Annotated in this window: 166 protein-coding genes and 9 pseudogenes; 78 read left to right on the top strand and 97 right to left on the bottom strand. The window is 61.9% G+C overall.

Annotated elements, in window-relative coordinates:
• The coding region (bamA, locus tag ACIP1G_RS10670; RefSeq protein ID WP_400736386.1) for an outer membrane protein assembly factor BamA at positions 1-1,061 on the top strand (1,061 nt) is incomplete at its 5' end.
• A 63-nt stretch (positions 1,062-1,124) separates the two neighbouring features.
• Here the strand turns inward: bamA and ACIP1G_RS10665 are convergent.
• From ACIP1G_RS10665 to ACIP1G_RS10610, 12 genes are all read right to left on the bottom strand, one after another.
• Positions 1,125-2,375, bottom strand: coding sequence for an OprD family porin (locus tag ACIP1G_RS10665; RefSeq protein ID WP_400736384.1), 1,251 nt, complete (start codon positions 2,373-2,375; stop codon positions 1,125-1,127).
• A 55-nt stretch (positions 2,376-2,430) separates the two neighbouring features.
• Entirely contained in the window at positions 2,431-3,630 is a 1,200-nt protein-coding gene (locus ACIP1G_RS10660; RefSeq protein ID WP_400736382.1) for a benzoate/H(+) symporter BenE family transporter, read from the bottom strand.
• A gap of 72 nt (positions 3,631-3,702) precedes the next feature.
• A complete protein-coding gene (gene catA, locus ACIP1G_RS10655) occupies positions 3,703-4,617 on the bottom strand; it encodes a catechol 1,2-dioxygenase (protein WP_400736380.1) in 915 nt (304 codons plus the stop codon).
• Positions 4,618-4,647: 30 nt separating this feature from the next.
• Positions 4,648-5,997: an MFS transporter gene (locus ACIP1G_RS10650; protein WP_400736377.1), complete on the bottom strand. Its 1,350-nt coding sequence runs from the start codon at positions 5,995-5,997 to the stop codon at positions 4,648-4,650.
• A 57-nt stretch (positions 5,998-6,054) separates the two neighbouring features.
• Positions 6,055-6,816 (bottom strand): 1,6-dihydroxycyclohexa-2,4-diene-1-carboxylate dehydrogenase, encoded by a 762-nt coding sequence (locus ACIP1G_RS10645; protein WP_019096256.1) that lies wholly within the window; start codon positions 6,814-6,816, stop codon positions 6,055-6,057.
• A gap of 146 nt (positions 6,817-6,962) precedes the next feature.
• A complete protein-coding gene (benC, locus tag ACIP1G_RS10640; protein ID WP_400736373.1) occupies positions 6,963-7,973 on the bottom strand; it encodes a benzoate 1,2-dioxygenase electron transfer component BenC in 1,011 nt (336 codons plus the stop codon).
• A 72-nt stretch (positions 7,974-8,045) separates the two neighbouring features.
• A complete protein-coding gene (gene benB / locus ACIP1G_RS10635; protein WP_400736370.1) occupies positions 8,046-8,531 on the bottom strand; it encodes a benzoate 1,2-dioxygenase small subunit in 486 nt (161 codons plus the stop codon).
• Positions 8,528-9,886 (bottom strand): benzoate 1,2-dioxygenase large subunit, encoded by a 1,359-nt coding sequence (gene benA, locus ACIP1G_RS10630; RefSeq protein WP_400736367.1) that lies wholly within the window; start codon positions 9,884-9,886, stop codon positions 8,528-8,530. Before benA ends, benB begins: the two co-directional genes overlap by 4 nt.
• A 637-nt stretch (positions 9,887-10,523) precedes the next feature.
• Positions 10,524-10,739: an RHS repeat-associated core domain-containing protein gene (locus ACIP1G_RS10625; protein ID WP_400736364.1), complete on the bottom strand. Its 216-nt coding sequence runs from the start codon at positions 10,737-10,739 to the stop codon at positions 10,524-10,526.
• A 62-nt stretch (positions 10,740-10,801) separates the two neighbouring features.
• The gene (benR, locus tag ACIP1G_RS10620; protein ID WP_400736362.1) at positions 10,802-11,758 is read right to left on the bottom strand and encodes a benABC operon transcriptional activator BenR; all 957 of its coding nucleotides are present in this window, start codon (positions 11,756-11,758) and stop codon (positions 10,802-10,804) included.
• A 572-nt stretch (positions 11,759-12,330) separates the two neighbouring features.
• A complete protein-coding gene (cysS, locus tag ACIP1G_RS10615; RefSeq protein ID WP_400736359.1) occupies positions 12,331-13,713 on the bottom strand; it encodes a cysteine--tRNA ligase in 1,383 nt (460 codons plus the stop codon).
• Positions 13,714-13,722: 9 nt separating this feature from the next.
• Positions 13,723-15,426 (bottom strand): glutamine--tRNA ligase/YqeY domain fusion protein, encoded by a 1,704-nt coding sequence (locus ACIP1G_RS10610; RefSeq protein WP_400736356.1) that lies wholly within the window; start codon positions 15,424-15,426, stop codon positions 13,723-13,725.
• A 248-nt stretch (positions 15,427-15,674) separates the two neighbouring features.
• On the opposite strand from ACIP1G_RS10610, the gene ACIP1G_RS10605 reads away from it, so the two are divergent.
• The gene (locus ACIP1G_RS10605; RefSeq protein WP_400736353.1) at positions 15,675-16,175 is read left to right on the top strand and encodes a peptidylprolyl isomerase; all 501 of its coding nucleotides are present in this window, start codon (positions 15,675-15,677) and stop codon (positions 16,173-16,175) included.
• Positions 16,172-16,894: a UDP-2,3-diacylglucosamine diphosphatase gene (locus ACIP1G_RS10600; protein WP_400736350.1), complete on the top strand. Its 723-nt coding sequence runs from the start codon at positions 16,172-16,174 to the stop codon at positions 16,892-16,894. Before ACIP1G_RS10605 ends, ACIP1G_RS10600 begins: the two co-directional genes overlap by 4 nt.
• Positions 16,895-17,006: 112 nt before the next feature.
• On the opposite strand, the gene ACIP1G_RS10595 is transcribed toward ACIP1G_RS10600, so the two are convergent.
• Positions 17,007-19,313 carry an acylase gene (locus ACIP1G_RS10595; protein WP_400736347.1) on the bottom strand — a complete coding sequence of 769 codons (2,307 nt, stop codon included), beginning with the start codon at positions 19,311-19,313 and terminating at the stop codon, positions 17,007-17,009.
• A 385-nt stretch (positions 19,314-19,698) separates the two neighbouring features.
• On the opposite strand from ACIP1G_RS10595, the gene ACIP1G_RS10590 reads away from it, so the two are divergent.
• Positions 19,699-20,073, top strand: a complete 375-nt coding sequence (locus tag ACIP1G_RS10590; RefSeq protein WP_400736344.1) for a fe2+ zn2+ uptake regulation protein — start codon at positions 19,699-19,701, stop codon at positions 20,071-20,073.
• Between the two features lie 36 nt (positions 20,074-20,109).
• Here ACIP1G_RS10590 and ACIP1G_RS10585 read toward each other — a convergent pair whose 3' ends face one another.
• Complete coding sequence (locus ACIP1G_RS10585; RefSeq protein ID WP_003248064.1) at positions 20,110-20,298, bottom strand: hypothetical protein; 189 nt, start codon at positions 20,296-20,298, stop codon at positions 20,110-20,112.
• Positions 20,299-20,449: 151 nt separating this feature from the next.
• On the opposite strand from ACIP1G_RS10585, the gene ACIP1G_RS10580 reads away from it, so the two are divergent.
• The 4 genes from ACIP1G_RS10580 (at position 20,450) to ACIP1G_RS10565 (ending at position 22,889) form a co-directional block, all read left to right on the top strand.
• Entirely contained in the window at positions 20,450-20,908 is a 459-nt protein-coding gene (locus ACIP1G_RS10580) for a hypothetical protein (RefSeq protein WP_400736341.1), read from the top strand.
• Positions 20,909-21,158: 250 nt separating this feature from the next.
• Positions 21,159-21,539, top strand: coding sequence for a Mor transcription activator family protein (locus ACIP1G_RS10575; protein WP_400736338.1), 381 nt, complete (start codon positions 21,159-21,161; stop codon positions 21,537-21,539).
• Positions 21,540-21,601: 62 nt separating this feature from the next.
• Positions 21,602-22,261 (top strand): DUF2589 domain-containing protein, encoded by a 660-nt coding sequence (locus tag ACIP1G_RS10570; RefSeq protein WP_400736335.1) that lies wholly within the window; start codon positions 21,602-21,604, stop codon positions 22,259-22,261.
• 73 nt (positions 22,262-22,334) lie between these two features.
• Positions 22,335-22,889 carry a DUF2589 domain-containing protein gene (locus ACIP1G_RS10565; protein WP_400736332.1) on the top strand — a complete coding sequence of 185 codons (555 nt, stop codon included), beginning with the start codon at positions 22,335-22,337 and terminating at the stop codon, positions 22,887-22,889.
• A gap of 18 nt (positions 22,890-22,907) precedes the next feature.
• On the opposite strand, the gene ACIP1G_RS10560 is transcribed toward ACIP1G_RS10565, so the two are convergent.
• From ACIP1G_RS10560 to ACIP1G_RS10550, 3 genes are read right to left on the bottom strand one after another with little or no spacing between them, the layout of a single operon-like run.
• Positions 22,908-26,582 carry a translocation/assembly module TamB domain-containing protein gene (locus tag ACIP1G_RS10560; RefSeq protein ID WP_400736329.1) on the bottom strand — a complete coding sequence of 1,225 codons (3,675 nt, stop codon included), beginning with the start codon at positions 26,580-26,582 and terminating at the stop codon, positions 22,908-22,910.
• The gene (locus tag ACIP1G_RS10555) at positions 26,579-28,321 is read right to left on the bottom strand and encodes an autotransporter assembly complex family protein (protein ID WP_400736326.1); all 1,743 of its coding nucleotides are present in this window, start codon (positions 28,319-28,321) and stop codon (positions 26,579-26,581) included. The genes ACIP1G_RS10560 and ACIP1G_RS10555 overlap by 4 nt, the downstream gene beginning before the upstream one ends.
• Positions 28,322-28,373: 52 nt before the next feature.
• Complete coding sequence (locus ACIP1G_RS10550) at positions 28,374-29,024, bottom strand: GNAT family N-acetyltransferase (protein ID WP_400736323.1); 651 nt, start codon at positions 29,022-29,024, stop codon at positions 28,374-28,376.
• A 163-nt stretch (positions 29,025-29,187) separates the two neighbouring features.
• Here ACIP1G_RS10550 and xthA point away from each other — a divergent pair, with 163 nt between their 5' ends.
• Positions 29,188-30,000 carry an exodeoxyribonuclease III gene (gene xthA, locus ACIP1G_RS10545; protein WP_400736320.1) on the top strand — a complete coding sequence of 271 codons (813 nt, stop codon included), beginning with the start codon at positions 29,188-29,190 and terminating at the stop codon, positions 29,998-30,000.
• A gap of 44 nt (positions 30,001-30,044) precedes the next feature.
• Here the strand turns inward: xthA and ACIP1G_RS10540 are convergent, their stop codons facing one another.
• Both ACIP1G_RS10540 and ACIP1G_RS10535 read right to left on the bottom strand, forming a co-directional pair.
• Positions 30,045-30,797, bottom strand: coding sequence for an anti-sigma factor family protein (locus ACIP1G_RS10540; RefSeq protein WP_400736317.1), 753 nt, complete (start codon positions 30,795-30,797; stop codon positions 30,045-30,047).
• Positions 30,794-31,315 carry a sigma-70 family RNA polymerase sigma factor gene (locus ACIP1G_RS10535; RefSeq protein WP_400736314.1) on the bottom strand — a complete coding sequence of 174 codons (522 nt, stop codon included), beginning with the start codon at positions 31,313-31,315 and terminating at the stop codon, positions 30,794-30,796. Before ACIP1G_RS10535 ends, ACIP1G_RS10540 begins: the two co-directional genes overlap by 4 nt.
• Before the next feature lie 124 nt (positions 31,316-31,439).
• On the opposite strand from ACIP1G_RS10535, the gene ACIP1G_RS10530 reads away from it, so the two are divergent.
• From ACIP1G_RS10530 to ACIP1G_RS10510, 5 genes are all read left to right on the top strand, one after another.
• On the top strand, positions 31,440-32,492 hold the full coding sequence (locus ACIP1G_RS10530; protein WP_400736311.1) for a catalase family peroxidase: 1,053 nt from the start codon (positions 31,440-31,442) through the stop codon (positions 32,490-32,492).
• Positions 32,489-33,022 (top strand): cytochrome b, encoded by a 534-nt coding sequence (locus ACIP1G_RS10525; RefSeq protein WP_400736308.1) that lies wholly within the window; start codon positions 32,489-32,491, stop codon positions 33,020-33,022. The genes ACIP1G_RS10530 and ACIP1G_RS10525 overlap by 4 nt, the downstream gene beginning before the upstream one ends.
• An 83-nt stretch (positions 33,023-33,105) precedes the next feature.
• Positions 33,106-34,311, top strand: a complete 1,206-nt coding sequence (locus ACIP1G_RS10520; RefSeq protein ID WP_400736305.1) for an MFS transporter — start codon at positions 33,106-33,108, stop codon at positions 34,309-34,311.
• 81 nt (positions 34,312-34,392) lie between these two features.
• Positions 34,393-34,938, top strand: a complete 546-nt coding sequence (locus ACIP1G_RS10515) for a cupin domain-containing protein (protein ID WP_400736302.1) — start codon at positions 34,393-34,395, stop codon at positions 34,936-34,938.
• 11 nt (positions 34,939-34,949) lie between these two features.
• Entirely contained in the window at positions 34,950-35,240 is a 291-nt protein-coding gene (locus ACIP1G_RS10510) for a hypothetical protein (protein ID WP_400736299.1), read from the top strand.
• Here ACIP1G_RS10510 and ACIP1G_RS10505 read toward each other — a convergent pair.
• Complete coding sequence (locus ACIP1G_RS10505; RefSeq protein ID WP_400736296.1) at positions 35,213-35,827, bottom strand: 2-hydroxychromene-2-carboxylate isomerase; 615 nt, start codon at positions 35,825-35,827, stop codon at positions 35,213-35,215. The genes ACIP1G_RS10510 and ACIP1G_RS10505 overlap by 28 nt on opposite strands.
• A 28-nt stretch (positions 35,828-35,855) precedes the next feature.
• Positions 35,856-36,587, bottom strand: coding sequence for an SDR family oxidoreductase (locus tag ACIP1G_RS10500; protein ID WP_400736294.1), 732 nt, complete (start codon positions 36,585-36,587; stop codon positions 35,856-35,858).
• Between the two features lie 89 nt (positions 36,588-36,676).
• On the opposite strand from ACIP1G_RS10500, the gene ACIP1G_RS10495 reads away from it, so the two are divergent.
• Positions 36,677-37,240 carry a TetR/AcrR family transcriptional regulator gene (locus ACIP1G_RS10495; protein WP_400736291.1) on the top strand — a complete coding sequence of 188 codons (564 nt, stop codon included), beginning with the start codon at positions 36,677-36,679 and terminating at the stop codon, positions 37,238-37,240.
• The gene (locus ACIP1G_RS10490; protein WP_400736288.1) at positions 37,227-37,820 is read left to right on the top strand and encodes a DUF4157 domain-containing protein; all 594 of its coding nucleotides are present in this window, start codon (positions 37,227-37,229) and stop codon (positions 37,818-37,820) included. Before ACIP1G_RS10495 ends, ACIP1G_RS10490 begins: the two co-directional genes overlap by 14 nt.
• A 170-nt stretch (positions 37,821-37,990) precedes the next feature.
• Here the strand turns inward: ACIP1G_RS10490 and ACIP1G_RS10485 are convergent, their stop codons facing one another.
• Positions 37,991-38,983, bottom strand: coding sequence for a bile acid:sodium symporter family protein (locus ACIP1G_RS10485; protein WP_400736286.1), 993 nt, complete (start codon positions 38,981-38,983; stop codon positions 37,991-37,993).
• 118 nt (positions 38,984-39,101) lie between these two features.
• Between ACIP1G_RS10485 and ampC the strand changes: the two genes are divergently transcribed.
• Both ampC and ACIP1G_RS10475 read left to right on the top strand, forming a co-directional pair.
• Complete coding sequence (ampC, locus tag ACIP1G_RS10480; RefSeq protein ID WP_400736283.1) at positions 39,102-40,244, top strand: class C beta-lactamase; 1,143 nt, start codon at positions 39,102-39,104, stop codon at positions 40,242-40,244.
• Between the two features lie 301 nt (positions 40,245-40,545).
• Positions 40,546-40,878, top strand: coding sequence for a hypothetical protein (locus tag ACIP1G_RS10475; protein ID WP_400736280.1), 333 nt, complete (start codon positions 40,546-40,548; stop codon positions 40,876-40,878).
• A 46-nt stretch (positions 40,879-40,924) separates the two neighbouring features.
• Here ACIP1G_RS10475 and ACIP1G_RS10470 read toward each other — a convergent pair whose 3' ends face one another.
• The 4 genes from ACIP1G_RS10470 to ACIP1G_RS10455 form a co-directional block, all read right to left on the bottom strand.
• The gene (locus ACIP1G_RS10470) at positions 40,925-41,236 is read right to left on the bottom strand and encodes a hypothetical protein (RefSeq protein WP_400736277.1); all 312 of its coding nucleotides are present in this window, start codon (positions 41,234-41,236) and stop codon (positions 40,925-40,927) included.
• 527 nt (positions 41,237-41,763) lie between these two features.
• Positions 41,764-41,952: a hypothetical protein gene (locus ACIP1G_RS10465; protein ID WP_400736274.1), complete on the bottom strand. Its 189-nt coding sequence runs from the start codon at positions 41,950-41,952 to the stop codon at positions 41,764-41,766.
• A gap of 137 nt (positions 41,953-42,089) precedes the next feature.
• Positions 42,090-42,410: a YbjQ family protein gene (locus ACIP1G_RS10460; RefSeq protein ID WP_003258990.1), complete on the bottom strand. Its 321-nt coding sequence runs from the start codon at positions 42,408-42,410 to the stop codon at positions 42,090-42,092.
• Positions 42,411-42,467: 57 nt separating this feature from the next.
• Positions 42,468-43,352, bottom strand: coding sequence for an EamA family transporter (locus ACIP1G_RS10455; RefSeq protein WP_400736271.1), 885 nt, complete (start codon positions 43,350-43,352; stop codon positions 42,468-42,470).
• Between the two features lie 185 nt (positions 43,353-43,537).
• Between ACIP1G_RS10455 and ACIP1G_RS10450 the strand changes: the two genes are divergently transcribed.
• On the top strand, positions 43,538-44,740 hold the full coding sequence (locus tag ACIP1G_RS10450) for an NAD(P)/FAD-dependent oxidoreductase (RefSeq protein ID WP_400736268.1): 1,203 nt from the start codon (positions 43,538-43,540) through the stop codon (positions 44,738-44,740).
• A 141-nt stretch (positions 44,741-44,881) separates the two neighbouring features.
• On the opposite strand, the gene ACIP1G_RS10445 is transcribed toward ACIP1G_RS10450, so the two are convergent.
• Positions 44,882-45,493: an FMN-dependent NADH-azoreductase gene (locus ACIP1G_RS10445; RefSeq protein ID WP_400736265.1), complete on the bottom strand. Its 612-nt coding sequence runs from the start codon at positions 45,491-45,493 to the stop codon at positions 44,882-44,884.
• A 133-nt stretch (positions 45,494-45,626) separates the two neighbouring features.
• Here ACIP1G_RS10445 and ACIP1G_RS10440 point away from each other — a divergent pair, with 133 nt between their 5' ends.
• Complete coding sequence (locus ACIP1G_RS10440) at positions 45,627-46,529, top strand: LysR substrate-binding domain-containing protein (protein WP_400736262.1); 903 nt, start codon at positions 45,627-45,629, stop codon at positions 46,527-46,529.
• On the top strand, positions 46,522-46,881 hold the full coding sequence (locus ACIP1G_RS10435; RefSeq protein ID WP_400736259.1) for an MmcQ/YjbR family DNA-binding protein: 360 nt from the start codon (positions 46,522-46,524) through the stop codon (positions 46,879-46,881). Before ACIP1G_RS10440 ends, ACIP1G_RS10435 begins: the two co-directional genes overlap by 8 nt.
• A gap of 121 nt (positions 46,882-47,002) precedes the next feature.
• Here the strand turns inward: ACIP1G_RS10435 and ACIP1G_RS10430 are convergent, their stop codons facing one another.
• On the bottom strand, positions 47,003-47,416 hold the full coding sequence (locus ACIP1G_RS10430) for a DUF1294 domain-containing protein (protein ID WP_400736256.1): 414 nt from the start codon (positions 47,414-47,416) through the stop codon (positions 47,003-47,005).
• A complete protein-coding gene (locus tag ACIP1G_RS10425) occupies positions 47,409-48,239 on the bottom strand; it encodes an undecaprenyl-diphosphate phosphatase (protein ID WP_400736254.1) in 831 nt (276 codons plus the stop codon). Before ACIP1G_RS10425 ends, ACIP1G_RS10430 begins: the two co-directional genes overlap by 8 nt.
• A gap of 298 nt (positions 48,240-48,537) precedes the next feature.
• Here ACIP1G_RS10425 and mcpP point away from each other — a divergent pair, with 298 nt between their 5' ends.
• From mcpP to ACIP1G_RS10370, 11 genes are all read left to right on the top strand, one after another.
• Positions 48,538-50,172, top strand: a complete 1,635-nt coding sequence (gene mcpP, locus ACIP1G_RS10420) for a methyl-accepting chemotaxis protein McpP (RefSeq protein ID WP_400736247.1) — start codon at positions 48,538-48,540, stop codon at positions 50,170-50,172.
• 247 nt (positions 50,173-50,419) lie between these two features.
• Positions 50,420-50,986, top strand: a complete 567-nt coding sequence (pnuC, locus tag ACIP1G_RS10415) for a nicotinamide riboside transporter PnuC (protein ID WP_400736244.1) — start codon at positions 50,420-50,422, stop codon at positions 50,984-50,986.
• Positions 50,983-51,552, top strand: a complete 570-nt coding sequence (locus tag ACIP1G_RS10410) for an AAA family ATPase (protein WP_400736241.1) — start codon at positions 50,983-50,985, stop codon at positions 51,550-51,552. The genes pnuC and ACIP1G_RS10410 overlap by 4 nt, the downstream gene beginning before the upstream one ends.
• A 304-nt stretch (positions 51,553-51,856) precedes the next feature.
• The gene (locus tag ACIP1G_RS10405; RefSeq protein WP_400736238.1) at positions 51,857-52,294 is read left to right on the top strand and encodes a hypothetical protein; all 438 of its coding nucleotides are present in this window, start codon (positions 51,857-51,859) and stop codon (positions 52,292-52,294) included.
• Position 52,295: 1 nt separating this feature from the next.
• Positions 52,296-52,874 (top strand): adhesin, encoded by a 579-nt coding sequence (locus tag ACIP1G_RS10400; RefSeq protein ID WP_400736236.1) that lies wholly within the window; start codon positions 52,296-52,298, stop codon positions 52,872-52,874.
• A 51-nt stretch (positions 52,875-52,925) separates the two neighbouring features.
• Positions 52,926-54,476, top strand: coding sequence for a heme utilization protein (locus tag ACIP1G_RS10395; protein WP_400736233.1), 1,551 nt, complete (start codon positions 52,926-52,928; stop codon positions 54,474-54,476).
• Between the two features lie 63 nt (positions 54,477-54,539).
• Positions 54,540-55,220 carry a C39 family peptidase gene (locus ACIP1G_RS10390; protein ID WP_400736230.1) on the top strand — a complete coding sequence of 227 codons (681 nt, stop codon included), beginning with the start codon at positions 54,540-54,542 and terminating at the stop codon, positions 55,218-55,220.
• A gap of 44 nt (positions 55,221-55,264) precedes the next feature.
• The gene (locus ACIP1G_RS10385; RefSeq protein ID WP_400736227.1) at positions 55,265-56,017 is read left to right on the top strand and encodes a hypothetical protein; all 753 of its coding nucleotides are present in this window, start codon (positions 55,265-55,267) and stop codon (positions 56,015-56,017) included.
• 46 nt (positions 56,018-56,063) lie between these two features.
• Positions 56,064-57,344, top strand: a complete 1,281-nt coding sequence (locus tag ACIP1G_RS10380; RefSeq protein ID WP_400736224.1) for a hypothetical protein — start codon at positions 56,064-56,066, stop codon at positions 57,342-57,344.
• A gap of 135 nt (positions 57,345-57,479) precedes the next feature.
• Positions 57,480-59,681, top strand: a complete 2,202-nt coding sequence (locus ACIP1G_RS10375; RefSeq protein ID WP_400736221.1) for an LTA synthase family protein — start codon at positions 57,480-57,482, stop codon at positions 59,679-59,681.
• Positions 59,682-59,776: 95 nt separating this feature from the next.
• Complete coding sequence (locus ACIP1G_RS10370; protein WP_400736218.1) at positions 59,777-60,505, top strand: DUF899 domain-containing protein; 729 nt, start codon at positions 59,777-59,779, stop codon at positions 60,503-60,505.
• 165 nt (positions 60,506-60,670) lie between these two features.
• On the opposite strand, the gene ureG is transcribed toward ACIP1G_RS10370, so the two are convergent.
• The 9 genes from ureG to xerC form a co-directional block, all read right to left on the bottom strand.
• Complete coding sequence (gene ureG / locus ACIP1G_RS10365) at positions 60,671-61,294, bottom strand: urease accessory protein UreG (protein WP_003253923.1); 624 nt, start codon at positions 61,292-61,294, stop codon at positions 60,671-60,673.
• 11 nt (positions 61,295-61,305) lie between these two features.
• Positions 61,306-61,980: an urease accessory protein UreF gene (locus ACIP1G_RS10360; protein ID WP_400736215.1), complete on the bottom strand. Its 675-nt coding sequence runs from the start codon at positions 61,978-61,980 to the stop codon at positions 61,306-61,308.
• Positions 61,980-62,525: a HupE/UreJ family protein gene (locus ACIP1G_RS10355; RefSeq protein WP_400736212.1), complete on the bottom strand. Its 546-nt coding sequence runs from the start codon at positions 62,523-62,525 to the stop codon at positions 61,980-61,982. The genes ACIP1G_RS10360 and ACIP1G_RS10355 overlap by 1 nt, the downstream gene beginning before the upstream one ends.
• Before the next feature lie 18 nt (positions 62,526-62,543).
• Positions 62,544-63,041 carry an urease accessory protein UreE gene (ureE, locus tag ACIP1G_RS10350; RefSeq protein ID WP_400736209.1) on the bottom strand — a complete coding sequence of 166 codons (498 nt, stop codon included), beginning with the start codon at positions 63,039-63,041 and terminating at the stop codon, positions 62,544-62,546.
• A gap of 10 nt (positions 63,042-63,051) precedes the next feature.
• Positions 63,052-64,755 (bottom strand): urease subunit alpha, encoded by a 1,704-nt coding sequence (gene ureC, locus ACIP1G_RS10345; protein WP_400736207.1) that lies wholly within the window; start codon positions 64,753-64,755, stop codon positions 63,052-63,054.
• Positions 64,752-65,069 carry an urease subunit beta gene (locus ACIP1G_RS10340; protein ID WP_400736397.1) on the bottom strand — a complete coding sequence of 106 codons (318 nt, stop codon included), beginning with the start codon at positions 65,067-65,069 and terminating at the stop codon, positions 64,752-64,754. The genes ureC and ACIP1G_RS10340 overlap by 4 nt, the downstream gene beginning before the upstream one ends.
• Before the next feature lie 19 nt (positions 65,070-65,088).
• Positions 65,089-65,391 carry an urease subunit gamma gene (locus ACIP1G_RS10335; protein ID WP_003253929.1) on the bottom strand — a complete coding sequence of 101 codons (303 nt, stop codon included), beginning with the start codon at positions 65,389-65,391 and terminating at the stop codon, positions 65,089-65,091.
• A gap of 9 nt (positions 65,392-65,400) precedes the next feature.
• Positions 65,401-66,234, bottom strand: coding sequence for an urease accessory protein UreD (locus ACIP1G_RS10330; protein ID WP_400736204.1), 834 nt, complete (start codon positions 66,232-66,234; stop codon positions 65,401-65,403).
• 385 nt (positions 66,235-66,619) lie between these two features.
• Complete coding sequence (gene xerC / locus ACIP1G_RS10325; RefSeq protein WP_400736201.1) at positions 66,620-67,534, bottom strand: tyrosine recombinase XerC; 915 nt, start codon at positions 67,532-67,534, stop codon at positions 66,620-66,622.
• 215 nt (positions 67,535-67,749) lie between these two features.
• Here xerC and ACIP1G_RS10320 point away from each other — a divergent pair, with 215 nt between their 5' ends.
• Positions 67,750-68,931, top strand: coding sequence for an NnrS family protein (locus ACIP1G_RS10320; protein WP_400736198.1), 1,182 nt, complete (start codon positions 67,750-67,752; stop codon positions 68,929-68,931).
• A 74-nt stretch (positions 68,932-69,005) separates the two neighbouring features.
• Here the strand turns inward: ACIP1G_RS10320 and ACIP1G_RS10315 are convergent, their stop codons facing one another.
• The 7 genes from ACIP1G_RS10315 to ACIP1G_RS10285 form a co-directional block, all read right to left on the bottom strand.
• Positions 69,006-71,267 carry an ATP-dependent DNA helicase gene (locus ACIP1G_RS10315; RefSeq protein WP_400736196.1) on the bottom strand — a complete coding sequence of 754 codons (2,262 nt, stop codon included), beginning with the start codon at positions 71,265-71,267 and terminating at the stop codon, positions 69,006-69,008.
• Positions 71,264-72,913, bottom strand: a complete 1,650-nt coding sequence (locus ACIP1G_RS10310) for a VRR-NUC domain-containing protein (RefSeq protein ID WP_400736193.1) — start codon at positions 72,911-72,913, stop codon at positions 71,264-71,266. The genes ACIP1G_RS10315 and ACIP1G_RS10310 overlap by 4 nt, the downstream gene beginning before the upstream one ends.
• Before the next feature lie 230 nt (positions 72,914-73,143).
• A complete protein-coding gene (locus ACIP1G_RS10305) occupies positions 73,144-74,445 on the bottom strand; it encodes an MFS transporter (RefSeq protein WP_400736395.1) in 1,302 nt (433 codons plus the stop codon).
• Between the two features lie 98 nt (positions 74,446-74,543).
• Positions 74,544-75,761 carry a fumarylacetoacetate hydrolase family protein gene (locus ACIP1G_RS10300; protein ID WP_400736190.1) on the bottom strand — a complete coding sequence of 406 codons (1,218 nt, stop codon included), beginning with the start codon at positions 75,759-75,761 and terminating at the stop codon, positions 74,544-74,546.
• Between the two features lie 20 nt (positions 75,762-75,781).
• Positions 75,782-76,840 (bottom strand): Ldh family oxidoreductase, encoded by a 1,059-nt coding sequence (locus tag ACIP1G_RS10295; RefSeq protein WP_400736188.1) that lies wholly within the window; start codon positions 76,838-76,840, stop codon positions 75,782-75,784.
• A 35-nt stretch (positions 76,841-76,875) separates the two neighbouring features.
• Entirely contained in the window at positions 76,876-78,417 is a 1,542-nt protein-coding gene (locus ACIP1G_RS10290; RefSeq protein ID WP_400736185.1) for a UxaA family hydrolase, read from the bottom strand.
• 299 nt (positions 78,418-78,716) lie between these two features.
• Entirely contained in the window at positions 78,717-79,664 is a 948-nt protein-coding gene (locus tag ACIP1G_RS10285) for a LysR family transcriptional regulator (protein WP_400736182.1), read from the bottom strand.
• 101 nt (positions 79,665-79,765) lie between these two features.
• Here ACIP1G_RS10285 and ACIP1G_RS10280 point away from each other — a divergent pair, with 101 nt between their 5' ends.
• Both ACIP1G_RS10280 and ACIP1G_RS10275 read left to right on the top strand, forming a co-directional pair.
• On the top strand, positions 79,766-81,079 hold the full coding sequence (locus tag ACIP1G_RS10280; RefSeq protein WP_400736179.1) for an L-fuconate dehydratase: 1,314 nt from the start codon (positions 79,766-79,768) through the stop codon (positions 81,077-81,079).
• A 64-nt stretch (positions 81,080-81,143) separates the two neighbouring features.
• Positions 81,144-82,451, top strand: a complete 1,308-nt coding sequence (locus ACIP1G_RS10275) for an MFS transporter (protein WP_400736177.1) — start codon at positions 81,144-81,146, stop codon at positions 82,449-82,451.
• A gap of 246 nt (positions 82,452-82,697) precedes the next feature.
• Here the strand turns inward: ACIP1G_RS10275 and ACIP1G_RS10270 are convergent, their stop codons facing one another.
• The 3 genes from ACIP1G_RS10270 to ACIP1G_RS10260 form a co-directional block, all read right to left on the bottom strand.
• Complete coding sequence (locus ACIP1G_RS10270; protein WP_400736174.1) at positions 82,698-84,053, bottom strand: GntR family transcriptional regulator; 1,356 nt, start codon at positions 84,051-84,053, stop codon at positions 82,698-82,700.
• On the bottom strand, positions 84,053-85,432 hold the full coding sequence (locus ACIP1G_RS10265; protein ID WP_400736172.1) for a hypothetical protein: 1,380 nt from the start codon (positions 85,430-85,432) through the stop codon (positions 84,053-84,055). The genes ACIP1G_RS10270 and ACIP1G_RS10265 overlap by 1 nt, the downstream gene beginning before the upstream one ends.
• A 588-nt stretch (positions 85,433-86,020) precedes the next feature.
• Positions 86,021-87,043: a zinc-dependent alcohol dehydrogenase family protein gene (locus ACIP1G_RS10260; protein ID WP_400736170.1), complete on the bottom strand. Its 1,023-nt coding sequence runs from the start codon at positions 87,041-87,043 to the stop codon at positions 86,021-86,023.
• Positions 87,044-87,249: 206 nt separating this feature from the next.
• Between ACIP1G_RS10260 and ACIP1G_RS10255 the strand changes: the two genes are divergently transcribed.
• Positions 87,250-88,164: a LysR family transcriptional regulator gene (locus ACIP1G_RS10255; RefSeq protein WP_400736167.1), complete on the top strand. Its 915-nt coding sequence runs from the start codon at positions 87,250-87,252 to the stop codon at positions 88,162-88,164.
• Between the two features lie 125 nt (positions 88,165-88,289).
• Here ACIP1G_RS10255 and ACIP1G_RS10250 read toward each other — a convergent pair whose 3' ends face one another.
• Positions 88,290-89,543, bottom strand: coding sequence for a PucR family transcriptional regulator (locus ACIP1G_RS10250; protein ID WP_400736164.1), 1,254 nt, complete (start codon positions 89,541-89,543; stop codon positions 88,290-88,292).
• 238 nt (positions 89,544-89,781) lie between these two features.
• Here ACIP1G_RS10250 and ACIP1G_RS10245 point away from each other — a divergent pair, with 238 nt between their 5' ends.
• Positions 89,782-90,651 (top strand): phytanoyl-CoA dioxygenase family protein, encoded by an 870-nt coding sequence (locus ACIP1G_RS10245; RefSeq protein WP_392509707.1) that lies wholly within the window; start codon positions 89,782-89,784, stop codon positions 90,649-90,651.
• A 116-nt stretch (positions 90,652-90,767) separates the two neighbouring features.
• Here the strand turns inward: ACIP1G_RS10245 and ACIP1G_RS10240 are convergent, their stop codons facing one another.
• The 7 genes from ACIP1G_RS10240 to ACIP1G_RS10210 all read right to left on the bottom strand — a co-directional run bounded on the left by ACIP1G_RS10240 (position 90,768) and on the right by ACIP1G_RS10210 (position 100,734).
• Positions 90,768-91,730, bottom strand: a complete 963-nt coding sequence (locus ACIP1G_RS10240; RefSeq protein WP_400736161.1) for a WD40/YVTN/BNR-like repeat-containing protein — start codon at positions 91,728-91,730, stop codon at positions 90,768-90,770.
• A gap of 10 nt (positions 91,731-91,740) precedes the next feature.
• Positions 91,741-94,155, bottom strand: a complete 2,415-nt coding sequence (locus ACIP1G_RS10235; protein WP_400736158.1) for an RND family transporter — start codon at positions 94,153-94,155, stop codon at positions 91,741-91,743.
• 8 nt (positions 94,156-94,163) lie between these two features.
• On the bottom strand, positions 94,164-95,810 hold the full coding sequence (locus ACIP1G_RS10230) for a DUF1302 domain-containing protein (RefSeq protein WP_400736156.1): 1,647 nt from the start codon (positions 95,808-95,810) through the stop codon (positions 94,164-94,166).
• A gap of 24 nt (positions 95,811-95,834) precedes the next feature.
• A complete protein-coding gene (locus ACIP1G_RS10225) occupies positions 95,835-97,256 on the bottom strand; it encodes a DUF1329 domain-containing protein (RefSeq protein WP_400736153.1) in 1,422 nt (473 codons plus the stop codon).
• A gap of 465 nt (positions 97,257-97,721) precedes the next feature.
• Positions 97,722-98,384 (bottom strand): hypothetical protein, encoded by a 663-nt coding sequence (locus ACIP1G_RS10220; RefSeq protein ID WP_400736151.1) that lies wholly within the window; start codon positions 98,382-98,384, stop codon positions 97,722-97,724.
• 74 nt (positions 98,385-98,458) lie between these two features.
• Entirely contained in the window at positions 98,459-99,826 is a 1,368-nt protein-coding gene (locus ACIP1G_RS10215; protein ID WP_400736148.1) for an NAD(P)/FAD-dependent oxidoreductase, read from the bottom strand.
• A gap of 20 nt (positions 99,827-99,846) precedes the next feature.
• Positions 99,847-100,734, bottom strand: a complete 888-nt coding sequence (locus ACIP1G_RS10210) for a phytanoyl-CoA dioxygenase family protein (protein WP_400736145.1) — start codon at positions 100,732-100,734, stop codon at positions 99,847-99,849.
• A 250-nt stretch (positions 100,735-100,984) separates the two neighbouring features.
• Between ACIP1G_RS10210 and ACIP1G_RS10205 the strand changes: the two genes are divergently transcribed.
• The 9 genes from ACIP1G_RS10205 (at position 100,985) to ACIP1G_RS10165 (ending at position 112,454) form a co-directional block, all read left to right on the top strand.
• Positions 100,985-101,566, top strand: coding sequence for a TetR/AcrR family transcriptional regulator (locus ACIP1G_RS10205; protein ID WP_010953715.1), 582 nt, complete (start codon positions 100,985-100,987; stop codon positions 101,564-101,566).
• A gap of 531 nt (positions 101,567-102,097) precedes the next feature.
• Positions 102,098-103,624 (top strand): flavin-containing monooxygenase, encoded by a 1,527-nt coding sequence (locus tag ACIP1G_RS10200; RefSeq protein ID WP_400736142.1) that lies wholly within the window; start codon positions 102,098-102,100, stop codon positions 103,622-103,624.
• A complete protein-coding gene (locus ACIP1G_RS10195) occupies positions 103,621-104,496 on the top strand; it encodes an alpha/beta fold hydrolase (protein ID WP_400736139.1) in 876 nt (291 codons plus the stop codon). The genes ACIP1G_RS10200 and ACIP1G_RS10195 overlap by 4 nt, the downstream gene beginning before the upstream one ends.
• Before the next feature lie 218 nt (positions 104,497-104,714).
• Positions 104,715-105,872, top strand: a complete 1,158-nt coding sequence (locus tag ACIP1G_RS10190) for an iron-containing alcohol dehydrogenase (protein WP_400736137.1) — start codon at positions 104,715-104,717, stop codon at positions 105,870-105,872.
• 12 nt (positions 105,873-105,884) lie between these two features.
• On the top strand, positions 105,885-107,216 hold the full coding sequence (locus ACIP1G_RS10185) for an APC family permease (RefSeq protein ID WP_400736134.1): 1,332 nt from the start codon (positions 105,885-105,887) through the stop codon (positions 107,214-107,216).
• 80 nt (positions 107,217-107,296) lie between these two features.
• Positions 107,297-108,721: a gamma-aminobutyraldehyde dehydrogenase gene (locus tag ACIP1G_RS10180; protein ID WP_400736132.1), complete on the top strand. Its 1,425-nt coding sequence runs from the start codon at positions 107,297-107,299 to the stop codon at positions 108,719-108,721.
• A gap of 37 nt (positions 108,722-108,758) precedes the next feature.
• Positions 108,759-110,012: a diaminobutyrate--2-oxoglutarate transaminase gene (locus tag ACIP1G_RS10175; protein WP_400736129.1), complete on the top strand. Its 1,254-nt coding sequence runs from the start codon at positions 108,759-108,761 to the stop codon at positions 110,010-110,012.
• A gap of 97 nt (positions 110,013-110,109) precedes the next feature.
• On the top strand, positions 110,110-111,477 hold the full coding sequence (locus ACIP1G_RS10170) for an aspartate aminotransferase family protein (RefSeq protein ID WP_400736126.1): 1,368 nt from the start codon (positions 110,110-110,112) through the stop codon (positions 111,475-111,477).
• Positions 111,478-111,545: 68 nt separating this feature from the next.
• Positions 111,546-112,454, top strand: a complete 909-nt coding sequence (locus ACIP1G_RS10165) for an NAD(P)-dependent oxidoreductase (RefSeq protein WP_400736124.1) — start codon at positions 111,546-111,548, stop codon at positions 112,452-112,454.
• Between the two features lie 261 nt (positions 112,455-112,715).
• Here ACIP1G_RS10165 and ACIP1G_RS10160 read toward each other — a convergent pair whose 3' ends face one another.
• The 7 genes from ACIP1G_RS10160 to ACIP1G_RS10130 all read right to left on the bottom strand — a co-directional run bounded on the left by ACIP1G_RS10160 (position 112,716) and on the right by ACIP1G_RS10130 (position 119,892).
• Positions 112,716-114,374, bottom strand: a complete 1,659-nt coding sequence (locus tag ACIP1G_RS10160; protein ID WP_400736121.1) for a cation acetate symporter — start codon at positions 114,372-114,374, stop codon at positions 112,716-112,718.
• Positions 114,371-114,694 (bottom strand): DUF485 domain-containing protein, encoded by a 324-nt coding sequence (locus ACIP1G_RS10155; protein ID WP_400736118.1) that lies wholly within the window; start codon positions 114,692-114,694, stop codon positions 114,371-114,373. The genes ACIP1G_RS10160 and ACIP1G_RS10155 overlap by 4 nt, the downstream gene beginning before the upstream one ends.
• Before the next feature lie 54 nt (positions 114,695-114,748).
• Positions 114,749-116,395, bottom strand: a complete 1,647-nt coding sequence (locus tag ACIP1G_RS10150) for an acyl-CoA synthetase (RefSeq protein ID WP_400736116.1) — start codon at positions 116,393-116,395, stop codon at positions 114,749-114,751.
• Between the two features lie 96 nt (positions 116,396-116,491).
• Complete coding sequence (locus ACIP1G_RS10145; protein ID WP_400736114.1) at positions 116,492-117,259, bottom strand: SDR family NAD(P)-dependent oxidoreductase; 768 nt, start codon at positions 117,257-117,259, stop codon at positions 116,492-116,494.
• A complete protein-coding gene (locus ACIP1G_RS10140; RefSeq protein WP_400736112.1) occupies positions 117,259-118,431 on the bottom strand; it encodes an acyl-CoA dehydrogenase family protein in 1,173 nt (390 codons plus the stop codon). The genes ACIP1G_RS10145 and ACIP1G_RS10140 overlap by 1 nt, the downstream gene beginning before the upstream one ends.
• Positions 118,432-118,480: 49 nt before the next feature.
• Positions 118,481-118,837, bottom strand: coding sequence for a DUF6285 domain-containing protein (locus ACIP1G_RS10135; protein ID WP_400736109.1), 357 nt, complete (start codon positions 118,835-118,837; stop codon positions 118,481-118,483).
• Positions 118,834-119,892: a phosphotransferase family protein gene (locus tag ACIP1G_RS10130; protein ID WP_400736107.1), complete on the bottom strand. Its 1,059-nt coding sequence runs from the start codon at positions 119,890-119,892 to the stop codon at positions 118,834-118,836. The genes ACIP1G_RS10135 and ACIP1G_RS10130 overlap by 4 nt, the downstream gene beginning before the upstream one ends.
• 199 nt (positions 119,893-120,091) lie before the next feature.
• On the opposite strand from ACIP1G_RS10130, the gene prpR reads away from it, so the two are divergent.
• Positions 120,092-122,038, top strand: a complete 1,947-nt coding sequence (prpR, locus tag ACIP1G_RS10125; protein WP_400736104.1) for a propionate catabolism operon regulatory protein PrpR — start codon at positions 120,092-120,094, stop codon at positions 122,036-122,038.
• A 158-nt stretch (positions 122,039-122,196) separates the two neighbouring features.
• On the opposite strand, the gene ACIP1G_RS10120 is transcribed toward prpR, so the two are convergent.
• Positions 122,197-123,147: a LysR family transcriptional regulator gene (locus ACIP1G_RS10120; RefSeq protein ID WP_400736101.1), complete on the bottom strand. Its 951-nt coding sequence runs from the start codon at positions 123,145-123,147 to the stop codon at positions 122,197-122,199.
• A 146-nt stretch (positions 123,148-123,293) separates the two neighbouring features.
• On the opposite strand from ACIP1G_RS10120, the gene ACIP1G_RS10115 reads away from it, so the two are divergent.
• The 5 genes from ACIP1G_RS10115 (at position 123,294) to ACIP1G_RS10095 (ending at position 128,268) form a co-directional block, all read left to right on the top strand.
• Positions 123,294-124,469 (top strand): M20 aminoacylase family protein, encoded by a 1,176-nt coding sequence (locus ACIP1G_RS10115; RefSeq protein ID WP_400736098.1) that lies wholly within the window; start codon positions 123,294-123,296, stop codon positions 124,467-124,469.
• A 25-nt stretch (positions 124,470-124,494) separates the two neighbouring features.
• Positions 124,495-125,811: an MFS transporter gene (locus ACIP1G_RS10110; RefSeq protein ID WP_400736095.1), complete on the top strand. Its 1,317-nt coding sequence runs from the start codon at positions 124,495-124,497 to the stop codon at positions 125,809-125,811.
• A 100-nt stretch (positions 125,812-125,911) separates the two neighbouring features.
• Positions 125,912-127,258, top strand: coding sequence for an OprD family porin (locus ACIP1G_RS10105; protein WP_400736092.1), 1,347 nt, complete (start codon positions 125,912-125,914; stop codon positions 127,256-127,258).
• 231 nt (positions 127,259-127,489) lie between these two features.
• Positions 127,490-127,807, top strand: coding sequence for a type II toxin-antitoxin system PrlF family antitoxin (locus tag ACIP1G_RS10100; RefSeq protein ID WP_400736090.1), 318 nt, complete (start codon positions 127,490-127,492; stop codon positions 127,805-127,807).
• Positions 127,807-128,268, top strand: coding sequence for a type II toxin-antitoxin system YhaV family toxin (locus tag ACIP1G_RS10095; protein WP_400736087.1), 462 nt, complete (start codon positions 127,807-127,809; stop codon positions 128,266-128,268). The genes ACIP1G_RS10100 and ACIP1G_RS10095 overlap by 1 nt, the downstream gene beginning before the upstream one ends.
• 11 nt (positions 128,269-128,279) lie before the next feature.
• Here ACIP1G_RS10095 and ACIP1G_RS10090 read toward each other — a convergent pair.
• Positions 128,280-128,432: pseudogene (locus ACIP1G_RS10090) on the bottom strand (glutathione S-transferase); the annotation flags it as partial.
• A gap of 355 nt (positions 128,433-128,787) precedes the next feature.
• On the opposite strand from ACIP1G_RS10090, the gene ACIP1G_RS10085 reads away from it, so the two are divergent.
• The 3 genes from ACIP1G_RS10085 (at position 128,788) to ACIP1G_RS10075 (ending at position 132,755) form a co-directional block, all read left to right on the top strand.
• Positions 128,788-129,303: a sigma-70 family RNA polymerase sigma factor gene (locus ACIP1G_RS10085; protein ID WP_400736084.1), complete on the top strand. Its 516-nt coding sequence runs from the start codon at positions 128,788-128,790 to the stop codon at positions 129,301-129,303.
• Entirely contained in the window at positions 129,300-130,220 is a 921-nt protein-coding gene (locus tag ACIP1G_RS10080) for a FecR domain-containing protein (protein WP_400736081.1), read from the top strand. Before ACIP1G_RS10085 ends, ACIP1G_RS10080 begins: the two co-directional genes overlap by 4 nt.
• Positions 130,221-130,331: 111 nt before the next feature.
• A complete protein-coding gene (locus ACIP1G_RS10075) occupies positions 130,332-132,755 on the top strand; it encodes a TonB-dependent siderophore receptor (RefSeq protein ID WP_400736079.1) in 2,424 nt (807 codons plus the stop codon).
• 188 nt (positions 132,756-132,943) lie between these two features.
• On the opposite strand, the gene ACIP1G_RS10070 is transcribed toward ACIP1G_RS10075, so the two are convergent.
• Positions 132,944-133,168 (bottom strand): hypothetical protein, encoded by a 225-nt coding sequence (locus tag ACIP1G_RS10070; RefSeq protein WP_400736076.1) that lies wholly within the window; start codon positions 133,166-133,168, stop codon positions 132,944-132,946.
• A 71-nt stretch (positions 133,169-133,239) separates the two neighbouring features.
• Positions 133,240-133,953, bottom strand: coding sequence for a DUF72 domain-containing protein (locus ACIP1G_RS10065; RefSeq protein ID WP_400736393.1), 714 nt, complete (start codon positions 133,951-133,953; stop codon positions 133,240-133,242).
• A 133-nt stretch (positions 133,954-134,086) separates the two neighbouring features.
• Here ACIP1G_RS10065 and ACIP1G_RS10060 point away from each other — a divergent pair, with 133 nt between their 5' ends.
• The 3 genes and pseudogenes from ACIP1G_RS10060 to ACIP1G_RS10050 all read left to right on the top strand — a co-directional run bounded on the left by ACIP1G_RS10060 (position 134,087) and on the right by ACIP1G_RS10050 (position 135,576).
• Complete coding sequence (locus ACIP1G_RS10060) at positions 134,087-134,230, top strand: hypothetical protein (protein ID WP_400736073.1); 144 nt, start codon at positions 134,087-134,089, stop codon at positions 134,228-134,230.
• A gap of 29 nt (positions 134,231-134,259) precedes the next feature.
• Positions 134,260-134,367, top strand: a pseudogene (locus tag ACIP1G_RS10055) (cytochrome o ubiquinol oxidase subunit IV); the annotation flags it as partial.
• 84 nt (positions 134,368-134,451) lie between these two features.
• A complete protein-coding gene (locus ACIP1G_RS10050; RefSeq protein WP_400736070.1) occupies positions 134,452-135,576 on the top strand; it encodes a mechanosensitive ion channel family protein in 1,125 nt (374 codons plus the stop codon).
• Positions 135,577-136,243: 667 nt separating this feature from the next.
• On the opposite strand, the gene ACIP1G_RS10045 is transcribed toward ACIP1G_RS10050, so the two are convergent.
• Together ACIP1G_RS10045 and ACIP1G_RS10040 are read right to left on the bottom strand one after the other, a co-directional pair.
• Positions 136,244-136,486, bottom strand: coding sequence for a hypothetical protein (locus ACIP1G_RS10045; protein WP_400736067.1), 243 nt, complete (start codon positions 136,484-136,486; stop codon positions 136,244-136,246).
• Positions 136,487-136,809: 323 nt separating this feature from the next.
• The gene (locus ACIP1G_RS10040) at positions 136,810-138,885 is read right to left on the bottom strand and encodes a PAS domain-containing protein (RefSeq protein ID WP_400736064.1); all 2,076 of its coding nucleotides are present in this window, start codon (positions 138,883-138,885) and stop codon (positions 136,810-136,812) included.
• Positions 138,886-139,214: 329 nt separating this feature from the next.
• Here ACIP1G_RS10040 and ACIP1G_RS10035 point away from each other — a divergent pair, with 329 nt between their 5' ends.
• On the top strand, positions 139,215-140,417 hold the full coding sequence (locus tag ACIP1G_RS10035; protein WP_400736061.1) for a zinc-dependent alcohol dehydrogenase: 1,203 nt from the start codon (positions 139,215-139,217) through the stop codon (positions 140,415-140,417).
• A gap of 101 nt (positions 140,418-140,518) precedes the next feature.
• Here ACIP1G_RS10035 and ACIP1G_RS10030 read toward each other — a convergent pair whose 3' ends face one another.
• Complete coding sequence (locus ACIP1G_RS10030; protein ID WP_400736059.1) at positions 140,519-141,043, bottom strand: cupin domain-containing protein; 525 nt, start codon at positions 141,041-141,043, stop codon at positions 140,519-140,521.
• A gap of 40 nt (positions 141,044-141,083) precedes the next feature.
• Here ACIP1G_RS10030 and ACIP1G_RS10025 point away from each other — a divergent pair, with 40 nt between their 5' ends.
• From ACIP1G_RS10025 to ACIP1G_RS10015, 3 genes are all read left to right on the top strand, one after another.
• On the top strand, positions 141,084-141,476 hold the full coding sequence (locus tag ACIP1G_RS10025; protein ID WP_400736392.1) for a thiamine pyrophosphate-dependent enzyme: 393 nt from the start codon (positions 141,084-141,086) through the stop codon (positions 141,474-141,476).
• A gap of 125 nt (positions 141,477-141,601) precedes the next feature.
• Complete coding sequence (locus ACIP1G_RS10020; RefSeq protein WP_400736057.1) at positions 141,602-141,958, top strand: hypothetical protein; 357 nt, start codon at positions 141,602-141,604, stop codon at positions 141,956-141,958.
• A 160-nt stretch (positions 141,959-142,118) separates the two neighbouring features.
• Positions 142,119-142,499, top strand: coding sequence for an NUDIX domain-containing protein (locus ACIP1G_RS10015; RefSeq protein ID WP_400736055.1), 381 nt, complete (start codon positions 142,119-142,121; stop codon positions 142,497-142,499).
• An 82-nt stretch (positions 142,500-142,581) separates the two neighbouring features.
• Here ACIP1G_RS10015 and ACIP1G_RS10010 read toward each other — a convergent pair.
• Positions 142,582-146,722 (bottom strand): annotated as a pseudogene (locus ACIP1G_RS10010) (CheR family methyltransferase).
• A gap of 466 nt (positions 146,723-147,188) precedes the next feature.
• Between ACIP1G_RS10010 and ACIP1G_RS10005 the strand changes: the two are divergent.
• Positions 147,189-147,374 (top strand): annotated as a pseudogene (locus ACIP1G_RS10005) (general stress protein); the annotation flags it as partial.
• A gap of 244 nt (positions 147,375-147,618) precedes the next feature.
• Here the strand turns inward: ACIP1G_RS10005 and ACIP1G_RS10000 are convergent.
• Positions 147,619-148,962, bottom strand: a complete 1,344-nt coding sequence (locus tag ACIP1G_RS10000; protein ID WP_400736052.1) for a cation:proton antiporter — start codon at positions 148,960-148,962, stop codon at positions 147,619-147,621.
• 167 nt (positions 148,963-149,129) lie between these two features.
• On the opposite strand from ACIP1G_RS10000, the gene ACIP1G_RS09995 reads away from it, so the two are divergent.
• Positions 149,130-149,546: a low affinity iron permease family protein gene (locus tag ACIP1G_RS09995; protein WP_400736050.1), complete on the top strand. Its 417-nt coding sequence runs from the start codon at positions 149,130-149,132 to the stop codon at positions 149,544-149,546.
• Positions 149,547-149,624: 78 nt separating this feature from the next.
• Here ACIP1G_RS09995 and ACIP1G_RS09990 read toward each other — a convergent pair whose 3' ends face one another.
• Genes ACIP1G_RS09990 through ACIP1G_RS09975 form a run of 4 tightly spaced genes read right to left on the bottom strand, consistent with a single transcriptional unit; the run spans position 149,625 to position 150,792 of the window.
• Positions 149,625-150,065 carry a DNA methylase gene (locus tag ACIP1G_RS09990; RefSeq protein WP_400736048.1) on the bottom strand — a complete coding sequence of 147 codons (441 nt, stop codon included), beginning with the start codon at positions 150,063-150,065 and terminating at the stop codon, positions 149,625-149,627.
• Positions 150,062-150,286 carry a DUF2188 domain-containing protein gene (locus ACIP1G_RS09985; protein WP_400736046.1) on the bottom strand — a complete coding sequence of 75 codons (225 nt, stop codon included), beginning with the start codon at positions 150,284-150,286 and terminating at the stop codon, positions 150,062-150,064. Before ACIP1G_RS09985 ends, ACIP1G_RS09990 begins: the two co-directional genes overlap by 4 nt.
• A 16-nt stretch (positions 150,287-150,302) precedes the next feature.
• Entirely contained in the window at positions 150,303-150,461 is a 159-nt protein-coding gene (locus ACIP1G_RS09980; protein WP_177328449.1) for a hypothetical protein, read from the bottom strand.
• 37 nt (positions 150,462-150,498) lie between these two features.
• Positions 150,499-150,792, bottom strand: a complete 294-nt coding sequence (locus ACIP1G_RS09975; protein ID WP_400736043.1) for a DUF6555 family protein — start codon at positions 150,790-150,792, stop codon at positions 150,499-150,501.
• 201 nt (positions 150,793-150,993) lie between these two features.
• Between ACIP1G_RS09975 and ACIP1G_RS09970 the strand changes: the two are divergent.
• A pseudogene (locus tag ACIP1G_RS09970) lies at positions 150,994-151,275 on the top strand (short-chain dehydrogenase); the annotation flags it as partial.
• Positions 151,276-151,527: 252 nt separating this feature from the next.
• Positions 151,528-152,067, top strand: a complete 540-nt coding sequence (locus ACIP1G_RS09965; protein WP_400736041.1) for a type 1 glutamine amidotransferase domain-containing protein — start codon at positions 151,528-151,530, stop codon at positions 152,065-152,067.
• Positions 152,068-152,129: 62 nt separating this feature from the next.
• Here the strand turns inward: ACIP1G_RS09965 and ACIP1G_RS09960 are convergent, their stop codons facing one another.
• Positions 152,130-152,654, bottom strand: coding sequence for a hypothetical protein (locus ACIP1G_RS09960; RefSeq protein ID WP_400736390.1), 525 nt, complete (start codon positions 152,652-152,654; stop codon positions 152,130-152,132).
• A 196-nt stretch (positions 152,655-152,850) separates the two neighbouring features.
• On the opposite strand from ACIP1G_RS09960, the gene ACIP1G_RS09955 reads away from it, so the two are divergent.
• Entirely contained in the window at positions 152,851-153,273 is a 423-nt protein-coding gene (locus ACIP1G_RS09955; protein ID WP_400736039.1) for an SDR family oxidoreductase, read from the top strand.
• A 53-nt stretch (positions 153,274-153,326) separates the two neighbouring features.
• Here ACIP1G_RS09955 and ACIP1G_RS09950 read toward each other — a convergent pair whose 3' ends face one another.
• The gene (locus tag ACIP1G_RS09950; protein ID WP_400736036.1) at positions 153,327-153,488 is read right to left on the bottom strand and encodes a hypothetical protein; all 162 of its coding nucleotides are present in this window, start codon (positions 153,486-153,488) and stop codon (positions 153,327-153,329) included.
• 9 nt (positions 153,489-153,497) lie between these two features.
• Complete coding sequence (locus ACIP1G_RS09945) at positions 153,498-153,731, bottom strand: PLD nuclease N-terminal domain-containing protein (RefSeq protein WP_400736033.1); 234 nt, start codon at positions 153,729-153,731, stop codon at positions 153,498-153,500.
• A 195-nt stretch (positions 153,732-153,926) separates the two neighbouring features.
• On the opposite strand from ACIP1G_RS09945, the gene ACIP1G_RS09940 reads away from it, so the two are divergent.
• From ACIP1G_RS09940 to ACIP1G_RS09930, 3 genes are read left to right on the top strand one after another with little or no spacing between them, the layout of a single operon-like run.
• A complete protein-coding gene (locus tag ACIP1G_RS09940) occupies positions 153,927-154,430 on the top strand; it encodes a CinA family protein (protein ID WP_400736030.1) in 504 nt (167 codons plus the stop codon).
• A gap of 12 nt (positions 154,431-154,442) precedes the next feature.
• On the top strand, positions 154,443-154,949 hold the full coding sequence (locus tag ACIP1G_RS09935; protein WP_400736027.1) for a hypothetical protein: 507 nt from the start codon (positions 154,443-154,445) through the stop codon (positions 154,947-154,949).
• Positions 154,950-154,958: 9 nt separating this feature from the next.
• Positions 154,959-155,402: a DUF421 domain-containing protein gene (locus ACIP1G_RS09930; RefSeq protein WP_400736025.1), complete on the top strand. Its 444-nt coding sequence runs from the start codon at positions 154,959-154,961 to the stop codon at positions 155,400-155,402.
• On the opposite strand, the gene ACIP1G_RS09925 is transcribed toward ACIP1G_RS09930, so the two are convergent.
• Positions 155,399-155,539, bottom strand: coding sequence for a hypothetical protein (locus ACIP1G_RS09925; protein WP_400736022.1), 141 nt, complete (start codon positions 155,537-155,539; stop codon positions 155,399-155,401). The two genes, ACIP1G_RS09930 and ACIP1G_RS09925, sit on opposite strands and share 4 nt — an antisense overlap.
• Before the next feature lie 284 nt (positions 155,540-155,823).
• On the opposite strand from ACIP1G_RS09925, the gene ACIP1G_RS09920 reads away from it, so the two are divergent.
• Positions 155,824-157,641, top strand: coding sequence for a glycoside hydrolase family 15 protein (locus tag ACIP1G_RS09920; protein WP_400736019.1), 1,818 nt, complete (start codon positions 155,824-155,826; stop codon positions 157,639-157,641).
• Between the two features lie 57 nt (positions 157,642-157,698).
• Here ACIP1G_RS09920 and ACIP1G_RS09915 read toward each other — a convergent pair whose 3' ends face one another.
• The gene (locus ACIP1G_RS09915) at positions 157,699-158,838 is read right to left on the bottom strand and encodes a glutathione-independent formaldehyde dehydrogenase (protein WP_400736016.1); all 1,140 of its coding nucleotides are present in this window, start codon (positions 158,836-158,838) and stop codon (positions 157,699-157,701) included.
• A 157-nt stretch (positions 158,839-158,995) separates the two neighbouring features.
• Positions 158,996-159,247, bottom strand: a complete 252-nt coding sequence (locus tag ACIP1G_RS09910; RefSeq protein WP_400736013.1) for a hypothetical protein — start codon at positions 159,245-159,247, stop codon at positions 158,996-158,998.
• A gap of 224 nt (positions 159,248-159,471) precedes the next feature.
• Between ACIP1G_RS09910 and ACIP1G_RS09905 the strand changes: the two genes are divergently transcribed.
• Both ACIP1G_RS09905 and ACIP1G_RS09900 read left to right on the top strand, forming a co-directional pair.
• Positions 159,472-159,936, top strand: a complete 465-nt coding sequence (locus tag ACIP1G_RS09905; RefSeq protein ID WP_103447366.1) for a hemerythrin domain-containing protein — start codon at positions 159,472-159,474, stop codon at positions 159,934-159,936.
• A gap of 211 nt (positions 159,937-160,147) precedes the next feature.
• Positions 160,148-160,393, top strand: coding sequence for a hypothetical protein (locus ACIP1G_RS09900; RefSeq protein ID WP_400736388.1), 246 nt, complete (start codon positions 160,148-160,150; stop codon positions 160,391-160,393).
• 120 nt (positions 160,394-160,513) lie between these two features.
• Here the strand turns inward: ACIP1G_RS09900 and ACIP1G_RS09895 are convergent, their stop codons facing one another.
• Together ACIP1G_RS09895 and ACIP1G_RS09890 are read right to left on the bottom strand one after the other, a co-directional pair.
• Entirely contained in the window at positions 160,514-161,047 is a 534-nt protein-coding gene (locus ACIP1G_RS09895; RefSeq protein ID WP_400736010.1) for a hypothetical protein, read from the bottom strand.
• Positions 161,048-161,119: 72 nt separating this feature from the next.
• Positions 161,120-161,248 carry a PSPA7_2676 family Cys-rich small protein gene (locus tag ACIP1G_RS09890; protein WP_400736007.1) on the bottom strand — a complete coding sequence of 43 codons (129 nt, stop codon included), beginning with the start codon at positions 161,246-161,248 and terminating at the stop codon, positions 161,120-161,122.
• A gap of 262 nt (positions 161,249-161,510) precedes the next feature.
• Here ACIP1G_RS09890 and ACIP1G_RS09885 point away from each other — a divergent pair, with 262 nt between their 5' ends.
• A complete protein-coding gene (locus tag ACIP1G_RS09885; protein ID WP_400736005.1) occupies positions 161,511-161,756 on the top strand; it encodes a hypothetical protein in 246 nt (81 codons plus the stop codon).
• A gap of 67 nt (positions 161,757-161,823) precedes the next feature.
• On the opposite strand, the gene xth is transcribed toward ACIP1G_RS09885, so the two are convergent.
• On the bottom strand, positions 161,824-162,621 hold the full coding sequence (gene xth, locus ACIP1G_RS09880) for an exodeoxyribonuclease III (protein WP_400736002.1): 798 nt from the start codon (positions 162,619-162,621) through the stop codon (positions 161,824-161,826).
• A complete protein-coding gene (locus ACIP1G_RS09875) occupies positions 162,618-162,860 on the bottom strand; it encodes a hypothetical protein (RefSeq protein WP_400735999.1) in 243 nt (80 codons plus the stop codon). Before ACIP1G_RS09875 ends, xth begins: the two co-directional genes overlap by 4 nt.
• 82 nt (positions 162,861-162,942) lie before the next feature.
• On the opposite strand from ACIP1G_RS09875, the pseudogene ACIP1G_RS09870 reads away from it, so the two are divergent.
• Positions 162,943-163,767, top strand: a pseudogene (locus tag ACIP1G_RS09870) (mechanosensitive ion channel family protein); the annotation flags it as partial.
• Positions 163,768-163,953: 186 nt separating this feature from the next.
• On the opposite strand, the gene ACIP1G_RS09865 reads toward ACIP1G_RS09870, so the two are convergent.
• The 5 genes from ACIP1G_RS09865 to ACIP1G_RS09845 form a co-directional block, all read right to left on the bottom strand.
• A complete protein-coding gene (locus ACIP1G_RS09865) occupies positions 163,954-164,760 on the bottom strand; it encodes a DUF3618 domain-containing protein (protein ID WP_400735996.1) in 807 nt (268 codons plus the stop codon).
• Complete coding sequence (locus tag ACIP1G_RS09860) at positions 164,757-165,185, bottom strand: phage holin family protein (RefSeq protein ID WP_400735994.1); 429 nt, start codon at positions 165,183-165,185, stop codon at positions 164,757-164,759. Before ACIP1G_RS09860 ends, ACIP1G_RS09865 begins: the two co-directional genes overlap by 4 nt.
• Positions 165,185-165,781 carry a hypothetical protein gene (locus tag ACIP1G_RS09855; protein WP_400735991.1) on the bottom strand — a complete coding sequence of 199 codons (597 nt, stop codon included), beginning with the start codon at positions 165,779-165,781 and terminating at the stop codon, positions 165,185-165,187. Before ACIP1G_RS09855 ends, ACIP1G_RS09860 begins: the two co-directional genes overlap by 1 nt.
• A 226-nt stretch (positions 165,782-166,007) precedes the next feature.
• A complete protein-coding gene (locus tag ACIP1G_RS09850) occupies positions 166,008-166,442 on the bottom strand; it encodes an NUDIX domain-containing protein (protein ID WP_400735989.1) in 435 nt (144 codons plus the stop codon).
• Positions 166,443-166,992: 550 nt separating this feature from the next.
• Positions 166,993-167,217, bottom strand: a complete 225-nt coding sequence (locus ACIP1G_RS09845) for a DUF2188 domain-containing protein (RefSeq protein ID WP_400735986.1) — start codon at positions 167,215-167,217, stop codon at positions 166,993-166,995.
• Positions 167,218-167,667: 450 nt separating this feature from the next.
• Here ACIP1G_RS09845 and ACIP1G_RS09840 point away from each other — a divergent pair.
• The 3 genes and pseudogenes from ACIP1G_RS09840 to ACIP1G_RS09830 all read left to right on the top strand — a co-directional run.
• Positions 167,668-168,105, top strand: a pseudogene (locus ACIP1G_RS09840) (glutathione-dependent formaldehyde dehydrogenase); the annotation flags it as partial.
• Between the two features lie 20 nt (positions 168,106-168,125).
• A pseudogene (locus ACIP1G_RS09835) lies at positions 168,126-168,402 on the top strand (short-chain dehydrogenase); the annotation flags it as partial.
• 688 nt (positions 168,403-169,090) lie between these two features.
• Complete coding sequence (locus ACIP1G_RS09830; protein ID WP_400735983.1) at positions 169,091-169,948, top strand: SDR family oxidoreductase; 858 nt, start codon at positions 169,091-169,093, stop codon at positions 169,946-169,948.
• A 572-nt stretch (positions 169,949-170,520) separates the two neighbouring features.
• On the opposite strand, the gene arsH is transcribed toward ACIP1G_RS09830, so the two are convergent.
• The 6 genes and pseudogenes from arsH to ACIP1G_RS09800 form a co-directional block, all read right to left on the bottom strand.
• Positions 170,521-171,222 (bottom strand): arsenical resistance protein ArsH, encoded by a 702-nt coding sequence (arsH, locus tag ACIP1G_RS09825; RefSeq protein ID WP_400735981.1) that lies wholly within the window; start codon positions 171,220-171,222, stop codon positions 170,521-170,523.
• Positions 171,223-171,235: 13 nt separating this feature from the next.
• Entirely contained in the window at positions 171,236-171,706 is a 471-nt protein-coding gene (locus ACIP1G_RS09820; protein WP_400735978.1) for an arsenate reductase ArsC, read from the bottom strand.
• Positions 171,707-171,733: 27 nt separating this feature from the next.
• Positions 171,734-173,017, bottom strand: a complete 1,284-nt coding sequence (locus ACIP1G_RS09815; RefSeq protein WP_400735976.1) for an arsenic transporter — start codon at positions 173,015-173,017, stop codon at positions 171,734-171,736.
• A gap of 21 nt (positions 173,018-173,038) precedes the next feature.
• Positions 173,039-173,386 carry a metalloregulator ArsR/SmtB family transcription factor gene (locus tag ACIP1G_RS09810; protein ID WP_400735973.1) on the bottom strand — a complete coding sequence of 116 codons (348 nt, stop codon included), beginning with the start codon at positions 173,384-173,386 and terminating at the stop codon, positions 173,039-173,041.
• A 112-nt stretch (positions 173,387-173,498) separates the two neighbouring features.
• Positions 173,499-173,984: pseudogene (locus tag ACIP1G_RS09805) on the bottom strand (MFS transporter); the annotation flags it as partial.
• 59 nt (positions 173,985-174,043) lie between these two features.
• Positions 174,044-174,562: a hypothetical protein gene (locus ACIP1G_RS09800; RefSeq protein ID WP_400735970.1), complete on the bottom strand. Its 519-nt coding sequence runs from the start codon at positions 174,560-174,562 to the stop codon at positions 174,044-174,046.
• Positions 174,563-174,929 lie beyond the last annotated feature (367 nt).

The raw sequence follows: 174,929 nt of genomic DNA, 5'->3' as shown, positions 1-174,929 counted from the left end.
CCGGCCTGATCCTGGGTGGTTCGATCAGCCAGACCAACTTCCTCGGTACCGGTAACAAGGTATCCATCGGCCTGACCCGTTCGGAATACCAGACCAAGTACAACTTCGGCTTCACCGACCCCTACTACACCGCCGACGGTGTCAGCCTTGGCTACAACCTGTTCTACAACAGCACCGACTACAGCGATTACTACGACGATGGCGTTTCGTACTATGCGATCAACAGCTACGGCGCCGGGGTCAGCTTTGGCTACCCGATCAGCGAGACCTCGCGCCTGACCTACGGCCTGACTCTGCAGCACGACGACATCTCGCCAGGCACCTACAGCGCCGACGAGATCTACGATTTTATCGCCCGCGAGGGCAAGAGCTTCAACAACCTCAAGGCGTCGATCGGCTGGTCCGAGTCCACGCTGAACAAGGGCGTGCTGGCCACCCGTGGTCACTCGCAGAGCCTGACGCTGATGGCCACCACCCCTGGCAGCGACCTGTCGTTCTACAAACTGGACTACAACGGCCAGACCTACCTGCCGGTCACCAACAACACCTCGCTGCGCCTGCACACCAGCCTGGGCTACGGCAACGGCTACGGTTCAACCGACGGCCTGCCGTTCCATGAAAGCTATACCGCAGGTGGGCTGGGTTCGGTACGCGGCTTCAAGGACGGCAGCCTCGGCCCGCGCAACACACCGGCTACCGGCACCTACGCCAGCGCCGGCCAAGCCTACTTTTCCGACCGCGATACCGACGTGCTGGGGGGTAACATCCTGATTACCGGCGGCGCCGAGTACATCTTCCCGCTACCGTTCGTGAAGGACCAGAGCCAACTGCGCAGCTCGGTGTTCGTCGATGCCGGCAACGTGTATGCCGACACCTGCAACCTGTCGACCACCCAGGGCTGCGGCAGTGTCGACCTGGCGCAGATGGCCGTGTCGTTGGGGGTTGGCGTAACCTGGTACAGCCCCATGGGGCCGCTGAGCTTCAGCCTGGCGGCGCCGCTGAAAAAGCCAGATGAAGCGCAAACCCAGATCTTCCAGTTCTCGTTGGGGCAGACTTTCTGATTCAACGCCTGCGTCTGTCGGCAAGCCGGCCCCACAGCGTTTCCTGCAGGGGCCGGTTCAGGTTCAGAACAGCTGCCAGGTGTATACCAGCGTCAGGCGGTTCTCGTCGATGTCGCTGCGGTAGTTGGACCGCGCCATGGCGTTCCTCACCCGAATCCCCAGCCCCTTCAGCACACCGCTCTGCACCGCATAGCCGATGTCCAGGTCACGCTCGCGATCGCGCCCTTCATAACCCAGCCCGGTATCGACGTTGTTGCCGGTGATGTAGCGTATCGTCGCCGTCAGGCCCAGTACGCCCATGGCGGCGAAGTTGTAGTCGTAACGCACCTGGTAAGAGCGCTCGCCGGTATAGGCGAACTCATAGGTCGGCACCTCGTTGCCCAGCGGCGAGATGTTGGCAAATACCCGTGGGAACGGGCTGTCGCCATAGATGGCCTGGTAACCGGCATGGAAGCTGTGCCCGCCATGCCGGGCGGTGAACATTGAGAAGAACGCCTGGTTGTCGATGTTGCCGAGTAGCGCGCCGCCGTCTTCACGTGCCGTGAAATAACCCAGGTTGGCGCTGAGCACCCATTCCCCCACCGGCTTGCTGTGCTTGAAGCCGACGAAGCCTTGGTGGTAGATGTCCTCCAGCTGACCGTACCACAGGCTGACACTGCTCTGGTTGGTATTGAAGGCATAGTCCCCGCCTACGTAGTTGAAGGCTTCGCTTTCGGCCTGGCGCATTGGTACATGGCCGAGCATGGCGTTCATCTTGCCGTCGCCACCTTCGTTGCGCAGGTGCGTGCTTTTCAGGTGGCCGGCCTGCACGGTCAGCCCGTCGATCTCGGCTGAACTCACACTGGCACCTTGATAGGTCGGCGGCAGCAGGCGGATGTCGCTGAAGGTCAGCACCGGCAGGTTCGGTTGCAGTTCGCCGATCCGCAACTCGGTTTTTGACAGGCGTGCCTTGAAGGTGGGGGCCAGGCGGCTGTACTCGTCGGCGGCACGGCCGTCGCTGTGCACCGGCAGCAGGCCGGTGTTGGTGCGGTCGGGGCTGCTGTCGAGCTTGATGCCCAACAGGCCCAGGGCGTCTACGCCAAAGCCGACCGTGCCGGGGGTGTAGCCCGACTTGAAGTCGAGGATGAAACCCTGGGCCCATTCCTCGGCTCTGGATTGCTTGTTGGCGCCGACGATGTCGGAAAAGTCGCGGCTGAAGTAGTAGTTACGGGCACTCAGGGTGGCCTTCGAATCCTCGAAGAAACCGCCTTCGGCGGCCAGCAATGGTTGGCTGAGCAAAGTCAGGCCCAGGGCGACGCAAGGGGTGTGGTTCATTCCGAAGCTCTCTTGATCTTGTTTTTATTGGATAAAGCGTTGGGAACACGGCAGTTCATGGGGTACGGCGCAGCACCTCCCGTGCACCTGGTTGGCGCAGCCTGAGCAGCGCGTGGGCCAGCAGGCCGAACAACAAGCCCCAGAACGCCGCCGACAGGCCAAGGAAGGCCACCCCAGAAGCTGTGACCAGGAACGTGAACAGCCCGGCATCGCGCTCGGCCGGTTCCGCCAGGCTGCGCGCCAGCGCTTCGCTGATGGCGCCGTACAGCGCCAGGCCGGCCAGGGCGGCGATCAGGGCGGCGGGAAAGGCCGCAAACAGCGACATCAGCGTGGCGCCGGCGATGCCCAGCAGCAGGTACAACGCGCTGCCAGCGACCGCTGCCACATAGCGCCGACGGGGGTTTTCGTGGGCTTCGTGGCCGGTGCACAGGCTGGCGGTTACCGCAGCCAGGTTCAGCCCGTGGCAACCGAACGGCGCCAATACCGCGCCGGCCAGGGCGCTGGCCGTGATCAGCGGGCTGGCCGGCGTGGCATAGCCGGCATTGCGCAGCACCGCCATGCCAGGCATGAACTGCCCGGTCAGGGCCACCAGCACCATTGGCAGTGCCAGGCTGAACACCGCCGCCAGGCTGAACTGCGGGGCGATCCACTGTAGCGAAGCCAGCTCCAGCACCAGCGCTTCGCTGCGAAACGCACCGCTGGCCACCGTCACCAGGGTGCCCACGCACAGCACCGCGGCCACCGCATACCGCGGCTGTACCCGGCGCATCAGCACGTAGGTGACGAACATCGCCAGTACCAGCAGCGGCTGCACCGGCAAGGCGCGGAACACTTCGATGCCGAAGCTGAACAGGATGCCGGCCTGCATGCCGGCAGCGATGGAACCCGGCAGGCGCGCGATGATACGGTCAAAGGCCCCACTGATGCCGATCAGCAGCAGGACCAGGTTCGCCACCAGGTAGGCCCCCACGGCCTGTTCCAGGCCCAGTTGCGGCAAGGCAGTGACCAGCAGTGCCGAACCCGGGATAGACCAGGCGATCACCACCGGTACCCGGTAACGCAGGCTGAGCAGCGCACCGAGCACGGCGCTGCCCATGGACACTGCCCAGACCCAGGAAGACAGTTGCTGGTGAGACAGGCCGGCGGCTTCGGCGGCGTGGAAGATGATCACCAACGGGCCAGCGTAGGAGATCATCGTGGCGATGCAGCCGGCGACGATGGCGGACAGTGAACTGTCCTTGATCAGGGTTTTCATGGCACTTCTCGCAAGGCATCGGCCGGCCTTGGTGGCTGGCTCTTGTTCTGTGTTGGCTTCTTCGCGGGTGAATCAGGCCTCCTGCAGAGCCCGCGGCCGCCCACTACGCTGCTCATCCGCATCGCCCTGGGCCAGCTGCAACTGGAAGTCGAATTTCAACTCGGCATGCCGCCCCGCCTGGCCTTCGACAAACACCACCTCCCCCACCAACCCATCCCGCGTGGCATAGGCAAAGTCATCCCACAGGTACTTGTCCCCCGACAGGTTGATCTGCGTGGTCAGGTGCCGATGCCCCGGCGCCGAGATGAAGAAGTGCACGTGCGCCGGGCGCTGGCCATGGCGGCCCAGCAGGTCCAGGCATTCCTGGGTTGGCCCCTGCGGGTCGCAGCCGTAGCCGGACGGCACGATGGAGCGTGCGCGGTAGCGCCCTTCGGCATCGGTGACGATGCGCCGACGCAGGTTGTACTCGGACTGGCTCTGGTCGAAGAACGAATAGGTGCCGCGGGTGTTGGCATGCCACAAGTCGACCGTGGCACCCGGCAAGGGTTGCCCTTGCGGGTCGAGCACCTGGCCTTCCAGGTACATCACGGTGGCCACGCCCTCCTCGCTGCCATCGTCCATGCGCACCTCACCTTCGGCGATGGGCGCACCGGCCACGTACAGCGGGCCTTCGATGGTGCGCGGGGTGCCGCCGACAAGGCCTGCCTGCTGGTCCTTGGCATCTTGCAGCAGGTCGAGGAAGTGTTCGATGCCCAGGCCTGCCACCAGCAGCCCGGCTTCACCGCGGCCGCCCAGGCGGTTGAGGTAGTCGACGGCATGCCAGAACTCGTCTTCGCTGATTTCCAGGTCTTCGATCAGCCATGCGGTGTCTTGCAGCACGCGCTGCACAATGCGCTTCAGGCGCGGGCTGCCGTCATCGTTGCCGAAGCCTGCGGCCTCCTGGAAAAACTGCTGCACCTCGGCAGTGTGGGAAATTTTCGCGGTCATGGTGGGTTACCTCATCTTGTTCTTTTCGGGTTACGCCTGCGCCGCAACGGCCTGGGCGTGGCGCCGGCCACTGGCCAGGTGCACGGCCATGGCCAGCGCGGCAATGGCGCCAGGGATGGCGAAGGCGATGAAATTGAGTTGCAGCGGCAGGTTGATGCCCATCAGGGCGCCGCCCAGCAGCGGGCCGACAATGGCGCCGTTGCGGCCAATGCCAGACGCCCAGCCCAAACCGGTGGAGCGCACCGACAAGCCGTACATTTGCGCAGCGCCGGCATACAGCAGAATCTGCGTACCAATGGTGGTGGCGCCGGCAATGAAGATCAGCAGGTACAGCACTGGCATCGGGCTGTTGACGCCCAGCAGGCTGATCGACAGTGCTGCGGCGATGAAGAACGCCACCTTGACCTTGACCAGGTTGTAGCGGTCGCCCAGCCAGCCGCCGAGAATCGCCCCGGCCATGCCGCCAAAGTTCAGCGCCAGCAGGAACGACAGGCTAGAACCCAGGCTGTAGCCAGCGTTGGCCATCAGCTTCGGCAGCCACGAACTGAGCGCGTAGACCATCAACAGGCAGCAGAAGAACGCCAGCCACAGCGCCAAGGTGCGAATGGCCAGGCCGTTGCGGAACAGTTCGAGTACGGCGGTGAACTTGCCGGCCCTTTCGCGGGACAAGCCCGTTCCCACAGGGGCGACCAGCACATCATCAGGTTGCACGTCGCAGTCCGGGTCCAGGCGCTTGAGCAGCTTGCGTGCCTCGTCGCCACGGCCCTGGCGCACCAGGAAACCTATGGACTCAGGCAGGTAGTAGAGGATCACCGGCAACAGCAGCAGCGGCACGGCGGCGGCGAAGAACATCGACTCCCAGCCGAAACGCGGCAGCATGAAAATGCCAACACCCGCCGACAGCATGCCGCCCAGCGAGTAGCCGCTGAACATGATCGCCACCAGCGTGCTACGCAGGCGTTTGGGCGCGTATTCATTCATCAGCGCCACGGCGTTGGGCATCAGGCCGCCACAGCCCAGGCCGGCGATGAAGCGGTAGATGCCAAACTCGCTCGGGCTGCTGGCGAAACCATTGAGGATGGTCGCCCCCGAGAACAAGGCGAAACAGATGGCGATGCCCTTCTTGCGCCCGATGCGGTCGGCCAGGCTGCCGAACGCCAAGGCCCCGAACATCATGCCGAACAGCGCATAGCTGCCCAGCGCACCGGCTTGCAACGGGGTCAGGCCCCACTCTTTCATGATGACCGGCAGTACCACGCCGTAGATGAACAGGTCATAGCCGTCGAAGATCAGCAGCAGGCCGCACCAGGCCATGACCATCCAGTGGAACGGGGTAAAGCGCGCATTATCGATGATCGAATGTACGTCAAGGGTTCGCATGGCATCTGTCGCTCTTGTTTTTGTTGTGGAGAAAAGCTTTTGCCTTGAAGTTGCTGCTCAGCCGAGGTCGCCGCCCCCTACCGGCAGGGTCACGCCGGTGATGTACGAGGCTTCGTCGGAAGCGAGGAACAGAATCGCCCCGACCTGCTCGTCGATGCTGCCGTAGCGGTGCATCAGGCTGCTGTCGAGGGTCTGGTCGACGATCTGCTGGTACCAGTGTTTTTCCTGCTCGCTCTGCTCGGCGCTGTTGCGCGGCACACGGCGGGGTGGCGCTTCGGTGCCACCGGGCGCGGTGGCGTTGACGCGGATGCCCCGGCCGGCGGTTTCAAAGGCCAGGCACGCGGTGAGCGCGTTGACGCCACCTTTGGCTGCGCCGTAGGGAACGCGGTTGACGCCGCGGGTGGCGATGGACGAGACGTTGACGATGGCGCCGCTGCCGCGTTCGAGCATGTACGGCAGTGCGGCGTGGCAGCACCACAGGGTGGGGAACAACGAGCGGCGCACTTCGGCTTCGATCTGCTCGACTTCGTAGTGTTCGAAGGGCTTGGCCCAGATAGTGCCGCCGACGTTGTTGACCAGGATGTCGAGGCGGCCGAAGGTTTCTACGGCGCTGGCCATGACCCGGGCACAATCGGCGTGTTGTTCCAGGTCGGCGGTAAGGGTCAGCATGCCCTCGCCGGCCAGCTCGTGAACCAGTTCGGAGCGGTCTACTGCAACTACTTGCGCGCCTTCGGCCTTGAGCCGCCAGCACACGCCCCGGCCGATGCCCTGGGCGGCACCGGTAACCAGGGCGACCTTGCCTTGGAATCTGTTGTTCATATGCAAATCTCCGCCTGCCCGCCGTTTTTGTAGGAGCGGGTTTACCCGCGAATGCGTCCGACCAGGCAATGTCGCTGTACCGGCTGGTCTCTTCGCGGGTGAACCCGCTCCTACAAGGGGGCGGTGTTATGTTCGGGATGAAGGAATCAGGCCGCCGCCGCGAACTTCTCGTAGTAGAAGTTGGCCGGGGTAATGCCCTGCTCACGCACGTACTGGCTTACCGCCTCGACCATCGGCGGTGGCCCGCACAGGTACACATCCACATCGCCATCGTTGAGGTGGCGCGGCTCGATGTGCTGGGTCACGTAGCCCTTCTGCGGGTACTGGCTGTCCGGGTTGGCCACGCAGGCGCTGTAGGTGAAGTTGGGGATGCGCGCCGCAAGGGCCTGCAGGCGGTCGAGTTCGACCAGATCGAAGTCGTTGGTCACGCCATAGATCAGGTGCAGCGGGTGCTCGCTGCCCTGCTCGGCGATTTTCTCCAGCATCGCGGTGAACGGCGCCAGGCCGGTGCCACCGGCCAGCAGCAACAGCGGGCGCTGGATCGGCCGCAGGTAGAAACTGCCCAGCGGCCCGGCCAGGCTCATGCTGTCGCCAGCCTTGGCCAGGCTGGTCAGGAAGCTGCTCATCAGCCCGCCCGGCACGTTGCGGATCAGGAAGCTGACTTCACCGTCCTTCTGCAGCGAGCTGAACGAGTAGGCGCGGCTCTGCTCACTGCCCGGCACCTTGAGGTTGACGTACTGCCCTGGCAGGAAGGCCAGGCGGCTGAGGGCGTCGCCCTTGATCGACAGGGCAATGGTGCTGGCCGACAGCTGGCGTACATCGCTGATAGCCGCCTCGAAGCTGGCCTGTTCGGTCTTGCACAGCTGCGACGAGGCCGGGATGCGGATGACGCAGTCGCTTTCGGCGCGCATCTGGCAAGTGAGCACGTAACCTTCGGCGATTTCATCTTCGCTCAGGGCGTCTTCGATGAAGTTGTCGCCCAGCTCGTAGCGGCCAGACTCGGCCTTGCACTTGCAGGTACCGCAAGCGCCGTCGCGGCAGTCCAGCGGGATGTTGATGCCTTGGCGGTAGGCGGCGTCGGCCACGGTTTCTTGGCCGGTGGCCTCGATGAAGCGGGTGACCCCGTCTTCGAAATTCAGTGCGATCTGGAAGCTCATGTTGCACCTCGCGGGCGAGCCGGGCCACGGTGCGTCGCAGGACGCCCCAGGCAGTGCTCGCAAAACCCTGTATCAGATGTGGTAGATGTCGATGACCTGGCGCACGTAGTCGTTCTTCAGCACCACCTTCTTGGCCTGGATCAGCGGCTGTTCGCCGCGCAGGTCGAGGGTGTAGAAGCTGCTGCCGAAGTAACTGTCGGTGGTCTTGTAGCGGAAGCTCAGGGTGTGCCAGTTGAAGCGCACCAGGCAGCTGCCCTCACCCTGCTCGACGATCTCGATGTTGCTGATGTTGTGCGAGGTGCGGGTGTCGGGCACGGTCGCACTGGAGCGCTCGGTCTTGATGCGGAACACACGGTCTTCCAGGCCGCCACGATTGCCGTACCAGATCAGCGAGATTTCGCTTTGTGGATCCTCGGTGAGGGTGTCGTCATCGTCCCAGCTCGGCATCCAGAAGGTGGCGTCGCTGGCGTACAGCTCCAGCCACTGGTCCCATTGGGCGTCGTCCAGGTAGCGCGCCTCGCGGTAGAGGAAGTCGCGCACGGTTTCATACAGGCTCATTGCACGGCCTCCACGGGGATCAGTTGCTGTTCATCCTTCAGCGCCTGGATCATGGTGTCCTGCCAGTACTTGTGCTGCAGCACGAACAGGCCTTCATCCTCGGTACGCACGCCGGACAGCAGCGGCTGGAGTTCGATTTCCTTGGCCGCCTCGTCAGCACCTTCCACCCAGTGCGCGGCGCCGCGGGACATGTCGTTCCAGCCGGTGCCGCCGCCGTAACCGGTCTGGCACGAGCGGAACTCTTCCAGGTCATCCGGGGTGGCCATGCCGCTGACGTTGAAGAAGTCTTCGTACTGGCGGATACGCTTGGCGCGGGCATCGGCGCTCTCGCCTTTCGGCGCGATGCAGTAGATGGTGATTTCGGTCTTGTTCACAGAAATCGGCCGGGCGATGCGGATTTGTGAGCTGAACTGGTCCATCAGGTACACGTTCGGGTACAGGCACAGGTTGCGCGAGTTCTCGATCATCCAGTCAGCGCGGGCCTGGCCGAAGTCGGCGGCCAGCTGGTCGCGGCGCTCGTAGGCCGGGCGGTCTTCGGGGTTGGCCCAGCGGGTCCACAGCAGCAGGTGGCCGTGGTCGAACGAGTAGAAGCCACCGCCTTGTTTGGCCCAGGCGCCGGCGCTCATGGTCTTGATTTCGTCACCGGCTTCGCGCTGCTTGCGCTGGTTCTGGGTGGCGGCGTAGTTCCAGTGCACAGAGCTGACGTGGTAGCCATCGGCGCCGTTTTCGGCGGTGAGCTTCCAGTTGCCTTCGTAGATGTACGAGCTGGCGCCGCGCAGCACTTCCAGGCCTTCTGGCGACTGGTCAACGATCATGTCGATGATCTTGGCCGACTCGCCCAGGTGCTCGACCAGCGGCTTGACGTCGGCATTCAGGCTGCCGAACAGGAAGCCACGGTACGACTCGAAACGCGCCACCTTGGTCAGGTCGTGGGAGCCGTCGCAGTTGAAGCTGTCGGGGTAGCCGGCATTGCTCGGGTCTTTGACCTTGAGCAGCTTGCCGCTGTTGTTGAAGGTCCAGCCGTGGAACGGGCAGGTGTAGCTGGAACGGTTGCCGCGCTTGTGCCGGCACAGCATGGCGCCGCGGTGGCTGCAGGCGTTGAGGAAGGCATTGAGCTCACCGTCCTTGTTGCGCGCGATGAAAATCGGCTGGCGCCCCATGGTCAGGGTGAGGAAGTCGTTTTTCTCGGGGATCTGGCTTTCGTGGGCCAGGTAGATCCAGTTGCCCTCGAAGATGTGTTTCATTTCCAGGTCGAACAGGCGGGGGTCAGTGAACATCTCGCGCTTGCAGCGGTAGATGCCCTTTTCACGGTCGTCTTCAAGCATGGCATTGAGGTAGTCGAATCCCAGGGACATGGCCAGGGTCTCCCTTGTTATTGTTTAGACCTGGTCAGGTTAGGGAGACCGCTGGCGGGGGACTATCCGGATTGTGCAGAGTGCTATCCAGCCTTGCCGGGATCTCGCACTTTTGGAGCCAGCCGTCTGGGGTCATGAAGCCAGCTTGCAACAACATCGTTCACAAAGGTGTTCGTGCTTCCTGCCGCTTGCATTTTTTCGTTGAGTGGTGCCACTACCGCGAGCGCCTCCATTAATTGACTATTTGACGATATGGGAGTCGCAGCCGCATTGACAGGATAGCCAGCGGCTCTCTTTAAATTTTATCCGATGTTGCTTGATAGCTTCACTGCGGTGCCGTGCACTAATAATTTTTGAGCATCTGACCAATTCGATGAATTCATGATGGGTTGTATTTGATCCCCGTAACCACGACCAAGATTGTTGATAGTGCCTACAACTTGCTTGCTCACAGTATGGTCAGCAGCTCCGGCATGTTTTCGAACACTTGACAGCATCGTAGATTTTTGAGGTCTCGGCGCTTCAGGCGCTTCCCAAATTGTCCGAAGCGCAGGGGCTTTTGCAACCTTAGGAAACTTAATGTGCCCACTGGGATCCGTATAATTAACCGGATCCCCACCACAGTAGGCATAACAGTTTATTTCTCCACCCCCATTGGGCTCAAACTGTCAGGGCTGTGGAATCTCATCAAAATCGGATTGAACGCACGGTATCCATTCCCCAGCAAGTAGTGCCCAGTGAAAGACTCTTTTCTCTGTCCATTGAAGCGCAGCACTGATAAACATTGCTCGCCTCCATCACGCCCATAAACGGTGTACTGCAGTGAAGAAGAGGAAGTCCGCGACGTCGACATGGTGGCTTGCACATGAAATGCAAACAACTGGTAGAAATATTAGGTGACCCAGCTGGCGTGCATCACCCCCGCCGCTTGAACGTCTGCGAAGGCAGCTCGCCAAACTGCTGCCGATACACTTCCGAGAACCGCCCCAAATGAAGGAAACCGTAGTCCAGAGCCAGCTCGGTCACACTGCGCACGCCACAGGTCGGGTCGTTCAGGCAGGCATGCACCCGCTCCAGCTTGCGCTGGCGCACGTAATGCTTGGGTGTGGTGCCCAAGTGCTGATCAAACAAGGCATACAACGAGCGCAAGCTCATGCAGGCCTGCTCTGCCAGCACTTCAGCCGACAGCTCCAGTTTCAGGTTACGTTCGATGTAATCAAGAATACGCTCAAGTCCCGCTTGGGGCGCACTCAGGCATTCACGGCGGATATTGGTGCTCATCAGGGTCAGCAGCTTGCTGGCCACAATCTGGCTGTAATGGCCCTGCACCCGCGGCAGCGAATCGCTCACCTCCGCCTCATGGCAGACCATGGCCAGCAGGTTGACGAAGCCGTCCAGCTCGTCCAGCCGGTAATGGTTACGCAAGAAGCGCACCCCGCCGTCGGGCCGGTACCAGCGTTGTTCGTCGCAGATCGAGTCCAATAGACGCGTCGGTACCTTGAGAATGAATTTCTCGCAGTCTTCCGAATAAGTCAGGTCTACCGGGTCGTCGGGGTTGATCAGTAGCAGCTCGCCCGGCACCAGATGCTGCTCGCGCTTGTGCCCACGCCACAGGCAGTTGCCATTGAGCAACACTTGCAGATGGTAGATGCTTTCAAGTGCTGGTGAGGTAACCCGCACGCTGCCGCCGTAGCTGATGCGGCACAGGTCGAGTTCGGCGAACTTGCGATGGCTGAGGCTGGCCTGGGGGTGAGTGGTGCGCGACAGACCGATGCAATGCTGGCCTACATGCTGGTTGACATAATCGGACACAGCATAAGGGTCGGCGTGATGAAACACGCTACTGCGTTCGCTCAGCAGGCGGCTTTCCATAGGCAAGGCACTCGGCATCGTTATTGTTCTGGTCGCCGCTTCCTACGGCCTTGTGGGCTGTGGTTGCGGTCGTCACGGTCATTCTATCGGGCCGGTTGCTGGTCGCGAAAGCAGGCGACAACCGGTGGATGGGCACACTTAAGCAAAAAGGCGGGGGTTGAGCAATGCGGCGTTGGCATTGGATGGGCGGATAGCGGACAGATGAGCAGAGACTAGTGTTCGTTTATCGCACGGTTTTTGTGGTGTCGGGGTTGACCCGCGAATGGCAGCGCGATAAGTGGCACCGGCTTTGCCGGTGTTCGCGGGCACGCCCGCTCTCATAGAACAACACATAACTCATTGATTTAGCAGGGACCTGTGGGAGCGGGTTTACCCGCGAATGCGATGCTGATTCTACCTCCGCATTCGCGGGTGAACCCGCTCCCACAAGGTCTGCGACACGCTTTCGGGCTCTGTTCTCTGCGCGACAGCGCAGCCTGAAGGGCTGGGTGATCTCCCACAGAAACCGCGTCTCGCTTACGAATTGGGTGCTCTGCTCGGAAAGGGCTGCAAAGCAGCCCTATTTACGCCGATCAGTCAGCCAGACGCCAGGTAGTGCCACCCTTGCTGTCTTCCAGCACCACGCCCATGGCGGTCAGCTGGTCGCGAATGCGGTCGGATTCAGCCCAGTTCTTGTCCGCACGCGCCTGCAGGCGCGCCTGGATCAAGCCCTCGACCTCGGCCGCATCCACCTTGCCTTCGGCACCGGCACGCAAGAAGTCATCGGCTTCCAGTTGCAGCACACCCAGCACATCACCCAGCTCACGCAGGCGACCGGCCAGGCCAGCAGCAGCCTGTGGGTCGCTGTCGCGCAGACGGTTGATCTCGCGCACCAGGTCGAACAGCACGGCACAGGCTTCGGGGGTGCCGAAATCGTCGTTCATCGCCACGCTGAAGCGCTCGACAAACTCTTCACCACCCTTGGCCGCCACGCGGGGCAAGCCGCGCAGGGCGTGGTAGAAGCGCTCCAGCGCGCCTTTGGCATCACGCAAGCTGTCTTCGGAGTAGTTGATCGCGCTGCGGTAGTGGCTGGCCACCAGCAGGTAGCGCACCACTTCCGGGTGATACTTCTCGAGCACGTCGCGGATGGTGAAGAAGTTGTTCAACGACTTGGACATCTTCTCGCCATTGATACGGATCATGCCGCAGTGCATCCAGGCGTTGGCGTACTGCTTGCCAGTGGCCGCCTCGCTCTGGGCAATCTCGTTCTCGTGGTGCGGGAACTCCAGGTCGCTGCCGCCGCCGTGAATGTCGAAGCTTTCACCCAGGCAGCAGGTGGACATCACCGAGCACTCGATGTGCCAGCCCGGACGGCCTGGGCCCCATGGCGATTCCCAGCTCGGCTCGCCGGGCTTGACGCCTTTCCACAGCACGAAGTCCAGCGGGTCCTGCTTCGCCTCGTCGACCTCGATGCGTGCACCGATGCGCAGGTCTTCGATCTTCTTGCGCGACAGCTTGCCGTAACCGACGAACTTGCCGACGCGGTAGTACACGTCGCCATTGCCCGGGGCGTAGGCGTAACCCTTGTCGATCAGGGTCTGGATCATGGCGTGCATACCGGCGATATGGTCGGTGGCACGCGGCTCCTGGTCCGGCGGCAGGATGTTCAGGCGGCGCTCGTCTTCGTGCATCGCGTCGATCATGCGGGCGGTAAGCGCGTCGAAGGTTTCGCCGTTCTCGTTGGCCCGGTTGATGATCTTGTCATCGATATCGGTGATGTTGCGCACGTAGGTCAGCTCGTAACCGCTCTTGCGCAGCCAGCGGGTGACCAGGTCGAAGGCGACCATGCTGCGGCCATGGCCCAGGTGGCAGTAGTCGTACACGGTCATGCCGCACACGTACATGCGCACCTTGTTGCCATCCAGCGGCTTGAAGGTTTCCTTGGTCTTGCTCAGGGTGTTGTAGATGCTAAGCACGGCGGTTCCTCAGCTGCCCCAGGAGTCACGCAGGGTGACAGTGCGGTTGAACACCGGGCGGCCCGGCTGGCTGTCCTTCAGGTCGGCGCAGAAGTAGCCTTCGCGCTCGAACTGGAAGCGGTCTTCGGGCTGCGCCTGGGCCAGCGACGGCTCGGCACGGCAACCGCTGAGCACTTGCAGCGAATCCGGGTTGATGTTGTCGAGGAAGCTGCCGCCATCTTCGGTCTTTTCCGGGTTGGCGGAGCGGAACAAGCGGTCGTACAGGCGTACTTCGCACTCGACGCTGCCTTCGGCTGGCACCCAGTGGATCACGCCCTTGACCTTGCGGCCTTCAGGGTTCTTGCCCAGGGTGTCCGGGTCGTAGGAGCAGCGCAGCTCGACGATATTGCCGTCGACGTCCTTGATGGCTTCGTCGGCGCGGATCACGTAGCTGCCGCGCAGGCGCACTTCACCGGCCGGTTCCAGGCGCTTGTAGCCCTTTGGCGGCTCTTCCATGAAGTCATCGCGGTCGATGTACAGCTCACGGGCGAACGGCAACACGCGCACACCCATGTCTTCCTTCGGGTGGCGCGGCAGTTCAAGCTGCTCGACCTGGCCTTCCGGGTAGTTGGTGATGACCACTTTCAGCGGGCGCAGCACGCACATGGCGCGTGGGGCGGTGCGGTCCAGGTCGTCACGGATGCTGAATTCGAGCATCGACATGTCGACCACGCCGTCGGAGCGGTTGGTGCCGATCATTTCGCAGAAATTGCGGATCGAGGCCGGGGTATAGCCACGGCGACGGAAGCCGGACAGGGTCGACATGCGAGGGTCGTCCCAGGCTTCGACGTGCTTTTCGTCGACCAGCTGCTTGAGCTTGCGCTTGGACGTGATGGTGTAGTTCAGGTTCAGGCGGCTGAACTCGTACTGGCGCGGGTGTGCCGGCACCGGCAGGTTGTCGAGGAACCAGTCGTACAGCGGACGATGCCCTTCGAATTCCAGGGTGCAGATCGAGTGGGTAATGCCCTCGATGGCGTCCGACTGGCCGTGGGTAAAGTCGTAGTTCGGGTAGATGCACCACTTGTCACCGGTCTGGTGGTGGTGGGCATGGCGAATGCGGTACAGGATCGGGTCGCGCAGGTTCATGTTCGGCGATGCCATGTCGATCTTGGCCCGCAACACGCGCTCGCCATCCTGGAACTCGCCGGCTTTCATGCGTGCGAACAGGTCGAGGTTTTCTTCCACGCTACGCTCGCGGAACGGGCTGTTCTTGCCCGGCTCCTTGAGGTTGCCGCGGTATTCCTTGGCTTGATCAGGGGTCAGGTCGCAAACATAGGCTTTGCCACGCTTGATCAGCTCTACGGCCCAGTCGTGCAACTGGTCGAAATAGTCGGAGGCGTAACGCACGTCGCCGGCCCAGTCGAAGCCCAGCCATTTGACGTCGCTCTGGATGGCGTCGATGTACTCCTGGTCTTCCTTGGCCGGGTTGGTGTCGTCGAAACGCAGGTGGCAGACGCCCCCGAACTCCTTGGCCAGGCCGAAGTTGACGCAGATCGACTTGGCATGGCCGATGTGCAGGTAACCATTGGGCTCCGGCGGGAAACGGGTGACGATGCTGCTGTGCTTGCCCGAGTCCAGGTCGGCCTGGATGATCGGCCGCAGGAAGTTCGCAGGGACAGCGGGGGCGCCTTTGGCAGCGGCGTTGGGCGCGTTGTCGGCAGTGGGCTTGCTCATAGGATCCTTGAATGCACGTGTCCGGCCTGGGTAGGCCGATTGAATCAAAGGGCCTATCATAGCCGAAGCAGTCAAGCTGCTGACAGTCGGGCCCGGACAAACTGGCGTGATTTATCACGGCTTTTTGCCGCACCCTGGCAAAATGGCCGGTGCGCGCCATGTGTCGTGATCGCCTGATCCTGCGTCAGGTGATAACCCGCGCCCTGCGCACCCTAATTTCTGATTGCCTTGAAAGAGCGAATTTCAGCATGTCCAAAGTCAAACTGAGCACCAACCACGGCGACATCATCCTGCAACTGAACGCCGAAAAAGCTCCGCAAACTGTTGAGAACTTCGTTCAATACGTCAAAGACGGCCACTTCGCCAACACCGTGTTCCACCGTGTGATCAAAGGCTTCATGATCCAGGGCGGCGGTTTCGAGCCTGGCATGAGCCAGAAGAAAACCCGCGCCAGCATCCAGAACGAAGCTGACAATGGCCTGAAGAACACCAAGTACAGCATCGCCATGGCCCGCACCATGGAGCCGCACTCTGCCTCGGCACAGTTCTTCATCAACGCCTCCGACAACGACTTCCTCAACCACAGCGGCAAGAACGTGCAGGGCTGGGGCTACGCCGTGTTCGGTGAAGTGATCGAAGGCCGTGAAGTGGTCGACGCCATCGAGAAAGTTGCCACCGGTTCCAAGGCTGGCCACCAGGACGTGCCGAAAGACGACGTGATCATCGAGAAAGCCGAGATCATTGAGTGATCCTGCTGATCTCTGATCTGCACTTGCAAGAAGAACGCCCGGATATTTCCCGGGCGTTTCTTGATCTGCTCGACGGCCGTGCCCGCCACGCCAAGGCGCTGTACATCCTTGGCGACTTCTTCGAAGCGTGGATTGGCGACGATGCCATGACGCCCTTCCAGCAGTCGATCTGCCAGGCCATGCGCCGGCTGAGCGACAGCGGCACGGCCATCTACCTGATGCACGGCAACCGTGACTTCCTGATTGGCCAGGCCTTTTGCGACGCTGCGGGCTGCACCCTGTTAAGCGACCCCAGCGTGATCGAGCTGGGCGGTGAACAGGTGCTGCTGATGCATGGCGACACCTTGTGCACCCGCGACCTGGGCTACATGAAAATGCGCCGTTTGCTGCGCAACCCGCTGAGCCTGTGGATCTTGCGGCACCTGCCGCTGTCGGCCCGCTACAAGCTGGCGCGCAAGCTGCGCAGCGAAAGCCGCACGCAAACGCGGATGAAGTCCACCGAGATCGTCGACGTCACACCCGAGGAAGTACCGAAGGTGATGGCAGCGCATGGCGTGCGCACGTTGGTGCATGGCCATACCCACCGGCCGGCGATTCACAAGCTGGTGGTTGATGGGCAACCGGCACGGCGCATTGTGCTGGGTGACTGGGACCGCGGCGGTTGGGCCTTGCAGGTTGACGAGCAAGGGTTTCAGTTGGCGCCGTTCGAGTTTTCCTGACCGACCGGGTCGCCTTCTTCGCGGGTAAACCCGCTCCCACAGGTACTCCACAGATACTGGCATTGTGGTGTTCCTGTGGGAGCGGGTTTACCCGCGAAGGGGGCGGGATGCCTTACTGCTGTGCCACTACTCCCTTGTCCCGTTCACTGATCACGATTTCCCGGTACTCCGGGTCAGCCTTGATCTGTGCCTCGGTAAACGGAATCACTGCCAGCTGCTTGGCCGCAAAGGCCTTGGTCTGGTCACTGGCGTGCGCCGAAGCCGCTTCGCTTGACTGGGAAAACGCCAACAATCCCCGAGCCTCAGGCCCTTTATCAGTAAAGCTGACCAGTTGCAGGTAGCTGGTACCACTGACCACCAGCCGCTTACCCTGCCCGTGCGGCACGCTGTACATCGCGTTGTACACGCCCAACGCCTGCGGGCCGCCCGGTACCGGCGTGCCATCCAGCGATTGCTGGACTTGCCCCCACTTCGCCTCCCCCCCTACACCGCTGTCGGCAACCTGCTTGAGCGAGGCCAGTGCCGCCTCGTGTACCAGTTTGCTCACGGCAGCTTGCTCTACCGCCAAGCCGCGCGGGGTGTGCTGCGGATCAGCCGGGTCAAAGGCTACGCGCCAGCTTTCCGGGTGCTCGGCCAGGGCATTGAACAGGTTCTGGAAATGCACAAGGCCAATACCGCTGTCGAGGTCGGCCTTGCCATTCCAGGCCGCCAGGCTGCTGCACACGGCCTGCACGTCCGCGCCGGCACCTTTGCACCATTGCAGCAGGTCTGGCAGCACCAGGCTGGCCAGGTAGACTTCATCATCGGTCACCATGCGCTGCAGGTCATCGACACCCAAGCGGGCTTTACCCTGCAAGCGTTGCAGGGCAAAGCGGCCTCGCATGCCCAACGGCTGGTCACTGCGGCTGACCAAGGGTGAATAGCCCGTCAGCGGCTGCGCCGGGTTGGCCAGCCAGGCCGGGTCGTTGGAGTTTTGCACGAAGTCTTGGCGCTCAAGGCTTGGCAGCAAGCGTGCCGGGAAGATACCTGGCTGAGCCGCCTGCGCATCGACCTTCCACTGGCACGCGCTGCGCGAGCCATCCAGCACCACCAGACGCCCTTGGGCCTGTGGGTTGCTGCAGCTGTCGAGCAGCTGCTGGTCGACATAGGGCACTACCGACTGGTTCAGGTACAAGGCCCGGCCACCCTGATCAACGGCCAAGGTGTTGACCCAAGGGATACCTTGCAGCTGTTCGACCGAACCCTTCAACGCCGCCAGGCTGTCGGCCCGGTTGATCTGGTACCACTGCTGCAGCACCCGGGTATTCTCAAGGTTGGCGTCGCGCAAGCTGTAAGCCGCATGCGCATCCCAGTCCAGGCGGCCTGGCCATTGCACAACAGGGCCGAACTGCGAACTGTAGACCTGCCGCTCTACCTGTCTCAGGCTGCCATCCTCCGCCTTGACCGCAACGCTGACGGTTTGCCGGGCCAACGGCAGTGACTTGCCATCGAGCAGGTAACGGGTCGGGTCCTTGGGGTCGAGTTGCAGGCGGTAGAGGGTGAAATGCGTGGAGGTGTCTACGGTATGCGTCCAGGCCAGGTGCTGGTTGAAGCCGATGTTGATCATCGGCAGGCCGGGCAACGCCGCACCCATCACATCAAGCTGCCCTGGGATGGTCAGTTGCATCTGGTAGAAGCGCATGCCGCCCATCCACGGGAAGTGCGGGTTGGCCAGCAACAGGCCTCGACCATTGGCCGAGCGCTGCGCGCCCACAGCCACGGCATTGCTACCGCGCTCCGAGGCGAAACGCTCCTGCCGGGCCAGCGCGGTGGCAAAACCAGCTGACGATTGCTGGCTGGTCAGGGTTGGTGGTTGCGCCCCCGCCAGTGCCTCGACGAACTGCCCCACGCCGCCTTCGGCCAACAACCGGCGGGTCAGCTTGACCAGGTCTTGGCTGGTAATGGGCCGCACCCACTCGCCGGTGCCACACTCGGCGGGCAACCCTTCGCTGCGGCGCTCGGCCAACGCCCGGTTGTAGCCGCTGGCATAACCTGCCAACAGCGCCTGCACTGGCGCTGGCTGCGCCTGCAGGAACGCCTCGACCGCCGCCGGGCTGTTGAGCCAGGTGAAGAACAGGTCGCTGGCCAAGTTGTCGCGCTGCTCCAGGGTCTTGCCCTTGGCGCCGAAGTAGCGTGAGCGCTCACCACTGACGGTCAGCACTTCATTGGCCAGCAGGCACAGGTTGTCCTGGGCGTAGGCGTAGCCGACACCATAACCCAGGCCACGCTCATCCTTGGCGACGATATGCGGCACCCCGTAACTGGTTCGGCGAATCTGCGCACTGGCATCGGCGGCGGTTTGCGCCTGTACGCCGACGCTGAAGGCCACCAGGGCGGCGGCCAGGCCAGCGCAAGTCATGGGACGGGAAAGTGGAAACACGGGCACTCCTCGGGTTCGGGGGTTATCCCGATCAGACGAATGGGTAGAGGAAAATTTTACGTATTACAAGGCGATGGAACGTCTTGTTGGGGAATAGGTTTTTTGCCTGATTGGATAATGCATTTCGGCTGGGAGGTGCTTGCCACAGCATTTTCAGCGCCTGTGAGAACGAGCGCCGCGCGGGCGGCGCTCGATCTGTGCACCACCTCAAACCCAAGCCATGCACCTGGAGGCCCTAACCGCCCGACAAACAGATCGCAGCCACGCTCCCCCAGCTTTCCGCGAAGAACTTTTTTCACGAGTGGGTTGCAGTTTTTGCGTTCTCATTCGTCCTAATAAGTGAGCCACCCATATTTCGGGTTCGTCCACGAAAAGGAGCATTCACATGTACAACCCGCAACCCTCGATCCAGGCCGGGCGAGCCCCTGGCAGAGCGCCCAAGGAACAGGACGTTTTTGCTGAGGAGCGCACCGGCAACGGGCAGATCCGCGAACTGCTGCGCAGCTTCGGCCTGCGCACCAGCCTGATCCGCCTCAAAGTGATCGATGCCTTGCACGCCGCCGACCGTAATGGCCGCAGCATTGGCGTGCGCGGCGTGCACGCACAACTGGAGCAGCTGGATATTCCGCTGTCGTTCCTCAGCGTGCGCGAAGTGCTCAAGCGGCTGTGCGCCGAAGGCGTCATCCAGCTGGGCAGCGACAAATGCTACAGCCTCAACCCCCAGGCGCGCGCCATGCTGGAGCACACGCCTTCACGCTGAGCGCTTGGCCGGCCATGCCTGGCCGGCCCGCGCAGGTCAGGGCTTGACCTTGCGCCGCAGAATGCCGTTGATCACCACGACCACCACGGCGATGGCGATGGCCAGCATCTGGAAGGTCTGCTCACTGATCGTGCCCTGCTTCTGCAGGTGGGACAGGCCCAGCATCAGGCCCAGTACCACCAGGATGATCAGAAGAGAATATTTGAGGCGCTGCACGTGTGTCATCGAAGGTTCCTTGCAACATCAGGGGCAAATGGCTCGCAACGAGCCGCGGCAATGATACAACGGCCACCGCCCCCAGCGCTGAATTTCCTGCTGGGTGAGGCGGCGGCAGCCTGAAAGCATGGTGCTCTCAAGCACCCATGCCGGAGGCACCATGTACAAACCCCTGCTGTTCGCATCCCTGTTTCTGACGCCCCTTTCCCTTCATGCACTGGACACCCGCCAGACCCCTGCCGAGCACCTGCTCGACCTTGGCCGCGAGCTGGCGGCGCACGCCGGCGCCAGCCATTGGCAACAACTGTGGCAACGAGTGCGCCAGGCAGGCTACCTGCAGGCCGAGGGTGCCCCGGTGCATTTCAGCGTGCCTTCCGCCCGGTTGCCTGATTTGGCCCGGCAAACCTTGGCCGAGGCCGACCAGGTGCAAGCGCTGCGCCAGACCCAGGCCCTGTACCGTCGCAGTTTTGCCGGCCAGGTCATCGGCCAGCGCAACGGCCAGCCGCTGCACGCGCTGTGCCTGCTGGTTGATTGGCGCACCTTGCCCCAAGGCATGCGCGCCACCCCCCAAGCCTACCTGCGCAGCGCCAGCTTGCTGAGCAGTTATCCCTGCGACTGAGGTTATCGGACCCAATCCGCATTAACGGTGGTGACCAGATGAGACATTACCTGTCACAGCCAAATGTCGACGACATTTCCTACAACGCCGGATATCGCTGCCTGCAAACCCTGTGCACCGAAGCTACAACCTCCAACCCATATGCCGCCTAGCGACGGGCCTTGGCTGTCGCACAGAATTTGCTCACACCTTCGACATAACGCCGCTGGTGATCGGGTCGCACAGCCCACCCATCCCGAAGGAGCGCCATATGCAATTGCCAGATTTGAGCCAGATCGATATCAGCCAACTGCCGCACTCGTTGCAGGCCCTGATCGACTGCATCGGCATCGACAACGCCTACCAGCTGACTTGCGCCTACGGCGGCAGGCCCAAGTACATCCCCAAACACCGCGAGCGCACCAAGCTCGTCGAGGTGCTACCGGCCGAAGCGCTCGACGCACTGATCAAGCGCTTTGCCGGGGTCGCCCTGGAAATCCCCAAGGCTGACCACTTCATGCGCCAGTTGCGCAACCAGCAGATCCAGAAAGAAAGCGCCGACGGTTTGTCCCGCAGCCTGCTGGCCAACAAGTACGGCCTGAGCCTGCGCCAGATTGGCAACATCCGTCGCCAAGAGCCTTGCGTGCGCTGAAGCCCAAGCACCGTGGCCGCCACTGGCGGCTACCTAACCTTCACTAGAAAGAGCATCCCAACATGTCGATAGACAACAGCCTCATCGGCTCGGTCATCAATGCCCTGCCGATGGACCGCATGATCGCCGGCCCCCTGCAGGCCATGGTCCAGGCACAGGTCACCGCCAGTAAATCGTACGCAGACTTCCTGATGCAGGTGTGCGTCCAGGACGGCAAGGCAGTCGCTATCCAGTTCGACTACGACGAAACCATTGTCGACGAACAGGGCGAGTACAAGGGCGTGGTCAGCAAGACCATGAAAGTGCCGCTGCTGGCGGCCATCACGCACCCGAACATCACCATCGAAGAAGGTAATGTCGAGTTCGAGCTGATCATCAACCAGATGTCGGAAGACAGCTCCAGCACGGACATGAACGCAACCGTGGGAGGCTCGCTGGGCTGGGGACCGTTCAAGCTGAACGTGAAAGGAAGCGTCAGCCACAAGTCCTCGCAAACGCGTAAGACAGACACCCGCGCCCGCTACGCATTCAATACCACGCTGAAGCGCCAGGAGCCGCCTGAAGCCGTGATGAGGGTGATCGAATTCCTTACCGATGCCGCGACCAAGCCGACCGTTGTCAAAACTGCCGTACTGGAAAGCCCAGACGAAATATCACAGAAAGATACCTTGAAAGACCCTGCTGCCAATAACAACCCACCGCCAAGTGCCAGCAACCCTTGATTCGCTCCACCCCCTCCGCAACAGCCCCCTGGCCAGCAACAGGGGGCTCCTACTGGCCTGAGGAGTCGAATCAATGGACAAGTCCCCCGCCCCCATGACCTCCATCGACCTGCGTGAAATCACCCGTGGCCTGCAGGAAGCCGCCAGCGCCACCAACAGCCTGATCGCCCAGCAGTACATCAACCTGTTCGACCAGTTTTTCGAGTGTGACACCGAGGCATTGGGCGCACCTATGAAGGCCAAGATGGTCGAGGTTGCCATGGACGGCCAGCACATCATGCGTGTGCCGCTGTTTGCCCTGGTATCACCCAAGGGCCTGGCCCTGGAGCGCATGCAAGTCGACTTGTCGGTGCGGGTCAAAGGTACCGAAGCACAACAGGCCTTGCTGACCGCGGGCGAAAACAAGGCCGCCAGCTTCAAGGTGACCATCGGCGGCCAGGGCCGTCAGGGTGAAAGCCGTGACCCTGACGAAGTGCAGATCCGCATGCAGTTTCAGGCCAGCGAACCACCAGAAGCACTGAACCGGCTGATCGAGGAATACACCAGCCTGATCATCCCGGTACGCGCCCCCAGCCTGCCACCCTCGCCCGACACCAATGAGTTCATCGAGGCGGCCACCGTCCGTTGACGGCGGCCCGGCGCCTGCTTAGAAGTCGCGCTTGTAGAAAATATCCAGAGAGCTGGCCAGCCCGCTGGCGGCCTCCAGGTACACCTTCTTGCTCAGTTTGTAGCGCAACGCGATGGTGTTGGCGGGCTCGAACACCCCCACGCCGTAGCGCAGGCTCAGCTTCTCGGTGAGGTTGCCGCTGGCGACCACGCTGGTGGTGTTGCCCGAACCTTCGGTATCCAGTTGGAAATCGTCGATTCCCAGGCTTGAAGCCAGGCTGCCGGTAATGCCGGCACTACCCGCCAGGCCCAGACCCAAGGCTGCCTCAGCGAGCATGTTGTTGTCTTCGCCGGTGGTGCCCAAAGGGCGCCCCAAAACCAGGTACGACAGCGCCTGTTCCTGGCTCATGGCGGGCTCCGAGAACACTTTTGTGGTGGGCTGCTCGGCGCTGCCGCTCAGGCGGATACCGGCAATCACGTCGTCGACCTTGCGGATCGCTTCGATGTCCAGGTACGGCTGGTCGATCGGGCCGGCGAACAGCAACCGCGCCCGGCGGATGGTCAGGCGCTGGCCGTAGGCACGGTAGCGGCCGTCGGCCAGGCTCAGCTCGCCGCGGGTATCGAGGTTGTCACCGATGTGCACATGGCCGAGCAGGTTGGCGGTGAGGCCAAAGCCACTGAACGACAGCTTGTCGCGGCCGACGTCGACATCGATATCCATGGCCATCGCCATGGGTGCCTTGCCCTCTTCGGTCTGGTGGCCGACGATCACCGTGTCATCCGACACCTTGACGGTGGACGGCGGCAGCTCGCGCACGGTGATCTTGCCCTTGGGCACCTGCACCTTGCCGGTCACCGCCAGCTTGTCGTCGATCAGGCGCAAGGTCAGGTCCGGGGCAACTTCCAGCGTGGCATAGGGCTCGACCGTGACGGGCAGTTGCTGGCCTTGCAGGCGCACATCCATGCCCAGTGCCTGGCCCCAGGTGAGGTTGCCACTCAATTGGCCACGCCCCGCCTCGCCACTGCGCCAATTGCCATTGAGCTGCACTTGCTCGCCGGCAATCAACGCCTGCAATGACAAGTCCTCAAGGCTGGCCGGCAGTTCCGCGCCACTGATTTCACCGCCGCTGAGCATCAGGTTGCCGTTGACCTGTGGCGCCAGCAAAGAGCCTGACAGCCGGCCACTGCCATTAAGCTGCCCGGCCAGGCGCTCGACCATCGGCACGAACGGGCGCGCCACCGACAAGTCCAGGCCGGTCAGGCGAAAATCACCCGACAATGGCTTGTTCTTGCCCAGTGGGTCGAGGATAGCGCTGACATTCAGCTCACCCAGGCGCTCGCCGCGAAATGCCAGGCGTGTATCGATACGCCGTGGTGCCAGCGTGCTGTCCAGGCGCAGGGTTTGGTACGGGAAGTCGACCCAGCGGCCCTTGTCGCGCACGCGCAGGGTGCCGCCACTGGCGTCGACGACGATGTTGCCCTTGGGGCCGCTGGCCGGGATGTCCAGGTTGATGTCGGCATTGAGCAGGCCCTGCCAGGCGAAGTCCTTCGGCAACCACTGGGCCAGGCTGGCCAGCGGGAACTGCTTGAGGTGGTAGCGCAGACGTGGCTCGGGGGCCAGGCGCTGGTCGTCGCCACACAGGCTGGCCTGGCCGGAGCGCCAGCAGTGGGCACCGAAATCCAGCTGGCCGCTGGCCAAACGCTGCAGGCGTGCCGGGGCTTGCAACTGCCAGTCCTGGCCACCGGCCTGGATGCGCCCACTGGCCAGGCGCCCGCGCCAGTCACCCTTGTTCAGCTGGCCATCCAGGCCAAGGTCGAGCTTGAGTTGCGGGCCGTCCAGCGCCAGGGTCACGGCTTGCTGGCGAATGTCGCCTTTGCCGTTGGCCTGCAGCGTGCCCAATGCTGTGTCGCCCACGTGGATGCCGCTGGCCTTGAGGTCGATCACGCCGCGTTGGGCGTTGTCCAGGCGAGCATCCAGGTCCAGTTGTTGCAGCCGGTTTTCGGCCTGGGCCAAACGCTGGCCCTGCAGAGTCAGCGTACCTTGCGGCGCCTGCAAGGTGCCGGCGACATCCAGCCGGCCCTTGACCTGGCCTTGCAGCCTTGGCCACAGCTGGCCCAGGCGCGGCAAGTCGAGATCGACCCGCCCGGCCAGGCGCTGCTGCAGGCTACCACTGCCGTTGATGCGGTTGTCACCCAGCTGGATTGCCAAGGCGCCCAAGGTCCAGCTCTGCCCTGCCCCTTGGGCCTCGACCTTGAGCACTGCCGGCTGGCCGCGCAGGCGGCCCTTCAGGTCAAGCTGGGCATCGAGGGCCAGCACATCACCCTTCATCTCGCCTTTGCTACGCAGCGGGCCTGCCAGGGTGCCCGGCAGTTCGGCCAGCCAATAAGCCGGGTCGAGTGCCGACAGTTGCAAGTCGACATCCCATGCCAAGGTATCGGCAAAGCGCACGGCGACATTGCCAGCGGCCTTGCCTTGCCCAGCGCTCAGCGCCAATTGCGCAAACTTCACCTGGCCCAGGTCACCTTCGAACGGGCTGGCCAGGCTGAACGCCCCCGCCGGGCCATCCAGGTCGCCATTGAAGGTGCCCTTATAGTTACCATCGCGGTAGTGCACCTGGGCATTGAAGCGCTTGAGCGTGACGTCGGGCGGTGTCTCCAATGGGTACAGGCGCAGCCACGGGAAGTCCTGCCAGTCCAGTTGAGCGTCGGCGGCCAGGCCATTTTGCCAGTCGGCCTTGGCTTGCAGCTTGACGCGCTGGGTATCGCTGGCGTTCAGGTCCAGCGCATCGAGCTTGGCCCCTTTGCTGTCGACCACCCCGGACAAGATCAGGGCGATAGGCGCCTGCTCGGCCGGCAAACTGGCCGAGCCTGACAATTGATAACCCTTTAGCAGGTCGCCCTTGGCATCGAGCTTGAGCTGGTTCAGCTGCAAGGTATCGGGCAACGAGCCAGCCGGTTTGAAGGCCTCGGAACGGATCTGCAAGGTCGCCGGCAAATGCTCGGCCAACGCCTGCAACTGCCCGCTCAGCGTGGCATCGAGGTAGCCGCTGCTGGTGCCAGCGAGCTTCAAGGTCTTTTGCAATTCGCCAGTGGCGGTCAACGCCAGTTGCCAAGGTTTGCCCTCTACCGCAGGCAGCTGCAGCTGGCCCTGGAGTTGCACCGGCCAGTCACCTTCGGGCTGCAGGTCGCCCTGCAGGTTCAATTGCAGGTCGTCGCGCTGCAGGTGCAGGCTGTCGATGCGCAACCCGGTGTTGGTCCAGTGCGCCGCCAGTTGCAGGTCACCGAGCAGGTCACTGCCATCCAGGCGAAGCTGGCCAATTTTGACTTCACCCAGTTCGATGGCCAGCGGCAAGCGCAAGGCCGGTAATTGCAGCGGGCCGCTGTCGGCCGGTTCGGTACTCGGCGCAAAAGCCATGTCGATACGTTGTGCCTGCAATTGGTCGATGCACAAGGTGGCGCGCAGCAGACAAGCAGGCGACCACGCCAATAGCGGCGCCTGCACCTCTACCTTGCTACCAGCGTCGACCCAGCTTAGCCGGCCAGCTTGCCAGCTACCCGCCAGGCGGCCCTGGAAATCAGCCACCTCAAGCCCAGGCACCTTGCCCAACACCCAACGGCTGCCAGCCTCGGTACCCAGTAACAGGCCCAGTGCCAGGACCAGGCTCGCGACTACCCCGAGCAGGCCCAGCAGGATGTATTTGATTACGCGTTTCAAAGCTCAGGCCCCATGGAAAAGTGCAGGCGAATGCCCCCGTCGTCATCCAGCGCCTTGGCCAGGTCGAGGCGCAGCGGCCCGACCGGCGAGACCCAGCGCACACCAAAACCGACACCGGTCTTGAGGCTGGGCAGCTCCAGGTCATTGAACGAGTTGCCCTGGTCGACGAAGGTTGCCAGCCGCCACTTTTCGGTCAGTGAATACTGGTACTCGACACTGCCGGCCACCAGGTAGCGCCCGCCAATGCGGTCGCCGTCGCTGTTTTTCGGCGACAAGGTCTGGTAGTCGTAGCCGCGCACGCTCTGGTCGCCACCGGCGAAGAAGCGCAACGACGGCGGGATGTTGTTCTTGAAGCCATTGGTCGCGCTGCCGCCGAACTGCACGCGGCCGAGCAGGCGGTGGTTGTGGCCAAGCGTGGTCAGGCCCTTGAGCAGCACGTTGCCGTGCAACAGGTTGGTGTCGGAAACCAGCCCTTCCTTGGCCCCCTGTACATCGAACTGCAGGCGATAACCGTTGTGCGGGTCGATGCGGTTGTCACTGCGCAGGAAGGAATAACTGACGCCGGGCATCAGCAGGTTGCTCAACCCGGAGTCATCGCCCAGGCGATACTCCTCGCGCTGGTACTTGAGCGAAATCACCCGCTGCCAGCCACTGGGCAGCTTGCTGTGCCACTCGGGGCCAACTGTCAGCAGCTTACTGAGGGTATCGGTACCGGCAATTTCCTCGTTCTGGTAACCGCCGGCAAAGCGCAACTTGTCGGTCAGCGGCGGGTCGAGGGGAATGTCGTACCACAGGCCAACGTTCTGCCGGGGCGCCGACAGTTCGGTTTCCCAACCATAGCTGTGGCCCTGCGGGTTGACCCAGTGGCGGGTCCAGTTGGCCTTGACGCGCGGCCCGACGTCGGTCGAGTAGCCCAGGCCCAGGCCCATGGTGCGTGGCTTGCGGGTTTCCAGGTGGACATCCACCGGCACTTCTTCGCCCACGGCTGCGGTGGGTGCCGCATCCACGCGTACGCCTTCGAAATAGCCGCTCGATTGCAGGTCGTTGTTCAGTTCGGCGATCAGTTCAGAGTCATAAGGTGTACCCGGCTTGAACGACACCATGCGCTGCAGCAGGTCGTCGTCCAGCGGTGTGTCACCACCGAAGGTGACAGCGCCCAGGTGATAGCGCGGGCCACTCTGGTAGACCAGTTCAATATCGGCCACGCCCGCCTGGGGGTCGACCGCCAGGCGCTGGCGGCTGAAACGCCCACTGAAGAAGCCGTAGCGCGACGCCTGGTTCTGGATCAGCCGCTTGGCGTCTTCGTATTGGCCGTGGTTGAGTTGTTCACCTGCACGCAGTGCCTTGCTGTCTGGCACGCGGAAGGCCTTCATCTCGCTGGCCGGGCCCTCGATGCGCACGGTTACGTTGCGCAGGCGAATCGGCTCGCCGGGATTGATGGTGATGATCAGTTGCGGGGAATGGTCAGCCGCACTGGCGGGCTTGACCTCGGTATCGATCTGCGCCTGGTAGTAGCCAAGTGCCTGCGCGGCTTTGCGCGCCTGCTCCTGCGCGCCACGACTGAAGCGCAGTAGCGCTTCTTCATCGCGGTCGCCAAGGGTACCGATATAGCCTTCGACATTGGCCTTGAGCGCCTTGTTGGCCGGTTTTACCTTCACCAGCAACTCACTCTGGCCCCATGCTGCGAAACTGGCGGCCCAGAAAACCAGGCCCCAGGTCAATCTTCCTGAATACGTCATGCGGCGCATGCTACCAGAGCCGGGCGCTCAAGGGAGCCGCCTTGCGGCCTGCTCAGGCAAAAGCGGAATTGGAAGAAACCGGATTGGGATGAAAAAACACCCTCTCCCGGATTGGTCCTACAGCGACCTCGCCAATTTCCTCGTAGCCCTGACGCTGGTAAAAGGCCAGGTAGTGCTCATTGCCGGTGTCCAGCACCACACCCTGGGTGCCTGGGTCGTCCGCGCACCAGTCGTGCACAGCTTGCAACAATTGCTCGCCGTACTGCTTACCCTGAAATTGCGGGTGCACCCCTAGCAGTGGCAACACGTGCACCTTGTCGGTAGGCAGGCAGGCGGCCAGGGCCGCCTGGTAGTCCATATAGCGGCGCGTGCAGCGCTGGCCGGTGCCCAGCAACATGCGCAAGCGCCAGGCCCAGCTATCGGCCACGCCCAGCCGGCGCAGCGGCGGCACGATCAGGGCCAGGGCAATCAGGCGGTCCTCCACCAGCAGGCCGATGGCAGGCAGTTGCAGGTAGAAATGCTGGCGTACCCACTCGCGCACCATCACCCGCAGGCGCTGCTCATACCCTGGGCGCTGGGCCTCGAAGATATAGGCGAAGGTAGGTTCATGGCGGTAGGCGTTGTACAACAGCGAGCGTGCCTCGCGGCTATAACCATCATCAAGCAGGCAGACACGCGCCGGAGCGGCTGTGGTTTCGGGCATTGCGGACAGACCTCCTGGAATGGGCGTACAGTGCCTTGGAGGTGTTTTCACCGCGCATCGTTCACCCCCTACAGCACGTTAGCAGTAGCGCCCCGAAGCCGCCACGCTGGTGATGGCGGACGATGTCGGCTAGCATCGCGCCTTTTACCGGGATTATCTTTCCATGAAGATCGTCTGTTTCAACATCAACGGCCTGCGGGCCCGCCCGCATCAGCTGGCGGCGCTGATCGAAAAGTACCAGCCGGACGTGATCGGCCTGCAGGAAACCAAGGTCAGCGACGATCAGTTCCCACTGGCCGATGTGCAGGCACTGGGTTACCACGTGCATTACCACGGTCAGAAAGGCCACTACGGCGTGGCCCTGCTGTCGCGCCAGGCACCGTTGAGCCTGCACAAGGGCTTTGCCACCGATGAAGAAGACGCCCAGCGCCGTTTCATCTGGGGCACCTTCGCCGATGCCGATGGCAACCCGATCACCATCATGAACGGCTACTTCCCCCAGGGCGAGAGCCGCGACCACCCCACCAAGTTCCCGGCCAAGCAGCGTTTCTACAGCGACCTGCAGGCGCTGCTGGAGGGCCAGTTCCGCAATGACCAGCCGCTGCTGGTGATGGGCGACATGAACATTTCGCCGCAGGACTGCGACATCGGCATTGGCCCGGACAATGCCAAGCGCTGGCTCAAGACAGGCAAGTGCAGCTTCCTGCCGGAAGAGCGGGAGTGGATGGAGCGTTTGAAAGGCTGGGGCCTGGTGGACAGCTTCCGCCACCTGTACCCGGAGGTGACAGACCGCTTCAGCTGGTTCGACTATCGCAGCCGTGGTTTCGAGGACGACCCCAAGCGCGGCCTGCGCATCGACCTGATCATGGCCTCGCAGCACCTGGTGCCACGGATCAAGGCGGCGGGCGTGGACTATGAATTGCGCGGGATGGAAAAGCCGTCGGACCATGCGCCGATCTGGTTGGAGTTGAGCTGAGGTTAGTGGTGGGGCCTGAGGTGCTTGCCTTGAGCCCCGCCTACTCACAACCCCAACCGCAACGCCTCCTCCACCCCCGCACCGCGCACATCCTCCGCTGCGCTGACCAAGGCAAAGTTGTAAGCCCCATGCGACCAATACCGCGCCTCCAGCTGACCATCGACCCGCTGCCCGTCCGGCATGCGCCGGTACTGCTCACCCGGTGAACGCAGGAACAGGCTGATGCGTTGGCCCTTGCCATCCTCGAACACCAGCAACGCCGCCGGCCCCTGTTCGTTGCTGAGCAGGCGCGCACCCACCGGCTTGAAGCCATAGCCCGCCAGGTCCGGCAACTGCCCCACGCGACTGAAATGCCGCCCCAACCAATCACGCAACTGCCCTGGGTCGCTGGCCTGGATATCCAGCGCCTCGCTACCCGCGAACAAGCGGTGCGCCTGGACGGCATCGGCCATGGGCAAGTCGACGCGGGCCAGGGTCGCATCACGCACCTGCCAACCACCCAGGCCACCCACGCCCAACGCGAGCAAGAGCACCGCCGCCGCAGCCCAACGCCGCTGGCGGCGCTGGCGCAATTGCCGGCGCACCTGGCTCAGCTCCAACTGCGCCACCCCGGGCAGTTCGGCAAACCCGGCCAGCGCTGCTCTCAGCCGGCGGGCATCGGTACGCCAGCCCTCCACCCGTGCCGCGGCCTGCGGGTTGGCCGCCAGCCAGGCCTGCACCTCGGCCCGGCGCACAGGCTCCAGGCGCTCATCGACGTAAGCGTGCAATTCGTCTTCGCTGGGGATCAGGCGCGTCATTTCAATCTCCGCAAGGCCGGGGGCTGGGGGTTGCCCTCGGTCAGTTCGCGCAAGGCATTGCGAGCGCGCGACAGGCGCGACATCACAGTGCCGATGGGGATGCCCAAGGCCTGGGCGGCCTCCTTGTAGCTCAAGCCTTCGATGCTGACCAGCAGCAGCAAGGCACGTTGCTCGGCCGTGAGCCGGGCAAACGCCTGCAAGTCGGCCTGGGCCAATACGATAGCTTCGAGGTTGTCGCCGGCCGGCTCGTCGACGTGCTCGGTACGGCCAAACCAGGACAGCCAGCGCGCATGCAGGCGGTCGCGGCGTTTGCCGTCGAGGAACAGCCGATAAAGAATGGTAAACAGCCACGCACGCAGCGCCTCGGCGTCCCGTTGCTGGTCGCGCCGGCTCAAGGCCCGCTCTACCGCCGCCTGCACCAGGTCGTCGGCGCTACCCGGCTCGCGGGTCAGCCACACGGCAAAGCGGCGCAGGCGGGCAAGCAGTTCGCGCCACTGGTGGTCGTCCAGGTCGTGCATGGCTAGGTCCCGGCCTCTGGGGTTGTCAGTGTAAAGGGCAGACGCCTGTGAAGAAATTCTATTCCCGCTGAGGGAATAAGTTTTTCCCTGCCCCGTCGTACCGGCACCTTCACTGAACCGGACGATGACCATGAACTCACCTTTGCACGGCCCGGCCAAGGCCTTGCGCCTGGCCGCCATCGGCGCCGTGATGCTGGCTGCAGGGGCCGGCTTTGCCTATGCCGCCGGCTGGCTTGGCGACACCCGGCTGACGCCGCAGCGCATCATCGACACCTTCGAAGCACAGGCCGGGCATTATCCGGGCTACCGCAAGAACCACGCCAAAGGCCTGTGCGTCAGTGGCTACTTCCAGGCCAGCGGGCAGGCCGCCAACCTGTCCACGGCACGGGTGTTCAGCCAGGCGCGGGTGCCGGTGATAGGCCGTTTCGCCATTGGTGGCGCCAACCCGTTCGCGCCGGACACCGGCATTCCGGTGCGTAGCTTGGCCATACAATTGAGCACTGATGACGGGCAGGTCTGGCGCACTGGCATGAACAACCCGCCAGTGCTGGCCGTCAGTACACCTCAAGGGTTCTATGAGCAAGTGCTGGCAGGCGCGCCGGACCCGGCCACCGGCAAGCCAAACCCGGCCAAGATGCAGGCGTTCTTCGCCGCCCACCCGGAAAGCGCGGCGTTTCGCCAATGGGCAGCGGGCTACAAGCCCAGCAACAGTTTCGCCAATACCCAGTACCACAGCATCAATGCCTTCCGCCTGATCGACGCCGGTGGCGCGGCCCACCCGGTGCGTTGGCAGTTGGAGCCACAAGCCGAGTTTGCCGCGCTGCCCGCCCAGGTCGATGACAAACTGTTCCTGCAGCATGACCTGAAACAGCGCCTGGACCAAGGCCCGCTGCGCTGGACGCTACGCCTGGTACTGGCCGAACCTGGCGATGCGGTGGACGACCCCGCCAGCCCCTGGCCTGCCGAACGGCGCAGCGTGAGCGCCGGCACACTGGTGCTGGAGCAGGTTGATGCACCCGAACAAGGGGCCTGCCGCGACCTCAATTTCGATCCGCTGATCCTGCCCCAGGGTATAGAGGCGTCCGCCGACCCGATCCTCGCCGCTCGCTCAGCTGCCTATTCGGAATCCTTCAACCGCCGCAGCCGTGAATCGCTCAGCACTGGAGCCCGCCCATGAAACCGCAAGCCTTCCACCCCCTCGCCCGCCTGCTGCACTGGCTGATGGCCGTATTGATCCTCGCCATGCTGTTCATCGGCGTGAGCATGGTCGCCGATTTGTCGCCGCGGCACCCTGTGCTGATCGGGCTACACAAGGCCACCGGCCTGGCCTTGCTGGTGCTTGTGGTGTTGCGCATCGCCGTGCGCCTGGCCTTGCCCCACCCACCCTTGCCGCGTGACCTGCCAACGCTGCAGCGCTGGGCAGCCGGGGCCTCGCACCTGCTGCTCTATTGCCTGATGCTGGCCATGCCACTGTTGGGCTGGGCGATGCTGTCGGCTGGCGACTACCCTCGCCCGCTGGGCTTGCCCGCCATCGCCCCGCATAACCTGCAGCTGTATGCCGTGCTGCGCCAGGCGCATGGCTGGGCCGGCTACCTGCTGTTCGCCACGGTGCTGGTGCATGTGGGCGCGGCCTTGATGCACGCGTGGGTGCGCCGCGACGGCGTGTTGCGTAGCATGTGGCCTGGCCCCCTGCGCCGCAGCGAATGATCCATGGCGGCCCAGGGTTTGACAATCGATAATAATTCTTAACAAGATCGGCGTTTAACTGCCGTACTGCCCTGGACTGTCTAATGAACGTTGCAAAGGATCCTGCCACCCTTTTACCGGCCAGCACCCTGGACTTGCGCCCATTGCTGCTGGCCAACATGGCCTGCACCATGTCGATGATGGCCTTCGTCGCACTGATCGGCCCGATTGCCCGCCAGCTTGGCATGGCCACCTGGCAAGCCGGTGCCGCCGTGACCGTGGCAGGCGTGGTCTGGGTGTTGTTGGCACGGCCCTGGGGGCGTGCGGCAGACCGCCTGGGCCGGCGGCGCGTGCTGTTGCTGGGCAGCGCTGGTTTCACCCTGGCTTACTGGCTGCTGTGCCTGTTTGTCGAAGGCGCACTGCGCTGGTTGCCGGGAGCTACCCTGGCCTTCATCGGCCTGATGGTCGCACGTGCCTGCATCGGCGCCTTCTATGCCGCCATCCCGGTAGGCTGCAATGCGCTGATCGCCGACCATGTCGAACCGCAACGTCGGACCCGGGCCATGGCCTCGCTGGGGGCGGCCAACGCCGTTGGCCTGGTGGTGGGCCCAGCGCTGGCGGCGCTGCTGGCGCGGCATAGCCTGAGCCTGCCGTTCCATATCATGTCGCTGCTGCCAGCCAGTGCTTTCCTCGTCCTGCTGTTCACCCTCAAGCCCCAGGCGCTAGCAAGCAGCCATGCCCCCAGCCCGGTACGGTTGAACGACCCGCGCCTGCGCCGGCCCTTGCTGGTGGCGTTCAGCGCCATGCTCAGCGTCACCGTGTCACAGATCATCGTTGGTTTCTTTGCCCTCGACCGCTTGCACCTGGGCCCTGCCGAAGCCGCCCAGGCCGCCGGTATCGCCCTGACCACGGTGGGCGTGGCACTGATGCTGGCGCAGGTGTTGCTGCGCCAGCTGGAATGGCCACCGCTAAAGATGATCCGGGTCGGCGCCACGGTGTCGGCCCTGGGCTTTGCCTGCGGTTCGCTGGCAACAACGGCGCCCTGGCTGTGGGCTTGTTATTTTGTCGCGGCAGCGGGCATGGGCTTCGTATTCCCGGCGTTTTCCGCGTTGGCAGCTAATGCCATGCACGCCTCCGAGCAAGGCGCCACGGCTGGCTCCATTGGCGCTGCCCAAGGCATGGGCGCGGTGATCGGGCCGCTGGCTGGCACCCTGGTGTATGCCATCGATCCACGCTTGCCATTCCTGGCTGTGGCGGCACTGTTGTTGCTGGTCGGGCTGTGGCCAATGCCGCGTGACCAAAGGGTTTGAGAAGCACAGCGCGCAAGCGCGCAGAGTGTGTTTTAATGCGCATCGCTCATTATTTTAAACACCTCAGATTACAAGGCGGCTATGGACACGGGGACGCGACTCAAACTGGTGCGTGAACGCAACAACCTCTCCCAACGGGAACTGGCCCGCCGCAGCGGGCTGACCAATTCGACGATCTCGCAGATCGAACAGAATCGCGTCAGCCCTTCGGTCAGCTCCCTGAAAAAACTGCTCGAAGGCATTCCCATGAGCCTGGCGGAGTTTTTCAGCTTCGACGAGCCGGTGCGTGAAGAGCGCTACGTGTTCCGTGGTGGCGAACAGCCAGACCTGGGCCGTAACGGCCTGCGCATGCTGCTGGTCGGTGCCAGTGTCGAAGGCCGGCAAATGCGCATGCTGCGTGAACTGTATGCACCGGGTGCCGACTCGGGTGAGCCGATCGTGCATGCCGAGGGCGAAGAATGTGGCCTGGTCACCCGGGGCACGGTCGAGCTGTGGGTCGATGGCCATGTCAGCGTGCTGAACTCGGGCGATGGCTATTACATCCCCACTACCCTGCCGCACAGCTTCAAGAACATCGGCCCGGACGAAGCTGAGATCATCAGCGCCAATACCCCGGCGAATTTCTGATCTTGACACCGATGGGGCCGCTGAACACCCGGGCCATCTACCAGTGCCTGCGCAATGCGGCCCTTGGCGTGCATCACCTGGAGGTGCGTGCACGCCGCGATGGCGGATTGGTCGAAGTCGACATCCAGGGCTGGCAACTGACGCTGGCCCTGGACGCCGAAGGCCTGGCGCATTGCGTTCATTGCCTTGCCCCTGGCGGCCAACAGGCCGGGCTTGAGGATTGGCCGCGCTACGGCAGCAACCCCACCGACCTGCTCAGCCTGTGGGAGCGCACTCAGCTGGAAAGGCTGCTGGCACCCTGACGCAACGCCGCTTCGACAAAGTCCAGGCGGTCCTGGCCAAAGAACATCTCGTCGCCGACAAAACAGGTTGGCGCGCCAAACACCCCACGCGCCACAGCCACCTCGGTCGCCTGCCTTAGCGCGGCCTTTACCTCGTCATCCGCCGCCAATGTGTGAAATGCCTGCGGGTCGAATCCGCCCTGGGCAAGAGTTTCATCAAGCACCGCGCTATCGCTCAGGTTGCGGCGCTGCACAAACAGGCCATTGAACAGCACGGCCAGCAAGGCCTCGAAACGCTCTGGCGAACGCAGCTGAGTGCCCACCACCCCACGCATCAGGGTCAAGGTATTGACCGGGAACCCCGGTGGCAACCCGTACGGCACCCCGTAACGAGCCGCAAAGCGCGCCAGGTCGGCAAACATGTAGCGTCCCTTGGCCGGGATCGAGACCGGTGAGGCGTTGCCGGTGGCCTGGAATACCCCGCCCAGCAACATCGGCCGGTAGCGCAACGTGGCCCCTTGACGGGCACACAGTGCTGGCAGTTGGGTCCAGGCCAGGTAGCTGGCTGGGCTGCCCAGGTCAAAATGGAAATCGACGATCTTGTGCATGACTATGATCCTTGTTCGGGGAAAGGCCTTACCAGCGTTCCATCCAGGGGCGCAGGTCCAGCTCGAAAGTCCAGGTGTCGCGAGGCTGGGCGTGCAAGAACCAGTAGCTGTTGGCAATGTGCGCCGGGTCGAGGATGCCATCCTGGTCCTTGAGGGCATAACGCTCGGGGAAACTGTCGCGAATGAAGGCGGTGTCGATGGCGCCGTCCACCACCACGTGGGCGACGTGAATGTTTCGCGGCCCCAGTTCGCGCGCCATGCTCTGGGCCAGAGCGCGCAAGCCGTGCTTGGCACCGGCGAACGCTGCGAAACCCGCCGCGCCCCGGGTACCGGCAGTGGCGCCGGTGAACAGGATCGTGCCGCGCTCGCGCTGGACCATGCGCCGGGCCACCGCCTGGGCAGTAAGGAACCCGGCAAAGCAGGCCATCTCCCAAATCTTGAAGTATTTGCGTGGGGTTTCATCGAGGATGCTGCACGGCACATTGGCGCCGATGTTGAAGATAAAGGCTTCGATCGGGCCGATATCGCGCTCGATGGTTTCAACCAGCTCCGCCACCTCCTCCTCCTTGCGGGCATCAGAGCCAAAACCGTGGGCTTGGCCGCCAGCGGCGCGTATTTCCTCCAGAAGCGGCTGCAGCTTGTCAGCCTGGCGCCGGGTCACACAGGCAATATAGCCCTCGCGGGCAAAACGCTTGGCGATCTCGCCACCGGTGGCATCGCCCGCACCGATCACCAGCACTACTTTTTGTTGTTCTGCCATGCTTGCCTCCATTGGTGAATGATCGTTTAGTAAACGAACGCTATGTTATGATCACCGCCATCGTCAAGCCCTCCTGCAGAGGCAAGTGAATGCGTTACTCCAACGAACACAAGCAGCAAACCCGCGAACGGCTGCTGGCCAGCAGTGGTGCACTGGCCAAGCGCGGGGGGTTCTCCAGCACCGGCGTGGCCGGGCTGATGAAGGCCATTGGCCTGACCGGCGGTGCCTTTTACAACCACTTCCCGTCCAAGGACGACCTGTTTACCGAGGTGGTGCGGCAAGAACTGTGCAACAGCCCGCTGGCGCGCCTGGCCAACCAGGGCGCCAGCCGCGAACGGCTGGGCCGTTGCCTGCAGCAGTACCTGAGCCTGGCCCACCTGCACAATGCCGAGGGTGGCTGCCCATTGCCGCCGCTGGGGGTGGAGATTGCCCGGGCCGAAGCGCAGGTGCGCGAAGTGGCCGAGCATTGGCTGGTGGAACTGCACCAGGCCTGGAGCGCAACACTGGAGGATGAGCAACTGGCCTGGGTGCTGATCAGTCAGTGCGTAGGTGCGCTGATGGTCGGGCGCATGCTGGCCACCGAAAGCGTGCAGTCGCAGGTACTCGACGCCAGTCGCCACTTTGTAGAAAAGGCCCTGCATGAAGCGGATTAGTGCACTGCTGGGGCTGTTGCTGGCCCTGCCGGCGCTTGCCGACCAGGCCTGCCCGCCAGGGCAATACCAGGTATGCCTGATGGGCTGCTTTTGCGCCCCGATCGACCCTGGGCAAGCCGGGCAAATTCTCAAGGATGTGGAGGTGATGGCGTCGTCCAGCCTGACCTATGCCTTGCACCAGGCTCGCGACGAAGCCACCGCCAGCGGCGTTGAGCCGATCCCGTTGCATATCCGGGTGCAGCTCGAACCCTGGTATGACTTTGCCGTGCTCGACGCGGCGCGCTTCCGGGTGGGTGACCAGGAGCAGATGAGCGCGGCCAATGCGCTGCTGCAGAACCCCGACGTAAACGCCGTGACATTGATCGACACGATCATCTTCCGCCGGGCCGGTGACGCTGAGGACAACGTGGCCTTGTGGGCGCACGAGCTCAAGCATGTGCAGCAGTACCAGCAGCTGGGCGTCGAGGAATTCGCCCGGCGCTATACACGCAACTACGACGACCTGGAGGGGCCCGCCTACAAGATCGAGGCCGAGGTGGGCAAGGCGCTGCGCGAGCGCGGTTCAGGGCAGGCCCGCTAACCTCAAGCCATTGCGCGATCCCGTGTAGGAGCGGCCTTGTGTCGCGAAAGGGCCGCAAAGCGGCCCCAGCATTATTTGCATTCACGCTGAAATTGTGGGGCTGCTGTGCAGCCCTATCGCGACACAAGGCCGCTCCTACACAGGGAACGCGCCAGTGGCCGCTTATGTTGTCAGGATGCCGCCGAAGCCTCTTCCGTCACCTGCTCACGGCTGGCATAACGCTGCGCCAGCACCGCACAGACCATCAACTGGATCTGGTGGAACAGCATCAGCGGCAAGATCATCGCGCCAATGCCACTGCCCACGAACAACACCTGGGCCATTGGCACGCCGGTGGCCAGGCTCTTCTTCGAGCCGGCGAACAGAATCGTGATGCGGTCCTCCAGGTCAAAGCCCAGCGCCTTGCCAAGCAGGCGCGTACCAAACAGCACCACCGCCAGCAGAATCCCGCACACGGCAAACAACCCGGCCAGGTGCTGCGGCGATACCGTGTGCCACAGCCCGGTAACCACCGCCTCGCTGAAGGCGGTGTACACCACCAGCAGGATCGAGCCCTGGTCCACCACCTTGAGCCAGCGCGCATTGCGCTTGACCCACGCGCCAATCCAGCGCCGCGCAATCTGCCCGGCCACGAACGGCACCAGCAGTTGCAGGGTGATCTTCAGCACCGCATCCAGGCCAGAGCCGGTGTCACCACTGGCACCCAGCAGCATCATTACCAGCAATGGCGTGAGGAAGATCCCCAACAGGCTGGACGCCGCCGCGCTGCAGATGGCCGCCGGTACGTTACCGCGGGCCAGCGAGGTGAAGGCGATGGCCGACTGCACGGTGGCTGGTAAGGCGCACAGGTACAGCACGCCCAGGTACAGCTCGTTGCCCACCAGCGGCAGGAATAGCGGCTTGAGCGCCAGGCCCAGCAGCGGGAACAGCACGAAGGTGCAGGAGAACACCAGCAGGTGCAGGCGCCAGTGCCCGGCACCGGCGATGATCGCCTCACGCGACAGCTTGGCGCCATGCAGGAAGAACAACAGGCCGATGGCCAGGTTGGTCAGCCAGCCGAAATACACCGCCCCGTCGCCCGAGCAAGGCAGCACGGTGGCGATCAGCACCACCCCGAGCAATGCCAGGGTGAAATTGTCGAATAACATGCGCAAATACTTCATCAATGTGTCCGTCTTGTCATTGTGCAAGGGCAGACGATAAGGTCTGCGGCTATTTGCCGCTAACGCCGGAACCCCCACCGGTATCGCTCAACGGACACGCTCCATAAAAGGACCACCCATGCCTCGCCCTCGCCTTTGCGCACTTGCAGCCGCCCTCACGCTTACTTTCGTGCACGCCACCGCCAACGCCGACGACCAACTGCAAGCCAAGGTCGACCAGATCATCCGCCCGCTGATGCAGGATCAAGGCATCAGCGGCATGGCGGTGGCAATCTACGCCCGCGACCACGCGCATTACTTCAGCTACGGAGTGGCCAGCAAGGCCGACAACGTGCCGGTCAGCCGCGACACGCTGTTCGAAATCGGTTCACTGAGCAAAACCTATACCGCCACCCTGGCTGCGCTGGCCAGTGCCGAGGGCAAGCTGGACCTCGAAGCCCCGGCCAAGCGCTACCACCCGGCCCTGGCCGGGGCGCCCATCGGTGACGCCAGCGTGCTGGAACTGGGCGCCTACAGTGCCGATTGCCTGCCGTTGCAGTTCCCGGATGCGGTACAGACCCCGCAGCAGGTGGTCGATTTCTTCCGCCACTGGCAACCCCCTGCCAAACCCGGCACCCAGCGCTGCTACTCGAACCCTAGCCTGGGCTTGTTCGGTGACCTGGCCGCCCGCGCGCAGCACCAACCGTTTTCTACACTGATGACCGAGGGCCTGCTGGCAAAAATGGGCCTGGAAAACACCTACCTGCACGTCCCCGCCAGCGCCCAGGGGCTTTACGCCCAAGGCTACGATGCCGACGACAAACCAGTACGCGTCGGCCCCGGCCCCTACGCCGACGAGGCCTACGGCATCAAGACCAGCGCCAGCGACCTGCTGCGCTATGTACGCCTGCACATGCAGCCGGAGGGCCTGCCCCCGGCACTGGTCAAAGCCATTGCCATTACCCAGCAAGGCTACTTTCAGGTTGGCGCCATGACCCAGGGCCTGGGCTGGGAACGCTACCCCTACCCGGTCACCTTGGGCACGCTGGTCGATGGCAACAGCCCGCGGCTTATCCGTGAACCGCAGGCAACCACGCGCTTGCAACCGGCCCTGCCCGCGCTGCCAGCCGCCTGGTACAACAAGACCGGCGCTACCAACGGTTTCGGTGCCTACGCTGCGTTTGTGCCGTCCGAACAACTGGCTGTGGTGTTGCTGGCCAATCGAAATTACCCGAACGAAGCCCGGGTGCGCGCAGCCTTCGACATTCTGTCAGGGCTGTAGTGCCAGCAGTGATTGTCGAACAAAATGACAAAAATGTAGTGCCAAAAAATATTCACTACAAAACGGTTGACGCCGTTCATCGCCCTTGTGCATGATGAAGCCGTCTCCCTGATCGGGAGCGGTGGCAAGGGTGTTCCAGGCGGCCTGCGCGGTAACGCAGGCCGTCCGTGGAGAGGGAACTGTCCAAAAGGCAGCGTGAGAAAGCCCCTGTTGCGATGCTGCTGTAGCAGCCTTGGTAGTGCGCTACACCGTGGTAGTGCCAACTTTGAAAAATCACCTACGAATGGGTAATGGGGGCTTTATGATGAACTTGAACAACAATCCGACTATCGACCAATTGGCCCAGCTGTTCGCCGTACGCAAGGACAGCCTTGACGACCACTTGCTGTGGGTTAGCCAAACCGGTGAAGTGCGCCTCGACCGCCTGCCACCGAACACTGTCGAAGATGAATTTGAAGAGCACCTGCCCAGCATGCGTGCCCGCTTCAAGGTCTACCGCCGTGGCCTGGGCTACGTCGGCAAGAAGGCCGCCGCCGACACCGAGTTCGTTGGCCGCGTACTACAGACCCTGCAACAAGAATGGCCCGCTGCCCGTGAGCAGCAGGCAGTCAAGGTGATCGAACCGCTCAACTGAGGGTTCGCACCCTTACCAGTGCCCGGCCCGCATAGGCCGGGCTTTTTCATGCCTGGCGCTGTTGCAAACGGGTTTCCGGCAAGGGCAAGGCGCCGGTCGCCATTGCCCGGGCGCGGTCGACGCCCCACACCAGGGCGCGGGTCATGGACTCGCCTGGTCGCGCAGGGTAATACTCTTCAAGCAACGCACGCCCATCCCTGCCATACAAACCCAGGAACAACTGCGTGGCTCCAAGGCGCGACAAGCGCACTTGTACGTCAAGCGTGGTGCCGTCACTGAGTGCTTCGTCGTGGCTGCGGCTGTGCAGTTGGGCATCGGCCCACTGCCAATAAGTCTTTTCCCTGACTCGCATGAGCATTCAATCCTCCGTTGCTGGAATGCCGCGTCAGAAAACCACAGCCTTGGTCATCCGGCGAGCGCTACCCGGCAATACCATGAGGAGGATCAACTAATAGCAAAAAAAGATTCTTCACGGAAAAGCTGGGGTGGGGCTTTTAGGTGCATGCCTTGGGATTTGAAGTGATGCACAGATCGAGCGCCGCCCGCGCGGCGCTTCGCAGCACAAGGCTGCTCCTACATCTGTTTCGGGCCAGTCACGCCGGAGAGGTCACCGCTGTCCGCCTTGTTCGTACCATTCGATATCGAAGGGAACGCCGTTGCTCTTCATCAACCTTCAGCCATGCACCAAGGCTGCCACCCAACCTGCCACAGGAATAATTGGCCCGAAACAGATGTAGGAGCAGCCTTGTGCTGCGAAGCGCCGCGCGGGCGGCGCTCGATCTCAAAGGCGCTGAAAGTGTTGTGACAAGCACCTACCAGCCGAAACGCTTCATCAGAACAGGTAAAAAAAACCCCGCCATTGGGCGGGGTTGTCCTGGGGCAGGATCACTTTTTCAGTGGAACCCGCGGCATGAAGCGGCCTTTTTGGCTGCGCTGCAGGTGTGCAGGCTGGAGCTGTTCCGAATCATCCAGCGTCATGTGTGCAAAGCCCAGGCGGTATGCCGCCTGGCCACAGCGCACCTGGCTGTTGATCGGGAATGCGTCGTTCAGGTCTTCGAAAAAGGATTCGCTCATGCCCTGTATCCCTCCAGTGGCGGTCACGCTGGCAACCACAATAGCTGCCCAGTTAAACGCGGCCTGGAAGTGAGACTAGCTGGTCATTTGCGGACCGCCCGGACAAATGTCCTGTACCCGACCAGTGGCAAAACGCTCTATTTCAAGCGTACTGCCGTGCCGGTGGCGAACACCACGACCATACCGCCCTGTACCGACGGCATGCTGATCTCGAAATCCACGCCTACCACCGCATCGGCTTGCAACTGCCGTGCCCGCGCCTTCAGTTCTTCGGTGGCCTGCTCACGGGCCTCGCGCAGCGCGCTTTCCAGGGTTTGCGACCGGCCGCCGAAAAAGTCGCGAAAACGTGCAAAGAAATCGCGCACGAAATTGATGCCCTGCACCGATTCGGAACTGACCACACCCAGGTATTCGGCAATCGGGCGACCTTCAAGCTGGCTGGTGGTGGAAATGATCATGAGGGCGCTCCGTAGGGCTGGCAAAAGAGGCCGATTTTAACAGAGTGCGGCAGTAGGTTACGCACTGACCGCGCGCAAGCGCTGGCCGATCCGAGCGCCGAACACGTTCACCAGCAGCCCGGCCATCACCAGCAAAGCACCCCAGCCCTGAGTTGCAGTCAGGCGTTCGCCCAGCAACAACGCCGAAGAGCTCAGGCCGATCACGGGCACCAGCAACGAGAACGGCGCCACCTTGCCAGCCGGGTGGCGCGACAACAGCTTGCTCCACAGGCTGTAGCCAAGCATGGTGGCGACAAAGGCCAGGTATACCAGCGCCAGCAACGAACTCCAGCTGATATTGGCCAGGGCATGGCCAATGCGCTCGGGCCCTTCCAGCCACCACGACAGCGCCAGGAAGGGCAATGGCGGGATCAGCCCGCCCCAGATCACCAGCGCCACCAGGTCAACCGAGCCGAAGCGTCGGGTAATGATGTTGCCCATGCCCCACATGGCACCGCCACACAGGGTCAACAGCAGCGCCAGCATTGGCACATGGCCACCGTCTTCGCTGCCGATCAACGCCAGGCCACTGGCCGCCACCAGCAGCCCCAACACACTGGCCAGGCGCAACCGCTCACCGAGGAACAGTGCAGCAAAGCCGAGGGTGAAAAAAGCCTGTGACTGCAGGATCAGCGAAGCCAGCCCTGGCGGCATGCCGCTATACATGGCCTGGAACAGGAAAGCGAACTGGCCCAGCGAAATAGTCGCGCCATAGGCGATCAACCAGCGCCAGGGCAACTTGGGCCGCTTGACCAGCAAGATCGCCGGAAACGCCACCAACAAGAAGCGCAAGGCCCCCAACAACATCGGCGGCAAGCCATCGAGACCAACCTTGATCACGACGAAGTTGACTCCCCAGGCGACAATCACCACCAGGGCGATGAGCAGGTCCTTGAGCGGCATTGCAGCTTCCTTCTTCAGGCTTTCTAGACATATTTCGTTACAGCATAAGGCTATTCCTTTGACAGGGACCAGCACAGTTGCGGCCAAGGGTTGCGCAACAGTGACTGTTACAGTTTGCGGAACCTGCCCTCCGCGTCCCGCCAATAGGGTCTACCTTGATAACCGAACTTCTAAGGAGCACAACCATGAAGCAGATCCTGATCATTGGCGCGGGCTTCGCCGGTCTGTGGAGCGCGCTCAGCGCCGTCCGCCAGCTAGACCTGCATGGCAGCAAGGGCGTCGAGGTCACCTTGCTCGCGCCCCAGGCCGAGCTGCATGTGCGCCCGCGCTTCTACGAACCCGACGTACACACCATGGCCGCGCCGTTGCAGGAGCTGCTCGATGCCGTCAACGTTCGCTTCGTGCAAGGCACGGCCTTCCGCATCGACGAAGCGACCCGCAGCGTCAGCTATCGCACACGCAGTGGCACCCAGTGCGCCCTGCCCTACGACCGCCTGATCATGGCCTGTGGCAGTGTGCTCAACCGCCCTGAAATGGTTGGCATCGAACATGTCTTCGATGTAGACAAGATCGACAGCGCCGCACGCCTGGAAAACCATCTCAAAACATTGGCCGGCATGCCCGACACACCAGCACGCAATACTGTGGTGGTAGCCGGGGGTGGCTTTACCGGCATCGAGACCGCCACCGAGCTACCGGCCCGCCTGCGCGAAATCTTGGGTGACGACGCTGCGTTGCGCGTTTTGGTGGTGGACCGCGGCGCAAGGATTGGCGCAGCCCTAGGCGATGGCATCCGCCCGGCTATCGAGCAGGCAATCGAGGCACTAGGCGTGGAATGGGTTTGTGGCGCCACGGTAGCCTCGGTGGACCCTGCCGGCGTATTGCTGGACAACGGCCAGCGCATCGACGCCAATACAACGATCTGGACCGTGGGCTTCAAGGCCAACCCACTCACCGAGCAGATCAGTGGCGAGCGCGACCGCCAGGGTCGCCTGCATGTCGATGGCAACTTGAAGGTCAAGGGCAATGATGCGGTGTACGCAGCCGGTGATGTGGCTTACGCCGCCTGTGACGAGCTTGGCAACTACGCCGTGATGTCGTGCCAGCATGCGATCCCGCTGGGGCGCCATGCCGGGAACAATGCTGCTGCGGAGCTGATTGGCGTGGCACCGAAAACCTACAGACAACCCAAGTATGTAACCTGCCTTGACCTGGGGGCTTGGGGTGCTGTGTATACCGAAGGGTGGGAGCGCGCGGTGTCGCCACCGGAGGACAAGGCCGAGGCCAAGGCGCTGAAGGCACAGATCAATACGGTTTGGATCTATCCGCCTGCGGCCGACCGCGCGGTCGCATTGGCAGCGGCTGACCCGGCTATCCCGGTAGCCTGAAACACCTGTAGGAGCGGCCTTGTGTCGCGATCGGGCCGCAAAGCGGCCCCAGGATTTCAGCGTCGACGCCGAGATTTCTGGGGCCGCTTCGCGGCCCGATCGCGACACAAGGCCGCTCCTACAAAAAGCGCAATCCGTGCGTTAGGCCGCAGCGAACAACTCATTGGCAATCTGCGCCTGGGCAGCATCAATCGCCTGGCTGCGCTGCTCTGGGCCGTAGGCCAGACCATGGGCGCGGACAACTTCCAGGTCGGTCACACCAATAAAGCCGAGGAACACTTTGAGGAAGTCTTCGTGCCCGGCGCCCGTCGGCTGGCCAGCGTGCAGGCCACCTGCGGTGGACACCAGCACCACCTTCTTGTCACCGCACAGGCCTTCCGGGCCAGCTTCGGTGTAGCGGAAGGTCTTGCCGGCAACGGCGACGCGGTCGATCCAGGCCTTGAGCTGGGTCGGTACGGTGAAGTTGTACATCGGCGCACCGATCACCACGGCATCAGCGGCCAGGAATTCTTCCAGGGTTTCCGCGCTCAGCTTGGCTTCGAAGGCCTGGGCTGCGTCGCGCATGTCTTCCGGGGTGCCAGCAGCTACCAGGGTAGCCGCAGAAAAGTGGGCAATGGCGTCGGCAGCCAGGTCGCGGTACACCACTTCCACGCTCGGGTCGGTGGCTTTCCAGGCTTCAACCACTTCGCGGCTCAGCTGGCGGGAGGCGGAATTGTCGCCCAGGATGCTCGAATCGATATGCAACAGTTTCATGGGACTCTCCTGTGATTGAAGACCGCGGCTGTGGGCGATCACGATGGAGAGAATCCTACCGGGATGATTAATGGCTGAAAAGGCGGCAAAAATGCGTTAGTTTGTCTCACAGATAGGACAGTGAGACATTCCGATGCAAGACCTCAACGACCTTTTCTACTTTGCCCGCGTGGTCGAGGCCGGCGGATTCGCCGCTGCCGGGCGCCAGTTGGGCATTCCCAAGTCACGCTTGTCGCGGCGTATTGCCGAGCTTGAAGAACGCCTGGGCACGCGCCTGCTACAACGCACGACACGGCAGCTGAAGCTGACCGCTGTGGGCGAGCGCTACCTGCATCACTGCCAGGCCATGTTGATGGAGGCCGAAGCCGCCGATGAGGCGGTGGCCAGCATGAGCAGCGAGCCGCGCGGGCGATTGCGGGTGTCATGCCCTGTGGCGCTGGCGCATGCCTTTCTACCGGATGTAATCAGCCGCTTTCTTCAACAGTACCCGCTGGTGCAACTGGACATGGTGCTGCTCAACCGCCGGGTCGACCTGATATCCGAAGGCATCGACGTGGCCCTGCGGGTGCGCGACCTGGGCGATGAAGACCCGGCCCTGGTCACCCGCCGCCTGCGCCAGGCACAGATGCAACTGGTTGCCGCGCCCGGCTTTGCCGACCACATCCGCGAACCGAGCGAGCTGGCGTCATTGCCGGTACTGGGCGCCGCCGAGGCAGACCGCCTGGTGCACTTCCGCCTGTTCGGCCCCCATGGCAAGCAGCAGGAAATTGCCCTGGAACCACGGCTGGCCATTGATGATTTCGTGGTACGTAATGCAGCTGTACGGGCGGGCCTTGGGTTTACCGCGCTACCCAGCATGTTCTGCGAAGAAGAGCTGGAACGCGGCGAGCTGGTACGCCTGCTGCCAGACTGGTCACTGCCTGGCGGTTACTTGCAAGCGGTGTACCCGCACCGGCGCGGCTTACTGCCCGCAGTGCGCGTATGGATCGATCACCTGGCGGCGTCGTTCGAGGCCTGTGGAGAACGGTATGTCTGAGCGAAACATGAATGAAGCCCAGGTCGCGGCGTTTTGCCTGAGCCTGCCGGGTGCGCGGGAAGACTACAAATGGGGCGGCATCCGGGTGTTCTCGGTGGCGGGCAACAAGATGTTCGCGGTTCTCGACCTGGCGGGGGCAGGGTTGTCGTTCAAGGTGGCCGATGATTTGTTTCTTGGCTATTGCGACCGCCCAGGTGTGCGGCCTGCACCGTATCTGGCAAGGGCGCGGTGGATCAGCATGGCGCTGCCCTACCCCATGGGGCGGGATGAATTGTGTGATTTGTTGCAGCGCTCGCACCAGCTGGTGGTGCGGCGGTTGCCCAAGCGGGCGCAGGTGGGGTTGTTGATCTAGTCAGCTTGTACCGGCCTCTTCGCGGGTATACCCGCTCCTACAAGTACCCCACAGGTCTCAATGGCGGTGAAAATCCCCGTAGGAGCGGGTTTACCCGCGAAGAGGCCGGTTCAGGCACAAATCAACTAAAAGGCAGAAAGCGCCCGTCGAGAAACAACCAGTCCGCCCAGAACACCTGGTGCACCAGCACAATCCCCCAGAACACCAACTGGTACGAAACCTTGCGCGTCTTGTGCCGAAACAGCTGCTGCGCCAGCAGCGCGCCCGGCCAGCCACCCAACAGCTCACTGGCATGCAACACCTTCTCAGGTGTACGCCAGGCCTGCGTACGCGCCTGCTGTTTATCCTGCCAATACAACAGCAGGCTGATCAGGCTCATTGCCGGGTACAGCGCCAGTGGCCACCAGGCCTGGTCGTTCCAGGCCATGCGCGCCGCACCCAGGCCCGGTAACAGGCACAACAGCGCCAACAGCAGCAGCTTCAGGCGCACAAATCGCACGCCCTGCGCCCGCTGCCCGCGCAGCACCTCAGCCATTTGCCGTGGCCCAGTCAACCCAACCGAACTGCCAGGTCGCCAGAATCAGCAGGCCAAAAACAATGCGGTACCAGGCAAACGCCGCGTAGCTGTGGTTGGCAATGAACTTGAGCAACGCACGCACGGCGATCATGGCAAAGATGAACGAGGTCACAAAGCCAATGGCAAACACCGGCAGATCGCTGGGCTGGAACAGGTCGCGGTACTTGTAGCCCGAATACACCGCCGCACCGACCATGGTCGGCATCGCCAGGAAGAACGAGAACTCGGTCGCCGCCTTGCGCGACAGGCCGAACAACAGGCCGCCGATAATGGTCGAACCGGAGCGCGAAGTACCGGGGATCATCGCCAGGCACTGGATAAAGCCAATTTTCAAGGCATGGCTCCAGCGCATGTCGTCCACATGGTCCACCTCCACGCGGTGCTCGCGGCGTTCGGCCCAGAGCATGATCACACCGCCCACCACCAATGCCGCCGCCACGGTGATGGGGTTGAACAGGTAGTGGTGAATCAGGTCGGCGAACAGTACGCCCAATACCACCGCCGGCATGAACGCCAACAGCAGGTTACCGGTGAAGCGCCGCGCCGTGGGCTGGCTGGTCAGGCCGAAGACCACGTCGAAGATCTTGCCACGAAACTCCCACACCACTGCCAGGATCGCCGCCAGCTGGATGATGATGTTGAAAGCCATGGCTCGTTCGCCGCCAAAACCGATCAGGTCGGCGACGATGATCTGGTGGCCGGTACTGGAGATCGGCAGAAACTCCGTCAGCCCTTCGACCACACCTAAGATGATTGCCTGGAAGGCAGTCCATAAATCCATCATTCCCCCAATGGAGCGCTGCTCGCTGCAGGCCCCTTGTTCTTGATTTGCTTGAAGTTGCCGCAGACGGCCCGGCTGTTTTACAGCGACTGTTGGGCGCAACGCCAGTAGAAAAGTTCAGCGGCCCTCAAGGTTTCATCTTGCGTGGCCGAAATCCTGGCATAGCGCCTTTGCAATCGCGTCATGCCACCCGCTGCAGACTATTACAAAGATATCACTTAGCCATTAGTCGAGTGGGGCTCTGGTGCAAAGCGTGCTTGGATGCACTGAATAAAAAGAACAATGCAGGAGTTCCTGGATGAAGAGCCTGAGATCAATGTCGATCAGCCGTCGTTTGTGGCTGATCCTGCTGGTGGCTGTAGGCATGCTGGTGGTACTGGGCCTGCTGATGCTGCGCCAGCTCCATGGCGACCTGTACCAGGCCAAGGCCGAAAAAACCCGCCATGTGGTACAGACCGCAGCCGGTGTACTGGCCTATTACCAAGGCCTGGAAACGGCCGGCACGCTCAGCCGCGAAGCCGCCCAGCAACAGGCACTGCAAGTGGTGCGCGCCCTTCGCTACGACCACGACGACTACTTCTGGATCAACGACCTCGGGCCGCGGATGATCATGCACCCGGCCAACCCCAAGCTCGACGGCCAGGACCTGTCTGCCGTCCGCGACCCCGACGGCTTTGCCGTGTTCAACGAGATGGTCGCCCTGGCCCGCCAGCAAGACGCTGGGCCGGTCAACTACCGCTGGCCCAAGCCCGGTGCCAGCGAGCCTGTCGCCAAGACCTCTTATATACAGCTGTTCAAGCCTTGGGGCTGGATCATCGGCTCGGGCGTGTACGTCGATGACGTGCAGGCCGAGTTTGCCCGCCAGGTGCGCGACGCCTCGCTGGTTGGCCTGGGCATCGCACTGCTGATGGCGCTGCTGGTCAGGCTGATTGCCCGCAGCATCGCCCGCCCCTTGCAAGAGGCCGTGCAAGCGATGGGCAACATTGCCAGTGGCGAAAGCGACCTGACCCGGCGCCTGGATACCCATGGCCGCGATGAGATCACCCACCTGGGCGAGCACTTCAACCGCTTCAACAGCAAGCTGCAAGGCGTGGTTGGCCAGCTGCAAGGGGCAGCCCACGCCCTGGCCCAGTCTGCCGGGCATGTCGGTGACAATGCCGGCGCCGCGCAACAGCACAGCGCCCAGCAATCGCTGCAGATGGACCAAGTGGCCACCGCCGTCAACGAAGTGACCTATGCCGTGCAAGACGTGGCCAAGACCGCCGAACAGGCCGCCAGCGAAATGCGCGCCGCGCAGCAGCAGGTTGCCCATGGCCAGCAAGCTATCCACGGCAGCCTGGGGCAAATCGATCGCCTGTCGCTAACGATCGACCAGGCCGAGCAGGTGATCCGTGACCTGGCCGGGCACAGCACGCGCATCGGCGGCGTGCTCGACGTGATCCGCGCCATCGCCGAACAGACCAACCTGCTGGCTTTGAACGCAGCCATCGAGGCAGCGCGGGCCGGTGAGCAAGGCCGTGGTTTTGCCGTGGTTGCCGACGAGGTGCGCCTGTTGGCTCAGCGCACGGCACAGTCGACCGCCGAGATCCATACCATGATCGAATACCTGCAAAGTCAGTCGGATGCTGCGGTCAGGGCTATCGACACCAGCAGCGAGGCCTCACGCCAGACCGTCGAGCAAGCCCGCGAGGCCGGTGCCAGCCTGGATGCCATCAACCATGCCCTGAACAACCTCACCGCGTTGAATGCCTCCATTGCCAGCGCCACCTTGCAGCAGTCGCATGTGGTTGAGGAGATCAACCGCAATGTGCTGGACACCGCCGGGTTGTCCCAGCAGACCGCCGATGCGGCGCGGCAGTCCAGCGATGCCGGGGTGGCGCTGGAGCAGTTGAGCGAAGAGCTGGAGCAGTTGCTGCGCCAGTTCCGGGTATAACTTAAAAAAGGCGACGCGGTCGTGGTGGGAGCGGGTTCACCCGCGAAGAAGGCGACGCGGTAAATGGCACCGGCTACGCCGGTGTTCGCGGCTGAAGCCGCTCCCACAGGGTTCTTGGCCAGCTTGTAGAGTTGGCACAAGACAATTGCTCCCTCAAGTTCGAGCGCATCCCAGCCCCGACGCTATACACCTTCACTCTTCGACCCGCTACAATCGCGCCCCTCCCCGCAGTCTCCAAGGATCGCCGATGTCCGGCCTTGAACTCATCGCCGCCGTCCTCGGCGTCACCGCTGTCTGGCTCACGGTCAAGCAGAACGCCTGGTGCTGGCCGCTCGGCCTGGTCATGGTGCTGATCTATGGCTGGCTGTTCTACGAAGTAAAACTGTATTCGGGCATGCTGCTGCAATTGGCCTACGCCATCCTGCAACTCTACGGCTGGTGGCAATGGAAGCGCCCAGGCCACGCCGAAGACGCCCGCCAGGTCTCCCGCCTGCAGCACCCGGCACTGTTCACCGGCCTGGCCGGCGGGGTGCTGCTAAGCGTCGCCTTGGGCGCTGCCATGGCCAACTGGACCGACGCCGCCCTGCCCTGGCTGGACGCCACCCTGACCGGCTTCAGCCTGGTGGCGCAACTGTGGATGGCTCAGAAGCGCCTGCAGTGCTGGCCACTGTGGGTGGTCGTCGACATCGTTTACGTCGGCCAGTACCTGCACCAACAGCTGTACTTCACCGCCGGTTTCTTCGCCGTCCTAACCCTGATTGCCGTGCGCGGTTGGCTGGAATGGCGCCGTGACCCGGCGTTGGTCCAGCCATGAGTACGCAACAGGCCATGAAAGTGCTGGTGTTGTGCGGTCCCGAGTCCAGCGGCAAAAGTTGGCTTAGCGGCGTGATCCAGGCGCATTTCGGCGGCGTGGTAGTGGCCGAGTACGTGCGCCATTTCATCGACCAGGAATGCCGCGATACCTGCTACGCCGATGTCCCTGCCATCGCCCGCGGCCAACTGGGCTGGGAAGACCACGCCCGCGAGCAAGCGCCGCCGCTGCTGATCCTCGACACCCACCTGCTCAGCAACATGCTCTGGAGCCACGCCCTGTTCGCTGACTGCCCGGCTTGGCTGGAACAGGCATTGCTGGCGCGGCACTACGACCTGCACCTGGTGCTGAGCCCGCAAGGTGTGGATTGGGTTGCCGATGGCCAGCGCAGCCAACCCGAGCTGAGTGACCGCCAACGCTTTTTCGACGACAGCCTGCAATGGCTGCAACGGCATAACCAAGTGCACCAGATAATTGAAGGCAATTGGCCACAGCGCCAGTTGCAGGCCCTGCGGGCAGTGGCTAAGCTCACTGATAGCGTTGCGCCACCCCACCCCGCCGACTGTTAAGCCACTGACACACTCCGGGGGGGCAAAACCCCCGAAAACGCGGGGTTTTCCCCCGCTTCGGGGGCAGTGTCAAGCCAGTGATACACACCTGCAAAAACCCTTCCAGTCAATGCAACTGGTGGCTTAGCCAGTAATCTTCGCGGGTACCTGTTTCAGCGCTGAGACAGAATGCGCCGCAAATTGTCATCCATCACACTTAAGCATTTGATCTCCAAGCAATTCTCAAAAGCGGCACACCTTCTGCTCTCTTGTTCGCATCGCTGAACGCTGAACAAGGCCAGCGCACAAAGAAGGAATTGCCGTCGTGAGGAAAACTGACAAAGGCCTTTATCATTTAGTGCTGGTGGGCTGTGTGCTGGGTTCGCTGAGCCTGACGGCCCAGGCGGACAAGGGGATCATCATCATCACCCGCGATGTACAGACGCGCAACGCGACAGTACCGCCGCTGATACCTGACCCGAACCCCACCACGGTCAACGCCAACCCTTCTGCCCACGTGCTCAAACAAACCAACGAGCTGAGTGACGGTGACTTCGCCAACATCAGCAGTGGCGCTGGCATCAGCAACATGATCACCCAGCAGACCAACAACCTGGGCGGCAACCTCGGCAACCAGTCGCAATTGCCCAACTTGTCGGGCGGCCGCGGAACGGGCTCGGGTAATGGCATCTCGAACATGGTCAACTCGAGCCTGCAGCGCGGCCTCGCGCCGTTGCAGATCCTGACTGGCGGGGGCAAGTGAGATGAAGCACATGCTGCTGATTCTGGCCGCCGCCTGCAGTGCCCCGGCCTTCGCGCAATCCCTGGTTCCGGTCATCAACAACGCCGATATCGACAGCTCCGGCAGCGGCTACCAGGGCAACTTTACCGTCAACCAGGCCGCGGGCGACCTGCAGCAACAAGCCAATGCGCGTGCCATCGCCGTCGGGCCTGAAGCGAACGCCAGCACCCAGATACGGCAACGCCTGAACACGCCCGCCGACCCCAGGATGGACGCCCACTCGGCTATCCAGGGCAACGCTTTCAGCAACGGCAGCGGCGCCCTGGGGGTCAACCAGAGCGCCGGCGCCAACACCCAGCAAGCCAACGCACTGAGTATCAGCATTGGTGCACAACCGCAAAGCATCGACGACAGCGTCCTCATGCAACAGAACGTGGCGCTGCTCAACAACTCCGGCCCAACTGACACCACAACTGGCCATCGCCAGGTCACCACCAGTGACCAGGCCTTCACCGGTAGCCGTGGGGTGGTCCAGTTGAACCAGAGTGCCGGGGTGGGAAACCGCATGGCCAACACCTTGAGCATACGGGTCGCGGATTGACCCTCTTAGTTAAGAACGACACTTAACCTAAATAGAGTACGGAGAATCACCATGAAACCCTCGATGGCAATCAAGCCTCTGGTTTTCGCAATTGCTGCGGTCATGGCTGTTGCTGTACAAGCTGCTGATCAGAACGACCGGCGTGGCGGGCACCACAATGGTCACCATAATAACGGCCACCACACGCCTCCTCCAACCAGGATCCCGGTGTATGCCACTGCCAACGCCATGGATAGCCAGCGCAGCACCGGTAACAAAATCTATAACGAAGGGACCGTCAACGAGGCCGAGATGAGCAGCTCGGCAACCGGTGCCAGCGGCAACGTGGGTGTCAACGTGGCGGCCGGTAACGGCAACCAACAGGACAACGCAGCGGCCATTGCCAACGCGTCCTCCGAGTCGAGCCTGGATAACAGCTTTGTGTTCGGCTCTGCCGAAGCCACTGCTGATGTCCGCCAGTTCAGCAACAACAACCGGGTCGACAACTGGTCCACCCAGTCGTCGGCTGTCATGAGCGGCTCGGCCGATGGGGCAGAAGGCAACGTCGGCGTCAACATCGCTGGCGGCGACCTGAACCAGCAGAAAAACACCATGGCCATTGCCAACACTGGCGCGCCACTGGGTAACGCAACCGCCACCGCCTCTGCCGAGCAGAACGGCCCTGGCCTGACCGTGAACAACAACGCCGACCGCACCTACCGTGTGGATACGCTGACCTTCACTACCACCAAAAGCGGTTCGAGCTCGCGGGAAGGCACCTTCAACTCCAGCGACGACCGCAGCTCGTCTTCGAGCTTCAGCGTGGCCGGCTCGCAAAGCGCCAGCAACAGCGGTTCCAGTGGCTGGAATTCCAGTGGCTCGAGCAGCATGAACGCCAGCGGCTCCAACAGCTCCAGCGCCAGCGGCACCAACAGCTCCAATGCCAGTGGCTCGAATAGCGCCAGTGCCAGCGGCTCTAACAGCTGGGATGCCAGTGGTTCTGCCAGCCACACTGCCAGCTCGTCCAGCAGTGCCAGCCTGAACGCCACCCTGGCAGCCGCTGCGGATGCTACCCGTACCCACACCACCGATGACGGCCGTCGCGAACGCACTCGTACCGACAGCTTCGATGCATCGCTCAACGCATCGCTCAATGCGTCGATCGACAAATCGCACGACAGCGCGTCTGACTCGTCGTTCGAAAAAGCGTACGACTCGTCGTTCGACCGGTCGCATGAGTCTGCTTACGACCGCTCTCGCGACTCGTCGTACACCAAGACTCGCGATTCTTCCTACGACAAGTCTCGCGACTCTTCGTATGAGAAGGCTCACGAATCGTCCTATGCCAACGCATCGGAATCGGCGTTCGAGAAATCGGGTGAGAAAGCCAAGCAATCCTCGAACGATGTGGCGAAGAGCTACAGTGAAAGCAGCGCCTACGACCTGAGCAACACCGTGTCCTTCCAAGTGCTGACCCCAACCGGCTGGGCCAACCCTGTGACCAACACTGCAACCCTGAGTGGTTCGGTGAACGGTGGCAGCGGCAACCTGGGCGTGAACGTGGCAGCCGGTGTCGGCAACCAGCAAAGCAACTCGCTGGCCATTTCCAACACCTCGTTCTAAACGCTGCGCTTAAGGCCCCCTTCGGGGGGCCTTTCTTCAACAGAACCCAGAAGGCATCCGATCATGCGCATTATCGCCTTGGCGTTTTTGCTGTGCCTGGCCAGCGTGAGCGAAGCTGCACAAATGCCGCTGTCCGTCCTGCCGGGCGGCGCCGTGGTGTTCAAACCGATCCAGAGCATACGCGAGCGCAAGTTCGCCGACCTGGTGCAACAGAAAACCGACTTCAGTTGCGGCGCCGCCGCACTGGCCACCATCCTGCGCCAGGCCTACTGGCTGGACGTGGACGAACAACAGATCATCGAAGGCATGCTGGCACACGCAGACCAAGACCTGGTGCGTACCCAAGGCTTCTCGATGCTCGACATGAAACGCTACGTGGAAAGCCTGGGCATGCGTGCCCGCGGTTACCGGGTAGCGCCTGACACCCTGCATAACGTGCGTATCCCGGTCGTGGTGCTGATGGACGTGCGTGGCTACAAGCACTTCGTGGTCATGCAAAAAGTAGACAAGGGCTGGGTATACGTCGGCGACCCGGTGCTGGGCCACAAGCGTTACAAGGTCGACGATTTCCTGAAGGGCTGGAACGGCATCATTTTCGCCATCATCGGCCAGGGCTATGACAAAAGTAATGTTTTGCTCGACCCACCTCTGCCATTGACCGCCAAGGGCCGCGTGAACAACTTCACGCCCGTCCAGGATGCAGAGTTGCTGGACTTCGGCTTTATCAAAAGCGACTTCTTCTAACGACTCTTCTAACGATAAGGAGCACGACGCTCCGGGAGCATCCCATGAAGACTCCACTCTGGCTCGCAGTGGCTTGCCTGGCAACCAGCCTGCCAATCCACGCAGAAACATTCAAACCCATTGAACTGAAGGATCAGGAATTGGCGAGCTTGCGTGGCCGCTACGTCATGCCGGGGCGAATCGTGAGTTTCGGCATTGTCATGTCCAGCACCTGGCAAAATGCCAAAGGCGACGTAATCGGTGCGTCAAGCACCCTGCAAGTGCAGCAGTCGACCATCAAGCCTCAATTCTATGTCTCGATGATTGACGAAAAAGGCACAGGCAGCGCCTCACGCACCCCAGTTGCAGCAGGCAGCGGCACCGTGACCGGTGGCAGCGGGCTCAACACCACCGAAGGCGTCACCCAAGTGGTACGCGCCGCCGGCGACAACAATACCGCCTACAACAACGTCGACATCAATGTAACCAAGGGCAACCAGGCGCCCACTGCTCAGCCGCAAGGCCAGGTACTGGCCGCCGGGCAGACGCTGGTCGGCGAAAACGGTGCAGGTGCGCTGAGCGTATCCGCCACTGGCGTGGGCGTGCAATTCAACATCAATGCCAGCAATAACCAAGGCAGCAGCGTACAGCGCCTGGCCCAAGGCGGCCTGATGCAAAACTCCACGCTGCTAGGCAACGGCAACCGCGTCAACAACGTAACTTCGCTAAATGTGGTCATGCGCGAAAGCGTGCCAACAGCCGCTTCGCTGAACGGCAGCCTGGACCAGCTCAAAGGTCTTCGCACATTCGGATACTGATCTACGCTCAGTCTCATCAAAAGTAGTTGGAAGGGACGGCAACTCCATGCACCGATCTTTAACGCTCAAAGCTTTTGTGTGCTTAGCTACCTTGGCCCCGGCCTCAATGATCTACGCAGCTGCCGACCCTCAGGTCGAAGCGCTCAAGCAGGAACTGATCGAACTGAAACGTCGCTATGAAGCCCAACAGCAAGCGCTGATGGTGCTGGAGCAGCGCGTGCGTCAAGTAGAAGAAACCCCTGCTGCGGCACCGCCCAAACGGTTGGTCAAGTCCCCTGCCGAAGGGGTCAAGGGCGCGCAGACTGTCGCTTCTGGCGCGCCTGGTACCACGGGCAGCTCCTACGGCCAGGCGCTGACAGCCGACTCGGAGCCCGCGCAAAGTGTTTCCAACCTGTATGACGAAGCCAGCGGTTTCTTCGGCGGAGGCAAGTTCAGCTTCGAAACCGGCGTCACCTATACCCACTACGATACCCGCGCACTGGTGCTCAACGGCTTTCTGGCGCTGGACTCGATCTTCCTCGGCAGTATCAACCTGGACCGGGTCAAGGCGGATAACTGGACGCTGGACATGACTGCCCGCTACAACCTGGCGCAACGCTGGCAGTTCGACGTCAACGTCCCTGTGGTGTATCGCGAGTCCACCTACTCCTCCGGCGGTGCAGGTGGCGCCGGGGCGAGTACCTCCGATGCCAGCGTGACCCGCGACCCGGAGATCGGCGATGTCAACGTTGGCGTTGCGTACAAGTTCCTGGATGAATCGGAAACCTGGCCAGATGCTGTCGCCACCTTGCGCATCAAGGCTCCGACAGGCAAAGACCCTTATGGCATCAAGCTGCGCCAGGTCGCAGGCAACGACAACCTGTCCGTGCCGGAAAGCCTGCCGACCGGTAACGGCGTCTGGGCGATTACGCCCGGCATCTCGCTGGTCAAGACCTTCGACCCTGCCGTGCTGTTCGGCAGCCTGTCCTACACCTACAACATGGAGGACTCGTTCAGCGACATCAGCCCGCAGGTCAACAGCAAAGTGCCGGGTGACGTGAAACTCGGCGACTCCTGGCAAATTGGCGGCGGTATCGCCTTTGCCCTGAACGAGAAGATGAGTATGTCGTTCTCGGTCTCCGACCAGTTCGCCAGCAAAAGCAAGATCAAACCCGATGGCGGCGAGTGGCAGTCGATCTCAAACAGTGACTACAACGCGGCCAACTTCAACATTGGCCTGACCTTCGCCGCCACCAACAACCTGACCATCGTACCCAACCTGTCCATTGGTCTGACCGACGACGCCCCCGACTTCTCCTTCAGCCTGAAATTCCCCTACTACTTCTGATACTTGCCATCGGCCGGCCTGCGCAAGCGGGCCCGCCTTTTGGTTACCAGCCTTGTACCCGACCGCTTTCCCTGCCCCGGCCTGATATCATCAAGCACAGATGCATGACGATTTAATGGCAAAAGGGAAGTTTTTGTGAAGAACCTGTCAGACCACCCACGTACCCGGCTTGTCGCCTTGGCGGCCCTGGTGCTGGTGATCCCACTGGGTACGCGCGCCATGCTGGGCTGGTCCAACCCGCTCGGCTATCTGTCCGACCTCGCTCTCGGCAGCCTGCTGGTCTTGCTGCTGCACCGCCGGCCGTGGTGGCTGGCCCTGCCCGTGCTGCTGGCCTGGGCGGCCCTGTGGGTAGCGTCGGCCGAACTGGTAAGCGCGGTAGGCCGCTTGCCGACCAGCGCCGACCTGGGCTACCTGGTCGACCCGCAATTCATGGAGAATTCCACCGGCGGCAGCCTGGCCCATGCCTGGCTGCCATTGGCCTTGGGCGCCGGCCTGCTGGCCTGGCTGGCCAGTGCCTGGCGCAGCCGCGCCCACCGCGGCCAAGCGCTGCCACGCAAGGCCTGGGCGATTCCATTGTTGCTGTTTGGCGCCCACTGGGGCAGCCAGCAGCTGGCACCTTCCGACGCCGACCAGTGGCGCCAATACAGCCTCACCCACCAGCTGATGTCTGCCGGGGTCAGTCACGTACAGCGCAAGGTCGAAGGCTGGATGGGCCACACACAACCGTTCACCCCACTGCCCAGCAGCGGCCTGACTCAATCCGACCTGCACGGGCAACGCCTGCTCGCTGGCCCAGGCAGCGCCCGCAACCTGCTGGTCATTACCATAGAAGGCATCCCCGGTGCCTACCTGCGGCCCAACCGCCAGGCCCTGCACAGCCGCTTCGACGAAGACCTGATGCCCAAGCTCAGCCAGTGGGCCGAGCGCGGCATGAACACCCCCGACTACGTGCTGCACACCCACCAGACCATCCGTGGCCTGTACGCAATGCTGTGCGGTGACTACGACAAACTGGCCAACGGCACGCCCAAGGGTGTGGAACTGCTGACCCAGCACGAACGCAACCAGGCCTGCTTGCCGGCACAATTGCGCCAGGCCGGCTTCACCACCCACTACCTGCAGGGCGCCGGCCTGCGCTTCATGGCCAAGGACCGCATCATGCCGCACATCGGTTTCGACGAGGTGCACGGCCTGGAATGGTTCCGCAACAAGAACTACCTGGACTTCCCGTGGGGCAAGGATGACCGGGCCTTCTTCGAAGGCGCCCTGAACTACGTCGGCAAGCTGCAGAAACAGGACAAACCCTGGATGTTGACCTTGCTGACCGTGGGTACCCACCAGCCGTACTCGGCGCCGGCCGAATACCTGGAGCGCTACGACACACCGAAACAGGCAGCGGTTGCCTACCTGGACGACGCACTCGGGGCGTTCCTCGACAACCTTGAAAGCCAGGGCGTGCTCAAGGACACCCTGGTAGTGGTCACCTCCGACGAGTCGCACGGCATCGACGGCGTGCGCCTGGCGTCGTCCTGGGGCTTCAACCTCACCCTGGCGCCGGAGCAGGCACAACTGCCTAATATCAAGCGTGGTACCTACGGCCATATCGACCTGGCCACTTCCCTGCTCGACTATTTTGCCCTGCCTATCCCGGTGGCGCTGGGGGGGCGTTCGCTGTACCGCGACTACGACACCGGCCGCGAGATGATCTCCTACACCAACGGCATGTTGCGTTACCACAACGGCCAGGGCGTGTTCACCGAATGCGACTTCCAGCAGCGCTGCCGGCGTTACGCCAGCAAGGGTTTCATCGCCGACCAGGTCCGCTACCTTGGCCCGGGCGACAGCCTGCTCGGCCAGCAGATCGTTGCCCTGGCCGGGGTACTCGACCAGTCCTTGCTGCAAACCCCGCTTAACCTGCGCTACCAGTTCGGCGGGCCTTCGCCGATCAAGTTGCGCAAGCGCATTCATGATGACTGGGCCGACAACCTGATCGGCGCCCAGTACCTGGAAATGCCCGAGGGTTCGCATACTCGCGTGCGGGTCAAGGTTCGCTCGCTGGACCCCAAGCGTGTGGCCTATATCCAGCTCAAGGCCAAGCAGCTGGAGCAGGATGTGCCGCTGGGCCTGCCAGCAGAGGTGAAAGTCACCGCCGAAGAGCCTTTGGAGATCGAGTTCAGCTTTGACAACCCAACCGAGCGCAAGGCGTTTTCCTTCCATTTGCTGGGCTATGGCGGCGGCAAGGTGGAGGTCAGCGACTTCAGCGTGATCACCGCGCTGCCCGGGGAAGATGACGCCACGGAGGAGTTCACCGAGGGGCATATCGCCCATTCGGGCTGAGTGCAGTACCACTCATCGCCCGGCCACCGCTGCCTGTCGATTCGACCCGCGCGTGCTCGACTAGTGTGTGAATCCCCCAGTGTGGAGACAGCACCATGAGCACAAGCGAAAGCAGGCACCCGGTGGTTTCCCGTAGCCAGTGGCTGGCGGCCCGCCGGCAACTGTGGCTGCACGAAAAAGCCTTTACCCACCACCGCGACGCGCTGGCTGCAGCCCGTCGCGCGCTGCCTTGGGTCAAGGTCGAACACGACTATCGTTTCCACGGGCCAGACGGCGAGCTGAGCCTGGGCGAGCTGTTTGCGGGCCGCAGCCAGCTGTTGCTTTACCACTTCATGTTTGTCGAGGGCTGGAGCGAAGGTTGCCCCGGCTGCTCGTTCCTGGCCGACCACTTTGACGGCGCCAACCTGCACCTGGCACACCACGACGTGTCGCTGGTGGCGGTGTCGCGGGCGCCGTACGCCGAATTCCAGGCGTTCCGCCGGCGCATGGGCTGGCAGTTCCCCTGGTATTCGTCTCACGGTAGCGGGTTCAACGAAAACTTTGGCGTCAGTGTCGGCAGCGAGGGCCAGCGGCAGTACAACTATGAGCCGTATGACGGCAGTGAAAGCGAGCTGCCCGGGTTGAGTGCGTTCTACCGTGAGCAGGACGGCAGCGTGTACCACACCTACTCAACCTATGCCCGCGGGCTGGATATCCTGGTCAACACCTACAACTTCCTCGACATTGCGCCACTGGGGCGTAACGAAGGCGGGACCATGGACTGGGTGCGCCACCATGACCGCTATGAAGGGCAGCCGGGCAAGCCGCATTGCTGCCACAAATGACATACCGGCCGTGCGCGGTCGATGTAGGAGCGGCCTTGTGTCGCGAAAGGACCGCAAAGCGGCCCCGGGATTTCAGCGTCGATGCAGATATTGCTGGGGCTGCTTTGCAGCCCTTTCGCGACACAAGGCCGCTCCTACAAGGGACCGCGCTGTCCTGAAACCCCTTTAAGCGCGCACGCCCAACATCCCGCGCTCGACGATGAAGTCGATCACCGCCTGCAGCCCCTCACCCTTCTTCAGGTTACTGAAGGTCCACGGCCGCTGCGGGCGCATGCGCTGGGTATCGCGTTCCATCACCTCTAGTGAAGCCCCTACATATGGCGCCAGGTCGGTCTTGTTGATCACCAGGAAGTCCGACTTGGTAATGCCCGGCCCACCTTTGCGCGGGATCTTCTCGCCTTCAGCCACGTCGATCACGTAGATGGTCAGGTCGGCCAGCTCCGGGCTGAACGTGGCACTGAGGTTGTCACCGCCGCTTTCGACGAAGATCACCTCAAGGTTGCCAAACTTGCGCGCCAGTGCTTCGACCGCCGCCAGGTTCATCGAGGCGTCTTCACGAATTGCCGTGTGCGGGCAGCCACCGGTTTCCACGCCGACGATACGCTCCGGCTCCAGGGCGCCGGCCTCGGTGAGGATGCGCTGGTCTTCCTTGGTGTAGATGTCGTTGGTGACCACGGCGATCTGGTAGTGATCGCGCATGGCCTTGCACAGCGCTTCCAGCAGGGCAGTCTTGCCAGAGCCGACCGGGCCGCCGACACCGACGCGCAGGGGTTGTTGATAGCTTTGCATGCAGGCAATCCTCAGGAACGGAACAAACGGGTGTATTGGGTTTCGTGACGCGATGAGGCAATGGCCAGCAGCGGCAAGCCGCCGCCGAGCTGGTCATCACCCAGGGCCAGTGCCTGGTCGAGGGCTGCGGGCAAATCCGCCCCCAGGTCTCGCAGCAAGGTCTGGGCAGCCTGCTGGCCGAACGGCACCAGCTTGACCCCGGCCATGACCGCGCCCTCCAGCCAGGCAAAGCCGTGGCCCAGGGCCAGCTGGCGCAGCGGGATTGCCCAGTGCGCAGCCAACCAGGCCATGCCGCCCAACTGGGTCAGTTCAAGGCTGGCACGCCAGGCTGGCGCCTGGCCCAGCTGCCAGCCGTCGAGCAGCCGCGCCAACGCCGCGCCGCGCTGCTGCTCTTCCAGGCGCAGCTCGGCAGTTTCACGGTTGGCCAGCAAAAAACGGCTCCAGTGGTTGAAGGCTTCGGCATCCTCGGCCTGGCAGGCGTGGTACAGGCGCGCCAGCACCGGCCAGTCAAGGCAGGCCAGGGTGTCCTGGACCTGCTCCCGCTGCCAGGCAGCGAAACCGCCCACGCCCGTGACCCAGCCGGCCTCCACCGCCCACTCCAGGCCTTGCGAGTAGGTGAAGCCACCCACCGGCAAGCCGGGGCTGGCCAGCTGTAGCAGGCGCAGCAACGCCAGGTCGCTGTTCATCAACCGGCCAGCACCAGCGCAGCACCGGCCAGCAGGCTGCCGCCAAAGGCTTTCTGCAAGCCGCTGTGGCGGCGCAACAGGCAACCGACCGCGAAGCCGGCCGCCAGCAACAGGCCGCTCACGCTTACGAAGCCGACGCTGAACTGCCAGAAGGCACTTGGCGTGGCTTCAACGCCATGGGCCCAGCCGTGAAACAGGGCGAACACCGGCATGGCCATGGCCAACAGCAATTGCCGGCCAGGCAGCAGCACCGCCCCAGCGGCCACCAACAGCGACGCGGCAATCAAGGTTTCCATACCCAGCACGTCACCGAACAGGTGGCCGCACACCGCGCCGCCGAACATCGCCGCCAGGGTTGCCAACGGCAGCGTCAGGCTGCGCCGGGTCAACGCGGCGAGCACGCCGGTGCCCAGCAGCATCAGCAGGTGGTCAAGGCCAGTCAGCGGGTGCAGCAGGCCATCCTGCAGTGGGCTGCCGTCGTGGCCAGGGTGGGCGAAGGCCGGCAGGGCCAGCATCAGCAAAAACACAGCGAAAGTCTTTTTCATGGGTTGCTCCAGGGCAGTTCAGGAATGGGCAGGCAGGCGCACGAACGGGTGATCGTGGCTGTGGTTGTGGTTGTGGCCATGCGCTGCGCTTTGGTAGGCGCCTGCTTCGGGTTCGAACGGGGCCTGTTCGGCGTCTACCGTCAGCCCCAGGCCACGCAGCATCTCGTCCAGCACATGGTCGTGCTGGAAGCGCAGCAGGCCAGGCTCGATCTGCAGCGGCACATGGCGGTTACCCAGGTGGTAGGCAGCACGGGCCAGCAGGTGCGGGTCGGCACAGCGCACCGTGGACACCGCTTCGGGCGCTGCCAGCACTTGGATCAGCTGGGTGCCATCGGCATCGGCCAACAGTTCGCCACCGCGCAGCAGGTGGCCACGCTCCAGCATCAACCCGGCTTCGCGGCCGTCGTCCAAGGTTACCCGCAGGCGGCTCTTGATACGGCTGTCGACGTCGAGCGTGACGGTGCCGCTGACAGCATGCGTGCCGGGTTCGGTGATACGGCGGGTCAAGACAATCATCGGTGCTCCTTCAGAACAGGAAATAGCGCTGGGCCAGCGGCAGTTCGCTGGCCGGCTCGCAAACCAGCAGCTCGCCATCGGCGCGCACCTGGTAGGTTTGCGCATCGACCTCAATCAGCGGCTGCAGGGTGTTGTGGACCATGTCCGGCTTGCGTACCCGTCTGCAGCCGTTGACCACACCGATCAGGCTGCGCAGGTTCAGCTCCTCGGCCAGGCCGCGATCCATGGCCGCTTGGGGCAGGAAGGTCATGCGCGTGGCATGCCGCGCCGCCCCCAAGGCGCCGAACATTGGCCGGTAGTGCACGGGTTGCGGCGTGGGGATGGAGCCGTTGATGTCGCCCATGGGCGCGGTGACAATCATCCCGCCCTTGATCACCAGGGCCGGCTTGACCGCAAAGAACGCCGGCGCCCATAGCACCAGGTCGGCCAGCTTGCCGACCTCGACCGAACCCACTTCGTGGCCGATGCCATGGGTCAGCGCCGGGTTGATGGTGTACTTGGCGATATAGCGCTTGACCCGGAAGTTGTCGCTATAGGTTGTGTCGGGTGCCAATGGCCCGCGGCGCAGCTTCATCTGGTGAGCCACCTGCCAGGTCCGCAGCACCACCTCGCCGACCCGGCCCATGGCCTGGGAGTCGGACGAGGTCATGGCAAAGGCGCCCATGTCGTGGAGGATGTCCTCGGCGGCGATGGTTTCGCGGCGGATACGCGATTCGGCGAAGGCCACGTCCTCGGCAATGCTTGGGTCCAGGTGGTGGCAGACCATGAGCATGTCCAGGTGCTCGTCCACGGTGTTGACCGTGTACGGCAGGGTCGGGTTGGTGGAGGACGGCAGCACATTGGCCTGCCCCGCCGCGCGGATGATGTCCGGCGCATGGCCGCCACCGGCACCCTCGGTGTGGAAGGTGTGGATGGTGCGGTCGCCAATGGCCGCCAGGGTGTCTTCGATGCAGCCGGACTCGTTGAGGGTGTCGGTGTGGATCGCCACCTGGATGTCCATTTCCTCAGCCACACCCAGGCAGCAGTCAATGGCCGCCGGTGTCGAACCCCAGTCTTCATGCAGCTTCAGGCCAACAGCACCGGCCGCAATCTGCTCGCGCAACGCTTCTGGCCGCGAGGCATTGCCCTTGCCCAGCAAACCGATGTTGATCGGCAGGCTGTCGGCGGCCTGGAGCATGCGCGCCAGGTACCAGGGGCCGGGGGTGCAGGTGGTGGCGTTGGTGCCGGTGGCCGGCCCGGTACCGCCGCCAATGAAGGTGGTAACACCGCTGTTCAGCGCCTCGTCCACCTGCTGCGGGCAGATGAAATGGATATGCGAGTCGACGCCGCCGGCAGTAACGATCTTGCCCTCGGCGGCGATCACTTCGGTGCCGGGCCCCACCGGCACGTTGACGCCCGGCTGCACATCGGGGTTGCCGGCCTTGCCGATCACGGCGATGCGCCCGTGCTTGATGCCGATGTCTGCCTTGACGATACCCCAGTGGTCGATGATCAGGGCGTTGGTCAGCACCAGGTCCATGGCCTCGGCGGCCAGCATCTGGCCCTGCCCCATGCCATCGCGGATGACCTTGCCGCCGCCGAACTTGACCTCTTCACCATAAATCGTGAAGTCCTTCTCTACCTCTACCCACAGCGCGGTGTCGGCCAGGCGCACACGGTCGCCCACGGTGGGGCCGAACATGTCGGCGTAGGCCTGGCGGGAAATTCGGCTCATAGCCTGCCCTCCAGCGCGCCCATCACCTTGCCCTGGAAGCCATAGACCTCACGTTTGCCGGCATAGGCCACCAGTTGCACGGTGCGTGCCTGGCCCGGTTCAAAGCGCACGGCGGTGCCGGCCGGGATGTCCAGGCGAAAGCCCAGGGTGGGCTCACGCTCGAACACCAGTGCGTCGTTGACTTCGTAGAAGTGGTAGTGCGAACCGACCTGCACCGGCCGGTCGCCGTGGTTGGCCACGCTGACGCTGACCGTTGCCCGGCCAGTGTTCAGCTCGATGTCGCCAACGGCGACCTGGATTTCACCTGGGATCATGCGGCGCTCCTTGGCGGTTTCAGACGATGGGGTCATGCACGGTCACCAGCTTGGTGCCATCCGGGAAGGTCGCTTCTACCTGCACGTCGTGGAGCATTTCGGCGATGCCGGGCATCACCTGCTCACGGGTCAGCACTTCGCGACCCAGGCTCATCAGCTCGGCGACCGTGCGGCCATCACGAGCGCCTTCCAGTACGGCAGCGCTGATCAGCGCCACGGCTTCCGGGTAGTTGAGCTTCAGGCCACGGGCCAGGCGCCGCTCCGCCAGCAACGCGGCGGTAAACAGCAGCAATTTGTCTTTCTCTCTCGGGGTCAGCTCCATGGCGCTCTCTCAGGTGGCCCAGATACGCGGCGGGCAGGCTGGCAGGCCGAGGACGGCCGGGCGCAGCACATGCCACAGGCGTTGCAGGGTGTGTTGCAGGTGTTGGTTGTCATGGTCGAGCAGGCGGATCACCAGCAACGACCCAAGCAAGGTCGCGCCGGCCGGGTTGCCCAGCTCATCGAGCAGCGGGCGAACCTGTTCCAGCACGGCCTGGTCGGCAGGTGCGGCGCAAAAGGTGGCGAGCAGCGGGTGCCCGCCGAGCTTGTCCAGGTGCCCGCCTTCGATGCGCAAACGTTCATGCAGGCCGAATTCGTCGGGCAGCTCGATGTGCAAACGGCTGTCGAGGGCGCCGTGGTCGAAACGCTCGTTCATCACCGGGCGCCCCAGGCACAGGGTTTCCCAGGCCAGCAGGCGGGCGCCCGGTTCGAGGGTGAAACGGCTGTCGAGGCTGGCGCGGGCGCCGGAAAAGAAAATGCTGTCTTGCGGCAGCCATTCCAGGGTGCTGCCGGCGGCCAGGTGAAAGCGCTGGGCCAGCCGAGCGGTCGGGCCGATGCTGCGGTAGAACTTGCTGGCGCCGGGCATGGTAAGCAGCGCATGGCTGCCCGGCTCCAGGTGGATGTCCAGCTCCAGCCGGTCACCCGCGACGATGCCACCCGGTGGGTGCAGCACGTAGACGTGGCAAGCTGCACCTTCCGGGTAGAAAGGCCGCTGCACCAAAAGAGGTCCGAAATGCCGCCGCGCACCAAGGCGGGTCACACCTTCGCGCCTGACAAAGCGCAACTGCAGGTGGGCGCTCCAGCCTGCATCGTCGTGTTGTTGTTCGATCTGCTCCGCGAGCGACATCCTGCGGCCCCTGAAATCCGTGGCCTGCTGGCCGTTTAGAGGGTCCGGCGCGGGCGGCTTTCAGCGCGCGCGGCCTGACCACTCGATCAAATTCGCAGGCTGGATATAGCAGGTTGCGGGCCAACTCCGCCGGTGAAGGCAGATGAAACTTTTGTCGCGGCCGCTCTGGCATCGGGCATACAGGGGTGGGGCGCACAAAGCGGGGGCGTGCTTTGGCCCTGTTTCGGTGCCGGCCCATTGGCTTGCGCGGTCACTGTGGGGTTTATCGAGGCGTCGAACCGCCGCGAACAATCCAACGCGGTGCATGGCACGGGCTTCGCCCGTGTTCGCGGGTAAACCCGCTCCCACAGTGGATCGCGCAAGTCGTTGCTACAGCGGCAAGGCTTCAGTAGTCGAAGCGGTCCACCGCGCGGCGGCGTTCGTTGTCGTCGCGCCGGTCGTAGATGGCTGTGGTCTGGATATTGGCATGGTGCGCCAGCTTCTGCGCAATCGACAGGTCGTGCTCTTCGATCACCCGGGTAATGAACGCACGACGGAAGTCGTGCGGCATGATCTTCACCCCCACCTGCGCGCCGCGCTGGCGGGCGATGTAGTAAATCGCATGCTTGGTGATACGCGCCCGGGTGATGTGGCTGCCGCGGCGGATGCGGTTGAACAGGAACGGGTCATCTTCGGCCCCGGCCGGTAGGTCCTGTCGGCGCAGGTCGAGCCACGCCTGCAGCTTTTCGAACGCCCATTGCGGTGCATACTTGACCAACTGGTGGTTGCCCTTGCCCACCACCTGCAGGCTGCGCGCCTCAAAGTCGACCTGGGCCAGGTCGATGTCGACCGACTCCGACTTGCGCATGCCGGTGCCGTACAGCAAGGCGATGATCGCCGCGTCGCGTACGCCCTGCGGGCGCGGATCGGCCGCACACACGTCCATCAACTCGCGAATCAGGCTGCGGCGCAGGTTGCGCCCAGGCGGCAAGCGGCTACCCGTATCCGGCTTGACCTCGCGAATACGCAACAATTGCTCATGGTCGATCAGGCCTTGGCGCCAGGCCTCGTTCATCACCCCGCGAATGGCGTTGACATACAGCGACGAACTGTTGGGCGCGTAACCATCTGCACGCAGCGTCGCCACCAGGGCAATCACGTGGCCGGGCTCGAGCCGATGCCAGGGCACGTCGACAATATTGCAGTCGACAAAACCCAGCCGGTCGGCGGCGTCCTGAAGGATGTAGCGCATGGTTTGCTGGCTGGAGGGGGCCAGGCGGGCCATGTACTGCAGCAGTGGATTTTTCGAGAGGTCGGACAAAACGTGAACCCTGTAGCGTTGCGCCAGCCGGCAGCAAACCGGCTGAACCTTGAAGCAAGTCAATACGACATACCAGCAAGTCTCAATGACAGCACCGTACACATGTCATTCAGACCCGGAGAAGTGCCATCACCTTGATATTCAAGGGCTTTGAAGCTGGCACGGATCGTGATCTTACCCCAATTGAAGCCTACTGAACGAACCAAGGATCGCCCATGCTCGTGCAACCGATCGCTTCACGCCCACGCCAGGCCGTCTGGGGCCTGGGTTTTCGCCCGTTCTTCCTGGGCGGCAGTTTGTTTGCGCTGATCGCCTTGCTGTTATGGGCAGGCGTACTCGCCGGGGTGCTGAACCCCACGCCCCCCGGCGGCATGCTCGCCTGGCACCGCCACGAGATGCTCTACGGCTTTGCCTGCGCCATTATCGCCGGTTTTCTGTTGACCGCCGTGCAGAACTGGAGCGGCATCCCGGGCGTGAGCGGGCATGCGCTGCAGGGCTTGTTCCTGCTTTGGCTGCTGGGCCGGGCGAGTTGGTTTCTGCCATTACCCGCTGGTTTGCTGGTGCTGGTCGAGGGCAGTTTTCTGCCGCTGGTAGCGCTGAGCCTGGCGCAGCCAATCGTACAACGGCGCCTGCGCAACAACTACCCGATCGTTGGCCTGGTGCTGCTGATCGCCGCCTGCCAGTGGCTGACCCTGGCCGGCTGGCTACGCCAGGACGAACTGCTTCAGCGCCGCGGGGTATTTGCCGGGTTGTGGCTGGTGGCGGCGATGATGGCCGTGCTCGGTGGCCGGGTCATACCGATGTTTACCCGGCGGGGCCTGGGCAACATGACTGCGGCCCCTGCCCGCCCGTGGCTGGACCGTGCCTGCCTGTTGCTGAGCGTGGCGCCGCCGCTGGCCTTTGCCACCGGCCTGGCCGATACGCCGCATACCAGTCTGGCGGTACTGTTCTTTGCCCTGTTCGCGCTGCACTCAACCCGCTTGGTGCTGTGGCACGACCGTGGCCTGTGGCGCGTGCCGTTGCTGTGGTCGCTGCACCTGGCCTATGCCTGGATCGCCCTCGCCTGCCTGGGCATGGCGTTGTGGCATGCCGGCGTCGCTCTGAACCCGAGCCTGGTGACGCATGCCCTGACCGTCGGTGCCATGAGCGGGCTGATCCTGGCGATGATGGCGCGGGTCAGCCTGGGGCACACCGGTCGGCCATTGCAGGTGCCGACCAGCATTGCCTGGGCCTTTGCGCTGATGCAACTGGCGACACTGGCGCGGGTGGTTTTGCCACTGTTCACGCCGCTGGGCATCAGCCTTTCGGCACTGTGCTGGTGCCTGGCGTTGCTGCTGTTCATTCGCCATTACCTGCCTATCCTGGTGCGGCCACGGGCAGATGGCATGCCGGGCTAGCCTTGATGCCTGCCAGTCAAACCTTTTTGGGGCCGCCTTGCGGCCCCAGTAATGATGGCTGGCAAGCATAAGCGTTAGCCTATGGGCGCCGGCCACCAACCCGGGAACATCTGCTGCACACGGGGTTCAGCGAAGCGTTCATCAATCAGCACCAGCACGCCCCGGTCCTGGTCGCCACGGATGACCCGGCCCGCCGCCTGGATCACCTTGCGCACGCCCGGGTAGAGGTAAGCGTAATCAAAACCCGCACCAAACTGCCGCCCCAGGCGCTGCTTGAATTGCTCGTTGACCGGGTTGACCTGGGGCAGCCCGAGGGTGGCGACGAACGCGCCGATCAGCCGCGTACCGGGTAAATCCACGCCTTCCCCGAAGGCACCGCCCAACACCGCAAAGCCAACCCCACGGCCATCCGCGACAAAGCGGTCGAGAAACGCCTGGCGCGCCGCTTCGTCCATGCCCGGCTCCTGCGCCCACTGGGGGACCTGCTTGTACCGCTCGGCCAGCAGCCCAGCCACCTGTTGCAGGTATTCGAAACTGCTGAAGAACGCCAGGTAATTGCCCGGCATTTGTTCATATTGCCGGGCAATCAGCTCGACGATCGGCGCCAACGAGGCCTGGCGCTGCTGGTAACGGGTGGACACCTGACTGGCGATTCGCACCTCCAGCTGGTCGGCGCTAAACGGCGCCGCCACTTCCAGCCAGGCAGTATCGGCCGGCATGCCCAACAGGTCGCTGTAGAAATGCCGCGGGCTCAGCGTGGCAGAAAACAGCGTCACGCTACGCGCCGCCCGCATGCGCGGGGCCAGCAGGCGCGCCGGGGTGACATTGCGCAAGCACAGGGTGGCCAGCCGCCGTTTGCGTGGGCCCTGACGCTGGCTGATGTCGAACATGAAGTGCTCGTCGAAGAGTTCGGCAACCCGGCTAAACTGCAACGCCTGGTAGAAGAATTGCAACACCTGCGGGTCCATGTGCGCAGGCGCCTGGTTCATCTGGTCCTGAATTAGCCCGATGCATTGCTGCAGGGCGCGCAGCAAGCCGTCCGGCAGTGCCTCGCTGGCCTGATACGGCGCGCGCTGTTCTTTATACAGCGCATTCCACTGCCGGTTCAGCCGGTCCAGCGCGCTGACCAGCCCATGCGGTTTGCTCTGGCGCAGGGCCAGCAGCTGGCCCTGGTCGAGGCTGGCGCTGTACATGCCACGCCCGCGCTCGACCAGGTTGTGCGCCTCGTCCACCAGCACCGCGACCCGCCACTGGTTGAGCTGGGTCAGGCCGAAAAGCAGGGCATGGGCATCGAAGTAGTAGTTGTAGTCGGCGACCAGCACATCCACCCAGCGCGCCATCTCCTGGCCCAGGTAGTAAGGGCAAACCTGGTGCGCCAGCGCTACCTCGCGCAGGTTGGCGCGGTCGAGCAAGGGCATGGCTGCCGCTGCCTCGCGTGCTGCCGGCAAGCGGTCGTAGAAGCCTGCGGCCAACGGGCATGACTCGCCATGGCAGGCCTTGTCGGGGTGCTCGCAGGCTTTGTCACGGGCAATCAGCTCCAGCGTGCGCAAGGCCGGTTGCGCCGAAGCATCGGTGATCTGGCGCATGGCATCGAGGGCCAGCGCCCGGCCCGGTGTCTTGGCCGTGAGAAAGAACAGCTTGTCCAGTTGCTGCGGCACCATCGTCTTTAGCAGCGGGAACAAGGTGCCGAGGGTCTTGCCGATGCCGGTGCTGGCCTGGGCCATCAGGCAGCGGCCAGTACTCACCGCCTTGTACAGGGTTTCCGCCAGCTGGCGCTGGCCCTGGCGGAACTGCGCATAGGGGAAGCCTAGCGCCTGCAGGCCCTGGTCACGCTCGGCAAGGCGCCGTTCCTGCGCTTGGGACCAGGCCAGAAAGCACTGGCACTGGGTTTCGAAAAACGCCTGCAGCTCAGCCGCCGTGTACTGTTCGCTGAACAGCGTCTGGCCATCGCTGTCCACGTCCAGGTATACCAGCGCCACCTCGATCGCCGGCAATTGCCGGGCCTGGCACATCAGCCAGCCATAGACCTTGGCCTGCGCCCAGTGCAACTGACGGTGGTTGGCCGGCTGGCGCGCCAGGTCGCCACGGTGGGTCTTGATCTCTTCCAGGCGGTTGCTGGCCGGGTCATAACCGTCGGCGCGGCCGCGTACCCTGAGGGTTTGGAACTGGCCTTCGAGGGTGATTTCCGACTCGTAGCCCGCCGCCCGCCGCGCCACAACCCGCTGGTGCCCTTCGATGCCTTCCTGGGCAGTGGGCGATGGTGTGAAGCGCAAGTCCAGGTCGCCGACCTTGGCGCTGAACTCGCACAAGGCGCGCACGGCCACGCTGTAGCTCACGCCGTTTCGCTCCAGCGCACATGGCACACCGCGACGGGCAAACCGTGCGCCCTACAGAACTCCAGCCAGCGCAACTGGTTGTCTTGCAGGCGGTCCCCGGGGCCCTTGACCTCGACCATGCGGTAGCGGCCCTGCTCGGGCCAGAACTGGATCAGGTCGGGCATGCCGGCGCGGTTGTTGCGGATGTCCTGCAACAGGCGCAGGAAGCACTGCTTCAGTTGGGCAGCCGGCAGGCAGGCCAAGGCCTGTGCCAGCAGCTCTTCACTGAGCATGGGCCAGAACACGAACGGTGACTGCAAGCCCTGTTTGGCCACGTAGCAGTCGAGAATTGCCTGGCGGTAGCTGCCATCGTCAAGCCGCCCAAGGCATTGTTCGAACAGTACACTGCGCCGTTGCTGGAAGTCGCTGTCGTGCAAGTCTTGTGGCGCGGCCTGGAAGGGGTTGAAGAACGCGCCGGGCACCGGCGCGAAAATCGCCTCCCAGCACAGCAGGCCAAACAGGCTGTTGAACAGCGTATTCTCCACGTAATGCGCCTGGCCACCCTCGTGTGCCAGGTGCTGACGCACGGCTTCCTCCACGCCTAGTGCGGCCTGCTCGCGGGGCAGCTCCAGCTCGATCAGCTCCAGCGGCGCGACACGCTTGCGCCGCTGTGGCGGGCCGCCGAGCTTACGCGCCAAGCGCGGCAGCATACGCTCCAGTGCCTGCACCTCCAGCGCGTTGGCCGGTGCCGCTGCCAGTTGCAACGCCAGTGCGTGGGCCTGGGGCCACTGCTGGCTGCGCTCCAGTACCCGCACCTGGCGGATACGCGCCTGGGCATGGTTGCACTGCGCATACACGGCCATGGCCTGGTCCCAGTCACCCAGGCGCTCGCATTGCTGGCCCAGCGCGAATTGCAGCCGTGCACGGCGCCGGGCCAGCCATGGGTTGTCGCTGTGCAGGCCTTGCATCACGGTAAGGATCGACTCGGGATCGTCGCCCTGCTCCAGCTGCTCGGTAAACTGGTGCAGGGCCATGGCCAGGTCGAGATCGGCGCGTTGCTGCAAGGCGCGCGAATCGGGGCTGAACGACACCTGCTCGTAGCGCAGCAAGCCAAGGTCGGCGAGAACGAAGTCTGACCAGTCCTGGTACAGGTTACCGAAGAACAGCAGGCGCACGCGGTCGCACAAGGGTTGCAGGCGCCACTGGAGGATGCGCACCTCACTGTCGGGGAACCACTCGGCCAATGACCGGGCTTGCAGCCCCAAGGGTTGCAGTTGCGCCAGCAAATCATGCTTGGCCGCCTTGGGCCGACACAATTGATTGGCGAAACACCGGGCCAGTTCGTCCTTGCGCAGCAAGGCGAACAGTTGCTCCAGCTCAAGTAGCTCAGGTTCACGCACCCAGCCAAGGGCCTGCAGTGGAGCCAGGGCCAGCGCGGTATCGCCGATTTCGGCGTAGCCGAGCCGGTCACTGCGAAACAGCTCGCCCTTGCGCATGACCATGCGCACCATCAGGGCCTGGGCTGGCGCTTGCAGTTGGCTGAAATCATGGATGAAGGCCCGCTCCTGAGCGTCAAGCAAGTCTTCGTAGCGTTGTTCGACCCACAGCAGTACCTGGCGGAAGTTGTGCAGGTAGTAGAACGGGTCGTCGACGGAATGGGCGATCACGGGTGATGGGGTCAGGCGGCTGGAATTGATACTGGTTATACATACAGACCAGTATGCGTGGCAAGTGCCGTGGGTCAGTCCGGTGGCGCGTCTTGTGGAGCGGCCTTGTGTCGCGATGGGCCGCGCAGCGGCCCCGGCGATTTCGGCTTTGACTTCAAAATCCTGGGGCTGCTGCGCAGCCCATCGCGACACAAGGCCGCTCCTACAGGTATTACGGGTGGCCTTGGAGGTTACTCGGTCGCTGCAGCCATCTCCCCTACTTCGACCTTGGCACTGCCAATCGGCGCCTGCAGCAGCAGGAAATACGCTACCGCCGAACACAACGCCACCACCGCACTGATCATGAACGCCGTGGTGAACGAACCCGAATACTGGATGCTGAAACCGGTGGCGATTGGCGCTACGGAGCCGGCAATGTAGCCGCCGAAGTTCTGGATCGAACCAAACGAGGCCACGCGCGGGCTGTCGACGATGGTGTTGACGATCATCCAGGCGGTAGCACTGGCCATGTTGATGCTGAACAGCGCCAGGCACAGCAGGATGACGCAGCCGGTCAGGCCGGTGACAAACGACAGCGGCAAGGTGAACATCGCAGCCAATACCAGGCCAGTGATGACGCCGAACTTGCGGCTACCGAGAACACTCATGCCGCGCTTCACCAACCTGTCGCAGAAACGCCCGGCAACGATTGTGCCCGCCGCGCCAAAGCCATAGGCCAGCGACACCACCCAAGCGGTCTTGTACAGGTCCAGGCCGTGCTCACGCTCGAAATAGCCCGGCAGCCAGGTCAGGTGCAGCCAGAGCATGTAGATCACACCCATGAAGCCCAGCACCGCACCCCAGGTGCTGCGGTGCTTGAACAGGTCGAGCCAGCCGGCGAAGTACGAGGCCTTTGGCGCCTGTGCCGCAGCTGCCGGAGCCTGCTGCTCACTGGGCAACGGCTTGCCTTCAGCCGCCAGTTCCGCCAGGTAGCGTGCCTTGCTCTTGTAGAACGTCAGCCAGCACAGCGCCAGCACCATACCGATCACGCCGGTGATGATGAACATGCCGCGCCAGCCGAAATTGACCATGAACAGCGTCAGCAAAGGCGGCGCCAGGCACGGGCCGAGGCAGGTCGAGGACCAGACCACGCCGGTCGGGGTGCCACGTTCGTTGGCATCGAACCACTCCGACAGGGCCTTGGCCGCCGACGGAAACATCGGCGCCTCGCCAATCCCCAGCAACACCCGCAGGCCCATGAAGCCGGCAAAGCTGCTGACCATGCCGAAGGCCGCCTGGGCTACCGACCAGCCCAGCAGCGACGCGCCGAGGGCAATCTTGCTGCCGAGGCGGTCGATGATCATGCCCATCGGCAACTGAGCGAAGGCATAGGCAATGGAAAACGCCGACAACAAGATGCCCATCTGTGACGGGCTGATCATCATGTCTTTCTGGATCGAGGTGTTGGCGATCGACAGCGCACTACGGTCCAGGTAGTTGACGATGCCGATCAGCAGCAGGAACACAACGGTGATGCGTTGGTACTTCTTCATAGGGTTCATGTGGTGACCTTTATTATTATTGTTGCCGCGCTGTCAGCGCCTTGGCGATCCCTCATTCATGCTGCGCCCTCCTGGGCGCAGCGCGCCACTCAAAGCTGGCGCGCGGTGGTTGCAACTTGCAGCAGGCCTCGGCGGCCGAGGCTGTCGATCAGCGAGCGCAGGCCGAATTCCCACTGCGGCGCCTGGTCGCTGGTGGTCACGCGGTTGCACAGGGTACCCAATTGCGGGTTGCTGATGCTCACCACGTCACCTGGCTTGTGAGTGAAGCCATTGCCCGGTTGGTCGCGGTCCTGCTTGGGGGCGAACAGGGTGCCGAGGAACAGCACCAGGCCATCAGGGTACTGGTGGTTTTCGTTGAGGGTTTGCTGCACCAGGTCCTGCGGGTCACGGCTGATCTGGCGCATGGAGCTGCGCCCGGCGAGGATGAAACCGTCTTCGCCTTCCACCCGCAAGTCCACTTCGGCGTTGCGCACATCGTCCAGGCCGAAGCTTTCGTCGAACAGGCGCAACAGTGGGCCCAGCGCAGTAGAGGCGTTGTTGTCCTTGGCCTTGGACAGCAGCAAGGCGCTGCGCCCTTCGAAGTCGCGCAGGTTGACGTCGTTGCCGAGCATGGCACCTTTGATGCTGCCGTCGCTGGATACAGCCAGCACTACCTCAGGCTCCGGGTTGTTCCAGCTCGACTTGGGGTGGATACCGATGTCGGCGCCGTGACCGACCGCCGACAGTGGTTGGGCCTTGGTGAACACTTCGGCATCCGGACCAATGCCCACTTCCAGGTACTGCGACCACAGGCCTTGTTCCACCAGCACCTTGCGCAGTGCTTCGGCCTGGGCGGAGCCCGGCACGATCTGCGACAGGTCAGCGCCGATGCGGCTGGCGAGGGTATCACGGATGGCATCGGCCTTGGCCGGGTCACCCTTGGCCTGCTCTTCCACCACGCGTTCCAGCAGGCTGGTGGCGAAGGTCACGCCGGCAGCCTTCACCGCCTGCAGGTCGATGGGCGCCAGCAGCCAAGGTTGGCGCGGGTCGCGTAGGGCCGGGTCACTGTTGCCCAGCAGCGCTGGCAGGCCGATCAGCGGCTCGGCCAGCGGCAAAGCGCGCAGGTAGGCCACCGGGTCGGCCACTTCCAGCAGGGCCGAGACAGTCGCCACGTGGGTGCTGATGTCGTATACGGCACCGGCCTTCACCAGCACCACCGCCGGCCCCTGGTCTGGCAGCCAGACCCGCCCTACCCAGCTGCCGCTGTCGAATACGCTGGCATCAGAACTCAGTGCCAGCGGTTGATTGGCGTTCGAACGATCAGTCATCTGTGTACCCTTACTGTGAATCATTGGGAAAGTGCCGGCAGTTGCAGTTGCACGGCCAAGCGGTCAAGGTCGGCCACCAGCTGCGGCTTGAGGCTCAGGCCCTGTTCCAGGGCTTGCCGGCGCAGCGCCAGGCCAGCCTGCCCAGGCAGGCGCACCGGGCGTTCGGGGTCCAGTGGGCGGCTGGCGAGGACCAGCCGGCCAAGGAAGCTGGTTTCGTCGGTAAACGCCTCCAGGCCACCGAAGAATCGCGGGTCGATAACCACGGCAGTGGCCGAGGCGCCCCACTGCTCCGGCGTGTCCTTGCGGCCATGGCCGGCCAGCCCCGAGGTCAGGGCCTCGACCAGCAACGCCAGGGCGAAGCCTTTGTGGCCAAAGGCCTGGCCCCCGAGTGGCAGAATGCTGCCTTGCGGGCTGCTGAAGAAGTCGTGCGGGTCGTCTGTCAGTTGCCCGTCATTGCTGACCAGCACCGGGTGCGGCAAGCGGCTGCCGGCATCGCGGCACTGGCCAACCAGGCCGAGGGTGACGGTGGACATGCTCACGTCCAGCAGAATCGGCTCGCCTTGGGTCGGAATACCCGCGGCAATCGGGTTGGGCGTGTAGACCGGGTCGATGCCACCGTGGGCGCAAACCAGCCCAACCGACGGGTCCGACGAGTACACCAGCGCCACCAGCCCCTGGTCGGTGTATGGCTTGAGGTAGGCTGCCAGGCAGCCGATATGCGAAGCGCGGCGCACCACAGCGATGCCGATACCGTGCGCAGTCGCGCCTTTTGCCGCGCAGTCCAGGGCGCGGCTGACGCAGTACGGGCCCAGCACATAGTGGCCATCGAACAGGCTGGAAATGCCACTGTCCGACACCTGTTCCAATGCCTGTGCACGGGCCTTGACCTGCCCATCGAGCATTCCACCGATGTAGCGGCTGACCAGGTTCAGGCCATGGGTACGGTGGCCAAGCAGTTCGCCCTCAAGCAGCACCTGGGTCACCACTTGGGCAACTTCGGCATCGGCGCCAGCTTTTACAAACAATTGCTCGACGAAGGTTGTGAGCGCGGGCACGTTGAAACGTTTGGTTTGAGTCATTGCGGTTACCTCTAATAGGGGGCGGGCATGAACGATCAGGTCACGGCACCGATTTGCCAGGGCACGAACTCGTTCTGCCCATAGCCGTGCTGTTCACTTTTGCTGCGCTCACCAGAGGCAATGCGCAGCATCTGTTCGAAGATGAATGCACCACGCTCCTCGATGCTGGTGGAGCCGTCAGCGATGCCACCGCAATTCACGTCCATGTCTTCTTCCTGAAGCTCGAACACCCGGTTGTTGGTCGCCAGCTTGATCGATGGCGCCGGGGCGCAGCCGTAGGCCGAGCCACGGCCGGTGGTGAAGGCGATCAGGTTGGCCCCGCCCGCCACCTGCCCGGTGGCAGAGACCGGGTCGTAGCCGGGGGTGTCCATGAACACCAGGCCCTGGGCACGCACCACCTCGGCATACTGGTAAACGTCGACCAGGTTGCTGGAACCGGCCTTGGCCACTGCGCCCAGGGACTTCTCAAGGATGGTGGTCAGGCCGCCGGCCTTGTTGCCGGCCGAGGGGTTGTTGTTCAGTTCGGCGTTCATGCGCTGGCAGTAGTCTTCCCACCAGCGGATGCGGGCCACCAGCTTTTCGCCGACTTCACGGCTGACTGCGCGACGGGTCAGCAGGTGCTCGGCACCATAGATTTCCGGGGTTTCGGACAGAATCGCAGTACCACCGGCCGCCACCAGGCGGTCGACAGCATTGCCCAGTGCCGGGTTGGCGGTGATACCGGAATAGCCATCAGAACCGCCACATTGCAGGCCGACCACCAGGTGCCGCGCACTGACTGGCTGGCGCTGCACCTGATTGGCCTCGGCCAGCAGCGCCTTGACCTGCCCGATGCCGGCAGTGATGGTTTTGGAGGTGCCGCCGAGCCCCTGGATGGTGAAGGTGCGCAGCTGGGCACTGGCCTGCAGGCCCTGGGTTTCCAGCAGGCTTTCGATCTGGTTGGTTTCGCAACCCAGGCCGATGATCAGCACCGCGGCGAAATTGGGGTGCACGGCGTACCCGGCCAGGGTTCGACGCAACAGGCCCAGGGCTTCACCACTGGGGTCTACCGCACAGCCGGCACCGTGGGTCAGTGACACCACACCGTCAATGTTCGGGTAATCGGCCAGCACCTCGGGGTGGATGTCGCGGCGAAAATGGTCGGCCACGGCGCGGGCCACGGTCGCCGAGCAGTTCACCGAGGTGAGGATACCAATGTAGTTGCGGGTAGCCACCCGGCCATCGGCGCGCACAATGCCCTGGAACTGCGCTTCGCTGCCCGGCTGGCTGCGGGTATCGACACCAAAGGCGTAGTCACGGGCGAAATCGCCCATCTGCACGTTGTGCACATGCACGTGGTCACCGGCATCAATGGCCTGCGACGCAAAACCGATGATCTGCCCGTAGCGACGCAGCGGCTGCCCCTGCTCCACACGTTCGGTGGCGACCTTGTGGCCTGAGGGTATTGGCTGGCGCACGGTAATTGCCTCGGCATCCAGGCGCAGGCCTTGCGGCAGGGCCTGGCGGGCGATGAGTACGTTGTCCAGCGGGTTCAAGCGGATGACGGCTAGGTCACCGGATTTGGCTATCAGTTGCATGGGACCTCTCAGGGCGGTGCGGCTGACTTCTTGTTATGGCGCTGCCCGTACATTGCCGGGCGAATCTGCGACCACTGTAAGAAGCCTTGCGCAACATTCCCAATGAGATGATCCGATCGAACGATAACCGCGCGTTATCGCAAGGGGTTATCGGGCTGTGCTTATCAATCGCCCTTGAGAGGCCGCCGTGCTGCCCTCCTCGTAGGAGCGGGTTTACCCGCGAAAGGGCCGGGCCTGCCATGTGCGGTGCCTGTGCCGGCCTCTTCGCGGGTAAACCCGCTCCCACACCCAGGGCAGGATCATTGCGCCCGCAGGTAGCGCAGCAAGGTGTCCAGGGCTACCGAGTTGGGCCGTGAGCGCAGGGTCAGCACGCCCAGGTTGGCCATGGTCAGCGGCAGCTCCACCGGCAGGACGGCGACCATGCCATAGCGCGCGTAGTGCTCGGCCACGTCATTGGGTACCACCGCAATCATCTCGGAGGCTTCAAGCATGGCGGTGGTGGCCAGGATCGAGGCGGTTTCGACAATATCCAGCGACTGCACCATGCCGCCGGCTTGCAGCGCACTTTCAACACGACGACGCATGGGGCTGCCAATGGGGTGCAGGATCCAGGTCAGGGCCACCAGATCGGCCAGCTGCAGCCCGCTGGCATCTGCCATAGGGTGCCCGGCGCGGGCAATCACCCGCATCTGCTCGCCGCCTTCGAACAGCTCGATGTTCAGGTCCTGGCTGTCGCTCTGGTCTGGCAGGCGCCCCACTACCATGTCGAAGTCGCCGCGCAGCAAGGCCGGTAGCAAGGTATCGCTGGTGCCGACTTCCAGCGAGATGCGCACCTTGGGGTGGTCGCGCTTGTAGGCCAGTACCGCCTTGGTCAGCACACCGGGCACCGGGCCCATGACGCTGCCCACCCGCACCAGCCCCAGCGCCCCGCGCGCCAGCTCGGCGATCTGCGCCTGCGCGTGGTCAAACTCATGCAGCGCGTTTTGCGCATAACGAATCATCACTTCGCCATACAACGTCGCTTGCATGCCCCGTGGCAGGCGCTCGAACAGGCGCACGCCCAGGCGCTCCTCAAGCTGCTGCAGCAACAGGCTGGCCGCCGGTTGCGTGGTGTGCATCGCCGCAGCGGCGCGGCGCAGGTTGCCGAACTCGCCCAACGCATTGAGCAGCGTGATCTGGCGGCTGGAGATTTTCAGCGCGCCAAGGTTGGCAGGCGCCTGGGCGCCGTCGAGTGGCAAGCGAGACATATCGATTCCGGTATCGCTGATTACGAATTGGCGATTATGCCTGTATCACTCGACAACCTACAGTCAGGTCTCCCAGTGCTTGAACAGAACAAGAGCCCACCATGAGCATACGTATTACCCACCTGAGCGTGCGCGACATCCGCTTCCCCACATCGCTGTCGCTGGATGGCTCCGACGCCATGAACAGCGCTCCCGACTATTCGGCAGCCTACGTGGTGCTGCACACCGACGCCGAGGCCCTTGAAGGCCACGGCCTGACCTTCACCATCGGCCGCGGCAACGAGATCTGCGCGGCGGCGGTGCAGTCGCTGGCGCCGCTGATCGTCGGCCTTACCCTTGAGGACATCACCGCCGACATGGGCGGCTTCTGGCACCGCTTCACCGTCGGCGATAGCCAGCTGCGCTGGCTAGGCCCGGAAAAGGGCGTGATCCACCTGGCCACTGCCGCCATCGTCAACGCCGTGTGGGACCTGTGGGCCAAGCAGCAAGGCAAGCCGGTATGGAAGCTGCTGGCCGACATGTCGCCCGAGCAACTGGTGCGCTGCCTGGACTTCAGCTACGTCACCGATGTGCTTACCCCTGAAGAGGCCATTGCCCTGTTACGCCGCCAGGCACCAGGCAAGGCCCAGCGCGAGGCGCAAATGATGCGCGAAGGTTACCCTGGCTACACCACCGCGCCGGGCTGGCTGGGCTACAGCGAAGAAAAGATGCGTAGGTTGGCCCGCGAGGCAGTGGAGGATGGCTGGACCCACATCAAGCAGAAGATCGGTGCAGACCTGGAAGAAGACATTCGCCGCGCCAGCATCCTGCGCGACGAAATCGGTTGGGAGCGCACCCTGATGATGGATGCCAACCAGGTGTGGGGGGTCGAGGAGTCGGTCGCCAACATGCGCCGCCTGGCTGCCTTCGCGCCACTGTGGATCGAAGAACCGACCAGCCCGGACGACATCCTCGGTCACGCCACCATTCGCCAGCGTATCGCACCGATTGGCGTCGCCACCGGTGAGCATTGCCATAACCGGGTAATGTTCAAGCAGATGTTCCAGGCCGGTGCCCTGGACTTCTGCCAGCTGGACGCGGCACGCCTGGGTGGCTTGAACGAGGTGCTGATCGTGCTGCTGATGGCGGCCAAGTATGACGTGCCGGTGTGCCCGCACGGCGGTGGCGTCGGGCTGTGCGAATATGTGCAGAACATCGCCCTGTTCGACTACATCGCGGTGTCTGCCTCGCTGCATAACCGCGTGCTGGAATACGTCGACCACCTGCACGAGCACTTCATCGACCCGGTGGTGATCCGCCGCGGGCGCTACATGCCGCCACAGCGGCCGGGCTACAGCATTGAAATGCATGCCGAGACTCTGGAGCGCTACCAGTACCCCAACGGCGCAGTGTGGCTCGACATCAACCGTTCCTGACCCACCGACCTGGGTGTGCCGCCATGGCGCGGCACGCCACCAGTACTTTCACGGGGAAAAAACAATGACAATCCTCACCGGTACTGCAGCGGCCAGCGCCCCTGCCACCACCGAGCAGCGCCTGAACGGCCTGCTGCTGCGCAAATTGATGCCACTGCTCATCGTCGTGTATGTGATGAGTTTCCTGGACCGCACCAACATCGCCCTGGCCAAGGCCAGCATGGGCATCGACCTGGGCCTGTCGGCGGCGGCCTATGGCCTGGGCGCGGGCCTGTTCTTCCTCACGTATGCCCTGGCCGAAGTGCCCAGCAACCTGATCATGCACCGGGTAGGCGCGCGCTTCTGGATCACCCGCATCATGATCACCTGGGGCCTGCTCTCGGCCGGCATGGCCTTCGTCCAGGGCGAAACCTCGTTCTACATCATGCGCCTTTTGCTTGGTGTGGCCGAGGCCGGGCTGTTCCCCGGCGTGATGCTGTACCTGACTTACTGGTTCGACCGCGAACAACGCGCCCGCGCCACGGGTTATTTCCTGCTGGGTGTGTGCCTGGCCAATATCCTCAGCGGCCCGCTGGGAGGCGCCCTGCTGGAAATGGACGGTGTGCTGGGCTGGCATGGCTGGCAATGGCTGTTCGTACTCGAAGGCTTGCCGGCCGTGGCCCTGGCCTATGTAGTGTGGAAGAAGCTGCCTGATGGCCCAGGTTCGGCACCTTGGTTGTCGGCCGTCGACGCCCAGGACATCGAACGCCGGCTGAACGCCGAGCGCGCTGGCGCACCGCAGCAAAGCAAGCTGGGGCAGATGTTCCGCGACCGGCAGATCTGGCTGGCGATCGTGGTGTACTTCGTGCACCAGATCACTATCTACACGGTGATTTTCTTCCTGCCAGGTATCATCGGCACTTATGGCGCGCTGTCACCCTTCCAGGTCGGCCTGTTGACCGCCGTGCCGTGGATTGCCGCCGCCATCGGCGCCGCCACCTTCCCACGCCTGGCCACCTCGCCACGCCGTTGCCGCACCCTGCTGTTCTTCGGCCTGCTGACCATGGCAGCCGGCTTGCTGCTGGCGTCGCTGGCCAACTCGTTCATCGGCCTGATCGGGTTCTCGTTGACCGCCCTGATGCTGTTTGTGGTGCAGTCGATCATTTTCGTCTTCCCCTCCAGCCGGCTGAGCGGCAGTGCCCTGGCGGCCGGGCTGGCCTTCGTCACCACCTGCGGCCTGTTGGGCGGCTTCGTCGGGCCGTCGGTGATGGGCCTGATCGAGCAGACCACCGGCAGCACCCGCAATGGCCTGTGGATCATCGCCGCGTTGCTGGTGTTGGCAGCACTGGTCAGTACCCGTTTGCGCCAAGGACAGGAACAACCGCTGCAGTGACTGTTGTGGGAGATTACCCAGGCCTTTGGGCTGCGCTGTCGCGCATCGAACTGATGTAGGCAGGCGTTCCACATACCCTGTGGGAGCGGGTTTACCCGCGAAGAATTTAACGCGGCGCATGGCACCGGCTGCGCCGGTGTTCGCGGGTAAACCCGCTCCCACAGGGGCCCCGCGAAATCAGTAAGTTATGTGAATTTCACGGGAGATGGCTTGCCGGCGATGGGCAGCAATGCAGCCCTCTGCTACTCAACGACTAATCCTGGCGGGCCGCCCGCAGCGCAGTTCCAGAGCCCGGGCCAGGCGCTCTACCGCCTGCTGCAAATCGGCAGGCTGCCCCCCTACCCACGCCAATGCCAGGTACTGCTGATAGCGCCCCTGCAAGCTGAACTGCACGCCCGGCAGTGCATGCAATGCTGAACCTGCCACTGCTGCGGCAATGGCATCCCACACCAGTGCCTGGCGAAAGCGTACCCACAGCACTCGCCCACCTTGCGGCACTGACAACGTAACCAGGTTACCAAACTGCAACCGCAACGCACTCGCCAGGCACTGCATGCGCCATTGCAAGTCGCTTCGCAGCCGCTCCAGCTGCGTCTCGACCTCACCCTTGCCGAGCATGTGCGCAAGCGCTTGCAAACGCAGCGGTGCAAGCCGAAACGCACGTTCGGCGAACCCCTCAGCCAGCACGTCGTCATGCCCCAGCACGTAGGCGTACGGCGCCTCGGCCCCCACTGCCGCTTCGAACGACCCCATCACCAGGAGCCAGCGAGGGTCGACCCAATCGCGCAGGCGGGTATTCGGCGGCCCGGTGTAGCAATGCTCACTGTCCAGGTCGTTTTCCAGCAGCCATACCGCGTGGTGGTCAAGCAAGCGGCCGAGCTGCTGCTGGTAATGCGGCGAAACCAGGCGCCCGTGCGGCATGCCAAGGCACGATGGCATGACCAGCATGCACACCGGTTCACTCGCCAGCAGCCGGGCCAAGGCGCACAAGTCTGGGTTGCCGCAGGTATCCGCTGGCACCTCCAGCACACGCATGCCGGCACGCGCCAGGGCGCGCAGCACCTGCCAGCAACAGGGCGAGTGCACCAGCACGACCTCCCCTTGCAAGGCCAGCGCCGCAAATACTGTTTCGAGCAAAGACTGCACATCAGGGGCCAGCTGAACATCTTCAGCACACCAGTACCGGCTTGAGGAGCGGGTATAGCGCTCAGCCACGGCCTGGCGCAGGCGGGTGCTGCCATGCTCTTCCCAAGGGGCAATGCTGTGCACGCGCTGGCGGGCCAGGCGCCGCTCATGGGTAAACAGTGCCCGTTCCAACAATGGCGGTACTGGCAGAGGTACCTGTCGGGCCGTGGGCGCAACCTCGCCTTTTCCATCGCACTGTACGTAGTACCCCGACCTCGGCAGGCAGTGTACGCGCCCCTCCTCCTCCAGCAGGCTGTAGGCGCTCTGCACGGTGGCCAAGGACACCCGCAGCTGCCGGGACAACGTGCGCAGCGACGGTAAACGGCATGAACCACCGTTTGAGGCTTGGTCGATCAGGGCTTCCAGATAGCGATACACCTTTCGATAGGCAAATTCGCCGGAAACGGGTCGCCCCATCAAGGCCGCCCCATAAAGGCACGCCGTCGCCCCGGCGGCCGACGTGGCAGCAACCTAAGGTGCACATCGCGACGGGCCAGGTTGCTGAGCAGGCGCCAGGCGGCCAGCGGCAAGCGCCCGTCATAGATCGCCCGCAGCTGCCCCAGCGTCAGGCCACTGGTATTCACCAACCAGTCTTTCACCGCATCCGGGCAGGGTTTACCTTGCAAGGCCCTATGCAGATAAGGCAACGCTACCAACATGTCGGCATGCCGGCTCTGCAGAAAACGTTCAAGGTTCTTGCCCTGCCTGGCGAACGGGCCGAACAGCAGGCATACCAGCTGGGTCTGGTTCATGCCATAGGTTTTGCCGAGCTGTACCTGGTGCACGTCGCGCTGATTGTTGCCACCCGCCTGGTCAGCCAGCCGTAACGCAGGGCGACCGGCCTGCGGCACAAGACTACGTACGCGCAGTTCATGCAATTGTGCCAGGGCCAACGGGTCGACATATGCCGCCAATGGCCAGGCATCCGGGGCACATTCGAAACAACTGCCCAGCATGAGGTCAAGCTGCTGCGCTTCGAGCAGTTGCGGCAGCAGGTCATCCATGGCCATCACCCGCAATGGCGTACCCTCTTCCGCCACGCTGGCCAGTTGCTCCGCAAAGGCACTCAGCGGCCCCCCAGCGGCACCGTGCAATCGGCTCAGCCCGTGAGCCAGTGCCGCCAGGCATTGATGCAGCACATGCGGGCCACGCAGTCCAGCCAGGCGAAAGCTACGCCGGGCCCAGGCCAGATAACGGCGCCGCTGGCGTATGGGCATGCCCGTGATCAACAGGTCTGCAGGTGCCTGTAGCGCAGCGCCCAGCGCATCTGCCAACTCCAGGTGCAAGCGACTACCCAACAGGGCTTCGGGCCTGGCATCGACCAGGTGGCCGAACATCAGCATGGCCTCCCTCGCCAGCAGCCAGCGCTCGGGTGCTACCGACGGCCGGCAGCTGAAGGGTACCACTTCACGCCCCTCGATCATCTGCAACTGCACCCGCGGATCATCCTGCATGAACAGGGCATTGAAGCTGCGTTCGTGGCCCTCCAGCGTGGCGCCACCCGCTGCGGGCAGGCTGACTACCAACACCCGCAACTGGAAGGTTACCGGCGCGCGCAGGGCGATGCTTAGTTGTGCCGCGCGCAGCATGGCCAGCAGCCGGGTACTGCGGCGATCGCTGCCTTGCAGGACCAGCACGCGGAATGTACCGATGTACTCGGGCCCACCTGCGGCAACCAGTAACCGTTGGATCAGCAACTGCAATGAAGCACGCTGTGCCTGGGACATATGGCCAAGCAAGCGCTCAAGCACTTGCTGGTAGATATAGTGCATTGCCTGGTCGTGAATAGCAGTCACGAAATCACCTCATCAACTTCTTGCAGCCAACGCACGTCGAGCAATGGCTTGGACGTGAAAATGCATCGGCTCTTTTTGAAGAAATTTCCTACAACTAAGCGGAAGTAATGAAGTAACCCTTCACTGTCGCCAAGCCATCGAGAAAAACGCGCCACTGCGACGGCCCATAGCTCTGCTCATCCCACGCTCCTTGCGCAAACTATCATTGGGCCATTATCGAGGGATGCAACGTGAAAAGAAGACACAGATCAGGGTAAAAAAACCATTCAGCAGGGGGGCGAGAGCACATTGAATGGAATGGAGATGGAGTTCAATCCTGAATGAGTGGCGGGATATTTCGACAAACTTGAGGAGGCGTTATTTTAATGTAGGGCTTGTCTGAATTTATTGTAGGAAAGTTCTTAAATTCAATGTTTCAATTTCTGCATTTGGCACTAGGAGATTTGTTCGCCGGGCGGCCAAGGGAGAGGCTACCAAGTGCATGTCTTGGGTTTTGAGGTGGTGCGCAGATCGAGCGCCGCGCGGGCGGCGCTCGGTCTCAAAGGCAACGAGAATGTCGCGACAAGCACCCCACACCAGAGACGCCTTTCAGCCTTGCGCCATGTCCAACACCACACGCCCGCCGCACGGGCATTGGTCCATGTAGCGATGCGCCTCCACCACCTGCTGGAATGGGTACACCTTGATGATCTGCGGCGTCAGCAACTGGTCGGCAGTGAACTGGTTGATATCGCGCAGGGCGCGCTGCAGCGCCACCTGGTCCTGGCTGATGCCCAGCTCCGGCTTGCCGGTGAAATTGCCGATGCAATGCACGTAGAACTGGATGTTCTTCTGGAACGCCGCGCAAGCCGGGAACGGCGTCTGGTTGCCGCCTTGCAAGCCATACAGCACCAGGCTGCCACGCGGCGCCAGCACATCGCCCAACAGCGACATCTGCGGCCCGCCCATGCCATCGAGGACCATGTCCACGCCGCGGCCATTGGTGTATTTGCCAACCTGCAGCAGCAGGTCCTGCTCTTCGGTGACGATCACCTTGTCGGCGCCCAGGCTCAACAAGTACTCACGCTGTTCCGCATCCTTGGTAACGGCGAACACCTTCAGCCCCAGGGCCTTGCCCAGCTGCACGAAGGCAGGGCCGGCGCAATGGCTGGCATCGGTAACCAGCGCGGTTTGCCCGGCCTTGGCCCGAGCCAGGTCGACGTAGGCGAAATAGGCGATCAGCAGCGGCGTGTAGTGCACGCTGGCCTCGATCGGGGTGAGCACAGCCGGGTAACGGGTAATGGCCGTGCGTGGCAGCACGATCACATCGCCATAGACCGGGTGATCATTGGCACTGGCGGCCGGGAAACTGGCAACCCGGTCACCCACCGCAATGTCTTCGACCCCTTCGCCGACCGCCATGACCACACCGGCCATCTCGTGGCCGATCCCAGCAGGCAGGTGTGCCTGGGACGGTGCCAGGTTCTGGCGCCAGAGCACGTCATACCAGCTGACGCCAACCGCCTCGACGCGGATCTGTACCTCGTCGGCAGCGGGTGACGGTTCGGCCTGCTCCTCGCAACGGAGCACATCGGCAGCGCCGAACTTATGGAAACGGATCATGCGGGACATCGCATACCTCGCCTTTGTGAACCTCTAATTACCACTGACTTTATCCGGGCTTTGCCAGTTAGACCATCAGTGGTCATTAATAGTCGACATGCTTGTCATCGATTGGGCACCTGACTTTCCCTGCGATTGGTCCCCCTAAACCCGTGCAGGGTAACAGCCTTTGGCCTTAAGATTCACCCCTGCCCCACTTTAGGCGAAGCGCACCGATGAATCGAAACGACCTGCGTCGCGTAGACCTCAACCTGCTGATCGTATTCGAAACGCTGATGCACGAGCGCAGCGTGACCCGTGCCGCGGAAAAACTGTTCCTCGGCCAGCCGGCCATCAGCGCGGCGCTGTCGCGCCTGCGCAACCTGTTTGACGACCCGCTGTTCGTGCGTACCGGCCGCAGCATGGAGCCCTCGGCGCGGGCTCATGAAATCTTCGCCCTGCTGTCCCCGGCACTGGACTCGATTTCCACCGCGGTCAGCCGCGCTGCCGAATTCGACCCGGCCACCAGCAATGCCGTGTTCCGCATCGGCCTGTCGGACGACGCCGAGTTCGCCTTGCTGCCGCAATTGCTAAAGCGCATCCGCGCCGAGGCCCCCGGTATCGTGCTGGTGGTGCGACGGGTCAATTACCTGCTGATGCCAACGCTGCTGGCCTCGGGCGAGATCTCGGTGGGCGTCAGCTACACCAGCGACCTGCCGGCCAACGCCAAACGCAAGATCCTGCGCCGCAGCATGCCGAAACTGCTGCGCGCCGACAGCGTGCCCGGCAGCATTACCCTGGACGACTTCTGCGCACGGCCGCATGCGCTGGTGTCGTTTGCCGGTGACCTGTCTGGGTTCATCGACGAAGCCCTGGAAGAAATTGGCCGCAAACGCCATGTGGTGCTGGCGGTGCCGCAGTTCAACGGGCTGGGGAGTTTGCTGGCGGGCACGGACATCGTGGCCACGGTGCCCGACTACACGGCGGATGCACTGACTGCAGCCGGTGGGCTCAGGGCCGAGGACCTGCCCATACCCGTGCGCAGTTTCGAGTTGCACATGGCCTGGCGTGGGGCGCAGGACAACGACCCGGCGGAGCGGTGGTTGCGGTCGAGGATACAGATGTTCTTTGGCAGCGACGAAAACATGTAAGAACTACAACGTGGGCGCATTCGAGCGGAGCCAGTTGACGCAAGCTCATGGCAAATCACTAGGTATGCAACTGCTCGAATTCTGGTTCCTGGCCCGCAGCCCTGACTCTGGACGTGCATTGACAACTATTTCTCGTCGTCTGCAAATGGGGTATTCCAGATCACCAGCTCGAGTGCGGCAGCGATCTGGATGCGATGGTCGCCAAACGTGATAGGCAGCAAGTCCTGGGCGCGCTCCAGCCGGCGCAGCAAGGTATTGCGATGGGTACCCAGCACCTCGGCGGTCTGGGTGATGTTGCAGCCATTGGCCAGGAAGGCGTGCAACGAATGCTGAAGCACCGTGGGCTCGGTCGCCAAGCGCCCCAGCGTGCTCAAGACGAACTGCCTGGCCGCGCGGGCATCCTGGGTCATCAGCGACACCATCCTCACCTGATCGATCGTGGCAACGGCGGGTGAGCCCGCCAAACGGCCCATCAACCGCTGGGTGGTCAAGGCTTCCAGGTGCGAGCGCCGGAAGCCATTCATCCCCGCGCCCGCCGAACCGATTGCCGCGCGTATCTTCGGAAATTGCCGGGCGACGCCCTGCAGCAGGTTCAGGTCCAGCGGCTTTGCCGCATTGCTCCAGGCCCACAGGGTCGCAGGGCCCGCGAATACAATCAGAGGCGCTACCGTGCCCGTGAGCTGCGCCAGGGCACGCGCCATATCCTCCAAGGGGCGAATCTCGGCGTCCGGGGTTTCGCTCCAGACGAGGCAGGCATGGTGCCGCTGAGCCAGGCTGTAGCCCAGTCGCCTGCCGAACTGCTCCGTGTCCACATCCCTGCCATCGAGCAGCCGGCTGACCAGGCTGCGTTTATCGATAGGGTCGTCATGGGCTTGGGCGCTTTTTTCTTCGAGGATGATCTGCGTCACCACGCGCATGTTGCTGTCGATGAATTCCGAGATCGACCGCGACGAGACCTCCAGGAATTCCTCGAGCACCGCGGGATCCTGCGTCAGGCTGAAGGCCATCTTCATCCACAGGTCCCAGGCTGCGTTCTGTGTCGACCTTGCAACATTCATCAGCAGTTCGGACAACCCCCTGCGAGCGAGCTCCCTGGCCGTGTCCACCATGTCAGCGGACACATAGGGCTCCACCGGCTCCCCAGGGCGCTGCAGGTTGGCATTCGCCCAGTGCAGCAACTCTGCCCGGTTGGCGCGCCGGCACGCCGCGAGGATGACCGGGTCCTCCAGCAACCTGGCATCCTCGGGCGAAGAGAACAGTGACTGGTTCAGGCGCTCGACCCACTCGGCTGGCAGCGCCTGAGCGAGTTCGGCGCCTTTGCGCATGAGCTCGCGAACGGTTTCCGAGGGGCGTGGCCAGGGTGATGGCGTGCTGGTCATGGGCGGTGCAAATCACTCAAAAATCGGCTGGAAAATGGTGCAGTTCGTACCTTGGCGCAGGGCCAGTGGAAACCTAGCATGAACTCACTGCCTGAACAAAAAATACAAGGAGGCACCGTGACGCTTCATGTCCCTTTTTTGGGTTTAGCGCAGTGGCAAGCAGGCCTGTTTCCTGATGCCCGTTGATCAAACGTCAACCCGCCTGCGCAATCGTTCCTTTCAATCTGGAGTGTTCTCAATGTCAGCCTCTCGTGACGCCACGCCAAGCCTGCCCGTGGTAACCCGCTCGACTTCCGCGCAAGAGATTGCGCTGCTGAGCGACCAAGCAGGTGCGGTAATCATCCGCAACTTCATGACCCCAGAACAAGTCGTACGGATCAACAACGAGCTCGACGCCCCCCTGGCCGCGCTCGATGCCGGCTCCAGGCACGAGCACGAGCTGATCGCCGAGTTCCATGGCCATCAGACCAAACGGCTCACCAACCTCGTCACCCACAGCAAGACCTTTCGTGAGGAAGTCCTCGATGACGACCTCTTCCACGAACTGGGGAACGTGCTTTACGCCCCGGAATGCGGTGACTGGTGGCTGACCACGGCCCAGTTGATCGAAATCGGCCCAGGCAACAAAGCGCAAATGCTGCACCGTGACATGATGCAGTACCAACCGTTCGTGGCCATGAACAAACATGCGCCACGCGCCATCACCAACCTGATGCTGGCGCTGACCGATTTCACCGAGGAAAACGGCGCCACACGATTGATCCCCGGGAGCCAGGACTGGGATGACTTCGACGATGTCGGCACCCCCGAGATGACGATCCCCGCCCTGTTGAAAGCCGGAGATGCCGTGCTGTTCGGCGGCAAGGTCGTTCACGGTGGCGGGGCCAACGTGACCACCGACTATTACCGTCGCGGGCTGACCATCCCGATGCAGGCTTCGATAATCACGCCTGAAGAAGCCTACCCGTTGATCGTGCCGCTCGAGCTGGTGCGCACGCTTTCTCCGCGGGTACAGAAGATCCTCGGTTTCCGCTCCCAATACCCCAATGGCAGCCCTGGCCTTTGGCAACATAACTACGCAGACCTGGCGGATTACCTTCAGCTCTAGCGTCCAGCGTTGACTTGCCTGGGCCTGAAGGTGCCACGACCACCCAATCGCCCGGGCAACGAAACAGGCCAGGCAACGGTTTGCGATGCCTGGCCTCTGAGCGAGTGGCCAACCCTTCACTCCTGGTAGGGCATTACCCCTCGGCGTGAAAACAATACAGGTACACCTTCGGCGTTGAACAACGCCGCCGTCAGTGAAAGGCCATCAGCGGTCTGCGTTTCCTGGAAACTGTGCCCGCCATCGCTGCTCTGCACGCTCAGCCCATCCAGCCCGACCGCCAGCACACGAGAGCCGGCTACCGCTACGCAAGTGACAGAGCCCTTGCTTTGCGTTGGCACTCGGTGAAAGCCCTTGCCGTCCGCTGAACCCTGCAACAAGGTACCGCGCTGGCCACCCAGCAGCAGACGTCCATCGGCCAGTACCGCGCCTGACCACAGGGTGCCTTCGTAGCCAGTATCCAGGTAACGCCAGTTTTTCCCCTGGTCCTCGGAATGCAGAACCTGCCCATGCTCAGCCGTGGCGTACAGCGTACCGCGGCTGTCGGCAAACAGTCCCATCAGGTTGAGGTCGGCCCGCTTGGCCCCCGGCGGGGCCTGCAGCGGCTGCTCGGACCACGTCTGGCCCCCATCCTCGGTAGTCAGCACCAACGACCAGAGGCCTACCGCAACACCCTGCCGGGCATTGAAGAAATGCACCGCGAACAGTGGCCGATCCTCTTCGGTGGCCAGGCGCTGGACCTGCCAGGACTCCCCGCCATCGGTGGTGGCCAGGATCGCGCCCCAGTGGCCAACCGCCCACCCGCGCTTGGCATCCACGAAAGACACGCCCGTCAACGGTGTGGACAGCGGTACCGACCTCGCCTGGCGCCACTGCAGGCCCTGATCGTCGGACAACAGCACGACACCGTGGTCGCCCACGGCCACCATGCGCGCCCCCGCCCAGCCGGCGGCCAGCATGGTGGCCTGCGTGGCATTGCTCGCCTGTACGGCCGGCACGGCCTGCAACGGCGCGGCCTGAAGAGACATCAGCGGCAATGCTGCTGCGAGCAAGGCCGCGGTGAATGAAACCCTGAACTTCATGCTTCTCTCCTCAGTGCACCAGCGCGCCGATCATGCGCACAGGGCGCTTACGTGGGAATACCCGCTCCAGCCAGACGGCGAAGGCCGGCAGCACGGTCATGGCCATGACCATGTTGACGATGAACATGAAGGCCAGCAGCTTGCCCATGTCGGCCTGGAACTTGAGGTCCGAGAACGCCCAGGTAGCCACGCCCACCGCTAGGGTAATGGCGGTGAAGATCGTCGCAACGCCCACCTCGAGCAATGCGTGCTCAACCGCCTTGGTGATCGACTGGCCGTGGGCCAGGTGCAGTTGCAGCCGGTTGTAGATGTAGAAGGCGTAGTCGACCCCAATGCCCACGGCCAACACCATCACCGGCAAGGTGGCAATGGTCAGGCCGATCTGCAGTTCCTTCATGAACCAGTAGCCGATGAAGGTGCCGATGGTCAAAGGCAGGCAACAAACCAGCACCGCCCGCAGGTCGCGGTAGACGGCGAACACCAGCAGCGCGATCGCGGCATAGACGTAAAGCAGCATGGGAGTTTCGCTCTTCTCCACTTCTTCGTTGATAGCGGCCAGAACGCCGGCGTTGCCCGAGGCGAGGCGGATCGACAGGCCAGGCAGCGGATAGTCGCTGCGGAACGCCTTGGCGGTCTCAACCACCCTGTTGATGGTCGCGGCCTTGTGGTCGGCCAGATACAGGTGCACGGCGGACATGCTGCAGTCGGTACGCACCAGCCCGGGCGTGCGCGCCACCTCGGTGGCCAGTGCGGCATAGTTCATCGGGTCGATGGGCACCGCGGCCATTTTGGGATTGCCTTCGTTGTACCCCTCATTGAACTGACGCATGTTGCTGGAGAAGGAGGCCACCGACAGCACACCGGGCACACCCTGCATAGCCCAGACGAAGCGATCCTGGTACTGACCCGCCGCGACATCCTCGCAGGCCGCCGCCTCGCCTTCACCAGAGGCCCCCTGGTTGGCTTCGAAAACCACGCTGAGCCAGTCCAGGCCAATGTCGTAGCTGGTGGCGATGGAGACGGCATCGCGATTGAAGCGCGAGTCCTCACGCAACTCCGGGGCCCCCGCCTGCAACGAGCCGACGACCCGATCGTGGCTTTGCCAGATCGCCACCAGGAAGACCACCAGGGCCACGCCAAGCACCCACTGTGCGTTACGCCACTCGGCAAGCCGGGACAGGCCTCGCAGCCAGCGGGTACGGCGCTGCCGGGAAACTTCCTGGGCAGCCGCATAGCGATCGTCGACCCGCAGCATGGAGGCCAGCAATGGCAGCATCAGCAGGTTGGTGATGATCTTGTAGGCCACACCGAGGGAGGCCGTGATGGCGACTTCTCGTACCATCGGGATAGGAATCAGCAGCAGCGTCACGAACGACACCAGTGCGGTCACCAAAGCCAGTGTTCCCGGTATCAGCAAGCCGGTGAAGCTCGAGCGCGCCGCCTCTTCGGCACTCTTGCCGATAGCGATCTCGCGGACGATGAAGTTGATTTGCTGCACACCATGGGAAACCCCGATGGCGAACACCAGGAAGGGCACCAGCACCGCCAACGGGTCGAGCCCGTACCCCAACAGGCGCAGGCTGCCGAACTGCCACACCAGCGAGGCCAGCGAACAGACCAGCGCCAGCAGCGTGAAGCGCAGGGAGTGGCAATACCAGTACACCGCCCCCGCGGTCAGGAGCAACGCCAGCAAACAGAACTCCAGTACGGCTGAAGCACCGTCAGCGATGTCGCCGATCTGCTTGGCGAAACCGATGATCTGGACTTCGAATTCGCCATCCTCGAATGGCTGGCGGATCTCTTTCTCCAGCCTGTGGTTGAACGCCACATAGTCCAGGTGGGCGCCATTGGTGTCGTACTCGTTGAGTTCCACCGTGATCATCGCGCTGCTCTGATCACGGGAAACCAGCGTGCCGATGAAACCACCCTGGGCAGTGGAGTTGGCGATCGTCGCGATGATCTGGTCATCCAGGTGATCGGGAGAAACCGTACCCGGTACCAGTGGATCAGCGCGAAAGCCTTCTTCGGTGATTTCGTTGACGAAGGCATTGGGCGTCCACAGGGACCGCACACTGCTGCGCGACACTCCAGGAAGGAAGGTCACTGCCTGGGTAACGTCATACAGCCGCTTCAGGCCCGGGGCGCTCCATATATCGCCCTGTCGGGCCTTGACCACGATGGTCAGCCGGTTCGCTCCCAGCAGGTCGTTGCGGTAGGCCTCGAATGTCTTGATGTATTCGTGGCCTACCGGCAATTGCTTTTCGAAGCCGGCATCCATACGCAGTTGCACAGCGAACCAGCCCATGATCAGCGTGAACACCGTCAGGCTCGCCAGCACCAGACGACGATGCCCAAACAACACACCCTCGACGCGTGACAATAGGCCACGTGCCGGGGCTTCAGATAGCTTTACAGAACCGTTCACGGCAGGCCTCACAAGGTGCGGGAGATCGCGATGCCGACATAATCGCGGTCACGATAAAGCTGGTCGTAGGGGGTTTCGCCGCCCATGAACTTCGCGTAGTTGAGGGAAATCTGCCAACTGGCCGGGTTTCGCACGAAGTTCAGGTAGAGGTTCATGCTGCTCGCGTCTTCGGTGAAGGTGGCGCTCAGGTTCGGCGTTCGCCCTCCAAGCGAGCGCGAGTAGAAGACGCCGGGCGTGACCTGCCAACCCGGCAGCAACGTGCCGTCATAAGTCAGGCTGAAATCCAGGTTGATGCCCGACGAGGTCTTGTCGCCACGGGACTTGGGCGCTGTCGCAGGATCCAGTTGCCAGGCATTGAGCCCTGGGGCGAGTGGTTCGCCATTGACCTCGTCATGCAGCCCGGGGTACTTGATGACCACCAGTTCCGACAGCAGGGTGCCCGTGCTGGCCCCGGTGAAATCGAGCAGCGTCGGGGAGTTGGACGGCGTGAAGCTGTAAAGGCCGGTGAGGTGCCACTGGAATTTCTTTTCGTCTTTCCAGCATTTGCCCCCATTGCTGGAACACAGGTCGACGACAGGGTTGAGCATGACCGAATCCTTCGGCCGGTAAGAAAGCTCCGTACCGACTGCCCAGTCACCGATCGGCATGTTCGCACTGACGCCATACATCATCCGGTTTTCCTGGTATTCCCAGGTGGGTGCCGCCGCGAACGTGTTCGGGTCAAGAATGGCGACGCGCAACGACGGCAACTTGTCGTGATAACGCATCACGTAGAAGCCATAGTTGATGTCGCTGTCTTCCGGCTGCCAACGCAGCGAAAGGCCCCACTGGCCGCTGTCGCGGGCGTCCTTTTCGGAGAACCCGTAGTCTCCCCTGCCCTCGCCCAATGCGTTGGTGTTTGACCAATAGCTGCCCACCGGCGGCAACTCGCTCTTGTTCCAGCGGAACTGATAGTAGGCCTCGACGTTGACACCCGAGCCAAGGCCCGACGCGACACTCAGCATCGGCGCAGGCAGCACGGCCTCCTTGAGTTGCACGCCGGGGCGCGCCAAGGCCTGGTAGTCGTAGGCGTTGGTGTTGTTGATGCCACCGGCCACGAACAGGCTCTCGCCCCAGTTGATCACCTGGTTGCCCAGGCGCGCGCGGACCCGCTGCTCGCCTACGTCGAAGCCTTTGCTCACCCACAGGTCCAGCAGGCGGGCCTTGAAGGCGAGGTCGTCGCGGGCGTCGTCACTCAGCCCGTTGCTGCCTACGCTCTCTGGGGTGTTGAACGACAGCGTGCCGGTGGTATCGGTGGCCGCGAAGTCGCGGATCCAGGTGCCACGCGCCATGAAGGTGACGTCCTCGGGCATCTTGAGCAACAGCTCATGGGTGCCCTTGAGGTAGTTGGTGAACATGTCGCCGCGGTCGTAGTTCAGATCACCCTGGTCCGCCACGCCGGAGCTCTGCGCCAGGCAGCCGGAGGGCACGTTGTGCCCGGTCGGCCCCTGGTTGATCAGGTTGCAGCCCCGCGACTCCGTCCGCAGGCCCATGCCTGCGGTGATCGTGGAATCGAAGGAGCCCGTCAGGGTTTCGGTTTCAAAGGTGAACCCCATTGCCAGCGGGGTTGCGCACACGATGGCAAGGCCTGACGCTTTCGTCATTATTTTTTTCATGTTGGCTCTCGATCTGGCGTCGGTTTAGCGCTCGCTGATGGCTCGCAGGTTGTCGGAGGTGAAGAAGTCGCGTTTCAGGCGAGGGTTGCCACTGTCTTCGGTGATCCAGCGAATATCGTTCTTGCCCGCCCCGATCGAGGTCATGTCGAAGAGGTAACGACCATCGGCCAGGTTGTACTGGACCTGGGCCTGCACATCGCAAGCACCGGTTTCGTACACGGGAATCGAGAACCCTTCACGCACCTTCCAGATCTGCCCTTGCTTGTCGAAGTCGACGGCCAGCAGCGGGTTCCAGCTGTCCTCGTCGATGTAGAACATGCGCTTGGGCGCCTGGTGCCGCATGCCTTGACGGACATTGGCCTCGACGACCCAGACGCGATGCAGCTCATAGCGACGCGACTGCGGCGCGATCGAGTCATTGCCGGCGAACGCTTCTACCTTGGCGGCGGTGTCGTAGGCACCGAAATCGTTGTAAGGCACCAGCAGCTCCTGCTTGCCGACCAGTTTCCAGTCGAAACGGTCCATGGTGCCGAAGAAGACGTTTGCTTCGTCCACGGTGTACTGGTTGTCCAGGCCGATCTGAGGCGCGTCGTAGGAGTACGACGGCATACGGCGCACGCGACGCTGGCCAGGGAAGTAGTAGAAGGTCGTGGCCTGCTCGCCGGCCACAGCCGTTTGCACGGCGGATTGACCGGCCAACGCAGCGGGCGCCAGGTAGTTGAAGAAGGTCGCGTTTTCCAGACGGCCGTAGGAGGAGAAAAGCGCGCTGCCCTTCTTGCCCCAGGGGGTCAGGAAGAAGGTGTCGGTGGACTGGCGTAACCACTCCCCCCCCTTGCGCGGTGAAATGCCTGAAATGCTCCGGGGGATTTCAACGCCAACGCCGCGATAGCGCATCTTCATGTTCCACATGACCTCTGCACCGGTAGTGGGCATCGGGAACGGGATACCCGGAACATGGGCTTCTTCAAGGGCGACACCGGAAGCATCGAGCTTGGCGAAGCCCACGTTCTGCCTGGTGTTCTCAGCCACGAAGTTCGGCGCGTCGCAGGTACGGCGGGTGGGGAAGACATCCATGCGATAGCCCGGAACCTTCTTGAACAGCTCCAATTGGGCCGGAGAAAGCTTGCTCACGTGTTGTGCCACATTGCTCGAGTCGATGCTGTACAGGGGCTTGTCACCCTTGAACTTCCAATACTCCCCGCGCACCTGACCGTAGCTCCAGCCCGCCCCCTGTGGCCCTGGTGTGGCCCAGGCCGGAATATCACCATTTGTACTGGCGGCGCTCTCGCCACCCAGCGGCGTCAACTTCGAGCCCAGCGCCTCGGCTCCCTGGGGCGCAGCCTGTACCGAACAGATCGCGGTCGAGGCCGCAAGGGTAACCAGCAGCTGCCTGAAAATACGGCGGGCGGATACGACACTTTCCGACCGTGCAGTGACTTCTTTCATTGGAGGATCCTCAAACAAAGGGCTTGGACCGGCTGCTCGACCCTTCGATGGAAAGATCGGCGCTCGGCACATCCTGATCGTGCGACATGATCACCTGACCATGTCGTATGATCAACACGCAAGCCACATGCCAGAATGCCTGAAAGGTGGATTACATTAGATAAATCAGCTGGTTGGAGTTATTTATCGCTTAATACGCGACTGGCGCCTGCACCTTACTGGGAAGTAAGGAAACATGTGTTACTAAAAGATGCTTGTTAATAGTGTGCCAAGTGAACAACCCGCCACTTATCGCGCCGGACCGTATATACCTTTCGCTTATCCAGCCCTATTATCAACGCGAATGATTCGCCCATAAAAAAACCGCCCCGAGGGGCGGTAAAAAAGCAGGCTCTCGCCCGCCATGGAGTAATAACAGCTATTAAATAAATCACTCAACCAGTATTTGAGCCCTTACCCCACAACTTAGCTGGGATTGAGCACGGCATGCGAGGACACTTTCCGTGAACGCTGAAGTGCCCCATAGGCATAAAACAACTGCACAATTGAATAGGACCAGGTCAGGAAGGCACAGGTCATGAAAATCATCTTCGTGTCATCCCCTGGGATTGGGAAGAAGTCGTACCGCAGCGCGATCGTCAGCCCCGCCGCCCCTCCTAGCAAGGTGGCCAGCGCGTGCAGAGACTCGCCGGCACGTGCCAGCCGCCAGATAAAGTAGACTAGGAACAACGTGTAGAACGACCACGTCAATATATAGAAATAGGGCAGCCACTCTTTAAAGCCCGCCGACAGGTAGTAAACGGCCGTCGCGGCAAAAGCGGCCAAAAACAGTATTACGTCCTTCGCTGGCGAAGGTTTGTAATTGTGCGTCACAGCCAGTAACCCGAGCGTCGCAATAACCGGCACGCCAACCCCGCGGGAAAATGCATCCAGAAAGATGGCGACATTATAATTGGCTTGCCACCCCGTCGCGATGAACGTCGTAAAGTTCGTCGCGGAAATACCCACAATCAAAAACTCCACACCCAGCAGGTAATTCTTACGCCGGACAAACGCTAGACCATAACCCAAGCCACTCACCACCAGCAGCACGCATGCGATCAACGCAAATAAATCTATGAGTTCCACGATAACAGCCTCTGTTATTAGGATCGCGACGTAGTTCTACAATCATGGGCATAGAACAAGCACATCAATTGCAATCAGCCCTTTCTGGCCTTGTCTTTACGCACTTTTCTATCGGTCCAGTCATCCAGCACCTTGGCCGCCGCAAAGGCAGCGTGTACGGCGCACCATTGCAAGGGTTCAGGCAGCAAGGACGGCGTCTTGTGTTGCAGTGCTGCCAGCAGCTCAGGCGCCTGGCCGTTGATTTGCTCGGCAAATAGCTTGCCGATCAACGATTGCGTGCCCAGCCCGTGGCCCGAGCAGCCGGTGGTGTAGTAAATATTCTGTTTCGCGCCCATGGCACCGATGACCGGCAGGAAGTCGTAGGCACCACTGACGTAACCACTCCAGCAGTGCTTGACGCCCAGGCCTTGCAACATCGGATAGCGCTCGCGCAGTACCTGTGCCAATGCGGTGTAGGCGTCATGGTCCGGGATATTGGGTGTCTTCGAACCGTAGGCATAACCAAGCTTCTTGACGGTCAACACCATCGTGCCGTGTGCCGTCAGGCGGTGGCTCTCCATGGTGTAGTGCGGCGTGATGATCCCTTCCCGCCCTTGCCAGCCGAGGGCAGCCAGCTGCTGCTGCGACAGCGGTTGGGTTTCGATTGCCGACACCCGAATTGCCGCGACCTTGTTGCGCAACACCCCCAGCTGCGGGGTATAGGCGTTGGTTGCCAGCACCATCACCGGGGCGGTTGCACGGCCATGGGCAGTCTTGCAGGTAATGACCGGCCCCTCGCTGAAGGACAGCAACGTCGTGCGTTCGTAGAGTTTCACCCCCGCCTCGATGGCCGCGCGCCGCAGGCCGCCGATGTACTTCCCTGGGTTCAAGGTGCCACCGCACTGCTCGGTGGCGAACAGAAACGCTGGGGGGATGCCCCGCGCACGCATCTCGGCACCGTCGACGAAGCGGCTCGTCGCCCCCAGTTTCTGACCCAGCGCCATGTTTTCCCGCAAGCGCTTCTCCTGGCTGGGATGAACACCTGCCCGGAGCACGCCCGAAGGGTTGTAGTCACAGTCGATACCCAAGGTTTTGAATCGACCTTCCACGTAGGGCACCGCCTCGTCATAGAACCTGACGAATTGAGTCGCCTGCTCCACGCCCACGCGCTTGACGAACATGTCGTACTCGATACCCATGCTGCCCAGCAGGTAGCCGGCATTGCGCCCACTGGCACCGAAGCCGGCGAATTCCTGTTCCAGCACGATCACATCCGCCCCGAGCGCCTTGAGTTCCAGCGCGGTCGACAGCCCGGCAAAGCCGGCGCCGATCACGATCACATCGGCCTGCGCGTGACCTTCGAGGGTCGGCTGCAGATCAGCGGGTCGCTCTACCCATCCCCCCAGACTGCGAAACTTCAACGGTGCTGCGCCACCATCGCCCGCATTGTTCAAGGCATTCATTCGCGTCACTCCCAGAATTGTCAGAAGCCTTTACCCGGCTCGGAGAAAGCCGGCATGCCCAGGAGTTCTTGCGGGTCGCGCATCTGGCCATCGATTTCCACCCACCCCAGCAGCGTCGAACTGGCACTCCAGCCCAGCAGGCGTTGCATTTCGCTCGGGAGCTGGCGAACACGTTCGACGGGAATGGACAGGAAGTGATTCTCTTCAAGGCGCAGGAAGGCCAGGTCGTAGGCCATCGTCAGGCCAGTACGAGGAGATGCCGTCGCGTTGGCGCCACCACCGTGATACACCGACCCGATCCACAGCAGCGCGGAACCAGCCTTCATTTGTGCAGCGACGGTTTCTTCCTGGGTCGGCATTCGTTCGTCATCCCATTGATGGCTACCGGGGATGACGCGCGTCGCACCGTTTTCCTCGGTGAAATCTGAAATGGCCAGCATCATTTGCAGCCTGGCCTCACGCCCATACTGCGGGTGCCGCCAGAGCGACGTGGCATCGTCACGGTGCAAGGGCTGGAGGCCTTGGCCCGGGCCAATCTGGATCGCCTGGGTGATGCTCAGTTGAATATCAGGCGCCATCTCGATGCGGTCGCTGCCCACCCAGACATGGGTAGGGGTTTGCAGGATCTGCCTGGCCGCGCCAAGGAACAGCGGGTGCAATGCCACCTCCACGGCGGTGTCGCTGCGCCCGATGATGCGGGCCACACGGCGGGTCTGGGTGCCTGCGAAGTAAGGATCGACACCACAAGGCGTGGCCTTCAGGTAGCTGTCCAGCTCTTCGGTAAGGGACTTCAGCGTTGCCGGCGAAACAAGGTCGGCAATGATGACGCCTCCGTCACGCCGGATGATGTCCACCACCTGCTCGATCGAGGCATCGCTGCTGACTGTGGAGAGCGCTCGTGTATCCATCTGCTTTCTACCTGTCTGGTTTTGTCATTGTTCTGTCCACCGAGGCCGGGCGACATGGGTGGTGAACTCATCATTACCGAACATGGTCACTTGATCAAGTCGTTTGATTTGAATTTTCCGTACTCTTCCGTGCCCATACGGAATGGGATTGCATCGACTCATGGATTGAGGCTTGACCTTGCGCTAGCATTCGTCACCGTCAACGCCGGACCAAGGGGCCGGCGGCAATACCGAAAAGGGAGAACGCTCAATGGCTCGGATTGGTGCTGAAGAGCGCAGGCAGGACTTTATCGAGGCCACCGTGAAGGTGATCGCGGAACATGGGGTGGCCAACGCCACAACCCGGCGAATCGCTGCGGCAGCAGATTCGCCGCTGGCATCGTTGCACTATGTCTTCCACACCAAGGACGAGCTGTTCTATGCGGTCTACGAGTCCTTGATCAACATGCCGCAACAATCGTTGCAACACGTGCCGACAGGCGCCACGGCGGCGGAATCGGTGGGGGAAATGTTGCGCCAGCTGGTCAACTGGTTCACCGCCCACCCGGAAATGGCCACCACGCAGTTCGAACTGTTTTGCTGGAACCTGCGCAACAATCCGGAGATGGCGACCAAGATCTATGCCGTTTCCCTCGAAGCGGCCCAACAGGCCATCGTGAAGGTCACCGACGGCGCACTGGACCAGGCAGCACTGACCACTATCAGCCGCTTGCTGATCAATCTGTTCGATGGCCTGATGCTCGCCTGGTCCGCCCACGGCGACCGTGCACGCCTGGAGGCCGAGACCGAGACCGCCTGCCAGGCAGTCAAGTTGCTGGTGGCCAGTTACTGAGGCCCTTGGTACGCGCGCCAATACCTCAGGAATAATTGGCCAGAAGCAGATGTGGGAGCGGGCTTGCCCCGCGAAGCGCCGCGCGGGCGGCGCTCGATCTCATAGCCGCTGAAAATGTGTTGCCGAGCACTTGGTGGCCTTTACTCGATCTCCCGACATGCTCCTAGCCCATCACCTTTAAAATCTTATGGGGAAATAGAATCTGAATGGCCGAAGCGCCAATCAGGGCTGCCATGCGCATGCCTTGAGAGATGTAGCGCCTATGAGATCGAGCGCCGCCCGCGCGGCGCTTCGCGGGGCAAGCCCGCTCCCACATCTGTTTCGGGCGAGTAAAGCCTGCGCCATTGGCGCGCGAGCGCCTTGAATGTCCGACGTCGGGTCGAGGCAATCGCTGGCAACAGGTACAAATCATCCTGAAATAGCAGTGGCGTGGTGCATTTTGCACCTTGCTCCACCCTTCCTGCGACTTTATTCTGAGTCAAATGATCAAGTCAAAAGATCAGTCTCTATAACACAACAATAGGAGGCGACATGTCCTCTCACACTGCTCTTCCGGTTGAGCCGCTCGATGTTCTGATCATGGGAGCCGGTGTGTCTGGCATCGGCGCGGCGGCCTACCTGCGACGCAATCAACCGAACAAGACCTTTGCCATTCTCGAGTCCCGCGAGCGCATGGGGGGTACCTGGGACCTGTTCCGATACCCCGGCATCCGCTCCGACTCGGACCTCTACACCTTCGGTTTCGACTTCAAGCCCTGGACCAAGGCCAAGTCCCTGGCGGATGCCGCGGATATTCTCGAGTACCTGGGCGAAGCCATCGACGAGCATGAGCTGGCCCCCTTCATTCAGTACCAGCAGAAAGTCATCTCGGCCAACTGGCAAAGCGACAAGGGCTTGTGGGCGGTGCGTATCGAGGATGGCCATACGACGCAGATCCGCACGGTCGAATGCCGCTGGTTGTTCAGTGCAGGCGGTTACTATCGCTATGACAGGGGCTTCAGCCCCCGCTTCGAGGGCAGCGAACAGTTCAAGGGCCAGATCATCCACCCGCAACACTGGCCGGAAGACCTCGACTACACCGGCAAGCGCGTCGTCGTCATTGGCAGTGGCGCAACTGCGGTAACCCTGATCCCGGCCATGGCCGACAAAGTCGCCAGCATCACCATGCTGCAGCGCACGCCGTCCTACATCATCAACCAGCCCGCCAACGATGGGGTTGCAGCGTTCCTGCGCAAGGTCCTGCCCGCGCAAACCGCCTACTCCCTGACTCGCTGGAAGAACGCCAAGATCACCCTGGCCTTCTGGGGCTTCTGCCAGCGCTTCCCCAAGCTTTCGAAAAAACTGCTGCTGTGGCTTACCCGCAAGGAGTTGCCGAAAGACTACCCGGTCGACGAGCATTTCAACCCGCCCTACAACCCTTGGGATCAGCGCCTGTGTTCGGTGCCCGAAGGCGATTTGTTCAAAGCCATCAGCGCGGGCAAAGCCGACATCGTCACCGATCATATCGAGCGGTTCACCGAGCACGGTGTATTGCTCAAATCAGGCAAGATGCTCAAGGCCGACATCATCGTCACCGCCACAGGGCTGAACGTACAGCTGTTCGGTGGCATCACCCTGCACAAGGACGGCAAACCGGTCGTGCTCAGCGAGACCCTGGCCTACAAAGGCATGATGCTCTCCGGCGTCCCCAATTTCGCGTTCGCGGTGGGCTACACCAACTCGTCCTGGACCTTGAAAGTCTGCCTGCTGTGCGACCACTTCTGCCGCTTGCTGGGCTTGATGGAGCGCGAAGGCTACAACGTTTGCGAGCCCAAGGCGCCGGAAGGCATCGAAACCCGCCCCTTGCTCGACTTTGGTGCCGGCTACGTGCAGCGCGCGTTGGCCAGCATGCCGCGCCAGGGCCCGCGAGAACCCTGGGTGATGTCGATGGATTACTTCCGCGACGTCAAACTGCTGCGCCGTGGCACGGTGGCAGACAAGTGCCTGAAGTTCACCGCAGTACCCAATGCGCCCTTGCACGCCAACGTCCAGTTGCAGCAGCAAGGTAGCCGCCGATGAGCACCGATCGCTTCTGCGAACTGCCGGGCGAGCGCAGGCTCTGCTATCGCAGCCATGGCCACGAAACCGCCCCGGCAGTCCTGCTCATCGTCGGCCTCGGGCTGCAACTGACCTACTGGCCGCAAGCGCTCATCGACGGCCTGGTCGAGCAAGGCTTGCGGGTCATCACGTTGGACAACCGTGACGCGGGCCGCTCGTTCTTCACGGATGTGGCGCCCCCCACGACCCTGCAGCAGTTCCTGCGCAAGCGCACGCCCGGCTATGACCTGGGTGACATGGCCAACGACGTGATCGGACTCATGGACGCCTTGCAACTGGAAACGGCACATGTGGTGGGGATGTCGATGGGCGGCATGATCGCCCAGACTCTCGCCGCGCGTTACCCCGAACGCGTCAGCACCCTGACCTCGATCTTCTCCACCACAGGTTCGCTGCGCGTCGGCCAGCCGGCGCTCAAAGCGCTGCTCCAGCTGCTGCGCCGCCCACCGCGCAACCAGCATGAAAGCGTACGCGACTACGTGGACATCATGGGGCTGATCGGTTCGCGGCTGGAGTGGAACGAGCCGGCCTTGCGTGACTACGCCACGCAGGCCTGGCCGCGAGGTGGCGGCGAGGCCAGCAACCTCGGCACCGCCAGGCAGATCGGCGCGATCATCAACTCCGGTGACCGTACCCAGGAGTTGCAGCGGATTCGTTGCCCCACGCTGGTCATTCATGGCGACAAAGACCTCATGGTCGCCACCAACGGCGGGTTTGCCACGGCGTCGGCGATTCGCGGCGCCAACCTGGTGCTGCTGCCCGGGATGGGGCATGACTTGCCGACGTGCCTATCGGGCACGCTGCTGTCCCTGCTGACGGGGCACATGCGATAGCACAGATTTTCTTTTAGGGGCCCGTCGCTTGGTCGCCCCTCTTTTTATTCCGCTGGAGCCTTTTAGCAACAGGTTTACGCAAGACCCAAAACAACAACATTCCGGCCTGTGCGTATCCGCCAGGCCCACATCACACGCCCGAGCCGTTAAACACGGCCAGGCGCGGATGCTCCTCCACTGCCCTTTCGACAATCACAACAATCGAGCAAGAGGTACGTATGGAATTCAAGTTTTTACTCCCCAGCAAAATCGTGATGGAACCCGGCCTGCGCGAGCGCACCGGTGAACACCTGCGGCAACTCGGCCTGGCCCGCGTGTTGATCGTGACCGATGCCGGGGTCAAGGCAGCAGGCCTGCTGGACAGCGTCTACGCCAGCCTGGACAAGGCCGGCATCGCCTTCGCGGAAGTGGCGGACATCAAGGCCAACCCGCGCAGTGAAGACATCAATCACACCGCGCAGCGCTATCGGGGCACGGGTATCGACGGCCTGCTGGCCGTGGGCGGCGGCAGCGCGATGGATGCGGCCAAGGCCATCAGCCTGCTGCTCACCCACGACGGCCGTATCGAGGACTACGAAGGGTCGTTCACGCTCACCCAGGCCATCCCGCCTATCGTCGCCATCCCTACCACGGCCGGCACCGGCAGCGAAGTGACCTGCTTCGCGGTGATCACCGACACCGCCCGCCACTTCAAGATGAACGTGCTGGACTACCGCATCGGCCCGGTCCTGGCGCTGCTCGATTCCCACATCACCGACACACTGCCGCCATCGATTGCTGCCGCCACCGGCATGGATGCCCTGACCCATGCCATCGAAGCCTACACCTGCCGAGTGGCGAACCCGATCAGCGACGGCCTGGCGCTGCATGCCATCCGCCTGATCAGCCAGCACCTCAAGGCGGCCGTGCAGGAGCCCGACAACCAGGCGGCCCGGGAGCAGATGCTGGTGGCCAGCCTGATTGCCGGCATGGCCTTCGGCAACGCCGACGTCGGCAGCGTGCATTGCATTTCCGAAGCCATCGGCGGTATGTACGACACGCCCCATGGCGTGGGTAACGCGATCTTCCTGCCCTTCGTGTTCGGCCACAACCGTGATGCCGATATCGTCCGCCATGCCCAGGTGGCCTATGCGCTGGGGATCGACCCCACGCTGTCGCCGGTCGACGCCGCCGAGGCCGCCGTCGGCCATCTGTTCCAGATGAGCAAGGACCTGGGCATCCCCAGCTTCGCCGAAGTCAAGGGTGTGCGCGAGGAAGACTTCCCGACCATTGCAGAAAAGTCCAAGCAGAACTTCTCGGACGCCAGCAATGCCAAGGCGATGTCCGTAGAGGCCTACCACGACATCATCACCACCGCTTACCACTTCGTCGCGTAAGAGGGCACCGCCATGAGTCAGTCAACCCCCGGCGCCTCGTTGAGGCGCACCCTGGGCCCGTTTTCCGTGCTGCTGTTCGGCCTGGCCTTTCTGGCCCCGCTGATCGTCTTCGGCACCTACGGCGTGATCACCCAGGCCAGCGGCAACACCACGGCCATGGCCTACCTGGTCGCAGCCACCGGCGTTGTGTTCACGGCCTTGAGCTATGGCCGACTGGTCAGGGTGTTCCCGGTGACAGGTTCGGCCTACACCTACACCCGCAAGATGCTCAATGCCAACCTCGGCTTCATGGTGGGCTGGGCAGCCCTGCTCGACTACTTCTTCATCCCGATGCTGATCTGGCTGCTCGGTGCCAGCTACCTCAACATGGCATTTCCAGAAGTGCCCCAGTGGGTGTGGATCACTGGCTTCATCGTCTCCACCTCGCTGCTCAATGTGCTCGGCATTCAGGTCGCCAACCGCTTCAACGTACTGTTGATGGTGGTGCAACTGGTCATCATCGTCGTGTTCATAGGGCTGTGCGTGCACTACATCATGGCGGCCAACGGCCCTGGCGGGCTGCTGTCGGCCAAGCCGTTCTTCAATCAGGACGTGCCCTTCGCCACCAGCATGGCCGGCGCCGCCATTGCTGCGTACTCGTTCCTGGGCTTTGACGCGCTGTCCACGCTGAGCGAGGAAACCCGCGACCCTGGCCGCACGCTGCCGCGCGCCATCCTGCTGGTTGCGTTGATCGGCGGTTCAGTCTACGTCGGCTCCTCGTACTTCATGTACCTGGCGCACCCTTCCCCCACGTTCGAGCTTGTGGACGGGGCGGCCTTCGAGATTGCCCGGATGATCGGCGGCGACCTGTTCTTCGCCGTGGTCCTGGCCGGGATCATCGTCGCCCACTTCGCTGCGGGGATGTCATTCCAGGCCAGCGTGGGCCGGCTGCTCTACGCCCTTGGCCGGGACAACCAGCTGCCCCGGCGCTTGTTCGGCGCGCTGCACCCTCGCTACAAGACCCCGGCCTTCAACATCCTGCTGTGCGGTGTTTTCGGCACCGCCGGGTTTGGCCTGACGATCGCAACCGCGACTTCCCTGGTCAACTTCGGCGCCTTTCTCGCCTTCACCGCCGTCAACCTGTGCGCGTTGCGCCTTACCTTCGATGCGCGCGTCAAGGATGGCGCCGGGCTGTTGCGCGGGGTGCTCTTCCCGCTCATCGGCCTGGTCACGGCCGGGTGGATGCTGGTCAGCCTGGATAAAGACGCCCTGATCATGGGCAGTTGCTGGCTCGGCCTTGGGCTGATCTACCTCGCCTGCCGGACCAGCCTGTTCCGCAACCCGGTCCCCGACGCCCTGGTTTAGCGCCCCGCCTTTCCATCGAACGCTCTGACGACAATCCCAAGGCAGGCCACAGGCCTTGCCGTTCAAAGACGAGAATCGACATGCAAACAAAGCTCCTGATCAATGGCGCCCTGGTGGCCGGCGAAGGCGACGACCTAGCCGTGTACAACCCGTCCCTGGGCAGCGTCCTGGTACACACCAACGAGGCCAGCCGCGCCCAGGTGCATGCCGCGGTGCAAAGCGCGGATGCGGCCTTCGAAGCCTGGTCGCAAACACCGCCCAAGGACCGTGCGGCACTGCTACTCACCCTCGCCGACCGCATCGACGCACAGGCCGCGGCGTTCGCACGCCTGGAGGCGGACAACTGCGGCAAACCGTTCACGGCCGTGCTGCAGGACGAACTGCCCGCCGTCTCGGACGTGTTCCGCTTCTTCGCGGGCGCCGTTCGCTGCCTGCAAGGCTCGGCAGCCGGCGAGTACATCCCGGGGCACACCTCGATGATCCGCCGCGACGCGGTCGGTGTCGTCGCCTCCATCGCGCCGTGGAACTACCCGCTGCTGATGGCGGCGTGGAAGCTCGGCCCGGCCTTGGCCGGCGGCAACACCGTGGTCCTGAAGCCCTCCGAGCACACCCCGATGAGCACCTTGAAGCTGGGGGAGCTGCTCGCCGATATCTTCCCCGCAGGCGTGGTCAACATCGTCCATGGGCGCGGCGCCACGGTGGGTGAGCCGCTGACCAGTCATGCGCTGGTGCGCATGGTGTCGCTGACCGGTTCGGTACGTACCGGAAGCCGCATCATCGAAGGCACGGCCGACAGCGTGAAACGCATGCATATGGAGCTGGGGGGCAAAGCCCCCGTGCTGATCTTCGACGATGCCGACATCGACGCCGCCGTCGAGGGCATTCGCGCCTTCGGCTTCTACAACGCCGGCCAGGACTGTACTGCCGCGTGTCGCCTCTATGTGCAGAAGGCGGTCTATCCGGAGTTCGTTCGCAAGCTTGGCGAGGCCGTGTCCAGCATCAAATGCGGGTTGCAGGATGACCCGGCAACCGAAATGGGCCCGCTGATCACCCAAGAGCATCTGCAGCGTGTCGAGGGCTTCGTGAACCGGGCCAGGGAGCTGCCTCATATAGAGGTCGTGACAGGCGGCAAGCGCGCAGCAAGTGCCGGGTTCTTCTTCGAGCCCACGGTCCTGGCCGGCACCCGGCAGGAAGACGAGGTGGTGTGCCGTGAAATCTTCGGCCCGGTGGTAACGGTCTCGCCCTTCGAGGATGAGGCCCAGGTGCTGGCCTGGGCCAATGAATCGGACTACGGCCTGGCCTCTTCGGTGTGGACCGCCGACGTGGGGCGGGCACATCGCCTGGCCGCCCGCCTGCAGTACGGCTGCACCTGGGTCAACACGCACTTCATGCTGGTGAGCGAGATGCCCCATGGCGGCGTGAAGATGTCGGGGTACGGCAAGGACCTGTCCATGTACGGCCTGGAAGACTACACCGTGGTCCGCCACGTGATGTTCAAGCACTGACCGCCCCACGACACCCCATCATTGCAAGAGGTTATGCATGAACAACATCGAAACGTTCGATAGGCTCGAGTCCAACGTGCGGATGTACTGCCGCGACTTGCCGCTGGTGTTCGATACCGCTCAGGGCAGCAAGATCCGCGGCGAAGATGGCCGCGAGTACCTGGACTTCTTCGCCGGCGCCGGCGCCCTGAACTATGGCCACAACGACCCGCGCATGCGCGATGCGTTGATCGCCTACCTGTCGACCAACGGCGTGACCCATGCCCTCGACCTGCACACCACCACCAAGCGCCAGTTCCTGGAGTCGATCGAGCGTGACCTGTTCAAGCCACGCGGCTGGGACTACAAGGTACAGTTCACCGGCCCGACCGGCGCCGACGCCGTCGAGGCAGCATTGAAGCTGGCGCGCAAGGCGACGGGGCGCACCAAGGTCGTCTCCTTCTACGGGGCTTACCACGGCATGACGGCCGGCGCGCTGGCCGTCACCGGCAACCGCACCCGCCGAGGCCCCGGGCTGTCCAACGACGTGGTGTTCGTGCCGTACGAAAACAGCCCTTACGGTGAGTTCGACAGCATCGGCTTCCTCGAGCGCATGGCCAACGACCAGGGCAGCGGATCGGAACTGCCAGCTGCAGTGATCGTGGAGTCGGTGCAGATCCAGGCCGGTGTCTACCCGGCCTCCAACCTGTGGTTGCAGCGTTTGCGCCAATGGACCCGCGATCACGGGGTGGTGCTCATCTGCGACGAGATCCAGGCTGGCTGTGGCCGCACGGGCGACTTCTTCGGTTTCGAGCGCTCCGGGATCGTGCCGGACCTGATCACCTGCGCGAAATCCATCGGCGGCTTCGGCCTGCCGATGGCGATCGTGTTGATCCGCGCCGGGCTGGATGTGTGGCAGCCGGGCGATCACATCGGCACGTTCCGTGGCAACCAGCTGGCCTTCCTGACCGCGCAGATCGCGCTCGGCTATTGGCGCGACGAGCAGTTCCTGAAGCTGCTGACCGACAACAGCGCGGCCATGACACGAGCGGTTGCCGGTTTCGCAGAGATTCCGGGCGTCGCCTCCGCTCGCTCGCGCGGCATGATCGCCGGCATCGATTTCGGCCGCGGCAACGTGGCCTTGGCCAAGGATGCCCAGCAGCGCGTGCTGCAAGCGGGCGTGCTGGTCGACCGCTGTGGCCCTAACGGCGAAATCATCAAGCTGATGCCACCGGTGAACACCCCGACCGACCAACTGGAAGAAGGCCTGAAAGCCTTTAGTGAATCGGTCGCGGCAGCGCTGCGCCAGTAAATGCATGGGCCTGCTGTGCGGCCTGTATCGATGCAGGTGCCGCACGCAGGCCCATCGCATGCAGTCGACAACCCATCCGTGGTAGGAAATCACGCCAATGAGCAACGTCACTTCAACCGTTCAGAATGACCTGGCTTCATTCATTCATCCCAATACCAACCTTGCGCTGCACCAGGAAGTCGGGCCACTCGTGATCGCCAGAGGTGAGGGCGTGCGGGTCTTCGACGAGCAAGGCAATGCCTACATCGAAGCCATGTCAGGCCTGTGGAGCGCGGCATTGGGCTTCAGTGAACAGCGCCTGGTCGATGCTGCCGTCGAGCAGTTCAAGCAACTGCCCTACTACCACAGCTTCAGCCACAAGACCAATGCGCCGGCGGCGGCGCTCGCCGCCAAGCTGGCCGAACTTGCGCCTGGCGATCTGAACCATGTGTTCTTCACCAACTCAGGTTCCGAGGCCAATGATTCGGTGGTGAAAATGGTGTGGTACGTGAACAACGCACTGGGCCGGCTTGCCAAAAAGAAATTCATCTCTCGACAACAGGCCTATCACGGCGCCACCGTCGCCGCAGCAAGCCTGACCGGCATCCCATCGATGCACTGTGACTTCGATTTGCCAGCCATCCCGGTTCATCACCTGACCTGCCCGAACTTCTACCGATTTGCTCGGCCAGGAGAATCGCAAGAGGCCTTTACGGTCCGTCTGGCGAACGAACTGGAACGCTACATCCTTGCCGAAGGGCCGGAAACCATCGCTGCCTTCATCGGCGAGCCGGTGATCGCGGCAGGCGGCGTGATCCCCCCTCCCACAGGCTACTGGGCGGCGATCCAGGCGGTGTGCAAACGCTACGACATCCTCGTGGTGATCGACGAAATCATCACCGGCTTTGGCAGGCTGGGTACGATGTTCGGCTCTCAGTTGTACGGCATCCAGCCCGACATCATGGTGCTCTCCAAGCAGCTCACCTCCTCCTACCAGCCGCTGGCGGCCGTGGTGGTGTCCGATTCCATCAATGATCTGCTGGTGACCCAGAGCCAGCGCCTGGGGGCATTCGCCCATGGTCTGACCTGCACGGGCCACCCCGTTGCCACCGCGGTTGCGCTGGAAAACATCCGCATCATCGAGGAGCGCGACCTGATTGGCCATGTCCAGCGCCTGGCCCCCGCGTTCCAGCGCCGGCTACGCGCGTTCGAAGACCACCCGTTGGTCGGCAACGTCCGAGGCGTCGGGCTGATAGGCGGGATCGAACTGGTTGCCGACAAGGCCACCCGCCAACCGTTCGCCCGGCCAGGGACGTTGGGCGGCTACGTGTTCAAACAGGCTCACAAGCATGGGCTGATCATTCGCGCCATCTACGACACGATCGCCTTCTGTCCTCCGTTGATTACCACCCAGGACGATATCGAGGCGATCTTCAGCGCCTTCGAACGGACGCTGGCTGACGCGACGGACTGGGCGCGCTCATAGCACCTGCTGTGAGCAACGGCTGCATCTGATGGCAACTCACGTAAAACAACAATCATGAGGGTTTGACCGTGCGTGTACACAGTGATGAAAGCTTCGAATTCGACGTTTCCGTGATCGGGCTCGGTGCCATGGGAACCATCATGGCCCAAGCGTTACTCAAGCAAGGCAAGCGCGTCGCTATCTGGAACCGATCACCCGGCAAGGCCGCAGCACTCGTCGCCGCTGGCGCTCACCTGTGCGACAGCGTCAAAGCCGCGCTGAGCGCAAGCCCGGCCACGATCTTCGTGCTCCTGGACAACAACGCGACCCACGAGGTCCTCGGGATGCCGGGTGTGGCGCGTGCACTCGCGCATCGTACGATCGTCGATTACACGACCAACGCCCAAGACGAAGGCCTGGCGCTTCAGGGCCTGGTCAATCAGGCGGGCGGCCATTACGTCAAAGGGATGATCGTGGCCTACCCCCGCAACGTCGGCCACCGCGAAAGCCACAGCATTCATACCGGCGATCGTGAAGCCTTCGAGCAGCATCGGGCGCTGCTTGAGGGGCTCGCCGGCCATACGGTGTTCCTTCCCTGGGACGAAGCATTGGCCTTTGCGACCGTCCTTCACGCGCATGCGTTTGCCGCGATGGTGACTTTCTTCGAGGCCGTGGGTGCCGGCGATCGTTTTGGCCTGCCTGTTTCGAAGACGGCAAGGCTCCTGCTCGACACATCACGTTTTTTCGTCGCTGACGCACTTGAGGAAGCCGTACACCGGCTCGAAACGCAAGATTTCGAGGGCGACCAGGCGAGGCTCGATGTGCATGCGGACGCCTTCGCGCACATTGCCCAATCCCTGCACGCACAAGGCGTCTGGGCCCCGGTCTTCGATGCGGTGTGCCAGGTCGTGCAGCGTGCGGCCGCAATGGGCTACGGCGACCAGGACATCGCAGCCACGACCAAGTCATTCGCCCGCGAGCAAGCGCCAGGGCAATAACCGTGCTTTCTCGGATTGAACCCGAAGACAACAACTAAAAAAAACGCTGGAGGATCCTATGCACCGGTTTGGTTTTCTACTTGCCGTGTTGACGCTGGCCATTTTCCTGAGTGCCCTTCTTGCCCCTCGGCCGTCCCTCGTCAACCGGGGGACGGCGCAGCACATGGGGCATCCGATTACCAGCATCGGGGAGATTTTCAGAGGTTACTAGCGAGGTATCACACGGCCGCTGGCACTCCTCCGCTTGCGGCCGCGGGTAACTCAATGATCGACGGCACCGCTGGCACCAAGGCCGGTCTGGCCACGGACGAACTGGTCGGCGAAGGCCGCCCTTTCGGCCTTGGCCCGCGCAGTGCGGTCCATCCGGGAAACTACATACGCCACCAAAAACGCCAGCGGCATGGAGAACAGCGCAGGCTGGGTATAGGGGAACAGCGGTTCGGCAAAGTGCAACACATCCACCCACACCAGCTTGGAAAACACCACGAAGCCCATGGCACTGAGCAACCCGACGTAGCCAGCGGCCAATGCGCCGCGGGTGGTCAGCCCCGACCAGAACATCGACAGGAACAGCACCGGGAAGTTGGCCGAAGCGGCAATACCAAAGGCCAGCGCAACCATGAAAGCCACGTTGATATTTTCGAACAGGATGCCCAAGGCCATGGCCACCAACCCAAGGCTCAGGGTAGCCAACTTGGTCACCCGCAGCTCCTGCGCCTCGCTGGCCGCGCCTTTCATGATCACCCGCGCATACAGGTCATGGGCGATGGCGGACGCCCCGGCCAGGGCCAGGCCTGAAACCACAGCCAGGATGGTGGCGAAGGTCACTGCAGACAAGAAACCCAGCAGCAGGTTGCCGCCGACTGCCTGGGCCAGGTGCATGACTACCATATTGCCCCCGCCCAGCAGCTTGCCACCCACCTCACCGCCCTCGAAGAACTGCGGCTGCTGACTGACGATCACGATCGACGCCAGGCCCAGCAGGAAAATGACATTGAAGAAGTAGCCGATGAACCCGGTGGCATAGAGCACCGACTTGCGCGCCTCCCGGGCATCGCTGACGGTGAAGAAGCGCATCAGGATATGCGGCAGCCCGGCGGTGCCGAATACCAGCCCCAGGCTCAGCGACAGCGCGGTCAACGGGTCGGCCAGCAGGCTGCCGGGCGCCAGCAGGCGTTCGCCCAGGGCATGGGTGTCCATGGCCTTGCTCACCAGCGCGTCATAGCTGAAGTCGAACTCGCGCATCGCCAGGAACAGCACCAGCGAGCCGCCGACCAGCAGCAGGAACGCCTTGATGATCTGCACCCAGGTAGTCGCCACCATGCCGCCGAAGGTCACATACAGCATCATCAGCGCACCGACGATGACCACCGCGATGTGGTAGTCCAGGCCGAACAGCAACCTGATCAACTGCCCGGCCCCGACCATCTGCGCCACCAGGTAGAAACACACCACAGTCAGCGAGCCGATGGCGGCCATGGTGCGCACCTTGCCTTGCTCGAGGCGGTACGAGGTGATATCGGCAAAGGTGAAGCGGCCCAGGTTGCGCAGCCGCTCGGTCATCAACAGCAGCAACACCGGCCAGCCCGCGAAGAAAGCGATGAGGTAGATGTAGCCATCCATACCGGAGGTGTAGATGAGCGCGGTGATCCCCAACAGCGTCGAGGCGGACATGTAGTCACCGGCCAGCGCCAGGCCGTTCTGCCAGCCCTGGATGCCGCCACCCGCGCTGTAGAAGTCCGCCGTCGAGCGTGTGCGACGCGCCGCCCACCAGGTGATGCACAAGGTGAAAAGCACGAACACCATGAACATGCCGATGGCATGCAGGTTGAGCGGCTGACGCTGACCAGCGTCGAGCGAAGGCGAAGCCAGCAGCAGGCCCGAGTGCAGCAGCAGGGCCAGAGGCACGAGTTTTTTCATGCGCCCTGCTCCTCTTCCAGCCCGCTGAGCAGCGCCTGGGTCAGGCTATCGAACTCGCCATTGGCCCGGTACACGTAGAACGCCGACAACGCACAGAAGAACACGAACAGGAAGGCGCCGGCAGCCACGCCCACGGTCATGTTCGACCCTTGGGCCAGGCGCCTGGCAATCAGTTCGGGCCAAAACGATACCAACTCGATGTAGCCATAGAACGTGGCCAGAATCAGCACGAACAGGCTCAGGGTGAAACGGTTTCTGCGCGCCACCAGTTGCTGGAACCGGGCATTGGCGCGAACACGCGCGTATAACAGGCTGGACATGGGACACCTCGGTCAAAGTCGTTGTTGTTATGGGTGTACAGGCGTTGCACTCGATCAATGCTCGGCGTCGGCGATCTGCGCCTCCTGTTGCCGGGCCCACTCACGCAGGACGAACTTCTGTATTTTGCCAGTGGCGGTCTTAGGCAGGTCCACGAGTGACACATGTCGCGGCGCCTTGAAGTGCGCCAGACGCTCACGGCACCAGCGGATCAGGTCGTCCCCGCTGGCCAGTGCATCAGCGCGCAGCGTGACGAAAGCGTGAGGTGTCTCGCCCCAGCGCGAATCCGGACGCGCCACCACCGCAGCCTCGACCACCTCGGGGTGCTGGTAGAGCACTTCTTCTATTTCCAGCGAACTGATGTTCTCGCCGCCAGAAATGATGATGTCCTTGGCCCGGTCCTTGATTTCCACATAGCCGTCCGGGTGCAGCACGGCCAGGTCGCCCGTGTGCAGCCAGCCGTTGGCCAACGCGGCACGGGTAGCCTCTGGGTTGTGCAGGTAGCCTTTCATCACAGTGTTGCCCCGCACCACCAGTTCGCCAAGGGTAAGGCCGTCGGCCGGGACCGGGCGGCCGGTGTCGGTATCCAGCACCGTGGCCTCTTCAAGCATCGGGTGGGCGACGCCCTGGCGGCTCATGAACTGGGCCCGGGCCTCCAGCGGCAACTCGTCGACACCCGGCTGCCACAGGCACAGGGTGCTGGGGCCGTAGCTTTCGGTCATGCCGTAGGCGTGGGTGATGCTGAAGCCGCGTGCCTCCATCGCGGCGATCACCGCGCTGGGTGGGGCGGCGCCGCCGGTGATCACCGACACCGGCCCGCGCGGCGCGCCGGCGTGCTCGGCATGGATCAACATCGACATCACCACCGGCGCGGCGCTCAAATGGGTCACGCCATGCACGGCGATCGCGGTGTGGATAGCTTCGGGCTGGACCTTGCGCAGGCACACATGGGTGCCACCGGACAGGGTCACCGCCCAGGTGTGACTCCAGCCGTTGCAGTGGAACATCGGCAAGGTCCACAGGTAGACGCTGCGCGGCCCCAGCTGGAAGATCAGCGCCCCGGCGCAGGCGTTGAGGTAGGCGCCGCGGTGATGCAGCACCACACCCTTGGGGTCGCCGGTGGTGCCAGAGGTGTAGTTGACGGCGATCGACTGCCACTCGTTCTGCGGCGCACTCAGCGGCCGCCCAGGGTCGCCCTGGGCCAGAAACGCCTCATAGTCCAGGTCGTGGGCCAGGTCGGCGCGGTCAGCCTGCTCATCGTCGATACCTACCAGCAAGGGTGGCGATTCGAGCATGGCCAGTGCCTGATGAACGACCCCGCCGAACTCGCGATCGCAGATCAGTACCTTGGCTGCGCAATGACGCAGGATGAAGGCGATGCTGCGCGCCTCCAGGCGGATATTGATGCACACCAGCACGGCGTCCGCACCGGGCACGCCATAGTGCGCTTCGAGCATTTCAGGGATGTTCGGCGCCAGTATCGCCACCCGTTCGCCCGGCTGCACGCCGACCCGCTCCAGCGCACTGGCCAGGGCGCGGCTGCGCTGGTGCAGCAACTGGTAGCTGTAGCGCCGCTCGCCATAGACCACGGCATCACGCTGCGGGTACACCAGGGCGGCGCGTTTGAGGAACGACAAGGGTGAAAGGGGCACATGGTTGGCTTCGTTAGGGGCAAGCTCATGCTCGAAGGTTGGGTGAATCATCACTGACACCCCATCGACAGGTTATCCAGGCATTGAAGGTACATACACATCTCCCGCTTATTGTTGTTCTCGCCTCAGGCTTGGGTCCGCGTCAGATCACAGGCTGCTGCACAGATGCCCGCCATCGACCACGATCTCGGTGCCGCTCATAGCCCGCCCGGCATCGCTGGCCAGCAACAGCAAGGCGCCATCCAGGTCCTGCGGCTGGCTGAAGCGCCGGCTGGGGATACGCAAGCGCAGCTTGTCCCCGGCCTCGCCGGCCAGGAAGGCATCGTTGAGCTCGGTCATCACGTAGCCCGGCGCCAGGGCGTTCACCCGGATGCCATGGCGCGCCAGTTCCAGGGCCATGGCGCGGGTCAGGTGGGCAAGCCCGGCCTTGGCCGCCAGATAGGGGCCAACGGCGCCGGCCACGCGGCTGGCGAGGATCGAAGTCACATTGATCAGGCTGCCGCCCTGCCCCGCGGCGACCATCCGCCGGGCGCACTCCTGGGCCACAGCCCAGGCGCCCTTGAGGTTGGTGTCGAGCACCCGGTCCCAGCTCTGGTCGTCGCAGGCCAGTAGCGGCTGGCTGTCGCTCACCCCGGCATTGTTGACCAGCACATCCAGCGGGCCGGCGGCGTCGAGCACCCGGCACACATCGTCACGGCAGGTCACATCCAGGGCCAGAGCCCGCGCGCGACCACCGGCCAGCTCAATGGACTCGACCAGGCTCTGCAGCGGCGCCAGGCGCCTGGCCGTCACCACCACCTCGGCACCGGCCGCCGCCAGTGTAGTGGCGAAATGTCGGCCAAGGCCGCTGGAGGCGCCGGTCACCAAGGCGCGGCGCCCATCAAGGGCGAACAGTCGGGCAACAGTCGGCTGCATCAGTGGGCTCCCGGGCGCTGGTCGAGGAGCTTCTTCGCCAGGCTCATGCGGTGTACTTCGCTCGGGCCGTCGTAGATGCGGAACGGGCGAATGTCGCGGAAGATCCGCTCCACCACGGTCTCCCCGGTGACCCCGCGCCCGCCCAGCACCTGCACGCAACGGTCGACCACCCGCCACAGCGCCTCTGCGCTGATCACCTTGGCCATGCTCGAATCGACATTGGCGCGTTGGCCCTGGTCGAGCACCCAGGCGCAGTGCCAGACCGCCAGGCGCACCACATGCAGGTCCATCATGTTGTCGGCCAGCATGAAGCCTACGCCCTGATGCTCACCCAACGGCTTGCCGAACGCATCGCGGGTGCGTGCGTAGTCACAGGCGATGTCATGGGCCCGTCGCGCAGCGCCGAGCCAGCGCATGCAGTGGGTCAGGCGCGCCGGTGCCAGGCGCACCTGGGCATAGCGGAAGCCTCTGCCGATCTCGCCCAGCACATCGCTGGCCGGTACCCGAAGGTTGTCGAAGCGCAGTTGCCCGTGGCCGCCGGTGAAGCAGCTGTCCAGCGTATCCAGCTGACGCTCGTGGATGATCCCTTCACGCTGCATGTCGGTAAGGAACATGGTCGCCGAGCCATCCTCCATGCGCGCCATGATGATGGCGAACCCGGCGCCGTCGGCCCCGGTGATCAACCATTTGCGGCCGTTGATCAGGTAGTCGTCGCCATCGCGGGTGGCGGTAGTACGCAGCATCGATGGATCAGACCCCGAGCCCGGCGCCGGTTCGGTCATGGCGAAGCACGAACGCACGTGCCCCTGGACCAAAGGCCGTAGCCAGCGGTCCTTCTGCGCTTCGGTGGCCACCACGTCCATCAGGTGGATGTTGCCTTCGTCCGGGGCATGGATATTCAGCGCCACCGGGCCCAGAGGCGAGTAGCCGGCCTCTTCGAAAACGATCGCCTTGGCGGCATGGCTCAGGCCCAGCCCACCCATTTCGCGGCTGGCGTGGGGCGTCAGCAGGCCTGCGGCCTGGGCGCGGGCCTGCAGGTCCCGACGCAGGGCGTCGCTGGGGCCATGGCCATCCTGGCGTGGGTCGTTTTCGAACGGGATGACCTGTTCGGCAATGAAAGTGCGGGTTCTGGCCTGCAGTTCGAGCAGTTCGTCTGGGAGGGTGAAGTTCATGATTGTCCTTGTTCGTGCTTGTCGGTCTTGAAACAGGGGCTCGCCGCGCTCAGCGCACGGCCTTGGGGTTACTGATCGCCAGCCGGTCGAGGGTCACCTGGCGCAGCGTCTCGACCAGGGTGCGAGCGCTGTGCGGGGTGTCGTGGCGACCTTGCCTAATCGCCCGTGCCAGCTGGCCGCGGGCATTCTGCAATGACGGGGCGGGCGCATCGATCAGCGCGGCCAGGCGCGTCTGTTCCTGAAGGCTGACGACGGCGTCCAGGCGGTTTTCCCGAGCGGCGATGGCCATGGCGTTGGCGATCATCAACGTCGGGTAGCGCAGCTCGCCGGGCAGTGCCGGCAGTACCTGCTCGAGCAAGGTCTGGCGGGCGATTTCGAGTAGTTCATGGGCGTGCGGCTGGGTCATGGCGCATCGGCTCCGGTCATGTTCAGGATGTCGAGTTCAAGCTCGGGCAGCAGGCGCGCGGTCAGAGCCAGCTCCAGGGAAGGTTCTTCGCCGGACAGGTGGCGCTGCCCCTGCTGCAGCGCGATCACCGCCCAGCGCAGGGTCGCCATGACCTGCCAGTAGTGCAGTTGGCGGGGCTCGATCCACAGTGGCGATACCTGGTGGTAGCCACGCAGGAAATCCGCCAGCTGGCCGATGCCGCCGGCTTCCAGGTCAGGGCGGGTGAAACGCCAGCAGGGGGCGGTGAACCAGCCCAGGTCCTCGCAAGGGTCGCCCCAGCCGGTGAACTCCCAGTCCAGTACCGCCTCCAGCCCCTGCTCGCTGGCCAGGTAGTTGCCCGTGCGGTAGTCGCGGTGCAGCAGACACAGACGGCTGTCGCGCGGGGCATGAAGCTCGCACCAGCGCAGGCCCCACTCCAGTGCCGGGTAGGCATCGTCAAGGGTGTCGAGGTAACGACGATAGGCATCGACGGTGGCCAGGGCCGGCGAATGCTGCGGCACGGGCAGGAAGTCCAGCGCCGCACTCGGCGGGCGGATCTGATGCAGGCGCGCCAGGTTGGCGCCGAGCTGCTCTGCCAGCCGGGCCTGGCCCTGGGCGCCCGCCCCTGCGCTGAGCAGCCGCCCGGCTGCGACACCCGGCACGTACTCCATCAGGAAGAACACCCGCCCGTGGACCTGCATATCGCGACATAGCCAGAGCGGGCGCGGCACTTTCACCCCGGCCTGGCGGGCCACCTGCAACACGGCGAACTCCTGGGCGCGGTCGAGGCTGGCCGGCAGCGCGGACAGCGCGTCGCTGCGCAACACCCAACGCCGGGCACCGGCCCAGGGGCCGCCCTCGATCAGTAGTTCGAGCAGCCAGTTTTCCTGGATGGCACCGCCGCTCAGGCGCTTGCGGGCTTGCATGTCAACGCGCGTTGCCGTTGCCTGCTCACGGATGAAGTCGACAAGGCGCTGCTCATCGGTCGCGACCGCGAGTGTGTCGCCTGCCGGACAAATCGTAGAGGAACTGCTCATGAATCAATCGTCCTGCCTTCGGTTTCAAGTGGGCAGGTCAGCTAGAGCAACACCTGGGCCAACTTTGCCCGGGTCACCTGCAGCCCCCGTCGAACCTGGCCTGCAGCGACTTATGGGAAAAACTGACGAGACGCCATATTTCACATATGAAACAAAGTAGTTCACCATGGAAACACTTCAATTCTGAACAGGCGCCGCCATGCACTCCCCCACCTCCCAGGTCGTCGTGCTGATCAGCCACCTGCAGCGCCCCCGGCAACGCAGCCGCCTCGCCCATATGGTGGCCGCGCTCGCCGCGGACTACCCCGACACCCACATCGAAGTGCTCGACACTTCGGTTACCGAGGCACTGCAAGTCGCCCGCGAGCTGGAGTTGCGCGGCGAAGCCGACGTGTTCATCTGCGCCGGGGCCACTGCCGCCTACCTGCGCAAGCACCTGGCGCTACCGGTACTGACGATGCGCGTGGGCGGCGATGACCTGCTGCGGGCGCTGGGGCAGGCGCGCGAGCATGCCTCGCAAGTGGCCTTGCTCAGCTACAACCGCATCGACCAGGGCCTTCAGGCCATGGCCGCACTGTTCACGGTGCAGGTTCACCAGGCCGCCTACACCTCCCTGGAAGAAGCTCGCCAAGAGGTCGAACAGGCCGCGCGGCTGGGATGTGGCAGCATCATCGGTTCCTCGACGGTGGTGGAGCTGGCGGAACAGGCAGGCCTGCACGGCGTGCTGTCACTGAGCGAGGACACGGTGCGCAAGGCGCTCGAAGAGGCCTTGGGCATTCTCGACAGCCAACGTATCGAGATCGCCAAGCGCCGGCACTTGAACGCCGTGCTGCAACACATCCCCACCGGCGTGGCGGCGGTCGACAACCAGGGCGTGGTGCAATCGCTGAATCCGGCCCTGGCCCATCTGCTGGATTTGCCCCTCAGCGCGGCGCTGGGCCGTCCGTTGCAGCAGCTGTGCCCTGAACTGGACCTGGAGCAGGCGTTTGCGGAGGGTAGCGAAGAAAACCGGGTGATCCGGCTCGATTCACATGCAGTGGTCAGCAACCTGCTGCCGATCCTCGAGAACGGCCAGCGCACCGGCCTGGTCCTGACCTGCCAGGACACCACCGCCGTGCAGCGCGCGGACCAACGCATCCGCTCCACCCGCCGCCCCGGCGCCTTTACCGCCCGCTATCGGCTTGAGCAGCTCGACGGTAAAAGCCGGGCCAACCGCGAAATGCTGCAGCTGGCCAGGCGTTTCGCCACCAGCCAGTCAACTATCCTGATCACCGGTGAAAGCGGTACCGGCAAAGAGTTGCTGGCCCAGGGCATCCATAACGAGAGCCCGCGCCGGCAAGGCCCCTTCGTCGCCATCAACTGCGCGGCGTTCCCGGAGTCGCTGCTGGAAAGCGAACTGTTCGGTTATGAGGAAGGCGCCTTCAGCGGCTCGCGCAAGGGCGGCAAGCCCGGCCTGTTCGAAGTGGCTCACCGTGGCACGCTGTTCCTCGACGAGATAGGCGACATGCCCGTGTCACTGCAGACGCGCTTGTTGCGGGTACTGCAGGAGCGCGAGGTCCTGCGCCTGGGCGGCACCGAGCCGATCGCGATCGATGTACGCATCATCGCCGCCACCCATCAGGATCTAAGTGCTGCGATACAAGATGGCGATTTTCGTACCGACCTGTATTACCGGCTCAACATCCTGCGCCTACAGACCACGCCCTTGCGCGAGCGCCCCGAGGATATTGCCCTGATCTGTAGAGGCATCAGCCAGCGCCTGCTGGTCCAGGGTCAGCCGCCCGGCGCGGCGGAGGTGCCAAGCGCCCTGCTGCCTTATTTGGCGCGTTATGGGTGGCCAGGCAATGTGCGTGAGCTGGAGAACGTGATCGAGCGGGCGATGCTCTCGGCCTGCGAGCTGCTGGGGGAGCACGGCGTGGACGAACAGTATCTGGCGCGGGTGCTGCCCGAGCTGTGCGAAAGTGTCGCGCCAACCAGCCGTGCCAGGCCCTCCCAGGAGTCGGACCTGCACAGCATAGGCAAGGCCGCCCAGCTGCGGCATGTGCAGGAAACCCTGGATAACTGCCGGGGCAATCTCGATGAAGCGGCGCGGCAGTTGGGAATCAGTCGGACCACTTTATGGCGAAGGCTCAGGTCAGTGCGGTGAATCAGGTACTTAGCCAACCAACGGCCAATTACCGATTAAGTATCGTTCCGCGTCGACGGAAGACGTTAGTCACGAACGCTCCAGTACAACCGGCTGCCGCGTCTGCTTTGGCACATAACATTGCTGCGGTAGAGGACTGTCCATCTATGTTGCGACCATCAAAAGCTCAATCTGAGCTTTTCCATAATCCGCCTACCTGTTACATCACTTGAGCGATTCGCGGCCTTTAGCGCCTGCCGTAGACAACTCACCAGACAACGCGCGGCCGGGTCCAGAGTCTGGTCACGCAACTGGATCACGCTAATGTCGCCCTCATCCAAGGACTCCTCAAGTTCCAACGCTTTCGCCTTGCTGCGCAAGGGCTCACACAGAAGCATTGGTTCAGGCGAAAACCCAAGCATTCCACCGTCGATGATCAGGCTACTCAGCATAGCGCTGGATTGAGCGCAGACGATTCGTCCTGGCTCAATGGTCAATCCATGACGCCCGAAAAGTTGATGCATCAACGCTTGTTGCCCAGCTTGGGTAAAGTTCATCACCCAGTCCTGCCCGAGTAACTGTCCCAGCGACCGAGCACCAAGCATAGGGTGATCGATACGTGCCAACACCCGCATGGGGTAGTGGGCCAAAACCTCATGGCTGAACTCCTGGGTCGACAGCCCGCCGGCAGGCCCTAGGGCAAACTGCATCTGGCCGCTGCGCAGCAATGCCAGGCTAACCGCCTGCAAGCCTTCGTAAAGCTCCAGTTGGACCCCTGGCATCTGCTGACGAAAGGCTTGCAGTGCCGTGCCCAGCAAGGTCTGCCCGAACCAAGGCGTAATGCCCACGCACAGGCGGGTCGGCGCTTCGCCGCGCAGGCTCGCCAAGTCGCGCTGAGCCTTTTCCAGTTGGCTGGCGATCTGCCGAGCATGAGGTAAAAGCGTCAGCCCGCCAAAGGTCAGGCGCGCACCACCGGCATGGCGGGACAGTAAGGGCAGCCCTTGCTCTCCCTCCAGCTCGCGCAGGGCACGTGTGATAGCGGCCTGGGATAAGTCCAGGGCCCGGGCGGCCGAGCGGATGCCGCCGTGGTCGGCCACGGCGATCAGGGCCTGTAGCTGGTGCAGCTTCACGAAGAGTCTCCTGCCTGAACACCAAGGGTCGTCATGACAACATTTTTGCGGCTTATGCCCCGCCGCCGATGGCGCTAGGTTAGAGCACGAGGCCAAGGCCGCCAACTGGCCCAGCAGTGTCGCCTCGCGAACCAGGAAATGACAACATGCATACCACCTGCATTGCCCCCGGCATCGCTGCCATCACCCCGGCCATGATCGAGTTGCGCCGGGCGATCCATCAACAGCCCGAACTGGGTTTCGAAGAATTTGCTACCAGCGCACGAGTGGCCAGCCACTTGCGCGAGTGGGGCTACGAGGTCCACCCGGGCATGGCAGGCACCGCCGTGGTTGGCTCTTTGCGAAATGGCAAAGGTCCCACCCTGGGCCTGCGTGCCGAACTGGACGCCTTGCCCATCGAGGAACAGAGCGACCACCCCTGGGCCAGCACGGTACCGGGCAAGATGCACGCCTGCGGCCACGACGGGCACACCGCGATGCTATTGGCCGCCGCCTGTGAGTTGGCCCGCGAGCGCAATTGGCGTGGCACTCTTCACCTGATCTTCCAACCAGCCGAGGAAGGCCACGGTGGCTCAGGGGCCAAGCGAATGCTTGATGAGGGCGTGTTCGAGCGTTTCCCTTGCGACGCGGTGTATGCATTGCACAACTCCCCCGGCATGCCGCTGGGCCAGTTCGGCGTACTCGCCGGACCACGCATGGCCTCCACCGACAGCGTCACCATCGTCATCCATGGCAACGGCGGCCACGGCGCGATGCCTGACCGTACGATCGACCCGGTGGTAGTGGGCGCCTCGCTGGTACTGGCGTTGCAGACTATCGTCTCGCGCAACGTGCCGCCGAGCGAAACCGCGATCATCACCGTGGGCGCCTTCCTCGCCGGCGATGCCGCCAATGTCATTCCCGGCCAGGCCGAGCTGCGCCTGAGTGTGCGGGCGCTGGACCCCACCGTGCGCCGCCTGCTGCGCCAGCGCATTCAGGCCTTGGCCGAGCACCACGCGCAAAGCTACGGAGCCGCCGCCGAGGTGAGTTTCGGCGAAGGCTATCCGGTACTGGTCAACGACCCGCAGGCCAGCCAGCTGGCCGAACAGGTAGTGCGCGACTGGCTTGGCGACGAAGGCCTGGCAAAGGGCCAGAAACCGATCTGCGCCAGCGACGACTTCGCCTTCTGGCTCGAACAGATGCCTGGCTGCTACCTGCTGATCGGCAACGGCGAAGGCAGCGGCAGCTGCGAAGTGCACAACCCCGGCTACGACTTCAACGACCTGGCACTGCCCTTGGGCGCAACCTTCTGGGTGCGGCTGGCGCGGCGCTTCCTGGCCTGACGGCCACCGCAAGAGAGCAACGACGATGACAACAAAAACAACAGACTTCGCCATCGACACCAGGGCCCCACAGCCCAGCAAGCGCCGGGCGATCGCCGCGATCTGCGTGGGCAATGCCCTGGAGTTCTATGACTTTCTGGTCTACAGCCTGCTGGCCACACTCATGGGCAGGCTGTTCTTCCCCTTCAGCGACCATCCGCTGGTCCCACTGATGCTGTCGCTGGCCGTGTTCGGCACCGGCTTTGTGATGCGGCCGCTGGGTGGCCTGGTGATAGGCTTATATGCCGACCGCGTTGGGCGCAAGGCGGCCATGCGCCTGACCCTGTGGCTGATGGCGATCGGCTCACTGCTGTTCACCATCGCCCCCACCTATGCCCAGGCCGGCCTGCTGGGCCCGGCCGTGGTGATCGCCGCGCGCCTGCTGCAGGGCTTTGCTGTGGGCGGTCAGATCGGTACCTCGACCACCATGCTCATGGAGTACGCCGACAAACATTCGCGTGGCTACTACTGCAGCTGGCAAACCTTCAGTCAGAGCCTGGGCATTTGCATCGGCGCGTTGATGGTCACCCTGCTTAGCAACCTGCTCAGCCCCGAGGCCATGGACAGCTGGGGCTGGCGGCTGATCTTCGCCATGGGCCTGCTCGCCATCCCGGTCAGCGAATACATCCGCCATCGTTTGGAAGAAACCCACGCCCATCGCCAGGTCTCGCGCAGCCGCACGCCGGTGTCCCAGGGCAAACAACTGGCCCTGTTGCTTCAACACCCGCGCTCGATGCTGGCAGGCGTGCTGCTGGTGATTGGTGCCACCGTGCCGATCTACACCATCCAGTTCTACCTGGCCAACCATGCCATCGGCGTACTCGGCATGCCCCTGGCCAGTGGCACCTGGGCGGCGATCGTGGCCTGCCTGCCACCGCTGCTACTGTCGGCCCATGCCGGCCGGCTGAGCGACCGCATCGGCCGGCGCAAGGCGATTTTCCGGCCACTGCCGATCCTGCTGCTGGCGATCTACCCGGCGTTCCTGCTGCTCAACCAGTACCCCAACCTGCCGGTGTTGCTGGCCGTGGTGTTCCTGCTGAGCATCCCGCTGACCTACACCATCGTGCCCAACCTGGCGATCCTGCCGGAGCTGTTCCCTACCCGTATTCGCGCCTGCGGCATGTCGTTGGCGTACTGCGTCGGCGTGGCCCTGTTCGGCGGTTTCGCCCAGCTGTTCGCCGCAGGCCTGGTAAGCCTAACCGGCAACACCAACGCCCCAGCGTTCTACATCATCGCGGCGATCCTGCTGTCGCTGGTGGGCCTGAAACTGGCACCGGAAACCGCCGGCAAAGACCTCGATTGACCCTCCCGGCTCAAGGATGAGCCCTCCCCACTCCTTATGCCCACAGGCCTTGCGCCTGCAGCAACCGGCTGCGCCTAAAACAAAAAACAGGTGAACCCCCATGCTCCATCGCCACGCCACACTGCTGTGCACCGCCCTGCTGGCCACCGACGCCCTGGCCGAGCCCCGGGGCCTCATCGAAGACAGCCAGCTGGAGCTGCGCAACCGTAACTTCTATTTCAATCGCGACTTTCGCAATGGCGCCAGCAACAGCCAGGGCGACAATGCCGCGCGCCCTACCGTCGAGCGCAAGGGCTACCGCGAAGAATGGGCCCACGGCATGATGCTCGGCCTCACCTCCGGCTACACCCAGGGCGCAGTGGGCCTGGGGCTCGATGCCCAGGCCCAGCTCGGCCTCAAACTCGACAGCGGTCCGGGGCGTACCGGTACCCTGCTGTTGCCTGTCAGCCATAACCGCCAGCGCAGCGCTGAGGTGACGGACGACTACAGCCACGTGGGAGGTGCGCTCAAAGCGCGTGCGTTCGCCAGCGAGGTGAAATGGGGCGAGATGCGCACCTCGACCCCGGTGTTCACCACCGCCGACAGCCGCCTGCTGCCAGAGATGGCCACAGGGCTGTACCTGCGCAACGATGCGCTGGGCGGCTTGCTGTTCGAAGGAGGACACTTCACGGCCTACCGCGACTTCACCTCCAGCAATGGCGACGATAGCCTGCGTACCCGCTACTCCGACGTCGAGGTGCGCAGCCTGGACTTTATCGGTGCCACCTACCAAGCCAACGGAACCCTGAGCGTCAAGCTGTTCCACGCCCGCGCCGAGGACAACTGGCTGCAGAACTACCTGAACATCAATCAGGACATCCCGTTCTCCCCCGCCAGCGGCCTGAATCTGGACCTGCACCTGTACCGTAGCGACGACACCGGCCGCGCTCTCTCCGGCCGGGTGGACAACACCAGCTGGAGCCTGGCCAGCGCCTGGCGCCACGGCGCTCACCGCATCACCCTGGCCTACCAGCAGATCGACGGCGACACGCCCTTCGACTATGTCGGCGGCCTGTCCATTGACTTGGCCAACTCGGTGCAGATATCCGACTTCAACGCCCCGGGAATGAAATCCCGCCAAGCCCGCTATGACCTCAACCTGACGGGATACGGCATCCCCGGCCTAAGCTTCATGACCCGCTACGTCTCCGGCAGCAACGCCAGCGATGCGCAGTGGCGCCCTGAGCGGCACTATGCCGGTGGCCCGCTATCAAGCTACGGCCAGTACGATGGTGCCCGCTGGCACGAGCTGGATCTGGAGTTGCGCTACGTGGTGCAACAAGGGCCAGCCCGGGACCTCTCCGTGCGCACGCGGGTGGCCAACTACCGGGGCAACCAAGAGGCGCAGGTGGACCTGCCGGACATCAATGAAGTGCGGCTAATCGTCGAATATCCACTCAAGTTATAACTTCAGCGACTCTACAGTTTTAGGCCAACAAACCACAATGGAACCTGATTCTCTGGTCGATCCCAAAATGACAGGGAGAAACCATAGTGGATCGTGTCCCGAGAAGTGGTGTAACTCATCCTGCGGCGCTATTGAGCGTCCTCCCCGCCTATGCTTGATCAGCAGGAAACCAAGATTGACCACGTAAGGATTATTCCTTACCATTCTATCAATCAATCCGGGAGAACGCTCATGCCTGCCATCCACGAAATCGCCACATTGACCTCGAAGGGACAGGTCACACTGCCCAAATCCGTTCGCCAGCTTTTGGGCATTGACACTGGTGGCAAGATTGCATTCGACGTACGCGGCGGTGAAATCGTGGTCAGCCGCGTAGACGCCATCCACGAAGACCCTGCCATCGGTGCATTCCTGGGTTTGCTGGAGGCTGATATCCGAAACGGACGCAACCTCACCACCCTGCCTGAAGACTTGGCGCAAACCATGCTCGCCAACGCAAATCACTCCGTAAACCTGGACGAAGATATCGATGGCGAGGTCGCGATCTGATGCTGCGACATGGCTGGACACTGTTGTTCCATGAAGGTGTGACTTTACAGCTACGCAAATTGCAAGAAGCCGCCGCCCGGGCCGAGCAGAACGACCCGCAAGGTTTTGAAAGCAACGCCAACGTGAAGCTGTTTCGGGCATTGAGCCATCTGATCATGGAGGCTGTGCCTACCGACCCGGGCCGTGACGAGTTCCGCCAAGGCAACACGCTGGGCACCGCCTACCGACATTGGCGGCGGGCAAAGATCGGTAGGCGCTTTCGGCTGTTCTTTCGCTATGACTCAAAATCCAAGATCATCGTCTATGCATGGGTCAACGACGAAAATACCCTACGGTCCGCAGGCAGCAAATCCGATCCATACGCCGTATTTGAGAAGATGCTGGGCCGCTGCAACCCTCCTGATGACTGGGATGCGCTGATTACTGCCACGCGTAGCGACTGGGAAGAGGCCAACCCGTAGGTTGCGGGACGGGCATAATCTTGCGCCTGATGTTCCAGAGCGTCCAGGTCAAGAGGGCTCAATTCGAACTCGACTCCCTTTTCGCGAAGCGCCACAAAGCACGACATTGCGTAAGGACTTGTGAGTTGAGCATCAACATACAAGCACAGGCTGGAAGTGCTCATGGCGTCATCTCCATATGTGGGTGCAAACACGCTAAGAGATCCAGCACTAAAAATAAAATTCATGTTTTTCATGGAGGCATTCCTGTCTGGAATGCGATTTCTCTCGCGAGGCTGTTAGGCGTCGACAAGTGCCAGAGGCGAACGTTTGCATTCGACCCGGGCAGTGTAAAAGCATGCCAAAGATCCACTCAGCAGTGGCAGATCCAGGCGCTGCCACACCAGCGCTCACCGCTATAGTCAGGAACGTACTATCTCGTAGGGTGGATTCGAGCTCGCTGGATAACGATTCACAAGCCCCTCGTCTACCACTACAATCGCGACAAATTCTTATTCGCAAAAATGGTAGGTAGTCAGTATGCCAGCGGCGGGCCTCGAATCTGCAGCGCATCAGCATCTGCACGCGTTGTATCGTGACAACTGCGGCTGGCTACGTAACTGGCTGCACAAGAGGCTGAACAATGCTGCTGATGCCGCCGACCTGACCCAGGATACCTTCGTGCGGGTGCTGCTTGCGCGCACCGCCGGCACACTGCAGGAGCCCCGTCACTACCTGGCAACCATCGCCCGGGGCCTGGTGATCGACCTTTACCGCCGTCGCAGCCTGGAACAGGCGTATCTCGATGCATTGAAGCTCTGCCCCGAGGTACACGCACCGTCAGCAGAGGCGCGGGCGCTGATCCTGGACAGCCTGCAGGCCATTGACCGCATGCTCGATGGCCTCGGCGCACGTACCCGGCAAATCTTCCTCGCGGTGCAACTCGACGGGCTCACCTACGAGAAAACCGCTGAGCGTCTCGGGGTATCAGTCACCACGGTGCGTAAGCACCTGGCGGCAGGCCTCATGCACTGCTTGTTGCTGGATGAGGCATGAAGCAGGTTCTTGCCCAGGCAGTAGAGTGGTATGTGTGCCTGCACGACAGCAACGTCAGTGAGGCCGCCCGCAGTGAATGGCAGGCCTGGCTGGCCGCGGACCCGCAACACGCCGAGGCCTGGGCGCGCGTGGAGCAACTGCAGCAGCGCCTGGTACTGCCTGCCGGGGTTGGCGCCAGCACCTTTGAACAAGCTCGCCAACAGCGTCGCACCGCCTTGAAGATGCTAGCACTGCTGCTTGGTGCCAGCACCGTCTGCTGGCAGGGCTATAAGGCCTCGCCTTGGAGTGCAGACTATTTCACCCGCGTCGGGCAGCGTCGCCAGCTGACCCTTGCCGATGGCAGTCAGCTCGTGCTCGACACCGACACCCGCGTCGATGTGCGATTCAACGCCAGCCAGCGGGTGCTCGTCCTGCGTCAAGGCGAGTTGTTGATCGAGACGGCCAAGGACGTCCGCCCACTCAGCGTGCAAACGGCTGAAGGCCGTATCCTTGCCTTAGGCACTCGCTTCGCGGTGCGTCAGGACCAAGGGCTCAGCCGGGTGACGGTCGAGGCGCACGCCGTTGAAGTGCAGCCACGGCTGGCGGCACGACAGGTGGCACGTGCAGAAGCGGGCCAGAGCCTGAGCTTTTCCGCCGACAGAATCGGCCCCATATGCCCCGCTGCGCCGCACGCGTCGGCCTGGGCCCAAGGCCTGCTGGTGGTGATCGACTGGAGGTTGCAAGACGTTCTTGCCGAGTTGTCGCGCTATCGGCATGGCTATCTGGGATGCGCGCCGGAGGTGATGGACCTGCGCCTGTCCGGCACCTTCCTGCTGGACGACAGCGAGGCAGCGCTGGCTAACCTCGAAGACGCCCTGCCCGTTAAAATTCAGCGGTTCACGCGTTTCTGGGCGCGGGTCGCCCCCCGCCACGCGTGAGCCACTGAAAAAATTGTTCATCCAGGGGTTACAGATTTTCATTCCTGTTTCGGCTCTTCCTGCACGAGCGCAAAAGACGCCGCCTATGCCAACCCTGACAGGAACCTTTGAATGTTTTTCCGCCCTTCACTCCAGACCTGCAGCATCCGTACTGCCGCACTCACCTTGGGCCTTGCAGGCTCGCTGCTGGCCACAGCACCGGCGTGGGCAAAACCGCTCGCCTATGACATTCCGGCCGGCAGCCTGGCCACCACCCTCAGCCAGTTCGCCGCCGCCAGCGGCGTGATGATTACCTTCAGCAGCCAAGAGACTGCCGGCCTGCAATCGCCCGGCCTGCAAGGTCACTTCGAACTGGAACAGGGCTTTGCCAGGTTGCTGCAAGGCAGCGGCCTGCGCGTAGCGCACGCCGGCGAGCGGCGCTATGTGCTGGCGCGCGCGCAAGACGGCGGTGCCCTGGAGCTTGGTGCGACCAGCATCAATGCCGCCAACCCGGATGGCGCCAGCGAGGACACCGGCTCCTACACCGTCGCGTCCACCCGTACCGCTACCAAACTGCCGATGTCGCTGCGTGAAACGCCGCAAACTGTCAGCGTCATGACCCGCCAGCGCATGCAGGACCAGCAACTGACCACCCTCAGCGACGTGCTGGAGCAGACCCCTGGGCTGTCGGTGCAGAACATCGACAGTGAGCGGGTCAATATCTATTCGCGTGGCTACTCCATCGACAGCTACCAGTTCGACGGTATCCCCAACACACTGGTCGTGCAGACCAGTGCGAGCCCGCAAAGCATGATCGACACCTCGATCTATGACCGCGTCGAGATCGTCCGTGGCGCCACCGGCCTGATGACCGGAGTCGGCGACCCCTCCGGGAGCGTGAACTTGATCCGCAAAAAGCCTACGGCGGACTTTCGCGGTTCGCTAAGCGCCGGTGCGGGGTCGTGGAATACCTACCGTACCGAAGTCGATCTCTCTGGCCCGCTCACCGAAGATGCGCACCTGCGTGGGCGTACCGTGCTGGCCTATCAGCAGGGCAACAGCTTCATCGACCACTACCAGCAGGAGAAGCAGACCTACTACGGCATCATCGAAGCCGACCTTAGCGACAGCACCTTGCTGACCTTGGGCTTCGACTACCAGAAGAACGACCCGCGCGGTGTCTCGTTCGCCAGCTTCCCGCTGTTCTTTGATGACGGCGAGCAGACCGACTTTTCCCGTTCGACCAACGCCGGCGCGCGCTGGAGCTACCGCCAGCAGAATACCCTCAACAGCTTCGCCACCCTCGAGCAAGGCCTTGCCAACGACTGGAAGCTCAAGCTCTCGGTGAACAACATGTACAGCACCCGCGACTATTCCCTGGCCTCGGCCAGTGGCGGCAACCCGAACACGGAAACCGGTGACGGCGTTTACCTGTATGGCGGCGACGGCTATGGCTCACAGCGCCAACTCGGCGCCGACGCCATGCTGCAGGGCCCGTTCCAGCTGTTCGGTCGCGAACATGAACTGGTGGTCGGCGTCAGCGGCTCGGAATTCCACGACTACAGCAACCCGGACAACGACGACCTGGAAATGCGACCGGTCAACATCTACGAATGGGACAATGACACCGCCCGCCCCGAGTCGGTCGGCAAACTGATGAACGACGACACCACCATCCGCCAGGATGCAGCCTACCTGGTCACCCGCTTCAAGCCCACTGACGACCTGTCGCTGATCTTCGGTGCCCGTGTCGGTGACTACAGCTACAAGAAGAAGGCGATCTACAACCCGCCGTTCACCCGCTCATCCAATTCCGCCGAGTCGCGAGAAAGTGGCTTTGTCACCCCATATGCCGGCGTGGTTTATGACCTCAACGAGCTTCACTCGGTGTACGCCAGCTACACCAAGATCTATAAGCCGCAGTCGATCCGCGACCGCAGTGGCGCCACGCTTGATCCGCGCGAAGGCGACAACTATGAAATCGGCCTGAAGAGCGAACTGCTTGATGGTCGGGTGAACACCGCCATCGCACTGTACGAAATCAAGCAGGACAACCTGGGTGTCGCCACGGGTGAAACGGTCGAGGGGACGATTCGCGAGTCTGCCTACCGGGCCGTCTCGGGCGCCACCACCCGCGGCATCGACATGGAGATATACGGCGAAGTGCTGCCCGACTGGAATGTCAGCGCCAGCTACAGTCACAGCCTCAGCAAGGACGCGGATCACGAGCGGATCAACACCGAGGCACCGGCGAACCTGGTCAAGTTGTGGAGCACCTATCGTCTGCCAGGCGAGCTGAATCGCCTGACCCTAGGGGGTGGTATGAACTGGCAGAGCGGCCTGAGCCTGACCACACGCCTTGGCAAGGCTACCCAGGAGCAGTACGCGGTCTTAAACCTGATGGCCCGCTATGACCTCACCCAGCACCTCAGCGCTTCGGTCAACGTCAACAACCTGTTCGACAAGAAGTACCTGAGTTCGTTGGATCCGACGTTCTATACCGGTTATTACGGTGAACCGCGCAATGTGATGTTTAGTACCCGATACAGCTTCTGAAAAACTGCAACACAGGAGCTGTCATCGCTGCATTCATTTCTAGCTTTTTGTACGACAAGTCGCCGAATGGCGATCAAGCAAGGCGAAAACAGGCGAGGAGCGGCCGGGGTCGCGCGCGAGCAAAGACTGTGCAGAAAAGAGCACGGGCACACAAACCGGACTGTGCGCCCGGCCATTTGCGTAGGTATTCAGCGGCTGGCCTTCTTGTCGGCCTCGGCCAAGTGCTGGTTTATCTGGCGCGTCTGCTCTTCCTGTTCCTTGATGGAAGTGGGCGTAATGACCTTGTCCACTGCCTCGGTATCCCGGTCCGGGCGCTCGAGCACCGGGTCTGGCGCCCGCTCGCCTTGCTGCGCCTCTTCAGAAGAAAGCGGCCGAGGGACTTTATCGCCGGTCTTGCCATCGTCAGGTTTCATGGGATGCTCCTTTCACTGCAAAGTGTTCACAGAAGAGCCCGACGGCAGCAAAAAAGTTTGATCCGGTTGCATCAGCGCAGATATTGCTGAAGCGCCAGCGCGTTACCCACTGCCGCACCAGAAGCGGTGTTGTCGAAGATGCACCAGGTAGCAGCACCTGCTGCGTGACTGCGCTGCAGGCGCTCAGCCAGCTGTTGCAGGCACTGTTGCGAATACTCGCTGTGGTAGATCCGCGGCTCGCCGTGCAGGCGCCAGTAGACCAATCCAGGCCAGCCAGCGGGTTGCGCGTCGACAGCGAAACGTGAAGGGCTCGCCGCCACCTGGGCAATACGCAAGTCGATCAGCATCGACTGCGCAGCTTGCCAACTGGCGTGCCTGGGCTCGACCGCCACCGACCCGGCATGGCGTTGGCGCAGGGCTTCAAAGAAACGCCGATCGCGGCGGGCATCATGGGCCAGCGATGGCGGAAGTTGTACGAGCAGACAGCCCAGGCGGTCACCCAATTGCAGGCATTGGCCAAGAAACGCATCAAGCGCAACCTCACAGTTTTCCAGGCGCAGCTCGTGGGTGATGATCCTGGGCAGCTTGACGGCGAAGCGAAAACGCTCCGGTACCGAGCAAGCCCAACGGGCGTAGGTCGCAGGCAGATGCGGCCGGTAAAACGAGCTGTTGATCTCCACGGCATCAAGCCGCGCGGCGTAGCGCTGCAAGTGGCTGCCCGGCTGCAGGAACTCTTCGGCGTACTGGCGGGACAAGCTCCAGCCCGCGCACCCCAGGTAGATCATCATGGCACTCCAAAGCACGCCGTTGCTGCAATGGAGTCGCCAGGGCCGGTCGTCGTTCCATTGGCGCAATCGGATTGAACACCCACCACAAAAGGGCGACCTAAGCGGGGTAACCACCGTGGAGGATTCCGCCATGATTAACCCTGACCACCCCGACCCTTACGTCGACGAAGTGCCACATAACCCTGGCGAGCCGGTACCCAGACCTGAACCGGAGCAAGAAGCGCCGGACTGGCCCGACGGCCAGGTTCCACCTGAGGAACAGTCCGACGGTTAACCCCATCAATTGCTCGCCGGCGCGCTGGGCGCAGGACCCTGGTGGCGCTGGTGTTCACCGTAGTGATCATCGTGCTGCTGGTGGGGTTGTCGCTATGGATCATGTACTACGTGCACTACAACATGCTCGGTTTGTGAAATCGGATCGACCTATGGCGCCCATGGGACATCCCATGAAAAGGACCTTCATATCAATCCAGGCACCCGGGAGGCGCGCTGCTCATGAATGACCGCATCATAGCCCTGTTCACCGACACCACCCTGTTCGGCATTTCCATCCTCAATCTGCTGCTGGCCCTGGCTGTGGCCATCGGGACCTTCCTGCTCTCCCGCGCCGCCATCAGCTTCCTGCTGCACCGCATCCGTCGTTGGTCTGAGCACGACGGTGTGCTCAGCCACGTGCTGGCCAAAGTGCTGTCTGGCACCAGCAATTTCCTGCTGTTGCTCGCCTCCTTGCTGGTAGGCCTGAGCATGCTCGACCTGCCGGAGCGTTGGCTGACGCGGGTCAGCAGTCTATGGTTCGTGGTCGCCGCCCTGCAAATCGGTCTGTGGGCCAACCGCGCCATCGGCCTGGGCCTGAACCGCTATTTCGCCCACCACCGCGACGACGGCCTGAACCAGGGCAGTGCGCTGGCCACCCTGTCGGCATGGGGCGCGCGAGTGCTGCTGTGGTCGGTGGTGGTGCTGGCAATGCTGTCCAACCTGGGCGTTAACATCACCGCTTTCGTCGCCAGTCTGGGTGTCGGCGGTATTGCCGTGGCGCTGGCCGTGCAGAACATCCTCGGCGACCTGTTCGCCTCGCTGTCGATCGCCGTGGATAAACCGTTCGAGGTGGGCGATTTCATCGTCATCGGCCCGCTGGCAGGCAGCGTCGAACATGTGGGCTTGAAAACCACGCGCATTCGCAGCCTGGGTGGCGAACAGATCGTCATGGCCAATGCCAGCATGATCAGCAGCACCATCCAGAACTACAAACGCCTGCAGGAACGACGCATCGTGTTCGAGTTCGGTTTGTCCTACGACACGCCCACGGAGGCCGTGAAAAAAACGCCTGCCATCGTTGAAGAGGCGATCAAGGCGCAGCAGCAGGTGCGCTTCGACCGTGCTCATTTGCGCGGTTTTGGCAAAGAAGCGCTGGAGTTCGAGTGCGTGTACATCGTCAAGGACCCTGGCTACAACCTGTACATGGACATCCAGCAAGCCATCAACTTCCACCTGCTCGAGCGCTTTTCCAAGGTGGGCGCCAAGTTCGCCGTACCTGTACGGGCCATCAAGGTCACCGCATTGCCGCAAGAGGCCAACCTCTCGGCACCAGGCCGCGAGGGCCTGGGCATCAGGGGCGCCTGAACGGTCGGCCCGTCCGTCGATCGCATCGCACGGCCCACTCCTTCAGTGGCCGAACACTAGGCGAACACAAAAAGGAGATTCATCATGAAGAAAATGAAGCCTTATACATGGCTACTGGCGCTGTGCCTGGGTGCAAGCGCTCCCATCGTGCTGGCGGCTACCAACATGAACGATCAGCGCGCCCCTGGCACACAAACGCAAGACGATGGCCAGATGAACGGCGGAGCTAGCGGGTCTGGTACTCCAGCTGATGGCATGGGTACCGGGTCAGGCGGTACCGGTAGCAATGGCACCGACAATACCGGAGGTGATGGCACTAGCAATGGCTCGGGCAGTGGCAGCGGGACGGACGGTTCGAGAGGTAGCGGTACGGGTACCGGTTCGGGTTCGGGGTCCGGCACCGGTAGCGGAACCGGAGGTTCGGGCGGCGCAGGCGGTAGTGGCTCGAGCGGCGGTGGCTCTGGGGGATGATTCAGCCGACCGCGCAGAACTGACGCAATATCAGTGGGGGCGGCGGTGTGACGCACCCACCGCAGGCGGTAATGTAGCCTATCCGCCACTCGGATTCCTGAAGGTGCCAAGACGACCGACACCCTGCCGCAACCAAGCGGTGTCGAGCTTTTAGCTACAGGCCGTCCCCCCAATGATTGGCAGCCGGGGGGCAAGGCTAGCAATCGGAGCCGACGATGGCTTTGAGAAAGCTACGGTCAGCAAGCCGTCGCAGATCTCGCCATTCACGCCAGTCTACCAGCCCAAGGCGGTCCATCTCGTTAGCTTGGCGCAGTAACGCTTCATGATGGGAGCTCGGACATTCGCGTCTGCTTTCCACGTTGTCGTAAAGCAGGAACCACCTATTGATCGCGACGAGTCGGCGCTCTTCCTGGCCTATCTGTTCGTTGACCGCGTTCATGCCGATACCCCGTCAGGGTTGATGGTAGTATCTGGCGATGTGCCGGGCTCGTGGTCATGCTCAAGACGTTGAACTTGCACATCGGTGATTGATGACGTTTCGTTGCGATGCAGTCAATCTACTGGGTTGAGCCTAACACAGTCGCACCCGTTCACTCCGATTGACGGTTGGCGTATCAACATCGATCGGACTTGATGCCAGTGTCATGTCCTCCTTGGCCTCACGATGCTCAGGATACGCTGAGCTGCGAGCGTTGCGGCCATACCGTATGGTCTTCAGCGCTCAGACCTTACGGAATCGTCAGACCTCTTCTACAAGCGTCTCTACTGCCTTGCCTCTTTCAAGAACTCGTGAACATTGGCAATCAGGTCGTCCATTTCAAAAGGCTTGATTAGCACTGCCGATGAATCCCGCAGTACCTGATCGTCAAATAGGGAGGGGGTCGAATACCCTGTCATGAATATGACGGGCAAACCGTCACGGGCCTGGCGCCCAAAACTCGCCATTTCCCGCCCATCGATTCCACCGGGTAGACCTATATCCGTCACCAGTAGATCGATGCGGGTATCGGAGGCCAAGAGCTGTAAGCCAGCTTGACTATCAGCAGCCTCGATGACCGTACACCCCAAACCACTGAGGACATCGCTGACAAACATTCGTACAGAAGGCTCGTCGTCGACAATCAATACGGTCCGGTCTGACCATTTAGTTGAGAAATCGCAAAGTATCTCCGCGCGGCCAGTGGACTCCGGCTGTCCCAGAGCAGTGGGAAGATACAGATGTACCTGCGTGCCTACCGTCTCTTCTGAGTAAATCCTGACTTGCCCTCCCGACTGCTTGGCAAAACCGTACACCATCGACAATCCCAGACCAGTTCCTTCGCCGATGGACTTTGTAGTGAAGAACGGTTCGCAAGCCCTCAGCAGGGTGTCGGGCGACATCCCAACCCCATTGTCGATCACGCTTATTGTCATGTATGAACCAGGCTGCAGCTCCGAATCCAAATCGGCGCCTTCCTCGAGGGTCACGTTCGCTGTGCTGATAGTGATCTTGCCAGCTCTTTGACCAACGGCATCCCGTGAGTTGATACAGAGGTTCAGTAGTGAATTTTCAACCTGGACAGGATCTACCAAGCAAGTTGACATCTCTGCCTTTAAATCTACCATGAGGCCAATCGACGGGCCCACGGTACGACGTATGAGATCCTCGAGCCCCGTTATCAACCCGTTGACGTCTACTCGGGAGGGCTGCAAAGGCTGACGGCGTGAAAATGCCAACAACCGATGCGTGAGTGCTGCCGCTTTCTGAGCGGCCCGGTGCGCGATCTCAATGTAGCGTTCGACATCCGCCGAGCGGCCCTCCCTCCCCCGCAGCCTAGCCAAATCCAGGCTGCCTGTGATTCCTGCCAAGAGGTTGTTGAAGTCATGTGCAATACCGCCGGTGAGCTGCCCTATCGCTTCCATTTTTTGCGCTTGACGCAGCGCTTCCTGCGCGGCCTCACGTTGGGCCACTTCTTCACTGACTCGCGCTTCTAGCGTCCGATTAAGGTTCAAAAGCGCGGCCTCGGCCTCTTTTCTAGCGGAGACATCGATAGAGGAACCAATGAGCCCTATGACCTTTCCAGCCTCATCGAGTAGTGGTGCCTTGACTGAGAGCCATGTTGTTGCAGAGCCGTCGGGCATGTCGATCCGCTCTTCGATCTGAACAGCCTTGCCGCCACGCATGACCTCCTGATCGGTCTGCATAACCTGGCGTGCCTGGGCCTTATCCTCCAGGAACTCAAGGTCAGTTTTGCCCAGATAAAACTCCGGCGGTTTGCCGATCAGCCGCGTCGCGCCATGGTTTGCAATGAGGACTCTCCCCTCCAGGTCCTTCGCATAGACAACACCGGGCACCGCTGCTGTGAAGGTGCGCAACAATGCCGATACGCGATCCCGCTCGGCCTCAGCAGCCCTCCGAGCTTCGATGTCCATGAGCACGCCGGGAAAACGTATGGCCTGTCCTTGGTCGTCAAGTTCGGCATGCCCATTGGCCTCAATCCAATGATAGAGACCGTCATCGTTTCGCACCCGATACTCACAGCGAAACGGGCCACCCCGTGCCATCGCCTGTTCGATATCCCTCGAAACGTGCTCACGATCATCTGGATAGATAGAGGTGAAGGCCTCAGCTATTGAGATACCGGCTTCGCATTTCTGAGCCGGAATCCCGAAAGACCTGGAAAAACGCTCATCTGCCGTAACTCGGTCGTTGGGAATGTCCCACACCCAGGTACCTACCACGGCCGCTGCCTCGAGCACGAGGCGAAGCTCTTCAGGAGAGTCCATAAAAGTCTCGCTCATACACCGAACCTCTGGTGCCTGGGGTAGGCGCGATTGACCAGACCCATCTTTATCCATGACTCACCTCTGTGCCTACAAATCAGAGCTTTAAGAGCTGGGGGATCCGTTAGGTGCCATAAGGCTGTGTGATAAATCAGCTCGACTCTCGGACAGCGCCGTAATTAAAGGGTGTACAGAGACTTCGACGTTAGCGCAAGGCGCCTCAAAGATCTTTCGAAACCCCCGCCTTGAAATATCCAGACGGATAGCCATTCAAGTCCGAGACACCCATAGGCGTTTGCGACTGGTAGGCATCGCACCACCACTGAACCGGTTAGTCTGAACTTTACCAGCCCAAAAGCCTTCCCCTGCATACCCCCACGTTCTAGTGATGCAGGAGCAAGACCATGAGAGCACTTACCTACCACGGCGCTAACGATGTCAGGGTCGACACTGTCCCCGACCCCATTCTCCAAGACGCAGACGACATCATCCTGAGGGTGACCGCCACCGCAATCTGCGGGTCCGATCTACACCTCTATCGAGGCAAGATCCCAGAAACGGAGCATGGCGACATCTTCGGCCACGAATTCATGGGCATCGTGGAAGACGTCGGCAGAGATGTAACGAACCTGCAGATTGGCGACCGCGTCGTGATCCCATTTGTGATTGCCTGTGGTAGTTGCTTCTTTTGCCAGCACGATCTGTTTGCTGCCTGCGAAACCACTAATACCGGGCGCGGATCGATCATCAATAAAAAGGGCATTCCACCGGGAGCTGCGCTGTTTGGATATAGCCATCTGTACGGGGGCGTGCCTGGAGGCCAAGCCGATTATGTCAGGGTGCCAAAGGGCAACGTCGGGCCCTTCAAAGTGCCGACAACCCTCGCCGATGACAAAGTGCTGTTCCTCTCCGACATCCTGCCTACCGCCTGGCAAGCTGTCATCAATGCCGAGATCGGCCAAGGGTCATCGGTGGCCATCTACGGCGCCGGGCCAGTGGGACTGCTCAGTGCCGCTTGCGCACGGATGCTGGGCGCTCAAACCCTCTTCATGGTAGATGACAACGATTACCGGCTGGCCTACGCCCAGGACGCCTACGGCGTCATCCCTATCAACTTCGAAAAGGATGACGACCCTGCTGACAGTATCATTCGCCAGACACCGGGTATGCGCGGCGTAGACGCGGTCATCGATGCCGTCGGTTTCGAAGCCAAAGGCAGCACTACGGAAACCGTGATGACGGCCTTGAAACTGGAAGGCAGCAGCGGCAAAGCCCTGCGCCAGAGCATTGCGGCTGTGCGACGTGGCGGCGTAGTCAGCGTGCCCGGGGTCTATGCGGGGTTCATCCACGGCTTCATGTTCGGTGATGCCTTCGACAAAGGCCTGACCTTCAAGATGGGACAAACCCATGTCCAAAAATACCTTCCCGAGCTGCTCGAACATATCGAAACCGGACGCCTCCAGCCCGAGCTGATCGTCACCCACCGCCTTGCGCTGGAGGAGGCCGCCATGGGCTACAAGATGTTCGATCAGAAAGAGGACAACTGCCGCAAGGTGATCCTTGTTCCAGGGGCGGCATCAGGGACGCTGGGCCCTGACTATCTGTGACGTCTACCCAGCCGTCATGGATACCCTGGCTTCCGTGACGGCGTTAACTACACCGGCCATGCGCTCAAACCGCCAGGCCAGCCATCTGCGTTTGCTTCTGATCACTGCCAGTGCCTCATCAGCGCACCGTGAGCTCCAGTCACCGGGTCCTGCTCAGGGTGTGGCACTCGGGCAATACGCGCCAGCGTCTGCTGGTGAGCGCCTATTTCCGGTCGCTGGATGTCGTAATCTTCCTGTCCTAGGGGATAGGCGCCCACGACCAGAAAGTCGTCGCTGGCCGCCATGCAACGATGCCCCGTCCCTGCTGGCAAAACCAGAACATCACCCGCCTTGACCGTCAGCGCCTGACCCGCTGCGCCGCCCAGCATTATCCGAGCATGGCCGCGGGCAACGCCAAGCACCTCGTGCGCATTGGGGTGGAAATGGTGGTAATCGAAAATCCCAGCACGCCACAGCGGGGTCCACCGGTGAGCGGCGAACAAGGTCTCGAACGCGCCGGCATTGTCATTCGCAGGCGCAAGTTGCAGCCGGTAGAGCAACACGGGAAAACGGCTGTTGGGCGTCGCGCCATCGTCCTCGAACCGCAACATTTGCAGGGGCTGGGTGCTGCTGTCGATGGCAAACATGAGGGCATCCTGATCAGGCTGGTAATGTCCTTGAGAAACCATATATATCCTTGGGTTCCTGCGGACTGACCACGTACAAGCCGTTGAAACCTGGGAACAACGGGTGATGGAGGGTGACCCCAAGTTTGAGGCATCACAGTCGATTCCCGACGTGCCCTACCACCTGTTTGCCATCTCTATTGGCCTGCATGGCATTTTCATCGACCGTGAAGACCAGGTCACCAGCGCCTGGGAGCAGGCCTTGGCCGCCGATCGGCCGGTGCTGATCGAGTTCAAGACCGACCCCGATGTGCCGCCGCTGCCGCCGCACATCAAGCTGGAACAGGCGAAAAAGTTCGCCAGCACCTTGCTTAAAGGTGACCCCGACCAAGCTGGGGTGATCGTGCAGACGGCCAAGCAGGTGCTCAGTGCGGTATTGCCGGGCAAAAAGTGATACGCCACGGGACGAGCCAGAACCATGTGCGAGTTGCGCACGCCGCTGGTCCGGGGCATCGCGTAATGATTGATCGCGCATGGCACTCGGCGTGTCCAATCGTAAGAGACACGTAGAGGTGGCTAATGCGTATTCGAGGCAAGAAATATCGTGAATGGGCGGGCGTCCCGATCAGCAGCAACATCCATGAAGAAGTCTTTTCAGATGGGATCTTGCTGGATGTGCAAGCCCGATTGTCAAGAACCGGAGCAACGCAGTTGTTTATCGGGATCTATGCACCTTCCGGTAAAGCGATCCGCGAAGAAACCTATGGGAGTCGACCGGGCGAAACCATCATGCGGGCCTTGGCGTGGGGAGTGGAGCGCGCACGGCGGATCGCATCCGATCGATCCAAACACCCCACGGCGGGGGCCGATTCATTGGCGCAAAGCGTGCCTGAAATGAAGACCGCAGATCCGCCCTCACTGCCTGACAATCCCTGACACTGCCTGACAAAAGCTTGCCATTGGTCCTGGATCTTGGATCCGCCCAATTCCAAAACATCACCCCGAATACGCATGCGGCCTCCTACGACACCGCTCACCTCCTGACATGAACTTTGGCGTGCGGATTGAGCCTTCCGTTCATACCGGAGGAACCGCCATGAGCCAATTGAGAGAGTTGCATTCCACTGTCATTTGCCTGCAAGCCGGCAAAATTCTGATGGTGCGTAAGGAAGCCCCTGAGTGGTCACTGCCCGGCGGGAAGATTGATCCTGGTGAGACCCAGTTCGAGGCGGCCTGTCGAGAGTTGCGTGAAGAAACCAGCCTCCAACTTACCGACGCTCAGTTTCTGGGACACAGCGTGCTCCCCGCAGAGGAGCACTGGCTCTATCGCATGACCGCTCCAGCGTCGATGCAGCCTCAAGCATCACACGAAATCGTGGAATGCCGATGGTTTTCTGTCGCAGAACTCAGTCGCATAGCGGTAAAGCCAACGAATGTGGAATTACTCAGACGAGAAGGCTTTCTGGAGCTCAAATAAGTGAGGCCAAACCGTCATCAAGCCGAAAGCCAGCTTACCCTCAGCCCTGAAAGCTCCGCACTGAGGGTTTGCTGCTAAGAGGTCAGGATGATGCGCTTTTACACAGCGACTCGATGGTACCCACCAGGTCGTCATACTGCACGGGCTTGGTGAGGTGTCGGTCGAACTGCATGTCCTTGCCTTTGTGAGGATCCGTCGCAACGGCATAACCGCTCAACGCAATCGCAGGCGTGTACTGATGAACCTTGCCCGCCCTGAGGGCACTGATCAGCTCATGCCCATCCATCTCCGGCATTCCAATGTCGGTAAGAATGACATCGAAGCGCTCCTGGAGTGAGTGCTTGAGCGCCTGTGCAGGATCGCTGTAACTCTTGACCTGGGCGCTCTCCATTTCAAGCAGCATGCGCATCACTTCCAGGACTTCTGACGAGTCGTCAACCAACAAGACTTTGAGCCCCTTCAGTCGCCCTTGGGGCTCGCCGGGTTCATCCCCATCCTTCGGCTCGTTGATCAGCTCCTGAGAAAGCGGCAGCGAGACACTGAACGTACAACCATGGCCGATACCCGCAGACCGTGCAACGACCGAGCCTCCATGGGCCTGAACCAGCTGGCGAACCAGCGACAGCCCAATACCCAGGCCGTCTCGCTGATGGCTGACATGTTTGGGTTTGGCCTGCTTGAACAGGTCGAACACGTTTTCAAGATCGGCAGTAGGCAACCCGACTCCGTTGTCGATGATATCGATGTGGGCATGTTTGTCCGCCTTGCTGAGCACTATACGTACCTTGGCCTCTTCCCCGCTGAACTTCAGCGCGTTCTGCAGCAGGTTCCAGATCACCTGCTCCAGGCGGGTCGGGTCGCCCTCGATTATCATCGCCGGCACTTCCGGGCTCGGTTTCTCCAGGGTGATCTCTGCGTTGGGATACTCGTCGATAACAATTGAGTGGATTTCACTGAGCATGGCGCCAATGTCAAGCAGGCGCGTCTTCAACTTCAGCTTGCCCGTACGAATGCGAGCCACATCGAGCAAGTCGTCGATAATTCGAGCCTGGCTGTTAACAGCCTCGCCGATGGCACCGACCGCCTTGCTGGCATTCTCCGTATTGCGAACGGCTGGGAGCCTTCGGAGAATTTCTGCGTTAAGTTGAATCAGGTTGAGCGGATGCTTGAGCTCATGGGACATGACCGCAAAGAACTCATCCTTCATGTGGATGGTGGTCTGTGTCTCGGCAAGCTTTCTGCTCTGCTCATCGTGCAGCCTTTTATGGCCCGTCAGGTCACGAGCAATCTTTACGTACCCCAGCGCACTTTCTGCACGCAGCAATGTAATTTCCCCACTGCAGAAGAACCGGCTGCCGTCCTTACGCACATGCCAACGCTCATCCTCCCCACGCCCATGCTCACGGGCATTGCGCATCTCGGTCTGCGGGACACCCGCGCTGCGATCTTCAGCGGAAAAAATCAGCTCGTAATACGAGCCGATGACTTCTTCAGCGGTGTAGCCAAAGATCAGCTGAGCGCCGGTGTTCCAGTCGGTGATCTTGCCGTGTTCATCCAGGATAATGATGGCGAAATCGTGTGTGCTCTCGGCGACCAGGCGCATACGTTCCTGGCCCAGGCGCAGATCTTCCTCAGCCTCGCGACGCTTGGTGATGTCGATGAACGTCAGCACCGTCCCATCGATATGGTCTTCGCTGGAACGGTACGGCAGAAGCCGGGCAATGTACCAGCGGCCATCGGCGCTGCTGACTTCCCGCTCCAGCATGGTCAGCGATTCGTACACGGACGAAGCGTCTTCGGCCAACTCCGGATAATTGAGCCGATGGGTGATATCCAGCAGCGAGCGCCCGGTATCCACCGGGAGCATACTGAAAATTTCTTTGGCGCGGGGTGTGAACCAGCGGATATGCATGTTGCGGTCAACGAACACGGTGGCGATATCCGTAGAGGCAATGAGGTTAGCCAGATAGTCGTTGATCTTGTCGGTTTCTTCGACTTTGGTCTTGAGCTCGTAGTTGACCGTGAGCAGCTCTTCGTTGATCGACTGAAGTTCTTCCTTGCTGGTTTCCAGCTCTTCCGTCGCGGAGCGCAGCTCCTCGTTGATGGCCTGCATTTCCTCGTTGGACGCCTTGAGCTCTTCGCTCGATACCTCCGATTGCTCAATGGTTTCCTGCAAGTGGGTCTTGGTTCGCTGCAGCTCGTTTTCCAGGCTGGCCAGCACCTTGTTCTCGGTTTGCAAATCCAGATCGAGCAGGTCGGTGCCCGGTTCGATGGACGTGACGTTGAACACGATGGTACGTACATCCTGATCGGTCGCTTCGTCCTTAAAAGGACGCGCCGTGATGTCGACCAGGTAGTCGCCTTCTGGATCGTTGACCCGGATTTTGCGGGACAGAGTAGCTTTACCACTTTGCTGAGCCTGGTACAGCGTGGTGCGAAGCTCAAGGCGCAACTGAGGCATGATCAGCACCAGAAGGTTTCGCCCAACCTCCCCCGTGACGTAACGCAGGAATCTACCAGCACCCTCGTTCATATGCAGGATGTCGCCATTGGGGTCGACAATCATGCTTGGCGGCATCTGCTCGGCCATCGCCCGCTGTTGGATATCGGCATAGGAAAACTTGCGCGTGGGCGGCAGCATGGGTGGCGGCGCGGCAAGGCTGGATAACGCAAAGCCGCCACGGGGCATCGAAGGCGCCCGGCGATTGACGTTGGCTCCTGCGCGAGCACGGAAAATCCGGTTGCGCTTGTCGACCGGTGTGAACAGGTCAGGGCAGGCATCGGCGGACTCGGACGAGCCCATGAACAGATAACCGCCAGGCTTCAGGGCAAAATGGAACATCTGCAGCATTTCTCGCTGGATGTCGCGATCCAGATAGATCAGCAAATTGCGGCAGACGATGAGGTCGATTTGCGAGAATGGCGGGTCGGATAGCAGGCTGTGCTTGGCAAACAAGACCTTCTCGCGGACTTCCTTACGGACGCGGTAGTGCTCACCTTCTTTCAGAAAATACTGCCGCAGACGCGTGGGTGGCACGTCGGTGATGATCGCTTCCGGGTACGCGCCAGTCCGACCTACCGCAATGGCACGCTCATCGATATCCGTGGCAAAAACCTGGACTTTGACCGGGTTCGCCTCAAGCTTCTGGTGCTCGGTACACAGGATCGTCAGGCTATACGCCTCCTCCCCTGTCGAACACCCAGCAGACCAGATGCGCACCTCATCGGGGCGAGCTTTATCATCGCCTGTAGACATCAAAGGGCTCAGCACGTGGCGCTCAAGCGCCTCGAAGGCCTCTCGGTCACGGAAGAAGTTGGTCACGCCGATCAGCATGTCCCCCAGCAACTGCTTGGCTTCGTCGGGCGTGTTTTCCAGGTACTGGTAGTACGCAGGCAGGTCGGGTTGAGCCGTTACCTGCAGGCGCCGCTCGATACGCCGGAGTACCGTCGCCCGCTTGTAGTGCTTGAAATCATGCCCAGTGCGGGTTCGCAGCAGCAACAGAATATCCAGCAGAACCCGCTCGGCTATCTCGCTCAAGTTCGGGAGAAGAGGATGCAACCTTCATGTCGTGCGGTGCGGGGATCTTGATCGCCCTGGTATTACGCCAGATCTCGAGCAGCTTGTTGGGTATCTCGGCTATCGGCAGCACAGCGTCGACCATACCGGTCGCTATTGCCGCCAGAGGCATCCCGTCGAACTCAGCATCATCCGGGCTCTGCACGATGGTGATGCCACCCTGCTCCTTGATGCGGGACAGGCCCACGGCACCATCACTGCCCGTGCCGGTCAGCACCAGGCAGTAGGCAAACTCCTTGTGCACGTCAGCCAGATCACGGAAGAACAGGTCGATGGCCACATGGCTACCCGCCGGACGACTGGCTGCCGTCACTCTCAAGTAGCCTTCGTTCATGGCCAGCTGACTGGCGGGTGAGATTACATAAACGCTGTTTTGCTCAATGGGTGCGTTGTCCGTTACCTGCATCACAGGCATCGCAGTACACGCCTGGATAATCTTGTCGGCCACACTTTCGTGGTCTGGCGACAAATGCAGAATAATGACAAACGCCATTCCACTGTCAGCGGGCATCTGCTCGAAAAATGTCTTCAGCGCAGCCAAACCGCCCGCCGAAGCACCTATACCGACCACAGGAAACCGCAGGTGGCTGGGCAGAATGCCCTCTCGCTCCGGCAGTGAGGTGGGACGTCTTGTTGTCGGTTTCATTGTAGGTCTCGAATCTGATCATGAGCTGAGATTTGAATACTCAGGCTGTCGATGGCCAGTGTCCTGATCGACGCTATCGGCAGAGTAAACAGACAATGGCACGGTGAGGCATTTCTGGGGAAGCAAGACAGGCAACTAACGACGACTGTTAAATGCCACCATGCTGCTCTTCAAGGATTCTTTCCTAAAGTATAGTGCCTACCATTCGCAAAGTGGCCACAGCATACCTCAACTGTGGCCATGATCGGACTAATGCTGCCCTCGGGACGATCAGTCAGCTCACCGCTCATGACCATCCTATAATGGGGCTCATGGATGGGATAGCCCTTATGAGTCATGCGTTTCGTCCGGTGAATGCGATTTTGTGGGAGTGATTGCCCCCAGGGTACCGGTCGGACTTGAACACAGACTTTCCTGTGTGACTGACATGAGGTGAAAGATCATGGCTAACAACCAAACCAATCGCGGGCAGCAAGGCGGCACTGCACAGAACAACCCAGGCAATTTTGCCAACGACCGGGAGAAAGCATCCGAGGCGGGGCGCAAGGGTGGCCAATCCTCAGGTGGCAACTTTGCCAATGACCGCGAACGCGCCTCGGAGGCTGGCCGCAAAGGCGGACAGAACAGCCATGGCGGCGGTCGCAACAGCTAGGGTTTGTACGAAAAGTCGCCGAGCGGCGATCAGGCAAGGCGAAAACAGGCGAGGAAGCGGAGTTTGCTGGTTGCAAATGAGCATTCCGAGCCTGTTTTCAACGCAGCATGATCGTCGCGCAGGCACTTTTCGTACAAAACCTAAGGCCGCTGGCCTCCGTTGAATGTGCCATGGCGAAGGATCGCCCTGGCATTTTTATGAGCGTGGGTTATTCACAAGCACTCGACCGAGACAAGACTGGAGGTCACCGAGCGCTCCGTTTCCACGCCTCGTAACGCGCAAGCAGCGGCTGCACGCTGAGCCCGTGCAGCAAAATGCTCAACGCCACCACGGACAGCACCAGATTGCTGACCTCCACTGCAGAGCCTGGTAACAGGCCGTGATTGATGGCATAGAACAGGTAGTAGAAGCTACCAATGCCTCGAATGCCGAACCACCCCAGCAGCCCACGCTGCCTGGCATCCAGCATTCCCCGGAACGGCATCAGCATGACGCTCAGAGGCCGAATTATTAGAAACAGCGCCCCCGCAATGATGAGGGCCCGCCAATCCCAATGGGCGACCAGCACAACGCCCAGCAAGGTCACCAGAAAAACCTCCAGGGCCCGTTCCACCAGGCTGCCAAATGCGAGCATGTCTCCCAGCATGATCCCGGCAGCCACCTGGGAATCCTCAAGCCCTTCCACATCCCCTTTTACGGCCAACTCTGGCGCCACGTGCTGGTGCCCCACCACTGGCTGCACCAAATGCTCGGCAGCTGGAGCATCCGGATTGGTAGAGGTCTGCACTTCGGCCTGGCGCAGGCCCAGCCCAGCAGCAAAGACCGCCAGGAACCCATAGGCCTGGATCGACTCGGCCATCACATAAGCGAGCGCAATCAGTGCCAGAGCCAGGTAGTCGTTGGGTGATACGGTACTGTCGTCGTTACGCAGGCGCAGGAACAGCGTGAGCTTGCCCAGGCCGCGTCCCATCCAGTAGCCGCAAAGCAGACCAGCAGCCACGGCCCACAACATGTCCTTGAGTAGCCAATCGCCCAGCCACGGCGCCCCTGTGTTCTGCTGAAGGAACAACCCAAGCATGACGAAAGGAAATGCCACCCCGTCGTTCAGACCAGCCTCGCCAGACAAGCTGAAACGAACAGGATCATCATCCTGGGCATCGACCACCTGTACCAGGGTCGCCAGGACTGGGTCGGTAGGCGCGAGAATAGCCCCGATCATTACCGAGACACCCCACCCCAGATTCAGGCCGTAGTGCGCCACCAGTGCTACGCCAACGATGCAGATCACCATGACCGGCCCAGCCAGGTAGAAGGCCCCCCACCATCTGCGGTTACCCAAGGGCAGCCGCAACTTCAAGCCGCTGAAGAACAGCGAAAACAAGACAGCGACTTCGGTCAGATGCTCCATCCAGCCACTCGACTGGGCGACATCAAGCTGGAGGAAGCTCAGCCCGGGCGAGCCCAGCGCAATGCCTAGACCGAGGCATACCACCGAAGACGTAACAGGTATCCAACGAAAATAGGAAGATGAGAGCGCGAGTAGCAACAAGACTGCGCCCAGCATGGCGAACCAGACGATAAAGGTCATGTGCGCAGGGGCCTGCAAAATAGGTATCGACTGAAATTCGACGTTTAGTCGCTTCACGTCGTTCCGCTGCGCTTATCCCGTTCGCCGGTCACACTGACGAAATGTAAAAAGAGATTTCAACGTTTCGCTGTGGTCAGAGTTTCTAGACAGCTGTGGAGATGTAAAAAATGAAATTCGCACAATTTTGCCAATGGCTATCCAATCACGCGGGCAAGCCAAGCACTTTTCTGATCGCCGTGGTCTTGATCGCCATGTGGGCAGCCTCCGGGCCCTGGTTCCACTACAACGATACTTGGCAGCTCATCGTCAACACATCCACCACCATCATCACGTTCCTGATGGTGTTCCTCATCCAGAACACCCAAAATCGTGATAACGACATCATCCATGTGAAATTGGACGAGCTGATCAGGGCAACCAAATCAGCGCACCAGTCGGTGCTTGATCTCGAAGCACTCGACAATCAGCAAATTCATAAGCTACGCAAGGAATACCGAGCCATGGGTAGCCAGTGCGAAGCCCATCCCGAAAAGCCCGCCGAGCAGCTGGGAGAGGATGCGGCCCGTGACAATCAGCAGCACTAGTTCAGTTCATGGCCTGATGAATCTAGCGAAGCGCTCAAAGGGTGGAAATATCGATGGTGGCACCAGATCACGTCCCAGCTACCTTTTTTCACGGGGTGCCGATAACGGTGCTGACGCCTCGCGCATGAAAATCTCAACCGTCTTGGGCCCAACCCCTTCAAATGTCAGCAGCCACCGTTGAAATCCATCAATGTCCTGTTCGCCGTTTTGCAGCAATCCCAGCTGATGGTCGAGTTCAGCTTCCAGCTTGTCGCCCAGCCTAAGCAGTCGTCGAGCCGTAGACTCGTCATAACGGGCATAACCCGCCTGGCCCAGTAGACGAACGAGCTGTGAATGAGATGCATGGGTTAGCTTACTTGGTGTGTCCAAGCCTTGCTGATCTATCAGCACCTGGTAGGCGGTAACCGCCACGGTTGAGCGGATCCTCTTGCCCATGAGAAAGCTGGCTAGCAACCAAAGATACAAGCCGTTAGTGCCCGCGACATTGATGTCGAGGTCTCGGGCGCTAATCGTGTTCAACCCTTTGTACCGCGCGGGTCAGCAGAGCGTGGATAGGTACGCTCCTCCTCAAGGGTACCGTCGGCCTTGTGAATCTTTACCGATGCGGTTCTGCCGGAAAAGAACTCCCGCAACGAGCTCACCAGTTCCTGCTTGGTTGCAGCTCGCTTCGAGGCCCGGTCAGCGCCTGCTTTCTTCAGTTCCCACCCTTCCGAAGTCGGGCTGAGGTGATAGTTGTCCATCACATGCTCCTTCTACTCACAGAGATTGGCCATCGTCTTCAATGTCTTCCTCAGCCTCTGCAGCATCCGTGGCATCAGCGTCATTCAAAGGCGGTGAGGTAGGTTTTTCGGGATCGTTGATGAAAGGCACACCACTTGGGCCGTGCTCTTCATGACCTTCAGTTTTTGGTTGCATGACAAAGCCTCCAGTCAATTGGGTTAGCTGTAGGCCGCTAATCGCCTACACCCATTCCGGAAAATTTTTCGACAGCGATAGGCGGCGCAATGAACTCCGGGCCATCGCCTGCCAATCGCCACTTCACATTAGCGACCCCGTAGCGCTCGGCCATGGGCCGGCTAACCATCTTGATGTTCTGCTGACAGAACCTGGGAATGATGCCGACCCCTGCGTCACAGCTTGCCCAATGCCAGGCAACGGCGTTGTCCATTTTTTCCAAACGGATGATGAACGTTCGGCTTTCGCCATGGAGCGTGTAGTCGATTACGTATAGTTGCTGTCCAGCCACGTGAGTCTCCCCCTTTTACTCATACGTCTGTGAGGGGAGATGGACGAGAAAAATTCAATTGAAAAGCCAGGCGGCAAAATACGACGTCAAATCAGCAAGCATGCCTGCGAGTATTTGGAAAGCTGCCCACTGGTCAGCCTTTCGGAACAGGCCTGTTTTATCCAACCTCCATCGCTATACCAGCAAATGGAGGTCGTGCTCATGATTGATCCCACAACAGGCATGAAAGCAGGTGAGCGTTACTCGGTAGAGAACGTCGAACGCGCTCACCAGTTTCCAGGCTTCTTCCTTGATGGAAAATACTTCCTCGGCCCCGAGCTACTCACTGCCGTTGGCTGGCTGGAGGGCAAGCGCTTCATATACGACAACCTTGATGCTACAGGCGAACCGATTTTCCCGGGTCGCGCGGCAGGAGACATCGAAGACCTGACGCTGACCTTGGTGGATGGCACGGCATTGAAGCTGTCCAATCTGCAAGTGAGTGCCAGGGCCGACCACATCAATGCAGAGGATCAACCGGCTACAGGACTCAACCGTAATCCCGAGACGGTGGGCAGCCTCGTGTTAACCCGTAAAGACAGGGTTCCGCTTTTGCTGAGCGCGGCAGTCATCGGGTTCCTCGCCGGGTTTGTAATTACCCATGCGCAACGCAGGCGCCACTGAAGCGTCATCTTTTGAACTTTGCGCCTGACACTGGCCTCCCCTTTCATGTCTATCGAAAACGGAGATTCAACGATGAATGCACAATTGAGCGGCAAGCGTGTGGCCTTCCTGGTCACCGATGGTTTTGAACAGATCGAGCTGACCGGCCCGCGTGAAGCCTTGGAAAAAAATGGCGCCGTAGTCGACGTCTTGAGTGACAAGGAAGGGATGGTACGCGGCTGGAACCATGACAAGCCCGCCGACGAATTTGCCGTGGATGCAACGTTCGACAGTGCCCACCTGGATCTCTATGACGCCATTGTGCTGCCCGGCGGCGTGCAGAATTCCGACACCATCCGACTGATACCCGGCGCTCAGAAGCTGGTGAAAAGCCACAACTCGGCAAGCAAGCCATTGGCGGTCATCTGCCACGGTGCCTGGCTGCTGGTGTCGACCGGCCTGGCCCAGGGCAAACGGATGACCAGCTACAAGACGTTGCAGGACGATATTCGCAACGCGGGCGGTAACTGGGTTGATGAAGAAGTAGTGGTGGATGGCAACCTGATCACCAGCCGCAAACCGGACGATATTCCGGCCTTCAATGAGCAGTTGATCAAGGCGCTGGCTGGCTGACCCTTTTCTCTGTACATCGGCCCCCTTTCAAGGGGGCCATACTTTCGCTGGGTGAGGCATTATCACGCCAATTGGATGTACACCGAATAGCTCCCCAACAGCAACCAGAACACCAGGAAGATCCATGGTGTGCGTAGCGAAAACAGCAGCGACTTTCGATGTCCTGCTCGGGAAGTCTCAGCTTCGCAGAACAGCGGCGACTCATCGTATGCCAACCCCATCATGGGCTCGCTCTGTAGCAAGTGACTTTGCTTCAGTTGCCAGTGATCGATGATGTTGTACGCCGCTCGGATCCCAGGCCAGGCATTGAGCGAGCTCAATACCCCCAGCAAGGCGAGGAACGCTGGCACGATCAGGGTAAACATTTCTCCCCATCCTTGGTTGAGGTTGCCCATGGAGGACACGAACGCAATGACCAGAAAGGACTGGGCAGCCAGGTAGGCGTCGGTACGGTTGGCCAGAATGCTGGTTTCGTATTGGATCTCACGCCGGTAGAAGTCCAGACGCTCTTTGGGAGAGCCGAACATCCTGGCGTTGTGTTCGCTGATTTCATGTTCCGGGGTCGTCGGGGTAATGATTCGGGGCACCGGCTCCTCCTCCAATGCGGCTCCCGGCGAGAAAATAGCCAGGAGGTCAGTTCGGTAGAACAAGCGAGGCAACCTGAAATTCAATCCGCATTCGAGTAGTGCACCGCTCGTCGTGCCGAGTGCACATTCAACCCAACGCACAGGCATCCGATGCTTCGAAACGGTAAGAGTGTTCTCAACTGCAGGAGCTTCTATCATGCGCGATTTCCCTACTCCGCCCTTTCCGTCGCAACCGCAAAGCGTTCCCGGTTCACAACGCAAGATGGAGCCCTATCCAGACTGCGGTGAGCAGTCGTATACCGGCCACAACCGCCTGGAAGGCAAGATTGCGCTGATCACCGGTGCTGACAGTGGGATCGGGCGAGCCGTCGCCATCGCCTATGCCCGCGAGGGTGCTGACGTTGCCATCGCCTATCTCAATGAGCATGAAGACGCCCAGGAAACCGCGCGCCGGGTCGAAGCTGCAGGCCGACAATGCCTCCTGCTGCCCGGCGACCTGGCGCAGAAACCAGGGCAGCCGGTGGAAGTCGCTCCAATCTATGTGTTGCTCGGCTCCGATGAGGCCAGTTACATCAGCGGTTCAAGGTACGCTGTCACCGGCGGTAAACCGATCCTTTGAGAACAAGAGGCTCGCCCCAAAGGCGAGCCTCAGCCCTGATTCTCGAGACGGAATCAGGGTTTTTGCTGCCCGTGATCACGTGCAGTTTTTTGCGCCGTGGAGTCATGAGATGTACCGGACGAGCCATCCGGACGATGAGCATCGTTATCGCGCTCCTCTTCGCCATCAGACTTCGATTGTGAGCCTGGCTTCTTCTGTTGGACTTCTTTCGTCATGCTGCTCTCCTACCCTTTACTGTGTTCCGGTGAGGTTGGCCCGGTTCCGCGCTTGATTCCACGCGGCCCGGCCACTCCCCAAATGGCCAGCCCGACGATGGGGAGTACCACCAGTATCAACGACCACATCACTTTGGTTGCATCAGACTTGTCGCTACGGAAAACGCTGACGATTGCCCATAGATCAACCAGCAAGATGATTGCCGCTACCGCTATCCAGAAGTACGTAACAGGCTCATTCATGATCGATTCTCCCTTTTCCAGCTTAACTGGCCGCATCGCTGCCGCGATGAATGCCGACCCTGTACACAAGGGAAGCCAGTGCGATAAGCAAAGTTCAGCCCAGGTTTACTGCATGGGATGGGCGGACAACATTGCGCTGAACCAATCACCGCTTGACTGCGTCCACAGCACAACAGCAAGCGAGTCGATTCTTCTATGGCAAGCGAATCGGTACTGGCAGCCCTCGGCTATCTCAAAGACAATCAATTGATCCTTACGACGGCGGAGTCGTGCACGGCAGGTTGCATGGTGGCTCTCCTGGCGGCGGTGCCTGGTACCGGAGAGGTGCTGGAAAGCGGCTATGTGGTCTATTCCCCCAGCGCCAAGAAACGCTTGCTTGGCGTCAGCGCCGAAACCATCGAACGCTACGGCCTGACCAGCGAGCCAGTCGCGTGGGAAATGGCCCTTGGGGCATTGAGAGACAGCGATGCCAATGTCGTGATTGCTACTACTGGCGTAGCTGGACCCGCGCCCGAGTCTGGTATACCGCCAGGCACAATGTGCTTTGCCTGGGCTTTTGCCGGGGAGCCAATAGCCGTATTTACCCGTACCCAACGGTTCTTCGGTGAGCGGGCTGATGTCATGCGCCAAGGGGCGTTGTTCGGGCTGACGCGGCTTGCCCACTACCACCAACGCTGGCTACGCGGCGAACGCGCCTGAGGGCAAGTGATCATGCCGGAAGACGAATGGGCGTCCAGGCGCAATCCTGTTCAAGAAGACATGTCGATGCAGCAACGCGTCTGGCGCTTTGAGCGCGTGGGCTGGTATCTGCTCGTCATTGTCGTCCTGCTCGCCTTGGCAGGGCTGTTTGGCAATGGCCCGCTCAGTGATGCTGAGGTGGTGAGCCAGGATGGTCGTGTCAAAGTCGAGTATCAGCGCCTCAGTCGCAGTGGCACGACTGACAACCTCTACATAACGGTTCAAGGAGAGCCTGGTCAGCCGGTCAAGGTAGAGCTTGAGGGCACTCTACTGCGCGCAGCCAGTATCGAGACGATGCAGCCGGAACCGCAACTTTCGATGTCGCATGGCCCTGCCCTGTTGCTGCAACTGGGTACCAGCAAAGACGGCGTGGCCACCTTGTACCTGACGCTTCGAAGTGATCACGTGGGTACCTTGGAGGGTGTCGTCAGGACAGGCCCCCAAAGCGCTGTCCACTTTTCCACATTCCTCTACCCATAGGAACGCGTCATGGATTCGATACTCCGCGCAGCCGGGATGTACGTGGCCCTCATGCTGCTGTTCCGCGTAGCCGGTCGACGCTCACTCGCCGACCTGACCACCTTCGACTTCGTCCTCTTGCTGATCATTGGGGAGGCGACTCAGCAGGCGCTGCTGGGTGAGGACTTCTCCTTCACCAACGCCATGCTGGTGATTGCTACGCTGATCGTCCTTGACGTAGGGCTGTCGCTGGCGAAACTCAACTCCAAGCCCTTGGCGCGACTTCTGGAAGGGCACGCTACCTTGGTCGTGGAGAACGGCCAATTTCTGCATCACCGAATGCGCCGAGCGCGTCTCACGGAAGACGACATTCTCGAGTCGGCAAGGAACAGCCAAGGTATTGAAAACATCCAGCAGGTCAAATTTGCCATTGTCGAGCGCAATGGCAAGATCTCGATCATTCCCGCCGATTAGAGCATCAATATCGCCTGACCATGATCAATGCTGGGAACGGGCATCACATCGCGCCGGGACACAAGCCATTCCCGCATCCGCTCGGTATCAAAAATCTGACCCTCTTCCATCATGTGCAGAATGAGCGACTGGGACATCCGGTAGCAACCGCATAGGCAGCAGCTTCGCTCTTCCCAGCCACTGGTGCATTCGACGGACTCAGCCTGTCCGGCGCAGATCAAACAACTCATAAAAGCCCCCTTTTGTTCTTGTTCAGTCGAGGGTGGACAAAGGGGTCAGGTGGACCCCATGTCTCTCGCTTTCTATGAGATTCCCATGCCAATCGTAAATTCCCTCCGTTTTCTCTGCCCCCATACCCCAGACGAACTAGGCGCTCTACAGGTGTGTCCCACACAGTACAAGACATCTGGGAGGCATGCCGATGGAGAAGGAACCGGTCGATGGGACGCAACAAGGTGTTCCTCAGCGAGATGAAGGTGGCTGGCTACCACTAGAGGAATACGGCGCGCTAGGAGATGGCCGTTCCGTTGCGCTCATCGGCCTGGACGGATCTATCGACTGGTGGTGTGTGCCCCACATGGACTCCCCACCCCTGTTCGACAAACTGCTGGCCCCGCAAACAGGCGGTTTCTTCTCCATCACCCCGTGCGAGCCGTTTGTTGCCGAGCGCCGTTACCTTCCTGACAGCAATGTTCTCGAAACGACATTCATCACCGGTGCTGGTCGTGCCCGGCTCACAGAGTCCCTGAACAGTGGCCCTGCTGGCCGGCTGCCTTGGGCCGAACTGGCCAGGCGCGTCGAAGGCGTCGAGGGGCAGATGGATTTGCAGATTGCCATTGACTTCGGAACCCAGGCCGATACGGTCAGCCCCTATGTAGCGCCGAATGACAACGCCTGCGTCTTTCATGCTGGCCGCGTACTTGGCATGTTCCTGCACGACGACCAGGTACAGATTGAGCGCAAGAACGACATGGGCGTGCGGGCATCCCTTAGCGTTGCCGCTGGACAGCGATCAGTGGTCGCAATAATCGCAGGTCGTGATGAGCCGCTGGTGGTACCGCCATTGCCCCTGATCGATGAACGAATCGATGGTTCACACAGGGAGTGGTGCCAATGGTCTAAGGGCCTTGTCTACGACGGGCCATACAAGCACTTGGTAGTTCGGAACGCTTTGGCCCTCAAGCTGCTGCTGTCCTCCCCCAGTGGCTCGATCATGGCGGCAGCCACTTCATCACTTCCTGAGCGAATTGGTGGCACCAAAAATTACGACTACCGATTCGCCTGGATCCGTGATGCCGGCTACACCATCGAAGCGTTCCTGAGCATCGGCGCACAGCCTGAAGCCAAGGCTGCCTTCAGCTGGTTGCTGCGTAGGCTGGATGAACATGGGCCACGGGTGTTTTATACCCTGGACGGGGCAATAGGTAATTGCGTGCGCCCGGTCGACCTCCCCGGCTACAAGCATTCGCCTCCCGTCGTCGGCAACGATGCCCGTGATCAGCTGCAACATGGCGTATTCGGCGATATTTTCGAGACCGCCCGCTGCTTCATCGACAGCGGCAATATTCTCGACTCGCCAAGCGCCATGATCCTGTCCAGCCTTGCCGACCAATGCGCCGATTGTTGGAGACAGCAAGACGCTGGCATCTGGGAGTTGCCGGAAAAGCAGCATTACACAATGTCGAAGATAAGCTGCTGGCAAGCCTTGAGCCGGGCCATCGAGTTGGCGGACGGCGGTCACCTCCCCACCACATGCCGGGAACGCTGGGATCGCGAGCGGCAATGCATTCAGGGATGGATTGAAGCCCACTGCTGGAGCGAGGCACAGCAGGCTTATCTGTTTTACCCAGGCAGTAACCGATTGGATGCTTCGATAGCATTGGCTGTCCGATTTGGATACCCCAGCGTGGATCGACTACGCCGTACGCTGGATGCTGTTCAAAATGAGTTGGGGGTCGGTGCTTTCCACTATCGCTACAGCCAGGCTCAAGAGGAGGAAGGTTGCTTCCTGGCCTGCACCTTCTGGCTCATCGAAGCCTGGGCGATCCTCGGTCAACAGGATCGTGCACAAACCGCGCATGCCGAAGCATTGCGGGGGCTATCGCGGGGGGTAGGTATCTACTCGGAAATGATCGACCCGAATAACGGCCAATACCTTGGCAACCTTCCGCAGGGCCTGACCCACTTGGCTGCTCTTCGGGCAGCGCTGGCCATCGGAGGCTGCCACCCTGATCGATGATGCCAACCTTCGTGAGCGTTGCCCATGCTTCCCTCCATGGAAGCCTGTGTGAGGGAATCAAGCGGCTGGCTTGAGCACCACCTTGGTCCAACCATCATCCCGTGCATCGAAGTGCTTATAGGCATCCGGCCCTTCAGCCAGTTTTAGGCGATGAGAGATGATCTGGGAGGGCTTGGCACGCCCATGATGAATGAGCTCCGCAAGACGGCGATTGTAGGCCTTCACGTTCGCCTGGCCTGTACGGATCTGCTGGCCCTTGAACCAGAACGCGCCGAAATCGAAGGCCATCTTGCCCTTTTTCGCCAAGTCGTTTTTCGCACCCGGATCCTCTGGCACGAACACGCCCACCACGCCTATGCCACCGGTCGCCTTGGTTGAAGCGACCAGGTTGTTCATTGTCAGGTAATTCGCTTCATGACCATGTTTGTCGCAGCATTGGTAGCCGACACATTCGCATCCGCGGTCGGAGCCTTTGCCATGGGTAAGGTTCATGATCTCTTCCACAGCCTTCTGCTCTACAGCATTGATGGGCGTTGCCCCCAGCTGCGCGGCCAACTGCAGGCGATCCGGCTGGTTATCGATCACGAACACCTGGGACGCCCCTTTGATGATTGCCGAGTGCGCCGCCATCAACCCGACCGGGCCTGCGCCATAGATGGCAATGCTCTCGCCCGGCTGCAGACCTGCAAGCTCGGTGGCATGCCAACCGGTAGGAAAAATGTCTGAAAGCATCACGTAGTCATCTTCTCGCTCCCGTGCGTCCTCCGGCAGTACCAGACAATTGAAATCCGCATAGGGAACACGCAGCAACTCCGCCTGGCCACCTTGATAGGGCCCCATCTCGGCGAAGCCGTATGCGGCACCGGCAGCGCCTGGGTTGGCCGTTAGGCAGAAGCCTGTGAGCCCTTTTTCGCAGTTTTCGCAGAACCCGCAGCCAATATTGAATGGCAGGCAGACTCGATCACCCAGTTTGACCCTATCGACCCCGGCGCCCACCTCGATCACTTCTCCGAGGTTTTCATGCCCGAACACACGCCCGGCTTCGAAGGAAGTGCGACCTTCATACATGTGCAGGTCGGAGCCGCAGATGTTAGTCGTGGTGATCCGCACCAGCACGTCTGTGGGTTTCTCGATTCTTGCGTCCGGTACATCCTTGACCGCGACGTCACGTGGGCCGTTATACACAATGGCTTTCATGCTGAACTCCCAATGTCAGGGGCGACAGAAAAGTGCCCTACCCTGTTCAGGTGTTCACTGAGCATCCAGTGTTCAATGTGCTGGGTCATGAGCCGGATCAGTGGCGCTAATCATCATTGCTACGGGCATTGCGAATTTTCAGATCGGCGCAAAGGCCTCAAACATGATGGTAGTCCGCACCGGCTATGGCTTTGAGAAAACCGCGGTCGGCGAGCCGTCGCAGGTCTCGCCATTCGCGCCAGTCAATGAGTCCCAGGCGGTCCATCTCGTCGACCTGGCGAAGCAGCTCTTCGTAGTGGCTACTGGGGCAATCGCGCCTGCGCTCGACATCGTCATACAGCGCAAACCAATGGTTCACAGCAGCCAGGCGACGCTGCTCCTGGGTGATCTGCCGGGTGATCGCGTTCATGTCGCAAGCCCTCGCACGCTTTGACTGTCGAGCCCGCAGCCGTGGCTAGGTTCACTTGCAAGAGGTTAGCGGTAGGACAGCCTCGCAGCCTCAACGCCCACATCATCCACGGAAGCTCCACCTTTTCGCGGCAGAACACACATCAGCTGCATTGAACCCTTGCGCTTGTAGCCTACTCCACTCAGAGCAACCGTGATTTTCCCCAGCCCCTGAAGAGGTGTCCCATGAACGCAATCGAACTGCTGATCCAGGACCATCAACTGGTGAAGAAACTGCTCGAAGAACTGTCTTCTACCACCGAGCGCGCCGTGAAGAAACGCGCCGAACTGCTTGAACGTATCAAGCAGGAAGTGAGCATTCATACGGCTCTGGAAGAAGAGATCCTGTACCCCGCGATTAAGCAGGCGGGCGGCAAGGAAGAAGCGAAAATGTATTACGAGGCCAAGGAGGAACACCGCACGGTCGACTCATTGGTCATTCCCGACCTGCTACACACCGAGACCGGGACCGTGGAGTTTGCCGGCCGGGTCAAGGTGATGAAAGAGCTGCTGGAGCATCATATCGAGGAGGAAGAAAGCGAGCTGTTCCCCACCGCCCGCAAGCTGCTGGGCAAGCAGGCACTTGAAGACATGGGCCAGGCCATGGAAGCCCAGAAAAAACTGCTTAAGGGTGAACAGCGCGCAGCCTGATTACCGCCAGCGCGCCCATCCGGGCGCGCTGGCCCGGATTTACTCGGTGGGCGACTCGGTGCTGATCATCGGCGGCACCGACGCCAGCGGGAGTGCCCGCCGCTACTCGCGGCGCCGGGCGAACGGCCGTGCCGCCAGCGGCTCCAGGCGTGAACCCGGGTGGACGCTCGCCAGTCCCACATCGAAATGCAATCAGTTTGGGTATCCCGTGATGAATGACTGGATCGACTTTCTCGAATGGCCCGCCATGATCCTTACCGTGCTGGCCGCCTGGTGCATCGGTTCAAGGCGCCCGGGCAGACGCAAGCTGGGCTTCTGCTGCTTCATCGCCAGCAACGTGCTGTGGGGGATGTGGGGATGGCACGCACAGGCCTGGGCGCTGATCATTCTGCAGGTCTGTCTGTGCGTCATGAACCTGCGAGGCTGGCAGAAAAACACGGCGATGGAGCCAGGCTGAGCGGGTTGTGTTTATGTGCGCTACAAAGTGTGGCGCCGAGGCCGTTCGTTCCGCCCGTCAGCGCCACCGCACAGGTCGCCGCGCGGGCAGGATAAAAAAAGGGTGAACATCCCAAAAGAGCTACACCATGATGATCATCAAGCCCCAATCGTTGTTATTGGCACTGTGTCTTGGCGCCAGCGCGCCACTTGTGCTGGCAGCCACCGACATGAACGACCAACGCGCTCCAGGCACGCAAACGCGAGACAGCGGCCACATGAATGGCAATGGCGGAGCCAAAGGGTCAGGCACGCCTGGAGATGGCATGGGTACCGGCTCTGGCGGTACCGAAAGCAATGGTACTGACAATACCGGCGGTGATGGCACCACCAACGGCTCAGGGATAGGTACAGGGGCAGGTACCGGAAGCGGCAGCGGCAACAGTACCGGGACTAAGTCTGGCGGCGGCACCGGCGGTTCGTCGAAAATCCCGGCGCGCCAGAGCGGCGTCCAGTCATGGGCTGCAAACAGCGCTTCGAAGGCACTGGCAGGGTCCTGTAATGAGTGCAGATGCAGATGATAGAGCAGTACTGGGAAACGACTGTTCGGCGTTGCGCCGTCGTCGTGAAAATATAACGTCTGCTCGGTGGCATGCACAGTATCGATAGCTTTCATGGTGCACCTGCGCAGGCGCGTTGAACCGAACTACGGGCGCACAGGCGTGGATTATCCTCCAGCCACCGTGCTTCAAGCTGGTTCAAGCTGGCAGTACCGCCAAGCGCCACAGCGCTCACAGCACTGACACTTCAAGCCGGCGATTTCACCATCAGGCATGACATGCCATTGGCAGCCACGCAGCAAGCAGAAAAAGTGCATCTGTCACCTCCAAGGTCCGAAAACGTTGAGCTCCTGCAATTAGTGACTGCACGTTTGCGTGAAGGTTTGGTTAGCGTGCGCTAATGGCGCTGAATGCCAGTCAGTTAAGGGTTATTGCCCCATTGGGGCTGCTTTGCAGCCCTTCGCGGGCACGCGAGCTCTCATCAAACAACGACCTCTGTGAGTGTCGGCATAGCGTTGTGAACCTGGGTGCGAGCTCGCCAGTCCCACATCGAAAGGCAATCAGTTTGGGTTTCGGGTGATGAATGACTGGATAGACTTTCTCCAATGGCCCGCCATGGTGCTTACCGTGCTGGCCGCCTGGTGCATCGGCTCGAGACGGCCGGGCAGACGCAAGCTGGGCTTCTGCTGCTTCATCGCCAGCAACGTGCTGTGGGGGTTGTGGGGATGGCAGGCACAGGCCTGGGCGCTGATCATCCTGCAGCTCTGTCTGTGCCTCATGAACTTGCGGGGGTGGAAGAAAAGCACCGCGATGGAGCCGGGCTGAATGCTCGGCGAGATTACCTGGCATTCAGTGCCGGGCCTTGTCCTCGATGTGGGTGTGGTTGGGTGCGCTAATGGCGCTGGCGGCGCCCACCCAACTCGATCCAGACGGGCGCATGATCGCTGGCCTTGGCTTCGTTGCGCACCCAGGCATCGACACCCGCCTGCTTCAGGTACGGGGCAAGGTCGGGGTTGAGCATCAGGTGATCAATGCGCAACCCGGCATTGCGGGCCCAGTGATTGCGGAAGTAATCCCAGAACGTGTAGATGCGCTCGTCAGGGTACAGATAGCGAATGGCATCGACCCAGCCCTGCGCCAGCAGCTGTTCAAAACACGCCCGGGACGCTGGCTGAAGCAGCGCATCCTTGGCCCAGGAGCGCGGGTTGTAGATGTCCATATCCGTCGGCACCACGTTGAAATCCCCGGCCAGGACGGTGGGATGACCGCTGCCGTACAGCGCTTGTGCATGCTTGAGCAGGCACTCGAACCAGCGCAGCTTGTAATCGAATTTCGGGCCGGGTTGCGGGTTGCCGTTCGGCAGGTACAGGCAACCCACCAGCACACCGTGCGCCGCGGCTTCCAGATAGCGGCTCTGCTCATCGTCCTGCATGCCAGGCAGGCCCCGTCGGACTTCCAGCGGCTCGCTATCACGCGCCAGAATGGCCACGCCGTTCCACGCCGGTTGGCCCAGGTACAGGCTGCCATAACCCGCCGCCTCGATCTCCTGGCGCGGAAACTGCCGGTCCGCTGCCTTGAGTTCCTGCAGACAGGCGATATCGGGCCGTTCCCGCTCCAGCCAGGCCAGCAAGGCCGGCAAGCGGCTGCGGATACCGTTGATGTTGAAGGTGGCGATCTTCAGCGCTTTCATGCGTCCGGGTCGCTCACATGGGCATTCACTGCATCTTCCAGCGCCCGTACGTGGGCCTCGTCGGCCAGCGCCTTGAGCGCCAGCCAGTCGTCCCAGTCGATGGCACCGTCGTCACGCAGGGCCTCGGCGGTGCGAACCAGTTCATGGTGGTAGGCATCCGGCGACTCGCGCCGGTAACTGATGTCGTCGTACTGTGCGTACCAGGCCTCAAGCTGGGGGATGCTGCGTTCGATGCTCATTGGGGTGTTCTCGCTTCAGCTTTACTCGGGCGGGTTTCCTTAACCTGATGACCCGTACGCTCGAAGTCGAGTTCCATTCGCCGTGGTCGCCGCCCTGCAGATAGGCCTGTGGGCCAACCGCGCCATCGGGCTGGGGCTGAGCCGCTATTTCGCCCGCCACCGTACCGATGGCCTGAACCAGGGCAGCGCACTGGCCACGCTTTCGGCCTGGGGCGCGCGGGTACTGTTGTGGTCGGTGGTGCTGCTGGCGATGCTGTCCAACCTGGGGGTGAACATCACCGCGTTCGTCGCCAGCCTCGGCGTGGGCGGCATTGCGGTGGCGCTGGCCGTGCAGAACATCCTCGGCGACCTGTTCGCTTCGTTGTCGATCGCCGTGGACAAGCCGTTCGAGGTCGGCGACTTCATCGTCATTGGCCCACTGGCCGGGAGCGTCGAGCACGTCGGTCTGAAGACCACACGCATCCGTAGCCTCGGCGGCGAACAGATCGTCATGGCCAACGCCAACATGATCAGCAGCACCATCCAGAACGACAAGCGTCTGCAGGAGCGGCGCATCGTCTTCGAGTTCGGCCTGTCCTACGACACGCCTACTGAGGCGGTGAAGAAAGCGCCGGGTATTGTCGAAGAGGCCATCAAGGCCCAGGAAAACGTACGTTTCGACCGCGCCCACCTGCGCGGCTTCGGCAAGGAGGCGCTGGAATTCGAATGCGTGTACATCGTCACGGACCCCGGCTACAACCTGTACATGGACATCCAGCAGGCAATCAATTTCAAGCTGCTCGAACGGTTCTCTAAAATCGGCGCCAAGTTCGCCGTGCCGGTGCGTGCGATCAAGGTCACGGCATTGCCGCAGGTCGCCGGCATGCAGGGTCAGGGGCGCGACGGCACGGGCATCAGAGGGGCCTGACTACCCTGCGGGGCGCCGCAAAGTGTGGCGCCTGGGATGTTCGTTTCGCCTCGGCGCCATCACACAGGTCACCGCGCAGGCAGGACAAAGAACGCCCTTTGCGCCTGTACAGAGGGCTGGCACCTGCTCTTTGCAAGCAACAGAATTGCTCCAGCCCTCTCTTGCCCAAGCCCAAAGCGAGCAGGATCAAGGAGTGAAGCCCAGCCCAGCGGAAAGGTCTGAACCTTCAGGGTTGCGGACTGACTGCGTCGTCGCTTTACCACCCGCCTGATCAAACGATTCTTCAACCGACGCCTTCACCTCGCTACCTTTGGCTTTGAGTGAATCGGTCAGCCGATCACTGCTGGCGCCCATCAATTGATCTTCCTTGCGGGTACTGGGCAGCGCCGCCCCCAATGCTGCGCCCAGTGCAATACCCAGGGCGGCCAACACCAGCGGTTGCTCCTGGAGCAGATGATCGAACTGCCCCTTCAGCGCCGTGGTCTGGTCTGCGACCCTCTGTGCCGAATGACGCAGGTTATCTGCGGAAGCGCCCATGGAGTCGCGTGCGCCGCTGCCAAACTCACTGGCCCGATCACGCACGTCGTGGGCTTTCATGCGCACCTTCTGGCTGGCATCGTGCACCGCTTCCCCCGCGTGCGCAAAGGCATCCTTCACAGTGTCCACCGCGTCGCCGAGCGTTTCGCCTAACCCAGGCCCCTGGTGAGCGGGCCCCGGGTTGAAGGGGCGGTTCTGGTTCAGGCCCAGCCAGGCCAGGCCCAATACCGTCAGGGTTGCAGGTACAGGATTGTTCTTGAGGGTGATACCGAGGTTCTGGAAGAACTCGCTACCATTGCCTTTTGCATAGGCCACCACACGGTCAACCATCTGGCCAGGGCTCAGGCGCTGCTCAAGGGCATCCACCAGATCACTGATGTGCTCACGCTTGGCGTTGATTTCCTGCTCGAGCAGGTCCGGGTCTTTCTGCGCATCATGTTCAAAGGAAGTGGTCATGGCAGTTTCCTCTTCAGCGTGTCCTTGTCCTGTTGCATGGCATGCAAGGTACGATCAGGGGCCAGCTGCGTGGGCTCGAACTGTTTCTTGCCTGACTGCAGCATGATGAAACCGATCACCACGGTGACCGCACCGACGATCAAGGCAGCCAGCCAGGGCTCGACCACCATCGCCAAGGCATAGACCGCTGCCAGCAACAAGATGACGAAGCCCGCCAGGATCACGATCGCTCCCGCCGCAACCGCTGCGGTGCCTGCCTTTAGGGTGGCAAGGTTGTGCTGCAACTCGGCCTTGGCCAGTGCCAGTTCCTTGGTGAACAGCTCCGGGACTTCCCGCATCAACTGGCGTAACAGGCCACCAACACCAATGGCGTCGTCCTGCGCCGTGTGCAAGCCTGGGGTGGTGTGCAAGGGGTCTTTGTTCATCATTCACCTCCTCTGAGCGGATCGCGCTCGAATGGGCTGCCGCTGACCGGCGTGCCGGCACCCGGCCCGATCGGGTCGACGGGGGTGTAGGGCTTGCGGGTGGATATGTCGCTACCGCGATCGGGTGTCACAGGCTGCGCAGGGTCGGACGGGTGCCAATCACTGGATGCCCCGGCTGTTGTGGTTTCATGACGATCGCTGGCTCGCATGAAACGCGATACGGCAAACCCGACGGCGACACTACCGGCCAGGAATAACGCCGGGTTGCTTCGCGCCAACTGTGCACCGCGTTGCAGCAGGCTCTCGGCGCTTTCATGGCGTACCTGCTCGGCAAACTCGCCCACGCATTGTGCTGCCTGGCTTAAATACTGCGAAAGCCCGAGGCTGTCGTTGTCCTGCAGCGCGGCGGCCGCCGAGCGTGCGCCCTCCTCCAGCGAATCAAGCTGATCGGCCGCCGTATCACGGTAATGTTCGAACTGCTCATTGCCTTTCTGCCTGGCCTCGCCAAGCAGCGCACCAGCCTCATCAGTGATGGCATGCACATGCTCCTGGGTGCTGCCGGGTGGCGACGTCGAGCTTTGATCGGTCTTGTCCATCGTTATGCCCTCGAACCTGATTGGTATGCGAATGCCGTCTTCACGGGGCATTCATACGAGGGACGCAGCGGTAACGGCGGGAGTTCAGCGTTTATGATCTATGGCATTTACCCACACTACCAAAGGAAATGGAGCGATCAACCTTCAACATTCAAACCGGCGCGACGGTTTTGAAGGTCGTGGTAATCCGCGCCGGCTATGGCTTCCGGCTCACTGATCTCGCCATTCAGTTCGTGTTGGATGCCAATTGTGAAGCAGCGGGCTGATCTCCATGGATGAGCGCCGAAAGATCTCGTGACAACAAAGCGGCGGCTGTGGGTTTTAGCATGGTTGAGCTCAAGTCCTCCCAGCCAATCCACTTACACGCGACAATGCCTGTGCCAAGCGAAACGCTGCAGCCATCAGCGAAGTCAGTGGTGAAGATATGGTGGAGAACGTTACCTACCTCGATGGTGCCCACGCCATTCAGGCCTGAGCAGCGCAACGCCAGGGCCTTCCAAACCTCTCTGGCAGCAGCCACGATTGGCGCCTCACCCGTCGCAAGCAGACCGCTTGGAAACTTCCATTTGGCACCCTTCCTGCGAACAAGCAGAACCTGGCCATTTCGAGAACAGATGATCGTTACCTTTGCCTTGGTTGGACGATGCTTGATGACGCTCATGAGGGATCGCACCTGATGAATGCGCGACATCCTGAACGCGGGGACGAACTTCCTTATGCTGATGACTGACGAGGAGCAAGTCGAGTTCCGGCACCCGACTCAAATCTGAGGTTGGTGCAGCGTGAAACCCACCAACATCAAGCTACTGAAGCGAGAGGGCTTGATCTATTACGGGTATTGATCATGCTCGAGGACTTAGGTGCCGATGTCACAGCCTTCGCCACCGCTGACGAAGAATTGAAAGCCCTGCCCGAACAACCATGGGCGCTGGTGGTCACGATGTCAGGACTCCTGGGCTGAGCAATGGAGTGCAGCTTGCACTCGCCGCGCATCACCGTCTTCCCTCCGCTGGCATCATTGTGATGAGTGGGTATTACGACCAGCTCGGCATGCCCCTCCCCAAAGGCATATGCTTTCTGGCCAAACCATGGGCCAACGATGATTTTCTGCAGCTCGTTACTTCCGTTCTGGCTCACTCCTGCCGATGAAGGCCTTCCACCTCCCCTTCGCCCCTCAAGATCGTTTCCAAGATCCGCCGGGTTGATGTGTTTCAACCTTTCGAACGCCGTGGGTCTGCAGAGCGGGGATAAGTTCGTTCTTCCTCAAAGGTGCCATCGGCCTTGTGGATCTTCACAGACACGGTCTTCCCCTGGAAGAAATCTGCGAGCGAGCTCACCAGTTCCTTTTTTGTGGCGCCACGAACAGCAGCTCGTTCAGCGCCCACCTTCTTCAACTCCCACCCTTGCGCAGTGGGGCTCACATGGTATGTATCCATCGCTCTAAACCCTCTGTTTCATGCCGATACGTTGCTTCATCTCTTTCGTGAAGAGCTGATCAGGGATTTCGATTCGCTCCGCTCAGGAATTGTTCAGTACAAATTGCAACGTCGATTGCGAGGCAAGATCGGCTGTGGGGCTGAACGGGACTTAGGAGCGGGTTCACCCACGAATGCGGTGGCGGCTGCAACAGCGAACGGTCAGGCATATTGGCCCGCAGGCCCGGCCTCTTCGCGGGTGAACCCGCTCCTACAACGGGCTGTGGAACCCGAGATGTCGGTGTGCACACCCCACAATTACGGCAACTGCGCAGCACCATTGAACCGGTTGGTCTGAACTTTGCCAGTTCCTCAGGCTTCCCCTGCATACCCCCACGATGTTGTGATGCAGGAGCAAGTAGCATGAGAGCACTGACATACCTCGGCGCTAACGATGTCAGGGTCGATATGCGCGGCGTAGACGCGGTCATCGATGCCGTCGGTTTGGAAGCCAAAGGCAGCACTACGGAAACCGTGATGACGGCCTTGAAACTGGAAGGCAGCAGCGGCAAAGCCCTGCGCCAGAGCATTGCGGCTGTGCGACGTGGCGGCGTAGTCAGCGTGCCCGGGGTCTATGCGGGGTTCATCCACGGCTTCATGTTCGGTGATGCCTTCGACAAAGGCCTGACCTTCAAGATGGGCCAAACCCATGTCCAAAAGTACCTTCCCGAGCTGCTCGAGCATATCGAGGCAGGATGCCTGCAGCCCGAACTGATTGTCACCCACCGCCTGGCGTTAGAGGAGGCAGCCATGGGCTACAAGATGTTCGATCAGAAAGAGGATAACTGCCGGAAGGTGATCCTTGTTCCAGGGGCGGCATCAGGGACGCTAGGCCCTGACTTTGTATAACCCTCACAGGAGCTTGCACCATGATTGATCAAGCGACAGGTATGAAGCCGGGTGAACGGTATTGCATTGAAAACCTTGAACGCGCCCATCAATTCCCCGGCTACTTTCAGGATGGCAAATATTACCTTGGCCCAGAGCTTTTGACGGCTGTCGGATGGCTGGAGGGTGACCGGTTCATTTACGACAGTCTCGATGCTGAAGGAGAGCCTGTGTTCCCAGACCGGGTGGCCGGCACCGTCAACCACTTGACCTTGAATCTTGTCGACGGCACATCCCTGCAGCTGTCACCCATTGAAGTCAGTGAGACCTTCGCGGTGCCGATAAACGACCCCATTTCACCAGCCGATGAGCCACCACCGCTGGCTCGCTCGCCGATCAGAGGTGTTGAGGGCGGGTGGATAACCCCGAAAGATAGGGCCCCTCTTTTGCTGTGTGCAGCGGTTATCGGGTTCCTTGCTGGGTTCTTCATCACCCATTCACAACGCCGGCGCCGGTGAACGAGGTCGGTGAAGCGAGCGTCCGGGGCTGCAGGACGATAGGTGCTTGCCACAACATTTTTATCGCCTTTGAGATCGAGCGCCGCCCGCGCGGCGCTTCGCAGCACAAGGCTGCTCCTACATCTGTTTCGGGCCAGTCACGCCTGTTAGGTCACCGCTGTCCGCCTTGTGTGTTCCATTCAATATCGAAGGGGACGCCACTGCCCTTTATCGTTCTCCAGCCATGCACCAAGGCTGCAACCCACATGGCACAGGAGTAACTGGCCCGAAACAGATGTAGGAGCAGCCTTGTGCTGCGAAGCGCCGCGCGGGCGGCGCTCGATCTGTGCATCAACCTGAATCCCAAGGCATGCATCTGAAGGCCCTCCCCTCACCTCCCCGACGAGGAAAGCCCTCCGTCCGTCGCAACGAGACCAAATCACCTCCAACACTCACCTCCCGGCTCATTCAAACGGGTATGACCGTTCGTTACCGCAGGAGCTACAACCATGAGCGAATACCCCACCCCTCCCTTCCCCTCACAGCCGCAACCGGTTCCCGGTTCGCAAAGCAAGATGGATCCGTACCCAGACAGCGGCGAACAGACTTACGCCGGGCATGATCGACTCATAGGCAAGATCGCTTTGATCACCGGGGCTGACAGCGGTATAGGCCGAGCTGTGGCCATTGCCTATGCTCGCGAAGGCGCCGACGTCGCCATTGCCTACCTTGATGAGCATGAAGATGCGCAAGAGACTGCCCGCTGGGTAGAGGCTGCGGGTAGGAAATGCCTTCTGCTTCCGGGCGACCTGGCTCAAAAGCAGCACTGCTATGACATCGTCGACAAAACCGTGGAGCATTTCGGTCGCATCGATATCCTGGTCAACAATGCGGCGTTTCAGATGGCGCATGAGACGCTCGATGAAATCGACGATGATGAGTGGCTAATGACCTTCGACGTCAACATCACTGCCATTTTCCGCATCTGCCAGAGGGCATTGCCCTCCATGCCCAAGGGCAGTTCGATCATCAATACCAGCTCGGTGAATTCGGATGATCCTTCGCCCCAACTGTTGGCCTATGCCACAACCAAAGGGGCCATCGCCAACTTCACGGCTGGCCTGGCCCAGTTACTCGGCAAGAAAGGGATACGGGTGAACTGCGTGGCACCTGGCCCCATTTGGACCCCGTTGATCCCGGCAACCATGCCTGATGATGCAGTCAAGAACTTTGGCTCCAGCTACCCTATGGGACGTCCAGGGCAGCCTGTCGAAGTCGCACCCATTTACGTTCTGCTTGCCTCTGATGAGGCCAGCTACATCAGTGGGTCACGTTATGCAGTCACGGGTGGCAAGCCCATCCTCTAGCCCCAAAAGGGCTCGCCTCCCGGCGGGCCTCACTTCGAAAAACACTGACAATTGCCGATGGATCAACCAGCAGAATGATGGCCGCCACGGCAATCCAGACGTACGTAACGAGGTCACCCATTTCCGTTTCTCCCGTTGTCCAATCTGGATAGCCGCAGCGCTAGCACGGTAGGTCTGCTGCCCCTATACATAAAGGAAGGCAGGAAGCCGGACAAAGTTCAGGCTGGGTTTACGCACGGGACAGGTGGACAGAGGACGGATGTGATGCGCCAGGGCGCGCTATTCAGCCTGAAGCGCCCGGCTCATTACCACCAACGCTGGCTTTGAGGCGAGCGCGCCTGAGGACAAGTGAAATACCAGACGATAAGCTGATATCCAGGAGTGATCCCATCCAGGAAGATATTTATTGCTGGGTCGCATGCTCCGACAAGAAGTCAACCGCGAGCCCCGACATTGCCCGTGCGCCGACGATCAGCGCTTTTTCATCAACCAAGAATTTTTATGTGGTGTCACCGGTTATTGGCTATTTGCGGGTGGAAACGGCCACTCCAGCGGTCATTACGGGTATGGCCTCAGATCGAGCGCTGGTTCACGCGAGCAGATAGCTGCTCGGCGGTTTCCTTGCGTTCCGAATAGCGATCCACCAGGAATTCCTGACGGTCGCGCAGCAGTACGGTGAACTTCACCAGTTCTTCCATGACATCCACCACACGATCGTAGTACGGCGAAGGCTTCATCCGCCCAGCGTCGTCGAACTCCAGGTAGGCCTTGGGTACCGAGGACTGGTTCGGGATGGTGAACATCCGCATCCAGCGGCCAAGCACACGCAGCTGATTGACCACGTTGAACGACTGCGAGCCGCCACATACCTGCATGACTGCCAGGGTCTTGCCTTGGGTGGGGCGAAGCGCACCCAGCGCCAGGGGTACCCAGTCTATCTGCGCCTTGAAAACCGCAGACATCGCACCATGGCGTTCGGGCGAGCACCAGACCTGGCCTTCCGACCACTGCACCAGCTCTCGAAGTTCCTGCACCTTGGGGTGCTCGACAGGCACATCGTCAGGCAGCGGCAGGCCCGATGGATTGAACACCCGCGTCTCGGCGCCGAAGTGTTCCAGCAGGCGTGCGGCTTCTTCCACCAGCAAGCGACTGAAGGAGCGCTCGCGGGTCGATCCATACAGCAGCAGGATACGCGGCTTGTGCTCGCTGGAACCGGTCGCCGCTGGCGGCACATCGAATAGCGCGAGGTCGAGATTAGGCAGTTGCTCGGACATGTTTTTCTCCTGATCAAAGCGTGCCGATGCGATCCAGCTCATGTTTGAGCTGATCACGGTCGAGGTGATCGAACGGCAGTGCGAAGAAGGCCTGGCAGCGAGCTTCGATGCGGGCCAGCGTGGTGCGGAACGCAGCGTCGACCGACGCCTCGTCACCCACGACATCGGACGGATCCTCCAGCCCCCAGTGCGACTTCAGTGCCGGGCCGAAATACACAGGGCAAGTTTCGCCGGCAGCCTTGTCGCAAACGGTGATGACGATATCGGGAGGGCAAGCCTCGAACGCGTCATTGCCCTTGCTGCTCAGCCCATCGGTCGAGATGCCGGCATGCTGCAAGGTGGTCAGGCTGCGAGGCAACACTTGGCCTTTCGGAAAACTGCCGGAACTGACAGCTTCAAGTCCATCAGGAGCCAAGTGATTGAACATGGCCTCGGATAAGATGCTGCGGCAGCTGTTGGCCGTGCACATGAACAGGACTCGCATGGGGGCTCCTCCGCTTCGTGGCGGATATCAGAGGCTCAGGCGCAATGCCAAGGCCGAAAGGGTGATCAACAGAACTGGCAGCGTCAGCAGGATGCCGACCCTGAAGTAATACCCCCAGGTGATGCGCATGCCTTTGCGCTCCAGCACGTGCAGCCAGAGCAGTGTGGCGAGGCTGCCGATGGGGGTGATTTTCGGGCCGAGGTCGCAGCCGATGACGTTGGCGTAGATCATCGCCTCACGTACCAACCCTTGCGCCTCGCTGGCCTGGATCGACAAGGCGCCGATCAGCACGCTGGGCATGTTGTTCATGACCGAGGACAGCAATGCAGCAATCAACCCGGTGCCGATGGCGGCACTCCACAGTCCTTGCTGCGCAAGGCTATCGAGCAGGTGGGTGAGCATATCGGTGAGGCCGGCGTTCTTCAGCCCGTAGACCACCAGGTACATACCAAGAGAGAAGATCACCACCTGCCAGGGCGCTTCGCGCAGCACACGACGGGTCGAGATACGATGCCCGCGAGCGGCGACGGCAAAGAGGATCGCCGCACACGTTGCAGCAACAGCACTGATCGGAATACCCAGTGGTTCCAGGGCGAACAAGCCGATCAGCAATACCAGCAGCACCCAGCCACCAACGTTGAAGGTAGCGCGGTCATGAATTGCCTCGCTTGGCGTCTTCAGGGCCGCGACCATGTACTGCCTCGGAATATCACGGCGGAAGAACAGGAATAGCACCAGCAGGGTTGCGGCCACGCTGGCGAGATTCACCGGCACCATCACCGAGGCGTATTCGCTGAAGCCCAACCTGAAGTAGTCGACCGAGACGATGTTCACCAGGTTGGAAACTACCAGCGGCAGGCTCGCCGTGTCGGCGATGAAGCCGGCGGCCATGACGTAGGCCAGGGTCGCGGCGGGCGAGAAACGTAGCGCGAGCAGCATCGACATGACAATGGGTGTAAGGATCAGCGCCGCACCATCATTGGCGAACAGCGCCGACACGGCAGCACCGAGCAGTACACAGAAGGCGAACAGGCGATAGCCACTGCCGTTTGCCCAGCGCGCCACGTGCAGCGCGGCCCACTCAAAAAAGCCGGCCTCGTCCAGCAGCAGGCTGATGATGATGACGGCGATGAAGGTGGCGGTGGCGTTCCAGACGATGGCCCACACGGTCGGGATGTCGTGGAGCGAAACGGCACCTGCCGCCAGGGCGATGAGTGCTCCGAGCGCGGCACTCCAGCCAACGCCAAGCCCCTTCGGTTGCCAGATGACCAATATGAGGGTGAAGACAAAGACGGCAATTGCGACCAGCATGAAGATCTCGCTCGGTGATAATCAGCAACAGGCAGCGTCACGAACGGGGCGGCCGTCCATGTTCTTCAGCCGAAGAGAGTTATCTGCCAACCACTGTGAGTTGGCCCGCAAGGTCACCTGCAACATTTCATGCACCCAGGCGGGCAGATCCGAGTTCAGGCGGTAATACACCCATTGGCCTTGGCGGCGATCCAACAGCATGCCATTGCTGCGCAGTTGCGCGAGGTGGCGGCTGATCTTGGGTTGGCTGTCGTTCAACGCGCACATAAGCTCACAGACACAGAGTTCTCCCAGGCTGGCAATCAGCAGGGTGGCGCGAGCACGGGTCTCGTCGGACAGGCTCTTGAAGACTTCAGGCGGAGTGATCATGGCTGCATCATTACATATGGAAAAGCGAATATATGCACTTCCATATGTAATATGCAAGCAAGTCTGTACTGAGCGTCTAATGGGTCGAAAGCGTCGTTAGAAAGGTTGGCTCCAGCCGGGTGAAGCTGCCCCACAACCCTCGCCTGCCCGGTGGCGCCGACTCGATGCCAAACAGCGCGGCACAGCCCCATTCGCCACCGGCGGCAAAGCCCCGGATAAGGCGCAACAGCACCAGCAGAATCGGCGCCGCCACACCGATACTGGCATGGCTTGGCAAGCAGCCGATGAGGAAGGTGCTCAGGCCCATCAGCAGCAAGGTCGCGACCAGCACCTTCTGCCGACCGATGCGGTCACCGTAGTGGCCGAACACCAGGCCGCCCAGCGGGCGGGCGAAGAATCCGGCGCCAAAGGCGCTGAAGGCCACCACGGTCACGGTCAAGTGGTCCATCTTGGGGAAGAACACCTGAGGGAACATCAGCGCAGCCGCAGTTCCGTAGATGATGAAGTCATAGAACTCCAGCGCAGTGCCCATGCCAGAGACGCAGAAGGTCCGCAGCGCAGACCGGGACGACGCAGGGTTGGAATGTTCCGCATGCATTGTTGTTGTTGTTCTCGTTGTCAGCGGGTGCAGCCCTGCTCAGGCGGCACCGGGTGGGCTCAGAAACGTTCGAAACCGGCCTTGGCCAGTTGCAGCGGCGTGCCCGCCACGTATTCCAGCAAGCAGCGCTCGGTATCGATCCCCACGCTCAGCAGGGTTTCCCATCGCTCGGTATCGGGCATGGCCATGTCCGGGTGGAAGCAGATCGGTGCGCTGTCACCCTGCGCACCGCACATGGCTTCGGCACGGGCGCGCAGATCAGCGCTGCCCATCTGGCCGATCACCTGCTCCAGGTGGCACTGGGTGTCAGCACGGTCGGCGACCTGCTCGCCCAGGCTCAGCTGTGGGTCGAGGAAGTGGTTGGTGTGCAGCAACCAGCCGTCTTCACGCGGCAGCACCAGTGCCGTGCCTACGCTGCTGGCGTCTTCGAGCAGACGACGGCCAATGGCGTGTACCGGTACACCACCGCTGTCGTTGTCACTGGTGTGGTGGAGAATGTTGAAGTGCAGCCCGAGGCCTGCGCTGTTCACGCACAGCTTGGCGAGCATGCCGAATTCGCAGAACAGCTTGACGTTCATGCCACGCTCGGTATGCACATTCAGCATCAGGCCGTGGGGGCAAAGGCTTTCGTGCCAGTCCCAGGTCTGCAGATTGGTCGGTCAGCTACATCGACACCGACCTCTCCGAGAGTGAATGCGCCAGCTATCTGGGCTTCAAGGATGTCTGCTCGGCCACCGTGCCTGGCCTCGGTTAGCAGGACGTTCTGAACCTGAGAGCGGCCAAGCGTTCGACACTCATGAAGGCGCCCTCGCCCTTATGCCAGTGAGTTAAGCGGTAAGGGCTGACGGGTGCTTGCCTTGGGATTCTGGTTGCCTGTTAGATCGAGCGCCGCCCGCGCGGCGCTTCGCGGCACAAGGCCGCTCCCACTGTCTGTTTCGGGCCAGT

This window comes from Pseudomonas sp. NPDC089392 (genome assembly GCF_044749595.1).
GTDB lineage: Bacteria > Pseudomonadota > Gammaproteobacteria > Pseudomonadales > Pseudomonadaceae > Aquipseudomonas.
Note: the sequence above shows the minus strand (reverse complement) of the source record. Positions and strands in the feature narration are given on the sequence as shown.

What these genes read in the sequence shown, in the direction of transcription:
- ACIP1G_RS10665 (WP_400736384.1), bottom strand. Translation starts at nt 2,375, where the DNA reads ATGAACCACACCCCTTGCGTCGCCCTGGGCCTGACTTTGCTCAGCCAA.
- ACIP1G_RS10660 (WP_400736382.1), bottom strand. Translation starts at nt 3,630, where the DNA reads ATGAAAACCCTGATCAAGGACAGTTCACTGTCCGCCATCGTCGCCGGC.
- catA (WP_400736380.1), bottom strand. Translation starts at nt 4,617, where the DNA reads ATGACCGCGAAAATTTCCCACACTGCCGAGGTGCAGCAGTTTTTCCAG.
- ACIP1G_RS10650 (WP_400736377.1), bottom strand. Translation starts at nt 5,997, where the DNA reads ATGCGAACCCTTGACGTACATTCGATCATCGATAATGCGCGCTTTACC.
- ACIP1G_RS10645 (WP_019096256.1), bottom strand. Translation starts at nt 6,816, where the DNA reads ATGAACAACAGATTCCAAGGCAAGGTCGCCCTGGTTACCGGTGCCGCC.
- benC (WP_400736373.1), bottom strand. Translation starts at nt 7,973, where the DNA reads ATGAGCTTCCAGATCGCACTGAATTTCGAAGACGGGGTCACCCGCTTC.
- benB (WP_400736370.1), bottom strand. Translation starts at nt 8,531, where the DNA reads ATGAGCCTGTATGAAACCGTGCGCGACTTCCTCTACCGCGAGGCGCGC.
- benA (WP_400736367.1), bottom strand. Translation starts at nt 9,886, where the DNA reads ATGTCCCTGGGATTCGACTACCTCAATGCCATGCTTGAAGACGACCGT.
- ACIP1G_RS10625 (WP_400736364.1), bottom strand. Translation starts at nt 10,739, where the DNA reads ATGTCGACGTCGCGGACTTCCTCTTCTTCACTGCAGTACACCGTTTAT.
- benR (WP_400736362.1), bottom strand. Translation starts at nt 11,758, where the DNA reads ATGGAAAGCCGCCTGCTGAGCGAACGCAGTAGCGTGTTTCATCACGCC.
- ACIP1G_RS10610 (WP_400736356.1), bottom strand. Translation starts at nt 15,426, where the DNA reads ATGAGCAAGCCCACTGCCGACAACGCGCCCAACGCCGCTGCCAAAGGC.
- ACIP1G_RS10605 (WP_400736353.1), top strand. Translation starts at nt 15,675, where the DNA reads ATGTCCAAAGTCAAACTGAGCACCAACCACGGCGACATCATCCTGCAA.
- ACIP1G_RS10590 (WP_400736344.1), top strand. Translation starts at nt 19,699, where the DNA reads ATGTACAACCCGCAACCCTCGATCCAGGCCGGGCGAGCCCCTGGCAGA.
- ACIP1G_RS10585 (WP_003248064.1), bottom strand. Translation starts at nt 20,298, where the DNA reads ATGACACACGTGCAGCGCCTCAAATATTCTCTTCTGATCATCCTGGTG.
- ACIP1G_RS10580 (WP_400736341.1), top strand. Translation starts at nt 20,450, where the DNA reads ATGTACAAACCCCTGCTGTTCGCATCCCTGTTTCTGACGCCCCTTTCC.
- ACIP1G_RS10575 (WP_400736338.1), top strand. Translation starts at nt 21,159, where the DNA reads ATGCAATTGCCAGATTTGAGCCAGATCGATATCAGCCAACTGCCGCAC.
- ACIP1G_RS10570 (WP_400736335.1), top strand. Translation starts at nt 21,602, where the DNA reads ATGTCGATAGACAACAGCCTCATCGGCTCGGTCATCAATGCCCTGCCG.
- ACIP1G_RS10565 (WP_400736332.1), top strand. Translation starts at nt 22,335, where the DNA reads ATGGACAAGTCCCCCGCCCCCATGACCTCCATCGACCTGCGTGAAATC.
- ACIP1G_RS10555 (WP_400736326.1), bottom strand. Translation starts at nt 28,321, where the DNA reads ATGACGTATTCAGGAAGATTGACCTGGGGCCTGGTTTTCTGGGCCGCC.
- ACIP1G_RS10550 (WP_400736323.1), bottom strand. Translation starts at nt 29,024, where the DNA reads ATGCCCGAAACCACAGCCGCTCCGGCGCGTGTCTGCCTGCTTGATGAT.
- xthA (WP_400736320.1), top strand. Translation starts at nt 29,188, where the DNA reads ATGAAGATCGTCTGTTTCAACATCAACGGCCTGCGGGCCCGCCCGCAT.
- ACIP1G_RS10540 (WP_400736317.1), bottom strand. Translation starts at nt 30,797, where the DNA reads ATGACGCGCCTGATCCCCAGCGAAGACGAATTGCACGCTTACGTCGAT.
- ACIP1G_RS10535 (WP_400736314.1), bottom strand. Translation starts at nt 31,315, where the DNA reads ATGCACGACCTGGACGACCACCAGTGGCGCGAACTGCTTGCCCGCCTG.
- ACIP1G_RS10530 (WP_400736311.1), top strand. Translation starts at nt 31,440, where the DNA reads ATGACCATGAACTCACCTTTGCACGGCCCGGCCAAGGCCTTGCGCCTG.
- ACIP1G_RS10525 (WP_400736308.1), top strand. Translation starts at nt 32,489, where the DNA reads ATGAAACCGCAAGCCTTCCACCCCCTCGCCCGCCTGCTGCACTGGCTG.
- ACIP1G_RS10520 (WP_400736305.1), top strand. Translation starts at nt 33,106, where the DNA reads ATGAACGTTGCAAAGGATCCTGCCACCCTTTTACCGGCCAGCACCCTG.
- ACIP1G_RS10515 (WP_400736302.1), top strand. Translation starts at nt 34,393, where the DNA reads ATGGACACGGGGACGCGACTCAAACTGGTGCGTGAACGCAACAACCTC.
- ACIP1G_RS10510 (WP_400736299.1), top strand. Translation starts at nt 34,950, where the DNA reads ATGGGGCCGCTGAACACCCGGGCCATCTACCAGTGCCTGCGCAATGCG.
- ACIP1G_RS10505 (WP_400736296.1), bottom strand. Translation starts at nt 35,827, where the DNA reads ATGCACAAGATCGTCGATTTCCATTTTGACCTGGGCAGCCCAGCCAGC.
- ACIP1G_RS10500 (WP_400736294.1), bottom strand. Translation starts at nt 36,587, where the DNA reads ATGGCAGAACAACAAAAAGTAGTGCTGGTGATCGGTGCGGGCGATGCC.
- ACIP1G_RS10495 (WP_400736291.1), top strand. Translation starts at nt 36,677, where the DNA reads ATGCGTTACTCCAACGAACACAAGCAGCAAACCCGCGAACGGCTGCTG.
- ACIP1G_RS10490 (WP_400736288.1), top strand. Translation starts at nt 37,227, where the DNA reads ATGAAGCGGATTAGTGCACTGCTGGGGCTGTTGCTGGCCCTGCCGGCG.
- ACIP1G_RS10485 (WP_400736286.1), bottom strand. Translation starts at nt 38,983, where the DNA reads ATGAAGTATTTGCGCATGTTATTCGACAATTTCACCCTGGCATTGCTC.
- ampC (WP_400736283.1), top strand. Translation starts at nt 39,102, where the DNA reads ATGCCTCGCCCTCGCCTTTGCGCACTTGCAGCCGCCCTCACGCTTACT.
- ACIP1G_RS10475 (WP_400736280.1), top strand. Translation starts at nt 40,546, where the DNA reads ATGATGAACTTGAACAACAATCCGACTATCGACCAATTGGCCCAGCTG.
- ACIP1G_RS10470 (WP_400736277.1), bottom strand. Translation starts at nt 41,236, where the DNA reads ATGCTCATGCGAGTCAGGGAAAAGACTTATTGGCAGTGGGCCGATGCC.
- ACIP1G_RS10465 (WP_400736274.1), bottom strand. Translation starts at nt 41,952, where the DNA reads ATGAGCGAATCCTTTTTCGAAGACCTGAACGACGCATTCCCGATCAAC.
- ACIP1G_RS10460 (WP_003258990.1), bottom strand. Translation starts at nt 42,410, where the DNA reads ATGATCATTTCCACCACCAGCCAGCTTGAAGGTCGCCCGATTGCCGAA.
- ACIP1G_RS10455 (WP_400736271.1), bottom strand. Translation starts at nt 43,352, where the DNA reads ATGCCGCTCAAGGACCTGCTCATCGCCCTGGTGGTGATTGTCGCCTGG.
- ACIP1G_RS10450 (WP_400736268.1), top strand. Translation starts at nt 43,538, where the DNA reads ATGAAGCAGATCCTGATCATTGGCGCGGGCTTCGCCGGTCTGTGGAGC.
- ACIP1G_RS10445 (WP_400736265.1), bottom strand. Translation starts at nt 45,493, where the DNA reads ATGAAACTGTTGCATATCGATTCGAGCATCCTGGGCGACAATTCCGCC.
- ACIP1G_RS10440 (WP_400736262.1), top strand. Translation starts at nt 45,627, where the DNA reads ATGCAAGACCTCAACGACCTTTTCTACTTTGCCCGCGTGGTCGAGGCC.
- ACIP1G_RS10435 (WP_400736259.1), top strand. Translation starts at nt 46,522, where the DNA reads ATGTCTGAGCGAAACATGAATGAAGCCCAGGTCGCGGCGTTTTGCCTG.
- ACIP1G_RS10430 (WP_400736256.1), bottom strand. Translation starts at nt 47,416, where the DNA reads ATGGCTGAGGTGCTGCGCGGGCAGCGGGCGCAGGGCGTGCGATTTGTG.
- ACIP1G_RS10425 (WP_400736254.1), bottom strand. Translation starts at nt 48,239, where the DNA reads ATGGATTTATGGACTGCCTTCCAGGCAATCATCTTAGGTGTGGTCGAA.
- mcpP (WP_400736247.1), top strand. Translation starts at nt 48,538, where the DNA reads ATGAAGAGCCTGAGATCAATGTCGATCAGCCGTCGTTTGTGGCTGATC.
- pnuC (WP_400736244.1), top strand. Translation starts at nt 50,420, where the DNA reads ATGTCCGGCCTTGAACTCATCGCCGCCGTCCTCGGCGTCACCGCTGTC.
- ACIP1G_RS10410 (WP_400736241.1), top strand. Translation starts at nt 50,983, where the DNA reads ATGAGTACGCAACAGGCCATGAAAGTGCTGGTGTTGTGCGGTCCCGAG.
- ACIP1G_RS10400 (WP_400736236.1), top strand. Translation starts at nt 52,296, where the DNA reads ATGAAGCACATGCTGCTGATTCTGGCCGCCGCCTGCAGTGCCCCGGCC.
- ACIP1G_RS10395 (WP_400736233.1), top strand. Translation starts at nt 52,926, where the DNA reads ATGAAACCCTCGATGGCAATCAAGCCTCTGGTTTTCGCAATTGCTGCG.
- ACIP1G_RS10390 (WP_400736230.1), top strand. Translation starts at nt 54,540, where the DNA reads ATGCGCATTATCGCCTTGGCGTTTTTGCTGTGCCTGGCCAGCGTGAGC.
- ACIP1G_RS10385 (WP_400736227.1), top strand. Translation starts at nt 55,265, where the DNA reads ATGAAGACTCCACTCTGGCTCGCAGTGGCTTGCCTGGCAACCAGCCTG.
- ACIP1G_RS10380 (WP_400736224.1), top strand. Translation starts at nt 56,064, where the DNA reads ATGCACCGATCTTTAACGCTCAAAGCTTTTGTGTGCTTAGCTACCTTG.
- ACIP1G_RS10370 (WP_400736218.1), top strand. Translation starts at nt 59,777, where the DNA reads ATGAGCACAAGCGAAAGCAGGCACCCGGTGGTTTCCCGTAGCCAGTGG.
- ureG (WP_003253923.1), bottom strand. Translation starts at nt 61,294, where the DNA reads ATGCAAAGCTATCAACAACCCCTGCGCGTCGGTGTCGGCGGCCCGGTC.
- ACIP1G_RS10360 (WP_400736215.1), bottom strand. Translation starts at nt 61,980, where the DNA reads ATGAACAGCGACCTGGCGTTGCTGCGCCTGCTACAGCTGGCCAGCCCC.
- ACIP1G_RS10355 (WP_400736212.1), bottom strand. Translation starts at nt 62,525, where the DNA reads ATGAAAAAGACTTTCGCTGTGTTTTTGCTGATGCTGGCCCTGCCGGCC.
- ureE (WP_400736209.1), bottom strand. Translation starts at nt 63,041, where the DNA reads ATGATTGTCTTGACCCGCCGTATCACCGAACCCGGCACGCATGCTGTC.
- ureC (WP_400736207.1), bottom strand. Translation starts at nt 64,755, where the DNA reads ATGAGCCGAATTTCCCGCCAGGCCTACGCCGACATGTTCGGCCCCACC.
- ACIP1G_RS10340 (WP_400736397.1), bottom strand. Translation starts at nt 65,069, where the DNA reads ATGATCCCAGGTGAAATCCAGGTCGCCGTTGGCGACATCGAGCTGAAC.
- ACIP1G_RS10335 (WP_003253929.1), bottom strand. Translation starts at nt 65,391, where the DNA reads ATGGAGCTGACCCCGAGAGAGAAAGACAAATTGCTGCTGTTTACCGCC.
- ACIP1G_RS10330 (WP_400736204.1), bottom strand. Translation starts at nt 66,234, where the DNA reads ATGTCGCTCGCGGAGCAGATCGAACAACAACACGACGATGCAGGCTGG.
- ACIP1G_RS10320 (WP_400736198.1), top strand. Translation starts at nt 67,750, where the DNA reads ATGCTCGTGCAACCGATCGCTTCACGCCCACGCCAGGCCGTCTGGGGC.
- ACIP1G_RS10305 (WP_400736395.1), bottom strand. Translation starts at nt 74,445, where the DNA reads ATGAAGAAGTACCAACGCATCACCGTTGTGTTCCTGCTGCTGATCGGC.
- ACIP1G_RS10300 (WP_400736190.1), bottom strand. Translation starts at nt 75,761, where the DNA reads ATGACTGATCGTTCGAACGCCAATCAACCGCTGGCACTGAGTTCTGAT.
- ACIP1G_RS10295 (WP_400736188.1), bottom strand. Translation starts at nt 76,840, where the DNA reads ATGACTCAAACCAAACGTTTCAACGTGCCCGCGCTCACAACCTTCGTC.
- ACIP1G_RS10290 (WP_400736185.1), bottom strand. Translation starts at nt 78,417, where the DNA reads ATGCAACTGATAGCCAAATCCGGTGACCTAGCCGTCATCCGCTTGAAC.
- ACIP1G_RS10285 (WP_400736182.1), bottom strand. Translation starts at nt 79,664, where the DNA reads ATGTCTCGCTTGCCACTCGACGGCGCCCAGGCGCCTGCCAACCTTGGC.
- ACIP1G_RS10280 (WP_400736179.1), top strand. Translation starts at nt 79,766, where the DNA reads ATGAGCATACGTATTACCCACCTGAGCGTGCGCGACATCCGCTTCCCC.
- ACIP1G_RS10275 (WP_400736177.1), top strand. Translation starts at nt 81,144, where the DNA reads ATGACAATCCTCACCGGTACTGCAGCGGCCAGCGCCCCTGCCACCACC.
- ACIP1G_RS10270 (WP_400736174.1), bottom strand. Translation starts at nt 84,053, where the DNA reads ATGGGGCGACCCGTTTCCGGCGAATTTGCCTATCGAAAGGTGTATCGC.
- ACIP1G_RS10260 (WP_400736170.1), bottom strand. Translation starts at nt 87,043, where the DNA reads ATGTCCCGCATGATCCGTTTCCATAAGTTCGGCGCTGCCGATGTGCTC.
- ACIP1G_RS10255 (WP_400736167.1), top strand. Translation starts at nt 87,250, where the DNA reads ATGAATCGAAACGACCTGCGTCGCGTAGACCTCAACCTGCTGATCGTA.
- ACIP1G_RS10250 (WP_400736164.1), bottom strand. Translation starts at nt 89,543, where the DNA reads ATGACCAGCACGCCATCACCCTGGCCACGCCCCTCGGAAACCGTTCGC.
- ACIP1G_RS10245 (WP_392509707.1), top strand. Translation starts at nt 89,782, where the DNA reads ATGTCAGCCTCTCGTGACGCCACGCCAAGCCTGCCCGTGGTAACCCGC.
- ACIP1G_RS10240 (WP_400736161.1), bottom strand. Translation starts at nt 91,730, where the DNA reads ATGAAGTTCAGGGTTTCATTCACCGCGGCCTTGCTCGCAGCAGCATTG.
- ACIP1G_RS10230 (WP_400736156.1), bottom strand. Translation starts at nt 95,810, where the DNA reads ATGAAAAAAATAATGACGAAAGCGTCAGGCCTTGCCATCGTGTGCGCA.
- ACIP1G_RS10225 (WP_400736153.1), bottom strand. Translation starts at nt 97,256, where the DNA reads ATGAAAGAAGTCACTGCACGGTCGGAAAGTGTCGTATCCGCCCGCCGT.
- ACIP1G_RS10215 (WP_400736148.1), bottom strand. Translation starts at nt 99,826, where the DNA reads ATGAATGCCTTGAACAATGCGGGCGATGGTGGCGCAGCACCGTTGAAG.
- ACIP1G_RS10210 (WP_400736145.1), bottom strand. Translation starts at nt 100,734, where the DNA reads ATGGATACACGAGCGCTCTCCACAGTCAGCAGCGATGCCTCGATCGAG.
- ACIP1G_RS10205 (WP_010953715.1), top strand. Translation starts at nt 100,985, where the DNA reads ATGGCTCGGATTGGTGCTGAAGAGCGCAGGCAGGACTTTATCGAGGCC.
- ACIP1G_RS10200 (WP_400736142.1), top strand. Translation starts at nt 102,098, where the DNA reads ATGTCCTCTCACACTGCTCTTCCGGTTGAGCCGCTCGATGTTCTGATC.
- ACIP1G_RS10195 (WP_400736139.1), top strand. Translation starts at nt 103,621, where the DNA reads ATGAGCACCGATCGCTTCTGCGAACTGCCGGGCGAGCGCAGGCTCTGC.
- ACIP1G_RS10190 (WP_400736137.1), top strand. Translation starts at nt 104,715, where the DNA reads ATGGAATTCAAGTTTTTACTCCCCAGCAAAATCGTGATGGAACCCGGC.
- ACIP1G_RS10185 (WP_400736134.1), top strand. Translation starts at nt 105,885, where the DNA reads ATGAGTCAGTCAACCCCCGGCGCCTCGTTGAGGCGCACCCTGGGCCCG.
- ACIP1G_RS10180 (WP_400736132.1), top strand. Translation starts at nt 107,297, where the DNA reads ATGCAAACAAAGCTCCTGATCAATGGCGCCCTGGTGGCCGGCGAAGGC.
- ACIP1G_RS10175 (WP_400736129.1), top strand. Translation starts at nt 108,759, where the DNA reads ATGAACAACATCGAAACGTTCGATAGGCTCGAGTCCAACGTGCGGATG.
- ACIP1G_RS10170 (WP_400736126.1), top strand. Translation starts at nt 110,110, where the DNA reads ATGAGCAACGTCACTTCAACCGTTCAGAATGACCTGGCTTCATTCATT.
- ACIP1G_RS10160 (WP_400736121.1), bottom strand. Translation starts at nt 114,374, where the DNA reads ATGAAAAAACTCGTGCCTCTGGCCCTGCTGCTGCACTCGGGCCTGCTG.
- ACIP1G_RS10155 (WP_400736118.1), bottom strand. Translation starts at nt 114,694, where the DNA reads ATGTCCAGCCTGTTATACGCGCGTGTTCGCGCCAATGCCCGGTTCCAG.
- ACIP1G_RS10150 (WP_400736116.1), bottom strand. Translation starts at nt 116,395, where the DNA reads ATGATTCACCCAACCTTCGAGCATGAGCTTGCCCCTAACGAAGCCAAC.
- ACIP1G_RS10145 (WP_400736114.1), bottom strand. Translation starts at nt 117,259, where the DNA reads ATGCAGCCGACTGTTGCCCGACTGTTCGCCCTTGATGGGCGCCGCGCC.
- ACIP1G_RS10140 (WP_400736112.1), bottom strand. Translation starts at nt 118,431, where the DNA reads ATGAACTTCACCCTCCCAGACGAACTGCTCGAACTGCAGGCCAGAACC.
- ACIP1G_RS10135 (WP_400736109.1), bottom strand. Translation starts at nt 118,837, where the DNA reads ATGACCCAGCCGCACGCCCATGAACTACTCGAAATCGCCCGCCAGACC.
- ACIP1G_RS10130 (WP_400736107.1), bottom strand. Translation starts at nt 119,892, where the DNA reads ATGAGCAGTTCCTCTACGATTTGTCCGGCAGGCGACACACTCGCGGTC.
- prpR (WP_400736104.1), top strand. Translation starts at nt 120,092, where the DNA reads ATGCACTCCCCCACCTCCCAGGTCGTCGTGCTGATCAGCCACCTGCAG.
- ACIP1G_RS10115 (WP_400736098.1), top strand. Translation starts at nt 123,294, where the DNA reads ATGCATACCACCTGCATTGCCCCCGGCATCGCTGCCATCACCCCGGCC.
- ACIP1G_RS10110 (WP_400736095.1), top strand. Translation starts at nt 124,495, where the DNA reads ATGACAACAAAAACAACAGACTTCGCCATCGACACCAGGGCCCCACAG.
- ACIP1G_RS10105 (WP_400736092.1), top strand. Translation starts at nt 125,912, where the DNA reads ATGCTCCATCGCCACGCCACACTGCTGTGCACCGCCCTGCTGGCCACC.
- ACIP1G_RS10100 (WP_400736090.1), top strand. Translation starts at nt 127,490, where the DNA reads ATGCCTGCCATCCACGAAATCGCCACATTGACCTCGAAGGGACAGGTC.
- ACIP1G_RS10095 (WP_400736087.1), top strand. Translation starts at nt 127,807, where the DNA reads ATGCTGCGACATGGCTGGACACTGTTGTTCCATGAAGGTGTGACTTTA.
- ACIP1G_RS10085 (WP_400736084.1), top strand. Translation starts at nt 128,788, where the DNA reads ATGCCAGCGGCGGGCCTCGAATCTGCAGCGCATCAGCATCTGCACGCG.
- ACIP1G_RS10080 (WP_400736081.1), top strand. Translation starts at nt 129,300, where the DNA reads ATGAAGCAGGTTCTTGCCCAGGCAGTAGAGTGGTATGTGTGCCTGCAC.
- ACIP1G_RS10075 (WP_400736079.1), top strand. Translation starts at nt 130,332, where the DNA reads ATGTTTTTCCGCCCTTCACTCCAGACCTGCAGCATCCGTACTGCCGCA.
- ACIP1G_RS10070 (WP_400736076.1), bottom strand. Translation starts at nt 133,168, where the DNA reads ATGAAACCTGACGATGGCAAGACCGGCGATAAAGTCCCTCGGCCGCTT.
- ACIP1G_RS10065 (WP_400736393.1), bottom strand. Translation starts at nt 133,953, where the DNA reads ATGATCTACCTGGGGTGCGCGGGCTGGAGCTTGTCCCGCCAGTACGCC.
- ACIP1G_RS10060 (WP_400736073.1), top strand. Translation starts at nt 134,087, where the DNA reads ATGATTAACCCTGACCACCCCGACCCTTACGTCGACGAAGTGCCACAT.
- ACIP1G_RS10050 (WP_400736070.1), top strand. Translation starts at nt 134,452, where the DNA reads ATGAATGACCGCATCATAGCCCTGTTCACCGACACCACCCTGTTCGGC.
- ACIP1G_RS10045 (WP_400736067.1), bottom strand. Translation starts at nt 136,486, where the DNA reads ATGAACGCGGTCAACGAACAGATAGGCCAGGAAGAGCGCCGACTCGTC.
- ACIP1G_RS10040 (WP_400736064.1), bottom strand. Translation starts at nt 138,885, where the DNA reads ATGGATAAAGATGGGTCTGGTCAATCGCGCCTACCCCAGGCACCAGAG.
- ACIP1G_RS10035 (WP_400736061.1), top strand. Translation starts at nt 139,215, where the DNA reads ATGAGAGCACTTACCTACCACGGCGCTAACGATGTCAGGGTCGACACT.
- ACIP1G_RS10030 (WP_400736059.1), bottom strand. Translation starts at nt 141,043, where the DNA reads ATGTTTGCCATCGACAGCAGCACCCAGCCCCTGCAAATGTTGCGGTTC.
- ACIP1G_RS10020 (WP_400736057.1), top strand. Translation starts at nt 141,602, where the DNA reads ATGCGTATTCGAGGCAAGAAATATCGTGAATGGGCGGGCGTCCCGATC.
- ACIP1G_RS10015 (WP_400736055.1), top strand. Translation starts at nt 142,119, where the DNA reads ATGAGCCAATTGAGAGAGTTGCATTCCACTGTCATTTGCCTGCAAGCC.
- ACIP1G_RS10000 (WP_400736052.1), bottom strand. Translation starts at nt 148,962, where the DNA reads ATGACCTTTATCGTCTGGTTCGCCATGCTGGGCGCAGTCTTGTTGCTA.
- ACIP1G_RS09995 (WP_400736050.1), top strand. Translation starts at nt 149,130, where the DNA reads ATGAAATTCGCACAATTTTGCCAATGGCTATCCAATCACGCGGGCAAG.
- ACIP1G_RS09985 (WP_400736046.1), bottom strand. Translation starts at nt 150,286, where the DNA reads ATGGACAACTATCACCTCAGCCCGACTTCGGAAGGGTGGGAACTGAAG.
- ACIP1G_RS09980 (WP_177328449.1), bottom strand. Translation starts at nt 150,461, where the DNA reads ATGCAACCAAAAACTGAAGGTCATGAAGAGCACGGCCCAAGTGGTGTG.
- ACIP1G_RS09965 (WP_400736041.1), top strand. Translation starts at nt 151,528, where the DNA reads ATGAATGCACAATTGAGCGGCAAGCGTGTGGCCTTCCTGGTCACCGAT.
- ACIP1G_RS09955 (WP_400736039.1), top strand. Translation starts at nt 152,851, where the DNA reads ATGCGCGATTTCCCTACTCCGCCCTTTCCGTCGCAACCGCAAAGCGTT.
- ACIP1G_RS09950 (WP_400736036.1), bottom strand. Translation starts at nt 153,488, where the DNA reads ATGACGAAAGAAGTCCAACAGAAGAAGCCAGGCTCACAATCGAAGTCT.
- ACIP1G_RS09945 (WP_400736033.1), bottom strand. Translation starts at nt 153,731, where the DNA reads ATGAATGAGCCTGTTACGTACTTCTGGATAGCGGTAGCGGCAATCATC.
- ACIP1G_RS09940 (WP_400736030.1), top strand. Translation starts at nt 153,927, where the DNA reads ATGGCAAGCGAATCGGTACTGGCAGCCCTCGGCTATCTCAAAGACAAT.
- ACIP1G_RS09935 (WP_400736027.1), top strand. Translation starts at nt 154,443, where the DNA reads ATGCCGGAAGACGAATGGGCGTCCAGGCGCAATCCTGTTCAAGAAGAC.
- ACIP1G_RS09930 (WP_400736025.1), top strand. Translation starts at nt 154,959, where the DNA reads ATGGATTCGATACTCCGCGCAGCCGGGATGTACGTGGCCCTCATGCTG.
- ACIP1G_RS09925 (WP_400736022.1), bottom strand. Translation starts at nt 155,539, where the DNA reads ATGTCCCAGTCGCTCATTCTGCACATGATGGAAGAGGGTCAGATTTTT.
- ACIP1G_RS09920 (WP_400736019.1), top strand. Translation starts at nt 155,824, where the DNA reads ATGGAGAAGGAACCGGTCGATGGGACGCAACAAGGTGTTCCTCAGCGA.
- ACIP1G_RS09915 (WP_400736016.1), bottom strand. Translation starts at nt 158,838, where the DNA reads ATGAAAGCCATTGTGTATAACGGCCCACGTGACGTCGCGGTCAAGGAT.
- ACIP1G_RS09910 (WP_400736013.1), bottom strand. Translation starts at nt 159,247, where the DNA reads ATGAACGCGATCACCCGGCAGATCACCCAGGAGCAGCGTCGCCTGGCT.
- ACIP1G_RS09905 (WP_103447366.1), top strand. Translation starts at nt 159,472, where the DNA reads ATGAACGCAATCGAACTGCTGATCCAGGACCATCAACTGGTGAAGAAA.
- ACIP1G_RS09900 (WP_400736388.1), top strand. Translation starts at nt 160,148, where the DNA reads ATGAATGACTGGATCGACTTTCTCGAATGGCCCGCCATGATCCTTACC.
- ACIP1G_RS09895 (WP_400736010.1), bottom strand. Translation starts at nt 161,047, where the DNA reads ATGAAAGCTATCGATACTGTGCATGCCACCGAGCAGACGTTATATTTT.
- ACIP1G_RS09890 (WP_400736007.1), bottom strand. Translation starts at nt 161,248, where the DNA reads ATGCACTTTTTCTGCTTGCTGCGTGGCTGCCAATGGCATGTCATGCCT.
- ACIP1G_RS09885 (WP_400736005.1), top strand. Translation starts at nt 161,511, where the DNA reads ATGAATGACTGGATAGACTTTCTCCAATGGCCCGCCATGGTGCTTACC.
- xth (WP_400736002.1), bottom strand. Translation starts at nt 162,621, where the DNA reads ATGAAAGCGCTGAAGATCGCCACCTTCAACATCAACGGTATCCGCAGC.
- ACIP1G_RS09875 (WP_400735999.1), bottom strand. Translation starts at nt 162,860, where the DNA reads ATGAGCATCGAACGCAGCATCCCCCAGCTTGAGGCCTGGTACGCACAG.
- ACIP1G_RS09865 (WP_400735996.1), bottom strand. Translation starts at nt 164,760, where the DNA reads ATGACCACTTCCTTTGAACATGATGCGCAGAAAGACCCGGACCTGCTC.
- ACIP1G_RS09860 (WP_400735994.1), bottom strand. Translation starts at nt 165,185, where the DNA reads ATGAACAAAGACCCCTTGCACACCACCCCAGGCTTGCACACGGCGCAG.
- ACIP1G_RS09855 (WP_400735991.1), bottom strand. Translation starts at nt 165,781, where the DNA reads ATGGACAAGACCGATCAAAGCTCGACGTCGCCACCCGGCAGCACCCAG.
- ACIP1G_RS09850 (WP_400735989.1), bottom strand. Translation starts at nt 166,442, where the DNA reads ATGAGCGTCATCAAGCATCGTCCAACCAAGGCAAAGGTAACGATCATC.
- ACIP1G_RS09845 (WP_400735986.1), bottom strand. Translation starts at nt 167,217, where the DNA reads ATGGATACATACCATGTGAGCCCCACTGCGCAAGGGTGGGAGTTGAAG.
- ACIP1G_RS09830 (WP_400735983.1), top strand. Translation starts at nt 169,091, where the DNA reads ATGAGCGAATACCCCACCCCTCCCTTCCCCTCACAGCCGCAACCGGTT.
- arsH (WP_400735981.1), bottom strand. Translation starts at nt 171,222, where the DNA reads ATGTCCGAGCAACTGCCTAATCTCGACCTCGCGCTATTCGATGTGCCG.
- ACIP1G_RS09820 (WP_400735978.1), bottom strand. Translation starts at nt 171,706, where the DNA reads ATGCGAGTCCTGTTCATGTGCACGGCCAACAGCTGCCGCAGCATCTTA.
- ACIP1G_RS09815 (WP_400735976.1), bottom strand. Translation starts at nt 173,017, where the DNA reads ATGCTGGTCGCAATTGCCGTCTTTGTCTTCACCCTCATATTGGTCATC.
- ACIP1G_RS09810 (WP_400735973.1), bottom strand. Translation starts at nt 173,386, where the DNA reads ATGATCACTCCGCCTGAAGTCTTCAAGAGCCTGTCCGACGAGACCCGT.
- ACIP1G_RS09800 (WP_400735970.1), bottom strand. Translation starts at nt 174,562, where the DNA reads ATGAACGTCAAGCTGTTCTGCGAATTCGGCATGCTCGCCAAGCTGTGC.